Origin of the sequence: Rhizobium sp. R635, assembly GCF_002211285.1 — a bacterium.
Classification (GTDB): domain Bacteria; phylum Pseudomonadota; class Alphaproteobacteria; order Rhizobiales; family Rhizobiaceae; genus Rhizobium.
In genome coordinates this window covers 1-199,510 of sequence record NZ_LOKX01000005.1, presented here as the reverse complement: position 1 = coordinate 199,510, position 199,510 = coordinate 1, and the positions used below count along the sequence as shown (strand labels likewise).

The following is a 199,510-nucleotide window of genomic DNA, read 5'->3' as shown; positions in this document are numbered from 1 at the left end:
TGGGATTCTGGCCCATGCCGAGATAGTCGTTGGAGCACCAGACCGTGACGTCCTTTTCGCCATCGGCCGTATGGCGCGTCGCACGCGGGAAGTGGCCGCGGTGACGCTCGAGATCGGCAAAAACGCGATAACGGCCCTCGGCATGAAGCCCGTCCAGCTCGTTTTTGAAAAATGCTTCGAAATCCATCATATGCTCCTTCTGCATGACCAAGCGATACATCGGGCTCACCGTCGGCGTAATTGATCTCTGTCAAGTTCGACGCAAGCGCATGAATACCGAAACATACTTCGATCGCGCTCTTCCTCATTGTTTTCAATCAAAGAAGAAGCCCGACATATGATCTAAGGTCGGCTCACGAGTCGGAGGTTTCCGTGTCAAGCAGGGAAGTTGACAGATGGCTTGCTCGACCCCTCAAGGATCGCGCAAGCCTCCTCGTTGCATCGGCGCGATGATGGCGGCCAATGCAATGGAGTTTCTAATCCTGGCTGTGAGCAGGAGCGACGAGCAGCCGATCCCTATAGCCGGCAATTCCGCTGAGGCCCTCGACGAGAACCTTGATCGCCTTGCGCTTCAATTCGGATTCCACCTGGCCGTCGACGGTCACTTGCCCGTTCCTGACGGAGACCTGCACCCTTTGAGGGGTGAGCCCGAGATCGGATCTCAGCCTGGTGCGCACCGCCAGCCTGATCGCCTCATCCCCTCGCGGCAAGGCGGCCGCCGGGGCTTCGGCGATGACCCGCAGGATATCCCTCCGGCTGACGATCCCGACCAGACGTCCGTCTTCGACGATCGGCAAGCGTTTGATGCGGTGCGCCTGCAGGCTTTCGGCAATATCGGACACTTCGCTGTCCGGCCGCGCGACGATCACATCCTGGGACATGACATCGGTGACACACCAACCGTTGCTGCAGATGTAACGTTCGAGATCGATCTCGGAGATGAGTTCCGGCGCCCGCGCGGGGCGGGGCGTGAGCCGGACCTCCCGGCGCAGAAGCAGATCGCCCTCCGTGACCATGCCGCAAACGCGTCCCTGATCGTCGACGACCGGAAGACCGCTGACGTGGTTCTGCAGCATCATCGCAACCGCATGGCGCACGCTGACCGCCGGGCCGATCGAAACCACCTTCGTGGTCATTATATCCCTTGCCTGCATGGTCGCCGTCTCCCTGATCGCGGTTATCGTCCGGAACAGGCTAGAGGCCGATCGGCCGCATCGCTTTGATTTTCGTCAAACACCCGATCGATTGCTCCGCCGGGATGAGCGCCAGCGCGTCATGCCCGATCTCGACGATCATTGCGTCGCCTTCGCTTCCTGGCCTTCCTGCCACAGCCCCTGCTGTTTCAGTCGGTCGGCGACGTCCTTCGGCAGGTAGGTCTCATCATGCTTGGCCAGGACGGTGTCGGCGATGAAGACGTTCGTTCCCGATGCAAACATGCCCTCGGTGACGACCCCCTGCCCTTCGCGGAAAAGATCGGGGAGGATGCCGGTATATTTGACCTTCACGGCATTGGCGCTGCCGTCGGTGACGGCGAATTCCACCGTCGAGCCGGCGCCGCGCACGACGCTGCCCTCACCGACCAGCCCGCCGAGCCGGATGCGGGTTTCCGGCGCCACCGGTGTTTTTGTCAGATCCGCCGGCATGTAGAAATAGGCGACCGACTGGCTGAAGGCGAACATGACCAGCAGCACGGCGGCAGCAATGAAGCCCATGCCGCCTGCTATCACCGCGAGCCGCTTCTGCTTACGCGTCATCTCGAATCTCCTGTTCCTGTCATGGGAAGGTCAGCATGCCTTGCGAAGCTGATCGACGCTGTCGACGAGAACGACCTTGCCTCTGACCTCGACCCCTGCGGGGACGAGCGCGGCAAAGGCTCGCGAAAGTGCTTCCGGGGCAAGTCCCAGTTTGCCGGCCAGAATCCTCTTCCGATAGGGAAGGCGAAACGTGACCTGCGAGGCGGACGCCGGGCATCGGCTCATGAGGTAATTCGCAACGCGCTGTGCGGCCGTGTGCAGCCGGTCTCCCGCAATGCAATTCATCGTGCCGAGCAGATACCGGGCCATGATGCGCATGACGTTTCGATGCATGACGGGGTGCCGTTCGGCGAGTGCCCGCAAGTCCGCAAGTTCGAACAAGGCGACCTCGGCCCCATCGGCGGACCACGCGCTGTAGGCATAAGAGCCGCCGCCCGAGAGAAGATATTCGCCGAAGGTGTCACCCGGCTCGCATACATAGATATCCGCCTCGCGCCCGGCGGATTCCGATTTGGAAAGCCGCACGAACCCGCCGATGACGCAATAGACGAATGACGCCTCCTGGCCTTCGGCGATGATCCGCTCGTCGGGAGCGAAGGTCCGAAGCTCGGCCGTGGCGGCGAGTTGCTGCACTGTCGCCTGGTCCAGGCCGTCGAACAGGTCAGACTGCAAAAGCACGGAATTTTTCGCAAGCATCGATCTTCCTTTCGTGTTGGGCCTGTGTGATCACGGTTTCTTCCCGTCGGCTTCGTCTTCGGTGAGAATGCGCCAGGCGGCTCCCTGAAGATCGTCGTACTGGCCGCTCTTCAGCGACCAGAGGAAAGCCAGGAGCCCCATGCCTCCCATCAGAAGCGCGATCGGTATGAGATAGATCAGCATGTTCATGCGGTTTTCACCTCCGCTTGCCCGCCGGCGCGTTCCGCGACCCGGATGCCGGGACGTTTGCCGAATGCATTGAGGCGCAGCGCGTTCGTGACGACGATGATCGACGATGTCGACATGGCCACTGCCGCGATCAGCGGTGTCGCCAGCCCGGCGATTGCAATCGGCACCGCCAGCACGTTGTAGCCGATGGCCAGCGCGAAGTTCTGCCGGATGAGGCTGGCGGACCGCCGCGCCACGGCGATCGCTTCGGGAACGGCGTCGAGGCGGTCGTTGAAGAAGACGAGGTCGGCTGCCTGCCGGCCGATATCGGACGCCGTGGCGGGCGCCATCGAGACATGCGCGGCGGCAAGTGCGGGAGCGTCATTGATGCCGTCGCCGACCATGAGCACGCGATGGCCCTGATCGCTCGATCTCCGGCATTCCTCGACCTTCTGCTTCGGCGTCAGCGCGCCCAAGGCCCTGTCGATGCCGAGAGCCTCTGCGGTATTGTCGACGACGGTCTGCCTGTCGCCGGATACCATCAGCGTTTCGAGACCGGCCGCATTGAGTTGGGCGATGGTTTCGGCAGCGCCCGGCCGAAGCGTGTCGTCGAAGAAGAAACGGGCAAGAACGCCCCCGTTTTTCGACAGGACCACTTCCGAAAACGGACTGTCCACGCTACGGGGCATGAAACCGGTTCCGCCGGCAAACATCGCGTTACCAAGCCGATAGACATCCCTTCCCTTTCTTGCCTCCAGCCCGCCGCCCGGAATTTCCGTGACGCCGTCAAAGGACGGGAGATGGGCGAGTTCCGTGTCCCGCACCAGCGCCTGGGAAAGTGGATGGCGCGAATGCGCGGCCAATCCGCGGGCGATGGCGGCGCTGCCCTCTTCGATCGTCTCGATCCTGACGAGGCGCGGCATGCCCATCGTCAGGGTGCCGGTCTTGTCGAAGGCGACGCTATCCGCCTCAGCCAGCCGTTCCAGCGCCGAACCGTCCTTGACCATGATACCCTTGCGGAAAAGCTCGCCGGCGGCAACGACCTGAACCACGGGCACGGCAAGGCCCAGTGCGCATGGGCAGGTGATGATCAGCACCGCGACCGCAACCAGCATCGCCTGTTTCCAATCACCGCCGAGGAAGCCCCAGGCGAGGAAAGAGATGAGTGCCAGCAGATGCACGGCCGGGGAATAGAGTGCTGCCGCGCGATCGGCGATCCGGCGGTAGCGCGCTCTTCCGCCTTCGGCGGCTTCCATGAGGCCGATGATCTCCGAGAGAAGCGAGTTCCTGGCAATCTTCGTCGCCCGGAAGACGAGCGAGCCGGTCAGGTTCATCGCGCCGGAATTCACGTCGCTGCCGGCAGCGACAGCGACCGGGCTGCTCTCGCCCGTGACGATGGAGAGGTCCACGTCGCTTTCTCCGCTGACGACGACGCCGTCGACGGGAACGCGTTCGCCCGCCGCAATCGAGATCTCGTCGCCCACGGCGATCTCTTCCACCGCGATGTAGCGCCGCGATCCGTCCGGCATCATCAGCAGCGCCCCGCGCGGGGCGAGCCTCGCCAGCCCGTTAATCGCCGCGCGCGCCTTTTCGCGCATCACATGATCGAGAGTCCGGCCGATCAGCAGGAAGAACAGCAGGGAAACCGTGGCATCGAACCACGCATGTTCGCCGTGGTGCGCCGTCTCCCACAAGGAGACGGCATAGGAAAGCGTGACGGCGAGCGAGATCGGAACGTCCATGTTGGTCCGCCCGCGCTTCAGCACGTTCCAAGCCGACTTGAAGAAGAAGCGTCCCGCATAAACCAGCGCGGGTGCCGCGATCATCGCCGAGATCCAGTGAAACATGTCGCGCGTCGCGGCATCCGCGCCCGACCAGACCGATACCGAGAGCAGCATGATGTTGGCGGCCGCGAAACCGGAAACGCCGACCGCCAGGAGAAGCTGGTTTCTGGTCCGGTCGTTTTCGGGGGCCGAGGGCGCAAACAGGTGCGCGCGATATCCCACGGCGTTGATCGCCGCGAGGATTTCGGATGGATCGGTCGCGCGCTCGTCGATCTCCTCCCGATAGACGCAGCTTACCCTTCGCGCGGTCAGATTGACCCGCGCTTTCCTGACGAAGGCAAGTGCTGACAGCGCTCTTTCGATGGTCGAGATGCAGGCGCCGCAGTGGACGTCGGGAACGCTGAGATCAAGCTGGCGCAATCCTGCGCCGAGCGGGTGGCTGGCAAGGCGGGCTTCCTCGGCGCTGGACGAGGTCGCGCTGAGGGCGAGCACGCTTTCGGTGTCCATGGAGCAGCAGCTCATTGGCCGAACTCCGCGGTATCGAAGCGTTTGGCTTCGTGCATGACGACGACGCCGTCCTTTCGCGAGATGATCTCGACGATCCAGTCGCCCTTGGCGACCACGTGCTCGGCTTCGAAACGCCCCTCGCCCGTCTTCCCGAGCGTGAGTTGGAAGTCCTCGTGGTCTCCGACCGGCCGTTTGAAATTCAGCACGACATCGTCGACGATCACGGGCGGCCCGCCCTTGCCGTGGATGTCATACCGGATCTCGCGCCCCTTGATGGAAAGATCGCCCTCGATACCGGAGGCGCTCATCGCCTTCATCGCCGCCGCGTTGCGGTTGAATTCCTGGCTGGCGACATAGGTGTTTTTCACGACCAGGCCGCTCCAGCTGGAGGAGGCGTAGACGACCATGGTGACGTTGACGGCGATCACCACGGCGAAGAATGCCGAGGTTGTAAGCAGCATGTGCAGGCCTGTGAAACCTTGAGCAGAAGCCTTCATTTGACGTCTCCCGGTGCATTGAACGCCGCCCGATAGGTCGCCCGGTCGGCACGGTCCGTATCTTCGATGACGAAGAGGAATTCGTTGATTTCGGCTCCGTCAGGCTTGCGCGTCACGAAGACCTTGAGCGTCGTGGCCGCGTCGGGTTCGGCATGGACGGTAAAGCTGCGGCCGTCTTCCTTGCCGAGCTCGGAAATGCGCATCGTCGCTCCCTCCAGCCCGACCAGCGTAATGTTCACATCCCTCGGCTTCGGCACCATGTTCAGGACGCGCAGCGTGTAGCCGTTGCGGATCGAGCCGTCGCTTTCCAGGACATATTGCGGGTTCCGGTCGTGGACGACATTGAGTTCGAGCCGCTCGCGGAAGGCGAGGTGGACGACCATGGCAATGCCGATCGAGGCCCAGACCACGGCGTAAAAGACGATTCTCGGACGGAAGATGATACGCCAGTTGAAGTGCCGGACCGCCGAAACGAAACTTCCATCCTCGTTTCTGACCTTGGACGGCTGGATCGGCGTTGTTCCCGCGTCTGTCGCAAGCGACATATTGCTCGAATATTCGCTGAGCGTCGCGTAGGCGATCAGGCCGCGGGGCTTGCCGAGCTTGTCCATCACGCCGTCGCAGGCGTCGATGCAGAGAGCGCATGTGATGCACTCCATCTGCTGCCCGTCGCGAATGTCGATTCCCATCGGACAGACGGCCACGCAGGCATTGCAATCCACGCAATCCCCGACCGGCAGGCCTTGTGCCTGGGCCTTCTTGGTATGGCGCGACCGCTGCTCGCCCCGCCAGTCGTTATAGGTGACGACCAGGGAATTCTCGTCGAGCATCGCACCCTGGATACGCGGCCAAGGGCACATATAGGTGCACACCTGCTCGCGCATGAGGCCGCCGAGCACATAGGTGGTCGCGGTCAATGTGGCGACCGTGGCATAGGCGACTGCGGGAGCCGCGCCGGTGAACAGCGAAACGGCTAGGCTCGGCGCATCGGCAAAATAGAAGATCCACGCGCCGCCGGTGGCGACGCCGATCAGGAGCCAGATCGAATGTTTGATGACCCGTTTCCTCAGCTTTTCGAAGCTGAAGGGAGCGGCGTCGAGCTTCATTCGCGCGTTCCGGTCGCCTTCGATCGCGCGTTCGACGACGAGGAAGAGATCGACCCAGACGGTCTGCGGACAGGCGTAGCCGCACCACGCGCGGCCGACCGCCGAGGTGACGAGAAACAGACCGAAGCCGGCCATGACGAGCAGGCCCGCGACATAGTAGAATTCCTGGGGCCAGATCTCGATGAAGAAAAAGAAAAAACGCCGCGACGAGAGATCGATGAGGATCGCCTGGTCGGGCGCGTAGGGACCGCGATCCCAGCGAATCCACGGCGCAAGGTAGTAGATGCCGAGCGTGATCAGCATCACGATCCATTTGAACCGGCGGAATCGTCCCTCGGCGCGCTTGGGAAAGATCTTCTTCCTGGGCGCGTAGAGAGGCTGCCGGTTGCGGCGCGCATTGACCGGCTCGACGCTGACCCGCTCGATGTCATTGGGATCTGGTGCGGTGTAGAGGTTCATGGGATTCTATCCGTTTCGCCGCTCTTGTCTCATCTGCCGCGCATCCGTTCCTTGATGCAGATCAAGAACGAAAGCTTTCCCGAGAGGCCTTCGGAAAGAGAAAGGCCACGCCCCTGGAGAGAGAGGGCGTGGCCTAGAGCCTTTCCGGGTTAGATTGCAGCATTCTGTTGGCTCAAACGGAGTCGGATGGTCGACCGGCCGGCGCGTGTCGTAGCCCAGATCTACGGCCAAGCCGGCCGGTCGATCAGCCGGCCTGTTTCAGCCAACCCGAAGGGCCGGGCATCTTTCCGCCAGGATCAAAGGCGATCGGCTCGGACATACCTAGGGTATGCCCTTCGCCAATCGCCTTTGCCCTGACGAAAACCTGCTCCGGCAGAATGCTGCAATCTAACCCGGAAAGGCTCTCGAGGAACTGCGGGGGAGAAACACCGCTGGGACGTCCTCGACGGATCCAGAACTAGCGGCTCGTCTGCTTGTGATCTTTGAGGCAGGTCAAACTGACGATCGAATTGCCGATCTTTGCCGGATCGTCCTGCTCGGAGGATGGCGGCGTCACCTGGGCGCGCGCCGACACGCGTGAACGGATAATGGCGCGCGGCGTGCCGTAGAGACCGAGGATGGGATTGTGGTCGTGAGTTGTCATGGCTTGTCTCCTTAGGTTCCGCCGCCGAGCGAATGGACGAAGACCGTCAGTTCCTTGACCGTCGTATCGCCGAGACGTCCTGCCCAGGCCGGCATGACGCCATGCTTGGGAGAGGCCACCTGGCGAGCGATGGCGTCTTCGCCCCGCGACTTCAGCCAGATCGCGTCGGCCAGATCCGGCGCGCCCATTTCCATCTTTCCCCTGGCGTCCTCGCCGTGGCATGCGGCGCAGTTGTCGAGGAAGACCTGTTTTCCCGCCTCCGCAAGAGCGGGGTCAGAGGGCGTATTGGTCAGCCCCCAGACATAAGCGGCGACCTGCTTCATCTGGATCGGCTCGATGACGTCGGTAAAGGCCGGCATCTCGGAAGCATGCGTTTCGGCATCCGAATCGAAGCGTATCCCGTGCGCGATCGTCGTCTGGATGGCGCCGAGGTCTCCGCCCCACAGCCAGTCGTCGTCGTTGAGGTTCGGAAATCCCGGGCCGCCGCTGGCGCCGGAGCCATGGCACTGCGCGCAGTTCACCTTGAAAGCGGACGCACCGCCGGCGATGGCGAATTCCCGAAGAACAGGATCGGCGTCGATCTCCTCGACCGTCTTGGCGGCGATCAGGTCATGGAACTTCATCTGGGATGCCTTGGCGAGATCGAGGTCCTGCTGCAGTTCCGCGCGCGTCGAATAGCCGAAATAGCCTTTCGTGGCGGAAGCGATCATCGGGATGGCCGGATAGGCGATGGCATAGCCGATCGCCCACAGAATCGTCACATAGAACGTCCGGACCCACCAGCGCGGCATGGGATTGTTGAGTTCGCGGATGCCGTCCCATTCATGTCCGGTCGTTTCGACGCCGCTGATTTCATCGATATGTTTTTCCGACATCTCAATCGTCCTTCAAGGGAATATCGGCGGCTTCTTTCGCCGCCTGCCTGCTGCCCGGGCGAAGCGTGAACACGACGGCGCCGACGAAGAATGCCGCCATTGCCAGAAGGCCCCAGCTGTCGGCGAAGTGTCTCATTGCAGTGTAGGTTTCCATGGATCACCTCATCGGTAGCCGGTCGCATCGTCATAGGTCGAGAAATCGACCAGCGTGCCGAGCATCTGCAGATAGGACACCAGGGCGTCCATCTCGGTCAGCTTGGCCGGGTCGCCGTCGAAGTCGCCGACCTTCGCCTTCGGATAGCGCGCCAGCAGCGCCGTCGTATCCGCATTCGGATCGGCCTGGGCTTTCATGTCGGCTTCCGCATTCGCCAGCATGTCGTCGTTGTAGGGCACGCCGACGTCCTCGTTGGCCTGGAGGTCCATGCCGATATCCCTGACCGTCACTTCCTGCTCCTTGAGGAAGGCGTAGCTCGGCATGATCGATTCCGGCACGACCGCCCGCGGGTTTGCGAGATGCTGGACGTGCCATTCGTTCGAATAGCGTCCGCCGACGCGGGCGAGATCCGGCCCGGTCCGCTTGGACCCCCACTGGAAGGGATGGTCGTACATGGACTCGGCTGCGAGCGAGTAGTGGCCGTAACGCTCCACCTCGTCGCGGAACGGCCTGATCATCTGGCTGTGGCAGAGATAGCAGCCTTCGCGGATGTAGATGTTTCGCCCCGCGAGCTCCAGCGGCGTATAGGGCCGCATGCCTTCTACCTTCTCGATCGTGTTCTGCAGGTAGAACAGCGGGGCGATTTCGACGATGCCGCCGATGCTCACGACGAGCAGCGAGCCGACGAGCAGAAGCGTCGCGTTCTTTTCAAGGATCTGATGTTTATCAAGTATCGATGCCATGTCTCACCTCATTCGGCAGGCTGTGCTTGAGGCACGAAAGTGGTCGGGATCGCCGCTTCGTCACGCAGACGTCCGCGGATGGTCATGAACACGTTCCAGGCCATGACGAGACCGCCCGCCAGGTAAAGCGCTCCGCCGACCGCGCGCAGCACGTAATAGGGGATCATCGCCGCGACCGTTTCCGCGAAGGAATAGACGAGGAAGCCCTGGGAATTGTACTCGCGCCACATGAGCCCCTGCTGGATGCCGGCGACCCAGAGCACGGCCGCATAGACCACGATGCCGAGCGTTGCGAGCCAGAAGTGCCAGTTGACCATCCGCAGGCTGTAGAGACGCTCGCGCCCCCATAGTTTCGGCGTCAGGTAGTAGATCGCCCCGAAGGTGATCATGCCCACCCAGCCGAGAGCGCCGGAATGCACGTGACCGATCGTCCACTCGGTATAGTGGCTGAGCGAATTGACCGTCTTCACCGACATCAGCGGGCCCTCGAAGGTCGACATTCCGTAGAAGGCGATGGCGACGATCATCATGCGGATGATCGGGTCGGTGCGGATCTTGTCCCATGCGCCCGAAAGGGTCATGAGGCCGTTGATCATGCCGCCCCACGAGGGCATCCAGAGCATGACCGAGAAGACCATGCCGAGCGTCTGGGCCCAGTCGGGCAGCGCCGTATAGTGCAGGTGATGCGGGCCGGCCCAGATGTACATGAAGATCAGCGCCCAGAAGTGGATGATCGACAGCCGGTACGAATAGACGGGGCGGTTGGCCTGCTTCGGCACGAAGTAATACATCATGCCCAGGAAGCCGGCGGTGAGGAAGAAGCCGACGGCGTTGTGGCCGTACCACCATTGCGTCAGCGCGTCCTGGACGCCCGAGAAGAGGGAATAGCTCTTGGAGCCGAGGAACGACGTGGGAACCGCCAGATTGTTGACCACGTGCAGCAGCGCGATGGTGACGATGAAGCCGAGATAGAACCAGTTCGCCACATAGATATGCGGCTCTTTGCGCTTCAGGATCGTGCCGAGATAGACGAGGAGATAGGCGACCCAGACGACCGTCAGCCAGAGATCGACATACCATTCGGGCTCGGCATATTCGCGGGCCTGGTTGATGCCGAGAACGTATCCGGTCGCAGCCATCACGATGAAGAGCTGATAGCCCCAGAAGACGAACCAGGCGAGGCTGCCGCCGAAGAGACGGGCTCGACAGGTGCGCTGCACCACATAGAACGACGTCATGATGAGAGCGTTGCCGCCGAAGGCGAAGATGACCGCCGAGGTGTGAACCGGCCGCAGCCTTCCGAAATTCAGATAGGGCGCGATGTTGAGGTCGGGAAAGGCCAGCTGCAGCGCGATGACGACCCCGACGAGGAAGCCGACCACGCCCCAGAACACCGTGGCGATCAGGCCGTAGCGTATCACCTCGTCGAAATAGCCTGACACATCGACCTTCCGCCGCTGGTCCGCCGGTGCGAAGTCGACGTTCCTGACCAGGAGCACCGTTCCCACCGCGAGGCAGAAGCAGAGTATGCCCATATGGACCGCAAAGAGATGATCGTGCGCGAATGCGGCTCCCAGCAGCGCTAGAAACGCCGCGACCGCGACCAACATCGTTTCCGTCGTGTAATTCATGATGTCGTCCCCAATGCAAAGACGACCGCTCGCGGCCGGCTTTCTCGTCATTTGAGGCAGGACTGTCATGAAGCCGGCAATTGCTCCTTGATCTACATCAACCAAAAGCACTCGGATGGGGATGGGCGGCCGTTGTTACAAACTGTTACACTCTTTCACCCTTTGGCACCGTCCGATCATTCCCGTGTGACCGGCGGGCGTTCTAGTGCCCTCACTGCCACGAGGGACAAGACGATGCTGATGCAGACCAACCATGCGTTCGAAAATGCCGAGAAGACGAGCGAAGCTCTCCATGCCGGTCAATCCCTGTCGTCGCTTTTCCTGACGTCGGCGACCGAGACCGTTCCTGCGGGAAAAGCGATCTGTTGGGAAGGCGACAAGGCCAGCCATCTTTTCCAGGTGGAAGAAGGCGTCGTCCGCCTCCATCGCATCATCGGCGAAGGCCGCCGGGTAATAACCGCGTTTCATTTCGCCGGCGATCTCATCGGCGCGTCGCTGCTGAACGATTTCCTGTTCACGGCCGAGGCCGTTACCGAATGCAGGATTCGCCGCATATCCCGGAAGAGCTTCCACGAGGAAGTCGCCCGGTCGGATGCCCTCGGCCCCGTCTATATCTCTCTCCTCTGCCAGGAGGCAGCCGCCGCGCACGAACAGATGGTGCTTCTGTCGAAGAAGAATGCCGAGGAACGTCTGTGCAGCTTCATCGTCAAGCTTGCATCCCGCCGCAGTGCGCAGCCGCGGCAGGGCCTGCTGCGCGTGCCGATGAACCGGCAGGACATTGCCGACCATCTCGGCCTGACCATCGAAACCGTGTCGCGCACGATCACCAAGCTCGCATCGCGAAACATCGTCGTTCCCGAGGGCAGGCACGACCTCAGGATCGTCAATCTCGCCCGCCTTGCACAGTTATCCGGCGACGCTGATGATTTCTCCGACAATTCCTGTCATAGGGTCAAGCTGCACTGATGCATCAAGTCGCAGGATCAACGTTCATGCCCCATCGCTTGGTATCACCGAGAACCGCATCGTCCCAGGAACTGGATGCGATGGTGCACGTGCTGGATGGAGCGGACATTCTGGTTCATCATTTCGACGGAACCATCACACACTGGTCCATCGGCTGCGAGAACATGTATGGCTGGGCGAGAGAGGAAGCCGTCGGCGAGAAGGTTCACGAACTGCTGGCGACGAAATTTCCCGAGCCGGCGGAAAACGTCCGGGACCAGTTGAAGTCGCGCGGCTTCTGGCAGGGTGAAATCATTCATCGCCATAAGAGCGGACACGATATTCACGTCGCGTCCCGCTGCGTGCTCGTCAATCTGTCGGACGGAGACCTTGCCGTCATTCAAACGAACAGTGACGTCAGCGCCTTGAGGCACACCCAGGAGGCGGTCAAGGCGCGCGAGGCGCATTTGAGTTCAATCCTCGACACCGTGCCCGACGCGATGGTGGTGATCGACCATAAGGGAACGGTGCTGTCGTTCAGCAAGGCCGCCGAAAAACTGTTCGGCATGTCTTCCGACCAGATTTGCGGCCGCAACGTCAGCAACCTCATGCCCAATCCCTATCGCGACGCTCACGACGGCTACATCGATCACTATATCGAGACCGGCGAGAAACGCATCATCGGCTATGGGCGCGTCGTCACCGGGCAGCGGGCCGATGGATCGCAGTTTCCGATGGAACTTCACGTCGGCGAAGCGACCGTCAACGGAGAGCGGATATTCACCGGTTTCGTCCGCGATCTCACCAGCCGGTTCAAGATCGAGGAAGATCTTCGCCAGGCGCAGAAGATGGAAGCCATCGGGCAGCTGACGGGAGGCATCGCGCACGATTTCAACAACCTGCTCACCGTCATCAGCGGCAACCTCGAAATGATCGAGGACAAGCTGGCGCCCGGCACCCTTCGCGAAATTCTCAAGGAAGCTCAGTCCGCAGCGCAGGACGGGGCGGTCCTCACGGGCCAACTGCTGGCTTTCGGCCGGCGCCAGCCGTTGAGCCCGAAACATGCGGATCTCGGTCAGCTCGTCAGCGGCTTCTCGGACCTGCTCCGGCGAACGCTCAGCGAAGATATCAAGCTGTCGACCGTCATCGAAGGGTCCGGCCTCGACGTCCTCGTCGACAGCTCGCAGCTTCAAAACGCCATCCTGAACATCGCCTTGAACGCGAGGGACGCCATGCCGAAGGGCGGCAGTCTCATCACGACGATCTCGCGGGTCCATCTCGATGCCGATTATGCCAAGATGTACCCGGAGGTGCGCAGCGGCAATTTCGTGCTCATTGCCATGACGGATACCGGCGTCGGCATGACCGAGGAAGTCCGGCAGCACGCGATCGAACCGTTCTTCACGACCAAGGAAGTGGGCTCAGGCACCGGCCTCGGGCTCAGCATGGTCTATGGCTTCGTGAAGCAATCGGGTGGGCATCTTCAGCTTTACAGCGAGGTCGGACGGGGCACGACGGTGCGGATATACCTGCCTGCCATCAACGAGAAGAGGCCTCAGGAACCTGAGTCCGATCAACACACCGGTGAGAACCAGCTGCCGCGCGGCGATGAAACGGTGCTGGTGGTCGAAGATGACGCCCGCGTTCGCCGCGTCGCCGTCGCCAGGCTGGCGTCGATGGGTTATACGGTGCGCGAAGCGGAAAACGGTCATCGCGCACTCGATCTTCTAGATGAAAATAGCGATATAGCGCTCCTGTTTACCGACATCGTGATGCCGGGGGGAATGACCGGCGACGAACTCGCGCGAGAAGTGCGCATCCTGCGGCCTGATATCGCCGTGCTCTTCACATCGGGATATTCCGAGCCGGGTCTTGCGGGCAAAGGCATCGTTCCCGGCGCGCAATGGCTGCGCAAACCCTATACCGCGAGGGAACTCGCGCTGAAGATCCGCGAGCTTCTCGACGCAAGATAACCTTCGCGGCAACTATCCCCTTATCTCTGAAACCGACCCTTGGCGGAGGCGATGTTGCTCCGGCAGAGGCGGCCCGATTCCGTCGGGCGGCAATCGTCGCCCGACGAATGCTATGCATATGTTTTTTAGGGCGGAATTACTGGTTTTTTCTCCTATTTGACGAGCGTCAAAGAAGCCGGCGGCGGCATGTCCTAGAAAGTGTTCACGAGGCTAAATCGACCTCGCGAAACAGGAGATATGCACATGCGTTTGAAATTCGGTCTGATCGCTGCAACGGCAGCCCTGATTGTTTCGGCTGCGCCGTCGATGGCCGCCGACCATCAGATTCAGATGCTCAACAAGGGTACGGACGGCGCAATGGTGTTCGAGCCGGGCGTCCTGAAAATCGCTCCCGGCGACACCGTAACCTTCATTCCCACCGACAAGAGCCACAATGTCGAGACCTTCAAGGGCCTCATCCCCGATGGCGTTGCCGAGTTCAAGTCCAAGCCGAACGAGCAGTACCAGACGAAGTTCGACGTTCCCGGCGCCTATGTCCTGAAGTGCACGCCGCATGTCGGCATGGGCATGGTCGCCCTGATCCAGGTCGGTGACAGCCAGTCCAATATCGAGGCGATCAAGACCGCGAAGGTGCCGAACATGGTGCGCAAGCGGCTGGATGCCGACCTCGCGCAGATCACTCAATAGTCAACCGACCGGTGCGGATGGCCGCGCTTGCGCGCCATCCCGCACGGTGGAGAACCCGTCATGTTCAAGCCCATGGCAATTGCTTTCGCCGCAGCGGTCTGCGCCGCCGGCGTGGCCGATGCCCATATCACCCTCGAGCAGAGCCAGGCGCCGTCAGGCAAGGCTTATAAGGCCATCCTTCGCGTCGGGCACGGCTGCGAGGGCAAGGCGACGATCAAGATCCGCGTGAAGATCCCCGAGGGTCTGCTGTCGGCCAAGCCGATGCCGAAATCGGGCTGGTCGGTCGAGAAGGTCAGCGCCGCCTATGAGAAAAGCTACGATCTCTACGGCAAGCCCGTGAAGGAAGGCGTCAGCGAAATCACATGGTCCGGCGGTACTCTCGCCGACGACGAATATGACGAATTCGTTTTCCGCGCGACGGTCGCGAAGGAAATTCCGTCCGGCACCCGCATTTACGTTCCTGTCGTGCAGGAATGCACCGAAGGCGCCGTCGAACGCTGGATCGAAATTCCCGCAGCGGGCAAGTCGCCCGACGATTACGAAACCCCCGCTCCCTACTTCGACGTGGTCGAACAACCGCGTTCGTGAACCGCCGGGAGCCGTCGACCATGTGGCCCTCGAAAACAGGAAAACGGGTGACGCGGCGTCTTCGGGCGGTTCTCGTTGCAGCCACCATCGCGATGGGCATGCTGGCGCCGACAGGCGCGCTTGCCCACGCCGCTCTGAAAAGCTCGACTCCGGCGGCCAATGAGACGCTGGATCGCCTGCCGGCCGAAATCGAGCTGCATTTCAGCGAGCCGGTCAGGCTCATCCGAGCCACGGCAACCGACGGCAACGGCGCGAACCAGGACTTGGACGCCGACACATCAGATGCGGATGTCCGATTGCGCTTCTCCGATCCCAATATCCGCGGCACGGTGATGGTGAGCTACCGCGTCGAATCCGAAGACGGCCACCCTGTCGGCGGCACGCTGGTGTTCAACATCGGCACGCCTTCCGCAACGCCGCCGGTTGCGGTTGGCGAGGGCTCCGGTCTTTCCTTGCCGATCGCCATCTGGCTCGTGCACACCGCCACGGTTCTATTCCTGGCCTTCGCCGTTGGCGGCGCGCTGTTCGACCGTTGGCTGGGCGCCCGCAACGGCGCAACAGCGAGTGCCGCGACCATCATGCTGCCGGGAACCGCGCTGCTGGGGGCAGGGCTTTACCTGCAGGGGCTGGACGAAGCGGGAAGCGGTCTGGTCTTTGCCGGTGCGGCGCCGCTCGAGATCGCCGTACAGGGCAATGCCGCAATTTGCGCCAGCCTGTTCTTCCTGTCGCTGCTCACGATCGCGCTCCCCCTCGCCCGCCGCAAAATCACCGGGCGCGTTCTTGCCGTCGTCGCCCTGATGCTGGCGGCGAGCGCCTTTACCTTCAGTGGGCACTGCAGCACGGCGGACCCGCGCTGGCTGACGAGAGCCGCCATATTTCTCCACAGCGCGACGCTGCTGTTCTGGGCAGGAAGCCTCCTGCCGCTCTGGCAGCTCAGCCGGACACCGCCGAACCTGCGCCCGCTGAGCAGCTTCTCGCGGATGATCCCGATCCCGTTCTTCGTCATGATCCTTGCTGGGATCGTGCTTGCGATAGTAGAGCTTCCGGCGCTCATCCAGATCCTGTCGTCGCTCTACGGCCGGATCCTTGCGGTCAAGGTCATGCTCGTGGCCTGCCTTTGCATGGTGGCCGTCTATAATCGCTTCTGGCTCACGGCGCCGACATTGGCCGGAAATCCGGTTGCGAGAGAAAGGCTGCGCCGAAGCATCCTCTTCGAAATCATCCTTGCCGTCGCGATCATTGGCACGGCGGGCCTCTGGCGCTTTGCCGGTCCGGGACAGGCAGAGGCCGCGGAGGTTTCGCCGGTTCTATCGATCCATCTGCATGCCGAAAAAGCGATGGCTCAACTGGAGCTCGGAGCCGAGGCGCACGGAACGAGGAAGGTCCACGTCGCAATCATGGGTCCGGATTTTGATGCCCTCGACCCAAGGCAGGTCGTTCTTCGCCTGAGAAATCCGGGATCGGCGATCGAGCCCATGAAGTTCGAACTTGCGAGAAGCACGGAAGGCAGATGGGATGCGGAAGGAATTCCGGTGCGCAATCCAGAGGGCTGGCTGGCGGATCTCGAAGTGCTCGTCGACGACTTCCATTCGGTGCATCTCGAAGGCGGCCTGTCGGAATGACAGGCCGCCACGAAACCTCAGTCGCTCAGGCCGCCTCGGTTTGATTGATCGCATCCGTCAAGGCCGGCGCCCGTTCAGCCTCCGCCGCCCGCTGCATCAATCTCATGATCTCGCGTTCCGATCTGATATGCCCGCGCGTCGAGCAGAAGAACGAACGCAGCTGATATCCCACGGCCTCCCAGGACAGCCGGCAGCGCCCCTCGCCCAGCGTTTCCAGCGTAACGGCGACGTCTTGGGCGGCATCGCGATGAAACAAACGCACTGCCCGCCGGCGTTCAGCCGCATCGGCCTTGTCACCCGCTTCCATGATCAGGTTCAGTCCCGACGAAATAAGGCGCTCTTCGAGCGCATGCGTCGTCTGCAGCAGCGGAAGCAGGCCGCCTGAGATACGCTCGCAAAGGTCTTCGTCTATGTGGCAAGGCAGGAAATCGGCGATTGCCTGGAGTACGTCGCACCACGACATCAGTTGATCGTAGCAGCGTTCGAGTTCTATGAAATCGGTGGGGATCGGCTTTTTCATCACATCACCTCTGCAGAAACAGGCTGGCGGCGATCGCGACCGCCGCGAGAACCGCTGAGACCGTGCCCGTCCGCTGCAGGACGCCCATCCGATAGAGGGCGATCGCGAATACTATAATCACGGGCGTTGCTATCGACAGTCCTATCTGGGCATCGGTCATCGGGTTCTCCTTTCCGCAAAACCTAGTTCTTCCGATCGGCCCGCTCTTTGCGATCGATCAAAGAGCGGGCGCGATATCATCCCTATCGTCATAGCCATGACAGCGATGATTTCCCCCGAGCTCCGCAGCCGGCCCGCAGCCCGAAGCGACGACCTGATGGTCTGGATATTGGCGTGGAGCGAACTTGCGGCTTTTGCGGCGCTGATGATGGGCTTCGTCATCGCGTCGTGGTTCCAGCCGGAGGTATTCGCGGCCGGAAAGGCCAAGCTTCATCACGATATTGCACTCGCAAATACGGTGGTCCTACTGGTGAGCGGCTGGTTTGCGGCGCTCGCCGCGCGGTCGGTCGACTTGCGGCGGCAACGGCAGGCCGTGTTTGCCTCGGCCGTCGGCGGGGCTCTGTTCGTCGCCCTCAAACTTTACGAATATCAGGTGGAAGGCGCATCGCTGCTTGCCGAGGACAGCTTCTCGCAGCTCTACGTGCTGATAACAGGATTTCACCTGGTCCACGTCCTGTTCGGAGCTCTGGTCCTCGCGCTGATGGCCCGGTTTCCATCGCTTGAGAATATCCATCTCGTGACGACCCTCTGGCATGTCATCGACATCGTCTGGCTGGTCATGTTCCCGGTGGTCTATCTCTTATGACTGTACAAGACAGGGCGAATGCTCCCTCGCGGGCGCTGATCTTTCTGCTGATGCTGACATCCTGCGTCTTCGCAGCCTCGATGTTTCTGTCGGGCGCCGCGGCAAGGCCCGCACTGGCGCTCGCCGCCGGGCTGATTGCGCTGGCGAAAGTGCGCCTGGTCGTCTCCGGTTTCCTCGGCCTGCGCTTCAAGGGTTCGCCGCTCGGCCTCGCATTGATCCTGTGGGCGGCGGCCGTGCTGTTCCCGGCCGTGGCCGGCGCGCTCGCATTCTCGGCGGTCTTTGCGAATTAACAAAGACCCGCCGCTGCCCTTCGGTCATCCAGGAAGCGTGAGCCCTTGGCTCCGTTTTCGACGTCACGGCGGGCTCCGCCACCGACATGAAAGGATCATCGATGGCTGAACGCCTGACAAAAACCGCGGCCCGAAACGTGTTCTACGGCGGATCGGCCTTTTTCTTCGCCATATTCGTCGGGCTGACCGCCCACAGCCACTATTACATCCGGACCGTCTCGACCGACGAGAAGACGCTGACCGAAAGCGTCGCCAGAGGCAAGCACATCTGGGAGAAGAACGCCTGCATCAACTGCCACACGCTGGACGGCGAAGGCGCCTATTTCGCTCCCGAGCTTTCCAATGTCTGGATTCGCTGGGGCGGCGACAAGGACCCGGCCAGTGCGCGCGAGGCGCTCCACGCCTGGATGGCGGCGCAACCCTCCGGCATCGAGGGCCGCAGGCAGATGCCGCAATTCAATCTGACGGAAGAAGAAGTGAACGATCTCGCGGACTTCCTCGAATGGGTCAGCAAGATGAACACGCAGGCGTGGCCGCCGAACCAGGCGGGCTGACGGGCGAGAGGATCAAGCAATGAAATACAAGACACAAAGCGTCGCCATGCTCTATTTCTACGGAGCTCTCGGCCTTTTCATGGCGCAGCTGCTGTTCGGCGTGCTGGCGGGAACGATCTACGTCCTGCCGAACACGCTGTCGGTCGAGCTGCCGTTCAACATCGTCCGCATGATCCACACGAACGCGCTGATCGTCTGGCTGCTGATGGGCTTCATGGGCACCACCTATTTTCTTCTTCCGGAGGAATGCGAGACGGAGCTCTACAGCCCGAAACTCGCCATCGCGCAGTTCTGGATATTCCTCGTGGCCGCGGCGGTCGCGGTCATCGGCTACCTGTTCCACATCCATGAGGGCCGCGAGTTTCTCGAGCAGCCCTTCGCGATCAAGGTCGGCATCGTCGTCGTCGTTCTGATGTTCCTGTTCAACGTCACCATGACGGCCTTGAAGGGACGTAAGACCACGATCACCAACATCCTGCTGTTCGGGCTCTGGGGCGTGGCGATCTTTTTCCTCTTTGCCTTCTATAACCCGGTCAACCTCGCGCTCGACAAGATGTACTGGTGGTATGTCGTCCACCTGTGGGTCGAGGGCGTCTGGGAGCTGATCATGGCGTCGGTGCTGGCCTTCCTGATGATCAGGCTGAACGGCATCGACAGGGAAGTCATCGAAAAATGGCTCTATGTGATCATCGGCCTGGCGCTCTTCTCCGGCATTCTCGGCACCGGCCACCATTATTACTGGATCGGCGCGCCCGGATACTGGCAGTGGATCGGCTCGCTCTTTTCGACGCTGGAGGTCGCGCCGTTCTTCACCATGGTGGTGTTCACCTTCGTGATGACCTGGAAGGCCGGCCGCAAGCATGAGAACAAGGCGGCGCTGCTGTGGTCGATCGGCTGCTCGGTCATGGCCTTCTTCGGCGCAGGCGTCTGGGGTTTCCTCCATACGCTGTCTTCGGTGAACTATTATACGCATGGCACACAGGTTACCGCGGCGCACGGGCATCTCGCCTTCTTCGGCGCCTACGTCATGCTCAATCTTGCGGCGATGGCTTATGCCATTCCCCAGATCCGCGGCCGCGCGCCCTATAATCAGTGGCTCTCGATCGCAAGTTTCTGGATCATGTGCACGGCAATGTCGGTCATGACCTTCGCCCTCACCTTTGCCGGCATCATCCAGGTTCACCTGCAGAGGGTGCTCGGCGAATCCTACATGGATGTGCAGGACCAGCTCAGCGTCTTCTACTGGGTGAGACTCGGCTCCGGCATCTTCGTCTTCATCAGCGCGCTGATGTTCATCTGGTCGGTCCTCGTCCCCGGCCGCGCCTGCCTACCCGACGCAATTGCACAGCCCGCCGAATAGGCGGGCTCCCCTCCCCTTTTGGAGAACAGAAGACATGACGATCGCGTTTAATCTCCCGCTCGATGCGAATGCGGGAATCCCGCACTACACCGCCCATGGAAACGAATGCGCGCTGTTCGAGAGTGCCTGGAGCCGGCAATTGCCGATTCTGCTCAAGGGGCCGACGGGCTGCGGCAAGACCAGGTTCGTGCATCACATGGCCGCCCGCCTGGGGCTGCCGGTCTCGACCGTCTCCTGCCATGACGATCTCACCGCTGCCGATCTGACCGGCCGGTATCTGTTGAAAGGCGGAGAAACCGTCTGGGTCGACGGTCCGCTGACGAAAGCCGTGCGCGAGGGCGGCATCTGCTACCTCGACGAGATCGTCGAAGCCCGCAAAGACGTCGCCGTCGTTCTTCATCCGCTGACCGACGATCGCCGGCTGCTGCCGCTCGAGCGCACCGGTGAACTCATCGAGGCGCAATCGTCTTTCATGGTGGTCGTGTCGTACAACCCCGGCTACCAGAATCTGATGAAATCCTTGAAGCCCAGCACCCGCCAGCGCTTCGTCTCGATCGAGTTCGACTTCCTCCCGCGGGAGCGCGAGATTGCGACCGTCTCGATCGAAAGCGGCCTGGCGGAGAGCCGGGTGGCGCCGCTGGTGGACCTTGCCCGCCGGCTTCGCGCTCTCAAGGGGCAGGATCTGGAAGAGGGCGTCTCGACGCGCCTCATCATCTATTGCGCCACCCTCGTCGATGCCGGAATGCCGCTTGCCGAAGCGGTCAGGGCCGCCATCATCGAACCGCTGACGGATGAAGCCGATGTGAAGGCCGCCCTCGTCGAGGTGGCCGCAGCGACGCTCGGCAGGTGAGAGATGCTCGAATTCCTGGAACTCGAGGAAACGGTCGGACGCGCCTGGCATCGCCTTGTCGGCGACACGCGCTCCTGGCCCCGCCATGCGGAGCACGCGGTCAACCTGGCCGACATCAAATCGCAGCTGGCCGTCTGCTTCCGCGCCTTTGGCGGCGAACCGACACTGCAGATCCAGAAATCACGCCAGCAGATCTCGTCGCATCGGCTGCGTTTCCGGCAAGTTGTCGGTCTCGGCGAAGAAAGAAGCGATCATCCGAGCTGGGACGGCAGCGCCATCCACCTGCCCGCCTCGATCGATATCTTCGATGACGAACGGCTGAACCGGGATCTCTATTTCTGGCTGGCCGCCTATATCGCGGTGGCTGCCATTCCGAGCCGCAAAACGACCGACGCCATGCTTTCCGACATTGCCCGGATCGAAACAGGTCGTGAAAACGCCGCGCGGGTGGCCGACATCTTTCCCGGCATGTATCCACGATATCTGCGCCTGAGCGAGGCCATTCTCGCATGCCGGATCCGCGGCAGGCTGCCCAAGGCCGAAAGGCAGGTCGAGGATTATCTGCGCTTTGCCCTGGCATTTCCCTTGGGGAGCCGGTTGCCCGATCTTGTCAGGCCGAGAGGAGACAAGGCGCCGGCAGGATATCTGCCGATGCTGCCGGTCCCGATCTGGCCGGACTTCACCGGACGCGCGGAGGCTCAAAAATCCGACCGCGAGGATCTGCCTTCCGAGGGCGGCGAGGCAGGCCCGGCCCGCTCGTCGCATCAAGCGGTCCGCAAGAAAGATGCCGAGGACCGCAGGCGCGATCCTTTCATCCTCAACCGCTTCGAAAAGATCCTCGCCATGGCCGAGATGGTCAATGTCGACCGGCCGACGGACGATCGCGAGGAGGACGATGCCGGCGCAGCCGACGAACTCGACGAGATCACTTTGAGCGAAACACGGGAGCGGCCGAAGTCGAAATTCCGTTTCGACCTGGATCTCTCCCCGGAGGCCTCGGACGTTTCCCAGATCCACGGCGTATTGACCTATCCCGAATGGCATTTCCGCAGAGCGGAATATCTGGAGAATTACTGCCGCGTCCTCATCGGCAGCGTCCCGGCCGCGCAACAGGCGCCCGTCGTTGCCGATCAGGCGATCGTGCGCAAGGTCAGACGGCAATTCGAGACGCTGAGGTCAAAGAGGGAGATCAGGAAGGCGCAGCTCGATGGTGACGACCTCGACCTCGAGGCGGTGATACGCTCGCGCGCCGACCTGCTTGCGACCGGGCAGCCGGACGACCGTATCTATGAATGCGCCCGCCCTGCTTCGCACGAGCTTGCAACGTCGATCCTCGTCGACGTCTCGCTGTCGACGGACTCCTGGGTGGACAATCGCCGGGTCCTCGACGTCGAAAAGCAGGCGCTCGATGTCTTCGCGCGCGGCCTGGATGCCTGCGGCGACAGTTTCGCCATTCACACCTTCACGTCGAGACGCCGCAGCTGGGTGCGTATCGACAGCGTCAAGGAGTTCGACGAGACGTTCTCGCAGGTGACTGCGCAGCGGATCGCCGATCTCAAACCGGGTTATTACACGCGAATGGGGGCGGCCCTCAGACATGTTTCGGGACAGCTGCACAAACACGCCGCAAGGAAAAAGCTGCTCCTCATCCTGACGGACGGCAAACCGAACGACGTCGATCATTACGAAGGGCGGTTTGCCCTGGAAGACAGCAGGAAGGCGGTCGCCGAAGCCCGCGCGCTCGGCCAGGCCGTCTTCGCCGTCACCGTGGACCGCAATGCCGGCGACTACTTGCCGGCAATTTTCGGAAGGGCTGGTTTTGCCGTGATTTCGGATATTGCGAAGCTGCCGGGCGCGCTGCCGGCAATCTATCGGAACCTGACCGCCTGAAAGGCGTGAGTAAATAGGCCGGAGCCGCCCGATCGGCGCCTCCGGCCTAAGTTGCTGTCAGGCGGCCTTGCTGTGCGTACGGCCGAGCGAACCGAAATAGGCGTCGAATGCCGCCGCAACGGCGCGGACCATGAAGCGTGCGTCCTGGGAGACGACGATCCTGTTGTCGCGGATCGTCACGACGCCATCGGCCACGAGTTCGCCGAGACGTTCGTTACGCTCGACGAGGAAGCCGGTGTCGAAACCCAACTCCCCGCTCAGCCTTCCCAAATCGACTTCGAAATCGCACATCAGCCGCTCGATGATTCTGCCCCGAAGCTTGTCCTCTTCGGTCAGAAGATATCCCTTGGCCGTCGGCAACACGCCGGACGCGACACGCTCCGCATAGAGACCCAGCGGTACGTGGTTCTGCATATAGCCGGTCGGCAGTCGCCCGATCGCCGAAGCGCCGAGGCCGATGAGGCTATCGCAGTCGTCGGTGGTGTAGCCCTGGAAGTTCCGCCTCATCGTCCCCTCGCGCGCGGCGACCGCAAGCTCATCCTCCGGCAGTGCGAAGTGATCGAGCCCGATGCGCACATACCCGGCCTTTTCAAGCTCCTGGGCGATGGCTTCGGCCTGTTCGTTGCGCTGTCTCGCATCCGGAAGCGATGCTTCGTCGATGAGGCGCTGATGCTTCTTGAAGGCCGGTATGTGGGCATAGCCGAAAACGGCGAAACGTTCCGGGCGCAGCTGCGCGGCTAGGCGGACCGTTTCCACGCAGGATTGGACCGTCTGCTTCGGGAGGCCGTATATCAGGTCGAAATTGATGCTGGTCACACCTGCCGAGCGCAGGCCCACGACTGCCGTCTCTGTCTGCTCGAAGGACTGCATCCGGTTGATGGCGGCCTGCACGATCGGGTCGAAGCTCTGGACGCCGAGGCTCGCGCGATCGACGCCGTTTTCGCCGAGCGCCTCGATCATGGGAGCGGTCAAGGTGCGCGGGTCGATTTCGACCGCGACGCTGGCATCCGCCTCGAAAGCGAAGGCGCTCCTGAGCTTCGCCATCAGTGCCGTAAATTCCTGCGGCTTCATGATCGTCGGCGTGCCGCCGCCGAAATGAACGTTCTTGACGGGCACGTCGTTTCCGGCGGCAAAGGAGACGAGCTCGATCTCCTGGCTCATCACGTCGAGATATTCGACCACGGGAGCGTCCTGCCGGGTGATGGTCGTGTGGCAGCCGCAATACCAGCACATCGAGCGGCAGAAGGGCACGTGGAGATAGACGGAAACCGGTCCGGCTTTTCCGATGTTTTCGAGGCCCTTGGCATATTCATCCGGCCCCACGGCGGCTGAAAAGGCCGGGGCCGTCGGGTAGCTCGTGTAACGCGGGAGCCGCGCATCGCCGTACTTGGCGACCAAATTGTCGGACATTGTCGCATCCTCTGTCAAAATCAGGATGCTTTATGACCTCCGGCCGCGCGTTCTTCCTTGTCCCAAATCAATGAGGACGCTCGGCCGGGAATCATTCGGATATTTGTCCGCCGTCAAAGTCGCTTTCCGCAAAGCCCTTTACCGTCTCGTTCTGGCGCGGGACGAGCCGCGATCCCGCCAGTCTGCAAGACGCGGCAAAAGGAAACAGCCAGATGACCGATGCGCAAACCATCCACGCCCAAGCTCCCCACATCGATGTCAGGACGATACATCCTATCGAGCGGCATCCCCGGATTTTTGGCACGCTCAGCGCACTGACCCCCGGCGACGCCATGCTGATCACCAGCGATCATGAGCCCCGGCCCCTGCATTACCAGCTTGAAACCGCATTTCCGGGAAAATTCCTCTGGGAATATCTGGAACAGGGCCCCGACGTCTGGCGCGTGCAGATCACCCGCCAGGATTCCGGTTGCGACTGCTGCTGCGGCAGCCACTGAGTTCGGGGCAGCGCGATGATGCCGGTGGGAGCAACACTGTCGCGTTGGACGATGTCATATTTCGGCGCGGCGCTCTTCTTCCTGCTTCTGGCCGAAGGCCTGCTTTCGGCGGGAGCATGGGCGCCGTCGGCGAGTGTCGCCGAACCTCACGCGCTGATTATCGTTCATTGCATCACGATCGGTTGGCTCGGCCTCCTCATGATCGGGGCGCTTCTGCAGTTTACCCCGGTTATGACGGGTCTCGGCCTGCCGACCGGGCGGCTCGACCTGCCCTGCCTTGCGGGTTCCGTCGCCGGGCTCGGACTTCTCCTCTTCGGCTTCCATCTGATCGATACCGGGTCCGGGGCGGCAGGCCCGGTCATGGTCGCAGCATCATCGGTGCTGCCGGCATCGCTGTTGTCGATCGGATTCGTGCTGCTTTCCGGTCTGTGGCGCGGCAGGGCGGCTCACGCCGCCTCGCCGCTCGTCATGATCGGCATGGCATGCCTTGTTGTGACCTTGGCGTTGGGAGCACTGTTCGCCGTCACGGTTTCCGGGTTGACGGAGGCCACGGGCATCATCGCCTTCGTCGCGAATGCCGTGCCGTTCCATGCGAGCTTCGGCCTCGCCGGCTGGATGAGCTTCGCCGCGATCGGCGTCAGCTATAAGCTGCTGCCGATGTTCTTGCTTTCCGACGATATGAAGAGGGCGCCGTTCATTCGGGCCACGGGATTGCTTGCGGCGGGCACCCTTGCCGTGGCGATGGTTTCGACGATATTTGCACCCGTCCTGGGCCAGTGCTTCTTCCTGTTCGGATCGCTGCTCTTCCAGCTGCCGGTCGCGGCCTATCTCGCCGACCTGTTTTCGACCTACCGCGCGCGGCGCCGGAAGAGCCTCGAGCTCAACATGGCCGGATCCTTGCCGGCATTCGTTCTGCTGGGGCTTTCGGTGCCGATGTTGGCCATCGCCCTGGCATCGGATGCCGCGCCAAAGGTGTTCACCGCCATAGGCTACCTGTTCGTCTTCGGCTGGCTGACCGGGTTCGGCCTGTCGCAGCTCCTGAAGATCGTTCCTTTCCTCACCTGGATCGAAGCCTTCGGCCCACTGCTCGGACGCCGGCCGACACCGCGCCTGACCGAGCTGATAAACGGACGCCGGGCGACGGCCTGGCTCTGCATCTTTTACCTTGCCGTCGTTGCGGCGGCGGCCGCGATCGCGCTCGGATCTGATGCGGCTTTTCATCTTGCCGCGATAGTCCAGACTTTTTCCACAGCAGCTCTCATGATCGAGCTCGCGCTCGCCCGCACTCTGGCGAATGTCGATCCCGCCGCCAAGAGCGCACCCTTTCAACCGCCGGCGCTTTTTAGCGCCGCAAACCACAGAGGTAACGCCCATGGTTCAGCTTCGTGAACTTGACGTCAGACAGATCCTGCGCGACGGCGGGATGCCGTTCCAGCTCATTATGGATACTTTCGCAAAGCTCGGCCCCGACGAGGGCGTGCGGCTTCACGCCATATTCGAACCCATCCCCCTGATCCGCCAGCTGGAGCGGCGCGGCTATTCGCATCTCACCAAACGCCTGGCCGACGACGACTGGGAGATCGATTTCGTTCCCCAGGGGAAGCCGGACAGCGATCCCGCGCCGGCAGCCGCAACAGCGGAGGCGATCTGGCCGGAACCGACCTGGAACCTCGATCTGACCGATCTCGCCCCACCCGAACCGATGGAGCGCATTCTTTCTCGCCTGGAATCGATGGAGAGCGGCGAGGTGTTGTTCGCGCTCCTGAACCGCGAGCCCGTCTTCCTGTTCAATGAGCTCAAGGCGCGAGGCCATGAGTGGATCGGAGATTTCGATGCCAGCGGCAAGATCTACAGGATCATGATCAGGGCAACGCCGGCGAACGTTTCCGATGCCCGCGCATAAGATTTCCAAACCAACGATCCTGGCGGCATTGCGCGGGATAGAAGACCCGGAACTCGGGACGGATATCGTGGCCCTCGGGCTGATATACGGCATCGAGGTTTCGGATGATGGCGCCGTCAGAATAGAAATGACGACGACGACCCGCTTCTGTCCGGCCTCCGCCTTCATCGCCGAAGCGGTGAAGGCCCGGGCGGAAGAGATCGAAGGCGTTTCGGCTGCCGTCGTCGACATGGTCTACGAGCCGGCCTGGTCGCCGGAAATGATGGGACGATTGCCGAACGTGTGAATAGGAGCGCCGCCACCCGTAAACGGGGCGGCGCTCTTCCTCATGGCTTGCGCGCGGCCAGAGGTTTGCGGTCCCGGCACAGGAACGGTGCATGTTCGAGCGCGAACAGCCCGAAGGCTATCGTCCAGCCGAAAGCGGACGCCATCAGTATCTGGGTCGTGAAGGCAGGCATCAGCTCTGCCATGGGCCGAAGCAGGGCAACGGCGGCAAGCACGATATAGGATGCATTCGTCACCCGGCTCGACTTCAATTTCCGTCCGGTATGACCTCGGCTTGCCCGCGTCATGACCGCCAGCATCATCATGGACATGGCGCCGATCGCAAAGAGATGAAGAACGGCGACCTGGGGCAGCCCCATCGGCCCGAGGGCGACGGCGGCAAATCCCAGCGGTACGAAACCGTAAGCAATGTGAAGCACGAAGAGGATGGGCTCCGGCCATGTCGTCCATCCCCGCCAGCGGAAAAGCCGTATTCCGTTCATGATTGCCGCAACGGCGGCAGAGAAACCGGTCACGACGGATTCGGGCGCAATCGCCCAGGCGGCGAGAGAAACGGCGCCGGCGATGATCGTCGCCGCATCGAAGCGATTGTAGGCGACTGGAAAATCCGTGCGGCCGCGCTGATTGATCCAGTTCCTGGTAAAGCTCGGCAGAATGCGTCCTCCGACGATCGTGACGAGCAGGACATAGGCGCCGAGGCCGAGACGGATGGCAAGCGCCGGATTGCCGTCTCCGATCACCTCGATATGAAAGAAGATATTGGCAGCCGACAGGACCGCCAGCCCGGCGATGACTTTCAGATCCTTCCATTTCCTTCCCGCAATCACCTCTCGCGCCGATAAGGCCAGCATGAGCGGGAGGAAGAGGCTGTCGATCGCGACGGCGGCCGTCAAACCGATGCTGCCGCTGAACAACATGGCGAGCCGGCCGATGCACCACACCGCAAAGAGCGCTGCCAGCGGGCGCCCCGAGATGGGAAGGCGGCCGGTCCAGTTCGGGATTGCGGTCAGCAGGAAGCCTGCCAGGACAGCCGGCGCGAAACCGAAGAGCATCTCGTGAGCATGCCAGTAAAGCGTGCCGTAATCGCTCGCCACGGCGACGCCGTCGTTGAGGAACGCCGTCCAGAGGCCGATGCTGACGATCGCCCATAATGCCGCGGCCATAAAGAAAGGCCGAAAGCCGTAGGAGAACAGGACCATTCCGGAACGGCTCATTCCCCGCGGCGCCTTGGTCTCCACGTCCTTTATAGTCTGCATGATCAAGATCTCCATTTTGATCATGCAGAAATGCCCGGATGGAAGACGGCGGTCGTTGAGATTACGCAAAGAAGATCTTTTGAACTTTGCGCCGGCACAAACAGCCAGTTTGCGCCACGTCAAAGATTTCCGTCGGCTTTGTTCTACTCTCCCCTTCGACAGGGCGGCGTCCGCCCGTCTTCGACTACAGGAGATTAGCAATGACGAATACTCTACAAATGACCCGGCGTACGATGCTGACGGGTGCTGCTGTTGCCGGAGCGCTGACGCCAATCATCGTATCCAACACAGTGGCCCACGCCAATGAAGAGGCCGCCGCGGCGGAAGCGCTGAAGACCGCCAAGCCGGCCAAGGTCGACATATCGAAGCTTCCCCGCGAGAAGGTCGAGCTCGTCAAGCCGCCCTTCGCTCATGCTCACGAGCAGAAGACCGCGGACGGGCCGAAGATCAAGGAATTCACGCTCACTATCCAGGAAAAGAAGATGATCCTGGACAAGGAGGGCACCGAGATCAACGCCATGACCTTCGACGGATCGGTTCCCGGCCCCTTGATGGTGGTTCATCAGGACGACTATGTCGAGCTCACGCTGATCAATCCCGACACCAACGCGATGCAGCACAACATCGACTTCCATGCCGCCACTGGCGGGCTGGGCGGCGGGGCGCTGACGGTCGTCAATCCGGGCGAGAGCACCGTTCTTCGCTTCAAGGCGACCAAGGCCGGCGTCTTCGTCTATCACTGCGCCCCTCCCGGCATGGTTCCGTGGCACGTCACATCGGGCATGAACGGCGCCATCATGGTGCTGCCGCGCGAAGGCCTCAAGGACGGCAACGGCAAGCCGCTGGTCTACGACAAGGTCTACTATATCGGCGAACAGGACTTCTACGTGCCGCGTGACGAAACCGGCAAGTTCAAGACGTACGACAGCCCCGGAGAGGCCTATGAAGATACGGTGGCCGCGATGAAAACGCTGACGCCCACCCACATCGTCTTCAACGGCGCGGTCGGAGCCCTGACCGGCGACAATGCGATGACGGCCAAGGTCGGAGAAACCGTCCTGATCGTTCATTCGCAGGCCAACCGGGACACCCGGCCGCATCTGATCGGCGGACATGGCGAATATGTCTGGGCAACCGGCAAATTCCTCAACCCGCCCGACACGGACCAGGAAACCTGGTTCATTCCCGGCGGCACGGCAGGGGCCGCCCTCTACACCTTCGCTCAGCCAGGCATCTATGCCTACGTGAACCATAACCTTATCGAGGCCTTCGAGCTGGGGGCAGCGGCCCACTTTAAGGTGACCGGCGAATGGGACAACGATCTCATGACCTCGGTCAGGGCACCGTCGGCAAGCTGACCTGGCGGAGGGGGCGGTGCGCGGGCCAGGGGTGGCCCGCGCACCAATCTCATTTTTGGGGGCGCTATCTGCGAAAAACCATGGCCCGCATTGCAGCCATCGAACCAGTTTCAGGCATATCGATCGCAATTCCTCTTGCGCTGCTCGCCGCACTTTCGGTCGCTGTCGCAGTGCAATCGGGATTGCTCGTGACGGCAGGCCCCGCCGGGGCCGTCGCCGCCCCGCAGACCGTCGTCATCGCGCCGCACGGCTTCGCTTATCGCGACGCCACCGAATATTTCCGCAACGGCCTGGCCGTCGATGCGCCCAAGCTGGATAGGGAAGTGACCACGGCGCTCGAAATCATGAAATATCAGACCACGCTTGGCGATTATAACCGCTGCGTGGCCGATGCCCGTTGTGAGCCGGCCGAACAGCGATACGATACGCCCTCGCAGGGGGAAATCCCCGCGACCGGCGTGAGCTACGACGATGCGGTCCGGTACGCGGCCTGGCTGTCGGAACGCACTGGCGCCGAATGGCGGCTGCCGACCGATTTCGAGCTGGCCTATGCCGCGGCTGATCGTTTTCCCGACGATGCTCTCGGAATCGATCCCAACGACAAGAACCCGGCAAACCGCTGGCTTGCGGATTACGAGCGCGAAGCCCGCCGGGCGGCGGCGATCGACCCGCGGCCGCAGTCGCAGGGCTCGTTCGGAATCAGTCAAACCGGACTGGTCGATTTCGCCGGCAACGTCTGGGAATGGACCTCGACCTGCAACAAACGGGTCGATCTCGATCGAAACGATCCCGCGGCGGAACTGGACCCCAGGAATTGCGGCATTCTGATAGCCGCAGGCAAACACCGCGCCCCGATGAGCAGTTTCGTGCGAAATCCCAAGGGCGGCGGATGCTCGGTCGGAAGCCCGCCCGACAATCTCGGCTTCCGCCTCATTCGCAGGCCAGGTTTTCTGGAAAGCGTGAAAGACTTTGCGCAAAGAGCCATGGCGGAAATGTTCGGACCGGCGACGAATGCCCAGGGCAGAGCAGGATAACGATGAAAATTGACCGGACGATTTTGAAATCATTGCCGCTCTTCGAGCGAATGACCGATGCGGATCTCGATTCGATGCTGCAGCACGCGTCGCCGCGGCGCATCGCCCCGGGAGACGCGGTTTTCGAGCAAGGCGCGCGGGCAAAGTCGTTTTTCCTGCTTCTGCACGGCCGTCTCAAGGTCACGCAAGTGACCCAGGACGGACAGCAGATCATCGTCCGGATGGTTCATCCGGGCGACCTGTTCGGCTTTGCAATGGCGCTCCGCCGGGAAGATTACCCGGGAACGGCCGTCGCGGCGGCCGAAAGCCTCGTCATCGCCTGGCCGACCGACATGTGGCCGCGGTTCGTCGAACAGAACCCGCGCCTTGCCGTGACCGCGATGCAGACGATCGGCCAAAGATTGGAAGAAGCGCACACGCGCATCCGGGAAATGTCGACGGAGGAAGTGGAAAAGCGGGTGGCCCACGCCGTCCTCAGGCTTTCCAAACAGGCTGGCCGGCCGGTTGCAACGGGCATCCGCATCGATTTCCCGATATCGCGCCAGGACATCGCCGAAATGACCGGAACGACGCTGCACACCGTCTCGAGAATTCTCAGTGCATGGGAAGCGAAGGGAATGGTGGAGGGCGGCCGCCAGAAGCTGACGGTGACCGATCCCCAAAAGCTCCTCAATCTCGCCGACGGCATACGGGATTGATGCCGATCGGGAATTGCCTGCAGAACCAGGAGAATGCGCTTGACCGAATTCCTTGCCGCCTTCGCGCTTTTCGTAGCACTTCACTCCATCCCGGCCGTACCGGCCATTCGCTCCGGAATCATTCACCGCGTCGGCCGGCCGATCTATTTCGCCGGCTATTCCACAGTTTCCATTCTGGCGCTGATCTGGGTTTTCGCCTCGGCGCTCGCAATGGATTACATGCCCTTGTGGGAGTTGCGGCCATGGCATGCCGCGGTCACGTTCGTACTCGCACCCCTGGGCATCTTCCTCGTCATCGCGGGACTTTTGAGCGCCAATCCTCTTTCTATCACGCTGAGCCCGTCGCTCGCACTCGGCTCCGTCACCAAAATTACCAGACATCCCGTCCTTTGGGGATTTGCCGCCTGGGCGGGCGGCCATATCGCGGCAAACGGCGACCTGCGCTCCCTGCTGTTGTTCGGAGGATTTGCCGGATTCGCATTGGCGGCAATTCCGATGATCGAAAAAAGAGCGAAGCGGCGCCTTGGCAGCGCTTGGACCGATCTGGCGGAACATACTTCGATCTGGCCGCTCGCCGCCTATTCCAAAGGAGGGCAGCCGATGATCGACATGCCGATGCTGCTCGCGGTCCTCATGACTGCGGCCATGACCGCGTGGCTCCTGCTCGCGGGAGGTCACGGCGCGATGTTCGGTGCCGATCCCGTCGCCATCTTTGCCTGACGGCACGCGCCGCCGTGGCCACGCAGAGATACCGGCATCGCATTGATCGAGGTCAAAGTGTCTTTGGGCTGAGGTCGTAACGTTGGAGAAAATCTGGAAGCAACCGCGACCAGCCTATGAGCGGAGCAATGGAATGCCGTATGATGTCATGACAGCAAGCTTGAATGCGAGGGACAAGTCCGGACGCATCGAGGTGCGTTTCGGCGCCGACAAAAAGACCGTCGTCGTCTCGCGACGCGCATTGCTGTCGATAGCCTCGCCGCCTCGCGCCACCGAAGTGCGCCTTCTTCAGCATATCGACACGTTCTGCGAAATTGCGGCAAGCCGCTTCGAATCGGAGGAGATGGACGGGGATACGGTTCTGATCACCGCAAACGACGTCCGCAGGTGGCGCCATGCCTGGGAAACATCCGCCTTGGCCGCCGAAGCGCCGGCGGCACCCCGCCTTCTGCTGGTTTCAGACAGGACTCTGAATCCTAATCTCAATCAAAGCAGTAGGGCATGAAAAGCTCCTCGCCTTTTCACATCATTCCCTCCCGATCCTGATGAGGACAACCGACCGGCTGTTGGTGACACCGGGACGGCGAGCGTGTTAAAGACGATGCCATTGGACACGATCTGTAACGAGCAACGGCTTGACGGATGGATGATGGCAACAGCCCAGTATGACGCGCATCTTCTCGTCGTCGACGACGATCCGCGCATTCGCCAGATGTTGACACGTTATTTCGAGGGCGAGGGTTACGCGGTCTCTTCCGCGTCCGACGGAACCGAAATGCGGGTACGCCTGCGCCAGCAGAACTTCGATGCCATCCTGCTCGATCTCGTCCTTCCCGGCGGCACGGATGGTCTCGATCTTGCCCGCGAAATCCGCGCCAATTCGGATGTCCCGATCATGATGCTGACGGGGCGCGACGATGTCGTCGACCGGATCGTCGGCTTGGAGGTCGGCGCCGATGACTATATCGCCAAGCCTTTCCATCTCCGGGAAGTCCATGCCCGCCTGAAGTCCATCCTGCGCCGCCGGCAATCTTCGCCGCGCAATGCAGACGCCGCGAGCGAGGAGATCGTCGGCTTCGAGGATTGGAAACTCAATCTCAGCCGCCGCCAGCTTCTCGACCCCGATGGCGCGGAGATCGAACTGACGACCGGCGAATTCGATATGCTGGCGACCTTCGTGCGGCATGCCGGCCGCGTGCTCACCCGCGACGTCTTGATGGATCTGACTCGGGGACGAAACCTCGAAGCCTTCGACAGGACGATCGACGCCCAGATCGTCCGGCTGCGCCGCAAGATCGAGACCGATCCGAAGAAGCCGCAATTCATCAAGGCCGTGCGCGGCGTCGGCTACGTCTTCACGGCCAGGCTCGACTGAGGGTTGGGATCGGTACTGGGCAGATCGTCAATGCGACAACAGGACCGGCAGGGTAATGCTGGTCAACACCGCCTGGGTGGCGCCGCCGAGCACGAATTCGCGCAGGCGGGAATGACCGAAGCCGCCCATGACGAGAAGATCCGCCCGCGCTTCGAAGGCTTTGCTTTGCAGCACCTCCCCGACCAGCTCACCGCGGGCCTGCACCTGAACCGCCTCCGCCATGACGCCGCTCTTCATAAGATTCTCGATCAGGTATTCCCCGGTCTCGTATTTGATCGGCTTCTCATCGATGACGGAAATCAGGCAAACCCTTGAGGCCCGCTCCAGGAATGCTGCGGCATCATGAGCCGCCCGCGCCGCCGCGCGGCTGCCGTCCCAGGCGATGGCGACGTGGTCCATGCGGCCGCCGAAAGGTGCCGGGGGAAAAAGCATGAGCGGTCTCCCGGAGCCGAACAGCACCGCCTCGACGACCGGGCGTGACAGGCCGGCCGATTCCAGAACCACGAGATCGTAAGCGCGCGATGCTTCCGCGAGCGCTTCGACGACGAAGGGTTCTTCGACCCTGATCTCGCGCGTGCGGACATCGACCAAAGCCCCTTTTGCCTGATTGACCGCCCGCTGGGTCAGGACCGAGGCGCGTTTGCGGCTCAGTGCTTCGGCGTCGCGCGCCATCTTCCCTGTATCGATGATCAGCGACGACAGTGCATTGGAGACGTCGGGAACGGTAATCGCCACCGCACAGACTGTCAGCGTCGCCTGCATGTGGTGCGCAAGCGCAACGGCATTGGCGATCATGGTTTCCGACGTCGCATCCGGATAGGTGAGGAGCGGAAGAAAGATATGCCGTTTCATGGTTCACTCCGAATGAGGAGGGTCGAGACCTGATACCGTCATTTTGACGTCTGCCGGGAATTGCGCATTGACTTGCCTCAAAAGGAGCTCTGTTCTCTCGAATGGTGAGAGAGGGACGGCCATTGGCTCTCCGCCGGCAAGGTAAGCGCAACGGTTATGAGTTCAGCGCGTTGTTGAGATCGCGCAAGCCGACTATCAGCATCATGGGGTCGGATGGGGAAGGCAGGAAGCCGACCGCCTCATAAAAGGCGCGTGCGTCATCCTTCTCCTCATGTTTGTCGCCTTGAAGGGATCTGAACCTATGGCCCATTCCGAGACAGACGCTTCGCATCAAGGTTCCTGGCCATGCTGAACGGCAGCACGTTATCCGTTTCAAGCCGAGCCGCCGGCGCGGGCCGTCCGATGTAATATCCCTGGATCTGGTTGATTCCGTACTGCTGCATCAGCAGTTGATGTTCGATCGTCTCGACGCCTTCAACGAGGATCTTCACGCCGCGATTGCGCAGCAGGCTGATGATGTCGAGCAGCATCCTCTTGCCTCTCTCCGTGTTGCTGTCATGGAGGAAGGACCGATCGATCTTGACGGTGTCGAAGTCTATCAGGCGAAGCCACGAGAGCCCGGCAAAGCCTGTGCCGAAGTCGTCGAGCCAGACTTGAGCGCCGAGCGCCCTCAGGTCGCTAATGCAGCGGACCAGTTCCTGGTCGATTTCCAGTTCCACGCCTTCGGTAATTTCGAAAGCAAGCCTGGCGCCCGCCACGTCGAATTCCGCCAGTGTTGCCGCGACATAGCTGGCGAAACCCGGCGTCTTCAGTTCAATCGGCGAAACGTTGACGCTGGCAACCTGCACCAGATCGGCTGCCAACAGGTCCCGGCAGACAGTGCGAATGGCCCACCGGCCGAGTTTAACGATCGAACCTGTCCTTTCCGCAACCGGGATAAATCTATCCGGCGGTACGGCGGTTCCGTCCAGCATCCTCAAACGCATCAGAGCTTCTACACCGTCCGTATTGCCGGTCTGGACGTTGCGGATCGGCTGATAGACGAGGGAGACGAGGCCGTGTTCAAGCGCGATCTTCAGGGTCGCGGCGATATCCTCGCTGTCATCGCTGCTCTGCGGGTCGTCGGGATCGAAGACCACGACGGTGTTGCGACCCGTTGCCTTGGCGGCATAAAGCGCGCGATCGGCTTCATGAATGACCTTGTCGACCTGCTTGGTCTGGTCCCGCGTGTAGGATACGCCGACGCTCACGGTGATGACGGCGGTCCCGTCCCGCCGGTGCTCGTGCGGCCAGGCCAGCGCGCGGACAGCAGCACACATTGCTTCTGCGAGTGCGGACGCTCTTTCCGAATTTTGCATGGGTGTGATGACGATGAATTCCTCGCCGCCGTATCGCCCGATGATCGAGCCGTAGGACGAGGCCACGCTCTGGAGAAGCTCGGATACAGCCACAAGGCAACGGTCACCTTCCTGGTGGCCATAGCAGTCATTATAGTGCTTGAAGTAATCGACATCGATCAGCAGCACGGCAAAGGGCGCTCGTTGGTCCTGCCAGCGTTGCCAATGATCACGCAGGCGTTGATCGATTGCCCGGCGATTTTCAAGGCCGGTCAACGAGTCCGTGTTCGAGAGGTGCAAAAGCGCCCTGCCCCTTTCCTCGGCGGCCGCTTGCTGCAAACTCGCTTCAAGAGCATTCAGGAAGACTTTATAGCGCTCCCTGTTGAGCTGAAGGTTCACGTAAGACGTGAAAATAAAGCAGGAAATACAGAAGGCACCGAGGATCAGCTTGTGGACAAGCAACATAGGCGCGAACAGACAGAGGGCGCCAATGAAGATGAGCATGTTCGTGACGGAGGCCGCCAGGGCAAGCGGAAACCGGAAACTGAAGAACAGGTTGACGCTCATCATGAAGATCGCGCCAAAAACCATATAGTATGAGAACGCTTCCCTGACAGTGGTCATCTGGGCAGTGAGAAGCCAGACAAGATAAGCTGCGAGCACAGACGCCGCCGCGGCCATGTCGACCGTATCGGCTTTTGCCTTACGGTAGAGCAAGAGTTCCAGCATGCATAAAGCAGCGGCGCTCACGGCCAGCCGGCCAGCGACCGTGTAGCGAACGACATCGCCAATAAAAAGATAGTCCGTGAAAGCGTAGGCGAGGTAAGCAGCCACCGCGATCCAGAGGCCGCTGCGCGTCGCGCACTTTCGGCCGCTCTCGCTCCTATGCTTATAAAGACGACGCAACCGTTCTGGCGACAGCGTCGGCCGCATGGTGGCGACTGCGGTCTCGGCTAACACGTGCATCATGCCCCTGCCACCCAACATCTTGCAGCAGTTGCCCTACGCAGACCGCCAGCTGAATTGGATAGCCCTACGCAGATCCCGCATCAACCGATAACACTCGAACAGCGCCGAAGCTGGCACTGTATCTCTCAGCTTCACTAATATTTTCTAAAATTAGGTGGTGCAGTGGCGACCACTGCCGCGGACCTTGACTTGACGTTAAGAGAATGCTGAGGATTTTATCCTATCTCTTAAGTTGTTATTTACCAGTGAGGTTCCGTGGCACAGCCGCTCTTTTCTCTCGATGGCCAAAGCCTGATTACACCGCAGTCCGTCAGCAATAACTTCCCCTCACCTCACCAGGATCATGAAACGGATCTCCTGCGGACCGCGGAGGCTGAGTTTGCGATCGTCATCAACATTGCGATGCAGCGGTTCTCCGCCGGCAAAGACCTGCCTGGCGCAGTCAGGTGGCTGATTGGTCAGCTTCATGACATCCGCCAGAAATTCGGCGCTGTGTGGCAGAAGCTCATCCCGTTTATTCAGGCCCATTCCTCGGCAGAGATTCTGCAGCAGTGCCCGTTCACGCGTTGGTCCTTTGAAAAACCTCGCGGCTATTCCGGTGATGCCGGTCTCATAGACTTTATTTATGGGCATCCGGCGGTGGCCGAAGAAGTGGCCAGATCCACCCCTCTCGGTCTGGATATCTTCGAATACACGATCAACGCGCCCGGCCCGGTCGCCGTGAGAGAGCGTCGCGACATCCTGACCCGCTACGTTGACGACACCGCTGCGCGAACGGGTTCGGATACCGAAGTCCTGGCCATCGCCGCCGGACACCTTCGCGAAGCGGAGGCGTCGACGGCGCTCGCGGAAGGGCGTCTCAAACGCTGGGTGGCTCTTGATCAGGATCCCCAAAGTATCGGCTCGATCTCGAGCCAGTTCCACGGGACTTCCGTCGAGCCGATCGATGGATCTGTGCGCGGCCTGCTTGCGCGAAAGCATCAGATTGGCACATTCGATCTGATCTACGCCGCAGGACTGTACGATTACCTTACCGACAAGGTGGCCATCCGACTCACGCAGATTTGCATGGACATGCTGAAGCCGGGCGGCGTCTTTCTATTTGCCAACTTCTCCGACGAGATGGCCGATGACGGATACATGGAATCCTATATGAACTGGGAGCTCCTCCAGCGTTCCGAGGCCGACATGTGGCGCATTGCCAATGCTAGCGCGGCGGAAGACACGGTTGATAAGACAGTCTGGTTCGGCGCCAACCGCAACATCATTTACAGCACCATCAAAAAGCGGTCGTAAGCTTCGAGGGGCTGGGCGCTCACCAAATCCGATGCGCCTAGCCTCTATTTGACGTCGGATTTCACGAACTGCCGCAGTTCCGGCGTCTGCGGGTCGGCGAAGAGCTTTGCAGACGGTCCCTGCTCCCAGATTTTTCCCTTGTGCATGAAGATCGTCTGCGTAGCGACGCGCCGGGCAAAAGCCATTTCATGCGTCACGAGGATCATGGTCATGCCGTCGCGGGCGAGCTGTTCCATCACCATGAGCACTTCTTCGGTGAGCTCTGGATCGAGGGCCGATGTGACCTCGTCGAACAGCATGACCTTCGGCCGCATCGCGAGCGACCGGGCGATGGCGACGCGCTGCTGCTGGCCACCGGAAAGCTGGTCCGGGTAGGAGTCGAACTTTTCCGCCAGGCCGACGAGTTTCAGTACCTCGCCGGCAACCTCACGGGCTTTCGCCTTCGCAACGTTCTTGACGATCCGCGGCGCCAGCATGATGTTCTCGCCCACAGTCAGGTGCGGAAAGAGATTGTAGCTCTGGAAGACGATGCCGACGTCGGTGCGGAGCTTGCGAAGCGCCTTTGCATCTTGACCGAGTGTATGGCCGGCAATTTCGATGCGGCCGGAATTGATCTTTTCCAGGCCGTTCATGCAGCGCAGCAGCGTGCTTTTGCCCGAGCCCGATCGACCTATCAGCGCAAAGACGTCCCCGCGGCCGACGGTCAGAGATACTCCTTTGAGGACTTCGAGAGCACCGAAGCTCTTATGGACGTTTTCAACGACTACTTCCGGCATGAAGCCTCCTTTCCAGCAAGCGTGAAAGCTGGGACAATGGGTAACAGACGACGAAATAAAGCGCGGCGACCACGAGGAAGACGCGGAATGGCTGGAACGTCGCGTTGTTGATGAGCTGCCCTGCCCGGGCAAGCTCGACGAAGCCGATGATCGAGGCGATCGAAGTGTTCTTCACCACCTGGACGCCAAAACCGACGGTCGGCGGCAAGGAGATGCGCATGGCCTGCGGCAGGATCACAAAGCGGTATTGCTGCAACCTGCTCATGGCGAGGGATTCCGAGGCCTCCCATTGCTGCTTCGGCACTGCCTGGATGCAGCCCCGCCAGATTTCCGCAAGATAGCCGGAGGCATAGATCGTCATGGACGCCCCTGCCGCGAAGAGGGGCGGCAGTTCCAGGCCGGCGAGGCTGAGGCCATAATAGGAGAGAAACAGGATCATCAGCACCGGAATGCCCTGGATGATCTGGATATAGGTGGCGGCGGCAATTCGCACAGGCTTCAACTGCGCCGTGCGGGCGAGCGCAACGGCAAAGCCCAGCAAACCGCCGCCGATCAGCGCGATAATGGTCAGGAGGAGCGTCCATCGCAGCGATAGAAGAAGAAAGCCGAACTGATCGGCGCCAAAGGTCGTGAAGGTCATGCCTGCACCTCCGGGAGCACCGTCATCGCTCGCCGGGCGACGCGGCGGCCGAAAAGCCGCATGCCGATCAGGGCAAGCGCAGCGCGCAGCGCCAGCGCCAGGGCGAGGTAGATCACCGTGACGGCGATATAGATTTCGAAGGACCGGTAGGTCTGCGATTCGATAAAGGCAGCCGAGGCGGCGAGCTCTTGGGTCGAGATGGCTGAGCAGATGCTGGAGGCCAGCATCATCAGCACGAATTGGCTGCACAGCGCCGGATAGACCTTTGCGATCGCCGGCACGATGATGACGTGACGATAGATCTGGAAACGCGTGAGCCCCAAGGCTTCGCCAGCCTCGATCTGCGACCTGTGGATTGCCTCGATGCCGGCCCGAATGATCTCCGTCGAATAAGCGGCAAGGTTGATTGTCATGCCGATCAGCGCAGCCGTATCGGCACCGACGCGCAGGCCGAGGCCCGGTAGGCCGAAATAGACGATGAACAGCTGGACCAGGAAGGGCGTATTGCGGATGATCTCGACATAGGCATCGACGAGAAGGCGGACCACACCGCCCCAGACGGAGCGTACCGAGGCAAGCATTATGCCGGCAGTGCAGCCGAGAATGATCGACAACACCGACAGCTTGATCGTCAGCCAGATGCCGCTGAAGATCTGCTCCTGGTATTGGGCCAGCACGCCGAACTGAAATGTGTAGGACATGAGGACTCCGTGGCTAAGGGAGAATCCGCCGGCGCAATTGCCGGCGGGTCCGGGAAACGGCGATCAGAACGTCGGCAGTGTCGGCATCGGCCGGCCGGTCCATTTCGTCGCAATCTTGTCGAGATCGCCGGAGACCTTCATCAGGTAGATGGCGGTATTGAGCCATTGGCGCAGTTCGAAATCTTCAAGCTTGGTAGCCATCGAGTTCCCCTGCTGGAAGAAAGTGAAGCCGACCTGCAGGCCGGCATCCGGGCGCTGCTTGATGATCGCGTCGCCGACCGTCGAGGGCAGCGCTACCGCATCAACCTGGCCGGCGATCAGCGCCTGCGCGCTGGTGGAATCATCCTCGTAAACGACGATTTCCAGGCCTGGAATCGCAGCTTTGCGCAACGCTGTTTCCTGCGACGAACCACGATTGGCGGCCACGCGCTTGCCTTCGAGATCGGCAAGCTTGGCAAATTTCTGGTCAGGCCCGGAGATGATGTCCATATTGAAGGCGCTGTAGGGCTGGGTGAACATCACGGTCTTCGCACGCTCCCCGGTCGGCGCCAGCGTGGCGACGAGGAAATCGACCTTACCGGTCTGCAAAGCGGGAATTCGGGCCGGCGGTGTCAAGGGCACAAGCTCGACGGGCAGCGACAGATACCCCCCGATCAGGTTCGCGACATCGACATCGTAGCCGGTGGGATTGCCCTTTTCATCAACCATTCCCATGGGCGGCGCGCCGGTCAGGACGCCAATACGGACGGTGCCGCGCGAGATGATGTCGTTCAGCGTGACGGCATGCGCCTCGACCGCAGACGCCAAGCCGGCCGCGACGATCCCGATCGCAGCCAGTGCGGTTCGGATGCTATTCGAAAACTTCATTGACCTTCCTCCTCTGGATGATTTCAAACGGTCGCGTTTTCGCTCGCTTCTGCTTCGAAGCCTTGCGAACCGCGTGCCGGACCTCCCATCGCCGGCATGAGAGCCTTCCATTATGCCGACCGGACGACGTCCGAAGGGCTTGAGATTACAGGCTGCCAGCTTTAAGGTTATCGCTAACCTCGTGGCAAAGTTATCGATAACATTTTTCTGCGTCAAGCGAATTCATAAGCATCGGAGAACAGGAGAAAATGGTGGCCTCAGAGCGCTCGAAAACCGTCACCCTGGCTGAGGTGGCCGCCAAGGCGGGGGTGAGCAAGATGACCGTCTCCAAAGTGCTGCGGGAGGTCGGCAACATTTCGGAGGAAACGCGGCAGAGAGTGAGGCAGGCGGCGCACGAGCTTGGATACCTGCCCAACAGCCTCGCCGGTACATTGAGTTCGCGCAGAAGCCGGATCGTCGCGGTCATCATCCCGTCGATCAGTGACATCGTCTATTCGGAAGTCCTCAGCGGGGTTAATGCGATACTCAGGCCGCGGGGGTTCCAAACATTCATCGGTGAATCACAATTTGATCCGTCCATCGAGGCGGACTTGATCCGGGCCATGCTGTCCTTCCGGCCAGCCGGGCTCCTGCTGAACGGCGGCATGGCAAGAAGTGCCGATGCGGAAGCGCTTCTGGCTCGGCGAAATTGCCCGGCGATCCAGCTTTGGGATTGCGACAGGCACGCGTTGGATTTCAGCGCTGGTCCATCACACGAGGACGCGGGACGCCTGGTTGCAACCCATTTCCTTGATCGGGGCCTGAGGCGCATTGCCTATGTGGGCGCCGAACTCGACAAGGACCTCAACGCCCGCCGGCGTTATCTCGCGCTGAAATCGTCGCTTGCCGCGGCCCACATCGATCTCATCAATGTGATCTGCGAGGATAGGCCGCGGCAGGCTGTCACGGGACGTTTCCTGACGGAACAACTCATGCGGATGCACCCTGAAATCGACGGCATTCACTTCCTCAACGATACTATGGCGCTGGGCGGTCTCTCCTACTTGCACCAGGCCGGCATTCCGGTGCCTGAGCGGATTTCCGTGGCCGGCTTCAATGGCACATCGCTCGCCAATGCGGTCCGAACGCGGCTCACCACGATCGACGTGCCGCGCACGGAAATCGGAGAGAAGGCTGCACAGGCGCTGTTGCGGATGACCGAGGGAGAGCCTGTGCCGGATTTCTGGCAAGCCCGGATCGAGCTGGTACAAGGCAATACCACTCACCCCGCATAGGCCAATCGTCGCTTGGCAGTTGACCGTGACCGATGCGCAGCGCCCTACGGTTCGCGGATCGCGTTGTCGAGGCCGCGCAGCAGCGGATACAGAAAATAGGAGATCACCGTGCGCTGGCCGACCTTGATTTCCGCCGACACCGTCATGCCGGGAAGCAGCCGCACCGGTATATCCGCGGCGTTCAGCCGGGTGTCGGCAAGCAGGACGCGGGCCTTGAAGAAGGGGGCGGCCGGCTGGCTCGGGGTGGCGGTCTGGTCCTGCTGGCCGGTCAGGAACGTGTCCTGGCTGATGGTGCGCACCTCGCCGGAGGCCGTGCCGTATTTCTGGAAGGGATAGGCGTCGAGCTTGATGCGGGCCTCCTTGCCCACGGCGATGCGGCCGATGTCGCGCGTGTTGATCGACACTTCGGCTTCGAGCGGCACGTTGATCGGCACCAGGGTGACGATCGGTTCGGCTTCGCGCACGACGGAGCCGATGGAGCGCTGGGCGAGATCCAGCACGACGGCGTCGGCGGGTGCGGTCAGCGACACCATGTTGCGGCGCAGCTCCATCTTCTTCAGCTCTTCATCCGCCATGTCGCGCTGGCCGCGCAGCTCCACCAGCTGCTCCATCGCGGCGCGGCGGAAATCCTCGATGAAGGCCTGGCGGTCGGCTTTCAGCTTGGCATAGGCATGCGCCGCCTCGTCGGCCCTGCCGCGGACGGCGGTCAGATCGGATTCGACGTCGAGGCGGGCGTCGCGCGAGCCCAGCATCGTGATCAGCGAGCCGCTCTGCTTGTTGAAGAGCCGCTCGCGTGCGCCTTCGATCTGCGAGAGCGTATCGCGCCGGTCGATGAGCACGGCCTCCTGGTTCTTGGCCGCGGCAAGTGCCGCCGACTGGCCGGCGATCTGCTGCTCGAAATTCTGCAGCTGCGCCGTGTAGAAGGCCCGCCGCTGGCCGAAGAGCTGCACCTGCAGCATCTCGTCGGGCGTGTTGCCGGCCATGACGGGGTAGTCGTCGCCGGCAAGCTCCGCTTCGATGCGCTTCACCTGGGCATCGAGCGCGCTGAATTTTGCATGCTGCTGGTCGACATCGGCCTGGCTGAAGGTGGCGTCGAGCGTCGCGAGCGTCTGGCCGGCATGCACCACCTCGCCGGCCTTCACGTCGATCGTGCGGATGATCGAGGTTTCCAGCGGCTGGACGACGATGGTCGGTTGCGTGGTGACGAGCTTGCCGGGCGCGATCACCACCTCGTCGATATCGGAGACGGAGGCCCAGATGATGGTCGCGGCAATCAGCGCCGTCACGCAATAGAGCGTCATGCGCGCGACGCGCGGCGGGGCGCGTTCTTCCAGCTCGACGGCGTCGGACTGGAATTCCACTATCGCCGGCGGCAGCGGCGGGCGGGCGACGAGCGGCCCGCTCCTGCCTGGTGGTCCCTTGTCTGAACCATTGTCTGAGGCGACGGGCAGGTTCTCGCTGGATTTTCTGACGTGCGCGTTCATGCGACCTGCCTCATTTGCTGTGCCCACAGGTGGCGATAGGTCATGCAGCGCGACACCAACTGGTCGTGCCGGCCGATATCGGCGACCTTGCCCCGATCGATGACGAGAATGGCATCGGCATCGACAAGCGTCGAAAGCCGGTGCGAGACGATGATGACGGTGCGCCCGGCGGCGATGCGGCTCAGATTCTCGCGGATGATCGCCTCGCTGTCGGGGTCGAGCGCGCTCGTCGCCTCGTCGAAGATCAGAAGCTTCGGGTCGGTGATCAGCGCGCGCGCGATCGCCAGCCGCTGCTTCTGCCCGCCGGAAAGGTTGGCGGCGTTTTCTTCCAGCATCGTGTCGAAGCCGCGCGGCAGGCGCTCGATGAATTCCTCCGCACCGGCGACGCGGGCGACCTCCATGATCTCCTCGATGCTGGCATCGGGTTTGGCGGCGGCGATATTGTCGCGCACCGAGCCGCGGAACAGGAAATTATCCTGCAGCACGACGCCGATGCTGGTTCTCAAATGCACGAGGTCGATCTCGCGGCTGTCGTAACCATCCATGCGCACCAGCCCCTCCTGGCTCTGGTAGAGCCCCTGGATGAGCCGGGTGATCGTCGTCTTGCCGGAGCCGCTCTTGCCGACCACGCCGAAGACCGAGCCCGCCGGAATGGCGAAGGAGACATTGTCGAGCGCAGGCGCCGTATCGGGAGAATAGCGGAAGGTGACCTTGTCGAAGTCGATGCGGCCATGCAGATGCGGCCGTACACCACGGCCGCGGCCCGCCTGCTCCGGCCGCTGGTTCATGATCTCGCCGAGCATGCGCACGGAAAGCGCCACTTCCTGATATTCGTGCACCATGGTGACGATCTGCACGAGCGGCCCTGAAACGCGGCCGGCGAGCATGTTGAAGGCAACAAGCGCGCCGATCGTCATCGCACCGCTGAATACGTCGAGCGCGCCGAGCCCGATGATCGCGACACTCATCAGCTTTTCCAGAAGCCCGGTCAGCGACTGGGCGATGGTCGAGATCTTCTCGACCCGGAACCGCACGGAGATCGACTGCGCCGAATAATCGTCCCACACCTTGCGCTGGCGCGGCTCCAGCGCCAGTGACTTGACGGTGCGCATGCCGTGCACGGTTTCGACAAGCAGGGCCTGCCGGTCGCCTTCGGCCTGGTAGAGCGCCTGCAGGCGGCGCTGGAACGGCCCGACGAGCATCATCACGACAAGCCCGACGAGCGCTGCGAAGCCGAGCACCACGAGCGTCAGCTTGACGCTGTAGAGAAGCAGGATCGGCACGAAGACGAAGAGCGATACGCCGTCGAGCAGCGTCAGAAACAGCCGGCCGGTCAGGAATTCGCGGATGCGTCCCGTCTGCTGCATATGCTTGACGAGAACGCCGGCCGAGGCCTGCTCGAAGAGCGCGATCGGCAGGTTGAGCAGATGGCCGAAAGTGCGCGTCGCCACCCGGATGTCGATCCTGTTGGTGGCGTAGAGCAGCAGATATCGGCGCAGGAAGCTGAAGGTCGCGTCGAAAACGAGGGCTACCGCGATACCGATCGTCAGAACGGTCAGCGTTGCATAGCTCTGGTGGACCAGCACCTTGTCGATGACGAGCTGGAAGAACATCGGCGTCGTCAGCCCGAGGCCGTAGAGCACGAAGGCTGCGAGCGCCACGTCGCGGAAGAAGCTGCGCTGGCGGATGATTTCGGGAATGAACCAGCGGAAGCCGAAGGGCCGGTCCTCATCCGACATGCGATAGTTGCGCTTCAGCAGAACCACCGATCCGAGCCAGGCCTTGGCGAACTGCTCCTCGCTCAGCAGCATGACGTCGGGGCGCGTGGCAAGCGGGTCGAGAACACGGATTCTCTCATCTTCGCCCTCCCCGAGAGCCCCGGCGATGACCACCCAATTGCCGTTCGAAAGTTCGGCAAGGACCGGGAAGGCCTCGCCGAGCTGGAACAGGCTCCGCCAGTCGAGCGTCAGGTGCGTGGCCCTGAGGCCGGCATCCTTGGCCATCCGGAGCATCTGCCGCACGGCCACCGGATCGTTGCCGACGGCATAATCGTGCTGCAATCGCTCAGGGGAAAGATCGACCCCGTGATGACGCGCGACGAGCGCAAGACAGTGCAGATTGGTATGCAGAAAACCACTCATGGCCCACCCGAAACACTACGAGACCGAGACTTGGATTTAAAAGCCGGGGCGTCCGTTGCGCGTCCGGATGGACGCGCAGACTCCGCACCCCGTTTATCAGTTGAAGTTCGGCGAGGCGTTCGACGCGCCGCCCGGCGCCGATTGCATATCGCCAGCCGCCGACATGTCGCCGACGCGGCGAACCGCACCCGCCTCGACCAAGCCGCCGAGCGCCTTCTGCATGAGATCGACCGCATTGGCGAAGGCGTCGATCGGCATGATGATGCGCTGGCGGAAGACCGGCTTCGGATTGTTGTTGGCATCGCGGTCGGTGGCCGAAAGCGACATCAGGTCGATGCGCACGATCGTGCCCGTGACGGTGATTTCGCCGATGCCGTCTGCATAAAGTTCGCTGCTCATGGTTCTCTCCTCTGGTTGACTGGAAAAATACTTTCACCTGTGAGCGTCGTGCCGCCACGCCGGAAACGGATCGCGAAGGCCGACGGCGGTCTGCGGATCGAAGCCTGTTTCGTCCCCGGTCAGGCAATCGTCGAGCGCGGCCCGGATCGCCGCCTTGTCGAAGCCCGAACCGATGAAGACGAGTTCCTGGCGGCGGTCGCCCCAGACATCGTCCCAATGCCGGTCGATGAGCTCCCGGAATTGCGGAAAGCGCGGCCATTGCACCCGCGGCACGGAGGCCCACCAGTATCCCCTGGTTTCGATGCGGCATTGAGTGCCGGCGATCGATAGGAGGCCGATCTCATCCGGCCTCGTCGCCAGCCAGAAATGACCCTTTGCGCGGATGAGGCCCGCCCATTTCCTGTCGAGAAAATCCTTGAGCCTCAGCGGCTCGAAGGGCCGGCGGCTGCGATAGACGAAGCTTGAAATGCCGTATTCCTCGGTCTCCGGCACATGCTCGCCCCAGCCGAAGAGCTCCTTGTGCCAGAGCGGATGGCGGGCGGCCTTCGCCTCGCTGAAGAGGCCGGTATCCAGGATCGTGCCGAGCGGCACCTGGCCGAAGACCGCCTCGATGACCTGGGCATCCGGATTGAGTGCGGCGACGACCCGGCGAACCTCGGCAAGGTCGGCGCAGGACACGTCGCCTGCCTTGTTGATGATGACGACATCGGAAAATTCGATCTGCTCGACGAGCAGTTCCACGAGCTTGCGCTCGTCGTCCCCGTCACGCCTTTCGCCGCGATCGGCAAGAAATTCGGCGCTCCGGTAATCGGCAAGCAGATTGACCGCATCGACGACGCAGACCATCGTGTCGAGCCTTGCCACGTCGCAAAGGGCCGCCCCGCTCTCGTCGCGGAAGGAGAAGGTGGCTGCAACAGGCAGCGGCTCGGCAATGCCGGTGCCCTCGATCAGCAGATAGTCGAAACGGCCGGCGGCGGCCAGCCGCCGCACCTCGCTCAGGAGATCTTCGCGGAGCGTGCAGCAGATGCATCCATTGGTGAGCTCCACCAGCGTCTCGTCCGTGCGCAGCAGGTCCGCACCGCCCTCGCGCAGGAGATCGGCGTCGATGTTGACCTCGCTCATATCGTTGACGATGACGGCAACCCGGCGACCCTCCCGATTGCTCAGGACATGATTGAGCACAGTCGTCTTACCGGCGCCGAGAAACCCGGCGAGAACCGTAACCGGCAATCTGATATCCGTACGCATCATCGATACTCTCACTCTTTACAGCATGCTTGGCCTTGCATCCGCGTGGGCGTTACGCCGCGAGCTGCGGTTTGAATGCCACGTCCACGTAGTAGTTCGTGCTGTTATAGCTGGCGGTCGGGAACAGCCCGGCCGATCCATAGGCATAGACGCCGTTGCTGCCGCCGGGCGCCTTCAGATTCCCGTTGGTCACGTCGCTGGCAAAATAATTGCCGGTCGCCGAATAATTGCCGTTGGTTGAGTAGGAGACGACGTAGGTCGTATCCGCCTGGATGGCGATCTGCTGGCTGAGCTGCGCGGTCTGCCAGCCGCTCGCCGTCTCGTTGTTGAAGGTGACGCTGCCGAGCAGCGTGCCGGAAGCCGTCCACAGATAGCCGTTGTGCGGGCCGGTATTGTCGGTGCCCTTGTAGAAACGGATGGCGGTGATCCAGCCGGCGGCATCGGCCTGGAATTTCATGCCGAGATTGATCTGCTGGTTATCGTTGACCGAGACGACCGAGGGCGTCGCGCCGGCGGCAAAGAGGTTCTGCTCCGGACCCGCGGCCGGGTTGATGGTGAGCGCGACCTGAGCCGAGGCCGTGCCGCCCTTGCCGTCCGAGATCGCGTAGCTGAAGCTCGCCGGCCCGGAATAGCCCGCAGTCGGCGTGAAGGTCACGGTCTGGGCCTGGGCATTCCAGGCGACCGAGCCGTTGACCGCGCCGCTGACGCCGGTGATGACAAGCGGATCGCCATCGCCATCGCTATCGTTTGAAAGCAGCGCCGAGGCCTGGATGGTAACGGGCGTGCCGGTATTGGTCGAGAAGCCGCTGTCGTTGGCGGCGACCGGGACCGCATTCTGCGTGCCCTGCTGATAGAGCACGTCGACCCAGTAGTTCGCGGCATTGTAGGAGGAGGTCGGGAACAGGCTGCTCGTGCCATAGGCATAGACGCCGTTGCCGCCGCTGACCGAACTTGCCGGCGCCGTCAGCGCGCCGCTCGTATAATCCGTCGTGAAATAGTTGGCCGTTGCCGAATAGAAGCCGTTGGAATGGTAGCTCGCCACATAGGTGGTGCCGGCCGTGATGTTGATCGGCTGGGTGAAGGAGACGGTCTGCCAGCCGCTCGCCGTCTCGTTGATGAAGGTCGCCTGGCCAAGCAACTGACCGCCTGTCGTCCAGAGCGAGCCGACATGCGTGCCGGTATCCTGGGCGCTCTTGTAATAGGTGAGCCCGGTGATCTGGCCGTTGGCCGAAGCGATGAACTTGACGCCGAGCTCGACCGAGTTGGCGTCGTTGGCCGAAGTAACCCCTGATGTGTCTGCGCCGGTGAACAGGCTCGATGTCGCCCCGCCGCCGGGCTGCGAATTGACCGTGAGGCTGACAGTTGCCGAGGCCGTGCCGCCCTGCCCGTCCGAGATCGAATAGGAGAAGCTTGCCGAACCCGTATAACCTGCCGTCGGCGTGAAGGTCACTGTATTGGTCTGGCTGTTGAAGGTCACCGTTCCGTTGACCGCGCCGTTTGCGCCGGTGACGGCAAGCGGGTCGCCATCGGCATCGCTGTCATTGGCGAGCAGATTGGCGGCGGCAATCGACAGCGCCGTATTGGCATAGGTCGTGTAGCCGTTGTCATTGGCGGCGACCGGCGCCGTGTTGCCCGTCGACTGGTTGAAGACGACATCGACCCAGTAATTCGTCGACTGATAGCTCTGGGTCGGGAAAGTCGAGCCCGATCCGACCGCGTAGACGCCGTTCGCACCGGCCAGCGCCGTGAGCGAGCCGTTGGTATGCGCCGTGTTGAAATAGCCCGCTGTCGCCACGTAGCTGCCGGTCGTATGGTAGGAGGCGACATAGGTCGCGCCCGCCGTGATCTGCAGCGGCGTGGAGAAGGTCGCGGTCTGCCAGCCGGAGAGCGACTCGTTGATGAAGCTGACCGTGGCAACCAGCGTGCCATCCGCCCTCCAGATGGAGCCGGTATGTGCACTGGTATCGCCGGCAGCCTTGTAGTAGCGGATGCCGGAGACCGTGCCGTTGACGGAAGCGACGAACTTCATGCCGAGTTCCATCGCCGTATTGTCGTTGAAGCCGCCGCCGGTCGGTCCTTCGCTTGCGGTAAACAGCGTCTCGCCGGCCGGACCGGCCTGAACGGTGAGGCTGACATTGCCCTGATCCGAGCCGCCGCGCCCGTCCGACAGCGTATAGCTGAAGCTTGCCGGGCCTGAATAATTGCTGGTGGGCGTGAAGGTGATGGTTCCGGTCTGCGTGTTGAGAGCGACCGTGCCGTTGAGCGCATTGCCGACGGCGGTGATGGTCAGCGCATCGCCGTTGGGATCGGTATCGTTTGCCACGAGCGCGGCAATCGAGATGACGAGCGTTCCATTGTGGCCGATGGTCAGCCCGGTGTCGTCGGTCGCGACCGGCTGGCTGTTCGGGCCGGCATCGAAGACCACGTCCACCCAGTAGTTGGAGCCGCCGGGGCTCTGGCCGGGGAATGTGCCGGCATTGGCGCTGTAGGCGAAGACGCCGCCGCCATCGACGGCCTTCAGCGCGCCGCTGGCATAGGGCTCGCTGAAATAGTTCTCGGTGAGCGAGAAGAATCCGTTGCTGTGATAGGACGCCACATAGGTGGTGCCTGCCGCGATCTGGATCGGGCTGGAGAACATCACTGTCTGCCAGCCGGAGAGCGGCTCGCCCACCGACACCCCGGTCGCCAGCAGCGTTCCGTCGCCGGTCCAGAGGCTGACGACGTGGTCGCCGGTATTGTAGAAGCCCTTATAGAAGCGGATGCCCTGCACCGATCCTGCCGTCGTTGCCTGGAAGCGCAGGCCGAGTTCGACGGGATCGCGATCGATCGCGGTTTCGATTACCGGCTTTTCCGCAAGCGTCCAGAGGCTCGTCGTCGTTGCCGGCAGGGTCACCGTGACCTGCTTGCCGGCCGATGGTGCCTCCATATTGACGCTGTCGTCGACGGCACGCGACAGGATCGTATAGGTGCCGCTCGCCTGGACGACCCAGTTGTAGCTCCAGCTCTCGCGGCCAGTGGCCTTGAACCAGTGCTGGCCGCCGTCGGTGGAGACCTCGACGCCGGCAATGATGCCGCCGCCGAAATCCTGCGCCGTGCCGGTGATCGTCACGCGCTGCCCCTCGACGAAGCTTGCGCCTGACATCGACGAGCTGATCGACGAAGTGGGCTTCAGCGTGTCGGTCGATTGTGTCGCGAGGATCAGGCTCGCATCGAGCGTGGTCGGCTGGATGCCCATGTCCGCGAACATGTTGACCATCGCCTGCTGCACGTTGCGATCGGTCGATGTCGTCGGGCCCTGGTGGTTGTCGCTGAGGCCCCAGGACCAGAAGACGGTGCCGGCGCCGAAAACCAGCGCGCCGCTGGCGGCCCGGTACATGGTGAGACTGTGCGTGGCGACGGCGGAACCGACCGTCGTGCCGTAATCGCGCAGATAGGTATCGACCGAGATGGACGAGAGCGACAGGTTGACGAGTCCATCCGGCCGGAAGCCGTTCTCGACATCGGAATCCCACTCATAGCCGAGCAGGTTCTGCACCAGATTGTAGGTGTCGCCCTCGTTGATCTCAGAGACGTCGGTATTGCGCCAGAAGCGCAAGTTCGAATAGTCGTAAGGGATGGAGATCGTATCCTGGCGGTAACTGTCCACCTGGAACATCGTGCCCGTCAGCGAATTCTCCGGCTCCTGCCCCGGATCGGCATAACGCGGGTCGCGCCAGGTGCCGGTGCCGACATTGCTCGGGTCCGTGCTCGTGCCCCAGGTCTCCTTGTAGCAGACCATGGTGCGATAGGCCTGGCCGCTGCCGTCTATGCTGCTTTCCCAGCGGACCTTCCAATAGCATTCGTTGCCGCTCCAGAAGGCGAGGTTGACGCCGGCATCGCGGGCCGCCTCGACATTGGCGCGCTGCTCGGCCGACCAGTATTCGTCATGGCCGACGGAGAGATAGGCATCGTGGTTAAGCAGCAGCGCGCCGCTGCGCGTGGCATCGACGCCGGAGATATAGGACACGTCGTAGCCGTTCTGCTCCAGCCAGGAGATGGCGGAGGATTCGACGCCGAAGATGTAATCGTGCGAGCCGCCGATCGGGCTCGTATTGGTGATGATCGGCCTGTTATAGCTTACGGCCGAGGCGCGGCCGATCGCGGTCAGGCCGCAGCTGCAGTTCGGCGGCAGGTAGCCGATCATGTCTGCCGGGTCGACGGGCACTTCGCCGTAATAGAGGCTGGCGCCGCCCCAGGCATTATAGGCCTGCCATGTCGTGTCTGAGGTCTGAAAGACGATATCGCTGGTCGAGGCGTCGTCGCGCACGACGAAGGGGATGATGCTCGCATCCTCGGTGCCGTCCTCGCGCACCAGCTTGGCGAAATAGACGCCGGAGACGGCATCGGCGGGGATCTGCCAGCTGGCGGAAACCGACCAGTTGCCGCAATCGATGAGACCGAGCGACATGTCGACGATCGGATGCGGCTGGATCTGCGCCGTCGTCAGCGACTTCTCGATCGAGTCGACCTTACGCGCGCCGGCCCCGCCGTAATAGCCCATGCGGTAGATATCGATGCGGTAATGGGTGGAATCCGTGGCGATCTTGAAATCGACCGTCTGGCCGATATTCGTGCTGATTTCGGTCGCAAAGCCCTGGATGGTGCCGTTGCCATCGCCCTCCAGCCCCCACTCGCTAATGGGGTTGCCCTGCTTCAGGTTTTCGAGTGCGATCTTGTTGAGCGTCGGCACGGCCACAGCCGCAGCCACAGGCGCTGCGAGCGCCACCGAGCCCACCGGGGTCTCGGCGGAAACCTCCTCGCTCGGCTGCAGCGAGATGGAGGCTATCGAGGTCTGAAGGCTCAACGACGCCGTGCCGGTGCTGATGGAAGGATCGAGCGGCTGCGGCGTGGGGCTCGCCGTGCCGGCATCGCTGGTGATACCCGTCAGCGTGGGCGCCGCAGGCAGCGTCGCCGCCTCCTGGTATGGGTCCGGGCCGAGCACGGTGCGCTCGATTGACGTGGTCGTCGTCTGCAGAACCGTCCCAAGCAAAGCCGTCTTGGTGGACGTGTCCTGCGTGCCGCCATCGCCCGAAGGTGGCGATATCGCCGTCGAGGATTGCGTGCCGCCTGATGATATCAGGGAAGATGGGATGGCGCCGGTGAAGGAGGATTGGACGGCGGCGCTTCCCTGACTGGCAAAGCTGGAGGGACCCTGGGTGCTCGAAGACACCACGATCGCAGTTCCAAGCAATGAGGTCCAGGCAGAGGATGTTTGACTGACGCTCGGCGTGACGCCGGCAATACACAGGTACTCACGATTCCTTACATGAATTCTCAGCAAGAGTGGCGCCCCCGTTTCCCGTCGACCGACATTGGAAGACTTCATCCTGCCAGCTTTCGTCAGGGAACGTACGACAGCAATCTTGGGTATATGGGTGGTACCCCCATACGCCCATGTGATGACCCCTCACCGCACACGGGCGGGCGGCGACTGCCAAGTGGCCGTGGCTGGCTGAAAAGGAATTCTGATTATTGGGCTGGTCGAGCCGGCTAACTCGGCCGCCGGCGCGTGCTACCAGGCCGGAAACGGATCTTCGAGAGCCCGCCACTCACGCGGATCTGGGCTGGCCAGGCAGTCGTCCAGCGCCGTCCGCACAGCCGTCTCGTCCATATCGACGCCGATGAACACGAGTTCCTGCCGACGGTCGCCCCAGGCGTTGTCCCACCGGCTCTCCAGTTGCTCACGAAACTGCCGATGGTTCGGCCAGTCCTGTGGGGGGACGGCTGCCCACCAAAGTCCCATGGGTTCACAGCGCCGTTGCACTCCGGCGGCCGACATCAGACCCACGTGACGCGGCCGCGTGGCAAGCCAGAAATGGCCTTTGGCGCGGATGACCCCCGGCCAGGGCTCGTCCAGGAAGGCTCGAAACCGCATGGGGTCGAAGGGACGTCTGGTGCGATAGACGAAGCTCGATACCCCGTATTCTTCCGTCTCCGGAACATGGTCGCCCGGGCTGTACAATTCCTTGTGCCACAACGGATGGGCGGCGGCTTTCGCTTCGTCGAAGAGCCCCGTATCGAGCACGGCCGCAAGAGAAACCTTGCCGAAGTCCGTCTCCACCTGGCGCGCATCGGGGTTGAGGGCCGCCACCGTCTTGCGGACTTCCGCGCGCATCTCCTCGCTCGCGTCCGAGATCTTGTTGATGACGACGACATCGGCAAACTCGATCTGGTCCACCAACAGGTCGATGAGCGTCCGCCGGTCCTCGCCGTCCCGCTGCAGGCCGCGGTCGGCAAGCAGATCGGCGCTGCTGTAATCGGCCAGGAGGCTTGCGGCGTCGACGACGGTGACCATCGTGTCGAGCTTCGCAAAATCGGAGAGCGAAACACCCTTCTCGTCGCGGAAGGAAAAGGTTGCAGCGATGGGGCACGGCTCCGCGATGCCGGTCCCTTCTATCAGCAGATAGTCGTATCGCCCTTCTTCGGCCAGTCGCCGTACTTCCGTCAAGAGGTCGTTGCGCAGGGTGCAGCATATGCAGCCGTTGCTGAGTTCAATCAGCGTCTCGGTCGTATGCGACAGGTTGCAGCCGCCGTCTCGAATGAGACTGGCGTCTATGTTCACTTCGCTCATATCGTTGACGATGACGGCAACCCGCAAGCCCTCGCGATTGGTCAACACGTGGCTGAGAAGCGTCGTCTTGCCGGCGCCGAGAAAACCGGCGAGCACTGTCACGGGCAGTCTGCTCATTCGAAACCCGTTCCTGATCTCATCCTATGCCTCACGCGACAAGCTGCGGGCGGAAGACCACGTCGGCATAATAGTTTGCCGAATCGAAGGTGCTGGTCGGGAAAATGCCCGTGGTCGCGGTTCCGCCATAGGCATAGACGCCGTTGCCGCTGGCAGCAGCGCTCGACAGGGCCGATAGCGGGCCGTTGGAAACGCCATTCGTGAAGAAACCGTCTGTCGCCACGTAAGCGCCTGTCGTGTGGTAGGAGGCGATGTAGGTGGTGTTGGCGGCGATGGTAAAGGGTGTCGTGAAGTTCACCGTCTGCCAGCCGCTCGCGGTGGTGTTGCTGAAGGTGGCGGTGGCAAGCCTGGTGCCGGTGGTGGTCCACAGATCGACGACGTTCTGTCCGTTGTCGTTGGCGCTGCGATAGAACTTGATGCCGGTAATGTCACCGGCGACGTTCGACTGGAACTTGACGCCGAGCCCGAGCTGCTGGCCGTCATTGAGGTTCGTCTGGGCCGGCGTGCTGGAAGCGTTGAACAGGCTGTAGGTCGTAGGCGCCACTGTCGCGGTGATATTGAAGGTCTCGTTGGTCGAGAGGCCGCCGAGATCGGTGGCCGTCACCCTGACGCCGTATGTGCCTGCTGTCGTCGGCGTGCCGGAGAAGGTGCGCGTCGAGGCGTTGAAGGCGAGCCAGGCGGGCAGCGCCGTGCCGTCGGCGGCGGTTGCCGCATAGGCCAGCGTTTCGTTGCTGTCGACATCGCTGAAAGTGGTGGTCGGCAGCGTGAAGGAGAAGGCGGAACCGACGGTGGCGTTCTGGGTCGCCGTCTGGACGGCGAGCACCGGCGCGTCGTTGGCGCCATGGATGGTGACGGTGAGGTTTGCCGTGGCGATGGCGCCCGACGTATCGCGCATCGTATAGCTGAAGACATCGCTCAGCGTGTTGGTGGACAGGCGCAGCGCCTGCACGGAGGCATTGGTCTCGTTGACGGTATAGTTATAGACGCCCGATGCGTTGAGCACGAGGCTGCCATAGGCGCCGTTGAGCGACGAACCGAGCGTGCCTGACGTCGCGCCGAAGCTGACCGCCGTCACCGTCTTGGTGTCGCCGGTATCCGGATCGGTGTCGTTGGTGAGCACGTTGCCGCTGGCGGCCACGCCGCCCGAACCGTTGGCCACGCCACCCTTTTCCGTCGCATCGCCTGCATCGGCAACCGCCGTCGGCGCCCTGTTGCCGGGCGCCGACACGGCGATATTGAAGGTTTCGTTGGCGGCAAGGCCGCCGAGATCGGTGGCCGTCACCCTGACGCCATAGGTGCCTGATGTCGTCGGCGTGCCGGAGAAGGTGCGCGTCGTGGCGTTGAAGGCGAGCCAGGCGGGCAGCGCCGTGCCGTCGGCGGCGGTTGCCGCGTAGGCCAGCGTTTCGTTGCTGTCGACATCGCTGAAGGTGGTGGTCGGCAGCGTGAAGGAGAAGGCGGAGCCGACCGTGGCGTTCTGGCCGGCGGTCTGGACGGCGAGCACCGGCGCGTCATTGGCGCCGTGGATGGTGACGGTGAGGTTTGCCGTTGATGTGGCGCCCGACGTATCGCGCATCGTGTAGCTGAAGACATCGCTCAGCGTGTTGGTGGACAGGCGCAGCGCCTGCACGGAAGCATTGGTCTCGTTGACGGTATAGTTATAGGTGCCCGATGCGTTGAGCACGAGGCTGCCATAGGCGCCGTTGAGCGACGAACCGAGCGTGCCTGACGTCGCGCCGAAGCTGACCGCCGTCACCGTCTTGGTATCGCCGGTATCGGGATCGGTGTCGTTGGTGAGCACGTTGCCGCTGGCGGCCACGCCGCCCGAGCCGTTGGCAACGCCACCCTTCTCCGTTGCGTCCCCGGCATCGGCAACCGCTGTCGGTGTGTTGTTGGGAGATGATGGCCGGAAGACCACATCGGCAAAATAATTGGCAGCGTTGAAGGTGGCATTCGGGAAAATGCTCGTGGTCGCGGTTCCGCCATAGGCATAGACGCCATTGCCGCCGGCGACGGCGCTCGACTGAGCCGTCAGCGGACCGCTGGTGACGGCGGTCGTATAGAAATTGTTGGTCGCCACGTAAGCGCCCGTCGTGTGGTAGGAGGCGATGTAGGTGGTATTGGCGGCGATGGTAAAGGGTGTCGTGAAGTTCACCGTCTGCCAGCCGCTCGCGGTGGTGTTGCTGAAGGTGGCGGTGGCAAGCCTGGTGCCGGTGGTGGTCCACAGGTCGACGACGTTCTGTCCGTTGTCGTTGGCGCTGCGGTAGAACTTGATGCCGGTAATGTCACCGGCGACGTTCGACTGGAACTTGACGCCGAGCCCGAGCTGCTGGCCGTCATTGAGGTTCGTCTGGGCCGGCGTGCTGGAAGCGTTGAACAGGCTGTAGGTCGTAGGCGCCACTGTCGCGGTGATATTGAAGGTCTCGTTGGTCGAGAGGCCGCCGAGATCGGTGGCCGTCACCCTGACGCCGTATGTGCCTGCTGTCGTCGGCGTGCCGGAGAAGGTGCGCGTCGAGGCGTTGAAGGCGAGCCAGGCGGGCAGCGCCGTGCCGTCGGCGGCGGTTGCCGCATAGGCCAGCGTTTCGTTGCTGTCGACATCGCTGAAAGTGGTGGTCGGCAGCGTGAAGGAGAAGGCGGAACCGACGGTGGCGTTCTGGGTCGCCGTCTGGACGGCGAGCACCGGCGCGTCGTTGGCGCCATGGATGGTGACGGTGAGGTTTGCCGTGGCGATGGCGCCCGACGTATCGCGCATCGTATAGCTGAAGACATCGCTCAGCGTGTTGGTGGACAGGCGCAGCGCCTGCACGGAGGCATTGGTCTCGTTGACGGTATAGTTATAGACGCCCGATGCGTTGAGCACGAGGCTGCCATAGGCGCCGTTGAGCGACGAACCGAGCGTGCCTGACGTCGCGCCGAAGCTGACCGCCGTCACCGTCTTGGTGTCGCCGGTATCCGGATCGGTGTCGTTGGTGAGCACGTTGCCGCTGGCGGCCACGCCGCCCGAACCGTTGGCCACGCCACCCTTTTCCGTCGCATCGCCTGCATCGGCAACCGCCGTCGGCGCCCTGTTGCCGGGCGCCGACACGGCGATATTGAAGGTTTCGTTGGCGGCAAGGCCGCCGAGATCGGTGGCCGTCACCCTGACGCCATAGGTGCCTGATGTCGTCGGCGTGCCGGAGAAGGTGCGCGTCGTGGCGTTGAAGGCGAGCCAGGCGGGCAGCGCCGTGCCGTCGGCGGCGGTTGCCGCGTAGGCCAGCGTTTCGTTGCTGTCGACATCGCTGAAGGTGGTGGTCGGCAGCGTGAAGGAGAAGGCGGAGCCGACCGTGGCGTTCTGGCCGGCGGTCTGGACGGCGAGCACCGGCGCGTCATTGGCGCCGTGGATGGTGACGGTGAGGTTTGCCGTTGATGTGGCGCCCGACGTATCGCGCATCGTGTAGCTGAAGACATCGCTCAGCGTGTTGGTGGACAGGCGCAGCGCCTGCACGGAAGCATTGGTCTCGTTGACGGTATAGTTATAGGTGCCCGATGCGTTGAGCACGAGGCTGCCATAGGCGCCGTTGAGCGACGAACCGAGCGTGCCTGACGTCGCACCGAAGCTGACCGCCGTCACCGTCTTGGTATCGCCGGTATCGGGATCGGTGTCGTTGGTGAGTACGTTGCCGCTGGCGGCCACGCCGCCCGAGCCGTTGGCGACGCCACCCTTCTCCGTTGCGTCCCCGGCATCGGCAACCGCCGTCGGCGCCCTGTTGGAGGACGACGGATTGAACATTACATCGACCCAGTAATTCGTCTCATTGTAGGTGGCCGTAGGATACAGGCTGCTGCTGCCGTATCTGTATACGCCATTGCCGCTTGCGGGTGCAGTCAGCGGACCACTCGTCACATTGGAGAGAAAGTAATCGGCCGTGGTCGAGTAATGACCGGTGTTGGTATGGTAAGACGCCGTATAGATCTGCCCTACCGTCAACGCCACCGGGCTGGAGAAATACGCGGTCTGCCAGCCGCTGGCGGTCTCGTTCGTGAAGGTGAGGGTCGCGATCCGCGTACCCGTGCTCGACCAGAGTGAACCTGTATGCGTACCCGTGTCCTGGCTGCCCTTGTAAAAACGAATGCCGCTGACAGTCCCCGCCATGGAGGTCTGGAAGCGCACTCCGAGCTCGACGGCCGACGTATCGTTCGTATTGACGACGGCTGGCGTCGACGCGCCGAAGAGGGAAGTATAACTCGGCCCGCTGACGGTGACAGTGCGTCCGGCCGAAGGTGTTTCGAGGTTGACGTTATCGTCCACGGCGCGGGACAGGATCGTGTAGCTGCCGGCGACCTGCGGCGACCAGCTGTAGGTCCAGTTCTCATCACCGGTCGCCGGATGCCAGCTCGCGCCGTTGTCGGTCGAAACCTCGACGGCGGCGATGACCCCGCCGCCGGTATCGGCAGCGGTGCCCGTAATCGTCACGGTGGACCCAACGGCCACCGTCCCCGGCACCGTGATGACGGAGGTCGGCGCAGTGTGGTCCGACGAGGCGGTCGCGGCGGTGAGCCCGGATTGCAGCGTTCCAGGCTGGATGCCCATGTCGGCAAGCAAATTGACCATTGCCTGCTGGACGCGGGGATCGGTCGGAGTCGCCTGATTGTCGTGATTGTCGCTCAGTCCCCATGTCCAGTAGACCGTGCCGGCGCCGAACACCAGCGCACCGCTGGGCGCGCGATAGAGCGTCAGATTATGGGTCGCGGTCGCATTGCCGGTGGTGTTCCCGTAATCGAGCAGGTAAGTGCTGACCGGAAGCGTCGTCGACGACAGCTTCACGAGGCCGGCCGGATCGAAGCCGTTGTCAGGCGCTTCGTCCCACTCGTAACCGAGATAGTTCTTGGTAAGCGTCGCCGTTTGGCCGGGCTGAAGGTTGGCGACGCTCGTATTGCGCCAGAAGCGCAGGTTGGCGTCATCATATCCAATCGTGATGGCGCTGAGATTGCTGCCGACATCGTCGACCTTGAACAACTGCCCGGTCAGCGAGTTTTCCGGACTGCCGCCGCCAATGGCGGGTGGGCTGAAGCGTGGATCGCGGAAAGTGCCCGTCCATTCGTTGGAAGGATCGATGCCGCTGCCGGCCCATGTCTCCTTGTAGGTGATCAGAGTGCGATAAGGCGTGCCGTCGGCGCTGTAGGCATTTCCCCAACGGGTGCGCCAATAGACCTCGTTACCGCTCCAGAACATGAGGTTGACGCCCGCATCGCGCGCGGCCTCGACATTCGTCCGCTGTTGTCCCGACCAATATTCGTCATGCCCGGCATCGATATAGGTCTTGTGATTGAGCAAGAGGCTGCCATAGCGGTCGACGTCGACACCCGACAGGTACGAAACATCGTAGCCGTTCTGTTCCAGCCAGTAGATGCCTGCATATTCGGCGCCAAACAGATAGTCCTGGGGAGCGGCATAAGTGCCGACGCCGCCACGGGTCGCAATCGGCCTGTTGTAGCTGACCGCGTAGGCGCGACCAGCACCCTGTCCCGTCGCCGGACCGTTGCCGCCATAGAGGTTTGCGCCACCCCAGCCGTTGTAAGCTTGCCAGGTCTGGTCTGCGGTCTGGAAGACGATGTCACTCTGGCTGCTGTCGTCGCGCACGATGAATGGGATGTGATTTTCGCCGGCCGTGCCGTCCTGACGCACGAGCTTGGCGATATAGACGCCGGAAACGGCGTCCTCCGGTACGGCCCACGACGCCGAGACCGCCCAGTTGCCGGCATCCACCGTGCCGGTCGAGGCGTTGCGCAACGGATTGGGCTGCGTCTGCAATCCGGTGTGCTGCATCGTGGCGACCTTGCGGGCGCCCATGCCGCCATAATAGCCGAGCCTGTAGATATCGATCCGATAATTGGTGGAATTCGTGTTGATCTTGAAGCTGATCGTCTTGCCGTTGTCGACGCTGATGTCGGTCGCAAACCCCTCGATGTTGGAGCTGCCGGCGCCGTCGATACCCCACTCGCTCTCCGGGTTGCCCTGCTTCTGGTTTTCCAGCACGATTATGTTGTCGACTGCGGCCGCGGCCGCCAGATTTTGCGTGGTCAGCGACCGCTGCTGCGGGGAAGGCGGCGTCGTCACAGAGCCGGAAAGGATGCCGATACTATTGGCTTTGGCGCCGCCCGTTCCGGTCTCTCCGCCGCCTGGCAATGATCCGTTGAGGACCGTTGAATCCGTCCAGTTTGCGGTTCCGCGCCAGCCGGAGAGGGGGGACAGGTCACGATCGAGAAGCGGGTCGCTGATCGAGGCGCCGATCGCCCGCTTGATCGTCGATACGTAGTCCGGCCCCTCGGTCAGTCTGGTTCCCGGCAGTTGACCGTCCTGTTGAAGCATGGCGCTGCCATGCGCCCAATCGAGAATCCGCGTGGGAGAGGTAAAGTAGCCGCATCCGCACACACCGAAGGGCATGCCGAACGCCAGTGAATTGGCTCCGGCATGTTGGGCAGTCGCCTGCGCCGACGGAGCTGATTCCAGAATGACGACTTTGCCCGAGTGCGCCCGCTCGGCGGTGACCGCAGCAGAACCTTGCGCCGACGCTGTCGGTGCCGGGCTTTGCGGCAGATACGGAGCCAGAGGGTCGCCGGCTATGGGGCTCATTCCTGCATAGGTGCGATAAAGCGACGATGCCGCCCCGAACGCAACTTTGTCCGCGCTCGGCTCGAAATGCCCAGCCGCATGGGCGGACCGTGACGCTGCGGTGTCGGCGCTTCGAACCCCCGTTTCGCGATGTGTCGTGAAAGTGTCGGGCACGAGCGGCTCTGCGCGGCTGGTGTCGGCGTCACCGATCACGTCCTCTCCCTGTCTAACCTCATCGAGCGCCGCGCTGCTGTAGGGATCGCCGGCAAGGACGGCGTCATGTTTGCTTCCATCCGTGGTATGCACGGATGCCGCAAGTTGAGCGCTGTCCCAGCGCTTATCGGCAGGCTTGCGCGGCTTTGCCTTTCCGCCGACGGTCAACCATCGGGGAAACAACGAATCCATCAGGAGTGAGCGCGCGTTCCACCGGCGAGCGTTGCGATACATGGCAGGAACCTCTCGCGAAATTGTCGGGATCAAATTTATTATGAACCCGCGAAGTATAGTCGAAAAATACGCGAGTATATCCTACGCCTTTTGCTCTACAGGCGGCATCCTTTGGGCAATCGGCCGTATTGCAGCGGCGAGTTGTTGGGCGAGACACATAAAATCACAAGCTTCGCCGCTTCCTGCGCCGTCCTTCGCGGCCAGCGCGCCTATTTCTGCGTGCATGACCTTTCGATTTTCCCGGGCGATGCCTTCGTGCCGCGCCGAAGACGTGTGTTCCTGCTCGATTTAGGATGAAGCCCCCTCCCCCACCTCATCAATAATGATGCGGCAAAGCAAACGACCTCCACCTTCCTCAAGCCCTCGCCAGACTGCACACTGGTGATGCGGTTTCGGACCTGGCGTCCGGCGCCCGCGCAGCGTTTAAGGCATTGTGCCAGTACCCGCTCAGGGATGTTTTGCAGGCGAGACATGTACATGAATCTATCGCACCGCGCTCCCCACCTGTTCTCTCGTGCGACCTTCGTCATCGGTGCTCTCGCCTTTCTTGCCGGAGCCGCGTCACCAGCTTTGGCTGACAATGCCCCCTTGGCGCCACAAACGAAAATCCGCCTGACGATCGTCCAATGGATGCAGTCCAAAGGCCAATATGAACGCTGGGATGCGCTCGGCGGCGAATACACGGTCTCGGATGACGGCACGGTCTTTTTGCCGTTTCTCGGCTCTTTTCCCATCGGCAGTCTCGATAACGCCGACCTCACGGACAAGATTGCCAAGCGTCTGCAGGAAAAAATCGGGTTGGTTCAGCCACCCGCGGTTACGATCCAAATTCTCGAATATCCGCCGATCTATGTCGTGGGAGACGTCACCACGCCCGGAGAGTATAAATTCCGCCCCGGCCTTACCGTCCTGCAATCCCTGGCAATGAGCGGCGGCCCGCTTCGCGCGAAAAATCTGCTGCAAACGCAGTCGATCAAGCTCGCAGGCGAATTGCGGGAAATCGATCATTCGATCCTCCGCAGCGCCGCGAAACTGTCGCGGCTCCAGGCCGAGATGGCCGGTGCGAAGGAAATTACCTTCGGTCAGGCGAGCGGCGCCGATCAGCAGTTTTCCGCTGGGATATACAGCGAGGAGAGGGTTATTTTTCAAGCTCGTGCAAGTGCACTGGAGAGACAGTCAAAGGCGCTCACGGAATTGCGCGAACTTTTGACCACCGAAATTTCGACGCTGGAAGAGAAACTGGTGGGCGCGGACGACAATATCAAATCGGTCGAGGACCAGCTGACCAGCGTTAAGTCCCTGGTGCAGAAAGGCCTCACGATCTCGTCGAGGCAGTTGGACCTGGAACGATTGTTGACGACTTATCGCTCCGACAAGCTCGACCTCGTTACCGCCATCATGCGGGGCCGTCAGGCAATCAGCGAGACAACGCGGAATCTCGAGGGGCTGTCCGACACGCGGCGGAGCGAAGTCGCGGTCGAAGCGCAGTCGGAACGGGCAAATCTCGATCAGCTCAAAATGAAGCGTGAGATGACGCAGAAGCTGCTTATCGATGAACTCGCGGCCGACGATGGCTTGAAAAGCCGCAGCGAGGAGCTCCCGATCACTTTCACCGTCAGCCGGCGGAACGAAGGACGAATCGATCAATTCCAAGCCTCGGAAACGACGACGCTGGCGCCGGGTGACGTGGTGAGAGTCGTTCGGCCGCGCATTCCGGACGAATTGTCCGAGCCCACCTCCGATCAATCTGGAGAGACGGAGACCGAGACGCTCGCAAATCGGACAAGCCAGTGACCAGCGAACGGCCGGGGCCTCATAGAGAAATTCCGTTTTTCTTCGAAGCACGGAATTGCTCTATCATGAAGGCTAGGGACGTTTGATGACCTTGCGCATGATCCCACCGAGCGGTCAGACCTACACCCAGATCCTCAAGTCGACGATGCTGATGGGCGGTTCCTCGCTCGTGAATGTCGCGCTTAGCATCGTCCGCAACAAGGCGCTCGCCGTTCTGCTTGGGCCGGAAGGCGTGGGGCTTATCGGTCTTTACGGCTCGATTATCGATATCGCGCAAGCGATAGCCGGCCTGGGCGTGAGCGGCAGCGGGGTGCGCCGGGTCGCCGAGGCGGCGGGCACCGGCGACGCGGAGAGTATCGCGCGGTCGGCGACGGCGCTCAGACGCATCTCGGTGGTGCTCGGCTTGCTGGGGGCGCTCTTGCTCGCGGCGCTGGCGTTTCCGGTTTCGAATTTCACCTTCGGCGACTACCAGCACGCCGGCGGCATCGTGCTGCTGGCCCTGGCCGTCTTCTTTCGGGTCGTGTCCGCCGGACAGACCGCGCTGATCCAGGGCTTGCGGGGCATTGCAAATCTAGCCCGCATCAACGTGCTTTCGGGGCTCTTCGGCACGATGGTGAGCATCCCGCTGATCTACCTGTTCGGCGCGCAGGCGATCGCGCCGTCTCTCGTGGCCATCGCGGCTGTCTCAATCCTTCCGACCTGGTGGTACAGCAGACAGATATGCACGCACCTACCGCTGATGTCGGCGCGCCAGTTCGGCCGGGAGGCGACGGCTCTGTTCAAGCTCGGAGCCGCGTTCATGGCAAGCGGGCTCCTGACCTTCGGGGCCGCCTATGCCATCCGCATCATCGTGCTGAACGAAGGGGGCGTCATGGCGGCGGGACTGTATCAGGCGGCCTGGGCGCTCGGCGGTCTCTATGCCGGCTTCATCTTGCAGGCGATGGGCACGGATTTCTATCCGCGCCTGACCGCAACGGCTGATAACAATGCCGAGTGCAACCGGCTGGTCAATGAGCAGGCTGAAATCAGCATGCTGCTGGCCGGCCCCGGCCTGATCGCCACGTTGACCCTGGCGCCGCTCGTGATGAGCCTGTTCTATTCCACGGAGTTTCACGGGGCCGTGGATCTTCTGCGCTGGATCTGCCTTGGGATGATGCTCCGGATCGTCGCCTGGCCGATGGGTTTCATCGTGCTCGCGAAGGGCGCGCAGACGATCTTCTTCTGGACGGAGGTCGCCGCGACGCTCGTGCATGTCGGGCTGGCCTGGCTCTTCGTCTCGAAGCTCGGTACGCCAGGGGCCGGCATGGCGTTTTTCGGCCTCTATGTCTGGCACAGCATCCTGATCTACGTGATCGTGCGACGGCTTACCGGCTTCCGCTGGTCGCGCGCCAATCGCCGGCACGCCCTGCTTTTCCTGCCCGCGTCGGGATTGGTGTTCTCGGCCTCCTTGGTCTTGCCGGCATGGTCGGCGATGGTGATCGGCTCCGTCGCGGTCGTTCTGAGCGGGCTGTACTCGCTGCGCATGCTGGTGGAACTGCTTCCGCCGGAGTCGATGCCCGCAATCGTCAGAGGATGGATCACGAAATCCACATGAGAAAAAGGCGCGTATCAGATGATGCGCGCTTTCCTGATGTTGTATCGACATGCCACAGTCTGCAGGGGTCACTTCAGGCAGGTACGGCCTGCTCCGGCTGACGAACGACGCGCCCGGTGCCGGCGCCGGCGAGGGCCTGGCGCAATGTCTCGACGACCCTGGCGATATCAGCCTCCGTCATCTGAGCATACAGCGGCAGGATCACGGTTTGCTGCTGCGCCGATATGCTTCGCGCCAAGCTGGTGGCGGCGCGATGGGAGCCTTGGCCGGAATAGGCTCCCTCCAGGTGAATGTTCATCACGCCGCGCCGCGTCGAGATGCCCTGATCGAGCAGCGCTTGCATGACTGCTCGCTGGTCGATTTCGTCAGACAATCTCACGCAGAAGCTTTGCCAGTTGCTGCGAGCCCAATCGGGCTCGGTCGGAATCGACAGGCCTGGGATCGTGGAGAGACGCTCGCAATATTGATCGGCAAGCCGCCTCCGCTGCGCAACCAGTTCCGGCAGCCGGCGCAGTTGCACCCGTCCGACCGCAGCCTGGAGGTCGGTCATACGGTAGTTGTAGCCCAGCTCGTCATAGTCCTCGAAGATCACCTGCTTCGAGCCGTGGCGGACGGCGTCGGTGACGCTCATGCCATGCTGGCGCCACAGCCGGAATTTGCGGTCATATTCCGCATTCGCCGTCGTCAGCATGCCGCCATCGCCCGTGGTGACGACCTTGCGGGGATGGAAGGAGAAGCAGGCAATGTCGCCATGCGGCTTGCCGATCTTTTCCCAGCGCCCGTCCCACAGGATTTCGCTTCCCGTCGCACAGGCCGCATCCTCGATGACCGGCAGCGAGTGGCGCTTGCCGATCTCCACGATGGCGCGGAGATCGCAAGGCATGCCGAGTTGATGCACGCACAGGATTGCCTTGGTGCGGGGCGTGATAGCCGTTTCGATCAGGCTGGGATCGATATTGTAACCGTCCGCCTCGATGTCGACGAAAACAGGCACCGCATCGCAGTACCGAACGGCGTTGGCCGTTGCGATGAACGAATGGCTGACCGTGATGACTTCGTCGCCGGCGCCGACGCCGACCGCCTTCAAGGCCAGATGCAGCGCGGTCGTGCAGTTGGACATGGCGCAGGCGTGCGGGGCACCGACAAAGGCTGCAAATTCGCTCTCGAAAGCCGCGACTTCGGGTCCCTGTGTCACCCATCCCGACAGAATGACGCGGCGCACGGCCTCGGCCTCTTCCTCCCCGAGAACGGGTTTGGCGACCGGAATTGTGGATTGAGGTGAGCTCATGCTGCCGCTCCTCCCGCGGCGGTCTGCTGCTGCCACCAGGCAACGAGATCGCGAAGCCCCTGTTCCATCGAGATCTCAGCCTTGAAGCCGAGGAGCCGTTCGGCCTTGCTGATATCGGCGAGACGACGGGTTACGCCGTTGACCGTCCGGGCCTCCTTGTGCTGCGGCTCGAGTGAAACGCCCATGATGCTGCTCAGCATCTGCGCGAGTTCCAGGAGGCTTATTTCCTGGCCGCTCGCGACATTGAAGACTTCGTCCGTGACGTCGCTCTTGGCGGCGAGAATGTTTGCCCGCGCGATATCGCGCGCATCCACGAAGTCCATCGTCTGGCTGCCGTCTCCATAGACGAGCGGCGGCATTCCGGCCGCAAGACGCTCCATCCAGCGGATGAGAACTTCCGTATAGGCGCCGTAAACGTCCATTCGCGGTCCGTAGACGTTGAAATAGCGCAGCGCCACATAACGCAGGCCATACATTTCTGCAAAGCTGCGCAGCAGCCCCTCGTTGAAGGTCTTGGCCGCGCCGTAAATCGTCCGGTTATTGTAGGGATGATGCGCTTCGGTCGTCGGGAAGCTTTCGGCGAGCCCCAGCACCGATGCGGAGGAAGCAGCGACGACCTTCGACACGCCTGCCTTTACGGCAGCTTCGAGGACGTTGAACGTGCCTTCGGCCAGAACATCGAAAGCGAGCCGCGGGTCTTCCGCGCATTGGGTGATGCGGATCGCCGCCTGGTGAAAGACGATGTCGACGCCTTCGAAGGTTTTCGCCAGAAGCGCTCTGTCGCGGATGTCGCCCTCGATGATGTTGACGGACCCGCTTGATATTGCCGTGCTGAGGTTATCCCGGCGCCCACGCACGAAATTGTCGAGGACGATGATCTCGCGAGGTTTTTCCAATGCGACGAGATCGGCAATATGCGAACCGATCAGACCGGCGCCGCCGGTAATGAGCACCCGTTTGTTTCTCATGATCTTCCCTCACGCGACATGTTCGTCATCGGATCATTCTCCGAACGCCAACGTATGAATTTCGCAGGTACACCCGCGGCAACCGAGAACGGCTCGACGTCGGAAACGACAACGGCTCCCGCTCCGACGATCGCCCCCTTCCCGACGGTCACGCCGGGAAGAATGGTCGCATTCGTTCCGATATCGGCCTCTGCGCAGATGCGCACCGGCTTGATTTCAAGATCCGTGCGAATGATCGGAACATCTATCGGCAGTGCCGTGTGGGTCGAGCCAAGCACCTTGGCGCCAGGCCCCCACCCGACGGAATCCTCGATCACCAGGTCACGCGCGTCGAAATAGGCCATCGGGCCGATCCAGACATTGTCGCCGATCACGCAGGTGCCGTCGAAGCGTCCCTGGATATAGGCCTGCGCGCCGATGAACACCCCATCGCCGATTTCGAACGTCTCCGGGTGTTTGAAACCGGCGCCGCCCGCAACCTGCAGCCCCGCGCCGCAACGCCGGGTAATCGCTTGCCAGATGGCTTTCCGCATCAGGCTGTCGACGACGCCGTCGCCTGTCGCGAAGCGGCCGTAGAGTTCGATCAGGCCGGCGCGTCCATAGGATTGCCTGAGCTCTTCGGCAAGCCCTGCTTGGTAGGCAGGATCCGCCGGTTTCTGGCTGCGGCCGTGAACGGCCCGCACGACGCGAGCCTCGCGTGGATTAGCTGACATAGGCATACTCCAGCGCAGCCGCGACCTGATCGACGTGCTGTACGGGCATCTCAGGATAGATCGGCAAGGAGAGAACCTCGCGTGCGGCGGCTTCCGAAACCGGGAAGTCGCCGACCTGGTGGCCGAGGTCGGCATGGGCCTTCTGCAGATGGACAGGGATCGGATAGTGCAAACCGGACGGAATGCCCTCTGCCGTGAGCACACGCTGCAGGCCATCGCGATCGCCGCTTCTGACGGCATAGACATGGTAGACATGCCGCCGTTCGGCAACTTCGACAGGCGTTCGCAAATGCGGCGATCCTGCCAGCAGCGAAGAGTAGCGGCGGCCATGCGAGCGGCGGGCTTCGGTCCAGGCTTCGAGATGCCGGAGCTTGACGCGCAGGATGGCACCCTGAATGGCATCCATGCGGTAGTTGAAGCCCTTCAGCAGATGGTGATATCGCTGTTCCTGACCCCAGTCGCGCAGCATGCGCATGGTCTTGGCCTGCTCGTCGCTGTTCGTGACGGCGATACCGCCCTCGCCGCAGGCGCCGAGATTCTTGCCCGGATAGAAGCTGAAGCAGCCGGATGCGCCGATGCTGCCGGCGCGCGCGCCTTTATACCGGGCGCCATGTGCCTGGCAGGCATCCTCGATGACGGGGATGCCGTAGTGATCGGCGACTGCCATGATGCCGTCCATATCGGCCATCTGGCCGTAGAGATGGACGGGAATGATCGCCTTGGTCCGGGAGGTGATCTTCGCCTCCAGCTGAGCCGGATCCATCGTGAGCGTCACGGGCTCCACGTCGACGAATACGGGTGTTGCGCCCGTGTAGCAGATCGCCGAAACAGTCGCGACGAAGGTGAACGGCACGGTGATGACTTCATCGCCGGGGCCGACACCGGCCGCCAGAAGCGACAGGTGCAGCGCACTCGTCCCGGTGTTGACGGCTATTGCATGTTTGACGTTGCAATAGTCGGCGAATTCCTGCTCGAGCCGGAGGACTTCCTCCCCCAGTATGTATTGCCCCGAGGCCAAGACGCCGAGCACGGCGGCATCGATCTCGCCCTTGATCGATTGATATTGTGCTTTGAGGTCCAGAAACGGGATCATGCGATGCGCCTCGCCTCTTCGAGCTCGATGATGCGGCCGCGCTGGGCGAGCGACCGGCTGGCTGCCTCGAGGATGCGAACGACACGCAGCCCGGCCTGGCCGTCTGCAATGGGGCGCGAATTCTGCTCGATGCACTCGACGAACTGATCCAGTTCGCGTTTCAAGGCCTCGGTCATATCGAGCTTGGGCGCCCACATGTCGCCGCTGCGGTAGCCGACCATCATCTGATGCACCTTCTCGCCATAGGCATCCGAATTGGGGCAAAGGGTGATGCCCTTGTCATAGACCTTGATCTTTTCGCTGGGCTCCAGATCGTCATAGACGATCATCTTGTTGCTGCAGCCGATCAGCGTGCGGCGGACCTTGACCGGCGCCAGCCAGTTGACGTGGACGTGGGCGATGAGCTTGCTTTCGAAGAAGAGCGTGAGATAGGCGATGTTCTCCGGTTCGCCCAGCACATGGCTCATGCCCGTCGCCGAAACAGCCACCGGCCTTTCCTGCACGACATGATCCAGGATGGAGAGATCATGCACCGCGAGGTCCCAGATGACGCTGACATCGTGCTGGAACAATCCCAGATTGACCCGGACGGAGTCGTAATAATACATGTCGCCCAGGCCGCTTTCGACCAGTTCGCGCATCTTGCGGACGGCGCCGGTGTGGACGAAGGTATGATCCACCGCCAGCACGAGGCGCCGGCGCGCGGCTTCCTCGACCATCCGTGCGGCTTCATCCGTCGTCGATGCCATCGGCTTTTCGACGAAGACATGCTTTCCAGCCATCATGGCCTGCATCGCGAGCTTGAAATGGGTCGAGACCGGCGTTGCGATGGCGATTGCATCCACTCTCGGATCGGCCAGAACGTCCTCGAATTTATCGGTGATCGTTATTGCCGGATAGCGCGCTTTGACGGCCGCCAACCGTTCGACATTGAGATCACAGACTGAAACGAGGTGCGCGCCGGTCGCTTCCGAAATGTTGCGAACCAGATTCGGACCCCAATACCCATACCCGACAACGGCGATACCGATCATCGCATTTCTCCCAACGCTTGCATGGTGACTGCTCGGTCATGAACGCGACCGATGATTCTGGCCGGAACGCCGGCGACAATGGCGCCGGCAGGCACATCCTTGGTGACGACAGCGCCGGCGCCGACCTGTGCGGCCTCTCCGATGGTCACGCCAGGCAAGATGGTGGCGTTGCTGCCGATCGATGCGTGGCGCTTGACGAGAGTGGGGATGAGAACCCAGTCGGCTTCGGTCTGCAGGCTTCCGTCCGAATTGACGGCGCGCGGATAGGTGTCATTGGTGAACATGACCCCGTGGCCGATGAAAACGCCGTCTTCCAGCGTCACGCCTTCACAGAGAAAGGAATGACTTGATATTTTGCAGTCCTCTCCGACGAGGACGTTTTTCTGGATTTCGACGAAGGTGCCGATGCGCGTTCCCGCGCCGATCGTGCAGCCATAGAGATTCACGAGATCTGGATGATGGATGACGCAGCTGTCATCCAGCTTGACGTTCGATGCAATCATTACGCCTGCACCCCCTACTCTTCAACAAGCTCTATTTTGCCGAAACAGACACCCGCATAGATGTGTCCAAGCTTTCATTTCGGCAGAACAAATATTTCTTTGCCTCACAAAGAGAATTGTTTTCTCCATCTGAGTAAAGAAACAAAACGTGGAAGCTTATTCACCTAAAGGCGTACCTGCGTACGAAAGTTGGGTGATGCCCGCATGCGAAGGTTGATGCTCATCAACCGGGGGCGGCGGCAGGTCATGACGCGCTCGCCCCTGCCCCTTACACCGAAGATGGGCATTGTTTACATGAGTTTAGCGAGTTCAATTGAATGTCTATAGTAATGCTATACGTCTATATATGAGACACTTAAAAATTGATTGGTTAGTTTAAAAAATTTAACCGCTTACAGCTTCCTGCGGAACGCATGATCTGGAGTAACTACTATTAACTAGTATGGAAACCTCAGAAATATGGTATTCAATTAGCACTTTTGTTAGTGAAACACCCATGTCGACAGGGGAGTTGGACATTCGACTTTGGGTTAAGTCCTAGTAAACGAGTAGGAGGATGGGGCTTTGAATTCCATAAACATAAACCATAGGCAGGAAAACACATCTATTCCTCTAGAGATAGAAAATGGTTTGGCGGCGCTTACGCGGCCGGCAACTCCAAAGCACTCGCTTCTCATTCTCGACAAGAGGGAGCTTGATCGGCACTGCCTTGCGCAATGCATGGCCGGCCACACTGATGAATTCGCTATTGTGGCGTTTGGATCGATTGAGGAGTGGAAGCAAAAACGCGAAGAATATCCTCCGCTTTCGGCAATCCTTTTGAACGTCGGCGGCAAGATGGTCGACGATCCTGCCGTCTCGGAGCAGATCAAGAACCTTTCGTCGGAATTCGCGTCGACACCGGTCGTCATATTGGCCGACAGTGACGATTTCGGCCAGATCGTGAAGGCGATCGACTACGGGGCCAAGGGTTACATACCTGCCACGGTCAGTATCAAGGTCTGCGTGGAACTGATCGTGCTCTCGGTGGCAGGAGGGCTTTTTGTGCCCGCAAGCGCCTTGTTCGCCATGCGTCACTTGTTGCAGTCGAACAGCTCGACGGCGCACCCGCTGGCCGGGATCTTCACCGATCGTCAGGCCGAAGTCGTCGCGGCGCTGCGGCGCGGAAAGGCGAACAAGATCATCGCCTATGAGCTCAACCTGCGAGAAAGCACGGTCAAAGTGCATGTCCGCAACATCATGAAAAAGGTCAAGGCAACGAATAGGACGGAAGTCGTGTTCAAGCTCAACGATCTTTTTTCGGATAGTCTTGCAGGCTCTGGGGCGAACTAAGAACAGCGCTGATACCGTCAGCCGATCAAGCCTTTTCACTCGTGGCGCAAAACAAATTTGCGCCACGAGATTTTTTAGCGGTCACAAAGAAGACTTCGTGAGCGCCATTCTGATCCTGCGCAGCGGACCCCTTTGTGAAGGCGGAACCAGACCCCGCGCGAGATGCCGAAGATATTGAAATTCCGGCAGAGGCGGCACGTTCGGCCTCAAGCTGTTCAGACGCAGCTTGATCATCAGGCCATCTATGCCCGAGTAGAATCGCAGGCGCAGGGAAGGATGATGTTTGGTGTGCAGCGATGCGGTTTCGTTCACGGCAAGGGGGACATCACGAAGAGCGTTCGCGAGATCCGGCTTCTGGCAACGCTCGAGAATATCGGCAACCCATGAAAGCCATTCGTGATCGCTCCGCGTGGGAATCCGGTGAATGCTTTTTCGATCGCTGCGGTACTCTCCCGAGGCAGCCCGATTGCTTTTTCGACCCGGTTGCTCGAGGACGAGGCGCACGCGCCTGAGTTCGTCGTGGGACAGGCTTGGATAGAAATCCCGCAATTTCCGCGCCTGCTCAAAATCTCCCTTGCAGACCAAGGCAAGGAGGAAATATGCCCATTCCACAGGATCCGGGTCACTCGCCCCATAGTCGATCATCGTTATCTTGACCAAGTTCACCATGAGGTCATAGGCGCGATCAGCATCGCCCTCATGCAATGCGCAGATGGCCAGGCGGAATTTGGCTTCAGGCAGGTAGGACACATAGTCCAGGCAGCGGAGGTAGCATTGCTTGGCCTCTTCCACGCTGCCCTGCTCGAGAAGCAGATCGCCCTGCTTCAGCAAGGCGCGATCGCTCGCCTCACCGACAATGTGCGTGCTTCCTTGCTGTGAATTGCGTTCGACCTTTATGAGATCGCCGAACGGCCCGAGCTGGATGATCTTTTCGCCAAATCGCAAGCCTCTGTTCAGCATGAACCATTGATATATTTGCGGTCTGTGCTTCAGCGTATGACGCGAGTGGACCAAACGGTGGCCTGACGTCGCGATACGCTGCATTTCATCGGGATGACCAAAGAGGTATTCCAATCGTTCGACCACGTTGCGCTGGTCGGCAAAGACACAGTTCTCCATGTCGGAAAAGCCGGCGGCCTCCACTGCTTCGGTACGTTCCGTCAAGAGACAGGCATTTGCCCCGGGGATCTCGAAGTGCTTGCGCACGACCTCGCCGCCGGCGGTTCCGCAGGTGGGGACGACGAAGCTCGCGTTGAGGACGCGCGCATAGGCCTCTCCCGACAACAGCTGGGAGGCAAGCTTGCTCTCATAGCTGTGTTGCGGCGAGACCAGGCAGGGATAGCGGTCGCGGATGATCGGAAAGACATTCTGCCGCCAGGGGTAGAGGCCATAGACCTGGCCCGTGAGTGTGACCGGTATGACCTTCTGCTGGCCGTAGTCGCGATAGACGTCGGGGTCGATGAAGTTTGGCCAGACGAACAGATTATCCCCAAGCTCCGGCATGTATTCGGGCGTCATGGTTCCGATCGAGAAATAGGTCTCGATGCCCCAGTGCTCCATATCGGAAAGGAAGCCGCTGCGCCGGTCGCACCATGGATCGGCGTTGTGAAGGCCGAGTTTCGGAACTCGGGCATTGATGTTGGTGATTTTTATCCGCCGTGACCCGTGTGACCGGTAGCCGCTTTCGAACAGCGCCAGATCCGGTTCGTACCGGTCGCATATCTCTGCATAATCGCAGTCGCGGTTTATGACGACGACATCGAAGTGTGTGGCGAGGCATTTGACCTGCTGCTGCATGTGCAGCAGCAGGTAACCGGCTGCATTCGCATTGGGCTGATGGTCCCACTGGAAGAATACGAGCCTTGGTTTGCGGTGATCGACGTTGCTGTCCATGCCTCTATCGTGTGATTTCCGGAACGGTGAAGCCGGCTTTCTGAGAAAGCGGATGCGAATAAGCCTCCTGCCGGGACTTGGCGCTGCGCTTGTTCTTTGCGCCACCGGAAAGCTTCCACTCGAAATAGGCGATCGTTCTTCCGAGCCCCTCACGAAGGTTCACCTTCGGCTGCCAGCCCAGTTGCTGCGTTGCCCGGCTGATGTCGGGCTTGCGCTGGGTCGGGTCGTCGATCGGCAGGGGATTGAAGACGATGCCGGACTTCGATCCCGTCATTTCGACCACCATTTCGGCCAGTTCCCGGACCGTGAATTCGCCGGGGTTGCCGAGATTGATCGGGCCTGTGACCCCGGCAGGCGCGCCCATCAAGCGGATGAAACCGTCGATCAGGTCGTCGACATAGCAGAACGACCGTGTTTGCCTGCCGTCGCCGAAGATCGTGATCGGCTCGTTTCGAAGCGCCTGGACGATGAAGTTGGAGACGACGCGGCCGTCATTGGTCTGCATGCGCGGCCCGTAGGTGTTGAAAATCCGCGCCACCCGGATTTCCACGCCATATTGACGATGATAGTCGAAGAACAGCGTCTCGGCGCAGCGCTTGCCTTCGTCGTAGCAGGCACGAGGACCGATGGGATTGACGCTGCCGCGATACTCCTCGGGCTGCGGATGGACCGCCGGATCGCCGTAGACCTCGCTCGTGGAAGCCTGGAAGATCTTCGCCTTGGTGCGCTTGGCCAGGCCGAGCATGTTGATGGCGCCGTGCACATTGGTCTTCACGGTCTGCACGGGATCGAACTGATAGTGGACCGGAGATGCCGGGCAGGCGAGGTTGTAGATCTCGTCGACTTCCACATAGAGCGGGAAGGTAATGTCGTGGCGGAGGATCTCGAAGCGGGGATCGTCGAGAAGATGCAGCACATTGTCGCGCGAACCGGTGTAGTAATTGTCCACGCAGAGGACGTCGTTACCCTCTCGCAAAAGTCTTTCGCACAGGAAAGACCCCAGAAATCCGGTGCCGCCGGTAACCATGACTCGCTTTTGTCCGTGCATTTGTCCGTGCATTGATGTGCTCCGTTTTTGATGATTGCCCTCAGGACGACGAACAGGTCAGCAAGCTCCCTTGCCCTTCAAGACTGCGGGAATTGTGCTGAGAAGGATGTGGAAATCGAACCACAAGGATCGGTTGTCGATATAGAACTCGTCGAGTTGCTGCTGCAGCTCGATATCCGCATTGCTTCGTTCGGATATCTGCCAAAGGCCCGTGAGCCCCGGCGTGACGGACCGGCGTTTGTCTCGAAATTCGCTGTCCATCGCGGAAAGGTGATATTCCGGAAACGGGCGTGGTCCGACGAAGGCCATCTGGCCTGCCATGATATTGGCCAATTGCGGGAGCTCGTCGATGCTCGAAGAGCGCAGCATATGCCCTATGACCGGAAGGATGCGCGGATCGTCCTTGAGTTTGAAATGGCTCAGCCACTCCGCGCGCATGGCGGGGTTGTCCCGGAACAGCGCTTCGAGCCGCTGCTCCGCATCCTGGTACATCGTCCTCAATTTCAGAACGTGCACCGGCTTGCCGGACCGTCCTTCCCTGGTTTGACGGAAGAAGACCGGGCCTGGATCGATGATATAGATTGCAGCCGCTGCAATCGCGATGAATGGCGTGACCACGATTGCCGCAGGAATGGCGATCGCGAGATCGACGATCCGGCGAACCAGATCCGAGTTGAGCGAACTCCCGCCGGTGGTGAGGCGAATGCCGACCTCTCCGCCGACATCGGCAGGCCGCAATCCGCTGACCTTGAAGCTCGGCGTGTCGGAGAGCAGAATGATTTCGGCGAACTTCCCGCGCATCGCGGCCAGGTCGGGCACGAGCGAGCCCGTGTCGCCCGCAATCACGGCAATGGATGGCCCGCCTTCGGGCAATGCCTCCAAACTATCGGAAAAAAACGGCTCCGGCCTGATGCCATACTGCCAGTGGTCTCTGAAATGGGCGAGGAGCGCGGGCGTAAGGTTGCGCCCCCCGATGACGACCGCGCGCTCCCCCCACATTCCAACTCTCCAGCACAGGCTCCGTACAAGCCAATGCAAGAGTGGCTGAATCATCAGCCCAAGACCGAGCAGCACGATCACGGCAAGCAGCAGTCCTCCCGCCTCCGGCAGGATAATTGCTGCGAATGCCGTCAGGACGGCCACCTTGACGGCAGCGACAATGCGCCGCCGCAGATGTTCGTAGCCGTGCAGCCGATATCCGGGATAGAGGCCGGCCGATGCGTAAAGAACAATCGCAGACAGTGCCGCGATCGTGAACGCACGCTCCGCCATCGTGCCCTCCGCACCAGCGGGAAGAAAAGACAGCAGAACGAAATAGGCAATCAGATAGCTTGCAATGTCGCCGCCGACCAGGAAGCACGACGTTGCGAAGCGGGGAAGCCGGCGCCGCAGCGCGGCTGAACTCTTCAACCCTGCCCGCAGAAGGGGATCGGCCGTCTTGGCTGCTATGGGCGGCACGGAGCCTGCCGCAATCGCCCGCGACGTCATGTCATTCGATGGGGGCGCCTTTGACGGCCCCGTTGCCATCCCTGACGGTGCAAATAAGGACATGACGCTTATACTCCCCTACCGCATTTGTCTCGATGTACCCGATCCAGAAACGGCGTCTTCGATCGGAAACTTTCGAAGTCCCAGTCTCTGGAATGCTGTCAATGAAATGAAGGCCGGCACGACGAGCGCATAGCGCCGCCACAGCCGTCGCGGCTCGCACAGAAGACGAAACGCCCATTCGAAGCCGCTTCTTTGAATGATCCTTGGAGCCTGCCGCTTGAGGCCGGCGTGGAAATCGAATGCAGCTCCGACGCCGATGAGCATCGATGCATCCAGACGATCGCGCATGCGCGCCATCCAGAGTTCCTGCTTGGGGCTGCTCAGCCCGACCCAGATGATATCGGCGCCGGATCGATTGAGCCGATCTGCAATATCGGCTTCCTCTTGCGGTGACAGCTTATGAAAGGGCGGCGCGTAGGTGCCGGCTATCTCGGCTTCCGGGAATCTTGCGAGAAGGCGCGCCTGCAACTGCTGCAGCGTCTCATCCGTTGCGCCATAAAGGAAGTGGCGTATACCCTTCGATGTGCCGGCCTCGAAAACGGACAGCATCAGGTCGGGTCCGTAGACCCTGTCGCTCTCCGAATGACCGGCACGCTTCAACGCCCATACCAGCGGCATGCCGTCAGGGGTCACGAGGAACGCCCGGTTATGGATCGACCGGAGTTCGGGATCATCCTGACAGCGGACGACGCCGTGCGCGTCGCGAACGCACACATATTCCTTCCTGCCGTCTTCGATCGCTTTATGAATAAATCCAGTCGCGCTTTTGAGATTGACTGCCGAAACGCGAACACCAAGGACATTCGTCCATTCCAAGGAGCCCTTGGGATGGTGAGCTGAAGTTTGGCTGTCGTCTGCTGGTTGCTTTCTCATGACCTGCGCTTTCGCGACTGAAACTGTCATCAGAATATGCTGGCAGGCCGATTGCCTCCATACTTGCTGTTCCAGCTATTGGACGTAGAAGAAGCTCTATATTTACGCCTTCCGCCATGAGGACTTACAATATTCGAAGTAAGTCCATGTACCCCAAAGCTTGTCGTAATGCTCCTTTTGATGGCAGTTGCCCCAAAGGAGCGGTTTGACCTTCGTGAATCCGCTGGAGATAGTCGAGCTCGCGCGGAACTAGTATATTTTTAGCGATGGCAACGCGGAGGAGAGAGGTGTAGTAAACATGCGGGATGAACGCCCCGGCTGGTGAGCCTTCAGAGGCGCCCGACAGAGCCAGCCAGTTGCAGAAAGATTTGAGCTCCGATGGCCATATCGTCATCAGGGAGCTCCTGACGCCGGATCGGGTGGAAAGCCTGCGGCGGATTCGGACGAGAGTTTCGGGGTCTGCTCGGCGCCTCTTGTCAATCGGGCGGCGCGACGACGCTTCCGGTGTCCGCCCCGGCCCTCTGGAGATCGCGCAGGCTGCCAAATTCTCCCCAACGCATGATGTCAGGATGTATTCGGAAGCTCTTGCCGTTCAAATTGCCGATGTAGCGGTTGTGCGCGAACGCGACGGATTCGGGCCCGTGGTTCGGAGCGTAGACGTAGGCTGCAAGCCCGCTGCTGCTGTCGATCGACACTGTATTGTTCTCGATGCGATTAGGCTCAGCCCATGGCGGATGCCAACCCCAGCCGGTGCCGTCATCGACGCGAAAAGCCGCGCCCGATCCGCGTTTGATGACGTTTCCCGTCACCAGATTGCTCCAGCCGCCGTTGATGCCGATCGCCGATACGTTGTCCGAGAGCGTATTACCTTCGATGCGCACACCACTGGCCTTGCCATCGGTGTAGATCGCCCAACTGATAGGGGTCGGCCATTCATTGATATTCTCATATCCGGAAGGCCAGAACGTCCCATCGGCCCTGTTCATGAGGTGGCTTGTGCCGATAACCAGATTGTAGCGGATGCTGCTGTTCAGGAGGTCCGCCTGCTCGCCCATCATCTTGATGGCGCCGCCGTCTGCCGTCTGCTGATTGGCATTGCGGATCTCGTTATACTCGATGACTGCGTCGTGCACTGCGTCTTGCGCGCCCCACAGCGAGCCGCCGGCGATACCGAATTGCGCGGCATTTTCGATCAGGTTATGGGCGACCCTGATATCCTCGGTCGCCTGGAACCATATTCCCGCGGTTTCAAAGTAGACCCTTCCGATGTCGTGGATGTGGTTCGACAGGATTCGGGCGCCGTTCGATTTGCCGAAGCTGCCATAGGTCGTGCCGACGTAGATCCCGTTGCCGGCCACATCGCCGATCACATTGCCGGCAATCAGAACATCCTCGCTTTCGCTCACGTGGATGCCGACGCCGACATTTTCGATGACGTTGCCGAGCAGCCTGACGCGGTGCGCGTGTTCGAGCCGTATGGCGCCAAACCCCCTGGTGTCGGTGTAGAACTTGCCGCTTCCCAGCGGAGATCCATCGCGAAACTCGAGCCCCGACACGACCATGCCGTCGGCGCCTTCGAGCTTGAAGAATGTCGGCAGGATGCCGGCGACAACGGCGGAACTCGGTGAGAGCCCATCGGTAGGGATATAGTCGAGCTGTCCCGCAGCCACGTCATACCGCCATTCCCCAGGGGCATCGAGCAGGGCCGCTGCCCCGGTCAAGAAATAGCGGCTGCCTTCCCCTGTGAAAAAATAGCCGGTGCCTTTGGTGTGAACGGTCCGCGTTGCCGTGTCGACTGAAACGACCGGGAGCGTGTCACTGCCCCATTGGCTTCCCGGCTTGAAACCGCCGACGATGTGAACGACGAGCCCGGTTGGATCTCCCAATGCCGGAAGATCGCCGGCATGGAAGCAAAATTGTGTATTGCCTTGCCAGCCATCGGTGTCCTGCTCGCATTTGGCCGCGAACAGCCATCCCTTGCGCGGATCTCCGTCAAGGGGTGCGTTGGGAAAGCGGGCTCGGGTTTGGAGGATCCCATTGACGAAAAGATCGCCCACCGCTTCATCAGGCGGCAACCTCAGCGGCGCCGTCCAGCGGCCGGCTGCTTGAGACGTCCAGTTACGAATGAGCGGGCCACCGTATAAAATGGGTGTTTCGTCACATCGCGCCGTGATGATGAGGCCTGCATCGCGAGCGTCGAAGACGATGGGCTGCACGAGGTAGTAGTCTCCGCCGCCCATCGCAATCGTGCTTTGGCCAGGCTTGGCGCGCGCGGCATCACGCGCTTTTTCGATGCTGGCGAACGGACCGTCGGTGCGCTCAGCATTTGGCTGGGGAAGGAGGCCGCTCCAGCCGTCGTCGCCATCCGGAGAAACGTAGAACGATGTCCTTGCCGCGGATGTGCCGGTCGCTATGTCGCTCAAGGAAGTCCCTGCCAGCTTGGCCGATAAGGTCGCCGCCGAAGCTTCCGCGCAAGTCGCTTCCCGGATCGTTCTCTGCATCAGATCGGGCGCATCCGCGTCCGTCGTCACCGAGGCCGTATTGCCCGGCTGCGGAAGGAACGCGGCGGAAAAGATGCTCAAGATCAGCGTGAAGCGCCGCCTCATGAGAGCTGCAGCTCCCTCGTCATGCTCGTTGCGGGCGCCGGCTGCGGTGGGCAGGGGCTGGCCGAAACGACGGGCGCGTAGAGCGAGAACATGATGATGGCAGTGGCAAACAGAATGAAAATGGCGTCGTTCGGGATCAGAAACAGGCTCTCGGTCAGATTCATCACCAAAACCATGATCGTGAAGACGTTCAGCCAGAGCCAGCCATATTGCGTATCGCGACAGTGAAGGATCGCACCTTGGCGCACTGCGCGGCACAGCATCAGCGCAAACAGGCTCAGTCCGCTTATTCCGAAGCTCAGTATCGTATCGCGGTATCCATTATGGGAGTGGGGGCTCTGCCATTGGATTTTTGACCAGATGATCCAGGCTTCGGGGTTCGCGTCCGTCCAGAACGCCTGGTAGCCGAAGCCGAGCAGCAGATGATCGGCTATCTGGCGATCGACCAGTTCCCACAACGGCACCCGGCCCGTCAAAGTGGCGTCCTTGCCGAGCGCTTCGAGGAACGGAACCAGAAATTCGTGAAGCACGATGAGAAGGCCGACTGACATTTGAACGAAAAACAGGATGACGACGATGCGGACCATGCCGCTGGTTCTCTGCAAGAGGGAATAGAACCCGATCAGGCAGAATGCCGATGCCGTCGCAATGATCGCGGTCATCGATCCTGAGCCCACAAGACAGAACCCGCCCGCGATCAGCAAGGTGATGGCGGTTCGCCGCCAGCCGAGAGTGCCGTCCTTCAGCACGGCGGTCGCCACCAGTATCATGATGCTGGCATACCAACCGAGACTGTTCTTGTGGATGAAGATGCCCCGCAGCGCGCCATCCAGGGGCATGCGGGCAAGGCTCGGCGACGCTCCGAGAATGGCCACGCTCATGACGATACATGTTCCCACGGTCGCAAAGACGAGCAGAAGCAGCTGCCGCGGGGTGAAGCGTATCGCCAGCACATAGGCCAGAAGCACAGAAAACAGCAGGCCGATGGCGCGTCTCAAGGTCGCTGACGGGCCGACCGACCACAGGACCGACAAGAACGGCAGGGCGAGCAGCAGGGGGAAAGGCAGGCTGCGCCGGAGCGCGATCAGAAACTGCGGAAAATTTCGTATCAGGATCAATCCGGCAAATGCGTATACGGGCAGGCAGAGGAGGCGCAATATGGCCTTGGCCGGATCGCTGAGCGCTCCATCGGCATCTGCCAGCATGAGCGGAAAAAGCGCCCCCGTCTGGAGGAAAAGCGACACGCCGGCGCCCCAGCATTCGATGGTTCGCCAGCCGATGGCCGGCCTGCTGGTGATTCTAAGCCCATATGCGCTCATTGTCGTCGCCGGCTGGTTTGGACGGATGAGAGGCTGTCGGTCGCGGCAATTTGGAAAGACATATGTCTGCTTTCATGACTGCGCTGTTCTATCAAGGAACAATCATGCAGCCATGCCGGCAATCAACTTACACAAATGAAGGCCGGGCTACTTCCAATGCGCCGCCCACCATCCAAGGACGTTGGTGCGCCTAAGCCCTTGGGAGGAACTTCCCCCAAAGGTTGGTGCCGGGGTCTACGGGATTGCCCATAAGAGCAGATGTTATGCGTGCCCATTCATCGCTAGCTTGGCGAGGAATGCACACCGCGAAGCACGCCGCGCCACAGTTTCCGGTGAAGTGAAGCAATGTTCTGGTGCGCGCCGGCTGTCGGCAGCCGATGCCTGGAAGGGTTGGGTTCCTATGGTTTTGCGTCATGGTCCTGGTTCCGCACGCTACATGACAGATGCGTCGCTCGTCACGGTAGTGGCACGGCGATTGATTTGAGAGGGTGTCATGGAGCGGCTAGCCGTCAGCGTCCTCATCAACAATCACAATTATGGCCGCTTCGTTGGTCGTGCGATCGACAGCGCTTTGAGTCAGCAAACGCCCGACGTCGAGATCATCGTCGTCGACGACGGGTCCAGCGACCAGTCGCGCTCCGTTCTGGAAGCCTACGGCAACCGGGTGAAGGTGCTCTTCCAGGAGAACCGGGGGCAGGCAGCCGCAGTGAATGCCGCCGTGCGGTCAAGCCGCGGCGACATCCTCTGCTTTCTGGACGCCGATGACTGGTGGGCGCCGGACAAGCTGTCTGCGACGGCATCGGCATTCCATGCCAATCCGCAACTGTCGCTGGTCTACCACCGGCTTCAGCCCGTGCTGAGCGATGGCTCGCCGACCCTCAAGCCGATCCCCCGAACCCTATGTTCCGGAGATTTATCGCTGCGGCTGACGAAATCGGCCGGCTGGTGGCCCTTCCCGATGACCTCGGCCATCGCCGTACGGCGTCGTGCGTGGGATGCCGCAGGGAATATTCCCGAACAGTTCCGCATATCGGCCGACGCGTGGCTCACGGGGATCTATCCGTTTCTGGGGGACGTTGCCGCCTTGCCGGATTCGCTCGGTTTCTACCGAATCCACAACAACAACTGGTATCGGCCGATCGATGATGCCGCCATGCTGCGAAAGCGAATGGCGCATTGGCAGGCGACCGTCGAAGCGACGAACCGCTTTCTTTCAGCCAACGATCTGCCGGCGAGACTGCGCCTGACGGATCACTATCCCTACCGGATCGCGTCAGCAAGGCTTGACGGAGTGAATATGCGCACCAGGCTCAGACTTGCCGTCGAAGGGTTCTTTTTTGCCGGAGAACCGAACCTGCCGAGGCGGATGCGCGATGCGCTGCGCACGGCCCACGACCTGCCCCGGCGCGGTCGGGACCTCGGCTTGTCGGAGCCGGCGAAATGAAGGCGCTCCTGCTGGTTTCCGAACTCGAAGACTACACCATCTCCTACGCCAGCGGCGTTGCGCAACATCTGCAGGTCGTGCTCGGAGTTCCCCGCCGGCGTTACGCCCACCTTGCTTCCTCTTTCGATCCGGCTGTCGATCTGCACCTTCTGGACTGGCCGAGACACCGTTCTCTCTCCAATCCCTGGTTTCTGTATCAGCTGACGCGTTTGATCCGGCGGGAGCAGCCGAACCTCATTCATCTCCTCAGCAATTCGACGCTTTGGCTGAACCTCGCCGTGCCGTTCTGGCGCCCGATCCCGCTCGTGACGACCATTCATGACGTGCAGATCCATCCCGGCGATGCCGATACCCGTACGCTGCCCGTCTGGGCTCCCGAATTGATGGTGAAGCAATCCGGACATCTCGTCGTTCACGGCGAGGGACTGAAGCGGCTGGTTCTCGATCGATATTCGAAATCGCCGGACTGTGTCCATGTCCTGTCGCATCCCTCCATTCTTCGCTATGCGGAGCTCGCCCGGCAACAGAAAATGGCGCCGCGGCAAGCGGATGGAACGATCCGCGTCCTGCTCTTCGGACGGATCTTTGCCTACAAAGGCCTGGAACATCTGGTCCGGGCCGAGGCGATGCTCAAGGATGTGCTTCCCAACCTGCGCATCACGGTCGCGGGCCGAGGCGACAATCCGCTGGTATTCCAGTCGCTCATGGGGGATGCCAGCCGCTACGATATCCGCAATCGCTTTATCGAGGATGCAGAGGTCGCCCAGCTTTTCCTGGATACCGACATCGTCGTGCTTCCCTACACGGAAGCATCGCAAAGCGGCGTGCTGAACCTCGCCGCCGCATTCGGCAAACCTGTTATCGTGACCGATGTCGGCGAGTTGCGGGACACGGTTCAGCCCAATGGGCTGGGACTGGTGGTCCCGCCCGGCGACGCCAAGGAACTCGCGGCGGCGATCAGGACATTGGCGGACAACGGCGAGCTTAGAAACAGTTTCGGTGACAACGCGCTCGGATGGGCCAAAGGACCGAATTCGCCTGAACGGGTCGGCGCTCAGGCTGCGGCCGTTTATCGGGAGGTGGTCGGCGCATGCTGATGAAGGTGTTCACGGATGAAAATCGGCCAGTGACGCGGAGCGCGCCAGCAACCGTGCGCCACTACGTCCCGGGCGGTTGCGAAAACGGCGGCGGAATTGGCAGGCTGGTCGGCTATATATCCAACACGGCCAGGGAAGCGGGAGAAACACACTTCGTCACCGACACCAGAGGACCGCGATGGTCCGTGGCGAAGTCGCCTTTGCGCCTGCTCGGCGCCATCTTGACGATGGCGAAGGATCGGATCATCGCTCCGGCGCGCATTCACCATATTCATGTCGCCGGCCGCGGCAGCACCGCCAGAAAACTGATCCTGACCGAGGCTGCCCGTCTTCTCGGCTGCTCCCACATATTGCACCTGCACGATTACGACTATGCGACCGACTTTGCCGCCCGCTCGCCGCGTCAGCAGCTGCTCATACGCCGGATGTTCCAGCATGCCGACCAGGTCGTGGCGCTCGGCCAGCGCGACCGCACGACGTTGGCGACGCTTCTGGGCGTGGACGAGCGCCGTATAGCCGTCATCCGCAATTGTGTTCCCGACCCCGGTGCGCGCAGCGTTCACGTCGGCGAGACGCCGCTGATCGTATTTCTCGGCCGGCTGAGCGAACGCAAGGGCGTTCAGGAGCTTCTGCTTGCCTTGAGCCATCCTGTTATGAAAGAGCTCCGCTGGCGAGCCGTGCTGGCAGGCGACGGGCCTGTGGAACATTACCGGCGCCAGGCTGCCGCCATGGGGCTTTCCGATCTCGTGAAAATGCCGGGCTGGCTTGGCGCCGACGAGGCGCAAGCCTTGTGCGCCAAGGCGGATATCCTGGTCCTGCCCTCGCATGCCGAGGGCTTGGCAATGGCCGTGGTCGAAGGGCTTGCCCACGGGCTTGCGGTCGTCACCACGCGCGTCGGCGCGCATGACGAAGTCATCCTTGACGGTGAAACCGGCGTCTTCGTGCCTGTCGGAGACAAGGATGCCCTGGCTGCGGCGCTGGCGAAACTGGTCACCGATCCGGAAGTCCGCAACCATCTCTCGACGAAGGGCCGCGCTCATTATCTCAATCATTTCAGCATGAGGGCTTACATGCGATCGCTGGAAAAACTCTATGAAGCCGTCTCCGTGCAACCTCGAACGATGGTTGGCGAACGATGACAATTTCAACCGTCCCGCCAGACCGCAACACCTCGCTCTCGTCGATGCGCTACGATCCCCGGTTTCAGGTGGAGACCAGATCGGACGATTTCGATCTGACATCAGGCTTGCGCCTCATCCGGCGAAGGATGGTCATGATCGCGGCCATAGTCGCGCTGCTCATGGCAATTGCCGCAATCGGGATTTCGGGGTTGAAGCCGACCTTTCATGCCGAGTCCCGGCTGATCATCCACCGGCCTTTGGCCACGACGCTCGACGCGGAAGACGCCGGCCTCAACGATCGGCTGGACGTCACATCGGAGACCGAGCGGCTTCTTTCCAGAAGCATCGCAGAGCGGGTCATCCGCGACCTGAGGCTCGATCAGTGGCCGGAGTTCAATCCGGCGCTGCGGAAGACCTCGCTCATCGGCGAGATCCGGGCACTGATGCGCGGCTTGGTCGACAGAGAAAAATCGTCGTTGTCGGCACGAAACAGCATAGAGCCCATAATTCCGGAATATTACAGGGCGCTCCGCGTGTGGCGCGACGGCCAGGGTGACGTCATTCAGATCGGCTTCGATGCGAGTGACCCCAAGCTGGCAGCCTCGGTCCCGAACCGGCTCATCAGTATTTACCTTGAAGAGCGAAAGAACAGCTTCCGCGGCCGCCTGGACGCGGCGGAAGAATGGGTTTTGCGGCGCATCGCCGAACAGCAGGGTCGAGCCAAGGCGGCACGCGACGCCGCCGACCAATATCAGGAAACGATGGACGTCGTCTCAAATGACGAAGCTCAGGTCGAACAGATCAAGTCGATAATGGAGTTGGGCGAGCGGCAGACGAAAATCGACCAAAGCCGCGCTGAAATGAGAGCAACGATATCGACACTGGAAGCGGCCGACGACCCGTCGCTTGCCCTGCAGACCATCGTTATTCCCGACAGCATCGGCGCAATGCAACGCGAGCTTCGTGCGCAGGAACAAGATCTCGACCGTCTTCTCGAAACATATGGCAACACCGCCGAAGCAGTGGTCGATTCGCGCGCGAAAATCCTTAAATCCCGCACCGATCTCAGCCTTGCGATCGACCGGTATCTCCAGTCGATACGCGCCAAGCTTGCGGCGCTTGATCATGAGCACGACGTAGTCCAATCGGCATTGGCGGCGGCTCACGATAAGCGCTCTCGCTCTGCCCTGGCGCAAACGGAACTGATGCGGCTCCAGCGCCTGGCTGAAAAGGAGCAAACGTCGCTCGATAAGCTCGAGGAGAACCGCAGGACCCTGGCCGGGCAAGCTTTGCTGCCGGGCGCCGAACTGGAAGTCTTGTCGCCGGCCGCAGTACCGCTCGCGCCGCAGGGACGCGGACGGCTTTTCTATCTGGTCGGCGCCCTCCTGGCTTCAGTTTCGATCGCGGTGACAGCCGCTTTCGTGGTCGAGATGATGGACAAGTCGGTCCGTAGTTTCGACCAGATGGCCGGCATGCCGCGCATAGTCCCCGCCGGATTCGTCCCGCGTTTGAAAAGGAAAGACGGGGGAAATCCGTCGACATTCTTCGGGCAGGTGCCGGACGGGATGTTCGACGAGGCAATTCGCACCGTCATCATTTCGCTCAAACAATCCAATGGCGGAAAGTTGCCCAACAGCATCGTCGTGACGTCGGCCCACAGCGGAGAAGGCAAGTCGCTTGTCGCCAGATCGTTGGCAATCGAACTCGCCGCAAACGGAATTCCGGTGCTGCTTGTCGACGGCGATCTTCGACACGGAAGGCTGGACTCGTTTTTCCAATCGGAGCTCGAGCATGGGTTGAATGAATTCCTGGGTGGACAGGTGCGACTAGGGGACATCATTCATCACCATCCAAGCGGTATCGACTTCATTCCGGCCGGCAATCCCCGGCTCCATCGGCACACCCATTCGAGCGATGCAGCTGACATCATCGAAATGGCCCGCGTCAGAGGCAAGATCGTCGTCTTCGACAGCGCGCCCGTGCTCGCTTCGACCGATACGATGCATCTGACGGCGGCAGCGGAGCGAACGCTGGTGGTCGTCAGATGGGGAAAGACGAGCCGTCGCGCCGTCGAATTCTGCCTGCAGCAGCTGAAAAGCGTACGCAATGCCGAGCTTTCGGTCGTCATAAACGATGTCCAACCGAAGCAGCATGCCAAATACAACTTCAGCGATTCAGAGTTGTTCGAAAGATCGTTGATGAAATACCACGATTTTGAAGCATGAATTCGAGCATCGCTGGGGGTTTTGCCTATGCCTGAACTGATCTACAGCCTTGCCGGAAAAAGGGTCTATGTCGCGGGCCATCGCGGCATGGTGGGCTCTGCGATCGTGCGGCGTCTCGCTTCCGAGGGCTGCGAGATTTTGACGGCCACCCGCGCCGAGGTCGATCTCAGGCGGCAGGATCAGGTCGAGGCCTGGATGAGTGAAAATCGTCCGGACGCCGTCTTCCTGGCTGCTGCGCGGGTCGGCGGCATTCTCGCGAACGCGACCTATCCGGCCGACTTCCTGTACGACAACTTGGTTCTCCAAGCGAACGTCATCCACGCAGCCCATAGAGCCAACGTCGAAAAACTGATGTTTCTGGGCTCGTCCTGCATCTATCCGAAGTTCGCCGATCAGCCGATCGTCGAGGATTCACTTCTGGCCGGATCGCTGGAGCCCACGAATGAATGGTATGCGATCGCCAAAATTGCCGGTTTGAAGCTCTGCCAGGCCTATCGCAAACAGCACGGCAGAGATTTCATCTCGGCCATGCCCACCAATCTTTATGGCCCAGGGGACAATTTCGACCTCGGGTCGAGCCATGTCATGCCGGCGCTCATACGCAAGGCGCATGAGGCCAAGATCAACCGGCAGCAAGAGATATGCATCTGGGGCACCGGCACGCCGCGGCGCGAATTCCTGCATGTCGACGATTGCGCCGACGCCTGCCTCCATCTCATGAAGACCTATTCCGCCGAAAGTCATGTGAACGTCGGTTCCGGCGAAGACATTTCCATTCTCGAACTGACACGCCTCGTCTCCAAGATCGTTGGTTTCAAAGGCAAGATCACGCGCGACCTCGGCAAGCCGGATGGCACGCCACGTAAACTCCTGAGTGTCGACAAGCTTCGCACCCTCGGCTGGTCTCCTAAGATCGGCCTAAAGGAGGGCATCGCAGACGCCTATCACGCCTTCCTGGACGGGCATTGTCTCGAGCGAAGCAACGGTCAAAGCGACATCAGTTTCGAGAGGGCCAAGACTTCGGCGCTGCACGCCCCCACGCACTCTCCGGTCGCACATCACCCTCGCGGATAGCGGATTTTCGCGAGGGATAAAGGTTTTGTCTGGGGGGACACATATGCTGGGACCGATAGAAATCAGGATTGCAGCGCTCATTTTCCTGATCGTGGCGTGGACGATCATTATCGGTACGGCAATGGATTTCTTCACGGTCGAGATGCCGATGTCGCTGGTCGCGCTGCTCAGCAGATAGCCGATGTCCCTATACGAACCGTGGCGGCCGAGGGATTAAAATCCTGGGCACACCGATTTTCCTATTCGTTCTTCCGAGCAATGCGCTGCACGTCTCAACCGGGCTGCGGGGCTTGGACATTCCTCTCTGCTGAGATAGACACCTTCCCGGCAGACGAAGAACGGCATTCACCACGGATGGGAACTCGGGATGCTCGACCTTTCACAGGTATCCCGGCGGTTCGGCCGGGCGAAAGCGCTAAACGATGTCTCGATGACGGTCGCCGAAGGTGAGATCGTCTGCCTGGTCGGCCATTCCGGGTGCGGCAAGTCCACCCTGCTCAGAATCATTGCGGGGATCGAGAAGCCCGATGCGGGCTCGGTATCGATATATGGCGGACAGGTTGCCGGCCCTTCCCGTTTCGTTCAGCCGGAGCACCGGAAGATCGGTTTCGTCTTCCAGGATTATGCGCTCTTTCCGCACCTGACGGTGGAAAAGAACATACGTTTCGGTCTCGGAAACGACGACCGGCGAGAGGTCGAGCAGCGTATCGGCGAGCTGACCGACCGCCTCGGTCTCGCGCAGATGAGGCAGCGTTATCCCCATACGCTCTCCGGCGGAGAGCAGCAGCGGGTGGCGCTTGCGCGGGCTCTGGCGCGCGCTCCCCGGCTGCTCCTGCTCGACGAGCCGTTTTCCAATCTCGACAGAACCCTTCGCGAGAAAGTGAGGCAGGATACGCTTGGCCTGCTGAGAGCATTGGGAACGACGGCGGTGATCGTCACGCATGATCCGGAGGAAGCCCTGTCGTCAGGCGATCGGGTGGTGCTGATGCGGGCTGGCGAGATCGTGCAGACGGGCTCCAGCTACGAACTCTACGACAGCCCGAACTCGGCCTATGCGGCCGACTTCTTCACCACCTACAACAAGGTGCCGGGCAAGGTGCGATCGGGGCATATTCAAACGGCCCTTGGGGAATTTGCGCTCCGTTCGCCGTTGCCGGAGGGTGCCGAGGCAATCGCCTATATCAGGCCTCAGGATATCGACTTGAGCGGAGCGGCGGATCGGCATGCCGGCACGGTCATCGACCGCTCGCTGATGGGCGAGATCGAGCAGGTCACGATCGAGGTGGAGGGGCTGGCCGCACCCCTCAAGGCAAGATCGACCAAGCGGCTTGGCGTGATCGGCGACCGGATCACCTTCAGTTTTCCCCGCACGCCGGTTCTCGCCTTCCGTTCGCCTGATCGGGATTGATCGGCAGCCGATCAACTTTTTTTGTGCTTGGAAAACCGTTCATAAGTTGATTTTAAAATTCCAGTATGCTGGATGCTACGGCATTTCTCGAGTTAGGGGGACTCTCGATGTTCGTACGCTTCACTCTCGGCCTGGCTATTTCTGCGGCACTTCCGCTTGCCGCGACCGCTGCTGAGGTCAATATCTACACCACCCGGGAACCCGGCCTGGTCAAGCCTCTCCTCGAGGCCTTCACCAAATCGACCGGCATCACGGTCAACACCGTTTTCCTGAAGGACGGATTGCCGGAGCGTGTCGCAAGCGAAGGGGAAAGTTCACCCGCAGACATTTTGATGGCGGTTGACGCCGGCAACCTCGTCGACCTGGTCGAGAAAGGCGTCACGCAGCCCATCCAGTCCGCTGTCCTGACCGATGCCGTCCCGTCCCAGCTCCGCGACCCAGACGGCCATTGGTTCGGCCTTTCCTACAGGGCGCGCGTTCTCTATGCGGCGAAGGACCTCGATCTGACATCCTTCAACTACGAGCAGCTCGCCGATTCCGCCTGGAAGGGCAAGATCTGCATCCGGCCGGGCCAGCACCCCTACAACACCGCTTTGATTGCCGATTACATCGCGCATTACGGGGCGGAGGAAACCGAAAAGTGGCTGGCGGGCGTCAAGGCGAACCTGGCGCGCAAGGCAGCCGGCGGCGACCGCGATGTTGCCAAGGATATTCTCGGCGGCATATGCGATATCGGTATCGCCAATTCCTATTATGTCGGGCTGATGCGCTCGGGCAAGGGCGGCGAGGATCAGGTTGCCTGGGGCCAGGCGATCAAGGTCGTCCTGCCGACCTTCAAGGAGGGCGGCACGCAGGTGAACATCAGCGGCGCGGCCGTCGCCAAGCACGCCAAGAACAGGGACGAGGCGATCAAGCTCCTCGAATATCTGGTTTCCGACGAAGCGCAGAAGATCTACGCCGAGGCGAACTACGAATATCCGGTGAAGGCAGGCGTCGCGGCCGATCCCATCATCGAGTCATTCGGCAAACTGACCATCGACAAGACGCCGCTCGGCGAAGTGGTGCGCCACCGCAAGCAGGCGAGCGAACTGGTCGACAAGGTCGGCTTCGATAGCTAAGCGCCGAAACCATCTCTCGGGCTGGACGCGGGCATCCTGCCTGGTTGCCGTACTCGTTCTGCTTCCCGTTCTCGGGATCGCCTCTCAGGCGGCGCTCCCGTCAAACGGGCTCTGGAGCCACCTCGCCGCCACCGTCCTGCCGATCACGTTCGTCAACACGCTGATACTGCTTGCGGGCGTGGCGGCGGTGAGCGGAATTGTCGGAACGATGCTTGCGTGGCTGGTGACGGCTTATGACTTTCGGGGCAGAGCGCTGCTCGAATGGGTGGTGCTGCTTCCGCTGGCTGTGCCGTCCTACATCATTGCCTACGCCTATCTCGATATTCTCCATCCGCTCGGCGCCTTCCAAGGCGCGATCCGTTGGATGTTCGGCTATTCCAGTCCCCGGGAATTCCGGCTCCCCGACATTCGCTCGATGCCGGGCTGCATCTTCCTGCTCGGCTTCGTGCTCTATCCCTATGTCTATCTTCCGACGCGGGCGATGTTTCTCACGCAGTCCGCAAATCTCATCGAGGCTGCCCGGACGCTTGGCGTAACCCAACGCGCCGTGCTGTGGAAAGTGGCGCTGCCCCTTGCCCGGCCTGCCATCGCCGTCGGGATCAGCCTTGCCCTGATGGAAACGCTGAACGACATCGGCGCATCCGAGTTTCTCGGCATCCGCACGCTGACGGTATCGATCTATTCGACCTGGGTCACGCGCTCCGATCTTCCGGGCGCTTCTCAGATCGCCCTGCTTCTTCTGTTTCTCGTCGTCCTGCTCGTGTCTCTCGAGCGCTGGGCACGGCGAAAGCAGCGCTACAGCACGGGGACGCAGCGCTTCAATCCGGCTGCACCGCGCCGGGTCCATGGCTGGCGTTCTCCAGCCCTGTTTGCCCTCGGCATCCTGCCGGCACTGATCGGCTTTGCCATTCCCGGCCTCTATCTCGCCGTCGAGGCTTTCAAACGCTGGACATTCACGGGCATTTCCGACCGGTTCGCCGCGGAAGCTCTGAATACATTGAGCTTCGCTTCGATCGCCACGGTTCTGGCTGTGGTTCTCGGCGTGGTGATTGCCTATGCGAGCCGGCTGAGGCCGGGCGCGCTTACCGGCTGGACCTATCGCCTTTCGACCATGGGTTATGCAGCACCCGGCACGGTGATCGCGATCGGTTCCCTGATCGTGCTCGCCTCTTTCGACAGGATCGTCGATCAGACGGCACAACGATGGTTCGGATATTCAACCGGGCTGCTGCTGATGGGTTCGGGAGCGGCCCTGATCTATGTCTATGTCGTTCGCTTCCTTGCCATCTCGGCCGGAAGCATCGATGCGGGGCTGTCCCGCATACCGCTGTCGCTCGACCATGCGTCCCGGACCCTCGGCAAAACGGCCAACCAGACCTTCATGAATGTGCATTTGCCGCTCTCCAAAACGGCGCTCGCCACCGGGGCGCTCCTCGTTTTCGTCGATTGCGTCAAGGAACTGCCTGCGACCCTGCTCCTCAGGCCTCTCAACTTCGAGACGTTCGCGACGCATCTCTACGGCGAGGCCGCTCGCGGCACATATGAGGAAGCATCGTTGGTCGCATTGGCCATCGTGGCGGTCGGCATCCTGCCGGTTGCCATGCTTTCGAGAGTGGGCAGGAAAGCGGCCGATCAACATCAAAAAATAATGGGTCACGCCGCTAGTAGTTGACTGTGATACTCAAGGATTATAGGCGCTTCGGCAAGTTTTCCGGCAACCTGAAGCATGAGCATGATCCCTGTCGACATCTTGTCAGAAATCCTTCGCGCGGATGATCGCCCGGCGCTTGTCTTCGCCGACGGGCGGACGCTTTCATATGCCGATCTCAACGCGCGAACCTTGCGGTTTGCCGAGCGGCTGGGCCGAGGAGAAAAGCGGCTTGTCGCGATCTCGGCGGAAACCTCCGAGCATATGATCGTCGCCTATCTGGGCGCGCTGCGCGCAGGCCATGCGGTCGCCATGCTGCCCCCATGCGACGGCCGGCTATGGAGTGATTTTCTCGCAGCCTTTCGGCCCGACTTCACCTTCCGTCCGGTCGACGGCCGCTGGCGCCTGATCGAGGAAAGCCGGCCTGCGCGGAGCGCGCAGCAACTTCATCCCGATCTCGCTCTCGTGCTGATGACTTCCGGCAGCTCGGGCGCTGCCAAGGCCGTGCGCCTTTCCTATGCCAGTCTCGACGCCAATGCGCGTTCGATCGCGGGTTATCTCGACCTTTCCCCGGCCGACAGGGCTGCCCTCGTCCTGCCGCTTCACTACTCCTATGGACTCTCCGTTCTCCATTCCCACCTGATCGCCGGCGGCAGCATTTTCTTCCCCGGCGTCTCCGTGATGAGCGACGATTTCGCGCGCGTGATCGGCGAAAGCGGCTGCACCAATTTTTCGGGCGTGCCTTACTCCTATGAACTCATGGAAAAGACGCGCTTCCGGACGGCTGAGCTCAAGGCGCTGCGCTTCATGACCGTGGCCGGCGGAAGGCTCGCTCCCGAACGCATTCGCCTCTATCGGGACCACATGCGCGCCGGCGGCGGCCGCTTCTTCGTCATGTACGGCCAGACCGAGGCTGCGGCCCGTATCGCCTTCGTCCCGCCGGAGAGCCTGTCGGACAATGAAGAGCGGATCGGCATCGCCATATCAGGCGGCAGCCTCAGCCTTGTCGATGATGACGGAAAACCGGTCGACCGGCCGGGTGCCGCTGGAGAACTCGTCTATTCCGGCCCGAACGTGATGATGGGCTATGGCACGGATCGCTCCGATCTCGCGCGCCCGGCCGAGGTCGACGCACTGCATACCGGCGATATCGCCGTCCGCGACGAGCAGGGTTTTTTCCGCATCGTCGGGCGCAAAAGCCGTTTCGCCAAGGTCGCGGGCCTGAGGATCGGCTTCGACATCATGGAGCAGGCTCTGGCGGAGGCCGGCATCGCGGCTGCGGTGGTGGGTGACGATGAAGGTCTGCAGGCCTATGTGGCTGAAGCGGGCGGGGCCGACCGGGCGCGGCGGATCCTTGCGCAGGCGAGCCATCTTCCCGCGAACCTGATCTCCGTTGCCGAGCAACCGAACCTGCCGAGGCTTGCCTCCGGCAAGATCGACTATGACAGGCTTGGGGAGGAGATGCGCAAGACACGTGAGAAAAGCCGTACGGCGGCGGTCGGCGTGCTCGAAGCCTATGCCCGCGTCTTCTATCCCCTCACCGTCGGCCGCAATGACAGCTTCGTCTCGCTCGGCGGCGATTCCCTGCGCTTCCTGCAATTGACCATGGAGTTCGACCGGCTCGGCGTCGACTTGCCGGAAGGCTGGGCGCATATGCGGATCGCCGAACTCGACACTTGCCTGAGAGCAACACGCTCGTCCCGGCTTGCCGACATCAGGGCGTTGCCGACCGACCTGGTCCTGAGGGCGATGGCCATCCTGCTGGTGGTGGTGCACCACGAGATGCTGTGGCCCATTCCCGGCGGATCGGGCGTCATGCTGCTTCTCGTCGGCTTCAGCCTGGCGCGCTTCCAATCAGCCCATTTCCTCGCCGGCCAGTTCCGCCATGCGCTGCGCCCCGCCATCAACGTTCTCATTCCCTATTTCTTCATCGTCGCCGCCTATGCGCTCGCGTGGCGGACGCTTCCCTGGGCCTCGATCACGCTGACCGGCAATTTCGGTTATGCCGATCCGGAGCGCCACGAGATGGTTCCCTATCTCTACTGGTTCATCGAAGCCTATGCGCAGACGCTTCTCGTCTTCTTGCTCATTTTCGCCGTGCCTGCGGTGCGCAAACTCGCGCGGGCAAGACCCTTCGCCTTTTCGCTTGGCCTGCTGGGACTGGCTGTCGCCGCGCGCTTTTCCCTTCCGCCCGTCTTCGACATCGGCAAGCGGCAGATTTTCACGATCTATTGGGGATTTTACCTCGGCATCTTCGGCTGGTGCGCCGGCCTTGCCGATAGCGCAGCGCGGCGGACGGTCCTGACGGCGCTTGCGGCGGTTGTGCTCGGTTATCTCGCCTTCTGGGAAACGGTCTGGATTGGAACGACGATCAAGTATCTGACGATCTTCGCGGCACTTCTTGCCCTTCTTTATCTGCCGCATATTCGCCTGCCGGTGTGGCTCGGCCGCGTGGTGACGCTGATCGCGGTCTCTGCCTTCCCCATCTACCTGCTGCACCGCTTCGTACCGGAGCTGCTGATGACGCCGGCAGCCGGCGCCTTGCCGGTTCCGGTCTTTCACCTGCTCGCCATCGCCGGCGGCCTGGCGATCGGCATGCTCGCCAACAAGGCCGTGGCGGAGCTCCGCAACGTGTTCAGCGCAATGGCGATAGCCAGGAATAGCAACGGGCCTGAGCCGGCCGCGACTGCTCCTTGCGCTGCGCAATAGGTGGCTGGGATTGCGGCAATCGGCCATGCGGCGGATGACTGCCCTCGAGGCCCCCACAAACAGACGAAGGCTGCCGATGTCGGCAGCCTGTTGCTTGGATCGTGTCCCGTGGGCCGATGGCTGGACGCCTGGCGATCAATAGCCGACGGTAAAGCGCTTGCGGATGTTCTTCGGGTTTTCCAGTTCGTCGACCATGGCGATGGCATAATCTTCGAACGAGATGGTCGAGCCTTTGTCGCTGGACAGAAGCTGATCTTCGCCGAGACGGAAGTTCCCCGTGCGTTCGCCGGGGACGAAGAGGGCCGAGGGCGACAGGAAGGTCCAGTCGAGATCGTCGACCGTCTTGAGATAGGTCAGGAACTCGCCACCCTTGAGGGCTTCGGCCTTGTAGATGCCAGGAAATTCGGGCTGATCGACGAGGCGCTTGCCCGGAGCGATTTCCAGGCTGCCGGCGCCGCCGACGACCAGGTAGCGTTTCACGCCGGAGGCGCGCACGGCGTCGACGAGCACGGTGTAATCGCTATCGAGGAAATGCACGGAAGAAATGACCGCGTCATGTCCTTTGAGAAGCTCAGCGAGGCCTTGTTTGTCGGCGACATCGCCGCGCACCGGCGTGACATTCGGCAAGGCCACGATGTTTTCCGGGTGGCGGGCAATGCCGGTGACGCTGTGTCCGCGATTGGAGAGCTCGCTGGCAAGGCGGGCGCCTACTTTTCCCGATGCGCCGATGAGAGCGACTTTAGCCATGGTTTGACCTTTCGTTTCAGGGATGGGTGATCTGGGTGACGAGGCTGTCGAAGCTGCCGAAGAGGGCATTCGACGAGATCAGGTGAAGCTTGCCGGCCTTTTGGACCGCGAGCGCGGGAACGCCGTCCGCATGCAGCGAACGCAGCGTGCCGCCGCCGCGCTTTACCAGCTCCGCAAGGGTCTTGGAGAGCGCATCATCGGCCTGCTGGAGGTGGGCGGCGGCTTTGGCAAAACCTGCCTTGTCCAAAACGGCCGCCACGCCATGATGTGTGACGATGTCGGCTCCCTCGACATATCGAGCGGTCTGAAGCGCCTTGAGCGCGAGCCCTTCGGCGCCCGGATCGGTCGCCATGACGGCGACGATGCCAAGCGTCGCGGCTCCGGAATCGAAACGGGTATTCTCGGCGTTCAGCACATGATCGAAATAGGTTTGGCTGAACGGCTGGCCCGTCAACTGGTTGATCCGCTGATCGTTGCGCCAGGCGTAGCCGGCAAATCCGCGATCCATGGGCCGGGCGCCGGCGCCGCTGAACAGTCCGGTCGGCAGGTACTCGACCGTCATGCCGAGGGCGGAGAGCTTGTCGAGCACGGGGGCCGCGCCATAACACCAGCCGCACAATGGATCGAAGAGATAGATGACGGGCGTCTGCATGGATGACCTCGGGTTCGAATTCCGGGGCAGATTGCCAGCAATCGATCTTGCTATAAATACGGATCAATCATACTCTTTGTCTGATCAGATCAGACAATTTGCATGTCAAAACTTCTCAACCTCAACCGCCTGGCTTATTTCACCACCGTCATCGAAGCCGGCTCGTTCACGGCGGCGGCGGATCGGCTGAACGTCGCCAAGGCGGTTGTCAGCCATCAGGTCGGCAGGCTGGAAGAAGAACTGGCCGTCACGCTTCTCGTGAGAAGCACGCGGCGGGTGCGGCCCACGGATGCCGGACGGCAATTCTACGAGCGCGCGAGCCAGCTCTTGAGGGAAGCCGAATCCGCCTTTGCCGACGTCGCGCGCCACACCGAGGAACCGACGGGCCTGTTGCGGCTGACCGCGCCTCTCGATTACGGCACTGCCGTGGTGGCGGAGACGATCGCAACCTATCTCAAGACCTATCCGCAGATGCGGGTGGAAGCCAATTTCGACGACATGGTCAGCAATCTCGTGGATGACGAACGGGATCTCGGCATCCGCGTCGGATGGCTCGCCGATTCGAGCAATGTCTCCCGCAAGATCGGCACGTTCCATCAGGTCGTGGTCGCCTCCCCTGCCCTTGCGGCCCGGCTCGGGCCGGTCTCGCCGGCTGACACGCCGCGGCTGCCCTGGATCGGCAATGAAGCGCTGAGGCACATCGGCCGCTTATCCTTCTCACGGGGAGACGAGCAGGTGCTGACGGAGTTTTCGCCGCTGGTGACCTGTGACAAGACCGCAGCGGTCTACGCCTGCATGCGCTCGGGCATCGGGCTCGGAATATTTCCCGATTTCTCGGTTGCCGCCGAAGTACAGTCGGGACGGCTGGTTCGGATGTTCCCGGACTGGCTGCTGCCGAGCGGCGGTATCTACGCGGTATTTCCGCCGGCCCGGTTTCGTCCCGCGAAGGTTCGCGCCTTCGTCGATCTTCTTGCCGAGACCGAGCGGCGGCGCAGTGCGGCGAGAAAGATGAGTCAGCCGAGCGCGTGACCGGCCAATGCGTATATTTTCGGCGTGCCCGCGCGATGCTCCCGCACCTCGAGCCAGGGGCGGCCGCGCGACATGGTGGTGACGGTGTCGAAGACGGAAAGGCCGCAATGCGAAAGGAAATCGGAAAAGGCTCCGCTCTTCTCACGCGTGTCGAGCCGCAGGAATCTGCCGGCATGCTCCGCGACATGCGGCCGGATGATGGCGATCGCGTCGGCGTCGCCCGCGGCCACCACCGGGCCGATCACGTGGCCGCGGCCGAACCGGCGGCAGAAGGAAAAGGCTTCGATCTTTCCGTTGCGGATCAATCCCAAGCCGCTGGACGAGGGAAGAATTCGGGCAAGGAGCGCGGTGCGATCCGCGCCGAAAGCCTCTTTGTCCAGCGCGATTATGGCCGCGAGGTCCGCTCTCTTCAGCGCCCGGATTTCGGCCTCCGGTGGTATTTGCACATCAGGCGGCAAGGATGCCTCGCCCTGGCATTGGGAGACGACGGCCTCTATCGTGAAGTCGAGAGACCGGTAAAGGCGTTTGGCCGCCCGTGTCGCGTTCAGACCGAGATTGCGCTGGGGAATCTCGGCGAGGACGTGGTCCATCAGCCATTGGCCGGCGCCCCGGGCCTGCAGGCGCGGCGAGGTGATGACGAGGCCGATCGTGGCGAAATCCACGCCATAGGGAAACCACATGGCCGATCCCAAGACGCGGCCGACTTCATCCAGCGCCACCACGCCCTTGCCGAGCTCGCGGACGAATTGCCAGTCGTCGGCGCGGTGCGGCCAGCCGACGCCGATCGACAGGGCATGCAACTGTTCGAGATCGACCGTATCGATGTCGGCGATGCGCATTTCGAAGCTGTCGACCAGTCTCGATTTCCCAGCGGTCACGCGCTTCCTCCAGAAATTGATCCCCATGACAACGTCGGCCGAACTCCTGACCCGACGTCCCCTCCCAGCCAGACTATAAGAAAGCCGCCGGCAGAAATCGCTGGTCAATCCCAAGCCTGCGCAACAATCAACCAAATCGATGAAGCTTTCGGCATCTAAAGCCTCGCATCCTGGAAAAGATTCCAGTCGGCGGTGTCGCCGTTTACTCAAAGAGGTTGGGAATGTCTTCTCAAGCCAGCACGCACAGCGGTTCCGGGACCCTGCCGCGGACGCCCATGCAGGTGGTCGAGATCCTCCGCAAGCTCATCGGCTTCCCCTCCGTCGTCGGCACGTCCAACGAGGCCATCGTCGGCTGGATCGACGCCTATCTCCGCTCCTTCGGGATCGAAGCCCATATTCTGCGCGGTCCCGAGGGCGACCGGGCCAATCTCTTCGCGACCATCGGCCCTTCCGATCAGCCGGGCTACGTCCTTTCCGGCCATATGGATGTCGTCCCCGCCAATGAAGCTGGCTGGAGCGCCGATCCCTTCGTGCTGAGAGCCGAAGGCGAGCGGCTCTACGGCCGTGGCACCTCGGATATGAAGGGTTTCCTGGCCGCCGTCCTCGCCGCCGTGCCGGCGCTGACGGCAAGCCCGCTTGCCCGCCCGGTCCATCTCGCCTTTTCCTATGACGAGGAGGCAGGCTGCCGCGGCGTGCCTCATCTGCTTTCCCGGCTGCCCGATCTCTGCGCGCCGCCGCTCGGCGCGGTGATCGGCGAGCCGAGCGGCATGCAGGCGATCCTCGCTCACAAGGGCAAGGCTGCCGCCCGCATCACCGTCAAGGGCCGCTCCGGCCATTCCTCCCGGCCCGATCTCGGCCTCAACGCTCTGCATGCCATGGCCGACGTGCTGAACGCGGCGATTGCCACGGCCCAGGAGTTGGCGAGAGGCCCGTTCGACGACGCATTCGAACCGTCCTATTCGTCGCTGCAGGCCGGGATCATCCATGGCGGCCAGGCGGTCAACATCATTCCCGATCTCTGCACCCTGGAAGTGGAGGCGCGCGCGGTATCCGGCGTCGATCCCGTCTCCCTGCTCGCCCGTGTGCGCGAGGCTGCGGAGGCCCTGAAGACCTGGGGTTTTGCCGTCGAATGGGATGTGCTCAGCGCCTATCCGGCTCTCTCGCTGCCGCCGGGCGCACCGCTCGCCGGCCTGCTGCAGGATTTGACGGGCAAGGCGCCGCTCGCGGCCGTCAGCTACGGCACGGAAGCCGGCCTTTATCAGCGAGCGGGCGTGGATGCGATCATCTGCGGCCCGGGCGATATCGCCCGCGCTCACAAGCCGGACGAGTTCATCCTGATGAGCGAGCTTGCCGCCTGCCAGGCGATGGTCGAGGCGCTTGCCGCCCGCTGCCGCGCCTGATTTCCCGAGAAGGAACCCGGACGATGACCTTTCTCTTCAATTCCGATGCCCGCCGCGGCGCCGTCTTCCAGGAGATCTTCGCGCGCGAACTGCCGGATCTGCCTTTCTCGATGGAACCTGCGAGCGTCGATCCCGACGCCGTGCGCTACCTGATCAGCTGGACGGTTCCCGCCGACCTCCCGCGCTATCGCAATCTCGAAGTGCTGTTTTCGATCGGCGCCGGGGTCGACCAGTTCCAGATCGACGAGGTGCCTGACCATGTGAAGGTGGTGCGCATGGTCGAGCAAGGCATCGTACGCATGATGCAGGAATATGTGACGCTTGCCGTGCTGGCGCTTCACCGCAACCTGCCCGCCTATCTCGGCCAGCAGCGCGATCGGGTCTGGAAGGCCCTGCCCCAGCTCCAGGCGCCGGAGCGCCGCATCGGCGTTCTCGGCCTCGGCGTGCTTGGCCGGGCCGTGCTCGAGCGGCTGAGGCCTTTCGGCTTCCCGCTGTCGGGCTGGAGCCGGTCGCAGCACGAGATCGAGGGAGTGACCTGCCACGCCGGCGATGCCGGGCTCGCGGTCATGCTGGCCGAGGCCGACATTCTGGTCTGCCTCCTGCCGCTGACCGACGAGACCCGCGGTTTTCTCGACGCCGACCTCTTCGCTCGCCTGCCGCAGGGCGCGGCGGTGGTTCATACCGGCCGCGGGCCGCAGCTCGACCATGACGCACTGATCGCGGCTCTGGACCACGGACATCTCTCCGGCGCCGTGATCGACGTCACCGATCCGGAGCCGCTGCCGGCGGACCATGCCTTCTGGAACCATCCCGGAATAATGCTCACGCCTCATGTCGCGAGCGTCACCCAACCCCATAGTGCTGCCCGCGCCGTCGCCGACAACATCAAGCGGATGCGTGCCGGATTGGACCCTGTCGGCTTGATCGACCGGCGTCGCGGCTACTGACAGTTCAACCTCGAAAGGAACCCCCATGTCGCTTCTCAAGACCATCGACCCGAACCCGTCCTTTGCGCCGCGCGAAAACCTGCCATTGCCGGAACGGCTGATCTCGGGCAATCCCGAGTTCAAGACCTGGGCGCAGGACGTCGCCCGCGGCGAGATGATCCATACCGGCGTCTGGGAAGCCACCCCCGGCGTCACGCGCTCGATCAAGGGCGAGACCTTCGAATTCTGCCACATCCTCTCCGGCGTCGTCGAAATCACTGGGGAGGGCGGCGATCCCGTCGTCTACAAGGCGGGCGACAGCTTCGTCATGAAGCCCGGCTTCGTCGGCGTCTGGAAAACCATCGAAACGGTCCGCAAGATCTACGTCACCGTCATGGCGTGAGGGCACCAAACAATAAGCTGTCGGGCGGCGGCAGAACGGGTTTTTCCGCTGCCCTCCCCGCCGTCATCGGATCAAGCTACTTCGGCCGATCGGCTAGCCTTGCTCTCAGTGATCCGAGGTATTGCCATGACGCTGAGTTTCGATCCCGACAGCCTTTCCCTTCCCATCGGCCATCTCGTGGGAGGTCGCCTCATACCGGCGGACGGTGTCATTCCCATGCGCCGCCCGTCCGACGGCAAGGCCTATGCCGGTTGCCCTGTTGCCGGCGAGGATCTGGTCGACCAGGCCGTCCAATCGGCCAAAACAGCGCTGAAAGACAGCAACTGGGGCGGCGTTCGCCCACGCGAGCGCCTGAAGGTCCTACATCGCTGGGCCGACCTGATCGAGCAGGAAGCGCCACATCTGGCGCGGCTGGAAGCGCTCTCGTCGACGCGTCCCGTCAGCCATTTGGTGGAAGGCGACATTGCGGTTTCGGCGGAGCAGATCCGCTTCTTCGCCGAATTCGCCGACAAGGAAGGCAGCGATCTCGTGCCGACCGACGACGGCAATCTCGGCATGATCATGACGGAGCCATATGGCGTCGTCGGCGCGATCACGCCATGGAATTTTCCGATATCGATGGCAGCGTGGAAGCTCGGCCCAGCGCTTGCAGCCGGCAATGCGGTGGTTCTGAAACCCTCCGAGATGACGCCCTTTTCGACCATTCATCTGGCCGAGCTCGCGCTTCGCGCCGGCCTGCCGGCTGGGCTGATCAATGTCGTGCTGGGGGACGGGCCGATCACCGGCACGGCGATCACCGGCCATCCCGACATCGGCAAGGTGAGCTTCACCGGCTCGACGCGCGCGGGATCGGCGATCATGGAAAACATCGCCCGAACGGGCGTCAAGCCGATGACGCTGGAGCTTGGCGGCAAGAGCCCGCAGCTCGTCTTCGCCGATGCCGATCTCGACAAGGCGGCGGCCGCGATTGCAGCCGGCATCATGAGCAATGCCGGCCAGGCCTGCGTTGCCGGCTCCCGCCTCATCGTCGAGGAAGCCGCCGCCGGGCAGCTCGTGGAAGCGATCATCGCCCGGATGAAGACCGCCGCTGCCGCTCCGACCTGGGATGGCGCTGCACAATATTCGCCAATCATTTCAGAGAAGCAGCAGGATCGTATCCATGCAATCGTCTCGGCGGCCATCGAAGCCGGCGGCGAATGCCTGACGGGCGGCCTGCCGATGGATGCTCCCGGCTATTTCTACAGGCCGACCCTGATCGCCGGCATCGACGGTAACTCGCCCGCCGTCACCGAAGAGATTTTCGGCCCCGTGCTGACGCTTCAGACGTTCCGGGACGAGGAAGAGGCGCTGGCGCTGGCGGACCATCCGACCTACGGCCTCGCGGCCGGGCTCTTCACCCGCGATCTTTCCCGGGCGATCCGGCTCACGCGCCGCCTGCAGGCCGGAACGGTCTGGGTCAATCGGTACAACCGCTCGCGCGACCATATCCTTCCCACCGGCGGCTACAAGCAGTCGGGCATCGGCAAGGATCTCGGCCGCGAGGCCTATCATGCCAATCGCAAGAGCAAGAGCGTCTTGATCAGTCTTTAAGAGGAAATTCCATGACAACCTATCGGATCGCTCTCATTCCCGGCGACGGTATCGGAAAAGATGTCACCGCTGCCGCCTGGTCGGTTCTGCAGAAGGCGGCCGACAAGGCCGGCTTCGGGCTCGACGGTACGGAACTTCCCTGGTCCTGCGCCTTCTACAAGCAGACCGGCGCGATGATGCCGGCCGACGGCATCGAGACGCTGCGCGGCTTCGACGCCATCCTGCTCGGCGCTGTGGGATGGCCGGCTGAGGTGCCGGATTCGGTGTCGCTGCACGGCCTGTTGCTGCCGATCCGCAAGAGCTTCGTGCAATATGCCAATATCCGTCCCCATCGCCTGCTGCCGGGGGTGCAAGGCCCGCTGAGGTCCGCAGGCTTCGACATCCTCTGCATCCGCGAAAACACCGAAGGCGAATATTCCGGCGCCGGCGGCCGCGTCCATCAGGGCACGGCTGATGAGGTCGCCGTCGAGACCTCGATCTTCACCCGCGCGGGCGTCGAGCGCATCCTGCGCTTCGCCTTCGAACAGGCGCGCGCCCGCCGCGGCAGGCTCGCCTCGGTGACGAAATCGAACGCCCAGAAATTCTCGATGGTCTTCTGGGACGAGATCACCCACAAGCTTGCCGGCGAATATGCCGATGTCGAGGTGACGAGCTATCACATCGACGCCATGGCGGCGCGCATGGTGATGGCGCCGGAAAGCCTCGACGTGGTCGTCGCGTCCAATCTCTTCGGCGATATCCTGACCGATCTCGGCGCCGCCATCCAGGGCGGTCTCGGCTTTGCCGCCTCCGCCAACATCAATCCGGATCGCAGCGCGCCGTCGATGTTCGAACCGGTGCACGGATCGGCTCCTGATATCGCGCATCTCGGCATTGCCAATCCGATCGCCGCCATCTGGTCCGGCGCCATGATGCTCGACCATCTCGGGGAGAAGGCCGCGGCCGGCGCCATCATCAAGGCGATCGAATGGACCACGGCCTGCGGCATCGGCACGGTTCCGGGCAAGGACAGGACCGAGGCGATCACCGCCTCCATTCTCGCTCAGCTCTAATTTCGTCATCGGGGACAGACAGATGCAAAACGTGAAGGAAGCCGGCCTCATCAGGCAACATGCGCTCATCGGCGGAAAGTGGATTCCTGCCGCCTCCGGCAACAGCGTCGACGTCATCGATCCGGCCACCCAGGCGATCATCGGCACGGTCCCTGACATGGGAGTGGCTGAAACGCGGGCAGCGATCGAGGCCGCGGAAGCGGCCTATGGCCCGTGGAAGAAGAGGACGCATGCCGAGCGCGCAGCACTTCTCGAGGCATGGCACGCGCTGATGATCGAACATATCGAAGATCTCGCGCTGATCCTGACCACGGAACAGGGCAAGCCGCTCGACGAGGCGCGCGGCGAAATCCGCTACGGCGCCTCCTTCGTGAAATGGTTTGCCGAGGAAGCTCGCCGCATCGGCGGGCACACCATCCCGTCGCCCACGCCTGACCGGCGCATCGTCGTGCTGAAGGAGCCGGTCGGTGTGTGCGGCATCATCACGCCCTGGAATTTCCCCAATGCGATGATCACCCGCAAGGTGGCGCCGGCCCTTGCCGCCGGCTGCACCGTCGTCATCAAGCCTTCCGAATTCACGCCTTTTTCGGCGCTCGCCATCGGCTGGCTTGCCGAAAAGGCCGGTATTCCGGCCGGCGTGATCAACATCGTCACCGGCATGCCGACAGGGATCGGCAACGAGATCATGGCCAATGAGACGGTCCGCAAAATCTCCTTCACCGGCTCGACCCGCGTCGGCTCGCTGCTGATGCGGGGTGCCGCCGACAGCGTCAAGCGGCTTTCCCTGGAACTTGGCGGCAATGCGCCCTTCATCGTCTTCGACGATGCCGATATCGATGCCGCCGTCGAGGGCGCGATCGTCTCGAAATTCCGCAATGGCGGCCAGACCTGCGTCTGCGCCAACCGCATTCTCGTCCAGGCCGGCGTCTATGATGAATTCGCCCAGAAACTCGCGGCCCGCGCCGATGCGATGAAGGTCGGGCCGGGAACGGAAGCGGGCGTCGCGATCGGGCCGATGATCAATGAGGCGGCGATCGCCAAGATCAACCGCCATGTCGAGGATGCGCTTGCCAAGGGGGCCGCGATCGTCACCAGGAGGGCGGAGCTGCCGCCCGGCCGGCAATATACCGCGCCCATGGTCCTGACCGGCGCCACCACCGAGATGCAGCTCGCCGGCGAAGAGACCTTCGGCCCGGTCGCGCCGCTCTTCCGCTTCGAGACCGAGGAAGAGGCGCTGGCGATTGCCAACGGCACGCCTTACGGCCTCGCCGCCTATTTCTATACGGAAAGCCTGAAGCGGGCATGGCGGGTCGGCGAAGCGCTCGAATTCGGCATGGTCGGCCTCAACACCGGCGCCATCTCGACCGAGGTCGCTCCGTTCGGCGGTGTCAAGCAATCGGGGCTCGGCCGCGAAGGCGCGCAGGCCGGCATCGAGGAATATCTGGAACTGAAGTCCTTCCATATCGGCGGCCTCGCCTGACCAGGCAAAGTCCCCTCCGTCATGCTCGGCCTTGTGCCGAGCATCTGATCACTGCAATTGTTTGACAGGAAAACGGCTTTCGCAACCTCTCGAGCTGCGCAGCCGGCCGGCTTACCGGATCTTGTCGAGCATCTTGTAATAGAGCCCCACCAGCGGCAGGAACCAGGGCTTGCCGAAATGGCCGGGAACCGCCGGCCATTCCAGGCCCTTGAGCGGATTATGGTCCGGCCGGCCGAGGATCGCGTCGGCGATCGTCATTCCGAGATGGGTGGAGAGCTGCGCCCCATGGCCGGAATAACCCATCGCATACCAGACGCCGTCGTGATATCCGGCGCGGGGATAACGGTCCTTGGTCATATCCACCAGCCCGCCCCAGCAATAATCGATCTCGACATGGGCAAGCTGCGGGAAGATGCGGGCGAGGCTGTCATGCAGGATCGCGCCGCTTTTGGCGTCCGAACGCTGATCCGACGTGGCCGAGAAGCGCGCCCTCCCCCCGAAGATCAGCCGATTATCGGGCGCGAGGCGCCAGTAATTGCCGATATTCATCGAGTTCACGCAGGTCCGGTTGCCGGGCATGGTCGCCGCGATTTCCGTCTCCGTCAGCGGTCGTGTGGCGATGATGAAACTGCCGACCGGAATGATGCGGCGGCGGAAATAGCCGAAATTGGGCGTCGTATAGGCGCCCGTCGCAATCAGCACATGGTCGGCCGTCACGACGCCCTTGGCTGTCTTCAGGACATGTCTTCCGTCCGCCTGGCGATGGTCGCTGACGGCGGCACCTTCGACGATGGTCGCGCCATGGCGCCTTGCGGCCTCCGCCAGCCCGACGACATAACGCCCCATATGCATCATGGCGCTCTTTTTCGACAGCATCGCGCCATGGAAGGGCGCGCCGACCTCGCTTTTCAGGTCGCTCGCCGACAGGAGCGCGGTCTCGGGATCGACCTCGGCATGAACAGCCTCGAAATTGCGGGCGATCGCATCGTAATGCTGCGGCTTGGAGGCGAGCTTCAGTTTCCCGGCGCGGCGGAAATTGCAGTCGATCTCCTCCTCGGCGACGATTGCCTCGATGGTATCGATCGACGCGTCGAGCGCGTGGTAGAGCGCGATGGCGCGCTCCTTGCCGAGTTCGGCCTTGGCGCCGATGAAGCTGTGGGCAAGGCCGTTGTTGAGATGGCCGCCATTGCGCCCGGAGGCTCCCCAGCCGACCGCCTCGGCCTCCAGCACGATGACGCGAACACCCGCCTTGGCGAGCTGGCGGGCCGCGGCAAGCCCGGTAAAGCCGGCGCCGACGACCGCGACGTCATAATGGCCTTCTACAGGTCCCTGTGCGGCGTTGGCGAAAGCCGGAGCGGTGTCGTGCCAGTAGGATTGGAGCTTCATGCCGCGGCTCTCCCTCAGAGCCCGACGACGCCGGGCAGGCCCGAAATATCGGGAATTTCGACATAGCCGTAATAGGGGTTGGCGGGCTCGTGGCCGCGATTGACCCAGACCTTGTTCTTGATCCCGAGGTCATGGGCCGACATCAGGTCGTAGCGGAAGGACGACGAACAATGGAGGATGTCCTCCGGCCCGCAGCCCAGCATGTCGAACATATATTCGAAGGCTTGGAAGCGCGGCTTGTAGGCATTGGCCTGCTGAGCGGTATAGACCGCATGGAACGGCGCCCCGAGCTTTTCGACATTCGACATGATCTGCGCGTTCATGGCGTTGGAAAGGATCACCAGCGGGATTTCCTTGGCGACCTTGGCAAGGCCGGCCGGAACGTCCGGATGCGGCCCCCAGCTCGGCACACGCTCATAGACCATCCGCGCGGCTTCCTCGCGGAATATTATGCCGTTGCGCTTGCAGGCCCGTTCGAGCGAATTGTGCACGACCTCATTGTAAGGCTTCCAGTCGCCGAGGATCTCGTCGAGACGATAGGCGGCGAAGTTCCGGATGAACTCCAGCATGCGGGGTTCGCTCAGCTGCTCGCCATAGAGATCGCGGGCGGCTTCCGCCATTTGGAAGTTCGTCAGCGTGCCGTAGCAGTCGAAGGTGATGTATTTCGGACGGAAGTGAGCCATGACGGTATCCCTGATGTTCCAGCTGCTCTCATCATAGGCTGCGGCCAGAGCGTCCGTTCACCTGAAATCCGGACCGCCGAAGCAGAATGTTTCGTATCCCGAGCCGGCTTTGGCAGAAGGTTGTGCGCGGCCGCCGCCATCGCTGCCCATATTGCCGGAGAGGTTCGTGATCTGCTCGCGCCTGCCAGCATAAGATGCGGCGGGCCGTCCGAGCAACGCTATAAGATACTGCCGGGATCGCCGCCTTCAGACGATCTGCCGGTCGATCCTGCACCAAACTTTGCGGCAAGAGATGAAGGACATCGCAATGCATACACGTCAGATCGATCTCGTGGCTTTCTGCCCGGAACACCTGGAGGCCGCAGTCCAGCTCTCCCGCCAAGCGGGCTGGCCGCACCGGCTGGAGGACTGGCAGATGGCCCTTGCCCTCAGCGAAGGCGTGGTCGCGATCGAAGACGGCCGGGTTGTCGCAACCGTGCTGACGACGATGTACGAGGCCGACTGCGCCACCATCAACATGGTGATCGTCGACGAGGCGATGCGCGGGCGCGGCCTTGGCCGCAAGCTGATGGACGCCGCCTTGGAGATCGCCGGCAGCCGTCCGTTGCGGCTGGTCGCGACAGAGCAAGGGCTGCCGCTCTATGAAAAGCTCGGCTTCAGGAAGACGGGCACGATCCGGCAGCACCAGGGCGTGGCAGGAGAGATTGCCGCTCTGCCAGGAACGGAGGCTGCGACCGACGCCGATATGGATGCCATCAGTGCACTCGACCGCCGCGCCTTCGGCGCCGGTCGCGGGCGCTTGCTCACCCATCTCGCCAAGGCAGGTGAATTTGCCGTGATACGCCGGGACGGCCGCGTTTGCGGCTTCGCAGCGCTTCGGGTTTTCGGCCGCGGCGAGGTCATCGGTCCCATCGTCGCCGCCGGTCTCGACGATGCCCAAGCCCTTGCCGCGCATTTCATCGCCCGGCGGCCGGGAGGGTTTCTGCGCGTCGACACGACCGACGACAGCGGATTGGCGCCCTGGCTTGCCGCACAGGGTCTCGCCCATGTCGGCGGTGGAATCGCCATGGCGAAACCGCTGATCCCAATCACCAAGCCGGTGATCCCGCGCGACGCCGATCCGGCCGCGACCACTTTCGCCCTTGTCAATCAGGCCCTCGGCTGAAGCAGGAGACATCCATGTACAGCAATTCCCTCATCGAGCTCGACCGCGCCCATCTCGTTCATCCCGTGGCCTCCTATCGCGGCCATGAAGCGCAGGGCGTGCGGGTGTTGGCATCCGCCAAGGGGGCGACGGTGACCGATGCTTACGGCCGCCAGCTGATCGACGGCTTCGCCGGCCTCTGGTGCGTCAATGCCGGCTATGGCCATGAATCGATCGTCGAGGCGGCGACGCGCCAGATGCGCGAACTGCCCTATGCGACGGCCTATTTCGGCCTGGGCTCCGAACCCGCCATCCGCCTTGCCGCCGAGCTTGCCGAGCGCGCGCCTGGCGATCTGAGCCACATCTATTTCACACTCGGCGGTTCGGATGCCGTCGACAGCACGATCCGCTTCATCCGCTACTACTGGATCGCCCGCGGCAAGCCGCAGCGCGACCAGTTCATCTCGCTGGAGCAGGGTTATCACGGCTCCTCGACGGTCGGTGCGGGGCTGACCGCGCTGCCGAACTTCCATGCCGGCTTCGGCATCCCCTTCGACTGGCAGCATAAAATTCCGTCGCCCTACCCCTATCGCAACCCGGTCGGTGATGATCCGCAGGCGATCATCGCGGCATCGCTTGCCGCGTTGCGGGCCAAGGTGGAGGCGATCGGTGCCGATCGCGTCGCGGCATTCTATGCCGAACCGATCCAGGGATCGGGCGGCGTCATCGTGCCGCCCAAGGGCTGGCTGAAGGCCATGCGCGACCTCTGCCGCGAGCTCGACATTCTTTTCGTCGCCGACGAGGTGATCACCGGCTTCGGCCGCACCGGGCCGCTGTTTGCCTGCTCGGAGGAGGAGGTCGTTCCCGATTTCATCACCACCGCCAAGGGCCTGACATCGGGATATGTGCCGATGGGCGCGGTCTTCATGGCGGACCATGTCTACCAGGCGATCGCCGAGGGCGCCGGCGCTTCGGCGGTCGGTCACGGCTATACCTATTCCGCCCATCCGGTCAGCGCCGCCGTCGCGCTCGAAGTGCTGAAGCTCTATGAGGGTGGCCTGCTGGAAAACGGGGTAAAGGCCGGAGCCCGGCTGATGGCGGGCCTCGAGGCGATGAGGGATCATCCCCTGGTCGGCGATGTGCGCGGACGCGGCATGCTGGCGGCAATCGAGCTCGTGACCGACAAGCGCGCCCGCACGCCGCTTCCCGCCGAAGCCCAGCCCGCCCGGCGGATTTTCGACCGCGCCTGGGAGAACGGCCTGGTGATCCGCGCCTTCGCCAACGGCGTTCTCGGTTATGCCCCGCCGCTCTGCTGCACCGACGCCGATATCGACGCGATCCTGGAGAGGACCCTCAAGACGCTCGACCAGACATTGGAGGATCCCGACGTCAGGCGGGCGCTGAGGGATTGAAACCAAGCCGGCGAAATACCGCCGGATGCCGATATTCAGAATTTTGTGCCGCATCACGGCGTCTATTCGGCGCAATCCATGCCGAGAAGGTGCCAAACTCCAAGTGAGCAGAAGCCAAGCACCCCTAAAAAATAGGGGCTCATCATAAGGACCCGGCGCAAAGCCGGGCTTGGGAACGACATAGATTTTTGCGAAGCGGCGGTAGTTCATGCCGCTTGCGCCCGACACTGGGGACACGACATGACGAAGTCTCTGCCTGAATTCAAATATATGAGTTTCGACGTCGTCGGAACGCTGATCGATTTCGAGGGCGGCCTGAAGTCTTGCCTTCAGGAGATCGCTGCCGAAGCTGACGTGACGATCGATGGCGAGCGGGCGCTGACGCTTTATCGCGCCGCCCGCTACAGCGAGAATGCCTCGCTTTTTCCCGACGATCTCGTGCGCGTCTATCTCGCAATCGCGCCGGAGCTCGGCCTGCCCGCCGACAAGGCCTATGGCGAGCGGCTGCGCGATTCCGCCCGGACCTGGAAGGCATTTCCCGACAGCGCGGCTGCGATGGCGCGGCTTGCCCGCGACTACCGCCTGATCGCCATGACGAATGCCCGCCGCTGGGCTTTCGACCATTTTTCTGCGGCGCTCGGCAACCCGTTCCATGCCGCTTTCACGGCTGACGATACCGGCACGGAAAAGCCGGACCCGGCCTTCTTCGAGAGCGTCTTTGATTTCGTGGCTGCCGAGGGCGCGTCGAAAAGCGATATTCTGCACGTGGCCCAGAGCCAATATCATGACATCGGCGTCTCGCGTGCGCTCGGCATGACCAATTGCTGGATCGAGCGCCGCCACGCGCAGAAGGGATATGGCGGCACCATCGAGCCGGCCGAATTCACCGAGCCCGACTACCATTTTACATCCATGGCCGGCCTTGCCGAAGCCGTGGCCGCAGCGCGGAGCTGATCCGCAGGACGACCCGACCTGGGCCAAGCCCGCGTGGAGACGGGCAGCCCCCAACCAGATGACAAAAGGGGAATGACATGACCGATAGAATTACCAACTGGACCGCGTCTGACGACGCAACGATCGAAAATGCCATCCGCCGCGGCGCAACCCGGCGGGAGCTTCTGCAGATGATGCTGGCAGGCGGCGTCGCCATGTCCGCCGGCGGGCTGATCCTCGGCCGCGCCTCGAAAGCGGTTGCGGCGACACCGGTTGCCGGCGGCGCGCTCAAGGCGGCCGGCTGGTCGTCCTCGACGGCCGACACGCTCGACCCGGCCAAGGCTTCGCTCTCGACCGATTATGTGCGCTGCTGTTCCTTCTACAATCGCCTGACCTTCCTCGATAAGACGGGCACGCCGCAGATGGAGCTTGCCGAGGCGATCGAATCCAAGGACGCGAAAGTCTGGACCGTCAAGCTGCGTAGCGGCGTGACCTTCCATGACGGCAAGCCCTTGACGGCGGATGACGTCGTCTTCTCGCTGAAGCGCCACCTCGATCCGGCCGTCGGCTCCAAGGTCGCCAAGATCGCCGCGCAGATATCTGGCGTGAAGGCGATCGACAAACAGACCGCCGAGATCACGCTCGCCAATCCGAACGCCGACCTGCCGACGATCCTGTCGATGCATCACTTCATGATCGTCGCCGACGGCACCACCGATTTTTCCAAGGCCAACGGCACCGGCGCTTTCGTCAAGGAAGTGTTCGAGCCCGGCGTCCGCTCGGTCGGCATCAAGAACAAGAACTACTGGAAATCCGGCCCGAACGTCGATTCCTTCGAATATTTCGCGATCAGCGACGACAATGCCCGCGTCAACGCGCTGCTGTCGGGCGACATCCATCTCGCCGCCTCGATCAATCCGCGCTCGATGCGCCTTATTGAAAGCCAGGGCGCCGGCTTCGTGCTATCGAAGACGACCTCCGGCAACTATACCAATCTCAACATCCGGCTCGACATGGAGCCGGGCAGCAAGCAGTCCTTCATCGAAGGCATGAAATATCTCGTCAACCGCGAGCAGATCGTCAAATCGGCGCTGCGGGGCTTGGGCGAAGTCGGCAACGACCAGCCGGTTTCTCCCGTCAACTTCTACCGCGACGCCAATCTGAAACCGAAGAGCTTCGATCCCGACAAGGCGAAGTTCCTCTTCCAGAAGGCCGGCGTTCTCGGCCAGTCGATCCCGGTCATCGCTTCGGAAGCCGCAAACTCCTCGATCGACATGGCCATGATCATCCAGGCCGCGGGCGCCGAGATCGGCATGAAGCTCGACGTCCAGCGCGTTCCGTCGGACGGCTACTGGGACAATTACTGGCTCAAGGCGCCGGTTCATTTCGGCAACATCAACCCGCGCCCGACGCCCGACATCCTGTTCTCGCTGCTCTATGCATCGGACGCGCCCTGGAACGAAAGCCAGTACAAGTCGGAGAAGTTCGACAAGATGCTGATAGAAGCGCGCGGCCTGCTCGATCAGGACAAGCGCAAGGCCATCTACAACGAGATGCAGGGCATGGTCGCCGAGCAGGCCGGCACGATCATTCCGGCCTATCTCTCCAACGTCGACGCGACCAGCGCCAAGCTCAAGGGCCTGGAGCCCAGCCCGCTCGGCGGCCAGATGGGTTATGCCTTCGCGGAATATGTCTGGCTCGAAGCCTGAGGAAGCAACGGCCGGGGACTGAATTTGTCCCCGGCCCGCCTTCCCCTGCGTTATAATCCTCAGCCGAATGCCGAAGGGAGCGCGCGCATGAATAAAGAGGTGCTGTCCCTCATATCGAACCGGTTGCTCATCGCCCTGGTCACACTGGTGATCGTCTCCTTCGCCGTGTTTTTCGCCACGACCATGCTGCCCGGCGATACGGCGACGATCCTGCTCGGGCAGGCGGCGACGCCGGAAGCCGTCGAAGGCCTGCGCAAGGCCATGCATCTGGACCAGCCGGCTATCCTGCGCTTCCTTCACTGGCTCGCCGGCCTGCTTTCGGGCGATCTCGGCACGTCCTATGCCAACGACATGCCGATCAGCCAGCTGATCGGCGGCCGCTTCGTCAATACGCTGAAGCTCGCAGGCGTGACCGCGCTGTTCTCAGTGCCGATCGCGCTGACGCTCGGCATCACCGCCGCCATGCTGCGCGGCTCGGTCTACGACCGGATCGTGACGATCCTGACGATCGGCGTCATATCCGTGCCGGAATTCATGGTGGCGACCTCGGCGGTGCTGGTTTTTGCCGTCTATCTCCGTTGGCTGCCGGCACTGTCGCTTGCCAATGAAGTCCACTCGCTTGCCGATATGCTGCGCGTTTACGCCATGCCCGTCATCACGCTGACCTTCGTTGTCTCAGCGCAGATGATCCGCATGACCCGCGCCGCGGTCGTTGAAACGCTGAGCACGCCCTATGTCGAGATGGCTCTTTTGAAAGGCGCGTCGCGGACCCGCATCGTGCTGCGGCACGCGCTTCCCAACGCGCTTGGCCCGATCGTCAACGCGATCGCGCTGTCGCTCTCCTATCTGCTCGGCGGAGTGATCATCGTCGAAACCATCTTCAACTATCCCGGCATCGCCAAACTGATGGTCGATGCGGTCGCCACGCGCGACCTGCCGCTGATCCAGAGCTGCGCGATGATCTTCTGCCTCGGCTACCTGATCCTGATCACGCTTGCCGACATTATCGCCATTCTTTCCAATCCGAGGCTGCGATGACATCCGATATCCAACAACGGCCCGCCGCCACGCGCCGGCTCGGCTACCGCTTCAACCCAGTCGGGCTGGTCGGGCTTGCCGTCATCCTCTTCTGGGCCTTCATCGCGATCTTCGCGCATCTGCTCATCCCCTACCCCGTCGGCGAGATCGTCGATACCGATTATTTCGGCCCGATCTCCCAGCAATTCTGGATGGGCTCGGATTATCTCGGCCGCGACGTGTTCTCGCGCATTCTGATGGGCGCGCGCTACACAGTCGGCATCTCGCTCGCGGCGGTGACGATCGCCTGCTTCAGCGGCGTCGTGCTCGGCATGATCGCGGCCGTCGCCGGCGGCTGGCTCGATACCCTGCTTTCGCGCTTCCTCGATGCGATGAATTCCATCCCGGGCAAGCTCTTCGGCCTCGTCGTGGTCGCGGCCGTGGGATCGTCGATCCCGGTGCTGATCCTGACGCTTTCGGTGATTTACATACCGGGCTCCTATCGTTTCGCCCGGGCGCTCGCCGTCAACGTCAATTCGATGGATTTCATCACCGTCGCCCGCATTCGCGGCGAAAACACCCTTTATCTGATCCGCTCGGAAATCCTGCCCAATATCGTCGGTCCGGTGCTGGCCGATCTCGGGCTGCGCTTCGTCTTCATCGTTCTCCTGCTCTCCGGCCTCTCCTTCCTGGGGCTCGGCGTGCAGCCACCCTATGCGGACTGGGGTGCGCTCGTTCGCGAAAACATCGGCGGCCTGCCTTTCGGGGCTCCCGCCGTCATGTTCCCGTCGCTTGCGATCGCCAGCCTCACGATCAGCGTGAATCTGCTGATCGACAACCTGCCGCAGAAAATCCGCGATCGGAGCGAGTGATGACCAATCTCGTCGAAATCCGCGACCTCCGCGTCGAAGCCACCACCGATTCCGGCCGCCGCGTCGAAATCATCCGGGGCGTCAGCCTCGATATCGCCGAGGGCGAGATCGTCGCGCTGATCGGCGAAAGCGGCTCGGGCAAGACGACGATCGCGCTCAGCCTGATGGGCCATTGCCGGCCGGGCTGCCGCATTTCGGGCGGCAGCGTTTCGCTCGACGGCCAGGATATGGTCGGACTTACCGAAAAGCAGCGCGCCAGGCTGCGCGGCACCGAGGTCGCCTATGTCCCGCAATCGGCGGCCGCCGCCTTCAACCCAGCCATCACGATCATGGATCAGGTGATCGAGGTCACGCGCATCCACGGCCTGATGTCGGCCGACGAAGCGAGAAGCCGTGCGGTCGAACTCTTCCGGGCGCTTTCCCTGCCCGAACCCGAGATCATCGGGACACGCTATCCCCACCAGGTCTCAGGCGGCCAGTTGCAGCGCCTTTCGGCAGCGATGGCGCTGATCGGCGACCCCAAGCTGATGATCTTCGACGAGCCGACGACGGCGCTCGACGTGACGACGCAGATCGAAGTGCTGCGCGCTTTCAAATCGGCGATGAAGAAGGGCGGCATTTCAGGCGTCTACGTCTCGCATGATCTTGCCGTCGTCGCCCAGATCGCCGACCGGATCGTCGTGCTGAAGGGCGGCGAGGTCCAGGAGACCGGCACGACGGAAGAGATCCTCACCGCGGCAAAACATCCCTATACCCGCGAGCTGCTGGCCGCCTTCGAGCCGAAGGCGCGCAATTCCGAAATCGATGGCGAGGCTCTGCCGGCGCCGCTCTTGACGATCGAGGACGTCGTCGCCGGCTACGGCCAGCGCCAGGCCGACGGCCGGCCTTTGGTCTGTGCCGTCCAGCAGGTGAGCCTCAAGGTCGAGAAAGGCCGCAATCTCGGCATTATCGGCGAATCCGGCTGCGGCAAGTCGACCCTTGCCCGCACCATCGCCGGCATCCTGCCCGCCGCCTTCGGCAAGATCGTCTTCGACGGCAAGGAGCTCGGCCACAGCGCCCGCGAACGCTCACGCGACCAGCTGCGCCAGATGCAGATCGTCTTCCAATATGCCGATACGGCGCTCAACCCGGCAAAATCGGTCGAGGATATCCTCGACCGGCCGCTCGTCTTCTACCATGGCATGGCGGCCAAGGCCCGCAGCGCCCGCATCGACGAATTGCTTGATATGGTCCGCCTGCCGCGCAGCCTTCGCCATCGCCGGCCGGGAGAGCTTTCGGGCGGGCAGAAACAGCGCGTGAATTTCGCCCGCGCGCTCGCCGCCGATCCGAAACTGATCCTCTGCGACGAGATCACCTCGGCTCTAGACACGGTCGTCGCAGCCGCCGTGATCGATCTGCTCAAGGAATTGCAGCGCGAACTCGGCCTCTCCTACATCTTCATCAGCCACGATCTTTCGGTGGTCGAGGCGATCTGCGACGAGATCGTCGTGATGTATGACGGCAGGAAGGTCGAGGAAATCACGCCCGAGAAGATCAAGGCGGCGCAGCACCCCTACTCCCAGCTGCTCTTCTCCTCGGTGCCGAAGCTCGATCCGGCCTGGCTCGACGGGCTGACGCAGGATCCGGAACTGGTGCGCGCCTATAGCAGAGGGTGAGACACAGGCCGGCCCTCAGTACGCTGAGGGTTCGTGTGGCGGCGTGCTAAAGCGGAAACAGGCTCGTCAGCGGCATATGCGCCCTGACGATCGGCGATTTCAGCACGACGAAGCTGAAATATTTGTCGATGCCGACGTCCATATCCGTGAGGCGCTCCATGATCGTCTGGTATTCACCGATCCCCGAGGTGACGAATTTGACGAGATAGTCGTAGCCGCCGGAAACGAGATGGCATTCGATGACCTGCTCGACCTTTTCGATCGCCGCGAGGAAGCGGGCAAAATCGATCTGCCGGTGGTTCTTCAGGGTGATTTCGGTAAAGACGGTCAGCGTCTGGCCAAGCTTGCCGACGTTGATCTGGGCCGAATAACCTTCGATATAACCTTCCGCCTGCAGCTTCTTCACGCGCATCAGGCACGGGCTCGGGGAGAGCGCCACGAGATCGGCCAGTTCCACATTGGTGATGCGCCCATTCTTCTGCAGTTCGTGGAGGATCTTGACGTCGATTCGATCGAGTTTCACGAAGCACCTATTCGGGTTACAGCAGATTATGCTGTCCAACAGCTTTCATCGAAGGTAACACATTGCCCCTGCCTGTCTATTTCGTTTTGCGAGCTGCCGCGAAGCACAAGCCTCTGTGCACTTCCCGCAAGACGGCATGTTGTGCTGCCGGCCGGCCGAACTCCGGCAACGCAGCATCAGCAATTCTCGCTAGATTACGCCGTAAACGGAGAATACCCCATGCCGGCACCGCTGAAATTCGTTGAGTCACCCCTGAAGCTGCCTGCGGCTGCCGATGCCGTGGTGATCGGCGGCGGGATCATCGGTGTCTTCACGGCATATTATATGGCGCTTCGCGGCCTCAAGGTCGTTCTCGTAGAGAAGGGCCGGATCGGCGCGGAACAGTCGAGCCGGAACTGGGGCTGGTGCCGCCAGCAGAACCGCGATGCGCGGGAGCTGCCGATGGCGACGAAAAGCCTCGATCTCTGGGAGCGTTTTTCGGCAGAGTCCGGCGAAGAGACCGGCTTTCGCCGCTGCGGGCTTTTCTATCTGAGCAACAGCGAGGAAGAACTGGCCGGCTGGGCGCGCTGGCGCGACTTTGCCCGCACAGCCGGCGTCACCACCCATATGCTCGACGGTGCAGAGGCAACCGAGCGCGGCCGTGCGACGGGCAAAGCCTGGAAGGGCGGCGTCTTTTCCCCGACCGACGGGACGGCCGACCCGGCGAGTGCGGCTCCGGCCGTGGCGCGCGCGATCCTGAAACTTGGCGGCACGGTGCGCCAATCCTGTGCCGCCCGCGGCATCGAGACCGAAGGCGGGCGTCTTTCCGCCGTCGTCACCGAGCACGGCACCATTCGCACCCGCATCGCGGTTCTCGCCGGCGGCGCCTGGGCCTCCTCCTTCTGCCATCAGCTCGGCATCCGCTTTCCCCAGGCGTCTATCCGTTCGTCGATCCTTTCGGTTTCGGCGCCTGCCGCTGCGCTGCCGGATGCCCTGCACACCTCCGCCGTCTCTGCCACGCGCCGCGGCGACGGCGGCTATACGCTCGCCATCAGCGGCGGCGGCCGCGTCGACCTGACGCCGCAGCAATTCCGCTACGCGCCGCAGTTTCTGCCGATGTTCATCCGGCGCTGGCGCAGCCTCGCGCCCGGTGGATTGGAGGGCGCAAGGTCCGGCCACGAGACCTTGCGGCGGTGGCGGCTGGACGCGCCGACACCGATGGAACGCATGCGCATTCTAGATCCGAAGGTCGATCGGCCGACGATCGAGCGCACCCATGCGCGCGCCCTTGAGCTCCTGCCCGATCTCAGGACGACGCAGATCACCGCCGCCTGGGCCGGTTATGTCGACAGCACGCCGGACGGCGTGCCCGGGATCGGCGAAATCACCTCGATCCCCGGCTTCATCCTCGCCGCCGGCTTCAGCGGCCATGGCTTCGGCATCGGCCCCGGTGCCGGCCATCTGATCGCCGATATCGTCAGCGGCGACGCACCGATCGTCGATCCCAAGCCCTATCATCCCGACCGCTTCAAGAGATCGGCCTGGGGCAAAGTCGCTGATTTTTAAAGCATGTCGCGCAAAAGTGTGCAGCGGGTTTGCGGCAACGACATGCGTAAAACAAGGACCTAAAGCGCAAGGAGCGAATCTGAAAGATCGCGACGCGCTTTAGTCCGGATCAGTCGGTGAATCTGACCACGACACCCGGCTTCACCATCCCGGCAAGCTCTTCGGCATCCCAGTTGGTCAGGCGGACGCAGCCATGCGAAGCCACCTTGTCGATCAGTTCGGGATCGGGCGTGCCGTGAATGCCGTAGGTCGGCTCGGTCAGGTCGATCCAGACGCTGCCGACCGGCCCGTTTGGTCCCTTGGGGATCGTCAGGACCTTGTTGTTCTTGCCCTGCTTGAAATTCACCTTCGGATCATATCGGTAGACCGGCATGCGGGCGACGCCTTTGACCTTGTGCGTGCCGCTGGGTGAAGGATTGTCTTTGCTGCCGACCGTTGCCGGATAGGCCGCAAGCAGCGCGCCGTCGTTGCCATAGGCCAGCACCTGCCCGCTCCTGCCGTTCACCTCGATGCGCTTGACTTTTCCCTCTCTCGGCGCGCCCGTCGCCACGACTTGGATGGTCTTGCCCGGCGCAAAATCCGAAGCGGGATTGAGCGCCTTCATCAGGTCGATATCCATATGGAAGCGCTCCGACAGCTTCTCGGCCACGCTGGTATAGCCCATGCTCGCCATCTCCGCCTTTTCCCCGTAATCTTCGGGGATACGGTCGACGAGACCGGCGGCATCCTCCTTGGTCACGACGTAGCTTTCGACGATGGGCGCGCCGTTTTCCAGCCGGCCGATCACCTCCGGGTCCAGTTTTCCATCGGAGGGGAGCTTGTTCATCGCCTCGAAGCCGGCCAAGGCCTTGCCGACATTCTCACCATAGAGGCCGTCGATCACGCCGGGAGAGGAGCCCGCGCGGTCGAGAAGCACCTGCAGGCGCACGATCGCCGGGTCAGGGTCCGGCGACGGTTTCTGCGGACGCTCGGCTGCGAGCGAAGCAAGGGAGGCCGTGTTGACGGCCTCCGGCGACAGCTCCAGCGCATCCGCCGTGTCGAGGGAGAAAAGCAAAGCCAGCGTTGCGACCGATATGACAGTTTTCATGAACCATCAAATGATCGCCGGTGCTAGTTGTTCCACAAGGCGTTACTGCAATATGCGCGGCACCTGCACGCCTTCAGGGGCGACGCCGGGCATGGCGTCATAGGCGTGGCCTTCCAGGCCGGTCGCCACGACCGAGACACGGAACCTGCCGTCGAGGCCGCGGTCGAAGATTGCGCCGACGACGATTTCGGCGTCCGCCTGGACTTCGTCGCGAATGCGGCTCGCCGCCTCGTCGACTTCGAACAGCGTCATGTCGGAGCCGCCCGAAATCGAAATCAGCACGCCCTTGGCGCCCTTCATCGAGAGATCGTCGAGCAGCGGGTTTGCGATTGCCCCTTCCGCCGCCTTCATCGCACGGCTTTCGCCCGAGGCTTCGCCCGTGCCCATCATGGCCCGGCCCATGCCGCGCATCACCGACTTCACATCGGCGAAATCGAGGTTGATCAGGCCTTCCTTGACGATGAGATCGGTAATGCAGCCGACGCCGGAATAGAGCACGCGGTCGGCGGTCATGAAGGCATCGGCGAAGGTGGTTTTCGCGTCGGCGATGCGGAAGAGGTTCTGGTTTGGAATGACGATGACGGTATCGGCCGCCTGACGCAGCGCCTCGATGCCGACCTCAGCCGTCCGCATGCGGCGGTTGCCTTCGAAGGAAAATGGCTTGGTGACGACGCCGACCGTCAGGATGCCCGCGTCGCGGGCCGCGCGGGCGATCACCGCTGCCGCACCCGTTCCCGTGCCGCCGCCCATGCCGGCGGTGACGAAGCACATGTGCGAGCCGCTCAAATGATCCATGATCTCGTCGAGCGATTCCTCGGCGGCCGCACGGCCGACTTCCGGCAGCGAACCCGCGCCGAGCCCTTCGGTCACCTGTGCCCCGAGCTGAATGCGCCGGGAGGCCTTCGACGTGGCCAGCACCTGCGCATCCGTGTTTGCGGCGATGAATTCGACGCCGGCCAGATTTTCCGCGATCATGTTGTTGATCGCATTTCCGCCGCCGCCACCGACGCCAATGACGGTGATATGTGGCCGCAGCCCCACGATGCTGCTCTTGGCGTCCGTCATCATATGCTCCTTATGCCCCATGGATGTTCCGTCTTCGCCCGTGACGAATCAATCGTCACATTAAGAACATAAAAAGGCGGCGGCAGGGCGAAAGAATTTGGCTGCGGCGGAGTTTGGCTGGCGGTGTGTGGACTATCGGGCACGGTCCTACGTGCCGGCCTCAACCGCCCTGGCCTCCCAATCCCGCAGCGCATCGCACACCTCGGCCCTAGTCGGCGCGCCGGTGCGGCCGCCGAAGACCTGGCATTTGAGCGCCGCCGCCATGGACGACAATCGCATCGTCTCTTCGATCGGCATGCCTTCCGCGATGGCGAGCGCGAAAGCGCCGTGGAAGATATCGCCGGCCGCGAGCGTATCGACGGCCCTGACCCGAGGTGCCGCGAGATGGCGGATTTTTCCGGTCTGCTCGTCGAACCAGAAGCAGCCGTTTTCGCCTGCGGTGACGCTGATGAAGGCCTGCTCGAACTTTCGCTTCAACAGGCCGACGAGTTCCACGGGATCGGTCGTTCCGGCGAGCCGCTCGGCGGCCGGCTGCGAGAAGACGATGTGGCTTGCCGCCGGCGCCAGCAGTTCGATCACGCCGTTGCCCGCAACATCGCCGTCGAGAATGGCCGGTTTGCCCGCCCCTCTCGCCGCCGACAGCGCCGCCAGCGCGAGCTTTGGCCATCGCACGTCGACGAGCACCGCATCGAAGGACGAGACCTCCCGCTCCGTGACCGGCTTGACCGTATCGTGCAGCCGCACATCGTAGAAGGGCACGATCAGCCGCTCGCCGTCATCATCGATGAGGATTGTCGAGACGGCCGAGCGGGCGCCCCGCACAACCGCCATGCCGCTCGTATCTATGCCGCTCGCGCTGAGATCCGCGATGATGCGTTCGCCCGCGGCATCGTCGCCGACCGCACCCCAGAGGCTGGCATGGCCGCCGAGGCGGGCGACGGCGAATGCCGCGCTCGACGCCATGCCTTCGGCGATCTGCAGCATCTCGTAGGGCAGGATCTTGCCCTGGCCGGTGGGCAGCGAGCGCACGCGGAACAGCGTATCCAGCACCGCCGCGCCGACTGAGAGTACGCGGCGCGCAGGACCGGGAGGCGGCTCGAAGGCGGAAGAAGCCGTCAAAATCTCTGCCTCACCTGCTCACTTGACGGCGCCTGCCGTCAGGCCCGCCACGATCTGCCGCTGCGCAAACACCGTCAGGATCAGCACCGGCAAGGTGACGATCAATGCGGCGGCCGCAAGCGGCCCCCAGCTGACCTGTTCGAAAGACAGCATGTTGTAGACGGCGACGGGGAGTGTTCGCGTCTCGCGGCTGGCGAGCACGATGCCGAAGACGAAGTTGTTCCAGGAGAAGATCACCGACAGGATGAAGGCGACGACGATGCCGGGCCTCGCGATCGGCAGGGCAACCAGGCGGAAGACCTGCCATGGCGTCGCCCCGTCGATGCTTGCCGCCTCTTCGAGTTCCATCGGCGTCGTTTCGAAATAGCCGATCATGATCCACACGACGATCGGCACGGTGACGACGAGATGGATGATGATCTGCGGCATCAGCGTGCCGAGCAGGTTCAGCCACTGGAACAGCAGGAAGAGCGGGATCAGGAAGGAAAGGCCGGGCGTCATGCGCGCGATCATGATGACCATCGCGGATTTCTCCGCCTTCAGCCGCGCGATGCCATAGCCGGCCGGCACGCCGATCAGGAGCGCCAGAAGCGTGGCCGCGCCCGTCACCAGCACCGAATTCCAGAGATAGAGGAAGAAGTTGTTTTCCTCGAAGACCTTCAGATAATTCGACCAGGCGAAACGTTCCGGGATGAAGATCGGCGGATAGGCGCCGTTGTCGATCTCGTATTTCAGCGACAGCGAGATCATCCAGAGGAAGAACAGCACGACCGGCGAGATCATCACCAGCGCGACGAACAGCAGTCCGATGCGATCGAGCGTCTTGCGCTTCATCAGCGTGCCTCCCCGTCGGACCAGTTCACGCGCTGCCGGATCATCATCAGGACGAAGGAGAGCAGCACGATGAGGATGAAGAAGACGACCGCCATGGCCGAGCCGTAGCCGATGTCGTAATAGGCGAAGGCGGTGTTGTAGAGATAGATGTTGATCGTTTCCGACGCCGTGCCGGGCCCACCCTGGGTCATGGCATAGATGATGTCGAAGCTCTTCACCGCATCGATGCTGCGGATGATCACCGCGATCATCAGGAACGGCGCGATCATCGGCAGCGTGAGATAGCGGAATTTCTGCCAGACATTGGCGCCGTCGATTTCAGCGCTCTCGTAAGGCTCGCGCGGGACGGCCGCCAGGCCGCCGAGCACGATCAGCATGACGAGCGGCGTCCACTGCCAGCTTTCGACCAGCACCAGCGATGGAATGACGCTGCTCTGATTGTAGATCCACTCCTGCGGGCCGATGCCGACGAAGGAGAGGAGATAATTGAGCACGCCGAGCTGCGGATGGTACATCATGGTCCAGACGAGCGCGATGGCGACCGGGGTCGCCATCATCGGCATCACGAATATGCCTCGTATGAGGCCCCGCAAGGGGAATCTGGCATCGAAGATCAGCGCGGCGAGCGTCCCCAGGAAAAGGGGAACCACCACGGAGAGCGTCGTATAGAGCACCGTATGCCACAGGGACTCCCAGAATCGCATGTCGGTGGCGAGCCGGATATAATTGTCCAGCCCCGCAAAGACCTGCGACTGACCGAGCGTCCAGCTATTGACGCTCATCCACACCGTAAACACCCATGGAAAGACGATGACGGCTGATATGACGATGAGCGCCGGGATGACGAAGGGCCAGTAGTTGGGAGCAAACCTGTCCGGTTTGCTCCTTCCTTTCGGCGCCTTGGCCACTGCGGCCGTTTCGATGCCTGCCGAGGCCATTATCCCTCGCTCTTCGCCAGGACGGGTTCGAACTGTGCCGTCGCCGTCTTCAGTTCTGTCTCAGGATCGGCGCCGCCGATCATGTTGGTGAGGCCGACGCCATAGATGTCGCGGAACTCGGTGACCGGAATGATGACCGGCAGCGCGAGCTTGGAAATCTTGCCCGAGCCAACGACGGCATCCAGCCATGCGGCCGGCATCTTGACGCCTTCGCGGACCTTCGCATCCTCGAGCACCGACTGGCGGAAAGGAACGCCGGCGCCGGCCTGCAGCAGGCGTGCGCCCATTTCATGCGAAATCGCCCATTGGCAGAAGAGGTAGGCGGCTTCCTTCTTCTGGCTGGCCGCGACGACGCCGAGACCGTCGCCGAAGGTGCCGGCGGCCTGTGCCTTTGGGCCCTTCGGCATGATGCCGTAACCGACCTGGCCGACGACGCGCGACTTTTCCGGGTTTTCGATCGGCGGCGCGAAGCCGACGCCATCGAGCCACATGCCGATCTTGCCCTGCAGGAAGGCCGACTGCGCCTCGGCCCAGTTGAAGCCGGAGACGCCGGGAGGGGCGGTCTTGGTCATCAGCTTCTGGTAAAGCTTGGCCGCATCGACCGCTTCCGGCGAGGTCGTGCGCAGCTTGCCGTCGGGGCCGAGCGGGCTCGAATCATAGCCGAGCAGCAGCGATGTCCAGACCGGCGTATTGGCGTTCTTCAGGCCGCGGGCGACGAAGCCATAGGTGTTGGTCGAAGGATCGGTCAGCGCTTCGGCCGCACTTGCCAGTTCGTCGAAGCTCGTGGGGTAGGCAAGCCCCTTCTTCTCGAACAGCGCCTTGTTCCAGTAGATGATCCAGTAATCGACCGAGAAGGGAAGAGAGCGCAGAACGCCGTCGCCATCCTTGGCGAAAGCGAGGCCGGCTTCGGCAAAATCGCTTTCGGTGAGCGACGGGTCGGTCAGCGAGGCGTCCTTGAGGAAGCCGCTGATATCGGCAAGCCAGCCGCCCTTTTCGAACTGCCGCTTCTGGACATGGTAGCTCATGTGCACGACGTCGAAGCTCGGCTTGCCGGAGCTGAGCTCGATCGTCGTCTTCTGGCGCTGCTGCTGCTCGGGCGTCGCTTCGGCATTGACCTTGATGCCGGTGAGCGCCTCGAATTCAGGCAGGTACTTCAGAAGGATTTCGCTGCGCGGGCTCTTGACCAGGTTGACTTCGAGCGTCGTGCCGGTGAAGCGCTTCCAGTCGACGGCGGCCGATGCGGCGCGCATGCCGAGCATGCTGCTCGCCCCAAGCGCGGCCGTGCCCGCCAGAAATCCTCTGCGCGTCGGATTGAAGAATGATGGCATGTGAGTTCCTCCTCCTTTATGTGCCGGCGATCTCCTCATCGCCGGCCGATTATTCCCGATTATATCCTCAGCGCACGATCCCTTGCACCGTTGATGTGTGCGACAAGGCTGTTGACGGCGTCCTCCGCCGATCGTCGTTCGATCGCCTCGAGCACCTTCAGATGCTCGCCCATGACAGGCCCGACATGGCCCTCGATGCGGAAACGGTCCTGGCTGATCAGGCGCATCTTGATCGAGTTCACGCGGTAGGCGTTCGAGATGATGGTGTTTCCAAGCGCATCGATAAAGGCGTCGTGCATGCCCCAGTCGACGGCCTGCGCGCGCAGTTCCAGCTCATGCGATCCGTCGCCGCTGCGAATGGCATCGGCGATATCCCGATGCTGCTTCAGGAGTTTCGCGATCGTCTCGTCCGAGGCGGACCTGGTAAACAGCGCCACGGCTTCCTTCTCCAGGAATACGCGCAGCTGGAAGGCCTCGCGAATGAGGTTGAGATCGATGTGGGCGATCTGCAGACCCCGCTGCGGCACGGTCTTGATCAGCCCTTCAGCTTCGAGCCGGGGGATGAGCTCGCGGATGGCGCCGAGCGGCAGGCCCGTCAGCTCGACGAGCCGGCGCTGGGAAACGAACTGGCCGGGGCGCACGTCACGCGCAAGAAGATGGCGCGTGAAGCTCGCATACGCCTTTTCCCGCAGTGTCGGCTGCTCCTCCGTTTCCTCCATCGCCTCCCCCACGAACATGTCTGACCTATGCGGCTTTCGAGCGGAAAAGATGATCGAAAGCCAGGGCGAGCTGCGCCTGCCCTTCGGCGGATATCGAAACCAGCGGCGGACGAACCGCAATCCAGCTCTCCTCCGACGTGGTGCGCGCGATCATCGCCTTCACCGCCGGGATGACGGGATGTTTCAGCAGTTCCACCACCATATTCTCGATGCGGACGTCGTCCTTGCCCTCTTCGGCCAGCGGCCTGAGTTCGCGGGGCGCGAAATTCGCCATGCCCGAGATCGCGCCCTGGCCGCCGAGCTGCACGGCTTTGGCGAGGTGCCGTTCGTCGCCCACCAGGATGATGAGATCGTTATGCGCCTTCAGCAGGCTTTCGGTATAGGGCCAGTCGCCGGAGGAATCCTTGACGCCGGTGACGATATTGGGAAAAGCGGCCTTGAGACGGCCGATCAGCGACACGGTCAGCGGAACCATGGTGACCGAAGGCAGGTTGTAGACGATGATATCGCGCGCCTTGTCGCCCAGCAGGGCGAAGACGGCGGAAAACCACTGGAAGACGCCGTCATCGCTGACATTCTTGAAATAGGACGGCGGGGCAAGAAGGATATTGCGGGCGCCGAGCGAAAGGGCCTGACCGGCCTGCGTCGCCGCATCCTCCGCGGCATCGACCAACACGCCGGCGATGATGTTGCCAGGCGCAATGCCGGCATCGAGGAAGGCAGACAGCACGCGCTCCCGTTCCCCGTTGCCGATCGAAGAACCTTCACCCGTCGTCCCGAACAGCGTCACGCTGGAGCATCCGGCAGCAAGGCACCGCCGCGCCTGCGCGATCATCACCTCGATCGCAATATTGCCGTTCTCATCGAACGGCGTGGCGAGGGCGACGGAAAGCCCGAATTTTGATGTCAACTTCATTCCTCCCAGCTAACGGGTCAGGTGTAGCAGACTGACATGTTAGTTGTAAAGGGGTGATTGTTCGGTGGTCGGTCTTGGCGGTTGGCGACGACCGACAATGTCTCTTGCACTCAGAAGGGCCTCAAAGTACTGAAGCGATGGGTCGAGAAACTGGATATCGCGGGAAACATAAACCTTTTCACTAGACTAGCCGATGATGTTGCTGCAGCTTGAATTGATAACCATTTCAGCATAGGACACGCAGGTGGTGGTGCCTGTCGAGTTGCGGGCACCAATTTGGAGTGTCTGAGGATTCGTCACGCCCCCATGCGAATAAGCAGCAATTTGCGCAATGGAAGAAGTGCATCATCTCGCTGTTTCAGTCTCAAGAAAAAATCGCACAGGTATGTTCAATATTCGATGGATCTTCTCGGAGAGAAGCAGAAAAATTAGGGAATGAGCTTAGACAGCTCGGACCATTTCGTCAAAATAGTTATCCCGACTCCAATCATACCAACGATTGACGCGACCTTGGCTGTCGTGGGGAGGCTGTCAACTCTCCCCTTGAGTTCTCCAAATGCTGACGCTGAGGGGAGGCCTTCTATTTTGCCCTTAATATAGGCCATATCGTTGGCAATCGAGTCTAGTTTGCCATCAATCTTGTCAAACTTCTTTTCGAGGGCTTCGACGCGAGCTTCCATACCATCGAATGTGCCACCTCCGCCGCCGGATTTCAATGGCAGCGCAGCGCGCGCTGCATTCGTTCTCTCGTGCCACATGCCTTCGAGTTCAGAAAGTCTGTCCGTCACTTCGTCGCCTCCCGACCTTCACTCAGAAGCAACTCCATGCCTTTGCCCAAGTTATCTTGATAAGCATATACCTGTTCAGCGAACTTCTTGAGTAGATCAACGTGTTCCTGACTCTCCGAAAGAGAGATGAGAAGAGAAATCAACTCCATAGACATATCTCGGATGTTAGAAAGATCAGCATATATATTTGCTGCGAGTTCCAAGGACACAGGTCGACGGTTGTTCTTGAATGCTTGGCGTAAAGATTCTTGAAACGGCTTATCGGTTCTCTCGCTCATGCGACCCTCAAGCTTCTTTCGACCGCTGCGGCGTCATCACCGAAGGCTCCCATCGCGACCTGCGTCTGCTTATCATGCCGAAAGTCCGCAGCATCGATCCGAATTGACGAAAACGCTTCTATCGTCGTCATAGAGCTCCAACCATCTCATTACCCTCTCCAAACAATCTGAACTTGCATCAAGAGCTGGATCTTGTCGAGGGGCGTGAGAGTGGCTAGGCTTGCATGGGAACGCAGACATCACGCTCGAAGCGATTCGGCTATCTTTTGCGAGCGTTTTGAACCGCCCGCTCCCATTCGGAGTAGATGTTGGGATTTTTCGCTTTCGCGCGCAGATGATCAATAGTTGGCTTCAGAACATCCCAGTCTTTGATGAAGGAACTGCGATAGAAACGGTAAAAGGTGTCGCGTTCTATCCTCGAAGTGTTGACATGCAGGCCGATCCACTCATTGAAGTTTAAGAACCTGCGCAGTTCATTTTGATCATCGGGAGAAAGATCGGCATATTCCGTTTTCGGCATGAGTTTTTCTTGCGCTATCAGGCGCAGCAAAGCGTTCCGAAGTACCAAAAACTCCTCGGAATCTAGCTTCTCGATCAATGTATATGCGCGGTCTCGAGCGATGGCCCGTCTCTGCAGGACGGAGGACGCGACAAAGATAGGTAAGGGCACTATCAACGCGAAGACGGTGGCGATAGCTGCTGCCGACTCCAGGGCGTCATGATGCTGAACCAGTAAGCTACGGATAAGATCAAACATCCTGCTGCTTTCTATGGAAGTGAGCGCGAAACAGACAAGGGTGGCAGCGGTCATTCCTACGATGCCACCCCAGTTTAGGTGCCTGCGCTAAGGTTCCTTAGAGACACGTCGAGCAGTTGCCGCAAAGACAACATTCGATCGCGTGGGCCCTTTTGTTTCTTCGCCCCCTTCATAGGTGAAAGGGCCAACGCTAACTGAATCGACGGCGCTCCGGGAGTATGTTTCTGCTTTGTCCGCAACAGCAACTGCGGATGTAACGTAGTACGGCCTGTTGTTTTTTAGGGTCTCCGTTTTGCATTTGGACGCTAGGTTGCTGAGAATGTAACTGGGCACATTATCAACGCCATCAATAGAAGTGACGGTGAAACCCGTCACCTTTACTCGATCGTAAGGGAACCTAGCTTTCCCGAGCCCGAGGGGAAGAGAAACACTCGCTTGATAGACGGTGTCTTCGGCGATATCGCCGGGACGCTTCTCCTCTTTTACTGGCATAGCCTTTAACGCATTTTGTTTTTCAAAATCCTTCTGGCAGATAGGATGTATCGAACCGTCGGCGGCTTGGTGATAGATGCGCCCTGGCTGAATTGTCGTTGCGCGCACCAAGCTTGTTGAAATAGCGCCCGGCCCTAAAGCGTCAACGGCCGCGGTTTGTTTGATGTACATACGTCGCGGAAGAAACGTTCCGTCAGTTCCGCAAGATGTTACTAATGCTGCGGATGAAACAAGTACAAAAAAGGTTTTCATGATGCCCCTCTCAAGCTAACGAACTTTATTAATTGATGATTCTTCTTTGCAGTCAACTCCTAGTGTGTATGCAGCAAAGTGCGATACAATGATGGGGTGCGCATCATCTGCAGCCGGCGAATTCTTAAGGCCTCATGGCTGGACGTGGTGACGATCTCATTGTCGCCAATTTTCAGCCGCTCAGACCGGCAAAGGTGGCCAATGGCAGCTCCAAAAGGAAATGAGTTCTGGATGGCTCCAGGCAGCCATGGCCGGATACCAACATTCGCATCTCCGGAAATTGGGCCGCTGCAAGCGAGTATTTCGCTTGGGTAGAGGAAAAACCGCTTTGGGAGAGTAGAGCATTCGCATCCGGTGGCAAGGTGACCGCAAAGCAATTTCTGGAAGATGCGCGCTATGACCATTGCGGGGCTCTGCACCTTCCTCGATATCGCTCGCGGCACGTGGGATGAATACCGCAGCGAGAGTGATTTCTCGGGAGTAGTAACGCGCGTCGAGGAAATCATTCTGCCCAGAAGTACGAAGGGGCGGCCGCCGACCTGCTGAATTTGAACATCGTCGCCCGCGATTTGGGCCTTCGGGACAAGCGGGACGTTGACGTGGCCGACAAATTGGTGCGGGTCCCGCAGATATCGATCAATGGCAAGTCAGAGTGATGGGGCGTTAACGTTCGACTTCTATCAACCAGGTCACGTAGAGAAGGTGGATTTTGCGCCTGGTTTCGTCACCGTCGGCTGTAATCCATCGAGGTATCCTAGATCGCGTGGAGGAAGCCCGCCTCTGCGTCGTACAGAAATCGGAGACGGGTTTTTCGGTTGATCGACCATTTCGCCTTCGTACTGGCCTGCTTTATTGACGGCGCCGGCTAGACCGTCTCCGCCGCATCGATCCGCGCCGCCTGGCGCGTGGCATGGATGAAGGCAAGGACGAAAATGATTGAGAGCACGAGCACGATGGTCGGTGCGGGGGCGCTGTCGATGAAGAAGGACAGGTAGACGCCGGTGAAGGAGCCGGTGACGGCGATGGCGACCGACAGGATGAGCATGGTGCTGAACTTGCGGGTCAGCAGGAAGGCGATGGCGCCGGGCGCGATCAGCATGGCGATCGAAAGGATGATGCCGACCGCCTGCAGGGCGCCGACGATCGTGAGCGAGATGAGAGCGAGCAGGCCGTAATGCAGGAGACCGATCCTGAGCCCCACGGCTTTTGCCTGCGTGGGGTCGAAAGCATGCAGCAGGAAGTCTTTCCATTTGACGCCGAGAATGCCCGCCGTGACCGCGGCGATCGCGGCCGCCTGCGCAATGTCTCCCCAGGAAACGCCGAGCATGTCGCCGAACAGGATATGGTCGAGATGCACGTCGGTCTGGATTTTGACGTAGAGCACCAGACCCAGACCGAACATGCCGGAAAAGACGATGCCCATCACCGTATCCTGCTTGATGCGGCTGTTGTCCTTCAGGAAACCGGTGGCGATGGCGCAGATCATGCCGGCTGCGAAGGCGCCGACGGCATAGGGAAAGCCGACGATATAGGCGATGACGACGCCCGGAAAGACCGCGTGGCTGATCGCGTCGCCCATCAGCGACCAGCCCTTCAGCACCACGAAGCAGGACAGAAGCGCCATGGGCACGGCGACCAGCACCGAAATGACAAGCGCATGGACCATGAATTCGAACTGGAAAGGCGAAAGCAGCGTTTCGGTGATCGTCATCGTCCGGCCTCCAGGGCCTGCGCGGCCCGCCTGCGTGCGGCGAGCATTCCGTGCTTGGGGGCGAGGAAGAAGGCAAGCAGGAAGATTGCCGTCTGCAGCACGACGATGATGCCGCCGGTCGCCCCATCGAGGAAATAGCTCGCATAGGCGCCAGCGAAGCTGGTGATCGAGCCGATCGCCACCGCGATGAGCAGGAGCCGCGGGAAACGGTCGGTCAGCAGATAGGCGGTCGCGCCCGGCGTCACCACCATGCAGATGACCAGGAACGCGCCGACCGTCTGAAGCGCTGCGACGGTGGAGGCGGAAAGCAGCGTGAAGAACATGATCTTGAGCACGGTCGGATTGAGGCCGATCGAGCGGGCATGGTTCTCGTCGAAGAATGTGACCATCAGATCCTTCCATTTGACGAGCAGGATGGCCAGCGACACGAAGCCGATGATGGCAAGCTGCAGCGTATCCTCGGGCGTGATGGCGAGAATGTTGCCGAGCACGATCGTCTGGATGTTCACCGCGGTCGGCTTCAGCGACACCATGAACAGGCCGAGCCCGAAGAAGGAGGAAAAGATCAGGCCGATAATGGCGTCTTCCTTCAGCTTGGTGCGCTGATTGAGGAAAAGCATGGCGGCGGCGGCAAGCCCGCCGGAGAAGAAAGCGCCGATCGAGAAGGGAAGCCCGAGCATATAGGCGCCGGCCACGCCGGGGACGATCGCATGCGAGAGCGCATCGCCGATCAGCGACCAGCCCTTCAGCATCAGGTAACAGGAGAGAAAGGCGCAAACGCCGCCGACGAGGGCAGAGACCCACATGGCGTTCAGCATGTAGTTGTAGGTGAAGGGCTCGGTGAGAATGGCCGTCATTCCCAGCCTCCGCCGTCTCCATCCGATGCGCCTGCGGTCGCCTTGCCTTCGCGAAACACGAGAGGCCGTTCGTCGTCGCTGACCAAGCCGATCGATGTCGGCCTGCCGCTTGGGGCTTCGGTCAGCACGAAATGGCGCAGCACGCCGCCGAAGGCCTTCTCCAGGTTTTCCTGGGTGAAGGTTTCGAAGGTCGGGCCGTAGGCGAGCACCGTGCCCTTGATCAGGATCGTCCTGTCGCAGAATTCCGGCACGGAGCCGAGATTATGCGTCGAAACCAGCATGACGCGGCCCTCGTCGCGGAGTTCCCGGAGCAGCTTGATGATCTGCTCCTCGGTCTTGACGTCCACGCCGGTAAACGGCTCGTCGAGCAGGATGACCTTTCCGTCCTGCGCCAGCGCGCGGGCGAGGAAAACCCGCTTCTTCTGGCCGCCGGAAAGCTCGCCGATCTGGCGCTTGCGGAATTCGCTCATGTTGACGCGGGCAAGGGCGGCGGCCACCGCCTGGTGATCGGCGGCCTTCGGATTACGCATCATGCCCATATGGCCGTAGCGGCCCATCATCACGACGTCCTCGACCAGAACCGGAAAATTCCAGTCGACCTCTTCCGACTGCGGCACATAGGCGACGAGGTTCTTTCGCAGCGCATCCTTGACCGGCATGCCGAGCACGCGGATCTCGCCCTTGGCGAGGCGGATGAAGCCCATGATCGATTTGAAGAGCGTCGATTTTCCCGAACCGTTGACGCCGACCAGCGCGGTGATCGTGCCGGTGGGGGTGGTGAAACTTGCGTCCCGCAGCGCCGTATGGCCGTTGCGATAGGTGACGGTCGCGCCGTCCACCAAAATCCCGGTCCCCTCGAAACCGGATGCGGCCTGCTTCTGCCGGCCGGGTTGAACACTCATCGAAACACCCCCATGAACACATGAACAGGCCCCGCCCGCAGGCGAGGCCCCTATCGGCCGATCAGGATGAGGACGCCAGGCCCTTGGCGATGGTTTCCGACGTGACCTTGAGGAGATCGAGATAGGTCGGAACCGGGCCATCGGCCTCGCTCAGCGAGTCGACATAGAGAACGCCGCCATATTTGGCGCCCGTCTCCCGCGCCACCTGTTCGGCGGGCTTGGACGAGATCGTGCTTTCGGAAAAGACGACGGTGATGCCGTTCTTGCGGACGGCGTCGATCACCTTGCGCACCTGCTGCGGCGTGCCCTGCTGGTCGGCGTTGATCGGCCACAGATAGAGTTCCTTCAAGCCGAAATCGCGGGCGAGATAGGAGAAGGCGCCTTCGCTCGACACCAGCCAGCGCTTGGCCTCTGGCACGGCGGCAAGCTGCGTCTTGATGGGATCGATGGTCGCCTTGATCTTCTCCCTGTAGGCTTCGGCATTGGCCTTGTAGGCCTCGGCATTGGCGGGATCGTGCTTGACGAAGGCATCGCGGATATTGTCGACATAGATCAGCGCCGCCGTCGGCGACATCCAGGCATGCGGGTTCGGCTTGCCCTCATAGGGGCCTTCGGAAATGCCCATCGGTTCGACGCCGGTGGAGACGACGACGTCAGGCACATCGTTCAGGTTCTGGAAGAATTTCTCGAACCAGCGCTCGAGATTGAGCCCGTTCCACAGGATGAGCTGGGCGCCCTGGGCGCGCTGGATATCGCCCGGCGTCGGCTGGTAATTGTGGATCTCGGCGCCCGGCTTGGTGATGGACTCGACGACCGCCGCGTCCCCCGCGACGTTCTTGGCGATGTCGGCGATGACGGTGAAGGTCGTCACCGCCTTGAACTTCTCCTGCGCCGATGCCGGCATGACCGTCAGCACGGCCGCAAACGCCGCTCCCATCATCCCGGCCAGGACCGACCGTCGTACCTTATCGAGCATGGATGTCTCCGGTTGCTATTAAGAATTAATTGCAGTTCGAGATCGCAACCTGCTCACATGGTTTGCAAGACACGGCCCCCGGTTCCTCCATATTCTGCAATTGCGAATGAATTGCAATAAGAAATTCAACGAGGAGGATTGGCCGCCGAACATCAAATCGGCCCGCTGTCGCAAAACAGCAGGCCTCCCAAGCGAATCTCCGCCGCAATGGTTCACGCAAAGCAAGCGGCCGCGGAGGTTTCCAGACGCTCCGCAGCCGGCCCGATAGGTGAGGCTATTCCTTCACCGCACCGGTCATCGAGGACACGTAGTAGTCGACGAAGAAGGAGTAGAGGATGACGACAGGCAGGGAGCCGAACAGTGCGCCCGCCATCAGCGATCCCCATTCGAAGACGTCGCCGCGCACTAGTTCGGTGAGGACGCCGACCGGAATGGTCTTGTTCTCCGAGGACTGGATGAATGTCAGCGCGTAGATGAATTCGTTCCAGGAGAGCGTGAAGGCGAAGATGCCGGCCGAGATCAGGCCCGGCACCGCAAGCGGCAGGATGATCTTGACGAGGATCTGCCAGCGGTTGGCGCCGTCCACCAGCGCGCTTTCTTCGAGCTCGAACGGGATCGAGCGGAAATAGCCCATCAGCAGCCAGGAGCAGAAGGGAATGAGGAAGGTCGGATAGGTGAAGATCAGCGCCAGGCGCGAGTCGTAGATCCCGAGCTTGAAGACGATGAAGGCGAGCGGGATGAAGAGGATCGACGGCGGAATGAGATAGGCGAGGAAGATGACGAGGCCGATCTGGCGCGAGCCGGTGAAGCGCACGCGCTCGATCGCATAGGCGCCGAAGACCGAGGCCACCAGCGACAGTGCGGTCGAGCCCACGGCCACCAGCATCGTGTTCCACAGCCAGCCGGGATAGGATGTCTCCAGGAACAGGTATTTGATGTGGTCGAGCGTCGGCCCGACCACCCAGAAGGGGCTGTAATTGTTGTAGTCCGTCAGCTGCTCGTTCGGCTTCACGGCGGTGATCGCCATCCAGTAGAAGGGAAAGAGCAGCACGAAGACGAAGACCGCCATCGGCAGGTAGAGCATCACCACGCGCCGCGGCAGGCGGTTCAGGTAGCTCATGCCCTCGGCATTGTCTGTCAGGACCTCATCGGCCGTTTTGAGATTGGTCGACATGGCTTGCTCCTTAATCCTGTCCGCCCTGCTGCCATTTGCGGCGTTGCAGACCGAAGAAACTGAACATGATGGCGCCGAGCAGGAAGGGTATCATGGCGACGGCGATGGCCGCGCCCTCCCCGAGCTGCCCGCCCGGAATGCCGCGCTGGAAGGAGAGTGTGGCCATCAGATGCGTGGCGTTGACGGGCCCGCCCTTGGTCAGCACGTAGATCAGCTGGAAATCCGTGAAGGTGAAGAGCACCGAGAAGGTCATGACGACGGCGATGATCGGCGTCAGCATCGGCAGCGTCACATAGCGGAAGCGCTGCCAGCTCGTCGCGCCGTCGAGCGAGGCCGCTTCCTGCAGCGAGGCCGGGATGGTCTGCAGGCCGGCGAGCAGCGAGATCGCCACGAAGGGAATGCCGCGCCAGACATTGGCGACGATGACCGAGATGCGGGCATTGGTGGGATCGCCGAGGAAGTTGATCGGCGCGCTGATCAGCCCGAGCTTCATCAGCGACCAGGAGACGATCGAGAACTGGGAATCGTAGATCCACCAGAAGGCCAGCGCCGAAAGCACCGTCGGCACCACCCAGGGGAGCAGCACGATCGCCCGGAAGAAGGATTTGAACGGTAGGTGCTGGTTCAGAAGCAGCGCCAGCCACAGGCCGAGCGCGAATTTCAGAGCCGAGGCGATGACGGTGTAGAGAATGGTGTTGAAGACCGACAGCCAGAAAACCGCGTCGTCGGCCAGGAACTGATAGTTCTCCAGGCCGATGAAGATGCCGTCCCGGCCGATCCGCGTGTCGGTAAAGCCAAGCCAGACGCCGAGCCCCAGGGGATAGGTGAGGAAGCAGACGAGAAACACCGCGGCCGGCAGCATGAAGAGGAAGCCGAGCACATTGTTGTTCTGCAGGAGCGAGGGGCCGCGCGTATCCCCGGATTTCAAGGTCGACATTGCTTGTCTCCAGATTGCATTCAATTCTGATGCATGTCGCCCGGAAGTGTGCAGCGGTTCCGGGACAACGACATGCATAAAAACAAGGAACTAAAGCGCGGCGCATGGATCAAAATCTGATGTGACGCGCTTTAGAGAACTCTGCGGCATGCCGGAAAGGCATGCCGCATGTCTCGGCTCCGGATCAGACGCGGTAGTAGCGGTTTGCCCGGCGTTCGGCTTCCTTCATCGCGTCCTCGGGCGATTTCTGGCCGGTGACGGCGGCGGCATACATGTCGACCAGCACGTAGTCGGCCATGGTCGCTGCCGAGGCGTAGCCGAGCGGGCCGGCATAACCGTTCGGGCGCAGCTTTTCCGAGGCGCGCGCATAGGGCGCGTGCACCGGGTCGGCGGTCCAGATCGGGTTCTTGGCGAAGGCCTTCAAAGGCTGGCAGCAATAGGCGCTGGAGCCCTGGATCCAGGCATTCATCTGGTCGGCTTCCATCATGAACTTGATGTAGGCCTTGGCGGCTTCCGGATATTTGCTGTGCTTGAAGAGCAGCAGCGAGCTCGTCTGGCAAAGCTCGACGCTCTTGCCGACCGGTCCGATCGGGAAGTTCGTCGTGCGGATGTCCTTGGCGATCTCGGCAAGCTTCGGATCGTTCTTGGCCGTGTAATAGACCGAAACGCCGTTGGCGATCAGCGATACCTGGCCGGCCAGGAAGGCGCGGTTGTTGTTGACGTCCTGCCAGCTTTCCGTGCCCGGAATGAAGGTCGCGTAGAGTTCCTTGGCATAGTTGATCGAAGCCAGCGTCTCGGGGCTGTTGATCGTCACCGTGCCGCCTTCGTCGACCATCTTGCCGCCATGGCTCCAGAGCAGCCAATGGGCGTAGTTGTTGCCGTCGCCGACCGCCTTGCCGTGCGGGAAGCCGGCGGGCGTGCCCTTTGCCTTCATCGCCTTGCAGAGTTCGAGGAAGCCTGCGGTATCGTTCGGGAATTCGTTGAAACCGGCCGCCTTCACATGGCTGTCGCGATAGACGACGGCATTGCCGATCGCCGTCAGCGGCATGGCGATGAACTTGTCATCGCGTGTGGCGTAGCCTTTCACGCCGTCGTACCAGCCCTCGTACTTGTTGCCGAGATAATTGCCGAGTTCGGTGAGATCGACCAGCTTGTCCGGATATTGGTGCGCGTCGTCGAACCAGCACATGATGAGGTCGGGGCCGGAGCCGACATTGGCGGCAACGGCAGCCTTCGGACGGATGTCCTCCCAGCTCTCCTTGTCGATGCGTACTTCCACACCGGTCGCTTCGGTGAACTTCTTGGTATTGGCGATCCAGGCTTCCTCATCGCCCTTTACGAAAGGCGTCCAGCGCAGGAGCCGCAGGCTTGCGCCGCTTTCCGGCGTATAGGTCGGTTCGGCTTGCGCGAAAGAGGGCTTGATGCCGAGGCCGGCGACACCGGCAACGGCTGCCGATGCAGCAAGAAATTCACGTCTCTTGATCGTCATGAGATTCCTCCTCATTGAAACAGCGGGAGCAATTCCCCGGCGTTCACCTCCCGCTTGGTGAACGGCGGCCTGGCATTCGCGAAACAGGAGCGTGCGCCCCGGTGGAGAACTCGCCCCTCGAATGCTTGCGCTCCGGCGGAATGGGAGACTCCTCCTCTCCCGTCACCCCGCCGGATGGCGTCAGTCGCTCAATCTCTTGCCGCCTTCGGCGTCGAAGAGATGGACATGCTTGGCGTCGATCGCCACGCGGATGGCTTCGCCCGGCCGCGCGTCGACACGCTCGCGGAACACGCAGCTGACATCGCTGCCGCCGAGGCGGACGGTCAGATGCGTCTCATAACCGGTCGGTTCGATCACCCCGATCTCGGCCGGCACGCCGTTCGGATCGAGCGAGATATATTCGGGGCGCAGCCCGTAGACGAGATCGCGGCCGATGGCGCTCGCCGGCGGATTGGCGACCGGCAGCCGCGTGCCGTTGGCGGCGACGAACTGGCCGGGATTATCAGGATCGAGCCTGCCGTGGATCATGTTCATCGCCGGCGAGCCGATGAAGCCGCCGACGAAGAGATTGGCGGGGCGGTCGTAAAGTTCGAGCGGGCTGCCGATCTGCTCGACGATGCCGTCATGCATGACGACGATCTTGTCGGCCATCGTCATCGCCTCGATCTGGTCATGGGTGACGTAGACGGTCGTCGTCTTCAGGCGCTGGTGCAGTTCCTTGATCTCGGCGCGCATGGCGACGCGCAGCTTCGCATCGAGGTTGGACAGCGGCTCGTCGAACAGGAAGACTTCCGGGTTGCGCACGATGGCCCGGCCCATGGCGACGCGCTGGCGCTGGCCGCCGGAAAGCTGGCGCGGATAACGGTCGAGCAGCTTGTCGAGGCCGAGAATGCCGGCGGCATATTTCACCCGTTTTTCGGCTTCCGCCTTCGGCGCCTTGTTGAGCATGAGCGAGAAGCCCATGTTCTGCTCCACCGTCATATGCGGATAGAGCGCATAATTCTGGAACACCATGGCAATGTCGCGGTCCTTCGGCGGCAGCGTGTTGACGACACGCCCGCCGATCTTGATCTCGCCGCCGGAAATATTCTCGAGCCCGGCCAGCATCCGCAGAAGCGTGGACTTGCCGCAGCCCGAGGGGCCGACGAGGATGACGAATTCCCCATCGGCGATATCGATATCCACCCCCTTGATGACAGGATGAACACCGAACGATTTCCGGACATCCGCGAATTGAACGTTTGCCATACTCCCTCCTCCCAGATCATGAGCACTGCATATATGTCGTTTCGGCCGGTGCGCCGGCCGGTCTTCTCACCCTCGCCCGACGAAGGGCATTTTCGTTGCCATCACGGTCATGGTCAGCACGTTGGCGCTGAGCGGCAGGCTGGCCATGTAGACGACCGCGTCGGCAATATGCGCAGCGTCGATCGTCGGCTCCACGGCGACGCTGCCGTTCGCCTGCATCACGCCTGATGCCATCCTCGTCGTCATGTCGCTCGCCGCATTGCCGATATCGATCTGGCCGCAGGCGATGTCGAATTCACGCCCGTCGAGAGCGGTGGATTTTGTCAGGCCCGTAATGGCGTGTTTCGTCGCCGTATAGGGTGCGGAATTCGGCCGCGGCGTGGTCGCCGAGATGGAGCCGTTGTTGATGATGCGCCCGCCCCTCGGGCTCTGGCTCTTCATCAGCCGGAAAGCCTGCTGGGTGCAGAGAAAGGCGCCGGTGAGGTTGGCCGCGACGATGGCGCTCCACTGCTCGAAGGAAACCTCTTCGAGAGCCACACCCGGCACGCCGACGCCGGCATTGTTGACCAGGAGGTCGAGCCGCCCGTATTTGTCCGAGATCGCGTCGAAGAGAGCCCGCACGGAAGCGGGATCGCCGACATCGGCGGGAACCGCTGAGAATTCCGCGCCCGTCTCGCCGCTAAGCTCCGTGACTGCCTTTTCGAGCACGTCGGCGCGACGACTCGATATGACGACCGTGTAGCCGGCAGCGCCGAGCGCTTTTGACATGGCGCGGCCGACGCCGGTGCCGCCGCCGGTCACGAGCGCGATCTTTGCCTCTCCGCCCGCCGATGCGCTCATGCGATCCTCCCACCGAGTTCATCCTCGATATGTACTTTCAGGATCTCGTCGAAGCTCGTCTCCGCCGTAAAGCCGAGCGAGGCCGCTCTCGTCGCATCGAACTGGGTCGGCCAGCCGGCGACGATGCGTTCGATCACGGGATCGGGCACTGGCTTGATGAGGGCGACCGCCTTGTCGCCGGCCACCCGGCGCAGGGCTTCGATCTGTTCGGAGACCAGCGCGGAAAGGCCGGGCATGGTGAGGTTGCGGCGCGCGCCGATCCTCGCCGTATCGATCGTCGCGGCATGGACGAAGAAGCCGACGGCCGCGCGCGGGCTGGCAAACCAGTGCCGGACGCTGTCGCTGACCGGCAATATCGCTTCCTTGCCGACCAGCGGCTCGCGCAGGATGTTGGAGAAGAAGCCGGATGCGGCCTTGTTCGGCGCGCCGGGACGCACGCAGATGGTCGGCAGCCGGATGCCGATGCCGTCGAAGATGCCGCGGCGGGAATAGTCGGCGAGCAGCAGTTCGGCGATCGCCTTCTGGGTGCCGTAGCTCGTCAGCGGCGTGGTGAAGAATTCGTCCGGAATGACCTCCGGGAACGGCGTGCCGAAGACGGCGATCGAGGAGGCGAAGACGACGCGCGGCACATAATCGCTCTTGAGGCCGAGCTGGCGGATCGCATCGAACAGCGCGCGCGTGCCGTCGAGATTGACGGCGTAACCCTTGTCGAAATCCGCCTCCGCTTCGCCCGAAACGATAGCGGCAAGATGGAAGATCAGATCCGGGCGGCTTTCGATCAGCCTGTCGGCGGCGCCTGCGCCGGCAAGATCGACCGTCATCGCCGTGGAGATGGGGCGGAGCGCTTCCGGCACCGGCGGCTGAAAGGCGTCCACCAGCGTCAGGCGGGTGACGGGCCGGCCGAAGCTCAGCGGCTCACGCGCGATCTTTTCGACCAGCTTGCGGCCGACCATGCCGGCCGCGCCCAAAATCATCACATGCATGTCGGCTCTTCCTCCCGTCGGCCGGTGTCGTCAGTCATGTTCGCGCCGCTCGTCGCATTGCCCTTGCGTCTTCGCATATAGGGCAGAAGATCACGCCGGCAGGATGCGCATCGTCTCCTTCTTCGACAGCCTCTTGCGGCCATCGGCGATGGACACGATCCGGCTGCCTCCGGTCGAATTCAGGCATATTTGCAACCTGCGGGTCAAGCCACCTTGCATGACGGCCTAGCCTTCCATGCCGGGCAATGTGGCGCCGCATTTGCGCGCCAGGATCTTCGCCACCGCCGCATCGTCCTCACGGCCGAGCCCCGCCTGCGAGGCTTCGACGAAAAGTTCCAGCGCGGTCGCCGCAAGCGGCGTCACGCCGCCGGTCCGCTCTGCCTCCGACCGGACGATGCCGAGATCCTTGACGAAAATATCGACCGCCGAGCGCGGCGTGTAATCGCCGGCGACGATGTGTTCGCCGCGGTTTTCGAACATCCAGGACGAGCCGGCCGAAACGCGCAGGACATCGTAGAGCGTCTTGAGGTCGATGCCGGTCTTGGCCGCGAGCGTCATGGCTTCCGCGGTGGCGGCGATGTGGACGCCGGCCAGGAGCTGGTTGATCATCTTGACCTGGGAGCCGGGGCCGGGCCGGTCGCCGAGCCGGAAGACCTTGGCCGATACGGCGTCGAGTGCCGCACCGGCGCGCGCGAAAGCCTCGTCCGTCCCCGAAGCCATGACGGTGATCTCGCCGGAGAGCGCCTTGACGTGGCCTCCCGAAACCGGCGCGTCGACGACCAGCATGCCGGCCGCCTGCAGGCGCTCGGAAATCGAGATCGTCGCACTCGGCGCCATGGTGGTGCAGAGCAGGAATACGGTGCCGGCGGCGGCCGTTTCCAGCGCGCCTTGCGGCCCGAACAGCACATGTTCGACCTGGGCGTGATTGACGACATAGACGAAGACGCTCTCGGCGCCCTGGGCTGCCGCGGCCGGCGTGTCGCAGGCCTTGCCGCCCGCTTCGGAAAAGCGTTGCAGCACGTCCTGGCGGACGTCGCATCCGCTGACGGCAAAGCCTGCCCTCAGAAGCGAGAGGGCGGCACCCCAGCCCATCGAGCCGAGGCCGATGACCGTTGCTTTCCTGCTGTCCTGCACGGCTCTTCTCCTCGCACCATACAAGTTTTTCGGCGGCGTTATCGATACCGGTATCGGTAACAAGCCTTATTTTTATCAGTTATGTCAAGTGGCGGTCGTCTTCCTTTTCACTGGAAAAAGCTTATGACTCTGTCGTTGCCGGTATGCGGCAATGCGAGGACAGGGGCGACCGCGATGCGCAAATCCACATTGGAAGAGGTTGCCGCTGCGGCCGGCGTCAGCAAGATGACGGCATCGCGCGCGCTTCGCGGCGCAGCCGACGTTTCCAAGGAAACCCGCGAGAAGGTGCTGCTGGAGGCCGAGCGGCTGAGCTATGTCGGCAACCGTCTGGCGCTCTCGCTGTCGTCGCAGCGCACCAACCTCGTCGCCGTCGTCGTTCCCAGCATGTCGAACATCGTCTTTCCCGAGATGCTCGCAGGCATTTCCGCCGGCCTGCAGGGCTCCGGCATGCAGGCGGTGTTCGGCATTTCAGATTACGACATGGGCAAGGAGCGCGAGATCATCCGCGACATGCTCTCCTGGCGGCCCGCCGCCATTCTCGTCACCGGCCTCGACCAGCCGGCCGATACGGTCAGGATGCTCCAGCATGCCGATATCCCCGTCATCCAGCTGATGGACCTCGACGGCACGCCCGTCGATTTCAACGTCGGGCTTTCCCATGGCAAAGCGGGAGAGGAAATGGCGGCTGCGCTGCTGGCGGCCGGGCGGCGGCGGTTCGGCTATATCGGCAGCGCGCTCGACAGGGACTTGCGCGCCGTCAAGCGGAAAGCCGGTTTCGAAAAAGTGCTGCGCGAAAGCGGCCTTTCCTTCGTATACGAGCAGATCGACGATGCCTATTCTTCCATCGCGCACGGCAAGGAACTCACCCTGGCGATGCTGGCGGCGACCCGCGATCTCGACTGCATCTATTATGCCAGCGACGACATGGCGACCGGCGGCGCCTTCGCCTGTCTGGAACTCGGCGTTTCCTGCCCCGGCGACATCCTGATTGCCGGGTTCAACGGGCTCGAAGTCGCCCGCGCCCTGCCGATCAGGATCGCAACCTCGATCTCGCCGCGCCGCCAGATGGGCGAAGCCGCCGCCGCACTTCTGCTTTCCGCAAGCCGGGGCGATGGAAACATGCCCTCCGAGAAGATCATCGCCTTCCGTCCGCAGATCATCGGGGTCGATTAGAACTTCATGGCCGGTTCAGGGCGTCCGCCCGAGCTGCTTGACGAGATCCGCCAGCATTGCCGACTGGCCCTTGAGGATCTTGGTCTCGGCCTCCGCAATGGAAAACCATCCCGCTCGGTCGGCCTCGGGGAAATTTTGGAGACGGCCCGATCTCGGAGGCCATTCCAGCTGGAATTCCGAACTTCGTATGTTCTCGACATCGAGCGCCGGGTCCGCTTTGACGGCCCAGACGACCACGATTTTTCCGCCGGGTTGGCGATATTCTCCGAGCGGAGCGAAGTCTCCCGAAATGTCGAAGCCGAGCTCCTCCCGCGTCTCGCGGATCGCCGCAGACAGCTCGTCTTCGCCTGGCTCGACCAGCCCCTTGGGGATCGACCACGCGCGCTCGTCCTTCTTCGCCCAGAACGGGCCGCCGGGATGCACGAGCAGGACTTCCAGCCTCGTCTCGAAACGGCGGTAGGCGAGAAGTCCGGCGCTACGGACCGGCATTGGCGGCTCCTGGAAAGGTGGTGGGCTCTCTGCGACAGAGGGCCGACGTGGCGCCGGCCCTCTTCGTTTCGAACTTCGGTTGCGTTAGCTACGCGCAGCCGGCCCCGAGGTTCCGGCGCCGAGCTTGCCAACCAGCCTGCTGATGGCGCCGGTGCGGCTGGCGGTCACCGCCTTGCCGCCACGGCGCTTCCTGATCTCCACCGTGAATGGCTTGCGGATCCTGGACTTCATGCCCAAAATCTCCTTAAGCCACCTGACGTTCAGCTTCGATCTGAAGAGGCGCCTGTTGAAAGGAGCCGTCTCCAATGGCGATCTTGCGCGGCTTCATCGCTTCGGGAACGTCCCGTTTCAGCGTGACGGAGAGCAGACCGTGCTTCAGCGAAGCGTTCTCGACGCGAACATGATCGGCGAGCTCGAAGCGGCGCTCGAAGGCTCTGCCGGCAATGCCGCGATGCAGATATTCGCCTTCCTTCTCCTCGGCCTTGTGGCCCTTCACGACGAGCAGGTTGCGCTCTTGCGTGATGTCGAGATCGGCATCGGCGTAGCCGGCGACCGCCATCGTGATGCAATATTCGTCCTCGCCCTTCTTGACGATGTCGTAGGGCGGCCAGGCGTCGATGGCCTGCAGGCGCTGGGCGTTGTTGAGGAGATTGAAGACACGGTCGAAGCCAATGCTGGACCGGTAGAGTGGTGCGAAGTCGAAGTCGTTTCTCATAGCCAAATCCTCCTTAAAGCGAGATGACTGGAGACGCTTGGAAAACTTGCGTCTCCCATGATCGGCCCCCGTTGGGCTGCCGACACAGATGATCTGGTTTTGCAGATTTTCAGGTTCAAGAGGGATTCAAAAATTTTTTGAAGGGCGCTTCGGATTGTTTTGGAGTTACGCGTTTGAGCGTCGATCGGCGGGCCGCCGGCCAGTCTTCGACAACTTTCGGCGCGGTGGCGCGTTAGTGATGCGATCACGTCGACGCGCGGAGAATAGCATGCCCAAGGGATTTCGTTTCGAGCTGCTTGCCAAGAGCGGTTATATCGCGCGCGGCGTCGTCTTCCTGCTGGTGGCGGGTCTCGCGCTCTTTTCCGGCATCGCCGGCGGCCGGCCGGAAACCAAGTCCGCGCTGGCGACGCTTCTGGGGCAGCCTTTCGGCCGCGCCTGGGTGGGGCTGATCGGCATCGGGCTTCTCGGTTTCGTTGCCTGGCGGCTGGCGCAGTCGCTCGCCGACAGCGACGGCCATGGCAGCGATGCCAAGGCCGTCGCCATCCGCACGGTTCTTTTCGGCAGCGCCGTCACCTATCTCGGGCTCGCCGGATATGCGCTGGGGCACGCTCTTTTCAGCGGCGGCGGCGGTGAAGGCTCGGGCGAGAAGGGATTGGCCGAGTGGATCATGTCGCAGCCCTTCGGCGCGTACCTCGCGATCGCGGTCGGGTTCGGCTTCATCATCGGCGGCGTCGTGACCGCGGCCAAGGGCATTACCCGAAGGTTCGAGCGCTATCTCAGGCTCGCCGACGGCAGCGGCGTCGTGACGCTGATCTGCATATACGGCCTCGTCGCGCGGGGCGTCGTCTTCGCAATCACGGGAATCTTCTTTGCCTATGCGGGTTTTCGCGTCGATCCGCAGCAGGCGGGCAGCATGGCCGATGCGCTGGAATGGGTGAGGCAGCTTCCTTTCGGCTCCGTTCTCTACATCGCCGTCGCGGCCGGGCTGGCGGCCTTCGGCATCTACAATCTCGTCGAGGCGCGCTACCGCATCGTCCGCGGCCCGTCGCTCGGCGACCTCAAGCATTCGATCCCCAAGCCTGGCCACTAACGGAGCTCCGGGGTGTCCAACTGCACAAAGCGCCCCATCTCTGTCGGATGATCTATTTCACCAGCGACACCCACTTTGCCGACCCACGCATCCTCAGGATCGATCGGCGTCCCTTTCCCGACATGGCCTCTCATGACGTTACCCTGATCCAGAACTGGAACGAGGTCGTCGGGCCGGAGGACGATATCTGGCACCTCGGCGATTTCATGTCCTTTCGCGGCGGCGACTGCGATCAGCTTCTTTCGATGCTGAATGGGCGAAAGCACCTCATCATCGGCAACAACGATCCGGAAACGACGACTGAGGCGACGGGGTGGACGAGCGTCCAGCACTACAGCGAAATGACGCTCGACGATCACCTGCTCGTCCTCTGCCACTATCCGTTCCGCACCTGGAACAAGATGGGCAAGAAATCGCTCAACCTGCATGGGCATTCCCATGGCCGCCTGAAGCCCCTGCCCCGCCAATACGATGTCGGCGTCGATGCGCAGGGCCTGCGGCCGGTGTCGCTGGAAACGCTCCTGTCTGCGAAGCGGCCGCCCGCATGAGGGAAGATCCGAGGGAACCGTCGACGCCTGCCGAGGTTTGGACGTGTTTCCCCAACAAAGGAGCTTACCGATGTTCATGCGCGTGGATCAATTGCAGGCGGAATTGCCGGCCCCGAAGGCAGCGGACCCAAATGCGGCGGCGGCCTTGCAGGAGCTGCTCGGCGGCAAATACGGCGAGATGTCGACGCTCGGCAACTACATGTTCCAAAGCTTCAATTTCCGCTCCAAATCAAAGCTTCGGCCATTCTACAGCCTGGTCGCCAGCATCACCGCGGAAGAACTCGGTCATGTCGAGCTGGTCAGCAACGGCGTCGCCATGCTTGCCAACGGCCCGGACAAGCCGGACGGCGACGCGGGCAATGGCGGCGACATCTCGGGCGCGCCGTTCGAGGACATGACTGATATCCGCCTTGCCGCAAGCTTCCTGTCGGGCGGCGGCGGCGCGATGCCGGTCAACAGCAACGGCGCCTCTTGGAATAACGATTTCATCACCACCACGGGCAATATCGTCTTCGATCTCCTGCACAATTTCCATCTGGAATGCGGGGCCAGGCTTCACAAGCTCAGGGTTTACGAGACGGTCACCGATCCGACGGGGCGCGAGGTCTGCGGCTACCTGCTCGTGCGCGGCTCGGTGCATGCGCATGCCTATGCGCTTGCCTTGAAGAAGATCACCGGCGTCGAGATCGAGAAATTCCTGCCCTGCCCCAACATTCCGCTCGCCAATATTCCGGAGGCGCAGAAATATCTCGACGAGGGATCGCATCGCCGCCTCTACACCTGGAGCCCGAACGACTACAAGGAAATCGCCGGCATCTGGAGCAATGACGAGGTAGCACTTCCCGACGATCCGCCGGGCGAACTCGAAGTCGTCGAAGGCATGCCGGAGGGCGGCAAGATCCACCAGCTCGTCGGCGTCCCATCCGCCTTCACGCCGGATTACGCTCCGGAAGAGATGTTCGAGATCGCGCAGAAGCTCTACCAGAAGTCCCGCTGAGCTTACGGCGGCCGGGGGATTTCGCCTCAGCGAGCCTGTCTTCGCTCGCGCGAGCGGGCCGTCCGCCGCGCCTCCCTGAGTTCTTCGATGGTCGGCTGCCACCAGCCCCGCTTGCGCTCATTTTCGCCCGCCACGGTCTTCACAGGCCATGTATGGATGAGCTCGTTCAGCGTCGGCGGCCGCCATGTCGCCCAGATGTGTTCATGTCCGGCATCGGGATAAAACTCGGCAACCGGATCGGGATCGATGATCTCGCCGGTAACGCCTGTCACGACGACGATCCCGTAAGCAGCGGTCGCCACCGGCCGTTCCAGCGGCGGAAGATTGCCGGCCGGCACCGGCAGGCGGCGCCGCCGCCTCTCGGCCGACCGGCGCCTGGCCTTCGCCTCGTCCTCGCTGCCCTTGCGCGCCTCGGTGCGTTTGCGGCGCTCTTCCGGTTCGGCCCGTTTCGCCGCCGCCTCGATCGCGTCCCAGCGGTGCTGAAGTTCGTCATAGGAGGCGAAGGGAACCTCCCAGGCGCGCAGCTCGCCGTTCCATCTGGCGAAGGGCACTTGGCGAAGTTCGTCGACGACCCTTCGCGAATAGGGTGTGCGGATGCGAAAGCCGGTCTTGATGACGTCGAGATAGGGGCTGAGGATCGGCTCGAAGGCATAGGCGTCCCGCCCCTTCTCGGCGGCAAACACATCCGCCCGCGCGGCTTCGCGGGCAAGCCAGCACTCGATGCGCCGCCGCGCCGTCTTGCCCGGAACCGTCCATGCCCGAAGCGTGTCGCTCCAGCGCGCGCGGGGGAAGGTCTTGCGAAAGCGCTGAACGGTCATCCTGTCGAAGGGAAACGAAACCGTCTCGACAGGCGCTTCGCCGTCTTCGCTCGTTGGAACGTCATCCATGTTCATCAGATAGAAACGAACACCTCCTCAAGCAGTTGCCGACCGTAACCAGACGATACGATGCGCTGGCGGCTTGCTGAGCCGCGGGGGCGGATCTACCTGTGATGGGATCGTAGGTTGAAGGAAAGTCGATGAAAAGCGTCGAGCTGCAGAACGAGATGTCGAACTGGTTCCGGTCGCTGGAGCCCGTCCAGCCGATCGAAATGCCCGGCCTATGGAAAGGTGAAGGTATTCCGTCGGGCCATCCGCTCGACGGCGTGCTCGAAAATCTCGGCTGGTTCGGCAAGCGTTTCCATGCGAATAAGCGCGCCGATGCCCTGCTCTTTCAGTGGCGGCCGGGTCGGCTGGTGGCGATCGAGCCCGGCTTCTTTCCGATCGGTCTTGCGATCAAGGCAGCGCCGTTCGGGCGGACGGCGATCGCCCGCAGCTGGTTCTCCTATCTGCAGAAGGCATGCCGCGCGAGAGGAACGACAGCGGCCTTGAAGCTCCAGACCGAGGAGGATGCCGCGACGGCCGCGATGATCTACGACAGGCAGCCGATCGTCGATTACTTCCGCCGGATCGACGGGGAAGAACTGGCCGGCATGATGTGCGTGAGAGGTGACATCAGGCGCTACTTCTTCAAGCTCCGCAGGGTTGACGCCGCCTCGCCGGAGAGCGACACTTGAGGGAGGGAACAATCTGCCAGGCCAATCTGTTGTAACCGCACGCAACCTCGGGGGATATCATGCGTGCCGCCCTGATCGCCGCTTTGCTGTCGTTTTCCTCGCTGCCTGCCGATGCGCAGGCGCAGGAGTCCGCTTTCCTGCAGTCTCTCGGAGGCGATTGGAGCGGGACGGGAATGGTGCTGACCAAGATCGGCGGCACGAACTTCAACGTCTCCTGCACCTTGAGATCCGACGCCGGCCAATCCGCCGTGTCGATGAACGGGAAATGCCGTGGGCTCGCGGTTTTCGTCAGGACCTTCTCGGCCAACGTCAAGGCATCGGGACAGCGTTACAGCGGCAATTACATCGGCCCGTCGGGACAGCCGTCCAGGCTCATCGGCAGCAGGCAGGGCAACAGGCTCAACCTCAATGTCACCTGGGCGAGGGTCGTCAATGGCGATCGGAACGCCACCCTGATGATCGAGAAGGTCGGGCAGGACCGTCTCCGGCTGCAGACCGTCGACAAAGATCTGGTTTCAGGCCGATCCGTCGTCACGAGCCGCATCGACCTGCAACGCCCCTCCGCGGCAGAGAAGTAGGGATAGAGATTCCGGAGCGGCGTTTGATCCGCCTGCCCCGGATGATCTCAATGCCTGCTCGTCTTGTGGTCGCCGCGGTCGCCTTCGCCTGATTTCGCGTCGGTCTTTGCCTTGCGCCGTTTGTCCGCGGACAACGAGCGGCCGACATCGTCGGACTCTTTGAAACGGCCCTGATCGTCGCGTCTGACGTAACGCTTGTCGGTGCCGGTGTCTATGAGCTCACGTTTGGACATGATCGTCTCCTCTGTTGGAGCAGACAAAACGCGCCAGATTCCAAAAGGATGCACCGATCCGCAGCAATGTTGTCAGGCCGCCATGCGCACGAGCGTGTCGGAAAGCCGCCTGGTATCGTAGGGCTTCGAGAAGAAGACGCCGCGCTCCGGCAATTCACTGGCGTCGGGCTCTGTCATGCCGGAGACGATGATGATTTCCACCGGCGGCCAGCGGTCGCGGACCGCCCGGGCCAGCTTCAACCCGTCCATGCTTCCCGGCATGTCGATATCGGTCAGCAGGATGCGGATGTCGGCGACCGTTTCGAGAAGCAGGAGCGCCTCGTCGGCATCGCGTGCCGCGAGCGCCTCGAAGCCGGCTTCCTCGACGACTTCGACCGCCATCATCAACAGCAGGGGTTCATCCTCGACCACGACGACCTTGATTTTCATGTTTTGCTCGGATGCATCATATCCCTATCTAAACTCTCAACTTCCCCCTTCGCAGCAGGTTCCCCCGTCGAAAATATAACTTCGAAGACGAGGCCTTCCGGCCTGAAGTCGGAGCGCGACCGCGCCTGCGCCTTGGCGGGAAAGGCGCGTTCGATGAGCACCGAGCCGAAGCCCCTTTTCGTCGGCGCCGACACCGGCGGTCCGCCGGATTCGGTCCAGAGAAGAAGGACGCGTCCGTCCTCGCTCTTCCATTCGATCGCGACCGTTCCCTCCTCGCTTCCGAGGCTTCCGTATTTCGTCGCATTGGTCGCGAGCTCGTGGATCACGAGGGAAAGCGGCAAAGCGATATCGGCGGGCAGAACCACGTCCGGCCCGCCGAGGCGAATGCGTTCCGCCTCCGAGGTGACATGCGCCCGCAGGGCTGCCGAGACGATGTCCCGGACCGATGAGGCCGATCCTTCCCGCGACAGGATGAGATCATAGGTGCCGGCGAGCGCCGCGAGCCTTTCGGCAAAGGAATTGTACCTTTCGGGATCGGAGCGCGAGAAGGTCTGCCGGGCGATCGCCTGAACCAGGGTGAAACCGTTCTTGACCCGGTGGGCCAGCTCGCGGACGAGAAGGATACGCTCCTCCTCCGCCTCCTCGTTGCGGCGTCTGCGTTCGTCGAGTTCGTCGAGCAGCCGGTCGAAGGTCGCGCCGACGACGGCGAGTTCGTCCGATCCGTTCATCCCGGTTCTGGCCGCTGTCTGGCCGCCGCGCCACTTCTCCATCACGTCGGCGATCCGCCAGATCGGCACGAGGATGAAGCGGTTGCCGATGAAGATGGCGGCGGCAAATGAAAACAGCGCGCCGCCGATGATGGCGAGCGTGTTCGTCAGCGTCGCCCGGTTGATCGGCGCGAAGGCCTCCGGTTTCGAGAAGCCGGCGCTGACATAGAGGGGGCTGGACGGCAGCGCGATCGGGCGATAGCCGAGGATGCGCGTCGTTCCGTCCTGGGTCATGACCTCGATCACGTCGGGCTGTTCGGCATGGACCAGATGCTGGTATTCGTCTGGTATGACGGTGCCGACGAACTGTTCCGCGAGGGGAACCCGGGCGACGATGGTGCCCTTCCCATCGGCGATCGTCACCGTGTTGCCGGAAACCACGCCGCGCTCGGTGATGCGGTTTTGCAGCCAGTCCATCCTGATGCCGCCGACGATGACGGCCTTGAGGATGTCTCCCTCCATCAAGGGCATGGCGAGCGGCAGCACGTGCCTGTCGGAAAGGCGGCTCTGCGTGTAGGTGCCGACGGTGAAGTCCTTGGTCTTCAATATCTGCTGGAAATAGTCGCGATCGGAAAACACCACGCCCGGGGGAAACGCCGTGCTGCCGCAGACCGGCCGCCCGTCGAGCCCGACGACGAAGATGGTGCTGATGTTCGGAATGCTTTCGGCGACCGATTTGAGCGCCGCGTTGCAGGCGCCGGCGTCGAGGTGCCGGACGGAGGGCATGGCGGAGACGGAAACGAGAAGGCCGTGCAGGCCCTCCACGATTCTTTCGACTTCCGACGATGCCTGACGCGCCGCCTGTGCCGCCGATGCGCGCACTTCCTCATTGCGCTGATGACGGAGCGCGACTTCGTTATAGGCAAGCATCGCCACCACAGGCGCCAGCGCCGCGATCGCAACTGCAACCAGCTTGAGTCTCATCCTGTACCCCCTCGCAAGAGGGTTGGTAGCATGACCGGAACGATCTCGCACAGACCATGTCCGCAATCTTGCTTGCAAATTTAAGAAATGTGCGAATTCGGACCTGCGATCGGCCGACGGCAACCGGAAGCTAACCACTTCGGCGCGACCTCTCTCACCAAGCCTTGCCGACCTCGGGATTGCGGCTAGATTATCCAGGGATGAGTGATGCCAAAAGCGCTTCCCCTGAAAGTTCTTCAGCCGGGCTCTTCCCGCTTCGGCCGCTGACGGACGCGATGGCGGCTGAGGTCGACCGCCTCTTATCCGGCCGAACCCGCGACATTCGCCTGACGGAGGAACTCCGCCGCCGCTTCGACGAACGGGCATGGCGGCAGACCGCCAAAATCATCCGTGCCTGGATGATATGGGTGGCATTCGTCGATGTTCTGACGCTGGCGCTGAACGCCATCCTGCTTCCCCGTGAGATTGCCCTGTCGATGGTCGCGCCCGCCTGCCTTCTGCCGCCGGCCGCGATCCTGACGGCGCTCGTCTGGCTCAAGCCGCGTTCTGCGGCGGTCCAGCGCGCCTCGCTGCTCGGAGGCATGTGTCTCATTCTTCTGTCGGTCGCGCTCGTCGGCGTCTTTGCCGGCGGCGAATACTACGAGCGGCATCTGAACATCATGCTGTTCGTCGCAACGAGCGCCATCACCATCTTCAGCGTGCCGCTGGCATGGACGATCGCCATCGCCTGTTATGCCCTTGGCCTCTATTTCGTCCTTCAATGGTACAACCCGATCCTGGAAGCGGGCAGCGTCATTGCCGCGACCCTGTTCTTTTCCTGCGGCATCGTCGCGACCGTGGTTGCCCGGCGGACGATGAACATCCTGGCGCAGAAGACATTTCTGCTGGACTGCCGGGACCAGCGCCGCGTCGCGGAACTGGCCGATGCGAACGGCCGGTTGGAGCGGCTCGCCAGAACCGACCCGCTGACGGGCATTGCCAACCGGCGCTGGATGATGGAGACGCTGGAAGGCCTCTGGCGCAGCGGCGGTGAAAGCGGCGTCGTCGCCGCCATGCTGATGTGCGACATCGATCACTTCAAGGCGCTGAACGACAAGCTCGGCCATGGCGAGGGCGACCGCTGCCTCGTCAAGGTCGCCGGCATCATCCAGAGCTGCGTGCGTGCCGATCGCGACCTCGTCTCCCGCCACGGCGGCGAGGAATTTTTGATCGTGCTTCCCGATGTCGGCGAAGAGGAAGCAATGGCGATCGCCAGGCGTGTCCGCGAGAGCGTCGAAGCCGCCGCCCTTCCGAACCCTTCCTCCGGCGTCGGCCCTTCGGTGACGCTCAGCGTCGGCGTCGCTTTGAAATCGGCGCTCGACACGGATATTTCGCTCGCCAATCTCCAGCATGAGGCCGATATGGCGCTTTATCGCGCCAAGGAAGCGGGTCGCAACCAGGTCTGCGTCTTTCGCCGGCCGCCGCAGGCCGCCGGGCAGATCGCCGCGCGGCGATAACCCCATCCGCTGCACCGTGCGGCGCATTTCATCGAAGCGAACAGGCTCGCATTCCTCCCATACAAGAGCGGGAAAACGCTCTGGCGGCTTGACGTCTATCTTTAGTCTTCGTAATGTCTACAAAAAGAATTATGAAGTGAGGAGCGATATGAACGTCGAAATCGCCAGCCCGGATCGCAAGGCCAGCCTCGAACTCGCGCTGCGCAGGCGCATCCTGACGATGGAGCTGCCGCCGGGATCGGTCCTCGATGAAGTGGCCTTGAGCGAAGAGTTCGGGCTCTCCCGTCCGCCGGTGCGCGAGTTGATGCGGCAGATGGCCGGCGAGGGCTATATCGAGCTCGAGACCAACCGCGCCGCCCGCGTCAGTTCCATGAGCTACCAGTCGCTGCGCGACTTCTTCCTGCTTGCGCCGATGATCTACATCACCGCCAACAAGCTTGCGGCGGAGAACCGGACGAAAGCGGAACTCGACGTGCTGAAGGATATCCAGCGCGCCTTCCGCAAGGCGGTCGACGAGCACGATGTCGAAGGCCGGGTGTTTCACAACGACCGGTTCCACCGGCAGATCGGCGAGATGGCCCACAATGTCTATGTGGTCCCAAGCCTGCGCCGCCTGCAGATCGACCATGCCCGCATCGGCAAGATCTTCTACCAGCATCCGAACACCCCGCGCATGCAGGAAGAACTCGAACTGGCGCTGGATCAGCACGACGAGATGATCGAGGCGATCGAGCGGCGCGATATCGAGGCCTCCGGCGAGCTGGCGCGTCTCCACATCGAACTCTCCCGGCGGAACATGGCTATGTACGCCGCCCCCGAGGGAATGGAGACGCCGACCCTCTAGGCATTCCGATCAGGACGCGCAGCTCGACACAATCCGGCCCGACCGGGCCTAACGCAACGGGATTTCTTCCAATGACCGCATTTCCCTTTCCAGGGCTCAATCTCGCAATCACCACGCCGTTCGACGATGCCGGGCGCATCGATTACGGCAGGCTGGAAGACAATGTCGAACGCTATCTCGCAGCCGGCGTCCGCAGCTTCCTGTTCAGCTCCGGCACGGGCATGCACGTCTACCTCTCCAAGCAGGAATCCGAGGAGCTGATCCGCCGCGGCGCCAGGATCGTCAACGGCCGCGCCAAGGTGATCGCCCAGACCTCGGCGCTCCCCGTCGAAGACGTCGTGGAGCGGACCGTCCGCGCCCGCGACGCCGGCGCCGAAGGCGTCATGGTGCTGCCGCCCTTTTTCGAAGGCCCGACCGACGACCAGGGCATTCTCGATTTCTACACCGAGGTCGCCAGGGCGGGCCTTCCCGTCATCGGCTACAACGTGCCCCAGGCGGTCGGCGTCGCCATCACGCCGGAGCTTCTGGAAAAGCTGAATGAGATTCCGGGTTTTTGCGCGGTCAAGGACAGCGGCGGTGATCTCGGCAGGCAGGCCGCGCTCATCCGTACCGGCCGTTTCGTCATGAACGGCGCCGATCCGCTCGTTCCCTATGCGCTCTATGCCGGATGCGACGGCCTGATCTGGGGCGGCGCGAACTTCGCTCCGAAAACCTGCGTCGCCCTCGTCGAAGCGGCGGCCGCGCGCAAGTGGGACGAGGTGCGCGCGCTCTGGAAGATCCTGGAGCCGGCGATGGGACTGATCTGGGAAGGCGATTACGTGCAGTCCGTCTACGCGGCCGCCGATCTCGTCGGCTACCGCGCGGGCGTTCCGCGCAAGCCGCTGCGGGCGCTTGCCCCGGAAAAGCTTCCTATCCTGCGCCGGTCCCTCGAAGCGCTCATGGAGCGGGAAGCGATTTGACCGTGACCCAGGCCGCAAAGAACGTCTTCGTCGCCTCCAGGCTTCCCAAACGCGCGGGCGTTTCGGGCTGGGTGGCCACACTTCAGCCGCGCACGCCGCGCGCGGCGCTGAGTGAGGCGATCAGCGCCGATGTCGCGATCATCGGCGGCGGCTTTGCGGGCCTGTCGGCGGGCCGCCGCATCTCGCGGCTCGACCCGACGGTGCGGGTCGCGATCCTCGAAGCGGGCATCGTCGGCGAAGGTCCGGCCGGCGCCAATTCGGGCTTCATCATCGATCTGCCGCACGAGGTCTCCTCGGACGATTTCAGCGGCGAGTCGGAAAGCAAGTTCCGCGATTCCGTGCTGTTGCAGCGTTCGGCGATTGCGCTGGCGAGCGAGCTGGCGGCGGAGAACGGCTGGAGCAAGGATCTGTTCGATCCCTGCGGGCGCTATAGCGTCGCGATGAGCGCGGAAGGCGACAAGCACCTTACTGCCTATTCGCAGCAGCTTGCGAAGATGGGCGAAGCGCATCGGCTGCTCGGCCGCGAAGAAATCGAGGCCGTGACCGGATCGAAAGCCTTTACCTCGGCGCTGTTTTCTCCGGGCACGATCATCGTCCAGCCAGCCGCTTACATAAGGGCGGTGGCCGATTGTCTGAGGGAGCCGGTGACGCTCTTCGAGCAGACGCCCGCTCTCTCCTTCGAGCGCTCCGGTGACGGCTGGCTGGTGAAGACACCCACAGGGACCGTGCGGGCGGGAAAGATCATCATGGCCAATAACGGCCATGCGGAAAGCTTCGGCTTCTTCCGCGGGCGCCTGCTCCATGTCTTCACCTACGCCTCCCTGACGGAGGAGTTCGATCCGGCAAGGCTCGGCGGCGAAAGGAAGTGGGCGGCGACCCCGGCGCTGCCGATGGGAACGACGGTCAGGCGCATCAACACCGGCGGCGGAGACCGCATCCTGGTGCGCTCGCGCTACAGCTACAATCCCGGCATCGAAATCAGCGACGCCGCCATCCGCAGCGCCGGCCGCCTGCATGACGGCAAATTCGCCCATCGCTTCCCCACGCTTGCCGGCGTCGGCATGCAGTACCGCTGGGGCGGCGCGATGGCACTGACGCGCAACCATGTGCCGGCCTTCGGAGAGGTCGAACGCGGCGTCTTCGCGGCCTGCGGCTGCAACGGCCTCGGCGCATCCAACTCGACCGCCGCCGGTATCGCCGCAGCCGAGCGCGTGCTCGCGCATCGATCCGAGCTCGGACGCATCTACGACAAGCTCGCCGCGCCGGTTTTGCTGCCGCCGCAGCCGCTGACGACGATCGGCGCAAAGATCCATCTCGCCTGGCGCGAATGGAGCGCGGGGGCGGAATGACAGCGAGCCGGCGCCACGCCAGGGATGTTGGGCCGCATCTTTTCAGATCCGCGGCCCTATTACGCTTTGAATGATGTGCTCAGATAGGGCCGAAGGCTCGGCTCAACTTGTCAGCTGGAATACGATGGCCGACGCATATACATAGCCCTCTTCGTCGGGATCGCTGGGCAGCGGTTGTTGTCCCGAAAGGGCGTTATACGTCAAAGTCATGACGAGGCCGTTCGTGTCGCTGGTTGCGAATTGCGTCTCACTGAGGATGCCGTAGTTCGTTTCCGCCCATTCCTGCAGTTCGTTCGCTGACAACTCACCGGACGTCCATTCCCCGGCAAGCGAATTGGCTTTCAGCAATGGCAAATCGAACATAACGGCAGCCGTGCCTTGCGTATTGTTCTGGTCATCGGTGAATGCGAATTGCATAGCCCACGAGATCCCTTTGAGATTGGAGGTGCTCTGGAAGGCAAAGTCACCCTCGTGATAAGTCGTCACGGATTGACCACCGGGCGGTGTTATCACGGATGGCGCGGCGATTGTGTAGTCGGGGTTATTGCTGCCGTCGCTCAGTACGGGAAACTGCGTCATCGAGCAGTCGTCGGTATATGGGGCCTGCCAGGTGAGCGTATAGGGGGTCAGATTGTAAACCTTGACACTCTGGCCGGTCGGATGCTCGATCGCCGAGAGAATGAACGGCAGGGCTATCAACAAGGCTGCGCCGGCAAAGCAGCAAGCGCCGGCGGTCATGCTGATCGTGGCGCCCTCTCCGATCGACTCACCCACCACCTCCGAGCTCGATTCTGCGGCCGTCGAAGCTGCCGCGACGTCGCCGGCGCTGACACAGTCGCTTGCTGCCGAGCAAAGGCTCTTGATGCCGCTCAGCACTCCCTCAAGCACAGGCTTGATGAACGAGCTCCAGGCGTAGTATTCCAGAAGCAGAGCGCCGAGCCCGCTGGTGATGCCGAGGGGAACGTTCACATCCCACATCGTATCGTCGTTCCAGCTCAGGGTCGCATGGAAACTTCCGATCACGTCGTAACTTTGGCCATCGGGGGCTGTGTACGGCTGTGAAGCCGGCGCCTGACTGGTTGTGACCTCCAGGTACATCGAGTTTCCGTTGCCGTCTTGTATGGCCGTGAAATACATCGGGTTGCCGTTGTCGTCGGTATCGGCGATCCAGTTGAGGACGCCCGAATTGACGTCGGTTATCAGGTTGGCGGCAAAGTTCTGCTGCGCGAAAAACTGCTGCGCCCCATTGCCGGTCTGCAGGAGGGGCTGCAAAGCCGCCGGGATAGTCCCGGTCGACGTCGGCAGCCCGGTCGCACTCGGCAGCAGTGTGGCCTGGAAATTCTGGACTGTTGTAGCCTGGATGTTCATGAGGGCCTCCTACCCTTGGCTGGACAAAGAAATAGGCATAGGCACGCGAAGAGGCCGCGTGATCGTTCAGGAACTCGCTGAAGTGACCGAAAAGACGAGCAGGGAATTGTAGAGGTAGGCCGACTGGCCGTTGGGAGCCGTTTGCTCGCCCGAGATGGAGTCGTAGGTCAGTGTCATCGTGACGCTGGCCCCGGAAATCTCGGTGTTCACGGAATATTGGGTTTGCTTGAGCGCGCCGTCCCATCTCTCAAACAAATATTCGGGATTTGTCTCGTCGAAGCTTCCGTACAGCGAGTTATGCGCGCCCCATGGAAGATCGAACAGGGCTGCGGCCTCAGCCAGCACCGCGCCGGACGAAGGGTCAATGAGCGTCATAGGCAGCACATAGGCGAAACCTGCAAATCCGCTCGTGCTCGCGAACGCAAAGCCAGCCTCGGTCGCAACGTCGATGCTTGCCCCGCCCGGAGGAGACACCGACCCGAGCGGGGGCACGGTGAAATCCCACGCGCCGGATCCGTCGCCGGAAACCGGCATCGATATCAGCGTGGCTTCGTTTCCATAGATGGCCGGCGTCTGCCAAACCACTTGATAGGGTGTCAGGTTATAGAGTCGCAGATTATGGTATGTGGTGTGGTCCAATGCGGCGAGGAGAAGTGGTATCGCTGCGATGAGGATGATCGCTATGAAGGCCGCGCCGCCGGTTTCAAGGCTGACAACGGCATCCTCCACGGCGGTTTCCTCGACGGCAGCTTCGGCCGCCGCTTCTTCGCTCGCCGCTGCGGCATCCTCGGCCGAAGCAATGCCGTCGGCTTGAGCAAAGCAGGATTTTACTCCTTGGTAGAAGCCATTGAGGAGAGGAGAGATAAGTCCTGCCCAGGCGTAGCTTGCGAGAGCCGTAACTGCGACCGTCGACGCAAGGCCTACGGGAACCTGGATCATCCAGACCGAAGTATCGTTGATGGTCACGGTGCCGGTGAAAGTACCGACGACATTGTAGTCGTTACCTTGCCAACTAAAGACCGGGGGCAAGGTATTGCCGCCCAAAATATCGGAATCGGCCGCGGCCACGAGGGTGATCCCGAGCGTAAAAAGCCCAGTTTGCAGGCACGCGTTCCAGGTGGGGTTGTTGTTCTCGTCGCTACCTTGGCTCCAATCGATCTCCCCGCTGTTGAGCACTTTGACCAAAGCGGCAACTGCGTTTTGTGCCGCGAAGAATAGCGAGGTGCCGTTAGCGCCCTGCATTCCATCCTGCAGAAGCGCCTGGCCGGTGGAATTCCAAGGCACGCCACTCAAGGCTGAGCCAAGGGCAAACTGAAAGGTGGTCGCCATCGCCTACTCACTAGTTTTAGGAGTAATTACAAGCAATACACGCGATGATGGCGCCGATTCCTCTAACAGCGGCTGAAAGAAATTTATAAAATGCAATCAAAAGATATACATTTTGAAATCTGCTCGCATTGGTAGATGTTACGTGATCGCTCCACGGAGGCATGTATGATCGGTGGCTGTTCTCTCAGTCGGACTCGTTGCAAGGCAGGGGCTTGGATCGCCTTGTTCCATTCGATGAGGCCGATCGCCTAAAGCGAGCTTCAGAGGTGCTGAGCCATCGGCGCCGGAAGAGCAGCCTTCGTCCCTGGTGGCCGAGTTGGCAACAGGCTAAAACGTAAGCTGCACCTTACAGGCCGCCGTGCGGTCGCCCGCAAGGGCGAAGGCTGTGTTCGCCTCTTCCAGCGGCAGGCTGTGGCTGATGATCGGGCGGACGTCGATCTTGCGGCTCGCGATCAGCGCGACGGCGGTGGCGAATTCCTCGTGGAAGCGCTGTGTGCCGTGGATCTGCAGCTCCTTGCCGACGATGGCGTTGAGCGGGATCGGGATCTCGCCGGTGACGCCGACCTGGACGATCGTGCCGCGCGGCCGGATCGCCGCAATCGCGCTGCGGATGGCGGGGGCTGCGGCCGAGCATTCGAAGACGAGATCGAAATAGCCTTTGCCCTTCTCGAATTCGGCAAGTGCGGCAGTCCCTTCGGAAACATTGATGGTGCGGCTGGCGCCCATCGCCCTGGCTCTTTGCAGCGCCGCATCGGCAAGGTCGGTCACGACGATCTCGGCCGCGCCATGATGGCGGGCGGCGGCAACCATCAGGCAGCCGATCGGGCCGGCGCCGGTGACGAGGACGCGTTTGCCGGATATCTCGCCGGCGCGCGATGCCGCATGCAGGCAGACGGACAGCGGCTCGCTGCAGGCCGCTTCCGCGGCCGTCGTCGCGGCTCCGACTTCGAAACATTGCCTGGCCGGCACGACCAGCCATTCCCGGAACATGCCCTGCTCATGCGGCAGGCGCATCGCGCTGCCCATGAAGCGCATGTCGAGGCAGTGGATCGGCAGACCCTTGCCGCAATATTCGCAATGGCCGCAGGGCTGGCTCGGATTGACCGCGACCAGCGTGCCGGCTTTGAGGTTAACCCCCTCGCCCGCCTGGCTGACCGTGCCCGAGGCTTCGTGGCCCGGTATGATCGGCTCGCGCACCCTGACCGGCCCGAAACCGCCATCCTGGTAATAATGCAGGTCGGAGCCGCAGATGCCTGCGGCCGCCATCTTGAGAAGCACCTCGCCCGGACCGGGGGCCGGAACGCTGTCGGTTTCGACCCTGAGGTCGCCCTTCTGGTAAAGCCGTGCCAGACGCGTCTGCATCTTGACCCTCCTATCTCAACAGCCCGACCTGCTCCGGCAGCCAGAGCGATATGGCCGGCACGAAGGTGATCAGGATCAGCGCCAGGAAGAGCGGCAGCAGCCAGGGCAGGATCGCCATGGTCGTGCGTTCGACCGACAGTTTCGCCACCCGCGACAGCACGAAGAGCACCATGCCGAGCGGCGGATGCAACAGGCCGATCATCAGGTTCAGCGTCATGATGAGGCCGAACTGAACCGGATCGATGCCGAACCTCGCGACGATGGGCAGAAGGATCGGCACGAGGATGGTGATCGCGGCGATCGTATCCAGGAAGCAGCCGACGAAGAGCATCAGGAGGTTCACCAGGATCAGGAAGACCCATTTGTTGTCGGTGATCGACAGGATCGCATCGGAGAGCAGCTGCGCGGCCTGGCTCACCGTCAGCAGCCACGCGAAGACGGAAGCCGCCGTGACGATGAAGAGCACCGACGCCGTCGTCTCGATCGTATCGAAGCTTGCCTTGGCGAGCGTCGAAAGCGTCATCGTGCGGTAGCGCACGAGGCCGAGGAACAGCGACCAGAGCACGGCGGCGACGGCGGCCTCCGTCGGCGTGAACCAGCCCATCGTCATGCCGCCGATCAGGATGACCGGGGTCATCAGCGCCATGACGGCGGAAAAGCTGAAATACCAGTCGAGCGCCAGAAGCACGAGGAGCGCAATACCTGCCGCGGCATTCATCGAAAGTCCGGCGCGCATCATCAGATAGATCGCGACAGGCACCATCAGGACGACGACGATTTCCATCCCCGCCGACAGCAGCTGGCGCACGTCGAAGGGCGCGTCGGAGCCCCAGCGCTTCTTGTAGGCGAAGGCGGCGACGGTGATCATCATCAGCAGCGTCATGACGACGCCGGGCACGATGCCGGCCATGAAGAGAGCGCCGATCGAGACGTTCGCCATCATGCCGTAGATGACGAAAGGCAGGGACGGCGGGAAGATCGGCCCGAGGGTGGCCGAGGCTGCCGTGACGCCGACCGCCGCCTCGACCGGATAGCCGTGATCCTTCATCGCCTTGATCTCGATCGTGCCGATGCCGGCGGCATCGGCGAGTGCGGTGCCGGACATGCCGGAGAAGATGACCGAGCCGATGATGTTGACCTGCGCCAGCCCGCCCTTCATCCAGCCGACGAGGGCGACGGCGAAGGAATAGATGCGGCCGGTGACGCCGGCGGAATTCATCAGGTTGCCCGCCAGGATGAAGAAGGGCACGGCGAGCAGTGGAAAGCTTTCGACGCCGGCGATCATGCGCTGGGCGACGATGATATCGGGCGCGACGCCGTAAAGCACGATATAGAGCACGGATGCGACGGCCATCGAGATGGCGACGGGCACGCCGATCAGCATCAGAACCAGAAACGAACCAAGAAGCAGCAGCATCGGATCACCCTTCCACAGTCTGGAATTCTTCGGGCCGCTCCAGAACGGAATAGCCGCGGCGCATATTGGCGATGAAGACGATGACCGCGCGGATCAGCATCAGCACGAAGGCGACGAGAACGGAGTAGAAGACGATGTTGCGCGGCAGTTCGACGGTGACCATCTGCTCGTCGGCGACGATCTCGACGTAGCGCCACATCAAGTAGCAGCCATAGGCGAAGAAGCCGATGCGGACGATATCGACGAAGGTGGCGAGCACGCGCGCCAGCCCCGCCGGCATATAGTGATAGAAGACGTCAACCTGGATATGCCGCGACATGCGCACGCACATGGCGGAACCGAGGAAGACGACGCCGATCAGGCAGTTGATGGCGATCTCCTCCGTCCAGGCATAGCTGTCGTTCAGCACATAACGCGTGAAGAACTGCAGGAAGACGCAGCCCGCCATCAGCCAGAAGACGATCAGCGTGATCCAGTCCTCGACGGCATAATCCGCGACGTTCGCCGTCGGCGCATGCCCTTCGAATTCGTGACCGATTTCCTCGGCCGTGATTGGCGTGTGAATTTCTTGCGACATGATCGGCCTTGTTCCGGTTGGGAGAAGGAAGGCGCGGCGTGTGGCGGCGCCTTTTTGTACTGCTGAGCTCGCTCCTCTCTTTCGTCATCCTCGGCACAAGGCCGAGGATGACGAAAGAGAGGTTGGCGGTCTTTGCCAGCAATCTAGAGGACGCGACGCCGAAACGCCGCGCCCCGTGGCTCCTACTGAATCGCCCGGATCGCTTCCCAATCCGCCTTCTCGTAGCCGAAGTACTCGAACTTGACCTTTTCCATCACGGTCTTTTCGAAGTCTGCTTTATCGACTTCGGTGACGTTGATGCCCTTTTCCTTGAAGGTGGTGACGAGGCTGTTTTCCTTGCCGGCGATCGTCTTGGTCGTGCGCTCGGCGGCCTCCTGCATCACTTCGCCGAAGATCTTCTTGTCCTCGTCGGAAAGGCTCGCCCAGCGCGTCTTCGAGATCACCGTGTTCAGGTGATCGACGATGTGGCCGGTGAGGATGATGTTCTTCTGGACTTCGTAGAACTTCTTCGCCTCGATCGTCGTCAGCGGGTTTTCCTGCGCCTCGACCGTGCCGTTCTGCAGAGCGAGATAGACTTCGGCGAAGGCGATCGGCGTCGTGTTGGCGCCGCAGGCGCGCGGCATGGCGAGATAGGCCGGGACGTCGGGCACGCGGATCTTCAGGCCCTGCATGTCGGCGCATTTGGCGATCGGCTTGTTCGAGGTCGTATGGCGCGTGCCGTAATAGCTGACGGCGGCGATGTGGTTGCCGGACTTGTCCTCATAGCCCTTGGCGAGACGTTTGAAGACGTCGCTCTTCGTATAGGCGATCAGGTGATCGGGGTTGCGGAAGATATAGGGGAAGTAGGTGACGCCGATCGGCTTGTATTCGCGCGCGGCAAAGCTCGATCCCGAGATGATGATGTCGACCGTGCCGAGCTTGAGGCCCTGGTTGATGTCGGCTTCCTTGCCGAGCTGCGAGGCCGGATAGACCTCGATCTTGTAGCGCCCGTCGGTGCGCTTGGCGATCTCTTCCGCGGCCCAGACGGAATCCGTGTGGAAGGGCTCCGAGGTTTCATAGACATGCGCCCATTTCAACACCGTCTGGGCGTGCGCGACCGCCGTCGTCGCCATGATCGCGGCTGCGGTGCAAAGTATCGTTGCCAGTCTCATCTTCATTGCTCTCTCCTCCCGAGCTCGGGTTTAAGTCTTGATGGCTCCTTTCGCGGCCGCCTTGTCGCGGCCGCGCTCCTCCTCTCCCGAAAACTCCTCCCCGAAGCTCTCGGAAAATCTCTTCTGCGATAGGGTGAGATGGCTGCGCATCGCAGCCTTCGCGCCTGCCGCGTCGCCTGATGCGATCGCATCGCGGATGGCCCGGTGCTCGTCCACGGCGCTGCGCCATGTCGTCGGCCCCTCGAAATGGCTGGCGAGCTTGGCGAAATAAGGGGTCATGCGCATGTCGAACATCTCACCCGTCACGCGGATCAGCGTCGCATTGCCGACAATGGCGGCAATGCCGGTGTGGAAGGCGCGGTCGGCGGCGAGCACGGTCGCGGCATCGTTGACGCCGCCGCTCATGCGCGTCAGCGCTTCGTCGAGCACGGCGATATCTTCCGGCCTTGCCCGGGTCGCGGCTTCCTCGGCGATGGCGCATTCGATGATGGCGCGCGCCTGCAGCAGTTCGAAAGGCCCCTCCACCGGCTCGCTTTCGCTCGCCGCCATGCTGACGGCGTGCCGGCGCACCACATAGATGCCGGAGCCCATGCGGATGTTGACGAGGCCCTCGACTTCGAGAACGATCAGCGCCTCGCGCACGGTCGGGCGCGACACGGATAGTTGATCCGCAAGCTCCCGCTCGGCCGGCAGCTTCTGGCCGACGACGAGCTCGCCGCCTGATATCATCGAACGAATCTGATCCGCCACCTGCCTGTAGAGGCGGCGCGATTCAACGGGCGAAAACATTCTGGCCTCCCCGGCGGCTTCTCCTCAAGCGCGCATCTGGTCAACTGGCCTGACCAATTGAGCCATGGATATCACCGCGCGGGTTGTGCGTCAATGCGCCGCATGAAACTCAGACAGGAGAGGCCGAGGCCTGCCGCCGTTGGGCCGGCGGGCGGATCATGGCGAGAGCATGACGGCCGGTCCGCGACCAGTCGCGCCCCGTTATGCCGGGGACGTCATAGGCATCGGCCGCGAAGGCTTCGAGGGAAGTCCGGTTGCGGATGACCACCAGGCCGCGAGTGGAATAGATGAGATGTTCGCCTTCCAGCACATGCAGGGCGTCGGTGACGCTGGAGCGCCGCACGCCGAGCATCGTCGCCATATATTCGTGGGTGATTTCGATCTCCTCGCCTTCCAGCCGGTCGTGGCACATCAGGATCCATTTCGCCAGGCGGACGTCGATCTTGTGAACGGCGTTGGAAAGCGCGGTGTTGGCGACCTGCTTGAAGAAGGTGTGAAGGGAATGCGAAAGCAGCCGGCGGATGGCGGGCCGCTCGGCCAGGAAGCCCGTCAGGGCGCCGGCTTCCACGCGATGTCCATGGCCGCCGATCTGCATCATCACGTCGAACGAAAACCGCTCCGCATCCACGGTGAACGCAGGCGGCGACATGCCGTCCCGGCCGAGCACGCCGATCTCGGCCTTCCTGCCCTCCGGGCTCGTCGCCACCATGGAAGCGATGCCGTTCTCCAGGAAATAATAGTGGCTGACCGGCATGCCGAAATGCACGAGTTCGAAAGCGCGCGGGAGAATGAGCGGCTCCCATATGCGCTCGAGCGCCAGAAACTCCGGATCGGCGAGCTGGCACAGAATGAGGTTTTCGCTTTCGAAAGGTCGCATGGCCTTGCCCGCTCCATCTGGCAAGAGCACGGCTCCGTGTCCCAGCCGCCGGCGCCAGGAAGTCCGCTCGGGCCGTATACTCGCAGGGCGCTCCGACCTAAACTCGCATGCCCGGCGGAAGGTTCCGCGACCGGGTTTTGTACGCAAGCGCACAGCGCGGGAAATTACTGTAGCAAGTGCTAATGTTGATCGGCGGCAATTCCTGGAGCGGGCTGGCATGGACCAATATCCCCTTCCGAACGATGAGACGGAAATCTACCGGCACATCGTCGAGAGCGCGCAGGATTATGCCATCGTCGCGATGGATCTCGACGGCGCCATCGTGACCTGGAGCGCCGGTGCGGAGAACCTTTTCGGCTATTCCTCAGCCGAAATCGTCGGCCAGAACAGCGCCATCCTCTTTACGTTCGAGGATCAGCTTGCGGGGACGCTGCTCAAGGAGATCAGGCTTGCGCTCGCTGCCGGCCGCGCCGGCGACAACCGCTGGCATGTCAGGAAGGATGGCGGCTCGTTCTGGGCTTCGGGGCTGATGATGCCGCTTCGCAACGATGCCGGCGAGATCTACGGCCTGATGAAAATCGTTCGCGACCGCACGCAGACGCTTCATCAGGACGAAGCCCTGCGCGCCAGCGAAGAGCGTCTTCAACTCATTCTCAAAAGCGCTATCGACTATGCGATCTTCGCCTTCGACCGCGACGGTTTGATCATCAGCTGGAATACCGGCGCCTGCCGGATCTTCGGTTATGAGGAAGACGAGATCCTCAAGCGCGATGCGCGCATTCTATTCGTCGAGGAAGATCGCGACGGAGGCGCGCTGGAACGCGAGATGGAGGCGGCGCTCGAGCGCGGCCGCGCTGAGAACGAGCGGTTTCACCTGCGTAAGGACGGATCGACATTCTGGGGCAGCGGATTGACCATGCCGCTGCGCGCCCAGCGCGCCGGCTATCTCAAGGTGCTGCGGGACGATACCGAGCGTCATTTCGCCGACGAACTCCAGCAGATCATGTTGCGCGAGATGAGCCACCGCGTCAAAAACAGCCTGGCGCTGGTCGCGGCCATGCTTGCCATGCAGGCTCGTTCGGCCGGGCGGGAAGAGGTCTGCCGGGCGCTTCGCGATGCCGAGGCGCGTGTCGGAACCATTGCCGAGGTGCATGACCAATTGTGGCGTCAGCCGCATATCGAAACGGTCGATCTGGCGGATTTCCTGTCGAGCCTCTGCCAGCGCCTGCAGCAGTCGGTCTCCGGCCACAGGCTCTCCGTCGACGCCGATCCCTGCATGATCGACGCCGACCGCGCCATCCAGATCGCCCTTCTCGTCAACGAGCTGGTGACGAACGCCTTCAAGCACGCCTATCCCGATGCGGCAGGCGCCGTCACCGTCAGCGCCCGCAGCATCGGCGCCGAGATCCGCCTCGAAGTCGCCGACGACGGCAAAGGCCTGCCGCCTGAGTTATCGGCCTCCGGGAATGAGGGAAAAAGCCTCGGCATGAAGATCGTCGGCGCGCTGGTGCAGCAGTTGAAAGCCGAGATGCATATCGAGAACCGGCACCCCGGCACAGGGTTCGTGATTCGGCTGCCAAGGGAGGGATGATGGACTTCTGAAGGGTGTGCCGCGCGGCCCTCATCCCCTTGAATCTCCACGATGATCCCTTCCAAGCCCTCCTCCCCGGTTTTGTCAAAACCGCACAAAACCTCTCACAAATATGGCTATGCATACCGTTTTGGCGCATAAGCTGATGACTACCGTGATCACGAAGACTGTCGGTATGAGCGCGGGCTCCCTCCCGCAGGAGACGGTCATGGTCGCACCGCGTCAGCGCGATATTCGTAACCTGCTGTTGAAGGCCCTTCCTGCCGATGCCTTCGACATGATCATCGCTGATGCCGAGCTCATCCCGCTGCCGGTCAAACATGTGCTCGTCGAAGCCGACGAGCCGAATGAACATGTCTGTTTCATCGAGAGTGGCCTGGCATCGATGGTGGCGGCGAATGCAGAAGACGAAGCCGTCGAGGTCGGGCATATCGGGTTCGAAGGCATGGCGGGATCGCACGTCGTCCTGAAGACGGACAAGACGCCCAACCGGACCTTCATGCAGGTCTCGGGAACAGGCTTTCAGGTTCCCGTCCGGACGTTCAAGCGGATGCTGGTGGAATTTCCGGCCGTCAACGATCTGTTCCTCAATTATGTGCATTGCTGCGACATACAGCTTGCCCATTCGGCGCTCGCCAACGGGCGCTACAACATGCATGAGCGGCTCGCCCGCTGGCTGTTGATGTGCCATGACCGGCTCGATGGCAACGACCTGCCGCTGACGCATGAATTTCTGGCGCTGATGCTCGGCGTGCGCCGCTCGGGCGTCACCAACGAGCTGCACGTCATCGAAGGGCTGCGCGTGATCAAATCGACGCGGGCCAATGTCCGGATTCTCGACAGGGGGCGGCTGGAAGAGATCGCCGCCGGCAGCTACGGCATTCCGGAGCGGGAATACGAGCGCCTGATCGGCCTCAAGGTCCGGCGCCTGATCAGTCGGCGCGCCTGATCGTATCGGTGAAGGCCACGATCAGGAGGACGGTTCCCCGCTCGTCGCAGATGTGGATCTTTCTCGCCGAGATATCTCTTCCCGAAAGCACCGCCTGGCTCATCAGCGCTCTCGCATCCTGCACGGCTTCCCGCCTGGCGTCCTCGATCGTCGCCAGGTCCGAACCTTCGAGATCGATGACCATGCCGGCATTTGAAACGACGTTGAAATAAAACCTTGGCATCAGGCGCCTCAGCCTTGCAGAATGAATGCCATAACTCGTGGTTCTGTTCCTCGGAAAAAGAACCTCTACTCCTTCAAAACAGCAACAATATCATCGTTGTTCCCGCCGCCGTCGCGGCCAGGCGTGTCCATCAATGGGAGGTTTCGGCGGCGCCGGTTCGAAGACGTATCATAGCGGCGCGAAGATCCAGAAGTTCCATAAGAATATTTTCCCAATATTCGTCGTCCGCCCTCGATATCGGTATGATCGAAGCGCTGATCATGGGAAGGAGACGATCAAGGGCCTGATATTGATCGAAGGCGTCGTCCGGGACGCCTTCGCGGAGATTGCGGAGATCGTCGACGATCTGCCGCAGGACGATCTGCCGATCCGCGAAACCGAGGCCGGAGCAGGCGGACGTCACGGGAGCGCCGTGCGGGCTCCTATCCATGGTGGCACGCCACGGCTTTCGCCTGCGGGGCCGGCAAAGGCGGCGCATTCGCCGCGGCCGGCAGGGTTTTCAGATCCAGATGCATGTGCCGCATCAGGCCGGTGAGCCTGTGTTTGTCGCGAATGCCGCATTCGAACCAGGATACGAGTTCCCTGGCGACGTGCTGCGCCTGCGGACTGGCGATCCCGCATGATTTTTCCTGGCACCATGCCCGAAGGACCGCCGTCAGCATCGCCACGTCATCGGGTTGCAGTCCCGGTTTAGTGATTCCCGAATGATGGATCATCGGCCCTCCTCCCTTTATATCAGGCGATCCTAAACTTCGGGTCTTCGATTTCAACCGCTGGTGCGGAAGCGTACGGATCAGGTCAGGCTGCTCGATCCCAGGCACCGAGGGGAACCACGGCGGCTGCATCGGGTTCGGCAGTCACCACGCAATGAACATCGCGTGACAGGCATGAATATGGTAGGCACGGTGAAGGTGCTGACCGCCCGATGTTTGAACCGCCGTTAAACAGCATGATCATCGTGAAATCGGAATTATCACAGGCGTCCGCCATGAAATCGTTCGTATGAAATCGCTCAGCCCGCTGGCCGGCAAGACGATCCTCATCATCGGTGGGGCCGGCTTTCTGTCGAAGGATGCCAGGGCCGCATTTGTCGCGCGTCAAGCGCTGCTTGCGGGCCCGATCGTCGTTTCCTGCGCGATGGAGTGCCTGAGCAAGGGCCTTATGTTCGATGCGGTGATCATCGACGTGACGATATCGGACGAGGCGATGCTCTGGTTGAACGAATGGCTGGAGACGCGGCGAATCCCTTTCGTCTTTGCCCATGACGAGCGGCACGAAACGCCCCCCGGCGGTTTCGTCCTCAGCGGGCGCCCTTCCGATATCGAGGCGATGATCGCTGCCTTGTTCGGGCGGGACCCATCATATTATCACTGAGATGTTCGCTTTCGTACAGTTGGCTCGCCGATGCTGTTTTGACCTCAATCAAGCCCCATATTCAGAGCATGATGAAAAACCCTGGGCCAGGGAAGACGCCATGCTCGATTCTCAGTCCATTCATCTGACTACGCTCGACTCGGCCGATCTCCTCCGTCTCCAGGCCGTTTTGGACGTAATCTGCCGTGAGGCCGGCAAGCCGAAGTGCTCATCTGCGATGCAGGAGATCGCGGCGGTGCTGATCAGGCTCTATCGCCAGGGGGTGACGGAGGAAGACAAGCTACTGTCTCTCGGCCTTATGGCATTGACGCAAAAGGTGTCTTCTCCGGTTGCGGCCGATAGCGTTCAGTCGCCGAGCGAAGCGGCCCGCCGCTAAACCATCGGATGAACGATGTCAGCTCTCAGCGCGCGAGATCCTTGCCGATCAGCCGCCGGTATTCCTCCTCGGCCGCTCCATAAGATCCATGCGCCTCTTCGATCAATCCCCGCCTGTTGAGGATGACGATCTGCCGCCGCGTGGAGCGAATCAGGCCCTTGCCTTCGAGCAGATGCAGCGCGACCGTGACGCCGGCGCGGCGCACGCCGAGCATCACGGCGAGAAACTCATGGGTCAGCCAGATGGTCGCGCCGTCGGTTCGGTCATGGACCATCAGCAGCCATCGCGCCAGCCGCTCCTCGAGCTTAGCGTGACCGTTGGCGAGAACCGTCGACGTCGTCTGCGCGAGCAGCGCCTGGACATAGGCGAGAAGCAGGCTGCGTAAGGGGCGGCTTTCCTCCATGGCGGCGGAAAGCACCGCCGCCGGCAATTTGAAGCCATGGCCGGAGACCTGCATGAACGTCCGGTTTGCGGACTGATTGCCGCCCAGGATGACCGCGGCACCCGTCATGCCCTCGCGGCCGACGATGCCCACTTCGATATCGCGCCCGCCCGGAAATCTCGCCACGATCGAGGCAAGCCCTGATTCGAGAACATAGACGTCGCCGACCGGGCTGTTCTCCATTTCAAGGATCAATGGCACCTCGAGATCGACGGGCTCCAGATGCGGCAGCAGAAGTTCCCGCTCCTGCGGCCCCATGGCGCGCAAAAGTTCATTCCGAAAGTTCAATTCCTGATTATCCATGTCCATCCGCGCATCAAGGATGATGCGATCCTCGCTGCGGGCGAACCTAACCATCTAGAATCATTGAGCAATACATTGTGCAATAGCGTACAGACCGGCGGGCGCGGACCATACCCGCCAATGGCCGCTAGCGCTAGCGCTCTCAGAGCGTCGTGCGTCCTCTCGGCAAAGCGATGCGCTACGGAAAACAGCGCCCCTGCCTGCGGCCTATAGAGGGAACCAAAAGCAGTTCCGGAAGTTCGCTATAGCGAACCCCAACCCGCGGAGGGCGTATATTGGCAGATACGACGCAGCCCAGGGAAAATCGCCTGCTGGCGCTCTTGCCGGAGGAAGTGTACGAGGCCGTCGTTCGCCGTCTCGAACCCTGCGCCATCCCGCGTGGTTTCATGATCGTCCATGCCGATGCGCCGATCGAGCATGTCTATTTTCCGTGTTCGGGGATAGGCTCGGTCATCAACGTCTCGCCGGAGGGCAATCGCGTCGAGGCGGGATTGTTCGGCCGCGATGGTTTTGCGCCGACCGCCGCGGCGATCGATGCTGGGATTAGCATCTCCGAAGTCACCGTCCAGGTGCCGGGTTTCGCTTACCGGCTGCCTCAGGCCGCGCTGTCGGATCTGATGAGAACACAGCCGGCCTTTGCCGGCCTGCTGAACAGATGCGTTCACGTGCTCGCGACCCAGGCCGGTTTCACCGCGCTTTCCAATGCGGTCCACGAGATCAATGAGAGGCTCGCCCGCTGGATCCTGATGTGCCACGACAGGATCGATGGCGACAGGCTTGCTTTGACGCACGAGTTCATCGCCCTGATGCTCGCCGTGCGGCGCCCAAGCGTCACGACGTCGCTGCACGTGCTCGAAGGCAAGCATTTCATCCGCTCCCTCCGTGGCATGGTGATCGTCAGGAATCGCGCCGGGCTGGAGGAATTCGCTTCCGACGCTTATGGCAAAGCGGAGGAGGAATATGAGCGGCTGATCGGTCCTCTGAGGAAATCCAGGCGCGATGTGAGGATCGAAAGTGCTGGAGCGTCCTTTGTGTCTCCGAAAGGACGCACGGCCCTCTGATGCACGGTCCGCCTGGAACATTCCGCCTGTCGCCTGGTTCGGTGCCCGAAAGAAGGAGGCAAGGATGACTCAGGCAGCAGAACGTCGCGCCTTCATGATTTATATCGGAGCCATCGTGGCGGTCGGGCTTGTGATCGCGCTCGGCGCCGCGATTTCGTCGAGTTCGGGTACGGGAGGCGATCGATCCGCGCCCTTGTCGAGGGAAGCGAACCCCTGATGGAACAGCGCAAAGACAGTTCGGTATCGGCGAACCACTTAAGCGCTGGACAGCGGCGCAGCCGTCTCAACGGCCTGCAGATCGCCGTCACCCTGATCGTAACGGTTTCTGCCGTTGCCTTCCTGCTTTATGTCGCGATCCTCGTCTACGGTTTCATGATCCGGATGTGAGCATGATCGTCCAATCCCCGATCAACTTGCCGAGGTGGGCTGACAATGCCGGGAACTGTTTCAGCAAGGGTGGCGGAATCAATCGATGAGTTGGTTTCCGAGCAGCGTCTGCAGGGATTCGCGGGCGCGGTTGACGCGGCTTTTCAGCGTGCCGATCCGGCAGCCGCATATTTTGGCGGCCTCCTCGTAACTCGTGCCGGCGGCAACCAGCGTGAGCGCCCGGCGCCGGTCCTCGGAAAGAAGCTTCAGCGCCCGCTGCAGCTCGCGTTCTCTCAGCGCCCATTCCTGTGTCGGCGCGGTGGCGATCTGTTCCATCGCCGTGTCGATACCGGTCGGCTCTCGCTTCTGGCGGCGGTAATTGCTGCAGAAGCTGTTGCGCAGGATAGTGAAGAGCCATGATTTGAGGGAGGTGCCGGGATGATAGAGATGAAGCGAGTTCAATGCCTTCAGCAAGGTCTCCTGCACGAGATCGTCGATGTCATCATTGTTGCGCAGGAACCTTCGGGCAAAGGCGCGCAGGGCAGGCGTCAGGTCGACGATCTCGGACTCGATTGCGGAGGGTTTTTTGCTGTGCGTCGCAGGGCGTACTGAAGACAAGGACATGATTTTTCTCTCCTCGGATGAGAAGGAAAGTTCCAGCCGCTCTATTCGTTGCTGTACGGTTCCGGACAAATGCGCCGCTTTCATCGATCGGAAGATGCCGCGGAGCGGGCTCCCGGGCAGATCAAAGACCGAGTTGCCAGATTTCGGCGGAAAGCACATTCCCCTCGGGTGCGATGAGACGCACCGCGCTTACGCCGCTGAAGCCGGGCAGCCGCTTGGTCCCGGTCCAGCGGCCATCGTCGGCGAAGACCTCGATCGAGCCTGCATCGAGGAATATCCGGATGGTCGACGGGCGCGCTCCGGCGGCGATGTAGCGCGGCGACACCTTGGCATTCGCCACCGAAAAGGGAATGCTCAGGCCCTCGTCGTTCAACAAGACCTCGACCGTCGCCTCCGGATGTTGGAACGGCAGGCGGAACGCCTTGCCCGGCTCCTTGAGGGTGAGCAGGATTTCGACGGCGCCGTTGGCGAGATCGACGGCCCGGCCGTCCAGAAGGCCATCGGCATCCAGCCGGCGCTGCCGCAGGCTTTCCACGCCGGCGATCGGCGGCGTGATCAGCGCCCCCTCGTGCAATGCCATCAGGCGCGGCAGCGTCATCGCCGTGGCCATGTCGATCTCCTTGGAGACATCGGTCCAATTCGCGAGCCATGCGATGCCGACCGGGCCGCTATCATCGACGAAGGCCTGAAAGGCGTAGGCGTCGGTGCCGAAATCCAGCTCCTGTTCGAATTCTACAGAGAAGCTGCGGCCATCGAAGCGCCCGACGGTCGCAAGCGTCATGTTGCGCCGGCCGGTTGCCGGGTCGCGGCTGGTGAGAAGACCGAAGATCAGGGCCCAGCGGGTTGACGGATCGTTTGCGGGACCGTCGAGAGGCACCAGGCAGGGGCACTCCGCCGCCGTCATGCCGAAGCGGTTCTCGCGATGGAGCATGCCGAGGAAGGTCCATCCCGCCGCCGCAGCCGGATCGTCCGTTTCGTAAAGCAGGATGACGCCGCCGTCGCGGTCCCGCGTGCCGAGCAGCATCATCCATTTTCCGTCCGGGCCTAAGAAGACATAGGGATCGCGGAAGTCTGTCGTCAGGCCGAGGCCCGCGGGTCGCGCGGGCAGGATCAGGCTTGCGGGTTCGACGTTGACGAGGTCGCGGCTGGTGGCCGTGAACTGAACCTGTTCCTCCGGTTCCCGGTCCTTCATATGCTCGGTGAAAAAGATGCGAATGCCGGCGCCATCGAGGGGGATCGCCGAGCCGGAAAACGCGCCGCCGCGCCCATCGGCCCGCGCGGCGATCTCGTCCGAAGGCGGAAGAAAGATCGGAAGATGGGTCCAGCGGAGATAATCGTCCGAGACCGTATGCCCCCAATGCATGTTGTTCCACCGAAGACTATGGGGATAGTGCTGGTAGAACAGGTGCGCCCTGCCGCCGAACCTTCCGAACCCGTTGGGATCGTTCATCCAGCCGAAAGGCGGGCGGAAATGATAGCTGCCGGCAGTCTCGGGCGCGGCATTGGAAGGCCTGACATGCAGCAGCCGGATGCCCTCATCGAGAACGCGGGATTGCCGGAAGGCATAGAGAACCGAGACGTCTGCCGTCATGGGGTCGTAGGAGAAGGCGGCTTCTCCGCCGCTTTCCAGCGTCAGTACCCGGAACTCGAATTCATCGGGATTTGACGTTTCGACAGCACCGGCCGGATCACCATCGACATATGCGGTCAGCCTTCCCGGCGCGCCGCCATGCAGGGCCTTGATCCAGGCATGGACCGTGGTTCCCGCCGGCAGGACGGCGCTGATCGTCTCCAGCCCGCCTTCATCGGACGGAGACATCGCTTGGCTTGTCATCAATTCAACCTTTCACGGCAGAGCCGATAAAGGAACTCACGAACCAGCGCTGGAATGCGAGGTAGAGCCCCAGGATCGGGATCATCATCAAAACGGAGGCGGCCATCGCGCGATCCCAATAGATGCTGTCCTGCCCGAAGAAGGTCGCGATGGCGACGGCGATCGGCCGGGCATAATCCGTCTGCGTGACCAGGATCGGCCAGAGATACTGGTTCCAGGTCTCGATGCCCATCAGGATCGAGACGGTGGCAAGCGCGGGCAGGCTGAGCGGCAGGAAAATGGAGCGATAGGCCCGGAAGAAGGAGGCGCCGTCCATCTCGGCGGCTTCCAGCAGTTCCTTCGGCAGCTGCGTGAAGAACTGGTAGAACAGGAAGATATAGAGAGGGCTCGCGACCCAGGGCACGATCTGCACCGCGAAGGTGTCGGACATTCCCGCCCTGGAAACCATGATCACGAGGGGCATGATGATGCTTTCCTGCGGGATCACATAGAGCGCGATCACCACCGACAGGATGACCGCCCGGCCCCGGAGCGAGCCCCAGGCCAGGACGAAGCCGGCCATCGAATTGACGATCAGGCCGGAGCAGACAGTCGTGACCAGGATGAGCAGCGAGTTGATGAGGTAACGGCCGAAGGCGAGTTCGCCCGAGAGGTGGCCGACCTCCGCATAGTTGGAGAGCGTCGGGTTCGAAACCCAGAAGGCCCGGAAGCTGCCCATGTCGGCGAGGATCTGGAACCGGTCGTCCTTGAGGCTCGCCACGACGAGGAGCAGCAATGGGGAGACGATCACCAGGGCGATGATGAAGATAGAGATCGTCTGGATGGTGCGCAGAACCCTTGCGGCGGAGCGCGGCCGCGCTGCGCGAGCCTCTGGGATCGAGAGAGCGATATCAGACATCGAAGCGCCTCAGGAGCTGGCGCTGGATCAGCGCGATGATGAGAACGATGACGAACAGGATGACGGAGACGGCCGAGGCATAGCCCATCTTCTGCTCCTCGAAGCCGGCGCGGACCATGTAATGCACCACCGTTTCGGTGCTGCTCTTCGGCCCGCCCTGCGTGAGGATGGCGACCTGGGTATAGAGCTTGAACGCCTGGATGGTGGTGATGACGAGCACGAAGACATGGGTCGGCCGAAGGCCGGGCATGGTGACGTGCCAGAAGCGCCGGAAAGCATTCGCGCCGTCGATCTTGGCGGCATCGTAGAGTTCGTCCGGAATGCCCTGAAGGCCGGCGAGATAGACGATCATCTGGAAGCCATAGGCCTGCCAGGCCGAGAGCAGGACGAGCGAGAACATCGCCCATTCGGGATCGCCGAGCCAATCGATCGGCTGGATCGCGCCGCCGGAAATGAAGCCGAGGATCTGGTTGAACGGTCCCGTGGGATATTGGAAGAGGGTGCCCCAGATGACGCAGACCACGACCATCGACGTGATCGCCGGCAGGAAGAACATGCCGCGCAGCAGATTGCGGAACGGCAGCTTCTGATGCAGCAGCAGGGCCGTTGCGAAAGCCAGGCCGCATTGGGCTGGAATGATCCAGAAGGTGAAGCGCGAGACGTTCCAGAGCGCGGTCCAGAAAAGATCGTCCTGGAAGATGCGGATGAAATTGTTGAACCAGACGAACCGGACCGGCGTCGGCCGCGGCACCAGAGGCTGGTTGGTCATCGCCGTCCAGAAGGACAGGAGGAACGGCAGGATCAGAAAGACGGTCAACAGGATCACGGCCGGCGCGAGCATCGCCGCCTCCTGCATCAGGCGTCCCCTGTCATGCCGGCGCGTCTTTCCGACCGACGTCGAAGATGTCGATTGTTGCATGACCATGCAGATCCTCCTCTCCAAGCCTGCCGCTTCCGCCCTGCGATATCCGGCGAAGACCTCGCAGGGCAGCGATAGCGGTTATTGCTGATCACCGAACGGCGGATATCCGTCGTTGTCCTCGATATCCTCGTCGATCTTTTGGGCGGCTGTTGTGAGCGCCTCCTTGGGATCGCCGCCATTGAACACCTCGTCGACGGCCTGCATGAAGGCGGAGGTGATCGTGGGATAGGCCGGGTGCGGCGGGCGCGCGACGGCTGTCTTCGACGCCTGCTCGAAGGCGATCGCCATCGGGCCGCCGTTTGCATAGAGCGGAGATTCGGCAGCGAAGCTCTTCAAGCCGGGATAGCCGGACTGGCTTGCGACATACGCGCGGAACTCCTTGTCCTTCAGCAGGAAGCTGATGAACTTGGCCGCGATATCGGGATGCTTCGAGGTCTTGGTGATCGCCCAGATCCAGGTGCCGTCGGGGCTTGCGCCCTTTGCGCCGAACTTGGGCAGCGGCAGGACGACGATGTTGTCCTTCATGGTCGCTACGGCTTCCGCATAGACCCAGTGCCCGCCGAGCGCCAGTGCCGCCGGATTGCCTTCGGCGTAGAACTGGTTGGTGCCGGCCGACTGCGGCACGACCCAGCCGTTCTTGACCCATTTCTGCATCATGGCGAGAGCATCGACGCAGGCGTCGCTGTCGAGCGTGCCCTCGGATTTCCAGGCCTTGCGGTCGATCAGGTCGCAGCCTGCCGATTGCAGGATCGGCCCATAGGCATAGGTGATCCATTCGGTCTTGATGCCGTAGCCGCGGAAGGTGTCGATCGGCCATTTCACGCCGTCGAGCTTCGAAAGCTTTTCGAGGTAGCTTTCGAACTCTTCCCGCGTCCAGGCATCGTCGACGGATTTCGGGATGCGGGCGCCGATCGCTTCGAGATATTTCTTGTTGCCGTAAAGAACGACGGAAGAGTCCGTCAGTCCGATCGCATAGAGATCCTTGTCGATCGGGTATGTGCCCTGAGCGATGTTGGACTCCGTCATGTCGTCGAGGAGATCCTTGTCGATCAGCGGCTTGATCGGCTGAAGATATCCCGACCAGACGTAATTGGCGAGGAACGGCGCATCGAGTTCCATGACGTCGGGCAGTTGCTTGGCCATCACGGCCGCGCTGAACTTCTCGTTATAGGCATCGTGCGGCGCATAGATGAACTGGATATCGACATCGGGATTGGCGGCCTCGAAGCGCTCGGCGACCTTGCCATAGGCGGCGACGAAACCGGGATCGCCCTGATGCATGACCTGGATCGCGGTCTTTTCGGCTGCGTCAGCCCATGTGGCGGTCAGTGCAGAAGATAGGACCAGAGATAGAAGTAAACGATTACCCATTAGAATTCCTCCTCAATTGAATGGGTCTGCTCAAATTATACGGATGCCCGCTCCACCAGCTGGAACGGCAGTTTCTGCACTCCGACCGGGGGCCGGTCTTCGGCAAGCAGGATATGCGCGGCCTGGCGGCCCATGGCGCGATGCGGAAGCGCCATCGTGGTCAGCGGCGGATCGAGACGCGAGGCGATCTCGACCTGATTGTCGAAGCTCGCGACGGCGACATCATCGGGAATAACAGCGCCCGAGCGGCGCAGGGCGGCATACACCTCCATCGCCACGCGATCGTTGCCGCACAGAATGGCATCGGGACGTCGCGGACCGGTCATGAGATCATGCACATGCTGAGGGACAAGGCTGTGGGCGCGGTCGCTGTAGATGGCCTTGCTGACGGCGGGCAAGACGACGGCCCCTGCCCCATCGATGCCAGCTTGATCGAGCGCCTGGCGAAAACCGAGTTCGCGCAGTTCCCCGGCGAGAATCCCCGGCAGGTTGATGAAGGCGATATTGCGACGGCCGGCCTCGATGAGATAGGCCGTAATCTCGGCCGCCGCTCCCGTCTCGTCCGGCACCAGCGACGTCACCCGGTCGTTGGCATCCCGGCAATTGATCATGACGCCCACGGTGTCGGCAAATTCGGGCGGCAGGTCGATGCTCTTGTGATACATCGCGGCATAGGCAATCGCGCGCGGGCGAAAGCGCCGCATCTCATCGAGGATCGAAGCCACGCTGCGATGGCCGCCGAGCGTCATGGCGAACACGGCCATGTCAGCCGCACGCACGGCGCCGTCGAGCCCCCTGATGATTTCCGTGGCGAACGGCGACGTGATCAGGTCGTCCGCGACGAGCCCGACGAGCGGCATCCAACCCTGCCGCATGCTGCGGGCCGCGAAATTGGTGACATAGCCAAGCTCCTCGGCAATCTCCTTGATCCGCTGCCGGGTTTCCTCCGACATGCGCGCCGAGCCGCCATGCAAGGCGCCGGACACGGTCTTGACGGAAACGCCTGCGCGGGCGGCGATGTCGTTGAGTGAGGCGGTCATGGGTTCGCTTTGGGTTATCGATTACCCATATCGGTACCAATCCTCTTTTCCTGAGTCAAGCGGTTGGCTTCCTGGCTCAGCTCGGTCGATCTCTTCGGGAATGAAACCGCCGGTCTGGCGAAGAGGCCGCCCTGCTCGATCAGTTCCTCCGGCCTGCCTTCCTCGTAGAGGTTCGGGAGGGGAAGCTGTGGGAAGGTGGGTTAAGTTATGAGCGAAGACATTGCGGCATACTCCCTTCTCCCCAGCGGGGAGAAGGTGCCGGCAGGCGGATGAGGGGGCCACACAGCACAGCCTTCATTGCCTTGCTTTCACGCAGCACAACAACAACAAATGTTCTGCCGTGTGGCCCCCTCATCCGACCCTTCGGGCCACCTTTGCCTGGGTTGAGCCACGGGTCTCAACCCGTCCTTCGGACCCCCGCTGGGGAGGAGAGGGAGCAAGCCAATCAGTTATTATGCGCTGCGCAGGCTTCGTCCATCGGGGTGGCGTTGCTCGTGCCGCCCTGGGTCTGGAGATTGTCGGAGTTGTTGACCGGGTTGGGGCACTTGGTCTTGTCCATCTTCATCGTGCCGCCTGTCGTGGAGCCTGTCGTGGTGGTATCCATCGCCATCGGCTTCTTGGTCTTGGTGTCGGTCGTGGCGCCGCCGCCCTGATCGGCCGCGTTCTTATCGATCGTGGCGCCGGCCGGAGCCGGATTGGACTGGGCGAAAGCCGACGTGGCCATGCCGAGGGCGAAAAGCGAAGCTGCTACGAGTTTCATACGCATTCTGATGTCCTCCTTGGAGATCTTTGCGTGGTTGGCTCAAGCACAACCTCGACGGCAGATCATTGTTCCGGTGCCGGCGCTGACAAAAGCAAGGGAACGAGCGGAGCAAAGGCGGGGAGCGGCTCAGATCCTCCGGTCGAAGAGCACCAGGGATTGGGCGTCCTTCAAGCGAAACATCTGGGCGGGCCGGTTGCTCGCCCGGCGCATTTCGCCCTCGACCGGCTCCAGGAAATCGGCTTCGGCCATGCGTTTGCGAAAGGCCGATTTGTCGAGCTTGCGGCCGAGAAGGTTCTCATAGACCGATTGCAGCTCGCTCAATGTGAAACGGACAGGCAGCAGATGGCCGGGCAGGTTCGTATATTCGACCTTGCTTCGGATGCGGCCGAGCGCTTCCTTCAGAAGCAGCGCATGGTCGAAGGCGATGGAAAAACCGACGCCCTCGCCCTCGATCGCCCGCCATTCGGCGTCCCCAGCTATCGCGTCCTGCCGTTTGGCGACGTCATCGGCCGAAAGCAGCGCGATATAGACGATGCTGATGCTCCAGCCCCGCGGGTCTCGATCGCGGCTTCCCGTCGTTTGCAGCTGTTCGAGATAGGGTGTTTCGACGCCGGTCTTTTCCTTCAGCACCCGCCGCGCCGCAGCTTCCAGATCCGCATCCTCGTCAATGTGGATCCAGCCGCCGGGCAAGGCCCATTCGCGGGAAAAGGGCGCGGCCGCCCGCCGGACGAGAAGCACGGCGAGCCCTTCCGGCGACAGCGAGAAGATCGCGAGATCGACGGTCGCGATCGGTTTGAAGGCGTCGTTGTCGTGTGTGGTCATGGTGGGAAGATAACACGCACTCGTCTTAGTGTAAATCTTCAACTAAGTTAGTTGACATTTATCACTAAGTCGTGTTTTCTCCGTTTCGACACGAGCGAGGGCTCGCGCCAGCAACAGGGAAACGGACATGTTCGGACTGCGCTTCATCAAGACGGAACCCACGCAATACGTCATCCAATACCAAAACGGCAAAGCCATGCGTGAGGGCGCCGGTCTTGCCTTCTGGCATTTTTCGCCTTCGAGCTCCCTCGTGCTCGTGCCGACCGCCAGCGTCAACGATCCTTTCATCTTTCCTCTGGTGACATCGGACTTCCAGGAAGTGACGGTGCAGGGGCAGATCACCTACCGCATCGCCGAGCCGCGCCGCACGGCGGCACTTTTGAATTTCACGCTCGACCGCCGGGGCCACTATGTCTCGGAAGATCCGCAGAAGCTTTCGACCCGGGTGATCGACCGCGTCCAGGTGGCGATGCGCGCGGAGGTGCAGACGCTGTCGCTGAAGGAGGTTCTGGCTTCGGGCGAGGCGCTCGTCGCCGGCGTGGCCGAGGCGCTCAAGGTGCATCCGACGATCGAGGCGCTCGGCCTCGAAATCCTCGGCCTGTCGCTGCTCGCCGTCATGCCGAAGGCTGAAACCGCCAAGGCGCTGGAAGCACATGCCCGCGAAGCGCTGCTGCGCCAGGCCGACGAAGCCATCTACAGCCGCCGCAACGCGGCGATCGAGCAGGAGCGGACGATCCAGGAAAACGAGATCGCCACCGAGATCACCCTGGAGAACAAGAGACGGCAGGTGCGCGAAGCCCAGATGGAGGCCGAACGTGCCGTGCAGGAACGCCAACTGCAGATCCGGCGGGAAGAAATGGCCGGCAAGATCGCGCTCGAAGAGCAGAACCGCGACCTGGTGACGCTGGCGGCGACCAATGCGCGGGCCGAGGCCGACGCCCAGGCCTATGCGATGACCGCGATGATGAAATCCTTCGAGCAGGCCGATCCGAAAGTGCTGCAGGCGCTCGCCTCGGTCGGCATGCAGCCGGGCCAGCTCATGGCGCTCGCCTTCCGCGACCTCGCCGACAATGCGACGAAGATCGGCCAGCTGAACGTCTCGCCCGATCTTCTCCGGGAGATCTTGCAGCCGCAGGAGGGCAAGGACCGTGCCGGCCTCTGACGAACGCAAGATCATCCTGGTCGTCAGGCCGACCCGGCTCGACGAACTCATCGCCCGCTACAACACGGTGCAGCAGGCGCAGTTCTATGTCGAACATCTCGGCGCCGATTTCAGCGATTACCTCGCCGAGAAGAGGCGATACGAAACGGCCATTGCCGAGGTGGAGGCGAGCCTGCGCGCCGTCGCCCGCGTCCAGCGCCTCGACCGCCGCTACCTCGCGAGCTTCGTCTTCGGCCCCGACGATGTCGTCGTCGTGCTCGGCCAGGACGGGCTGGTCGCCAACACGCTCAAATATCTCGACGGCCAGCCGGTCCTCGGCGTCAACCCCGATCCCAAGCGCTGGGACGGCCTGCTGCTACCCTTCAACCCGAAGAGCCTTCCGAAAGTGATCGGCGAGGCGCTGAAAAACAAGCGGCCGATCAAACATGTCAGCATGGCCAAGGCGACGCTCAACACCGGCGCCGTCATCCACGCGGTCAACGACCTCTTCATCGGCCCGAAAAGCCATGTTTCGGCGCGCTATATCCTGCAGGCCGAAGAGCGCGAGGAGCGCCAGTCTTCCAGCGGCATCATCGTCTCGACAGGCATGGGCTCGACCGGCTGGCTGAAGAGCCTCTATTCCGGTTGGCTTGGGGCCGCGAGCGCGCTCGGTCTCGAACCCGCCGACCGGGAGATCGACATGTCCTTCGCCTGGGATGCGGATTATCTGCGCTACTTCGTACGCGAACCCTTCCCGAGCCGCACCACCGGCACCACCATCGTCGCCGGTCTGGTCTCAGAGGGCCAGCCGCTGACGATCGTCTCCGAAATGCCGGAACACGGCGTCATCTTCAGCGACGGCATCGAGGCGGATTTTCTGGAGTTCAACGCCGGGACACGCGCGGAGGTGACGCTGGCCGAGCGGCAGGGGATGCTGGTGGTGTGAGGGGCGCTGAGGATCGGATGGTTATGGCAGGGTAACGACACCGTTGCCCTGGAGCGAACCAAGATCGCCGGCTGCGAGAAGCCTTTCTCCTTCCAGCATCGCAAAAGCGCGCTGCCCTCTTTGGCGCGACCTGCGAGCCCTTGCAACCTTGCAGCCGGCAGACATTTTCAGGCCCGGCACGAGCGATCAGGGCGACATGCCCTCACGGCATTTTGCCTTCCGCTGTCTCTCTCTCCGCGATGGCGGTCAGGATTTCCTTGACCATGATGTCCTTGCCCACGTCGCGGGAGAGAACCGTGAGATCGGCTTCCTCGTAAATCGGATAGCGCGCATTCATCAGGTTCTCGAGGGTCTGTTTCGGATTTTCGGTCTTGAGCAGAGGTCGTTCGCCATGTCTGCTGACCCGGCCCCACAGCAAGTCGAGATCGGCCTTCAGCCAGACGGAAAGGCTGCTGCGCTTGACATGCTGGCGCGTGCTCTCATCGATGAAGGCGCCGCCGCCCGTCGAAACGACACGCGGGCCGCCCTCGAGGAGACGCTTGACGACACGCGTTTCCAGCGCCCGGAACTCCAGTTCGCCATAACAGGCAAAGAGTTCGGTGATCGTCATGCACGAAACACGCTCGATCTCGGCATCGCTATCGACGAAGGGAATGCCGAGCTGCCGTGCGACAGGCCGGCCGATCGAGGATTTGCCGACCCCCATCAGCCCGACAAGGACAAGATTGCGCCGACCCAGCGCAGCGCGCGCCCTGTCTTTGAGGCTTTCGGCAAGGGTCAGGACTTGTTCGCTCATCGGCCCAGTCACAATTCTCCGGCAAAGGTATCGTCAAATGCGCCGGTAGCGTCAAGCAGCCGATGGGCGGCTGTCTTCTCGATTTGCGGCGCGGGAAAATAACACATTGATTTTGTTTGGACGGTTTCCATTGCGGAAGTGATATTGAGATTTGCTTCCGCCACCTCTTGCGGGCGCCAATGGTGAGCCAATGGCTGGATTACCCGTGTACAGGTGCGAAGGTGATGCTTGAACCGTTCCTTTTGCCATTCTGCAGCGTGGCGGCCATAGCTGACGTGAGCCTGTGTGGGCGCTTCTTCCGTTCTGCCCTTGTCGAGGAACTCGATCGCGTCTCCGGATTGCTACTCATTACCGGCCGCGGCCGCTGGTGAAACCAATCCGCGTTGCGCATGCTTCATCCCATCCGGCAGCTGAAACCAATCATGTCTCGATTCCTCGTAGACGGAAACCAGGGGCGGCGGAAATGCCGGGTCTGCGAAAGCACCGACGGCGATGATGCAGAGGTCCGGGTTGAAATCGCCTTCCCAGTAGAGAGACGTGCCGCAGTCCGGGCAGAAATGAAATCGAACCTTGCGCGCCTGCGCGGCGTCACGCTCGAACACCTTCCACTCTCCTTCGATCGTCACCTCCGTCTTCGCGAAGATCGCGCCGCTGCCCGCCACCGCGCCGGTTCGGCGCTGGCAATCGCGGCAGTGGCAGATGCTCACCATGAGCGGATCGCCTGACGTCTTTGCGCGGAGTGATCCGCAATGGCATTGCGCAAGTCTATTCATCTGTCACCTCTGTTGCTTTTGCTGATTTGGTTCGTTGCCTTTGATGAGAAGTGTTGGAGGATATCGCGCCGGCACTCAAGAGGCCTTCGAAGGGCATGGATGCGCCTTGTGCCGGGTGGGTGCAAGGCGGAGCGTCGTGGCGAGTACTTCGAGGCTCTGCCTGCGGCGGCGCACCTCAGCATCAGCGGCATTGGAGGATGCCGCGGTGCTCACGAGAGCCTCACCCTGAAGTGCCCCGGCAGGGGCCTCAAAGGGCGGGGCGGGTGCTCCGGTGCTGATGGATGCAAGGAGCGATGTTGCGGCGGGTCTTTCGAGGCTCCGGCCTTTGGCCTCCGCGCCTCAGGATGAGGGAAGTTGGAGGATGCCGCGGTCTGAGGTGCCATCAGGGCCTCGAAAGGCGATGCGGGTGCGCGGCGTCAGAGTGAAAGAAGCCCGGCGGGGGAGAGGGCGCCGGGCTTCGATAGTGACCGACAGCATGGGAGGAGAAGTGCTGTCTATCGGGCCAAAGCAGCCAGGAGGGGCGGCGCTTCGGCTCGTCACGAGGTAGTGTCGCAATGCGGCGAATTCAAGCCGTAGGCTGTGTCGATATCGTACAGATGCTGCCGCGGGCGCGGCGTTGTCCGCGGACAACGTGCCAAGATGCGCTTGTCGACCGGTCCGTGGATGTGCCGCAACTCAATGGCGCTGCGCGAGCGAGGCTCGCCATGCGGCCTTCGATCAGGAGAAGATCAAACGAGCCTATCCGCTTCGGCTCGTGAGTTGCTGATTTCCATTCGCGTCGCTCCAGCCGCTTCAAGCAATAGCAGGATCTCCCAAAAGGCGTTTGGAGGAGCGGTGCCGAAATCGATGCTGATGCAGCTTGGCTCAAGCAGCATCGAATGGATTGTGCCGGATAAATCCGCGCTCGGGTCGTGCCGTTCATCCTTCGGATCGAACCACAATCGAAACCAACTGGAGAGATCGTCATATGGCTGCCGCTCGAGGTTATGCCGGATCACTACGTCGTCCCATTGCAGGTGCTCGATCGAAAATGACGAACTGCCGAGTGCGCCTGTGACGGCATCAAAAGTCATGATGTCCTCCGGCTGGAGTTCCACGATTTTAGGCGCGCCATCATTCCTGATGAAGTCCACGCAATAGAGTCGATCGAACAGCTTGCTCTCCTCGCTCAGTCGCAACTTTATTTCGGTTGCTCCCTGAACGCAGTTCGCCAGTTGTTTTTGAGCGAAGCTGCGAAACTGAGCGACATAGAGATTGCGTGTGCGAGAGACGAGGGCAGCGAGATCCATGAAGCGAAACTGCCCTCATGTCGGCTTGATGGCAAGTGTGCTCCTACCCAAAACCAGAGCCTTCACTTGGCAGCGGCATGACCCGGCACGATCCAACGGATCTCGAAAGCGACTGCTCCGTTGTCCGCGGACAACGGACGACTATCCTAATTCGTGAGGTGATGGGCAGTTGGAGTCAGCAATCTGCCTTCCCAGTCGATCCATATCTTGAGCAGAAAGCGTCCGCAGGTTAATGTCCCAGCCTGGAAGCCCATCCGAACCTGCTGCCGGGTTGAAGGGCGTGTGGAGTTTCTCGACGACCATGTTCATCAAGGTCGAAGCGTAATCGGCGGACTTCGGCCAGGGACATTGGATCGTCATATGCTGAACCCATCCATCAGGTTTTCGCCTGCGAATATCGCCGCTCTGAAGAAGGCTCTGCGGAGCCAATATCCTCACATCAAATCGTCGCATCTCGATGAGGCGATTGCCGCGTCGTTCGGCTTCAAATCCTATGCCGCCATGCGTCCGGCGCTGCATCAGCTTGTCGCCTTTGCCCGGCTGGTCGTCGAGAGCGATCATCTGCTGCTTCTGCTTCGTTTGGAGGAGCTTGGGTATCGAAACATCGCGCGGGAGCCGTTGCGCCGTCTCGTCTGGAATATCGAATTTCCCGATGACCGATACGATGGCGAAATCGAACAGGTTATCCGGGCACGCAGGAGGCCCACGGCGGCCAATGCCGGATAGCTCGCGTATCGGTACCCAAGCTGCGGGCCGCCGCTTGGGTGTTGGCGGCAGAGGTGACGCGCATTGGGGGTGGCCGAGAGAGCGTGGCGGAAATCGCGCATGCTTCGATGGCTGGCGTCGGAAGCCGGCACTGTGAAGTCATCTTTTCCCGGGATAACGGCCGCGGCTATTGTTGCCGATTGCCGCTGGCGCTATTATTTATGGGGCATATGATGTGGCGTCTTTACGCTGCGGATTGCTGGTCGCCGCTGCCTGACAGGCTCCGCATTTGGATGGTGGCAGGCGGAATTCAGGTCTTCGGCGTGTCAATTCGCCGTTTCCGGGGCCGCAAAATCGCCGCTCCCGGCGGACATGTGAGAAATCATCAGTATCGCACTAACGAAACTAAAGTCTCATTTCACTTCCGTAGTGGAAATCAGTTTTAATAAAATCAGTGGCTTGTAGGTCGCGAAGCTGGCGCGGGATCTTCGCTCAAACGCGCCTTTGGCGGCCGCCACTCCCCTCCCCTGCCCCGGATTTCCGCAGGAAAGCAACAGCTTGCATCCTTTAGCCGCACCCGGCGTTATCCCCGAAGCAAATCAGAGGATAGGGTAATGGCTGATGGGCTCCACCTCAAGAGATATCCGCTCGCTGCCGCGATGATCGTGGCTGCGGTCGGCGCGTTCGTGCTGGTGCAGGCAAGGCAGCGCGGGTCTCTTGCTCCGCCTGCTGCGGCCGGCTGGTCGGGTGACGATCATGGGCGCAGCGCGGCGACGCCGGAGGCCATTCCGATGAGCGGCCTTCGCGATGTGTTCTGGCGCGTCTTCCATGAGGTCCTCGACGACCGGGTCACTCTCATTGCCGCTGGAGTGACCTTCTATCTGCTCCTGGCGCTGTTTCCGGCGCTGGCGGCCCTGGTCTCGCTCTATGGCCTGGTGGCCGATCCCGTCACCATCTCCGAGCATCTTCGGGAGCTCGCCGTGCTCCTGCCGCCCGGGGCCTTCGATCTTCTTGCCGACCAGATCACGGCGCTTGTGGAAAAGCGCGACAGCGCGCTCGGCATCACCTTCTTCGTCGGTCTCGGCATTGCGCTGTGGAGCACGCATAGCGGCACGCTGGCGATCTTCGATGCGATGAACGTCGCCTATGAGGAGAGAGAGAAGCGCAGCCTGGTGCGGCTGAACCTGATCGGCCTCTGCTTCACGCTCTGCGCAATGGTCTTCGCGGTCGTCATGGTGGCGCTCGTCGGCGTGATGCCCGTCGTGCTCTCCTATCTCTGGCTCGACCAGTTCAAGGAGCACATGGCGCTTCTCCTGAGATGGCCGCTGCTTCTCTTCGTCGTCGCGGTGGCGGTGACCCTGGTCTATCGCTTCGGCCCGAGCCGCGAGCCCGCCAGAATCCGGTGGATGACATGGGGCGCGGGGCTGACCGCGCTCGCCTGGGCCGCCATGTCGCTCGGCTTCTCCTTCTATCTCGAGCATTTCGCCAATTACAACGCGACCTACGGCACGCTCGGCGCGCTGATCGGTTTCCTCATCTGGATCTGGCTTTCCGTCGTCATTCTCATCGTCGGCGCGGAGCTGAATGCCGAGCTGGAGCACCAGACGGCGCGGGACACGACGACGGGCCATCCGCTGCCGATGGGCGCGCGCGGTGCCTATGTCGCGGATACTCTGGGCGAAACGGTGAGCTGAGCATCCGAGCATGGTTTTCGGAAGACATCATGCTCCACTCTTCAATCGAGCAGTCTCGATGACTGCTCCCCGAATTGATGTATCCTATCCTTCGGCAGGTTCGACAGAGGAGACGATCATGACCGCCCCGCATCCTTCCAAAACCCATATCGGCAATCATGCGCTGCATCCCGAAACGCAGATGCTGAACTACGGCTACGATCCCGAGCTTTCGGAAGGGGCGGTCAAGCCGCCGGTGTTCCTGACCTCCACCTTCGTCTTCAATTCCGCCGAGGACGGGCGCGATTTCTTCGATTATGTCTCCGGCCGGCGGGAGCCGCCGGCGGGCAAGGGCGCCGGCCTCGTCTATTCGCGCTTCAATCATCCGAACAGCGAGATCGTCGAAGACAGACTCGCCGTCTATGAGCGGACGGAAAGCGGCGCGCTGTTTTCCTCAGGCATGGCGGCGATCGCCACCACGCTCTTCGCCTTCGTTCGGCCGGGGGATGCGATCCTGCATTCGCAGCCGCTTTATGGTGGCACCGAAACCCTGCTGGCAAAGACCTTCCTCAATTTCGGCGTCGCCGCGGTCGGCTTTGCCGATGGCGTCAGCGAGGCATCGGTGCAGAAGGCGGCGGATGAGGCGCTCGGCAAGGGCCGCGTTTCCGTCATCCTGATCGAGACGCCGGCCAACCCGACCAACAGCCTGGTCGACGTCGCGATGATCCGGCGCGTGGCCGATGCGATCGGCGCAAGGCAGGGGCATGTGCCGGTCGTCGTCTGCGACAATACGCTGCTCGGGCCGGTTTTCCAGCGGCCGATCGAGCATGGCGCCGATATCTCGCTCTATTCGCTGACCAAATATGTCGGCGGCCATTCCGATCTCATCGCCGGCGCCGTCCTCGGGCGCAAGGCCGTCATCAAGCAGGTGAAGGCGCTCCGCGGCGCGATCGGCACGCAGCTTGATCCGCATTCCTGCTGGATGCTCGGCCGGTCGCTGGAAACGCTGCAGCTGCGCATGGAGCGGGCGAACAGCAATGCGCGCGCCGTCGCCGATTTTCTGCGCGATCACCCGAAGGTCGAGACGGTCCACTATCTCCCCTACCACGATCCGGACTCGCCCTCGGGCCGCACCTTCGCCGCGCAATGCAGCGGCGCCGGCTCGACTTTCTCTTTCGATATCCGCGGCGGCCAGCCGGCCTCCTTCAAATTCCTGAATGCGCTGCAGGTTTTCAAGCTCGCCGTCAGCCTCGGCGGCACGGAGTCGCTCGCGAGCCACCCCGCCGCCATGACGCATTCCGGCGTGCCCGCCGATGTCAGGCAGCGCATCGGCGTGCTGGAATCGACGATCCGCCTGTCGATCGGCATCGAGCATCCGGATGATCTCATCGCCGATCTGGAACTGGCGCTGCAGGCGGTTTGACCGGGCAGCGCAACCGATGCCCGGCGGCGCCGGGCATCGGCCATGACGTCATTTGTCGTCGATCGTCAGTTCCGTCTCGTTCGTATCGAGCACGAAAACAGCAAGCAGTTTCGCCGGCTCGGTGTCGCTGGCATTTGCGCTGACGCTGTGATGATCGCCGGGAAGTTCGGCGAAGCTTTCCCCAGCTTTGTAAGTTTTCACCGGGCCGTCGTTCACCGCGCTGCGGATCGAACCTTCGAGAACGGTGGCATAGATGAAGGCCGAATCCGGATGGGTATGGCCGGGCGACATGCCGCCGGGCTGATATTCCACCAGCACGCCCTTCATGCTCTTGCCGGGAACGTTGGGAAGCTTCTGGTCGAAAACGACTGTTACTTTGGCTTTTTCGCCTCCGGCGTGAACCGGGGTGCCGGCGGCAAGGACGAAGGCGAAGGCCGCCGCCGAGATCATTTTCCTGAGCATGTCTGGTCTCCTCGGATGATAGAATGGTTCGACACGCGCTATCAGGCGCTCTTCTTCTGGGGCGGCTGCTGGCTCAGCCAGTCGTCGAAGCGGATCTTGCCGAGCCGCGCATTGGCGCCGGTGACGAGCGAGGTGTCGTCGAGCTCGACGCCGAAATAGCGGGCGTGCGGATCGGCCGTCACCTGACGCGGATCGCGCGTCGCCTTGAAGAGACGTGTGACGATATCGGTCAGGCGGATCTTTTCCGGACCGCCGATCTCGATCGTGCCGTTCACGGGTGCCGCGAGCGCTACGTCGGCCATGACGTCTGCGACATCGTCCGAGGCGATCGGCTGCAAATAGGCCGGCGACAGATGCACGGTCTGGCCGACCGTGTTGGACTGGGCGATGCCGGCCATGAACTCATGAAACTGGGTGGAGTGGACGATGGTGTAGGGAATGCCGGAGCCCTTGATCAGTTGTTCCTGGGCCATCTTGGCGCGCATGTAACCGCTGCCCTGCAGCCGCTCCATGCCGACGATCGACAGCGCCATGTGATGCTTCACGCCGGCCGCAGCCCCGGCCTTGAGCAGGTTGCGGCCCGAGGTCTGGAAGAATTCGAGAACGGCCTTGTCCTCGAAGGAAGGCGAGTTGGCGAGGTCGATCACCACCTCGGCGCCCGCAAGCGCTTCGGCGACACCCTTGCCGGTGATCGTATCGACGCCCGAATTCGGCGAAGCCGCCAGAACGTCATGCCCCTTCTTGCGCAATCTCTCTACGGTCTTCGAGCCGATGAGCCCGGTGCCGCCGATGACGACGATCTTCATGGTAATCTCCCTTGTTTACGAGGAATGTCCTCTGTTGATCTGCCTTTGCTGAAATGATGGCGAGCGAACTGCTCGAAGTGCCGAAACCGCGCGCCTCACGAGGCCAGGCGGCTTCATCGGCCGGAACCGATCGCCAGTAGAATGCGCCGGATCGCGGGCTTGAACCATTCTCTCTCGGTCGCTGTCGACCTATGCCAAGGCAGTAGGGCGGCTAGTCCTGCGATCGAAGGAGCTTGCGGAGGTGGAGGGGGATGCTCGTGTCGCGGGGCCGAGCCAAGGAGAAAGACCCCTCCCCAACCCCTCCCCACAAGGGGGAGGGGCTAACGCGCCGCACCGTTTCGCGTAACCCTTAATCGTAGCAATCCGTTGAACGGTACAGCCAGCAGAGGCTCTGCCTTTGGTCGCGGCGGGGGCCGCAGCGTAGTCCCTCCCCCTTGTGGGGAGGGGTTGGGGAGGGGTTTTGCCTGGGGCGAACCGGTCAGAGTTGCCTTTCTATCAGGAAAGCCTAACCGCCTCGAACAGCGCCGTCAGCCCGATGCCGCCGCCGATGCCGATCATGGCGAGGCCGGTCGCGCAGGGCGTCCAGCTGTCCCTGCGCATCAGTTGACTATATAGCCGGCTAATGAGAATTGCGCCCGAAGCGCCGAAGGGATGGCCGAGGGCCAGGGCGCCGCCATCCTTGTTGACCGCGTCGGCGGAGATGCCGATCTGATCGAGCGAGGCCAGAACCTGGGCGGCGAAAGCCTCGTTGAATTCGATGGCGTCGATCTCGGAGAGCGAGAGGCCGGGCTGGCGCCGCAGGAGCTTATCCGTCGAGGCGACCGGGCCGATGCCGAGCAGGTTGGGATCGACGCCGGCGGCGGCGCTGTCGATGAAGGCGAGGCCTTTTTCGATGCCCATGCTCTTTGCCATGCCACGGCTCATCACCAGCACCAGGCAGGCGCCGTCATTCAGCGGGCAGGCATTGCCCGCCGTTACCGAGCCGTCGGCCTGGAAGACGGGCTTCAGGTTTGCCAGCGCTTCAATCGAGGTCGTGGGGCGAGGGCATTCGTCCCGCTCCACTATGCCGTTGTCGGTGGCGATCTCGACGATCTCCGGCCGGAAGCGGCCTGCTTCGGCGGCTGCGACGGCGAGCCGGTGGCTGCGCAGGGCGAATTCATCCTGCCGCTGGCGCGATATGCCGAATTGGCGCGCGACATTTTCGGCGGCGACGCCCATCTCGGGATCGCCGATCGTTTCGGGGGAGAAGCGCGCGCGTCCGTAAAAGCGCGGCACGGCGCCATTGGCTTTCGGCCTTTCCACGCGCCATGGCGCGGTGCTGACGCTCTCGACGCCGCCAGCGAGGAAACAGGTTCCCGCCTTCGCCTGGATCAGCCGGGCGGCCAGGATGATCGCTTCCAGCCCGGAGCCGCATTGCCGATCGATGGCGATACCGGGAACGGCCATGGGCAGGCCCGCATGGAGCGCCGCCAGCCGGCCGATATTGCCGCCGCCGCCGGCGGCATTGCCGACCAGCACGTCGTCGATAGCGTCGGGCGCGACGCCCGTTTCCGCGACGATCCGGCGGATGATCGGGGCAAGCAGGTCTTCGGCCGCAACCGTCGAAAGCGAGCCGAAGGCGCGGCCGATTGGCGTGCGGTAGGCGGCGACCACGACCGGCTGCCAATCCTCGTCAGGCTGATAGGCGTAGGACAAGACCGTCTCCCGAAATCACCGATGCCTCCACCTGCCCGCGTGCGATCTTGCCGCTGCTCGTCATCGGCCAGGCGCCGATATGGTGGAACTGCCTGGGGATCTTGAACCTTGCAAGCCTGCCCGCGCAATGGTCTGCGAGCATTTTCGCATCCGTTGCCTCGCCGGAGACGACGGCGACGATCCTTTGGCCGTAATAGGCATCCGGCAGCCCGAAGACGACGGCGTCTTCGACGCCGGGGCAGGTTTTCAGCGCGCTCTCGACCTCGGCGGGATAGACGTTGTTGCCGCCTGATATCATCATGCCGCCCGCCCGGCCGATCACCCGCAGCATGCCGTTTTCATCGATCTCGCCGAGATCGCCAACCGTGGCACCCGCCGGAGTGACCCGGAACGCCTGGCCGTCGTCGCCCCAGAGATAGCCGTCGGCGATCAGGTCGCTGTTGACGAAAATGGTGCCGGGCACATCGGCGCCGACATCGTTTTCCTCAGGGTCGCGGATGGAGATTTCGACGCCGGGATAGGCCTGCCCGACTCGGTCGATCGGAAAATCCGTCGCGCCGCCGGCAAGCGTCGAGACGGTCATGAAACCGATCTCGGAGGCGCCGTAATATTCCCGGATGCGCGCCTGCGGAAAAAGGCGGCGCATGGATTCGACCTCATTGAGGTTCAGCTTGGCGCCGGCGGTCAGCACGTCGCGTAAGGACGCCATCGGCGCGCCCGCCCATGCCCGGGCGATGCCCGCGATGTGGGTCGGCACGGCAACCAGCCGCTCGATGCCGGAAGACAGAATCTGCGCGACCGCGCCGGCATCCCATTTCCCGACCGAATGGAAGGTTGCGCCGGCATCGAGCGCCTCGACCAGCGCGTAAAGCGCCAGGCCATGCGCCAGCGCTCCCGGGCACAGGGTCGAGGGCGCGTCCTGGAGTTCGAAAACGAGGCGTCCCCGGTCGAGGCTGCGGCGCCACTGCTCTCGCGAGCGATAATAGGCCTTCGGCTCGGCTGTCGTGCCCGAGGTAAAACCGATCAGGAAGATCCCCTCGGCATCGACGGGCATATCATCCCCCGTCGCCGTGAGGTCGAAGGGTTCCGCTCCGGCGACGATGACAGGGACGCCGAGCCTGCGGCCGATTTCGGCGCTCGGGCTCGCATCGTCGTCGACGACGAGCATGTCGGGCGCCAGCCGCTGGACGATACGCTCGATCCTCGCTTCCGGCATCATCGGATCGATGACCGCGCAGGCATTCGCCAGCGCGGTGGTGGCGACGAAATACTCGGCAAAGCCGATGTGATTGCCGAGGCTGACCGCCACGAGCTTCTCGACGCGGGGCAGATCGAATGGACGGCCGTTCGAGCGCGGAAGCGCCTGGATGAACCGGTAGATCGCGCCTGCGCGGGAATGGAGTTCGCCGTAGCTCAAGGAGCGGCCATCGATCACGACCGCCGGTTTCTCCGGTCTCTGCGTGGCGTGTCGAAGAAGCTCCGCGTGGATCGGCATGGCTCAGCCCTGCGACAAGGCGGCTCTGGTCGCCTCGGGGATCGGCGTCGGGCGGCTGTCGGAGAGGCCGACGCAGACCCAGACGAGGCCGCCCGAGGCGCAATGGGCGCCGTCGCGCTGGCGATAGAGCTCGATCGTAAAGGAAAGGCTCGACCGCCCGATCTTCTCGACCCTGACCTTCGCCTCGACGATATCGTCGACGTCGATCGGGCTGTGAAAGGTGATCTCCGCCTTCTTGACGTGATAGGCAACGCCCGAGGTGGTGTGGCGGAAGTGGCTGAGGATCTCGCGGTGGCGCAGGAACTCGACGACCGCATCCTCGCAATAATCGAGATAAACCGAGTTGTGGACATGACCATAGATGTCGATGTCTCGCATCGAGACCCGGAACGATGCTAAAGGCCTGTCGTCAACGCTCATTCGATCACCGAAATTTCGACGGCGTGTTCTAACCGACTGTGTGGGGGATGCAAATGCAATATCAGGCGGTGGTGCGAAAATTCGGGCCGGCCGAAGAGGTCGTCGGGATCGAACGCGCCGAACTTTCGCCGCTCAGGCGCGATCATGTTCGCGTCCGCCTGCTGGCGCGCTCGATCAATCCCTCCGATATCATCACCATATCGGGCGCCTATGCCGGCCGCACCACCCTGCCCTTCATCCCCGGCTTCGAAGCCTTCGGCGTGGTCGAGGCCTGCGGCGAAGAGGTGCACGGACTTGTGCCGGGAACCCGCGTGCTGCCGGTGCGCAGCGCCGGCGGGTGGCAGGAATTCAAGGATACCGATCCCGCGTGGTGCCTTCGCGTTCCCGACGCGCTTTCGGATTTCGAGGCCGCGACCAGCTACGTCAACCCGATGACCGCCTGGCTGATGCTGCACCACAAGATCGGGCTGAGGCCCGGCATGCGCATCGCCATCAATGCCGCCGCCTCCTCGATCGGATCGATCCTGATCGGCATGGCGAACGCCGTCGGCGTGGAACCGATCGCAATCGTCCGCAGCGAAGGATCCCTCGCGCGCCTGCATGGCCGGCTGGAGGCCGTCATCGTCGACAAAGCGGAGGGCGATCTCGCCGCCGGCCTTGCCGGCCGGCACGGGCTCGACGCGGTGCTCGACTGCGTCGGCGGCGCGCGCGCCTCGGTGCTTGCCGATGCGCTGAGGCCCGGCGGGCACTTCCTGCATTACGGCCTGCTGTCGGGAGAGAGCATCCCGCCGTCTTTCTGGGCGTCGCATTCCGATATTGTTTTTTCCTTCTGCCACCTGCGCGAATGGGTTCATTCCGAAGCGATGGGCGACGTCCAGCGCGCCTACTCTCAGGTGGCTGCGCAGATCGCGGGCAAGGTCATCGCGACCGAGGTGCGGGAGGTGTTTCCGCTGGAAAAGATCGGCGAGGCGCTACGCGCCGCCTTGCCCTTCCGCACGGGGGGCAAGGTGCTGCTGGGGTGATTGAGGGCGTCTTGGGATGAGTGAAGAGAGGTTTGCGACCCTAATTATTGCCCTTCGCTTACGTTTCCTGCGAAGGGCAATAAGGGCTGTGCCGTGTGGCCCCCTCATCTGCCTGCCGGCATCTTCTCCCCGCTGGGGAGAAGGGACCAAGCCGCACGGTGGTCATACCTACCGCAAACGTCTCAGATGGAGCGAGGCGCTCACACGAGTCTCCTTCTCCCCAGCGGGGAGAAGATGCCGGCAGGCAGATGAGGGGGCTACACGGCACATCCTTCATTGCTTGGCTTCGCTGAGCGCAAGCGAAAGGCAACTAACCGATCCCAAATCTCGATCAGGTGGCAAGCATTGAGCTATTGGCGGCTTAAAACCTAACCCGTCTCATGCCGCTGCCGCGACCGGATGATGACCGGATGATTCCGTTCCGCCCAACCAATCAGCGCCTTCATCGGGATCAGGAACGAACGCCCCATCTCCGTCAGCTCATATTCCACCCGCGGCGGAACCTCGGGATAGACCGTACGCCTGATGAAGCCGTCCTGTTCCAGATGGCGCAATGTCTTGGAGAGCATCTGTTTGGAAATGTCGCCGATCTCGCGCAGCAACTCGTTGAAGCGCTTCTTCTCGTTCTCAAGGGCTTCGAGGGTGAGCAGGCTCCATTGATCGCCGATGCGATCGAGCACGCCTCTGATCGGACAGCCGGCTCCGGGCTGTTGTTTCGGCTCGTCCGTTTCTCCAGGCATGTCCTCTCCTTGGTCATCGCAGGCTGACCTTGCCACCAAAACCTGCCTTCTTGCCGGGCAAGGCGAGGTTTCATAGACCAGCTCTCATAGTCTGCTTTCTAGACTAGATCGCTGATCCATACCAAGGAGCTTGATGCATGAGATTTCAATCGCTTTTCGCACTCGCCATTCTGGCAGGCATCGCCGCGCCGTCAGGCGCTTTCGCTGAAACGGCCGCCCGCGACTTGAAGGTCGAGGAAGCCAACCGCAGGCTGGTGGTGGAATTTTACGACAAGTTCTTCAACAAGCACGATATTGCGGCCGCCTCGGTCATCGCGGAGGATTACCGGCAGCACAACCCGCAGGTTCCCGATGGCAAGCAGCCGCTCATTTCCTTCTTCACCGGCTTCTTCAAGGACAATGCGCAATCGAAGGCGGAGATCGTCCGCAGTGCTGCCGATGGCGATCTCGTCTGGCTGCATGTGCATGCGACGAACGGCGCGGACGACCGCGGCGAGGCCATCGTCGATATCTTCCGCGTCAAAGACGGAAAGATCGTCGAGCACTGGGACGTGATCCAGCCCGTTCCGAAAGAGGCCGCCAACAAGAACACCATGTTCTGAAGTCGACGGGGCCGGCTTCCGGCCGGCCCCATGATTTACGCCCACTGGGCTTTCAATATTTCCGGCAACAGCCTTTTGCGGAAGTCCTCATCGTAGTTGCCCTGGAGTGCGAAGTGCATCTTGTCTTCCAGGGCGAGATAGGCGATGCCGTGGGCGGTGGACCAGGCGGCAAAGATCGGGGCGAGGTTCCGCGCTTCCAATAATGCCTCCAAAGTCGTGCCGTTGACCCGCGCGACGGCTTCGGCGAAAGGCCAAAGAGCCCGTTTGCTCGTTTCTTCGTAAACGGGGTTCGTGCGGTTGACGAGATCCTTGCGGAACATCAGCCGGAAGCGGCCGGGATGGTCGAGCGCGAAGGCGACATAGGCCGCGGCCAGCGAGCGCATCCTTCCGGCCGGCGTTCCGTCATCCACTGCCTCACCGAGATAGCGGGCCAGTTCCTCGTAGCCCAGGATCGCAACTTCGGTCAGCAGGCCCGATGCGCTGCCGAAATGGTGCGCGGGCGCTCCCGGCGAAACGCCGGCGCGTCTCGCCGCATCGCGCAATGAAAACCCCTCTATGCCGTTTTCTCTCAGGATATCGTCGGTGGCGGTGATCAGCGCCTTCCTCAATTCCCCGTGATGATAGCCCCGCTTTTCAGACACTCAAGCGCTCCATAATTTTTTCGCACCACATCTATACAGCGTTCAAATTGACGTCTATATACGCATCTTAACACTGTTCAAAATAGGATGCAAAGAACTGCGATGACGAAAAAAACCGCTTTGATCACCGGTGCCTCGTCGGGCATCGGCAATGCCACGACCCGGAAACTGCTGCAGCAGGGCTACCGGGTCTACGTGGCCGCACGCCGCGTCGAGCAGATGCAGGATCTCGTGCAGCGCGGCGCCGTCGCCGTCCCACTGGATCTCACCAAGGACGAGGAGATCGTAGCGGCGGTCGAACGGATCGTCGCGGAATGCGGCTCGATCGATATTCTCATCAACAATGCCGGCTACGGCTCCTACGGGGCGATCGAAGATGTCCCGGTCGACGAGGGCCGCCGGCAGTTCGAGGTGAACCTCTTCGGGCTTGCCCGGCTGACGCAACTCGTCCTGCCGAAAATGCGCGAGAACAAGTTCGGAAAAATCGTCAACATCACCTCGATCGGCGGCAAGATCTACACGCCGTTCGGCGGCTGGTATCACGCGACGAAGCACGCGCTCGAAGGTTGGTCGGATACGCTTCGCCTGGAAACCAAAGCCTTCGGGATAGACGTCGTCATCGTCGAGCCGGGCGGCGTCAAAACGGAATGGGGACATATCGCCGCCGACAATCTGAGGAAGACGTCAGGCGGCGGCGCCTATGCCAAGGCGGCCAATAATGCCGCGGCCAGCATGCATGAAATCTATTCCGGCTCACGGCTGTCGGACCCCGCCGTCGTGGCGGCCACCATTCTGAAAGCCATCACCGCAGCCAGGCCGAAGACCCGGTATCATACCGGATACATGGCAGGTCCGGTCTTGTGGCTGCGCCGCTGGCTCAGCGACCGGATGTTCGATCGCATCATCACGTCGATGGTCTGAACGGCAGGCGAAGATCCTTAAGATGCGGGTGACGGGGCCGGCTCACGCCGGCCCCGTCAGAGATGGCAGATGATCGTATTGCCGGGAAAGGCCCGCACGCTGCCGTCGAGATTGAATTTGGTATGGACGCCGGTGGGATAGGCGGGATGAGCGCCAGCCGATGGCTGGACGCGCAACTCTGGCCGCGAGCGGTCAGTCGAACACGCGATGCTGAACCTGGATTTACGGAAGGTGTTGCCGGTGGTTATGCCGTTTCGGTCGAAGGCAGCGACAGCTGCGCCGCACACCAGTCCCAGACCGCATCGACGGCCTTTCGCGGTGATGAGGAGCGTTTGCGCACGAGGAAGTAGTCGGGTCCGATGGTCGCCGTCGCATCCGTCACCCGCACCAGTCGCCCGGCCTCGAGATCGGCCGTGACGAAAGCCCGGCAGGCGAGCACGACGCCCTGGCCGGCGAGTGCGGCGTCCAGCGCCAAGGTCGTATGGTTGAAGGCCGCGCCGGGCAGCTTCTCGCGCGTGCGCAAGAATACCGGCCAGTGATCGTGCGAGTCATGCAAGAGCGGCAGTTTGCGAAGTTCTTCGATGCTCAAGGGCAAGGTCAGGCCCTTGACGAGATGCGGGCTTGCGACCGCGACCAGCTCCTGGCGGAACAAGAGCTGCGCCTGCAGGTTCGCCGGAAAGGGCGGGCGGGTGAGGCGCACTGCGATATCCACCTGGTCGCGGTCGAAATCGGCGAGCGCCTCGGTCGCGACCGTCCTCAGGTCGATATCGGGAAGGGCGGCATAGAGCTCGGCGAGCCGCGGGATCAGCAGCCTGGTGGCGACCGTGGGGGTGGCGCTGATCGTCACCATTTCCGGCCGGTCGAGAAGCCGCCCGGTTGCCTCCGCGAGCGTATCGAAGGCGCGGGTCACATCCGCCAGATAGGCCGTGCCATAGGCAGTGAGCGCAAGGCCGCGGGCAAGGCGCTGGAACAGCCTGAGGCCGAGCTGCTCTTCCAGCGCGCGAACCTGCTGCGCGACCGCCCCTTGCGTGACGCCGAGTTCCTCGGCGGCGGCGCGGAAATTCAGCCGGCGGCCCGAGGCCTCGAAGGCGCGGAGCGCATTCAGAGGCGGCAGCGTGCGGCGGGATTGGGTCATCGGCATATCCAGTAGATTTTCTACAGTCTGACAGCTTTCTTTCTCGCGCGAAAGTCCCACCGGCATCTGTCATAATGCCGCGCAAAATCAGCTATCGGAGGTCTCAATGTCTGAAGGAAAAGTCGCTCTCATCACCGCAGGCGGGTCCGGCATGGGGGCTGCGGCGGCCCGGAAGCTCGCCGCTGACGGCTATCGCGTCGCGATTCTTTCTTCCTCCGGCAAGGGAGAGGCGCTGGGGAAGGAACTCGGCGGCGTCGGCGTCACCGGCTCGAACCAGTCGAACGACGACGTCAAGCGCCTCGTCGATCTGGCGATGGAGCGATGGGGCCGGATCGATGCTTTGGTCAATTCCGCCGGCCACGGCCCGCGTGCGCCGATCCTCGAAATTTCGGACGAGGATTGGCACAAGAGCATGGAGGTCTATTTCCTTAGTGCGGTGCGGCCGACCCGGCTGGTGACGCCGATCATGGAAGCCCAGGGCGGCGGCGCGATCGTCAATATCTCCACGGCATGGGCCTTCGAACCCTCTGCGATGTTCCCGACCTCGGCTGTCGCCCGGGCGGGACTGGCGAGCTTCACCAAGATCTTCGCGGATACCTATGCGCCGAAGAACATCCGCATGAACAACGTCCTGCCCGGCTGGATCGACAGCCTGCCCGCAACCGACGAGCGGCGTGACAGCGTTCCGATGGGCCGTTACGGCACCAGCGAGGAAATCGCCGCCACCATCGCCTTCCTCCTGTCGGAGGGTGCGGGATATATCACCGGCCAGAACATCCGCGTCGACGGCGGCATTGCCCGTTCCGTCTGAGCGAGGCGTGGCGGTGGATCTCGCTGACATCGATGCCTCGGCATGGGCGGAGCTGGAAACGGCTGCTGCGGCTCCGCAGTCGGGTTTTCGCCATGTGAACCTCTGCTCGGTCGATGCCGAGGCCAGGCCGCAGGCGCGCATGGTCGTGCTGCGGGCGGCCGGCAGAGCGACGCGCTGCCTTGAATTTCACACCGATACACGAAGCCGGAAATGGCTGGAGCTTTCGGCAAACCCTCACGTTGCTGTGCTCGGCTTCTGCCCGCAGGCCCGGCTGCAGCTTCGGCTTCAGGGCACGGTCGAACGCCACGGCCCCGGAAGCGAACGCGCCGAAACCGCCTGGGCGAGCCTGCCCGGCCGGACGCGGATGACCTATGCCGGCGGGCCGCCGGGAGACGAGCGCGCCTTCGAAGCCATGGACGAATTGCCAGAACCTCACGACGAAGCGGAGGGAAAGGCGCGCTTCGGCGTGCTGAGTTTTCGCGCCCGGACGCTGGACTGGTTCGAGCTGCGCCAGCAGGACAACCGAAGAGCCTTGTTCCGCTATGACGAAACCGGCGCCTTCTCCCATGGGCGCTGGGTCTATCCGTGAACCGTCGTCAGCGATAGCGTGGCTCGATCAATCGATGCGGGGACGCTCCGATTTCGGCGTCGCCAGCCCGTGCTTGGCGAGTTCCAGCGTCAGGATGCGGGTTTCGAGCAGGTTGAAGATGCGCAAAACAGCCTCGACCGCATCGAAGGGCTTGGTCAGAAAATCCTTGGCGCCGAGCGAAAGCGCGCGCCGGCGCGTCGGCAGGGTCGCGTCCGCCGTCAGAACCAGGATCGGCAGATAGCTGTTCTCGGGGATGAGCCTTGCGAAAGTCTCCAACAGCGCGAAGCCGTCGAGATCCGGCATCATCAGGTCGAGAAGCACGAGATCGACCGGATGCTCGCGGAAGAGCCGCAGGGCCTCGCGCGGTTCGGTGGTGCTGATCAGCGCCGTGAAGCCTTCGCGCTTGAGGATGCGCTCCAGGAGCGAAACATTGGCGGGCTCGTCATCGACGATCAGGATCGTCGAGCGGCGCACGATATCGGTGGAATCTGTCATGGACCAAACTTCGTCGAAAGCGATGCCGAACTGATATCAAGCGGCGCGGTCAAATCAAAGATATGCCTTCTGGCATCGCCAGGCTGCCGAACAAACGACTGCAAAACCTGGACGTCATCCTCGGCCTTGTGCCACTGGTGTCCGGTTTAAATTTGGTGGACAAGGCGCACGGTGTTGATTCTACTCGTATTCGGATGTTTGGCGACAATCCCGGACACGAAAGAGAGGCAACACCGTGCGGCACGAGAATAGCGTCTT

Annotated in this window: 189 protein-coding genes and 1 pseudogene; 78 read left to right on the top strand and 112 right to left on the bottom strand. The window is 62.1% G+C overall.

All coding sequences use genetic code 11. The features are described 5' to 3' along the window. From ATY78_RS06845 to ccoN, 13 genes and pseudogenes are all read right to left on the bottom strand, one after another. Positions 1-187, bottom strand: a pseudogene (locus ATY78_RS06845) (5-aminolevulinate synthase); the annotation flags it as partial. Positions 188-476: 289 nt separating this feature from the next. Further along, positions 477-1,154, bottom strand: a complete 678-nt coding sequence (locus ATY78_RS06840; protein WP_088681575.1) for a CBS domain-containing protein — start codon at positions 1,152-1,154, stop codon at positions 477-479. A gap of 138 nt (positions 1,155-1,292) precedes the next feature. Beyond that, positions 1,293-1,754 carry a cytochrome c maturation protein CcmE gene (gene ccmE, locus ATY78_RS06835; protein WP_088681574.1) on the bottom strand — a complete coding sequence of 154 codons (462 nt, stop codon included), beginning with the start codon at positions 1,752-1,754 and terminating at the stop codon, positions 1,293-1,295. A gap of 30 nt (positions 1,755-1,784) precedes the next feature. Then, a complete protein-coding gene (locus ATY78_RS06830; RefSeq protein WP_088681573.1) occupies positions 1,785-2,450 on the bottom strand; it encodes a Crp/Fnr family transcriptional regulator in 666 nt (221 codons plus the stop codon). A 30-nt stretch (positions 2,451-2,480) separates the two neighbouring features. Further along, the gene (gene ccoS, locus ATY78_RS06825) at positions 2,481-2,639 is read right to left on the bottom strand and encodes a cbb3-type cytochrome oxidase assembly protein CcoS (RefSeq protein ID WP_088681572.1); all 159 of its coding nucleotides are present in this window, start codon (positions 2,637-2,639) and stop codon (positions 2,481-2,483) included. After that, on the bottom strand, positions 2,636-4,924 hold the full coding sequence (locus ATY78_RS06820) for a cation-translocating P-type ATPase (protein WP_088681571.1): 2,289 nt from the start codon (positions 4,922-4,924) through the stop codon (positions 2,636-2,638). Before ATY78_RS06820 ends, ccoS begins: the two co-directional genes overlap by 4 nt. Next, entirely contained in the window at positions 4,921-5,406 is a 486-nt protein-coding gene (locus ATY78_RS06815; protein ID WP_088681570.1) for a FixH family protein, read from the bottom strand. The genes ATY78_RS06820 and ATY78_RS06815 overlap by 4 nt, the downstream gene beginning before the upstream one ends. Beyond that, complete coding sequence (ccoG, locus tag ATY78_RS06810; RefSeq protein WP_088681569.1) at positions 5,403-6,971, bottom strand: cytochrome c oxidase accessory protein CcoG; 1,569 nt, start codon at positions 6,969-6,971, stop codon at positions 5,403-5,405. Before ccoG ends, ATY78_RS06815 begins: the two co-directional genes overlap by 4 nt. A gap of 457 nt (positions 6,972-7,428) precedes the next feature. Continuing rightward, on the bottom strand, positions 7,429-7,614 hold the full coding sequence (locus ATY78_RS06795; RefSeq protein WP_088681568.1) for a hypothetical protein: 186 nt from the start codon (positions 7,612-7,614) through the stop codon (positions 7,429-7,431). 11 nt (positions 7,615-7,625) lie between these two features. Continuing rightward, on the bottom strand, positions 7,626-8,489 hold the full coding sequence (gene ccoP, locus ATY78_RS06790; RefSeq protein WP_088681567.1) for a cytochrome-c oxidase, cbb3-type subunit III: 864 nt from the start codon (positions 8,487-8,489) through the stop codon (positions 7,626-7,628). Between the two features lies 1 nt (position 8,490). Then, a complete protein-coding gene (locus ATY78_RS06785) occupies positions 8,491-8,643 on the bottom strand; it encodes a cbb3-type cytochrome c oxidase subunit 3 (RefSeq protein WP_088681566.1) in 153 nt (50 codons plus the stop codon). A gap of 8 nt (positions 8,644-8,651) precedes the next feature. Then, on the bottom strand, positions 8,652-9,386 hold the full coding sequence (gene ccoO / locus ATY78_RS06780; protein ID WP_088681565.1) for a cytochrome-c oxidase, cbb3-type subunit II: 735 nt from the start codon (positions 9,384-9,386) through the stop codon (positions 8,652-8,654). 8 nt (positions 9,387-9,394) lie between these two features. Then, the gene (ccoN, locus tag ATY78_RS06775) at positions 9,395-11,017 is read right to left on the bottom strand and encodes a cytochrome-c oxidase, cbb3-type subunit I (protein WP_088681594.1); all 1,623 of its coding nucleotides are present in this window, start codon (positions 11,015-11,017) and stop codon (positions 9,395-9,397) included. Positions 11,018-11,251: 234 nt separating this feature from the next. Between ccoN and ATY78_RS06770 the strand changes: the two genes are divergently transcribed. The 5 genes from ATY78_RS06770 (at position 11,252) to ATY78_RS06750 (ending at position 16,832) form a co-directional block, all read left to right on the top strand. Then, the gene (locus tag ATY78_RS06770; RefSeq protein ID WP_088681564.1) at positions 11,252-11,983 is read left to right on the top strand and encodes a helix-turn-helix domain-containing protein; all 732 of its coding nucleotides are present in this window, start codon (positions 11,252-11,254) and stop codon (positions 11,981-11,983) included. 26 nt (positions 11,984-12,009) lie between these two features. Next, positions 12,010-13,935: a PAS domain S-box protein gene (locus tag ATY78_RS06765; RefSeq protein ID WP_088681563.1), complete on the top strand. Its 1,926-nt coding sequence runs from the start codon at positions 12,010-12,012 to the stop codon at positions 13,933-13,935. Positions 13,936-14,178: 243 nt separating this feature from the next. Next, positions 14,179-14,622 (top strand): pseudoazurin, encoded by a 444-nt coding sequence (locus ATY78_RS06760; protein WP_088681562.1) that lies wholly within the window; start codon positions 14,179-14,181, stop codon positions 14,620-14,622. 60 nt (positions 14,623-14,682) lie between these two features. After that, positions 14,683-15,210 (top strand): DUF1775 domain-containing protein, encoded by a 528-nt coding sequence (locus tag ATY78_RS06755; RefSeq protein ID WP_088681561.1) that lies wholly within the window; start codon positions 14,683-14,685, stop codon positions 15,208-15,210. Between the two features lie 47 nt (positions 15,211-15,257). Further along, a complete protein-coding gene (locus ATY78_RS06750; protein WP_245313508.1) occupies positions 15,258-16,832 on the top strand; it encodes a copper resistance protein CopC in 1,575 nt (524 codons plus the stop codon). Positions 16,833-16,857: 25 nt separating this feature from the next. On the opposite strand, the gene ATY78_RS06745 is transcribed toward ATY78_RS06750, so the two are convergent. Both ATY78_RS06745 and ATY78_RS28495 read right to left on the bottom strand, forming a co-directional pair. Further along, positions 16,858-17,352, bottom strand: a complete 495-nt coding sequence (locus ATY78_RS06745) for a hypothetical protein (RefSeq protein ID WP_088681559.1) — start codon at positions 17,350-17,352, stop codon at positions 16,858-16,860. Positions 17,353-17,356: 4 nt separating this feature from the next. Then, the gene (locus ATY78_RS28495) at positions 17,357-17,512 is read right to left on the bottom strand and encodes a hypothetical protein (RefSeq protein WP_088681558.1); all 156 of its coding nucleotides are present in this window, start codon (positions 17,510-17,512) and stop codon (positions 17,357-17,359) included. 96 nt (positions 17,513-17,608) lie between these two features. Here ATY78_RS28495 and ATY78_RS06735 point away from each other — a divergent pair, with 96 nt between their 5' ends. From ATY78_RS06735 to ATY78_RS06710, 6 genes are all read left to right on the top strand, one after another. Then, positions 17,609-18,157: a cytochrome c oxidase subunit 3 gene (locus ATY78_RS06735; RefSeq protein WP_088681557.1), complete on the top strand. Its 549-nt coding sequence runs from the start codon at positions 17,609-17,611 to the stop codon at positions 18,155-18,157. Continuing rightward, complete coding sequence (locus tag ATY78_RS06730; protein ID WP_088681556.1) at positions 18,154-18,447, top strand: hypothetical protein; 294 nt, start codon at positions 18,154-18,156, stop codon at positions 18,445-18,447. The genes ATY78_RS06735 and ATY78_RS06730 overlap by 4 nt, the downstream gene beginning before the upstream one ends. Positions 18,448-18,548: 101 nt before the next feature. After that, positions 18,549-19,001 (top strand): cytochrome c, encoded by a 453-nt coding sequence (locus tag ATY78_RS06725; protein WP_088681555.1) that lies wholly within the window; start codon positions 18,549-18,551, stop codon positions 18,999-19,001. Positions 19,002-19,020: 19 nt separating this feature from the next. Next, positions 19,021-20,361 carry a cbb3-type cytochrome c oxidase subunit I gene (locus tag ATY78_RS06720; protein WP_088681554.1) on the top strand — a complete coding sequence of 447 codons (1,341 nt, stop codon included), beginning with the start codon at positions 19,021-19,023 and terminating at the stop codon, positions 20,359-20,361. A 34-nt stretch (positions 20,362-20,395) separates the two neighbouring features. Continuing rightward, the gene (locus ATY78_RS06715; protein ID WP_088681553.1) at positions 20,396-21,211 is read left to right on the top strand and encodes a CbbQ/NirQ/NorQ/GpvN family protein; all 816 of its coding nucleotides are present in this window, start codon (positions 20,396-20,398) and stop codon (positions 21,209-21,211) included. Between the two features lie 3 nt (positions 21,212-21,214). Continuing rightward, positions 21,215-23,101 carry a VWA domain-containing protein gene (locus tag ATY78_RS06710; protein WP_088681552.1) on the top strand — a complete coding sequence of 629 codons (1,887 nt, stop codon included), beginning with the start codon at positions 21,215-21,217 and terminating at the stop codon, positions 23,099-23,101. A 57-nt stretch (positions 23,102-23,158) separates the two neighbouring features. Here the strand turns inward: ATY78_RS06710 and hemN are convergent, their stop codons facing one another. Then, positions 23,159-24,511 (bottom strand): oxygen-independent coproporphyrinogen III oxidase, encoded by a 1,353-nt coding sequence (gene hemN, locus ATY78_RS06705; protein ID WP_088681551.1) that lies wholly within the window; start codon positions 24,509-24,511, stop codon positions 23,159-23,161. 212 nt (positions 24,512-24,723) lie between these two features. On the opposite strand from hemN, the gene ATY78_RS06700 reads away from it, so the two are divergent. The 4 genes from ATY78_RS06700 to ATY78_RS06685 are packed head-to-tail and all read left to right on the top strand — an operon-like array spanning position 24,724 to position 27,197. Beyond that, positions 24,724-25,008, top strand: coding sequence for a DUF2249 domain-containing protein (locus ATY78_RS06700; RefSeq protein ID WP_088681550.1), 285 nt, complete (start codon positions 24,724-24,726; stop codon positions 25,006-25,008). A 51-nt stretch (positions 25,009-25,059) separates the two neighbouring features. Next, positions 25,060-26,397: a hypothetical protein gene (locus tag ATY78_RS06695; RefSeq protein ID WP_348626684.1), complete on the top strand. Its 1,338-nt coding sequence runs from the start codon at positions 25,060-25,062 to the stop codon at positions 26,395-26,397. Continuing rightward, on the top strand, positions 26,381-26,911 hold the full coding sequence (locus ATY78_RS06690; RefSeq protein ID WP_088681548.1) for a DUF2249 domain-containing protein: 531 nt from the start codon (positions 26,381-26,383) through the stop codon (positions 26,909-26,911). Before ATY78_RS06695 ends, ATY78_RS06690 begins: the two co-directional genes overlap by 17 nt. Then, the gene (locus ATY78_RS06685; RefSeq protein WP_088681547.1) at positions 26,898-27,197 is read left to right on the top strand and encodes a metal-sulfur cluster assembly factor; all 300 of its coding nucleotides are present in this window, start codon (positions 26,898-26,900) and stop codon (positions 27,195-27,197) included. The genes ATY78_RS06690 and ATY78_RS06685 overlap by 14 nt, the downstream gene beginning before the upstream one ends. 40 nt (positions 27,198-27,237) lie before the next feature. Here the strand turns inward: ATY78_RS06685 and ATY78_RS06680 are convergent, their stop codons facing one another. Beyond that, on the bottom strand, positions 27,238-28,452 hold the full coding sequence (locus ATY78_RS06680; protein WP_088681593.1) for an NnrS family protein: 1,215 nt from the start codon (positions 28,450-28,452) through the stop codon (positions 27,238-27,240). A 200-nt stretch (positions 28,453-28,652) separates the two neighbouring features. Here ATY78_RS06680 and nirK point away from each other — a divergent pair, with 200 nt between their 5' ends. The 6 genes from nirK (at position 28,653) to ATY78_RS06650 (ending at position 33,637) form a co-directional block, all read left to right on the top strand. Beyond that, the gene (nirK, locus tag ATY78_RS06675; RefSeq protein WP_088681546.1) at positions 28,653-29,810 is read left to right on the top strand and encodes a copper-containing nitrite reductase; all 1,158 of its coding nucleotides are present in this window, start codon (positions 28,653-28,655) and stop codon (positions 29,808-29,810) included. A gap of 80 nt (positions 29,811-29,890) precedes the next feature. Then, positions 29,891-30,844, top strand: a complete 954-nt coding sequence (locus tag ATY78_RS06670) for an SUMF1/EgtB/PvdO family nonheme iron enzyme (protein WP_088681545.1) — start codon at positions 29,891-29,893, stop codon at positions 30,842-30,844. Positions 30,845-30,846: 2 nt separating this feature from the next. Then, entirely contained in the window at positions 30,847-31,542 is a 696-nt protein-coding gene (locus ATY78_RS06665) for a Crp/Fnr family transcriptional regulator (protein ID WP_088681544.1), read from the top strand. Between the two features lie 39 nt (positions 31,543-31,581). Further along, positions 31,582-32,262, top strand: a complete 681-nt coding sequence (locus tag ATY78_RS06660) for an NnrU family protein (protein ID WP_088681543.1) — start codon at positions 31,582-31,584, stop codon at positions 32,260-32,262. A gap of 133 nt (positions 32,263-32,395) precedes the next feature. After that, positions 32,396-32,767: a hypothetical protein gene (locus tag ATY78_RS06655; RefSeq protein WP_088681542.1), complete on the top strand. Its 372-nt coding sequence runs from the start codon at positions 32,396-32,398 to the stop codon at positions 32,765-32,767. Between the two features lie 144 nt (positions 32,768-32,911). Beyond that, positions 32,912-33,637 (top strand): response regulator, encoded by a 726-nt coding sequence (locus ATY78_RS06650; RefSeq protein WP_088681541.1) that lies wholly within the window; start codon positions 32,912-32,914, stop codon positions 33,635-33,637. Between the two features lie 27 nt (positions 33,638-33,664). On the opposite strand, the gene ATY78_RS06645 is transcribed toward ATY78_RS06650, so the two are convergent. Next, a complete protein-coding gene (locus ATY78_RS06645) occupies positions 33,665-34,489 on the bottom strand; it encodes a universal stress protein (RefSeq protein ID WP_088681540.1) in 825 nt (274 codons plus the stop codon). A 299-nt stretch (positions 34,490-34,788) separates the two neighbouring features. Further along, on the bottom strand, positions 34,789-36,792 hold the full coding sequence (locus ATY78_RS06640; protein ID WP_088681592.1) for an EAL domain-containing protein: 2,004 nt from the start codon (positions 36,790-36,792) through the stop codon (positions 34,789-34,791). 258 nt (positions 36,793-37,050) lie between these two features. On the opposite strand from ATY78_RS06640, the gene ATY78_RS06635 reads away from it, so the two are divergent. Beyond that, positions 37,051-38,091, top strand: a complete 1,041-nt coding sequence (locus ATY78_RS06635) for a class I SAM-dependent methyltransferase (RefSeq protein ID WP_088681539.1) — start codon at positions 37,051-37,053, stop codon at positions 38,089-38,091. A gap of 44 nt (positions 38,092-38,135) precedes the next feature. On the opposite strand, the gene ATY78_RS06630 is transcribed toward ATY78_RS06635, so the two are convergent. The 4 genes from ATY78_RS06630 to ATY78_RS06615 form a co-directional block, all read right to left on the bottom strand. Continuing rightward, positions 38,136-38,867: an amino acid ABC transporter ATP-binding protein gene (locus ATY78_RS06630; protein ID WP_088681538.1), complete on the bottom strand. Its 732-nt coding sequence runs from the start codon at positions 38,865-38,867 to the stop codon at positions 38,136-38,138. Beyond that, positions 38,848-39,507, bottom strand: coding sequence for an amino acid ABC transporter permease (locus ATY78_RS06625; protein ID WP_088681591.1), 660 nt, complete (start codon positions 39,505-39,507; stop codon positions 38,848-38,850). Before ATY78_RS06625 ends, ATY78_RS06630 begins: the two co-directional genes overlap by 20 nt. Then, on the bottom strand, positions 39,504-40,208 hold the full coding sequence (locus ATY78_RS06620; protein WP_088681537.1) for an amino acid ABC transporter permease: 705 nt from the start codon (positions 40,206-40,208) through the stop codon (positions 39,504-39,506). The genes ATY78_RS06625 and ATY78_RS06620 overlap by 4 nt, the downstream gene beginning before the upstream one ends. Positions 40,209-40,271: 63 nt before the next feature. After that, positions 40,272-41,075: a transporter substrate-binding domain-containing protein gene (locus tag ATY78_RS06615; protein WP_088681536.1), complete on the bottom strand. Its 804-nt coding sequence runs from the start codon at positions 41,073-41,075 to the stop codon at positions 40,272-40,274. Between the two features lie 248 nt (positions 41,076-41,323). On the opposite strand from ATY78_RS06615, the gene ATY78_RS06610 reads away from it, so the two are divergent. Next, complete coding sequence (locus tag ATY78_RS06610; RefSeq protein WP_088681535.1) at positions 41,324-42,349, top strand: LacI family DNA-binding transcriptional regulator; 1,026 nt, start codon at positions 41,324-41,326, stop codon at positions 42,347-42,349. Positions 42,350-42,393: 44 nt separating this feature from the next. Here ATY78_RS06610 and ATY78_RS06605 read toward each other — a convergent pair whose 3' ends face one another. The 7 genes from ATY78_RS06605 to ATY78_RS06575 all read right to left on the bottom strand — a co-directional run bounded on the left by ATY78_RS06605 (position 42,394) and on the right by ATY78_RS06575 (position 61,384). Further along, the gene (locus tag ATY78_RS06605; RefSeq protein ID WP_088681534.1) at positions 42,394-43,833 is read right to left on the bottom strand and encodes an HlyD family type I secretion periplasmic adaptor subunit; all 1,440 of its coding nucleotides are present in this window, start codon (positions 43,831-43,833) and stop codon (positions 42,394-42,396) included. Next, on the bottom strand, positions 43,830-45,974 hold the full coding sequence (locus tag ATY78_RS06600) for a peptidase domain-containing ABC transporter (RefSeq protein ID WP_088681533.1): 2,145 nt from the start codon (positions 45,972-45,974) through the stop codon (positions 43,830-43,832). The genes ATY78_RS06605 and ATY78_RS06600 overlap by 4 nt, the downstream gene beginning before the upstream one ends. A 96-nt stretch (positions 45,975-46,070) precedes the next feature. Then, positions 46,071-46,373 carry a hypothetical protein gene (locus ATY78_RS06595; RefSeq protein ID WP_088681532.1) on the bottom strand — a complete coding sequence of 101 codons (303 nt, stop codon included), beginning with the start codon at positions 46,371-46,373 and terminating at the stop codon, positions 46,071-46,073. A gap of 33 nt (positions 46,374-46,406) precedes the next feature. After that, positions 46,407-47,624 carry a GTP-binding protein gene (locus ATY78_RS06590; protein WP_088681531.1) on the bottom strand — a complete coding sequence of 406 codons (1,218 nt, stop codon included), beginning with the start codon at positions 47,622-47,624 and terminating at the stop codon, positions 46,407-46,409. Between the two features lie 49 nt (positions 47,625-47,673). Continuing rightward, positions 47,674-52,986: a DUF4082 domain-containing protein gene (locus tag ATY78_RS06585; RefSeq protein WP_088681530.1), complete on the bottom strand. Its 5,313-nt coding sequence runs from the start codon at positions 52,984-52,986 to the stop codon at positions 47,674-47,676. A gap of 186 nt (positions 52,987-53,172) precedes the next feature. Further along, positions 53,173-54,348 carry a GTP-binding protein gene (locus ATY78_RS06580; protein ID WP_088681529.1) on the bottom strand — a complete coding sequence of 392 codons (1,176 nt, stop codon included), beginning with the start codon at positions 54,346-54,348 and terminating at the stop codon, positions 53,173-53,175. Positions 54,349-54,379: 31 nt separating this feature from the next. Then, the gene (locus tag ATY78_RS06575) at positions 54,380-61,384 is read right to left on the bottom strand and encodes a DUF4082 domain-containing protein (protein ID WP_088681528.1); all 7,005 of its coding nucleotides are present in this window, start codon (positions 61,382-61,384) and stop codon (positions 54,380-54,382) included. A gap of 477 nt (positions 61,385-61,861) precedes the next feature. On the opposite strand from ATY78_RS06575, the gene ATY78_RS06570 reads away from it, so the two are divergent. After that, positions 61,862-63,178 carry a polysaccharide biosynthesis/export family protein gene (locus ATY78_RS06570; protein WP_190237408.1) on the top strand — a complete coding sequence of 439 codons (1,317 nt, stop codon included), beginning with the start codon at positions 61,862-61,864 and terminating at the stop codon, positions 63,176-63,178. A gap of 85 nt (positions 63,179-63,263) precedes the next feature. Then, positions 63,264-64,772, top strand: a complete 1,509-nt coding sequence (locus tag ATY78_RS06565) for an O-antigen translocase (protein WP_088681526.1) — start codon at positions 63,264-63,266, stop codon at positions 64,770-64,772. A gap of 73 nt (positions 64,773-64,845) precedes the next feature. On the opposite strand, the gene ATY78_RS06560 is transcribed toward ATY78_RS06565, so the two are convergent. The 6 genes from ATY78_RS06560 to ATY78_RS06535 are packed head-to-tail and all read right to left on the bottom strand — an operon-like array spanning position 64,846 to position 70,371. After that, positions 64,846-66,060, bottom strand: coding sequence for a DegT/DnrJ/EryC1/StrS family aminotransferase (locus tag ATY78_RS06560; protein WP_088681525.1), 1,215 nt, complete (start codon positions 66,058-66,060; stop codon positions 64,846-64,848). Next, on the bottom strand, positions 66,057-67,028 hold the full coding sequence (locus ATY78_RS06555; RefSeq protein ID WP_088681524.1) for an NAD-dependent epimerase/dehydratase family protein: 972 nt from the start codon (positions 67,026-67,028) through the stop codon (positions 66,057-66,059). The genes ATY78_RS06560 and ATY78_RS06555 overlap by 4 nt, the downstream gene beginning before the upstream one ends. Then, a complete protein-coding gene (locus tag ATY78_RS06550; RefSeq protein ID WP_088681523.1) occupies positions 67,025-67,741 on the bottom strand; it encodes an acyltransferase in 717 nt (238 codons plus the stop codon). Before ATY78_RS06550 ends, ATY78_RS06555 begins: the two co-directional genes overlap by 4 nt. Continuing rightward, positions 67,731-68,834 (bottom strand): DegT/DnrJ/EryC1/StrS family aminotransferase, encoded by a 1,104-nt coding sequence (locus ATY78_RS06545; protein ID WP_088681522.1) that lies wholly within the window; start codon positions 68,832-68,834, stop codon positions 67,731-67,733. Before ATY78_RS06545 ends, ATY78_RS06550 begins: the two co-directional genes overlap by 11 nt. Continuing rightward, complete coding sequence (locus ATY78_RS06540; RefSeq protein WP_088681521.1) at positions 68,831-69,868, bottom strand: Gfo/Idh/MocA family oxidoreductase; 1,038 nt, start codon at positions 69,866-69,868, stop codon at positions 68,831-68,833. The genes ATY78_RS06545 and ATY78_RS06540 overlap by 4 nt, the downstream gene beginning before the upstream one ends. Beyond that, positions 69,865-70,371, bottom strand: coding sequence for an acyltransferase (locus ATY78_RS06535; protein ID WP_088681520.1), 507 nt, complete (start codon positions 70,369-70,371; stop codon positions 69,865-69,867). The genes ATY78_RS06540 and ATY78_RS06535 overlap by 4 nt, the downstream gene beginning before the upstream one ends. Before the next feature lie 564 nt (positions 70,372-70,935). Here ATY78_RS06535 and ATY78_RS06530 point away from each other — a divergent pair. Beyond that, positions 70,936-71,703, top strand: coding sequence for a response regulator transcription factor (locus tag ATY78_RS06530; protein WP_088681519.1), 768 nt, complete (start codon positions 70,936-70,938; stop codon positions 71,701-71,703). 81 nt (positions 71,704-71,784) lie between these two features. On the opposite strand, the gene ATY78_RS06525 is transcribed toward ATY78_RS06530, so the two are convergent. From ATY78_RS06525 to ATY78_RS06500, 6 genes are all read right to left on the bottom strand, one after another. Continuing rightward, the gene (locus tag ATY78_RS06525; RefSeq protein WP_088681518.1) at positions 71,785-73,596 is read right to left on the bottom strand and encodes a glycosyltransferase; all 1,812 of its coding nucleotides are present in this window, start codon (positions 73,594-73,596) and stop codon (positions 71,785-71,787) included. Between the two features lie 4 nt (positions 73,597-73,600). After that, on the bottom strand, positions 73,601-74,644 hold the full coding sequence (locus tag ATY78_RS06520) for a UDP-glucuronic acid decarboxylase family protein (protein ID WP_088681517.1): 1,044 nt from the start codon (positions 74,642-74,644) through the stop codon (positions 73,601-73,603). A gap of 57 nt (positions 74,645-74,701) precedes the next feature. Further along, positions 74,702-76,195, bottom strand: coding sequence for a sugar transferase (locus ATY78_RS06515; RefSeq protein WP_088681516.1), 1,494 nt, complete (start codon positions 76,193-76,195; stop codon positions 74,702-74,704). Positions 76,196-76,210: 15 nt separating this feature from the next. Beyond that, positions 76,211-77,068: a WecB/TagA/CpsF family glycosyltransferase gene (locus ATY78_RS06510; protein ID WP_088681515.1), complete on the bottom strand. Its 858-nt coding sequence runs from the start codon at positions 77,066-77,068 to the stop codon at positions 76,211-76,213. A gap of 476 nt (positions 77,069-77,544) precedes the next feature. Further along, the gene (locus ATY78_RS06505) at positions 77,545-79,674 is read right to left on the bottom strand and encodes a right-handed parallel beta-helix repeat-containing protein (protein WP_088681514.1); all 2,130 of its coding nucleotides are present in this window, start codon (positions 79,672-79,674) and stop codon (positions 77,545-77,547) included. After that, the gene (locus ATY78_RS06500; RefSeq protein WP_088681513.1) at positions 79,671-80,993 is read right to left on the bottom strand and encodes an O-antigen ligase family protein; all 1,323 of its coding nucleotides are present in this window, start codon (positions 80,991-80,993) and stop codon (positions 79,671-79,673) included. Before ATY78_RS06500 ends, ATY78_RS06505 begins: the two co-directional genes overlap by 4 nt. Before the next feature lie 493 nt (positions 80,994-81,486). On the opposite strand from ATY78_RS06500, the gene ATY78_RS06495 reads away from it, so the two are divergent. From ATY78_RS06495 to ATY78_RS06455, 10 genes are all read left to right on the top strand, one after another. Next, the gene (locus ATY78_RS06495; protein ID WP_088681512.1) at positions 81,487-82,437 is read left to right on the top strand and encodes a glycosyltransferase; all 951 of its coding nucleotides are present in this window, start codon (positions 81,487-81,489) and stop codon (positions 82,435-82,437) included. Further along, positions 82,434-83,534, top strand: coding sequence for a glycosyltransferase family 4 protein (locus ATY78_RS06490; RefSeq protein ID WP_088681511.1), 1,101 nt, complete (start codon positions 82,434-82,436; stop codon positions 83,532-83,534). The genes ATY78_RS06495 and ATY78_RS06490 overlap by 4 nt, the downstream gene beginning before the upstream one ends. Continuing rightward, complete coding sequence (locus ATY78_RS06485; protein ID WP_088681510.1) at positions 83,528-84,673, top strand: glycosyltransferase family 4 protein; 1,146 nt, start codon at positions 83,528-83,530, stop codon at positions 84,671-84,673. The genes ATY78_RS06490 and ATY78_RS06485 overlap by 7 nt, the downstream gene beginning before the upstream one ends. Further along, positions 84,670-86,880, top strand: a complete 2,211-nt coding sequence (locus ATY78_RS06480) for a polysaccharide biosynthesis tyrosine autokinase (protein WP_088681509.1) — start codon at positions 84,670-84,672, stop codon at positions 86,878-86,880. The genes ATY78_RS06485 and ATY78_RS06480 overlap by 4 nt, the downstream gene beginning before the upstream one ends. Positions 86,881-86,907: 27 nt before the next feature. Further along, positions 86,908-87,954, top strand: coding sequence for a GDP-L-fucose synthase (locus tag ATY78_RS06475; protein ID WP_088681508.1), 1,047 nt, complete (start codon positions 86,908-86,910; stop codon positions 87,952-87,954). Positions 87,955-87,997: 43 nt separating this feature from the next. Beyond that, positions 87,998-88,132: a hypothetical protein gene (locus ATY78_RS28960; protein WP_280950433.1), complete on the top strand. Its 135-nt coding sequence runs from the start codon at positions 87,998-88,000 to the stop codon at positions 88,130-88,132. A gap of 189 nt (positions 88,133-88,321) precedes the next feature. Beyond that, positions 88,322-89,362: an ABC transporter ATP-binding protein gene (locus tag ATY78_RS06470; protein ID WP_088681507.1), complete on the top strand. Its 1,041-nt coding sequence runs from the start codon at positions 88,322-88,324 to the stop codon at positions 89,360-89,362. A 107-nt stretch (positions 89,363-89,469) separates the two neighbouring features. After that, a complete protein-coding gene (locus ATY78_RS06465; protein ID WP_088681506.1) occupies positions 89,470-90,480 on the top strand; it encodes a Fe(3+) ABC transporter substrate-binding protein in 1,011 nt (336 codons plus the stop codon). After that, complete coding sequence (locus tag ATY78_RS06460) at positions 90,473-92,152, top strand: iron ABC transporter permease (RefSeq protein WP_245313510.1); 1,680 nt, start codon at positions 90,473-90,475, stop codon at positions 92,150-92,152. The genes ATY78_RS06465 and ATY78_RS06460 overlap by 8 nt, the downstream gene beginning before the upstream one ends. A 60-nt stretch (positions 92,153-92,212) precedes the next feature. Further along, the gene (locus tag ATY78_RS06455) at positions 92,213-94,837 is read left to right on the top strand and encodes an AMP-binding protein (RefSeq protein ID WP_088681504.1); all 2,625 of its coding nucleotides are present in this window, start codon (positions 92,213-92,215) and stop codon (positions 94,835-94,837) included. A gap of 135 nt (positions 94,838-94,972) precedes the next feature. Here the strand turns inward: ATY78_RS06455 and ATY78_RS06450 are convergent, their stop codons facing one another. Both ATY78_RS06450 and ATY78_RS06445 read right to left on the bottom strand, forming a co-directional pair. Beyond that, positions 94,973-95,584 carry an NAD(P)-dependent oxidoreductase gene (locus ATY78_RS06450; RefSeq protein ID WP_088681503.1) on the bottom strand — a complete coding sequence of 204 codons (612 nt, stop codon included), beginning with the start codon at positions 95,582-95,584 and terminating at the stop codon, positions 94,973-94,975. Between the two features lie 16 nt (positions 95,585-95,600). Beyond that, positions 95,601-96,236, bottom strand: coding sequence for a DsbA family protein (locus ATY78_RS06445; protein WP_088681502.1), 636 nt, complete (start codon positions 96,234-96,236; stop codon positions 95,601-95,603). 102 nt (positions 96,237-96,338) lie between these two features. On the opposite strand from ATY78_RS06445, the gene ATY78_RS06440 reads away from it, so the two are divergent. After that, positions 96,339-97,265, top strand: coding sequence for a LysR family transcriptional regulator (locus ATY78_RS06440; RefSeq protein ID WP_088681501.1), 927 nt, complete (start codon positions 96,339-96,341; stop codon positions 97,263-97,265). Here the strand turns inward: ATY78_RS06440 and ATY78_RS06435 are convergent. Continuing rightward, positions 97,250-98,170: a GNAT family N-acetyltransferase gene (locus ATY78_RS06435; RefSeq protein WP_141105627.1), complete on the bottom strand. Its 921-nt coding sequence runs from the start codon at positions 98,168-98,170 to the stop codon at positions 97,250-97,252. The genes ATY78_RS06440 and ATY78_RS06435 overlap by 16 nt on opposite strands. Positions 98,171-98,418: 248 nt before the next feature. Here ATY78_RS06435 and argE point away from each other — a divergent pair, with 248 nt between their 5' ends. The 6 genes from argE (at position 98,419) to ATY78_RS06405 (ending at position 104,994) form a co-directional block, all read left to right on the top strand. Further along, positions 98,419-99,543: an acetylornithine deacetylase gene (argE, locus tag ATY78_RS06430; RefSeq protein ID WP_088681500.1), complete on the top strand. Its 1,125-nt coding sequence runs from the start codon at positions 98,419-98,421 to the stop codon at positions 99,541-99,543. 23 nt (positions 99,544-99,566) lie between these two features. Beyond that, entirely contained in the window at positions 99,567-100,490 is a 924-nt protein-coding gene (locus ATY78_RS06425) for a glyoxylate/hydroxypyruvate reductase A (RefSeq protein WP_088681499.1), read from the top strand. Between the two features lie 25 nt (positions 100,491-100,515). Next, positions 100,516-100,872 carry a cupin domain-containing protein gene (locus ATY78_RS06420; protein ID WP_088681498.1) on the top strand — a complete coding sequence of 119 codons (357 nt, stop codon included), beginning with the start codon at positions 100,516-100,518 and terminating at the stop codon, positions 100,870-100,872. Positions 100,873-100,998: 126 nt separating this feature from the next. Then, positions 100,999-102,462 (top strand): aldehyde dehydrogenase family protein, encoded by a 1,464-nt coding sequence (locus ATY78_RS06415; RefSeq protein WP_088681497.1) that lies wholly within the window; start codon positions 100,999-101,001, stop codon positions 102,460-102,462. 11 nt (positions 102,463-102,473) lie between these two features. Then, positions 102,474-103,514, top strand: coding sequence for a tartrate dehydrogenase (locus ATY78_RS06410; RefSeq protein ID WP_088681496.1), 1,041 nt, complete (start codon positions 102,474-102,476; stop codon positions 103,512-103,514). 22 nt (positions 103,515-103,536) lie between these two features. After that, positions 103,537-104,994, top strand: coding sequence for an NAD-dependent succinate-semialdehyde dehydrogenase (locus ATY78_RS06405; RefSeq protein WP_088681495.1), 1,458 nt, complete (start codon positions 103,537-103,539; stop codon positions 104,992-104,994). Between the two features lie 111 nt (positions 104,995-105,105). Here ATY78_RS06405 and ATY78_RS06400 read toward each other — a convergent pair whose 3' ends face one another. Together ATY78_RS06400 and ATY78_RS06395 are read right to left on the bottom strand one after the other, a co-directional pair. Beyond that, the gene (locus ATY78_RS06400; protein ID WP_088681494.1) at positions 105,106-106,380 is read right to left on the bottom strand and encodes an FAD-binding oxidoreductase; all 1,275 of its coding nucleotides are present in this window, start codon (positions 106,378-106,380) and stop codon (positions 105,106-105,108) included. Positions 106,381-106,394: 14 nt separating this feature from the next. After that, entirely contained in the window at positions 106,395-107,063 is a 669-nt protein-coding gene (locus ATY78_RS06395; RefSeq protein WP_088681493.1) for a haloacid dehalogenase type II, read from the bottom strand. Between the two features lie 307 nt (positions 107,064-107,370). On the opposite strand from ATY78_RS06395, the gene ATY78_RS06390 reads away from it, so the two are divergent. The 7 genes from ATY78_RS06390 to ATY78_RS06360 all read left to right on the top strand — a co-directional run bounded on the left by ATY78_RS06390 (position 107,371) and on the right by ATY78_RS06360 (position 115,805). Beyond that, on the top strand, positions 107,371-108,228 hold the full coding sequence (locus ATY78_RS06390; RefSeq protein WP_088681589.1) for a GNAT family N-acetyltransferase: 858 nt from the start codon (positions 107,371-107,373) through the stop codon (positions 108,226-108,228). 14 nt (positions 108,229-108,242) lie between these two features. After that, a complete protein-coding gene (locus tag ATY78_RS06385) occupies positions 108,243-109,619 on the top strand; it encodes an aspartate aminotransferase family protein (RefSeq protein ID WP_088681492.1) in 1,377 nt (458 codons plus the stop codon). Positions 109,620-109,859: 240 nt separating this feature from the next. Then, positions 109,860-110,573, top strand: a complete 714-nt coding sequence (locus tag ATY78_RS06380; RefSeq protein ID WP_088681491.1) for an HAD-IA family hydrolase — start codon at positions 109,860-109,862, stop codon at positions 110,571-110,573. Between the two features lie 77 nt (positions 110,574-110,650). Beyond that, entirely contained in the window at positions 110,651-112,261 is a 1,611-nt protein-coding gene (locus tag ATY78_RS06375; RefSeq protein WP_088681490.1) for an ABC transporter substrate-binding protein, read from the top strand. 87 nt (positions 112,262-112,348) lie between these two features. After that, positions 112,349-113,299 carry an ABC transporter permease gene (locus ATY78_RS06370; protein WP_088681489.1) on the top strand — a complete coding sequence of 317 codons (951 nt, stop codon included), beginning with the start codon at positions 112,349-112,351 and terminating at the stop codon, positions 113,297-113,299. Beyond that, a complete protein-coding gene (locus tag ATY78_RS06365; protein WP_088681488.1) occupies positions 113,296-114,150 on the top strand; it encodes an ABC transporter permease in 855 nt (284 codons plus the stop codon). Before ATY78_RS06370 ends, ATY78_RS06365 begins: the two co-directional genes overlap by 4 nt. Beyond that, positions 114,150-115,805, top strand: a complete 1,656-nt coding sequence (locus ATY78_RS06360) for an ABC transporter ATP-binding protein (RefSeq protein ID WP_088681487.1) — start codon at positions 114,150-114,152, stop codon at positions 115,803-115,805. Before ATY78_RS06365 ends, ATY78_RS06360 begins: the two co-directional genes overlap by 1 nt. A gap of 46 nt (positions 115,806-115,851) precedes the next feature. Here ATY78_RS06360 and ATY78_RS06355 read toward each other — a convergent pair whose 3' ends face one another. Further along, complete coding sequence (locus tag ATY78_RS06355) at positions 115,852-116,328, bottom strand: Lrp/AsnC family transcriptional regulator (RefSeq protein WP_008532606.1); 477 nt, start codon at positions 116,326-116,328, stop codon at positions 115,852-115,854. Positions 116,329-116,547: 219 nt separating this feature from the next. On the opposite strand from ATY78_RS06355, the gene ATY78_RS06350 reads away from it, so the two are divergent. Continuing rightward, positions 116,548-117,873 (top strand): FAD-binding oxidoreductase, encoded by a 1,326-nt coding sequence (locus ATY78_RS06350; RefSeq protein ID WP_088681486.1) that lies wholly within the window; start codon positions 116,548-116,550, stop codon positions 117,871-117,873. Between the two features lie 109 nt (positions 117,874-117,982). Here the strand turns inward: ATY78_RS06350 and ATY78_RS06345 are convergent, their stop codons facing one another. From ATY78_RS06345 to ltnD, 23 genes are all read right to left on the bottom strand, one after another. Beyond that, a complete protein-coding gene (locus ATY78_RS06345) occupies positions 117,983-118,960 on the bottom strand; it encodes a L,D-transpeptidase (protein ID WP_088681485.1) in 978 nt (325 codons plus the stop codon). A 42-nt stretch (positions 118,961-119,002) separates the two neighbouring features. Further along, positions 119,003-120,025 (bottom strand): cell division protein FtsZ, encoded by a 1,023-nt coding sequence (gene ftsZ / locus ATY78_RS06340; RefSeq protein ID WP_088681588.1) that lies wholly within the window; start codon positions 120,023-120,025, stop codon positions 119,003-119,005. A 147-nt stretch (positions 120,026-120,172) separates the two neighbouring features. Continuing rightward, positions 120,173-121,144, bottom strand: a complete 972-nt coding sequence (locus ATY78_RS06335; RefSeq protein WP_088681484.1) for a sugar kinase — start codon at positions 121,142-121,144, stop codon at positions 120,173-120,175. An 18-nt stretch (positions 121,145-121,162) separates the two neighbouring features. Beyond that, on the bottom strand, positions 121,163-121,978 hold the full coding sequence (locus ATY78_RS06330; protein WP_033183241.1) for a carbohydrate ABC transporter permease: 816 nt from the start codon (positions 121,976-121,978) through the stop codon (positions 121,163-121,165). Continuing rightward, entirely contained in the window at positions 121,978-122,916 is a 939-nt protein-coding gene (locus tag ATY78_RS06325; RefSeq protein ID WP_088681483.1) for a sugar ABC transporter permease, read from the bottom strand. Before ATY78_RS06325 ends, ATY78_RS06330 begins: the two co-directional genes overlap by 1 nt. Then, complete coding sequence (locus ATY78_RS06320; RefSeq protein ID WP_088681482.1) at positions 122,916-124,244, bottom strand: sugar ABC transporter substrate-binding protein; 1,329 nt, start codon at positions 124,242-124,244, stop codon at positions 122,916-122,918. The genes ATY78_RS06325 and ATY78_RS06320 overlap by 1 nt, the downstream gene beginning before the upstream one ends. A gap of 59 nt (positions 124,245-124,303) precedes the next feature. Then, on the bottom strand, positions 124,304-124,981 hold the full coding sequence (locus ATY78_RS06315; protein WP_190237407.1) for a GntR family transcriptional regulator: 678 nt from the start codon (positions 124,979-124,981) through the stop codon (positions 124,304-124,306). Between the two features lie 7 nt (positions 124,982-124,988). Next, positions 124,989-125,873 (bottom strand): dihydrodipicolinate synthase family protein, encoded by an 885-nt coding sequence (locus ATY78_RS06310; protein WP_088681586.1) that lies wholly within the window; start codon positions 125,871-125,873, stop codon positions 124,989-124,991. 434 nt (positions 125,874-126,307) lie between these two features. Then, positions 126,308-126,667 carry a hypothetical protein gene (locus ATY78_RS06305; protein ID WP_141105626.1) on the bottom strand — a complete coding sequence of 120 codons (360 nt, stop codon included), beginning with the start codon at positions 126,665-126,667 and terminating at the stop codon, positions 126,308-126,310. Further along, positions 126,664-126,945, bottom strand: a complete 282-nt coding sequence (locus ATY78_RS06300; RefSeq protein WP_088681480.1) for a hypothetical protein — start codon at positions 126,943-126,945, stop codon at positions 126,664-126,666. The genes ATY78_RS06305 and ATY78_RS06300 overlap by 4 nt, the downstream gene beginning before the upstream one ends. A gap of 259 nt (positions 126,946-127,204) precedes the next feature. Further along, positions 127,205-127,756 carry a DUF4760 domain-containing protein gene (locus tag ATY78_RS06295; protein ID WP_088681479.1) on the bottom strand — a complete coding sequence of 184 codons (552 nt, stop codon included), beginning with the start codon at positions 127,754-127,756 and terminating at the stop codon, positions 127,205-127,207. 33 nt (positions 127,757-127,789) lie between these two features. Next, positions 127,790-128,446, bottom strand: a complete 657-nt coding sequence (locus ATY78_RS28135) for a hypothetical protein (RefSeq protein ID WP_141105625.1) — start codon at positions 128,444-128,446, stop codon at positions 127,790-127,792. 865 nt (positions 128,447-129,311) lie between these two features. After that, on the bottom strand, positions 129,312-130,157 hold the full coding sequence (locus tag ATY78_RS06285) for a metal ABC transporter permease (RefSeq protein WP_088681478.1): 846 nt from the start codon (positions 130,155-130,157) through the stop codon (positions 129,312-129,314). Further along, positions 130,154-131,014, bottom strand: coding sequence for an iron/manganese ABC transporter permease subunit SitC (gene sitC, locus ATY78_RS06280; protein ID WP_088681477.1), 861 nt, complete (start codon positions 131,012-131,014; stop codon positions 130,154-130,156). The genes ATY78_RS06285 and sitC overlap by 4 nt, the downstream gene beginning before the upstream one ends. After that, entirely contained in the window at positions 131,011-131,916 is a 906-nt protein-coding gene (locus ATY78_RS06275) for a manganese/iron ABC transporter ATP-binding protein (RefSeq protein WP_088681476.1), read from the bottom strand. The genes sitC and ATY78_RS06275 overlap by 4 nt, the downstream gene beginning before the upstream one ends. A gap of 61 nt (positions 131,917-131,977) precedes the next feature. Then, positions 131,978-132,892: a metal ABC transporter substrate-binding protein gene (locus tag ATY78_RS06270; RefSeq protein ID WP_088681475.1), complete on the bottom strand. Its 915-nt coding sequence runs from the start codon at positions 132,890-132,892 to the stop codon at positions 131,978-131,980. Positions 132,893-133,166: 274 nt separating this feature from the next. Next, positions 133,167-134,066: a carbohydrate ABC transporter permease gene (locus ATY78_RS06265; RefSeq protein WP_088681474.1), complete on the bottom strand. Its 900-nt coding sequence runs from the start codon at positions 134,064-134,066 to the stop codon at positions 133,167-133,169. Between the two features lie 10 nt (positions 134,067-134,076). Beyond that, positions 134,077-135,003 carry a sugar ABC transporter permease gene (locus tag ATY78_RS06260; protein WP_088681473.1) on the bottom strand — a complete coding sequence of 309 codons (927 nt, stop codon included), beginning with the start codon at positions 135,001-135,003 and terminating at the stop codon, positions 134,077-134,079. A gap of 184 nt (positions 135,004-135,187) precedes the next feature. Further along, positions 135,188-136,492 (bottom strand): ABC transporter substrate-binding protein, encoded by a 1,305-nt coding sequence (locus ATY78_RS06255; RefSeq protein WP_088681472.1) that lies wholly within the window; start codon positions 136,490-136,492, stop codon positions 135,188-135,190. Between the two features lie 180 nt (positions 136,493-136,672). Then, positions 136,673-137,740, bottom strand: coding sequence for a sn-glycerol-3-phosphate ABC transporter ATP-binding protein UgpC (gene ugpC, locus ATY78_RS06250; protein ID WP_088681471.1), 1,068 nt, complete (start codon positions 137,738-137,740; stop codon positions 136,673-136,675). Positions 137,741-137,806: 66 nt separating this feature from the next. Continuing rightward, positions 137,807-138,580 carry an SDR family oxidoreductase gene (locus ATY78_RS06245; protein WP_088681470.1) on the bottom strand — a complete coding sequence of 258 codons (774 nt, stop codon included), beginning with the start codon at positions 138,578-138,580 and terminating at the stop codon, positions 137,807-137,809. Further along, entirely contained in the window at positions 138,577-139,563 is a 987-nt protein-coding gene (gene denD / locus ATY78_RS06240) for a D-erythronate dehydrogenase (protein ID WP_088681469.1), read from the bottom strand. The genes ATY78_RS06245 and denD overlap by 4 nt, the downstream gene beginning before the upstream one ends. Positions 139,564-139,788: 225 nt before the next feature. Further along, positions 139,789-140,697, bottom strand: coding sequence for an L-threonate dehydrogenase (gene ltnD, locus ATY78_RS06235; RefSeq protein WP_088681468.1), 909 nt, complete (start codon positions 140,695-140,697; stop codon positions 139,789-139,791). Between the two features lie 174 nt (positions 140,698-140,871). On the opposite strand from ltnD, the gene ATY78_RS06230 reads away from it, so the two are divergent. Further along, positions 140,872-141,870, top strand: coding sequence for a LacI family DNA-binding transcriptional regulator (locus tag ATY78_RS06230; RefSeq protein ID WP_088681585.1), 999 nt, complete (start codon positions 140,872-140,874; stop codon positions 141,868-141,870). 15 nt (positions 141,871-141,885) lie between these two features. Here the strand turns inward: ATY78_RS06230 and ATY78_RS06225 are convergent, their stop codons facing one another. The 3 genes from ATY78_RS06225 to ATY78_RS06220 form a co-directional block, all read right to left on the bottom strand. Next, positions 141,886-142,359 carry an NUDIX domain-containing protein gene (locus tag ATY78_RS06225; protein ID WP_088681467.1) on the bottom strand — a complete coding sequence of 158 codons (474 nt, stop codon included), beginning with the start codon at positions 142,357-142,359 and terminating at the stop codon, positions 141,886-141,888. A gap of 84 nt (positions 142,360-142,443) precedes the next feature. After that, positions 142,444-142,590, bottom strand: a complete 147-nt coding sequence (locus ATY78_RS28490; RefSeq protein WP_190237405.1) for a hypothetical protein — start codon at positions 142,588-142,590, stop codon at positions 142,444-142,446. Between the two features lie 13 nt (positions 142,591-142,603). Further along, positions 142,604-143,074 (bottom strand): Hsp20 family protein, encoded by a 471-nt coding sequence (locus ATY78_RS06220; RefSeq protein ID WP_088681466.1) that lies wholly within the window; start codon positions 143,072-143,074, stop codon positions 142,604-142,606. A gap of 268 nt (positions 143,075-143,342) precedes the next feature. On the opposite strand from ATY78_RS06220, the gene ATY78_RS06215 reads away from it, so the two are divergent. The 3 genes from ATY78_RS06215 to ATY78_RS06205 all read left to right on the top strand — a co-directional run bounded on the left by ATY78_RS06215 (position 143,343) and on the right by ATY78_RS06205 (position 145,709). Continuing rightward, positions 143,343-144,164 (top strand): DUF1206 domain-containing protein, encoded by an 822-nt coding sequence (locus tag ATY78_RS06215; RefSeq protein WP_088681465.1) that lies wholly within the window; start codon positions 143,343-143,345, stop codon positions 144,162-144,164. A 47-nt stretch (positions 144,165-144,211) separates the two neighbouring features. After that, positions 144,212-144,712 carry a metallophosphoesterase family protein gene (locus ATY78_RS06210; RefSeq protein ID WP_088681464.1) on the top strand — a complete coding sequence of 167 codons (501 nt, stop codon included), beginning with the start codon at positions 144,212-144,214 and terminating at the stop codon, positions 144,710-144,712. 70 nt (positions 144,713-144,782) lie between these two features. Further along, positions 144,783-145,709 (top strand): manganese catalase family protein, encoded by a 927-nt coding sequence (locus tag ATY78_RS06205; RefSeq protein ID WP_088681463.1) that lies wholly within the window; start codon positions 144,783-144,785, stop codon positions 145,707-145,709. Between the two features lie 26 nt (positions 145,710-145,735). Here ATY78_RS06205 and ATY78_RS06200 read toward each other — a convergent pair whose 3' ends face one another. Continuing rightward, positions 145,736-146,596 (bottom strand): hypothetical protein, encoded by an 861-nt coding sequence (locus tag ATY78_RS06200; protein ID WP_088681584.1) that lies wholly within the window; start codon positions 146,594-146,596, stop codon positions 145,736-145,738. A gap of 131 nt (positions 146,597-146,727) precedes the next feature. Here ATY78_RS06200 and ATY78_RS06195 point away from each other — a divergent pair, with 131 nt between their 5' ends. Both ATY78_RS06195 and ATY78_RS06190 read left to right on the top strand, forming a co-directional pair. Next, positions 146,728-147,264, top strand: coding sequence for a GXWXG domain-containing protein (locus ATY78_RS06195; RefSeq protein WP_088681462.1), 537 nt, complete (start codon positions 146,728-146,730; stop codon positions 147,262-147,264). 59 nt (positions 147,265-147,323) lie between these two features. Continuing rightward, entirely contained in the window at positions 147,324-147,842 is a 519-nt protein-coding gene (locus tag ATY78_RS06190) for a hypothetical protein (protein WP_088681461.1), read from the top strand. Positions 147,843-147,889: 47 nt separating this feature from the next. Here the strand turns inward: ATY78_RS06190 and ATY78_RS06185 are convergent, their stop codons facing one another. The 3 genes from ATY78_RS06185 to ATY78_RS06175 form a co-directional block, all read right to left on the bottom strand. Next, complete coding sequence (locus tag ATY78_RS06185; RefSeq protein ID WP_088681460.1) at positions 147,890-148,075, bottom strand: hypothetical protein; 186 nt, start codon at positions 148,073-148,075, stop codon at positions 147,890-147,892. A gap of 72 nt (positions 148,076-148,147) precedes the next feature. Further along, complete coding sequence (locus ATY78_RS06180) at positions 148,148-148,504, bottom strand: response regulator (protein ID WP_088681459.1); 357 nt, start codon at positions 148,502-148,504, stop codon at positions 148,148-148,150. Further along, positions 148,501-150,195 carry an HWE histidine kinase domain-containing protein gene (locus ATY78_RS06175; protein ID WP_088681458.1) on the bottom strand — a complete coding sequence of 565 codons (1,695 nt, stop codon included), beginning with the start codon at positions 150,193-150,195 and terminating at the stop codon, positions 148,501-148,503. The genes ATY78_RS06180 and ATY78_RS06175 overlap by 4 nt, the downstream gene beginning before the upstream one ends. Positions 150,196-150,395: 200 nt before the next feature. Between ATY78_RS06175 and ATY78_RS06170 the strand changes: the two genes are divergently transcribed. The 4 genes from ATY78_RS06170 to ATY78_RS06155 all read left to right on the top strand — a co-directional run bounded on the left by ATY78_RS06170 (position 150,396) and on the right by ATY78_RS06155 (position 154,843). Continuing rightward, positions 150,396-151,691 carry a GGDEF domain-containing protein gene (locus tag ATY78_RS06170; protein WP_088681457.1) on the top strand — a complete coding sequence of 432 codons (1,296 nt, stop codon included), beginning with the start codon at positions 150,396-150,398 and terminating at the stop codon, positions 151,689-151,691. 148 nt (positions 151,692-151,839) lie between these two features. Beyond that, positions 151,840-152,535 carry a GntR family transcriptional regulator gene (locus ATY78_RS06165; RefSeq protein WP_088681456.1) on the top strand — a complete coding sequence of 232 codons (696 nt, stop codon included), beginning with the start codon at positions 151,840-151,842 and terminating at the stop codon, positions 152,533-152,535. 71 nt (positions 152,536-152,606) lie between these two features. After that, positions 152,607-153,494 (top strand): dihydrodipicolinate synthase family protein, encoded by an 888-nt coding sequence (locus ATY78_RS06160; RefSeq protein WP_088681455.1) that lies wholly within the window; start codon positions 152,607-152,609, stop codon positions 153,492-153,494. Positions 153,495-153,496: 2 nt separating this feature from the next. After that, complete coding sequence (locus ATY78_RS06155; RefSeq protein ID WP_088681583.1) at positions 153,497-154,843, top strand: FAD-binding oxidoreductase; 1,347 nt, start codon at positions 153,497-153,499, stop codon at positions 154,841-154,843. 102 nt (positions 154,844-154,945) lie between these two features. Here the strand turns inward: ATY78_RS06155 and ATY78_RS06150 are convergent, their stop codons facing one another. From ATY78_RS06150 to ATY78_RS06115, 8 genes are all read right to left on the bottom strand, one after another. Next, the gene (locus tag ATY78_RS06150; RefSeq protein ID WP_088681454.1) at positions 154,946-156,211 is read right to left on the bottom strand and encodes a hypothetical protein; all 1,266 of its coding nucleotides are present in this window, start codon (positions 156,209-156,211) and stop codon (positions 154,946-154,948) included. A 66-nt stretch (positions 156,212-156,277) separates the two neighbouring features. Next, positions 156,278-157,540 carry a hypothetical protein gene (locus ATY78_RS06145; RefSeq protein ID WP_088681453.1) on the bottom strand — a complete coding sequence of 421 codons (1,263 nt, stop codon included), beginning with the start codon at positions 157,538-157,540 and terminating at the stop codon, positions 156,278-156,280. Positions 157,541-157,867: 327 nt separating this feature from the next. After that, positions 157,868-158,902: an L-idonate 5-dehydrogenase gene (locus tag ATY78_RS06140; protein ID WP_088681452.1), complete on the bottom strand. Its 1,035-nt coding sequence runs from the start codon at positions 158,900-158,902 to the stop codon at positions 157,868-157,870. Between the two features lie 10 nt (positions 158,903-158,912). Then, positions 158,913-160,319: a TRAP transporter large permease gene (locus ATY78_RS06135; RefSeq protein WP_088681451.1), complete on the bottom strand. Its 1,407-nt coding sequence runs from the start codon at positions 160,317-160,319 to the stop codon at positions 158,913-158,915. A gap of 4 nt (positions 160,320-160,323) precedes the next feature. Further along, complete coding sequence (locus ATY78_RS06130) at positions 160,324-160,896, bottom strand: TRAP transporter small permease (RefSeq protein ID WP_088681450.1); 573 nt, start codon at positions 160,894-160,896, stop codon at positions 160,324-160,326. A 182-nt stretch (positions 160,897-161,078) separates the two neighbouring features. Next, complete coding sequence (locus tag ATY78_RS06125) at positions 161,079-162,053, bottom strand: sialic acid TRAP transporter substrate-binding protein SiaP (protein ID WP_088681449.1); 975 nt, start codon at positions 162,051-162,053, stop codon at positions 161,079-161,081. Positions 162,054-162,077: 24 nt separating this feature from the next. Next, positions 162,078-162,836, bottom strand: a complete 759-nt coding sequence (locus tag ATY78_RS06120; RefSeq protein ID WP_088681448.1) for a FadR/GntR family transcriptional regulator — start codon at positions 162,834-162,836, stop codon at positions 162,078-162,080. Between the two features lie 109 nt (positions 162,837-162,945). After that, complete coding sequence (locus tag ATY78_RS06115) at positions 162,946-163,713, bottom strand: Crp/Fnr family transcriptional regulator (RefSeq protein WP_088681447.1); 768 nt, start codon at positions 163,711-163,713, stop codon at positions 162,946-162,948. 217 nt (positions 163,714-163,930) lie between these two features. On the opposite strand from ATY78_RS06115, the gene ATY78_RS06110 reads away from it, so the two are divergent. Together ATY78_RS06110 and ATY78_RS06105 are read left to right on the top strand one after the other, a co-directional pair. Further along, positions 163,931-165,304, top strand: a complete 1,374-nt coding sequence (locus ATY78_RS06110) for a PAS domain S-box protein (protein WP_088681446.1) — start codon at positions 163,931-163,933, stop codon at positions 165,302-165,304. A 208-nt stretch (positions 165,305-165,512) separates the two neighbouring features. Then, complete coding sequence (locus ATY78_RS06105) at positions 165,513-166,253, top strand: Crp/Fnr family transcriptional regulator (protein ID WP_088681582.1); 741 nt, start codon at positions 165,513-165,515, stop codon at positions 166,251-166,253. Here the strand turns inward: ATY78_RS06105 and ATY78_RS06100 are convergent. The 3 genes from ATY78_RS06100 to ATY78_RS06090 all read right to left on the bottom strand — a co-directional run bounded on the left by ATY78_RS06100 (position 166,237) and on the right by ATY78_RS06090 (position 167,192). Beyond that, entirely contained in the window at positions 166,237-166,476 is a 240-nt protein-coding gene (locus ATY78_RS06100) for a hypothetical protein (RefSeq protein ID WP_088681445.1), read from the bottom strand. The genes ATY78_RS06105 and ATY78_RS06100 overlap by 17 nt on opposite strands. A gap of 130 nt (positions 166,477-166,606) precedes the next feature. After that, complete coding sequence (locus ATY78_RS06095; RefSeq protein WP_088681444.1) at positions 166,607-166,906, bottom strand: hypothetical protein; 300 nt, start codon at positions 166,904-166,906, stop codon at positions 166,607-166,609. Continuing rightward, complete coding sequence (locus tag ATY78_RS06090; RefSeq protein WP_088681443.1) at positions 166,899-167,192, bottom strand: hypothetical protein; 294 nt, start codon at positions 167,190-167,192, stop codon at positions 166,899-166,901. Before ATY78_RS06090 ends, ATY78_RS06095 begins: the two co-directional genes overlap by 8 nt. Positions 167,193-167,478: 286 nt before the next feature. On the opposite strand from ATY78_RS06090, the gene ATY78_RS06085 reads away from it, so the two are divergent. Both ATY78_RS06085 and ATY78_RS06080 read left to right on the top strand, forming a co-directional pair. Continuing rightward, entirely contained in the window at positions 167,479-167,850 is a 372-nt protein-coding gene (locus ATY78_RS06085; RefSeq protein WP_088681442.1) for a hypothetical protein, read from the top strand. 100 nt (positions 167,851-167,950) lie between these two features. Next, positions 167,951-168,226: a hypothetical protein gene (locus tag ATY78_RS06080; RefSeq protein ID WP_088681441.1), complete on the top strand. Its 276-nt coding sequence runs from the start codon at positions 167,951-167,953 to the stop codon at positions 168,224-168,226. Positions 168,227-168,251: 25 nt separating this feature from the next. On the opposite strand, the gene ATY78_RS06075 is transcribed toward ATY78_RS06080, so the two are convergent. After that, positions 168,252-168,971, bottom strand: a complete 720-nt coding sequence (locus ATY78_RS06075; RefSeq protein WP_088681581.1) for a Crp/Fnr family transcriptional regulator — start codon at positions 168,969-168,971, stop codon at positions 168,252-168,254. Between the two features lie 275 nt (positions 168,972-169,246). Between ATY78_RS06075 and ATY78_RS06070 the strand changes: the two genes are divergently transcribed. The 3 genes from ATY78_RS06070 to ATY78_RS28480 all read left to right on the top strand — a co-directional run bounded on the left by ATY78_RS06070 (position 169,247) and on the right by ATY78_RS28480 (position 170,419). Continuing rightward, a complete protein-coding gene (locus tag ATY78_RS06070; protein ID WP_088681440.1) occupies positions 169,247-170,032 on the top strand; it encodes a Crp/Fnr family transcriptional regulator in 786 nt (261 codons plus the stop codon). 64 nt (positions 170,033-170,096) lie between these two features. Then, entirely contained in the window at positions 170,097-170,249 is a 153-nt protein-coding gene (locus ATY78_RS28485) for a hypothetical protein (RefSeq protein ID WP_190237404.1), read from the top strand. Beyond that, positions 170,249-170,419, top strand: a complete 171-nt coding sequence (locus tag ATY78_RS28480; protein WP_190237403.1) for a hypothetical protein — start codon at positions 170,249-170,251, stop codon at positions 170,417-170,419. The genes ATY78_RS28485 and ATY78_RS28480 overlap by 1 nt, the downstream gene beginning before the upstream one ends. Positions 170,420-170,497: 78 nt before the next feature. On the opposite strand, the gene ATY78_RS06065 is transcribed toward ATY78_RS28480, so the two are convergent. The 8 genes from ATY78_RS06065 to ATY78_RS06030 form a co-directional block, all read right to left on the bottom strand. Continuing rightward, the gene (locus ATY78_RS06065) at positions 170,498-171,025 is read right to left on the bottom strand and encodes a sigma-70 family RNA polymerase sigma factor (protein WP_088681580.1); all 528 of its coding nucleotides are present in this window, start codon (positions 171,023-171,025) and stop codon (positions 170,498-170,500) included. Positions 171,026-171,143: 118 nt separating this feature from the next. Continuing rightward, positions 171,144-172,856 carry a GH32 C-terminal domain-containing protein gene (locus ATY78_RS06060; protein WP_088681579.1) on the bottom strand — a complete coding sequence of 571 codons (1,713 nt, stop codon included), beginning with the start codon at positions 172,854-172,856 and terminating at the stop codon, positions 171,144-171,146. 4 nt (positions 172,857-172,860) lie between these two features. Further along, entirely contained in the window at positions 172,861-173,754 is an 894-nt protein-coding gene (locus tag ATY78_RS06055) for a carbohydrate ABC transporter permease (protein WP_088681439.1), read from the bottom strand. Further along, positions 173,747-174,679 (bottom strand): sugar ABC transporter permease, encoded by a 933-nt coding sequence (locus tag ATY78_RS06050; RefSeq protein ID WP_088681438.1) that lies wholly within the window; start codon positions 174,677-174,679, stop codon positions 173,747-173,749. Before ATY78_RS06050 ends, ATY78_RS06055 begins: the two co-directional genes overlap by 8 nt. Positions 174,680-174,754: 75 nt before the next feature. After that, a complete protein-coding gene (locus tag ATY78_RS06045; RefSeq protein ID WP_088681437.1) occupies positions 174,755-176,047 on the bottom strand; it encodes a sugar ABC transporter substrate-binding protein in 1,293 nt (430 codons plus the stop codon). Positions 176,048-176,082: 35 nt separating this feature from the next. Further along, on the bottom strand, positions 176,083-177,087 hold the full coding sequence (locus ATY78_RS06040) for a LacI family DNA-binding transcriptional regulator (RefSeq protein ID WP_088681436.1): 1,005 nt from the start codon (positions 177,085-177,087) through the stop codon (positions 176,083-176,085). 445 nt (positions 177,088-177,532) lie between these two features. Then, positions 177,533-177,853, bottom strand: a complete 321-nt coding sequence (locus ATY78_RS06035) for a hypothetical protein (RefSeq protein ID WP_088681435.1) — start codon at positions 177,851-177,853, stop codon at positions 177,533-177,535. 123 nt (positions 177,854-177,976) lie between these two features. Continuing rightward, positions 177,977-178,672, bottom strand: coding sequence for an NUDIX domain-containing protein (locus ATY78_RS06030; RefSeq protein WP_088681434.1), 696 nt, complete (start codon positions 178,670-178,672; stop codon positions 177,977-177,979). A gap of 127 nt (positions 178,673-178,799) precedes the next feature. Between ATY78_RS06030 and ATY78_RS06025 the strand changes: the two genes are divergently transcribed. Next, complete coding sequence (locus ATY78_RS06025) at positions 178,800-179,834, top strand: SPFH domain-containing protein (protein WP_088681433.1); 1,035 nt, start codon at positions 178,800-178,802, stop codon at positions 179,832-179,834. Continuing rightward, entirely contained in the window at positions 179,821-180,759 is a 939-nt protein-coding gene (locus ATY78_RS06020) for a sugar kinase (RefSeq protein ID WP_088681432.1), read from the top strand. Before ATY78_RS06025 ends, ATY78_RS06020 begins: the two co-directional genes overlap by 14 nt. Before the next feature lie 202 nt (positions 180,760-180,961). Here the strand turns inward: ATY78_RS06020 and ATY78_RS06015 are convergent, their stop codons facing one another. From ATY78_RS06015 to ATY78_RS28475, 4 genes are all read right to left on the bottom strand, one after another. Continuing rightward, a complete protein-coding gene (locus ATY78_RS06015; protein ID WP_088681431.1) occupies positions 180,962-181,555 on the bottom strand; it encodes a shikimate kinase in 594 nt (197 codons plus the stop codon). 341 nt (positions 181,556-181,896) lie between these two features. Next, positions 181,897-182,328, bottom strand: coding sequence for a GFA family protein (locus ATY78_RS06010; protein WP_088681430.1), 432 nt, complete (start codon positions 182,326-182,328; stop codon positions 181,897-181,899). Positions 182,329-183,056: 728 nt separating this feature from the next. Next, positions 183,057-183,617, bottom strand: a complete 561-nt coding sequence (locus tag ATY78_RS06005; protein WP_088681429.1) for a hypothetical protein — start codon at positions 183,615-183,617, stop codon at positions 183,057-183,059. A gap of 141 nt (positions 183,618-183,758) precedes the next feature. Beyond that, positions 183,759-184,178 (bottom strand): hypothetical protein, encoded by a 420-nt coding sequence (locus tag ATY78_RS28475; RefSeq protein WP_190237402.1) that lies wholly within the window; start codon positions 184,176-184,178, stop codon positions 183,759-183,761. A gap of 758 nt (positions 184,179-184,936) precedes the next feature. Between ATY78_RS28475 and ATY78_RS05995 the strand changes: the two genes are divergently transcribed. Both ATY78_RS05995 and ATY78_RS05990 read left to right on the top strand, forming a co-directional pair. Beyond that, on the top strand, positions 184,937-186,016 hold the full coding sequence (locus ATY78_RS05995) for a YihY/virulence factor BrkB family protein (protein ID WP_088681427.1): 1,080 nt from the start codon (positions 184,937-184,939) through the stop codon (positions 186,014-186,016). 118 nt (positions 186,017-186,134) lie between these two features. Continuing rightward, on the top strand, positions 186,135-187,418 hold the full coding sequence (locus ATY78_RS05990; RefSeq protein WP_088681426.1) for a cystathionine gamma-synthase family protein: 1,284 nt from the start codon (positions 186,135-186,137) through the stop codon (positions 187,416-187,418). A 48-nt stretch (positions 187,419-187,466) separates the two neighbouring features. Here the strand turns inward: ATY78_RS05990 and ATY78_RS05985 are convergent, their stop codons facing one another. From ATY78_RS05985 to ATY78_RS05965, 5 genes are all read right to left on the bottom strand, one after another. Further along, positions 187,467-187,880: a cupin domain-containing protein gene (locus ATY78_RS05985; RefSeq protein WP_088681425.1), complete on the bottom strand. Its 414-nt coding sequence runs from the start codon at positions 187,878-187,880 to the stop codon at positions 187,467-187,469. A gap of 41 nt (positions 187,881-187,921) precedes the next feature. Then, complete coding sequence (locus ATY78_RS05980) at positions 187,922-188,686, bottom strand: SDR family oxidoreductase (RefSeq protein ID WP_088681424.1); 765 nt, start codon at positions 188,684-188,686, stop codon at positions 187,922-187,924. Between the two features lie 495 nt (positions 188,687-189,181). Next, on the bottom strand, positions 189,182-190,381 hold the full coding sequence (locus tag ATY78_RS05975) for a thiolase family protein (RefSeq protein WP_088681423.1): 1,200 nt from the start codon (positions 190,379-190,381) through the stop codon (positions 189,182-189,184). Then, entirely contained in the window at positions 190,359-191,876 is a 1,518-nt protein-coding gene (locus ATY78_RS05970; RefSeq protein WP_088681422.1) for an AMP-binding protein, read from the bottom strand. Before ATY78_RS05970 ends, ATY78_RS05975 begins: the two co-directional genes overlap by 23 nt. A 3-nt stretch (positions 191,877-191,879) precedes the next feature. Next, the gene (locus ATY78_RS05965) at positions 191,880-192,296 is read right to left on the bottom strand and encodes a thioesterase family protein (protein ID WP_088681421.1); all 417 of its coding nucleotides are present in this window, start codon (positions 192,294-192,296) and stop codon (positions 191,880-191,882) included. Between the two features lie 53 nt (positions 192,297-192,349). On the opposite strand from ATY78_RS05965, the gene ATY78_RS05960 reads away from it, so the two are divergent. Further along, positions 192,350-193,318, top strand: coding sequence for a zinc-dependent alcohol dehydrogenase family protein (locus tag ATY78_RS05960; protein WP_088681578.1), 969 nt, complete (start codon positions 192,350-192,352; stop codon positions 193,316-193,318). Positions 193,319-193,686: 368 nt separating this feature from the next. Here the strand turns inward: ATY78_RS05960 and ATY78_RS05955 are convergent, their stop codons facing one another. Next, complete coding sequence (locus ATY78_RS05955; RefSeq protein WP_088681420.1) at positions 193,687-194,058, bottom strand: helix-turn-helix domain-containing protein; 372 nt, start codon at positions 194,056-194,058, stop codon at positions 193,687-193,689. 137 nt (positions 194,059-194,195) lie between these two features. Between ATY78_RS05955 and ATY78_RS05950 the strand changes: the two genes are divergently transcribed. Next, positions 194,196-194,660 (top strand): nuclear transport factor 2 family protein, encoded by a 465-nt coding sequence (locus ATY78_RS05950; protein WP_088681419.1) that lies wholly within the window; start codon positions 194,196-194,198, stop codon positions 194,658-194,660. Positions 194,661-194,695: 35 nt separating this feature from the next. On the opposite strand, the gene ATY78_RS05945 is transcribed toward ATY78_RS05950, so the two are convergent. Next, complete coding sequence (locus ATY78_RS05945) at positions 194,696-195,301, bottom strand: TetR/AcrR family transcriptional regulator (protein WP_088681418.1); 606 nt, start codon at positions 195,299-195,301, stop codon at positions 194,696-194,698. Positions 195,302-195,403: 102 nt separating this feature from the next. Between ATY78_RS05945 and ATY78_RS05940 the strand changes: the two genes are divergently transcribed. Beyond that, entirely contained in the window at positions 195,404-196,222 is an 819-nt protein-coding gene (locus ATY78_RS05940; RefSeq protein WP_088681417.1) for an oxidoreductase, read from the top strand. 56 nt (positions 196,223-196,278) lie between these two features. On the opposite strand, the gene ATY78_RS28790 is transcribed toward ATY78_RS05940, so the two are convergent. Both ATY78_RS28790 and ATY78_RS05935 read right to left on the bottom strand, forming a co-directional pair. After that, positions 196,279-196,398, bottom strand: coding sequence for a DUF1868 domain-containing protein (locus tag ATY78_RS28790; protein ID WP_245313504.1), 120 nt, complete (start codon positions 196,396-196,398; stop codon positions 196,279-196,281). A 68-nt stretch (positions 196,399-196,466) separates the two neighbouring features. After that, entirely contained in the window at positions 196,467-197,357 is an 891-nt protein-coding gene (locus ATY78_RS05935; protein WP_088681577.1) for a LysR substrate-binding domain-containing protein, read from the bottom strand. A gap of 106 nt (positions 197,358-197,463) precedes the next feature. Between ATY78_RS05935 and ATY78_RS05930 the strand changes: the two genes are divergently transcribed. Together ATY78_RS05930 and ATY78_RS05925 are read left to right on the top strand one after the other, a co-directional pair. Then, positions 197,464-198,168 (top strand): SDR family oxidoreductase, encoded by a 705-nt coding sequence (locus ATY78_RS05930; RefSeq protein WP_088681416.1) that lies wholly within the window; start codon positions 197,464-197,466, stop codon positions 198,166-198,168. Positions 198,169-198,181: 13 nt separating this feature from the next. Then, positions 198,182-198,757 carry a pyridoxamine 5'-phosphate oxidase family protein gene (locus ATY78_RS05925; RefSeq protein WP_088681576.1) on the top strand — a complete coding sequence of 192 codons (576 nt, stop codon included), beginning with the start codon at positions 198,182-198,184 and terminating at the stop codon, positions 198,755-198,757. Between the two features lie 27 nt (positions 198,758-198,784). Here the strand turns inward: ATY78_RS05925 and ATY78_RS05920 are convergent, their stop codons facing one another. Next, entirely contained in the window at positions 198,785-199,252 is a 468-nt protein-coding gene (locus ATY78_RS05920) for a response regulator (protein WP_088681415.1), read from the bottom strand. Positions 199,253-199,314: 62 nt separating this feature from the next. On the opposite strand from ATY78_RS05920, the gene ATY78_RS28710 reads away from it, so the two are divergent. Continuing rightward, positions 199,315-199,510 (top strand): hypothetical protein (locus tag ATY78_RS28710; protein ID WP_210191792.1); only part of this gene is annotated, 196 nt, incomplete at its 3' end.

Excerpts from the sequence above, each read along its gene's own strand:
- ATY78_RS06360 (WP_088681487.1), top strand. The coding sequence starts at position 114,150 with ATGACCAATCTCGTCGAAATCCGCGACCTCCGCGTCGAAGCCACCACC.
- ATY78_RS06245 (WP_088681470.1), bottom strand. The coding sequence starts at position 138,580 with ATGAGCGCATCGGCGGGCGGAGAGGCAAAGATCGCGCTCGTGACCGGC.
- ATY78_RS05970 (WP_088681422.1), bottom strand. The coding sequence starts at position 191,876 with ATGCCGATCCACGCGGAGCTTCTTCGACACGCCACGCAGAGACCGGAG.
- ATY78_RS06315 (WP_190237407.1), bottom strand. The coding sequence starts at position 124,981 with ATGTTCGTGGGGGAGGCGATGGAGGAAACGGAGGAGCAGCCGACACTG.
- ATY78_RS06575 (WP_088681528.1), bottom strand. The coding sequence starts at position 61,384 with ATGTATCGCAACGCTCGCCGGTGGAACGCGCGCTCACTCCTGATGGAT.
- ATY78_RS06015 (WP_088681431.1), bottom strand. The coding sequence starts at position 181,555 with ATGAGCGAACAAGTCCTGACCCTTGCCGAAAGCCTCAAAGACAGGGCG.
- ATY78_RS06385 (WP_088681492.1), top strand. The coding sequence starts at position 108,243 with ATGTACAGCAATTCCCTCATCGAGCTCGACCGCGCCCATCTCGTTCAT.
- ATY78_RS06555 (WP_088681524.1), bottom strand. The coding sequence starts at position 67,028 with ATGAGAAACAAACGGGTGCTCATTACCGGCGGCGCCGGTCTGATCGGT.
- ATY78_RS06605 (WP_088681534.1), bottom strand. The coding sequence starts at position 43,833 with ATGAACGCGCACGTCAGAAAATCCAGCGAGAACCTGCCCGTCGCCTCA.
- ATY78_RS06710 (WP_088681552.1), top strand. The coding sequence starts at position 21,215 with ATGCTCGAATTCCTGGAACTCGAGGAAACGGTCGGACGCGCCTGGCAT.
- ATY78_RS06700 (WP_088681550.1), top strand. The coding sequence starts at position 24,724 with ATGACCGATGCGCAAACCATCCACGCCCAAGCTCCCCACATCGATGTC.
- ATY78_RS06165 (WP_088681456.1), top strand. The coding sequence starts at position 151,840 with ATGAACGTCGAAATCGCCAGCCCGGATCGCAAGGCCAGCCTCGAACTC.
- ATY78_RS06695 (WP_348626684.1), top strand. The coding sequence starts at position 25,060 with ATGTCATATTTCGGCGCGGCGCTCTTCTTCCTGCTTCTGGCCGAAGGC.
- argE (WP_088681500.1), top strand. The coding sequence starts at position 98,419 with ATGCAGGTGGTCGAGATCCTCCGCAAGCTCATCGGCTTCCCCTCCGTC.
- ATY78_RS06125 (WP_088681449.1), bottom strand. The coding sequence starts at position 162,053 with ATGAAGATGAGACTGGCAACGATACTTTGCACCGCAGCCGCGATCATG.
- ATY78_RS06145 (WP_088681453.1), bottom strand. The coding sequence starts at position 157,540 with ATGGCGACCACCTTTCAGTTTGCCCTTGGCTCAGCCTTGAGTGGCGTG.
- ATY78_RS06510 (WP_088681515.1), bottom strand. The coding sequence starts at position 77,068 with ATGAGAAAGCAACCAGCAGACGACAGCCAAACTTCAGCTCACCATCCC.
- ATY78_RS06730 (WP_088681556.1), top strand. The coding sequence starts at position 18,154 with ATGACTGTACAAGACAGGGCGAATGCTCCCTCGCGGGCGCTGATCTTT.
- ATY78_RS06665 (WP_088681544.1), top strand. The coding sequence starts at position 30,847 with ATGAAAATTGACCGGACGATTTTGAAATCATTGCCGCTCTTCGAGCGA.
- ATY78_RS06185 (WP_088681460.1), bottom strand. The coding sequence starts at position 148,075 with ATGTCCAAACGTGAGCTCATAGACACCGGCACCGACAAGCGTTACGTC.
- ATY78_RS28495 (WP_088681558.1), bottom strand. The coding sequence starts at position 17,512 with ATGACCGATGCCCAGATAGGACTGTCGATAGCAACGCCCGTGATTATA.
- ATY78_RS06455 (WP_088681504.1), top strand. The coding sequence starts at position 92,213 with ATGATCCCTGTCGACATCTTGTCAGAAATCCTTCGCGCGGATGATCGC.
- ATY78_RS06195 (WP_088681462.1), top strand. The coding sequence starts at position 146,728 with ATGAAAAGCGTCGAGCTGCAGAACGAGATGTCGAACTGGTTCCGGTCG.
- ATY78_RS05930 (WP_088681416.1), top strand. The coding sequence starts at position 197,464 with ATGTCTGAAGGAAAAGTCGCTCTCATCACCGCAGGCGGGTCCGGCATG.
- ATY78_RS06535 (WP_088681520.1), bottom strand. The coding sequence starts at position 70,371 with ATGATTGCATCGAACGTCAAGCTGGATGACAGCTGCGTCATCCATCAT.
- ugpC (WP_088681471.1), bottom strand. The coding sequence starts at position 137,740 with ATGGCAAACGTTCAATTCGCGGATGTCCGGAAATCGTTCGGTGTTCAT.
- ATY78_RS06490 (WP_088681511.1), top strand. The coding sequence starts at position 82,434 with ATGAAGGCGCTCCTGCTGGTTTCCGAACTCGAAGACTACACCATCTCC.
- ATY78_RS06395 (WP_088681493.1), bottom strand. The coding sequence starts at position 107,063 with ATGGCTCACTTCCGTCCGAAATACATCACCTTCGACTGCTACGGCACG.
- ATY78_RS28480 (WP_190237403.1), top strand. The coding sequence starts at position 170,249 with ATGGAACAGCGCAAAGACAGTTCGGTATCGGCGAACCACTTAAGCGCT.
- ATY78_RS06345 (WP_088681485.1), bottom strand. The coding sequence starts at position 118,960 with ATGAAAACTGTCATATCGGTCGCAACGCTGGCTTTGCTTTTCTCCCTC.
- ATY78_RS06760 (WP_088681562.1), top strand. The coding sequence starts at position 14,179 with ATGCGTTTGAAATTCGGTCTGATCGCTGCAACGGCAGCCCTGATTGTT.
- ATY78_RS06625 (WP_088681591.1), bottom strand. The coding sequence starts at position 39,507 with ATGACCTTCACGACCTTTGGCGCCGATCAGTTCGGCTTTCTTCTTCTA.
- ATY78_RS06405 (WP_088681495.1), top strand. The coding sequence starts at position 103,537 with ATGCAAAACGTGAAGGAAGCCGGCCTCATCAGGCAACATGCGCTCATC.
- ATY78_RS06300 (WP_088681480.1), bottom strand. The coding sequence starts at position 126,945 with ATGAGCGAGAGAACCGATAAGCCGTTTCAAGAATCTTTACGCCAAGCA.
- ATY78_RS06255 (WP_088681472.1), bottom strand. The coding sequence starts at position 136,492 with ATGACGATCAAGAGACGTGAATTTCTTGCTGCATCGGCAGCCGTTGCC.
- ccmE (WP_088681574.1), bottom strand. The coding sequence starts at position 1,754 with ATGACGCGTAAGCAGAAGCGGCTCGCGGTGATAGCAGGCGGCATGGGC.
- ATY78_RS06055 (WP_088681439.1), bottom strand. The coding sequence starts at position 173,754 with ATGTCTGATATCGCTCTCTCGATCCCAGAGGCTCGCGCAGCGCGGCCG.
- ATY78_RS06205 (WP_088681463.1), top strand. The coding sequence starts at position 144,783 with ATGTTCATGCGCGTGGATCAATTGCAGGCGGAATTGCCGGCCCCGAAG.
- ATY78_RS06515 (WP_088681516.1), bottom strand. The coding sequence starts at position 76,195 with ATGTCCTTATTTGCACCGTCAGGGATGGCAACGGGGCCGTCAAAGGCG.
- ATY78_RS06270 (WP_088681475.1), bottom strand. The coding sequence starts at position 132,892 with ATGCTCGATAAGGTACGACGGTCGGTCCTGGCCGGGATGATGGGAGCG.
- ATY78_RS06755 (WP_088681561.1), top strand. The coding sequence starts at position 14,683 with ATGTTCAAGCCCATGGCAATTGCTTTCGCCGCAGCGGTCTGCGCCGCC.
- ATY78_RS05960 (WP_088681578.1), top strand. The coding sequence starts at position 192,350 with ATGCAATATCAGGCGGTGGTGCGAAAATTCGGGCCGGCCGAAGAGGTC.
- ATY78_RS06215 (WP_088681465.1), top strand. The coding sequence starts at position 143,343 with ATGCCCAAGGGATTTCGTTTCGAGCTGCTTGCCAAGAGCGGTTATATC.
- denD (WP_088681469.1), bottom strand. The coding sequence starts at position 139,563 with ATGCATGTGATGATTTTGGGCGCGGCCGGCATGGTCGGCCGCAAGCTG.
- ATY78_RS06330 (WP_033183241.1), bottom strand. The coding sequence starts at position 121,978 with ATGAAGCGCAAGACGCTCGATCGCATCGGACTGCTGTTCGTCGCGCTG.
- ccoO (WP_088681565.1), bottom strand. The coding sequence starts at position 9,386 with ATGGCATCGATACTTGATAAACATCAGATCCTTGAAAAGAACGCGACG.
- ATY78_RS28490 (WP_190237405.1), bottom strand. The coding sequence starts at position 142,590 with ATGAAGTCCAGGATCCGCAAGCCATTCACGGTGGAGATCAGGAAGCGC.
- ATY78_RS06465 (WP_088681506.1), top strand. The coding sequence starts at position 89,470 with ATGTTCGTACGCTTCACTCTCGGCCTGGCTATTTCTGCGGCACTTCCG.
- ATY78_RS06525 (WP_088681518.1), bottom strand. The coding sequence starts at position 73,596 with ATGGACAGCAACGTCGATCACCGCAAACCAAGGCTCGTATTCTTCCAG.
- ATY78_RS06350 (WP_088681486.1), top strand. The coding sequence starts at position 116,548 with ATGCCGGCACCGCTGAAATTCGTTGAGTCACCCCTGAAGCTGCCTGCG.
- ATY78_RS06005 (WP_088681429.1), bottom strand. The coding sequence starts at position 183,617 with ATGGATCTCGCTGCCCTCGTCTCTCGCACACGCAATCTCTATGTCGCT.
- ATY78_RS06095 (WP_088681444.1), bottom strand. The coding sequence starts at position 166,906 with ATGGATAGGAGCCCGCACGGCGCTCCCGTGACGTCCGCCTGCTCCGGC.
- ATY78_RS06175 (WP_088681458.1), bottom strand. The coding sequence starts at position 150,195 with ATGAGACTCAAGCTGGTTGCAGTTGCGATCGCGGCGCTGGCGCCTGTG.
- ATY78_RS05980 (WP_088681424.1), bottom strand. The coding sequence starts at position 188,686 with ATGAAGATCGTCGTCATCGGCGGCACCGGGCTCATCGGCTCGAAGACC.
- ATY78_RS06380 (WP_088681491.1), top strand. The coding sequence starts at position 109,860 with ATGACGAAGTCTCTGCCTGAATTCAAATATATGAGTTTCGACGTCGTC.
- ATY78_RS06410 (WP_088681496.1), top strand. The coding sequence starts at position 102,474 with ATGACAACCTATCGGATCGCTCTCATTCCCGGCGACGGTATCGGAAAA.
- ATY78_RS06785 (WP_088681566.1), bottom strand. The coding sequence starts at position 8,643 with ATGGAAACCTACACTGCAATGAGACACTTCGCCGACAGCTGGGGCCTT.
- ATY78_RS06595 (WP_088681532.1), bottom strand. The coding sequence starts at position 46,373 with ATGAGCAGCGAACTTTATGCAGACGGCATCGGCGAAATCACCGTCACG.
- ATY78_RS06630 (WP_088681538.1), bottom strand. The coding sequence starts at position 38,867 with ATGCCGGAAGTAGTCGTTGAAAACGTCCATAAGAGCTTCGGTGCTCTC.
- ATY78_RS06110 (WP_088681446.1), top strand. The coding sequence starts at position 163,931 with ATGGACCAATATCCCCTTCCGAACGATGAGACGGAAATCTACCGGCAC.
- ATY78_RS06295 (WP_088681479.1), bottom strand. The coding sequence starts at position 127,756 with ATGACCGCTGCCACCCTTGTCTGTTTCGCGCTCACTTCCATAGAAAGC.
- ATY78_RS28475 (WP_190237402.1), bottom strand. The coding sequence starts at position 184,178 with ATGATCGCTCTCGACGACCAGCCGGGCAAAGGCGACAAGCTGATGCAG.
- ATY78_RS06615 (WP_088681536.1), bottom strand. The coding sequence starts at position 41,075 with ATGAAGTTTTCGAATAGCATCCGAACCGCACTGGCTGCGATCGGGATC.
- ATY78_RS06425 (WP_088681499.1), top strand. The coding sequence starts at position 99,567 with ATGACCTTTCTCTTCAATTCCGATGCCCGCCGCGGCGCCGTCTTCCAG.
- ATY78_RS06765 (WP_088681563.1), top strand. The coding sequence starts at position 12,010 with ATGCCCCATCGCTTGGTATCACCGAGAACCGCATCGTCCCAGGAACTG.
- ATY78_RS06140 (WP_088681452.1), bottom strand. The coding sequence starts at position 158,902 with ATGCAGACGCGTCTGGCACGGCTTTACCAGAAGGGCGACCTCAGGGTC.
- ATY78_RS06580 (WP_088681529.1), bottom strand. The coding sequence starts at position 54,348 with ATGAGCAGACTGCCCGTGACAGTGCTCGCCGGTTTTCTCGGCGCCGGC.
- ATY78_RS06010 (WP_088681430.1), bottom strand. The coding sequence starts at position 182,328 with ATGAATAGACTTGCGCAATGCCATTGCGGATCACTCCGCGCAAAGACG.
- ATY78_RS06120 (WP_088681448.1), bottom strand. The coding sequence starts at position 162,836 with ATGTTTTCGCCCGTTGAATCGCGCCGCCTCTACAGGCAGGTGGCGGAT.
- ATY78_RS06600 (WP_088681533.1), bottom strand. The coding sequence starts at position 45,974 with ATGAGTGGTTTTCTGCATACCAATCTGCACTGTCTTGCGCTCGTCGCG.
- ATY78_RS05985 (WP_088681425.1), bottom strand. The coding sequence starts at position 187,880 with ATGCTCAGGAAAATGATCTCGGCGGCGGCCTTCGCCTTCGTCCTTGCC.
- nirK (WP_088681546.1), top strand. The coding sequence starts at position 28,653 with ATGACGAATACTCTACAAATGACCCGGCGTACGATGCTGACGGGTGCT.
- ATY78_RS06590 (WP_088681531.1), bottom strand. The coding sequence starts at position 47,624 with ATGATGCGTACGGATATCAGATTGCCGGTTACGGTTCTCGCCGGGTTT.
- ATY78_RS06720 (WP_088681554.1), top strand. The coding sequence starts at position 19,021 with ATGAAATACAAGACACAAAGCGTCGCCATGCTCTATTTCTACGGAGCT.
- ATY78_RS06495 (WP_088681512.1), top strand. The coding sequence starts at position 81,487 with ATGGAGCGGCTAGCCGTCAGCGTCCTCATCAACAATCACAATTATGGC.
- ATY78_RS06115 (WP_088681447.1), bottom strand. The coding sequence starts at position 163,713 with ATGCGACCTTTCGAAAGCGAAAACCTCATTCTGTGCCAGCTCGCCGAT.
- ATY78_RS06565 (WP_088681526.1), top strand. The coding sequence starts at position 63,264 with ATGACCTTGCGCATGATCCCACCGAGCGGTCAGACCTACACCCAGATC.
- ATY78_RS06260 (WP_088681473.1), bottom strand. The coding sequence starts at position 135,003 with ATGTCGACCTTGAAATCCGGGGATACGCGCGGCCCCTCGCTCCTGCAG.
- ATY78_RS06445 (WP_088681502.1), bottom strand. The coding sequence starts at position 96,236 with ATGCAGACGCCCGTCATCTATCTCTTCGATCCATTGTGCGGCTGGTGT.
- ATY78_RS06435 (WP_141105627.1), bottom strand. The coding sequence starts at position 98,170 with ATGGGGATCAATTTCTGGAGGAAGCGCGTGACCGCTGGGAAATCGAGA.
- ATY78_RS06225 (WP_088681467.1), bottom strand. The coding sequence starts at position 142,359 with ATGCCGGTCCGTAGCGCCGGACTTCTCGCCTACCGCCGTTTCGAGACG.
- ATY78_RS28960 (WP_280950433.1), top strand. The coding sequence starts at position 87,998 with ATGCTGGGACCGATAGAAATCAGGATTGCAGCGCTCATTTTCCTGATC.
- ATY78_RS06030 (WP_088681434.1), bottom strand. The coding sequence starts at position 178,672 with ATGACCACACACGACAACGACGCCTTCAAACCGATCGCGACCGTCGAT.
- ATY78_RS06200 (WP_088681584.1), bottom strand. The coding sequence starts at position 146,596 with ATGGATGACGTTCCAACGAGCGAAGACGGCGAAGCGCCTGTCGAGACG.
- ATY78_RS06150 (WP_088681454.1), bottom strand. The coding sequence starts at position 156,211 with ATGAACATCCAGGCTACAACAGTCCAGAATTTCCAGGCCACACTGCTG.
- ATY78_RS28135 (WP_141105625.1), bottom strand. The coding sequence starts at position 128,446 with ATGAAAACCTTTTTTGTACTTGTTTCATCCGCAGCATTAGTAACATCT.
- ATY78_RS06230 (WP_088681585.1), top strand. The coding sequence starts at position 140,872 with ATGCGCAAATCCACATTGGAAGAGGTTGCCGCTGCGGCCGGCGTCAGC.
- ATY78_RS06160 (WP_088681455.1), top strand. The coding sequence starts at position 152,607 with ATGACCGCATTTCCCTTTCCAGGGCTCAATCTCGCAATCACCACGCCG.
- ATY78_RS06650 (WP_088681541.1), top strand. The coding sequence starts at position 32,912 with ATGGCAACAGCCCAGTATGACGCGCATCTTCTCGTCGTCGACGACGAT.
- ATY78_RS05920 (WP_088681415.1), bottom strand. The coding sequence starts at position 199,252 with ATGACAGATTCCACCGATATCGTGCGCCGCTCGACGATCCTGATCGTC.
- ATY78_RS06540 (WP_088681521.1), bottom strand. The coding sequence starts at position 69,868 with ATGATCGGTATCGCCGTTGTCGGGTATGGGTATTGGGGTCCGAATCTG.
- ccoS (WP_088681572.1), bottom strand. The coding sequence starts at position 2,639 with ATGAACATGCTGATCTATCTCATACCGATCGCGCTTCTGATGGGAGGC.
- ATY78_RS06220 (WP_088681466.1), bottom strand. The coding sequence starts at position 143,074 with ATGAGAAACGACTTCGACTTCGCACCACTCTACCGGTCCAGCATTGGC.
- ATY78_RS06400 (WP_088681494.1), bottom strand. The coding sequence starts at position 106,380 with ATGAAGCTCCAATCCTACTGGCACGACACCGCTCCGGCTTTCGCCAAC.
- ATY78_RS06190 (WP_088681461.1), top strand. The coding sequence starts at position 147,324 with ATGCGTGCCGCCCTGATCGCCGCTTTGCTGTCGTTTTCCTCGCTGCCT.
- ATY78_RS06680 (WP_088681593.1), bottom strand. The coding sequence starts at position 28,452 with ATGCAGACTATAAAGGACGTGGAGACCAAGGCGCCGCGGGGAATGAGC.
- ATY78_RS06820 (WP_088681571.1), bottom strand. The coding sequence starts at position 4,924 with ATGAGCTGCTGCTCCATGGACACCGAAAGCGTGCTCGCCCTCAGCGCG.
- ATY78_RS06045 (WP_088681437.1), bottom strand. The coding sequence starts at position 176,047 with ATGGGTAATCGTTTACTTCTATCTCTGGTCCTATCTTCTGCACTGACC.
- ATY78_RS06275 (WP_088681476.1), bottom strand. The coding sequence starts at position 131,916 with ATGAGTGTTCAACCCGGCCGGCAGAAGCAGGCCGCATCCGGTTTCGAG.
- ccoP (WP_088681567.1), bottom strand. The coding sequence starts at position 8,489 with ATGTCGGAAAAACATATCGATGAAATCAGCGGCGTCGAAACGACCGGA.
- ATY78_RS06815 (WP_088681570.1), bottom strand. The coding sequence starts at position 5,406 with ATGAAGGCTTCTGCTCAAGGTTTCACAGGCCTGCACATGCTGCTTACA.
- ATY78_RS06210 (WP_088681464.1), top strand. The coding sequence starts at position 144,212 with ATGATCTATTTCACCAGCGACACCCACTTTGCCGACCCACGCATCCTC.
- ATY78_RS06135 (WP_088681451.1), bottom strand. The coding sequence starts at position 160,319 with ATGCTGCTGCTTCTTGGTTCGTTTCTGGTTCTGATGCTGATCGGCGTG.
- ATY78_RS06180 (WP_088681459.1), bottom strand. The coding sequence starts at position 148,504 with ATGAAAATCAAGGTCGTCGTGGTCGAGGATGAACCCCTGCTGTTGATG.
- ATY78_RS06480 (WP_088681509.1), top strand. The coding sequence starts at position 84,670 with ATGACAATTTCAACCGTCCCGCCAGACCGCAACACCTCGCTCTCGTCG.
- ATY78_RS06365 (WP_088681488.1), top strand. The coding sequence starts at position 113,296 with ATGACATCCGATATCCAACAACGGCCCGCCGCCACGCGCCGGCTCGGC.
- ATY78_RS06545 (WP_088681522.1), bottom strand. The coding sequence starts at position 68,834 with ATGATCCCGTTTCTGGACCTCAAAGCACAATATCAATCGATCAAGGGC.
- ATY78_RS06415 (WP_088681497.1), top strand. The coding sequence starts at position 100,999 with ATGACGCTGAGTTTCGATCCCGACAGCCTTTCCCTTCCCATCGGCCAT.
- ATY78_RS06420 (WP_088681498.1), top strand. The coding sequence starts at position 100,516 with ATGTCGCTTCTCAAGACCATCGACCCGAACCCGTCCTTTGCGCCGCGC.
- ATY78_RS06050 (WP_088681438.1), bottom strand. The coding sequence starts at position 174,679 with ATGGTCATGCAACAATCGACATCTTCGACGTCGGTCGGAAAGACGCGC.
- ATY78_RS06520 (WP_088681517.1), bottom strand. The coding sequence starts at position 74,644 with ATGCACGGACAAAAGCGAGTCATGGTTACCGGCGGCACCGGATTTCTG.
- ATY78_RS06170 (WP_088681457.1), top strand. The coding sequence starts at position 150,396 with ATGAGTGATGCCAAAAGCGCTTCCCCTGAAAGTTCTTCAGCCGGGCTC.
- ATY78_RS06795 (WP_088681568.1), bottom strand. The coding sequence starts at position 7,614 with ATGACAACTCACGACCACAATCCCATCCTCGGTCTCTACGGCACGCCG.
- ATY78_RS06060 (WP_088681579.1), bottom strand. The coding sequence starts at position 172,856 with ATGACAAGCCAAGCGATGTCTCCGTCCGATGAAGGCGGGCTGGAGACG.
- ATY78_RS05935 (WP_088681577.1), bottom strand. The coding sequence starts at position 197,357 with ATGACCCAATCCCGCCGCACGCTGCCGCCTCTGAATGCGCTCCGCGCC.
- ATY78_RS06550 (WP_088681523.1), bottom strand. The coding sequence starts at position 67,741 with ATGTCAGCTAATCCACGCGAGGCTCGCGTCGTGCGGGCCGTTCACGGC.
- ATY78_RS06375 (WP_088681490.1), top strand. The coding sequence starts at position 110,651 with ATGACCGATAGAATTACCAACTGGACCGCGTCTGACGACGCAACGATC.
- ATY78_RS06725 (WP_088681555.1), top strand. The coding sequence starts at position 18,549 with ATGGCTGAACGCCTGACAAAAACCGCGGCCCGAAACGTGTTCTACGGC.
- ATY78_RS06690 (WP_088681548.1), top strand. The coding sequence starts at position 26,381 with ATGGTTCAGCTTCGTGAACTTGACGTCAGACAGATCCTGCGCGACGGC.
- ATY78_RS06390 (WP_088681589.1), top strand. The coding sequence starts at position 107,371 with ATGCATACACGTCAGATCGATCTCGTGGCTTTCTGCCCGGAACACCTG.
- ATY78_RS06640 (WP_088681592.1), bottom strand. The coding sequence starts at position 36,792 with ATGCACGTGTTAGCCGAGACCGCAGTCGCCACCATGCGGCCGACGCTG.
- hemN (WP_088681551.1), bottom strand. The coding sequence starts at position 24,511 with ATGTCCGACAATTTGGTCGCCAAGTACGGCGATGCGCGGCTCCCGCGT.
- ccoN (WP_088681594.1), bottom strand. The coding sequence starts at position 11,017 with ATGAATTACACGACGGAAACGATGTTGGTCGCGGTCGCGGCGTTTCTA.
- ftsZ (WP_088681588.1), bottom strand. The coding sequence starts at position 120,025 with ATGACGGACGCCAAGAGCAGCATCGTGGGGCTGCGGCCACATATCACC.
- ATY78_RS05940 (WP_088681417.1), top strand. The coding sequence starts at position 195,404 with ATGACGAAAAAAACCGCTTTGATCACCGGTGCCTCGTCGGGCATCGGC.
- ATY78_RS06505 (WP_088681514.1), bottom strand. The coding sequence starts at position 79,674 with ATGAGGCGGCGCTTCACGCTGATCTTGAGCATCTTTTCCGCCGCGTTC.
- ATY78_RS06090 (WP_088681443.1), bottom strand. The coding sequence starts at position 167,192 with ATGATCCATCATTCGGGAATCACTAAACCGGGACTGCAACCCGATGAC.
- ATY78_RS06610 (WP_088681535.1), top strand. The coding sequence starts at position 41,324 with ATGGTGGCCTCAGAGCGCTCGAAAACCGTCACCCTGGCTGAGGTGGCC.
- ATY78_RS06025 (WP_088681433.1), top strand. The coding sequence starts at position 178,800 with ATGTTCGGACTGCGCTTCATCAAGACGGAACCCACGCAATACGTCATC.
- ATY78_RS06670 (WP_088681545.1), top strand. The coding sequence starts at position 29,891 with ATGGCCCGCATTGCAGCCATCGAACCAGTTTCAGGCATATCGATCGCA.
- ATY78_RS06075 (WP_088681581.1), bottom strand. The coding sequence starts at position 168,971 with ATGGATAATCAGGAATTGAACTTTCGGAATGAACTTTTGCGCGCCATG.
- ATY78_RS06265 (WP_088681474.1), bottom strand. The coding sequence starts at position 134,066 with ATGTCGACCAATCTCAAAACGGCCGATGAGGTCCTGACAGACAATGCC.
- ATY78_RS05995 (WP_088681427.1), top strand. The coding sequence starts at position 184,937 with ATGGCTGATGGGCTCCACCTCAAGAGATATCCGCTCGCTGCCGCGATG.
- ATY78_RS06105 (WP_088681582.1), top strand. The coding sequence starts at position 165,513 with ATGGTCGCACCGCGTCAGCGCGATATTCGTAACCTGCTGTTGAAGGCC.
- ATY78_RS06645 (WP_088681540.1), bottom strand. The coding sequence starts at position 34,489 with ATGAAACGGCATATCTTTCTTCCGCTCCTCACCTATCCGGATGCGACG.
- ATY78_RS06320 (WP_088681482.1), bottom strand. The coding sequence starts at position 124,244 with ATGCCATCATTCTTCAATCCGACGCGCAGAGGATTTCTGGCGGGCACG.
- ATY78_RS06080 (WP_088681441.1), top strand. The coding sequence starts at position 167,951 with ATGCTCGATTCTCAGTCCATTCATCTGACTACGCTCGACTCGGCCGAT.
- ATY78_RS06830 (WP_088681573.1), bottom strand. The coding sequence starts at position 2,450 with ATGCTTGCGAAAAATTCCGTGCTTTTGCAGTCTGACCTGTTCGACGGC.
- ATY78_RS05965 (WP_088681421.1), bottom strand. The coding sequence starts at position 192,296 with ATGAGCGTTGACGACAGGCCTTTAGCATCGTTCCGGGTCTCGATGCGA.
- ATY78_RS06585 (WP_088681530.1), bottom strand. The coding sequence starts at position 52,986 with ATGAAGTCTTCCAATGTCGGTCGACGGGAAACGGGGGCGCCACTCTTG.
- ATY78_RS06570 (WP_190237408.1), top strand. The coding sequence starts at position 61,862 with ATGAATCTATCGCACCGCGCTCCCCACCTGTTCTCTCGTGCGACCTTC.
- ATY78_RS06325 (WP_088681483.1), bottom strand. The coding sequence starts at position 122,916 with ATGGCCTCGGCAGGCATCGAAACGGCCGCAGTGGCCAAGGCGCCGAAA.
- ATY78_RS06560 (WP_088681525.1), bottom strand. The coding sequence starts at position 66,060 with ATGAGCTCACCTCAATCCACAATTCCGGTCGCCAAACCCGTTCTCGGG.
- ATY78_RS05955 (WP_088681420.1), bottom strand. The coding sequence starts at position 194,058 with ATGCCTGGAGAAACGGACGAGCCGAAACAACAGCCCGGAGCCGGCTGT.
- ATY78_RS06685 (WP_088681547.1), top strand. The coding sequence starts at position 26,898 with ATGCCCGCGCATAAGATTTCCAAACCAACGATCCTGGCGGCATTGCGC.
- ATY78_RS06130 (WP_088681450.1), bottom strand. The coding sequence starts at position 160,896 with ATGTCGCAAGAAATTCACACGCCAATCACGGCCGAGGAAATCGGTCAC.
- ATY78_RS28485 (WP_190237404.1), top strand. The coding sequence starts at position 170,097 with ATGACTCAGGCAGCAGAACGTCGCGCCTTCATGATTTATATCGGAGCC.
- ATY78_RS06735 (WP_088681557.1), top strand. The coding sequence starts at position 17,609 with ATGACAGCGATGATTTCCCCCGAGCTCCGCAGCCGGCCCGCAGCCCGA.
- sitC (WP_088681477.1), bottom strand. The coding sequence starts at position 131,014 with ATGACGGCCATTCTCACCGAGCCCTTCACCTACAACTACATGCTGAAC.
- ATY78_RS06100 (WP_088681445.1), bottom strand. The coding sequence starts at position 166,476 with ATGCCAAGGTTTTATTTCAACGTCGTTTCAAATGCCGGCATGGTCATC.
- ATY78_RS06370 (WP_088681489.1), top strand. The coding sequence starts at position 112,349 with ATGAATAAAGAGGTGCTGTCCCTCATATCGAACCGGTTGCTCATCGCC.
- ATY78_RS06440 (WP_088681501.1), top strand. The coding sequence starts at position 96,339 with ATGTCAAAACTTCTCAACCTCAACCGCCTGGCTTATTTCACCACCGTC.
- ATY78_RS06500 (WP_088681513.1), bottom strand. The coding sequence starts at position 80,993 with ATGAGCGCATATGGGCTTAGAATCACCAGCAGGCCGGCCATCGGCTGG.
- ATY78_RS06770 (WP_088681564.1), top strand. The coding sequence starts at position 11,252 with ATGCTGATGCAGACCAACCATGCGTTCGAAAATGCCGAGAAGACGAGC.
- ATY78_RS06035 (WP_088681435.1), bottom strand. The coding sequence starts at position 177,853 with ATGCGTATGAAACTCGTAGCAGCTTCGCTTTTCGCCCTCGGCATGGCC.
- ATY78_RS06485 (WP_088681510.1), top strand. The coding sequence starts at position 83,528 with ATGCTGATGAAGGTGTTCACGGATGAAAATCGGCCAGTGACGCGGAGC.
- ATY78_RS05950 (WP_088681419.1), top strand. The coding sequence starts at position 194,196 with ATGAGATTTCAATCGCTTTTCGCACTCGCCATTCTGGCAGGCATCGCC.
- ATY78_RS06715 (WP_088681553.1), top strand. The coding sequence starts at position 20,396 with ATGACGATCGCGTTTAATCTCCCGCTCGATGCGAATGCGGGAATCCCG.
- ATY78_RS06840 (WP_088681575.1), bottom strand. The coding sequence starts at position 1,154 with ATGCAGGCAAGGGATATAATGACCACGAAGGTGGTTTCGATCGGCCCG.
- ATY78_RS06470 (WP_088681507.1), top strand. The coding sequence starts at position 88,322 with ATGCTCGACCTTTCACAGGTATCCCGGCGGTTCGGCCGGGCGAAAGCG.
- ATY78_RS06620 (WP_088681537.1), bottom strand. The coding sequence starts at position 40,208 with ATGTCCTACACATTTCAGTTCGGCGTGCTGGCCCAATACCAGGAGCAG.
- ATY78_RS06475 (WP_088681508.1), top strand. The coding sequence starts at position 86,908 with ATGCCTGAACTGATCTACAGCCTTGCCGGAAAAAGGGTCTATGTCGCG.
- ATY78_RS06040 (WP_088681436.1), bottom strand. The coding sequence starts at position 177,087 with ATGACCGCCTCACTCAACGACATCGCCGCCCGCGCAGGCGTTTCCGTC.
- ATY78_RS06655 (WP_088681542.1), top strand. The coding sequence starts at position 32,396 with ATGCCGTATGATGTCATGACAGCAAGCTTGAATGCGAGGGACAAGTCC.
- ATY78_RS06745 (WP_088681559.1), bottom strand. The coding sequence starts at position 17,352 with ATGAAAAAGCCGATCCCCACCGATTTCATAGAACTCGAACGCTGCTAC.
- ATY78_RS06085 (WP_088681442.1), top strand. The coding sequence starts at position 167,479 with ATGAAATCGCTCAGCCCGCTGGCCGGCAAGACGATCCTCATCATCGGT.
- ATY78_RS06285 (WP_088681478.1), bottom strand. The coding sequence starts at position 130,157 with ATGACGATCACCGAAACGCTGCTTTCGCCTTTCCAGTTCGAATTCATG.
- ATY78_RS06450 (WP_088681503.1), bottom strand. The coding sequence starts at position 95,584 with ATGGCTAAAGTCGCTCTCATCGGCGCATCGGGAAAAGTAGGCGCCCGC.
- ccoG (WP_088681569.1), bottom strand. The coding sequence starts at position 6,971 with ATGAACCTCTACACCGCACCAGATCCCAATGACATCGAGCGGGTCAGC.
- ATY78_RS05990 (WP_088681426.1), top strand. The coding sequence starts at position 186,135 with ATGACCGCCCCGCATCCTTCCAAAACCCATATCGGCAATCATGCGCTG.